The 164124-nt window shown below is 33.8% G+C and carries 156 protein-coding genes, 3 pseudogenes, 1 riboswitch and 2 other annotated features; of the genes and pseudogenes, 126 read left to right on the top strand and 33 right to left on the bottom strand.

Annotated features, from left to right (window positions below; translation table 11 throughout):
• Window positions 1-365 precede the first annotated feature (365 nt).
• The 4 genes from ACLBXA_RS24900 to ACLBXA_RS24885 all read left to right on the top strand — a co-directional run bounded on the left by ACLBXA_RS24900 (window position 366) and on the right by ACLBXA_RS24885 (window position 3027).
• Complete coding sequence (locus ACLBXA_RS24900; protein ID WP_001134421.1) at window positions 366-953, top strand: YpjP family protein; 588 nt, start codon at window positions 366-368, stop codon at window positions 951-953.
• Between the two features lie 106 nt (window positions 954-1059).
• Window positions 1060-1695, top strand: coding sequence for an HAD family hydrolase (locus tag ACLBXA_RS24895; RefSeq protein WP_001174980.1), 636 nt, complete (start codon window positions 1060-1062; stop codon window positions 1693-1695).
• A 1-nt stretch (window position 1696) separates the two neighbouring features.
• On the top strand, window positions 1697-2083 hold the full coding sequence (locus ACLBXA_RS24890; protein WP_001094667.1) for a VOC family protein: 387 nt from the start codon (window positions 1697-1699) through the stop codon (window positions 2081-2083).
• Between the two features lie 11 nt (window positions 2084-2094).
• Complete coding sequence (locus ACLBXA_RS24885; RefSeq protein ID WP_000692069.1) at window positions 2095-3027, top strand: aminoglycoside phosphotransferase family protein; 933 nt, start codon at window positions 2095-2097, stop codon at window positions 3025-3027.
• A 50-nt stretch (window positions 3028-3077) separates the two neighbouring features.
• Here ACLBXA_RS24885 and ACLBXA_RS24880 read toward each other — a convergent pair whose 3' ends face one another.
• Window positions 3078-4535 carry a serine hydrolase gene (locus tag ACLBXA_RS24880; protein WP_000032719.1) on the bottom strand — a complete coding sequence of 486 codons (1458 nt, stop codon included), beginning with the start codon at window positions 4533-4535 and terminating at the stop codon, window positions 3078-3080.
• A 198-nt stretch (window positions 4536-4733) separates the two neighbouring features.
• Here ACLBXA_RS24880 and ACLBXA_RS24875 point away from each other — a divergent pair, with 198 nt between their 5' ends.
• The 5 genes from ACLBXA_RS24875 to ACLBXA_RS24855 all read left to right on the top strand — a co-directional run bounded on the left by ACLBXA_RS24875 (window position 4734) and on the right by ACLBXA_RS24855 (window position 10046).
• Window positions 4734-5690 (top strand): thymidylate synthase, encoded by a 957-nt coding sequence (locus ACLBXA_RS24875; protein ID WP_000679602.1) that lies wholly within the window; start codon window positions 4734-4736, stop codon window positions 5688-5690.
• A gap of 19 nt (window positions 5691-5709) precedes the next feature.
• A complete protein-coding gene (locus ACLBXA_RS24870) occupies window positions 5710-6198 on the top strand; it encodes a dihydrofolate reductase (RefSeq protein ID WP_000637208.1) in 489 nt (162 codons plus the stop codon).
• A gap of 156 nt (window positions 6199-6354) precedes the next feature.
• Window positions 6355-8340: a penicillin-binding protein 3 gene (gene pbpC, locus ACLBXA_RS24865; protein WP_001227237.1), complete on the top strand. Its 1986-nt coding sequence runs from the start codon at window positions 6355-6357 to the stop codon at window positions 8338-8340.
• Window positions 8341-8579: 239 nt separating this feature from the next.
• Complete coding sequence (locus ACLBXA_RS24860) at window positions 8580-9215, top strand: FMN-dependent NADH-azoreductase (protein ID WP_000170033.1); 636 nt, start codon at window positions 8580-8582, stop codon at window positions 9213-9215.
• Window positions 9216-9326: 111 nt separating this feature from the next.
• Window positions 9327-10046: a lysophospholipid acyltransferase family protein gene (locus ACLBXA_RS24855; RefSeq protein WP_000616579.1), complete on the top strand. Its 720-nt coding sequence runs from the start codon at window positions 9327-9329 to the stop codon at window positions 10044-10046.
• 41 nt (window positions 10047-10087) lie between these two features.
• Here the strand turns inward: ACLBXA_RS24855 and trhA are convergent, their stop codons facing one another.
• Window positions 10088-10744: a PAQR family membrane homeostasis protein TrhA gene (gene trhA, locus ACLBXA_RS24850; protein WP_000136889.1), complete on the bottom strand. Its 657-nt coding sequence runs from the start codon at window positions 10742-10744 to the stop codon at window positions 10088-10090.
• Window positions 10745-10957: 213 nt separating this feature from the next.
• Here trhA and ACLBXA_RS24845 point away from each other — a divergent pair, with 213 nt between their 5' ends.
• The 4 genes from ACLBXA_RS24845 (at window position 10958) to ACLBXA_RS24830 (ending at window position 13502) form a co-directional block, all read left to right on the top strand.
• A complete protein-coding gene (locus ACLBXA_RS24845; protein WP_000492443.1) occupies window positions 10958-11143 on the top strand; it encodes a twin-arginine translocase TatA/TatE family subunit in 186 nt (61 codons plus the stop codon).
• A gap of 57 nt (window positions 11144-11200) precedes the next feature.
• On the top strand, window positions 11201-11926 hold the full coding sequence (gene tatC, locus ACLBXA_RS24840) for a twin-arginine translocase subunit TatC (protein WP_000117643.1): 726 nt from the start codon (window positions 11201-11203) through the stop codon (window positions 11924-11926).
• Between the two features lie 329 nt (window positions 11927-12255).
• Window positions 12256-12507, top strand: coding sequence for a DUF2535 family protein (locus tag ACLBXA_RS24835; protein ID WP_150157998.1), 252 nt, complete (start codon window positions 12256-12258; stop codon window positions 12505-12507).
• 152 nt (window positions 12508-12659) lie between these two features.
• Window positions 12660-13502, top strand: a complete 843-nt coding sequence (locus ACLBXA_RS24830; RefSeq protein ID WP_014894780.1) for a DegV family protein — start codon at window positions 12660-12662, stop codon at window positions 13500-13502.
• Between the two features lie 275 nt (window positions 13503-13777).
• Here ACLBXA_RS24830 and ACLBXA_RS24825 read toward each other — a convergent pair whose 3' ends face one another.
• On the bottom strand, window positions 13778-14752 hold the full coding sequence (locus ACLBXA_RS24825; protein ID WP_001129637.1) for an MBL fold metallo-hydrolase: 975 nt from the start codon (window positions 14750-14752) through the stop codon (window positions 13778-13780).
• Between the two features lie 335 nt (window positions 14753-15087).
• Between ACLBXA_RS24825 and ACLBXA_RS24820 the strand changes: the two genes are divergently transcribed.
• Window positions 15088-15675 (top strand): SCO family protein, encoded by a 588-nt coding sequence (locus ACLBXA_RS24820; protein ID WP_000833341.1) that lies wholly within the window; start codon window positions 15088-15090, stop codon window positions 15673-15675.
• 35 nt (window positions 15676-15710) lie between these two features.
• Here the strand turns inward: ACLBXA_RS24820 and ACLBXA_RS24815 are convergent, their stop codons facing one another.
• A complete protein-coding gene (locus ACLBXA_RS24815) occupies window positions 15711-16172 on the bottom strand; it encodes an Hsp20/alpha crystallin family protein (protein ID WP_001288086.1) in 462 nt (153 codons plus the stop codon).
• Between the two features lie 217 nt (window positions 16173-16389).
• Between ACLBXA_RS24815 and asnB the strand changes: the two genes are divergently transcribed.
• The 9 genes from asnB to ACLBXA_RS24770 all read left to right on the top strand — a co-directional run bounded on the left by asnB (window position 16390) and on the right by ACLBXA_RS24770 (window position 24879).
• Window positions 16390-18291 (top strand): asparagine synthase (glutamine-hydrolyzing), encoded by a 1902-nt coding sequence (gene asnB, locus ACLBXA_RS24810; protein ID WP_000333819.1) that lies wholly within the window; start codon window positions 16390-16392, stop codon window positions 18289-18291.
• Window positions 18292-18384: 93 nt separating this feature from the next.
• The gene (locus ACLBXA_RS24805) at window positions 18385-18744 is read left to right on the top strand and encodes a GNAT family N-acetyltransferase (protein WP_000627501.1); all 360 of its coding nucleotides are present in this window, start codon (window positions 18385-18387) and stop codon (window positions 18742-18744) included.
• A gap of 51 nt (window positions 18745-18795) precedes the next feature.
• A complete protein-coding gene (locus tag ACLBXA_RS24800; RefSeq protein WP_000200457.1) occupies window positions 18796-19125 on the top strand; it encodes a hypothetical protein in 330 nt (109 codons plus the stop codon).
• A 102-nt stretch (window positions 19126-19227) separates the two neighbouring features.
• Complete coding sequence (locus ACLBXA_RS24795) at window positions 19228-20214, top strand: N-acetylmuramoyl-L-alanine amidase (protein WP_000779884.1); 987 nt, start codon at window positions 19228-19230, stop codon at window positions 20212-20214.
• A 239-nt stretch (window positions 20215-20453) separates the two neighbouring features.
• The gene (locus ACLBXA_RS24790; protein WP_000581983.1) at window positions 20454-21416 is read left to right on the top strand and encodes an ABC transporter substrate-binding protein; all 963 of its coding nucleotides are present in this window, start codon (window positions 20454-20456) and stop codon (window positions 21414-21416) included.
• A gap of 126 nt (window positions 21417-21542) precedes the next feature.
• On the top strand, window positions 21543-22418 hold the full coding sequence (dat, locus tag ACLBXA_RS24785) for a D-amino-acid transaminase (protein ID WP_000648395.1): 876 nt from the start codon (window positions 21543-21545) through the stop codon (window positions 22416-22418).
• A gap of 98 nt (window positions 22419-22516) precedes the next feature.
• Complete coding sequence (locus ACLBXA_RS24780) at window positions 22517-23164, top strand: nitroreductase family protein (RefSeq protein ID WP_001105348.1); 648 nt, start codon at window positions 22517-22519, stop codon at window positions 23162-23164.
• Window positions 23165-23406: 242 nt separating this feature from the next.
• Window positions 23407-23895, top strand: coding sequence for a hypothetical protein (locus ACLBXA_RS24775; RefSeq protein WP_000713494.1), 489 nt, complete (start codon window positions 23407-23409; stop codon window positions 23893-23895).
• A 435-nt stretch (window positions 23896-24330) separates the two neighbouring features.
• Window positions 24331-24879, top strand: a complete 549-nt coding sequence (locus tag ACLBXA_RS24770; RefSeq protein ID WP_000816791.1) for a cysteine hydrolase family protein — start codon at window positions 24331-24333, stop codon at window positions 24877-24879.
• A 34-nt stretch (window positions 24880-24913) separates the two neighbouring features.
• Here the strand turns inward: ACLBXA_RS24770 and ACLBXA_RS24765 are convergent, their stop codons facing one another.
• Window positions 24914-25363, bottom strand: coding sequence for an NUDIX hydrolase (locus ACLBXA_RS24765; protein ID WP_000540506.1), 450 nt, complete (start codon window positions 25361-25363; stop codon window positions 24914-24916).
• Between the two features lie 231 nt (window positions 25364-25594).
• On the opposite strand from ACLBXA_RS24765, the gene ACLBXA_RS24760 reads away from it, so the two are divergent.
• The 6 genes from ACLBXA_RS24760 to adhP all read left to right on the top strand — a co-directional run bounded on the left by ACLBXA_RS24760 (window position 25595) and on the right by adhP (window position 31848).
• Window positions 25595-26488 carry a mechanosensitive ion channel family protein gene (locus ACLBXA_RS24760; protein ID WP_000055429.1) on the top strand — a complete coding sequence of 298 codons (894 nt, stop codon included), beginning with the start codon at window positions 25595-25597 and terminating at the stop codon, window positions 26486-26488.
• Window positions 26489-26667: 179 nt separating this feature from the next.
• A complete protein-coding gene (gene casK / locus ACLBXA_RS24755; protein WP_170264794.1) occupies window positions 26668-27765 on the top strand; it encodes a two-component system sensor histidine kinase CasK in 1098 nt (365 codons plus the stop codon).
• 14 nt (window positions 27766-27779) lie between these two features.
• Complete coding sequence (casR, locus tag ACLBXA_RS24750; RefSeq protein WP_000694653.1) at window positions 27780-28421, top strand: two-component system response regulator CasR; 642 nt, start codon at window positions 27780-27782, stop codon at window positions 28419-28421.
• Window positions 28422-28624: 203 nt separating this feature from the next.
• The gene (locus ACLBXA_RS24745; protein WP_001119645.1) at window positions 28625-29479 is read left to right on the top strand and encodes a MurR/RpiR family transcriptional regulator; all 855 of its coding nucleotides are present in this window, start codon (window positions 28625-28627) and stop codon (window positions 29477-29479) included.
• A 162-nt stretch (window positions 29480-29641) separates the two neighbouring features.
• Window positions 29642-30505 carry a PhzF family phenazine biosynthesis protein gene (locus ACLBXA_RS24740; protein WP_098832553.1) on the top strand — a complete coding sequence of 288 codons (864 nt, stop codon included), beginning with the start codon at window positions 29642-29644 and terminating at the stop codon, window positions 30503-30505.
• Between the two features lie 305 nt (window positions 30506-30810).
• Complete coding sequence (adhP, locus tag ACLBXA_RS24735) at window positions 30811-31848, top strand: alcohol dehydrogenase AdhP (protein ID WP_000649140.1); 1038 nt, start codon at window positions 30811-30813, stop codon at window positions 31846-31848.
• Window positions 31849-31999: 151 nt separating this feature from the next.
• Here the strand turns inward: adhP and ACLBXA_RS24730 are convergent, their stop codons facing one another.
• Both ACLBXA_RS24730 and ACLBXA_RS24725 read right to left on the bottom strand, forming a co-directional pair.
• Window positions 32000-33019, bottom strand: a complete 1020-nt coding sequence (locus ACLBXA_RS24730; RefSeq protein ID WP_000836579.1) for an ABC transporter permease — start codon at window positions 33017-33019, stop codon at window positions 32000-32002.
• On the bottom strand, window positions 33016-33915 hold the full coding sequence (locus ACLBXA_RS24725) for an ABC transporter permease subunit (RefSeq protein WP_431172790.1): 900 nt from the start codon (window positions 33913-33915) through the stop codon (window positions 33016-33018). Before ACLBXA_RS24725 ends, ACLBXA_RS24730 begins: the two co-directional genes overlap by 4 nt.
• 560 nt (window positions 33916-34475) lie before the next feature.
• Here ACLBXA_RS24725 and gntK point away from each other — a divergent pair.
• From gntK to gnd, 3 genes are read left to right on the top strand one after another with little or no spacing between them, the layout of a single operon-like run.
• The gene (gene gntK / locus ACLBXA_RS24720) at window positions 34476-36011 is read left to right on the top strand and encodes a gluconokinase (protein ID WP_000449998.1); all 1536 of its coding nucleotides are present in this window, start codon (window positions 34476-34478) and stop codon (window positions 36009-36011) included.
• 17 nt (window positions 36012-36028) lie between these two features.
• Window positions 36029-37378: a GntP family permease gene (locus ACLBXA_RS24715; protein ID WP_000260204.1), complete on the top strand. Its 1350-nt coding sequence runs from the start codon at window positions 36029-36031 to the stop codon at window positions 37376-37378.
• A gap of 18 nt (window positions 37379-37396) precedes the next feature.
• Window positions 37397-38293, top strand: a complete 897-nt coding sequence (gnd, locus tag ACLBXA_RS24710; protein ID WP_000765981.1) for a phosphogluconate dehydrogenase (NAD(+)-dependent, decarboxylating) — start codon at window positions 37397-37399, stop codon at window positions 38291-38293.
• A 68-nt stretch (window positions 38294-38361) separates the two neighbouring features.
• Here the strand turns inward: gnd and ACLBXA_RS24705 are convergent, their stop codons facing one another.
• On the bottom strand, window positions 38362-39126 hold the full coding sequence (locus ACLBXA_RS24705) for a DUF2711 domain-containing protein (protein WP_025989024.1): 765 nt from the start codon (window positions 39124-39126) through the stop codon (window positions 38362-38364).
• A 139-nt stretch (window positions 39127-39265) separates the two neighbouring features.
• On the opposite strand from ACLBXA_RS24705, the gene ACLBXA_RS24700 reads away from it, so the two are divergent.
• The 12 genes from ACLBXA_RS24700 to ACLBXA_RS24645 all read left to right on the top strand — a co-directional run bounded on the left by ACLBXA_RS24700 (window position 39266) and on the right by ACLBXA_RS24645 (window position 53387).
• Window positions 39266-40486, top strand: coding sequence for a tetratricopeptide repeat-containing glycosyltransferase (locus ACLBXA_RS24700; protein WP_000526224.1), 1221 nt, complete (start codon window positions 39266-39268; stop codon window positions 40484-40486).
• 34 nt (window positions 40487-40520) lie between these two features.
• On the top strand, window positions 40521-41675 hold the full coding sequence (locus ACLBXA_RS24695) for a hypothetical protein (RefSeq protein WP_000422333.1): 1155 nt from the start codon (window positions 40521-40523) through the stop codon (window positions 41673-41675).
• Between the two features lie 144 nt (window positions 41676-41819).
• A complete protein-coding gene (locus ACLBXA_RS24690) occupies window positions 41820-42356 on the top strand; it encodes an NADPH-dependent FMN reductase (RefSeq protein WP_000780355.1) in 537 nt (178 codons plus the stop codon).
• A 1-nt stretch (window position 42357) separates the two neighbouring features.
• Window positions 42358-43587: an MFS transporter gene (locus tag ACLBXA_RS24685; RefSeq protein ID WP_000097155.1), complete on the top strand. Its 1230-nt coding sequence runs from the start codon at window positions 42358-42360 to the stop codon at window positions 43585-43587.
• Between the two features lie 64 nt (window positions 43588-43651).
• A complete protein-coding gene (locus ACLBXA_RS24680) occupies window positions 43652-44209 on the top strand; it encodes a YdcF family protein (RefSeq protein WP_001045718.1) in 558 nt (185 codons plus the stop codon).
• A 100-nt stretch (window positions 44210-44309) separates the two neighbouring features.
• Entirely contained in the window at window positions 44310-45257 is a 948-nt protein-coding gene (locus tag ACLBXA_RS24675) for an ABC transporter ATP-binding protein (RefSeq protein ID WP_000614075.1), read from the top strand.
• A gap of 3 nt (window positions 45258-45260) precedes the next feature.
• Window positions 45261-46772: an ABC transporter permease/substrate-binding protein gene (locus ACLBXA_RS24670; protein ID WP_000181021.1), complete on the top strand. Its 1512-nt coding sequence runs from the start codon at window positions 45261-45263 to the stop codon at window positions 46770-46772.
• Window positions 46773-46985: 213 nt separating this feature from the next.
• Window positions 46986-48413 carry a basic amino acid/polyamine antiporter gene (locus tag ACLBXA_RS24665; RefSeq protein WP_000129438.1) on the top strand — a complete coding sequence of 476 codons (1428 nt, stop codon included), beginning with the start codon at window positions 46986-46988 and terminating at the stop codon, window positions 48411-48413.
• Window positions 48414-48490: 77 nt separating this feature from the next.
• Window positions 48491-48751, top strand: a complete 261-nt coding sequence (locus tag ACLBXA_RS24660) for a hypothetical protein (protein WP_000391447.1) — start codon at window positions 48491-48493, stop codon at window positions 48749-48751.
• A gap of 105 nt (window positions 48752-48856) precedes the next feature.
• On the top strand, window positions 48857-50674 hold the full coding sequence (locus ACLBXA_RS24655; RefSeq protein ID WP_001236574.1) for an AAA family ATPase: 1818 nt from the start codon (window positions 48857-48859) through the stop codon (window positions 50672-50674).
• Window positions 50664-52514: a hypothetical protein gene (locus ACLBXA_RS24650; RefSeq protein ID WP_001178726.1), complete on the top strand. Its 1851-nt coding sequence runs from the start codon at window positions 50664-50666 to the stop codon at window positions 52512-52514. Before ACLBXA_RS24655 ends, ACLBXA_RS24650 begins: the two co-directional genes overlap by 11 nt.
• Before the next feature lie 276 nt (window positions 52515-52790).
• Complete coding sequence (locus ACLBXA_RS24645; protein WP_000487795.1) at window positions 52791-53387, top strand: hypothetical protein; 597 nt, start codon at window positions 52791-52793, stop codon at window positions 53385-53387.
• A gap of 96 nt (window positions 53388-53483) precedes the next feature.
• Here ACLBXA_RS24645 and racA read toward each other — a convergent pair whose 3' ends face one another.
• A complete protein-coding gene (racA, locus tag ACLBXA_RS24640; protein WP_000456012.1) occupies window positions 53484-54026 on the bottom strand; it encodes a chromosome-anchoring protein RacA in 543 nt (180 codons plus the stop codon).
• A gap of 354 nt (window positions 54027-54380) precedes the next feature.
• Here racA and ACLBXA_RS24635 point away from each other — a divergent pair, with 354 nt between their 5' ends.
• Both ACLBXA_RS24635 and ACLBXA_RS24630 read left to right on the top strand, forming a co-directional pair.
• Window positions 54381-55736 (top strand): hemolysin family protein, encoded by a 1356-nt coding sequence (locus tag ACLBXA_RS24635; protein WP_000356246.1) that lies wholly within the window; start codon window positions 54381-54383, stop codon window positions 55734-55736.
• 132 nt (window positions 55737-55868) lie between these two features.
• Window positions 55869-57293, top strand: coding sequence for an aldehyde dehydrogenase family protein (locus tag ACLBXA_RS24630; protein WP_000716436.1), 1425 nt, complete (start codon window positions 55869-55871; stop codon window positions 57291-57293).
• A 103-nt stretch (window positions 57294-57396) separates the two neighbouring features.
• On the opposite strand, the gene ACLBXA_RS24625 is transcribed toward ACLBXA_RS24630, so the two are convergent.
• Entirely contained in the window at window positions 57397-57789 is a 393-nt protein-coding gene (locus ACLBXA_RS24625; protein WP_000247560.1) for a YueI family protein, read from the bottom strand.
• Window positions 57790-58026: 237 nt separating this feature from the next.
• Between ACLBXA_RS24625 and ACLBXA_RS24620 the strand changes: the two genes are divergently transcribed.
• Window positions 58027-59160 (top strand): BA2291 family sporulation histidine kinase, encoded by a 1134-nt coding sequence (locus ACLBXA_RS24620; RefSeq protein WP_000425087.1) that lies wholly within the window; start codon window positions 58027-58029, stop codon window positions 59158-59160.
• Between the two features lie 33 nt (window positions 59161-59193).
• Here ACLBXA_RS24620 and ACLBXA_RS24615 read toward each other — a convergent pair whose 3' ends face one another.
• Window positions 59194-59943, bottom strand: coding sequence for a DUF4397 domain-containing protein (locus ACLBXA_RS24615; protein WP_000083279.1), 750 nt, complete (start codon window positions 59941-59943; stop codon window positions 59194-59196).
• A 951-nt stretch (window positions 59944-60894) separates the two neighbouring features.
• Here ACLBXA_RS24615 and ACLBXA_RS24610 point away from each other — a divergent pair.
• From ACLBXA_RS24610 to ACLBXA_RS24555, 12 genes are all read left to right on the top strand, one after another.
• Window positions 60895-62205 (top strand): aspartate aminotransferase family protein, encoded by a 1311-nt coding sequence (locus tag ACLBXA_RS24610; protein ID WP_001205879.1) that lies wholly within the window; start codon window positions 60895-60897, stop codon window positions 62203-62205.
• Entirely contained in the window at window positions 62202-62900 is a 699-nt protein-coding gene (gene atoD, locus ACLBXA_RS24605) for an acetate CoA-transferase subunit alpha (RefSeq protein WP_000208109.1), read from the top strand. Before ACLBXA_RS24610 ends, atoD begins: the two co-directional genes overlap by 4 nt.
• Window positions 62885-63547 (top strand): CoA transferase subunit B, encoded by a 663-nt coding sequence (locus ACLBXA_RS24600; RefSeq protein WP_000525278.1) that lies wholly within the window; start codon window positions 62885-62887, stop codon window positions 63545-63547. Before atoD ends, ACLBXA_RS24600 begins: the two co-directional genes overlap by 16 nt.
• A 15-nt stretch (window positions 63548-63562) precedes the next feature.
• Window positions 63563-64831, top strand: a complete 1269-nt coding sequence (locus ACLBXA_RS24595) for a peptidase (protein WP_000436696.1) — start codon at window positions 63563-63565, stop codon at window positions 64829-64831.
• Window positions 64828-65727 (top strand): putative beta-lysine N-acetyltransferase, encoded by a 900-nt coding sequence (gene ablB / locus ACLBXA_RS24590; RefSeq protein WP_081144007.1) that lies wholly within the window; start codon window positions 64828-64830, stop codon window positions 65725-65727. Before ACLBXA_RS24595 ends, ablB begins: the two co-directional genes overlap by 4 nt.
• A 143-nt stretch (window positions 65728-65870) precedes the next feature.
• Complete coding sequence (gene rocR, locus ACLBXA_RS24585; RefSeq protein WP_014895234.1) at window positions 65871-67256, top strand: arginine utilization transcriptional regulator RocR; 1386 nt, start codon at window positions 65871-65873, stop codon at window positions 67254-67256.
• 210 nt (window positions 67257-67466) lie between these two features.
• The gene (gene kamA / locus ACLBXA_RS24580) at window positions 67467-68888 is read left to right on the top strand and encodes a lysine 2,3-aminomutase (protein ID WP_000902145.1); all 1422 of its coding nucleotides are present in this window, start codon (window positions 67467-67469) and stop codon (window positions 68886-68888) included.
• Complete coding sequence (locus tag ACLBXA_RS24575) at window positions 68885-69157, top strand: YokU family protein (RefSeq protein ID WP_000995766.1); 273 nt, start codon at window positions 68885-68887, stop codon at window positions 69155-69157. Before kamA ends, ACLBXA_RS24575 begins: the two co-directional genes overlap by 4 nt.
• Before the next feature lie 72 nt (window positions 69158-69229).
• A complete protein-coding gene (locus tag ACLBXA_RS24570) occupies window positions 69230-69445 on the top strand; it encodes a YozE family protein (RefSeq protein ID WP_000750717.1) in 216 nt (71 codons plus the stop codon).
• Between the two features lie 405 nt (window positions 69446-69850).
• Window positions 69851-71350, top strand: a complete 1500-nt coding sequence (locus ACLBXA_RS24565) for a recombinase family protein (protein ID WP_447617573.1) — start codon at window positions 69851-69853, stop codon at window positions 71348-71350.
• Window positions 71351-71594: 244 nt separating this feature from the next.
• A complete protein-coding gene (locus tag ACLBXA_RS24560; protein WP_447617572.1) occupies window positions 71595-72446 on the top strand; it encodes a replication initiator protein A in 852 nt (283 codons plus the stop codon).
• Window positions 72447-72572: 126 nt separating this feature from the next.
• Window positions 72573-73013 (top strand): hypothetical protein, encoded by a 441-nt coding sequence (locus ACLBXA_RS24555; protein ID WP_447617571.1) that lies wholly within the window; start codon window positions 72573-72575, stop codon window positions 73011-73013.
• A 397-nt stretch (window positions 73014-73410) separates the two neighbouring features.
• On the opposite strand, the gene ACLBXA_RS24550 is transcribed toward ACLBXA_RS24555, so the two are convergent.
• Together ACLBXA_RS24550 and ACLBXA_RS24545 are read right to left on the bottom strand one after the other, a co-directional pair.
• Window positions 73411-73941, bottom strand: coding sequence for a hypothetical protein (locus ACLBXA_RS24550; protein ID WP_447617570.1), 531 nt, complete (start codon window positions 73939-73941; stop codon window positions 73411-73413).
• Between the two features lie 231 nt (window positions 73942-74172).
• On the bottom strand, window positions 74173-74817 hold the full coding sequence (locus ACLBXA_RS24545; protein ID WP_098831068.1) for a hypothetical protein: 645 nt from the start codon (window positions 74815-74817) through the stop codon (window positions 74173-74175).
• Between the two features lie 360 nt (window positions 74818-75177).
• On the opposite strand from ACLBXA_RS24545, the gene ACLBXA_RS24540 reads away from it, so the two are divergent.
• Both ACLBXA_RS24540 and ACLBXA_RS24535 read left to right on the top strand, forming a co-directional pair.
• Window positions 75178-76656 (top strand): DEAD/DEAH box helicase family protein, encoded by a 1479-nt coding sequence (locus tag ACLBXA_RS24540; protein WP_447617569.1) that lies wholly within the window; start codon window positions 75178-75180, stop codon window positions 76654-76656.
• Between the two features lie 502 nt (window positions 76657-77158).
• The gene (locus ACLBXA_RS24535; RefSeq protein ID WP_447617568.1) at window positions 77159-78703 is read left to right on the top strand and encodes a phage major capsid protein; all 1545 of its coding nucleotides are present in this window, start codon (window positions 77159-77161) and stop codon (window positions 78701-78703) included.
• A 464-nt stretch (window positions 78704-79167) separates the two neighbouring features.
• Here the strand turns inward: ACLBXA_RS24535 and ACLBXA_RS24530 are convergent, their stop codons facing one another.
• Window positions 79168-79377, bottom strand: a complete 210-nt coding sequence (locus tag ACLBXA_RS24530) for a hypothetical protein (protein ID WP_255289644.1) — start codon at window positions 79375-79377, stop codon at window positions 79168-79170.
• Between the two features lie 485 nt (window positions 79378-79862).
• On the opposite strand from ACLBXA_RS24530, the gene ACLBXA_RS24525 reads away from it, so the two are divergent.
• Both ACLBXA_RS24525 and ACLBXA_RS24520 read left to right on the top strand, forming a co-directional pair.
• Window positions 79863-81809: an ATP-dependent nuclease gene (locus ACLBXA_RS24525; RefSeq protein WP_447617567.1), complete on the top strand. Its 1947-nt coding sequence runs from the start codon at window positions 79863-79865 to the stop codon at window positions 81807-81809.
• A 2-nt stretch (window positions 81810-81811) separates the two neighbouring features.
• Window positions 81812-83563 (top strand): UvrD-helicase domain-containing protein, encoded by a 1752-nt coding sequence (locus ACLBXA_RS24520; RefSeq protein WP_447617566.1) that lies wholly within the window; start codon window positions 81812-81814, stop codon window positions 83561-83563.
• Window positions 83564-83873: 310 nt separating this feature from the next.
• Here the strand turns inward: ACLBXA_RS24520 and ACLBXA_RS24515 are convergent, their stop codons facing one another.
• Window positions 83874-84050 carry a hypothetical protein gene (locus tag ACLBXA_RS24515; protein WP_180235586.1) on the bottom strand — a complete coding sequence of 59 codons (177 nt, stop codon included), beginning with the start codon at window positions 84048-84050 and terminating at the stop codon, window positions 83874-83876.
• Window positions 84051-84488: 438 nt separating this feature from the next.
• Between ACLBXA_RS24515 and ACLBXA_RS24510 the strand changes: the two genes are divergently transcribed.
• The gene (locus ACLBXA_RS24510) at window positions 84489-85067 is read left to right on the top strand and encodes a hypothetical protein (protein WP_053564578.1); all 579 of its coding nucleotides are present in this window, start codon (window positions 84489-84491) and stop codon (window positions 85065-85067) included.
• 4 nt (window positions 85068-85071) lie between these two features.
• Here ACLBXA_RS24510 and ACLBXA_RS24505 read toward each other — a convergent pair whose 3' ends face one another.
• Window positions 85072-85227, bottom strand: a complete 156-nt coding sequence (locus ACLBXA_RS24505; protein WP_000431485.1) for a DUF3930 family protein — start codon at window positions 85225-85227, stop codon at window positions 85072-85074.
• 149 nt (window positions 85228-85376) lie between these two features.
• On the opposite strand from ACLBXA_RS24505, the gene ACLBXA_RS24500 reads away from it, so the two are divergent.
• The 5 genes from ACLBXA_RS24500 (at window position 85377) to ACLBXA_RS24480 (ending at window position 88121) form a co-directional block, all read left to right on the top strand.
• Window positions 85377-85556, top strand: a complete 180-nt coding sequence (locus tag ACLBXA_RS24500) for a YozD family protein (RefSeq protein WP_000658451.1) — start codon at window positions 85377-85379, stop codon at window positions 85554-85556.
• A gap of 111 nt (window positions 85557-85667) precedes the next feature.
• Complete coding sequence (locus tag ACLBXA_RS24495) at window positions 85668-85850, top strand: hypothetical protein (RefSeq protein ID WP_000473371.1); 183 nt, start codon at window positions 85668-85670, stop codon at window positions 85848-85850.
• Window positions 85850-86671 carry a serine/threonine protein kinase gene (locus ACLBXA_RS24490; protein WP_000872072.1) on the top strand — a complete coding sequence of 274 codons (822 nt, stop codon included), beginning with the start codon at window positions 85850-85852 and terminating at the stop codon, window positions 86669-86671. The genes ACLBXA_RS24495 and ACLBXA_RS24490 overlap by 1 nt, the downstream gene beginning before the upstream one ends.
• Window positions 86653-87408 (top strand): sporulation protein, encoded by a 756-nt coding sequence (locus ACLBXA_RS24485; RefSeq protein ID WP_097825948.1) that lies wholly within the window; start codon window positions 86653-86655, stop codon window positions 87406-87408. Before ACLBXA_RS24490 ends, ACLBXA_RS24485 begins: the two co-directional genes overlap by 19 nt.
• A gap of 77 nt (window positions 87409-87485) precedes the next feature.
• Complete coding sequence (locus ACLBXA_RS24480; protein WP_002082842.1) at window positions 87486-88121, top strand: phosphatase PAP2 family protein; 636 nt, start codon at window positions 87486-87488, stop codon at window positions 88119-88121.
• On the opposite strand, the gene ACLBXA_RS24475 is transcribed toward ACLBXA_RS24480, so the two are convergent.
• The gene (locus tag ACLBXA_RS24475; RefSeq protein ID WP_000380385.1) at window positions 88111-88992 is read right to left on the bottom strand and encodes a cation diffusion facilitator family transporter; all 882 of its coding nucleotides are present in this window, start codon (window positions 88990-88992) and stop codon (window positions 88111-88113) included. The genes ACLBXA_RS24480 and ACLBXA_RS24475 overlap by 11 nt on opposite strands.
• Window positions 88993-89345: 353 nt before the next feature.
• Window positions 89346-89660 (bottom strand): thioredoxin family protein, encoded by a 315-nt coding sequence (locus ACLBXA_RS24470; protein ID WP_000658787.1) that lies wholly within the window; start codon window positions 89658-89660, stop codon window positions 89346-89348.
• A 679-nt stretch (window positions 89661-90339) separates the two neighbouring features.
• Between ACLBXA_RS24470 and ACLBXA_RS24465 the strand changes: the two genes are divergently transcribed.
• The 4 genes from ACLBXA_RS24465 to ACLBXA_RS24450 all read left to right on the top strand — a co-directional run bounded on the left by ACLBXA_RS24465 (window position 90340) and on the right by ACLBXA_RS24450 (window position 92413).
• Window positions 90340-90615, top strand: coding sequence for a hypothetical protein (locus ACLBXA_RS24465; protein WP_000355694.1), 276 nt, complete (start codon window positions 90340-90342; stop codon window positions 90613-90615).
• A 143-nt stretch (window positions 90616-90758) separates the two neighbouring features.
• Window positions 90759-91010, top strand: a complete 252-nt coding sequence (locus ACLBXA_RS24460; RefSeq protein WP_000500101.1) for a DUF3947 family protein — start codon at window positions 90759-90761, stop codon at window positions 91008-91010.
• A gap of 137 nt (window positions 91011-91147) precedes the next feature.
• On the top strand, window positions 91148-91684 hold the full coding sequence (locus ACLBXA_RS24455) for a C1q-like domain-containing protein (protein ID WP_447617565.1): 537 nt from the start codon (window positions 91148-91150) through the stop codon (window positions 91682-91684).
• A gap of 153 nt (window positions 91685-91837) precedes the next feature.
• Window positions 91838-92413, top strand: a complete 576-nt coding sequence (locus ACLBXA_RS24450; RefSeq protein ID WP_086391020.1) for a hypothetical protein — start codon at window positions 91838-91840, stop codon at window positions 92411-92413.
• Between the two features lie 695 nt (window positions 92414-93108).
• Here ACLBXA_RS24450 and ACLBXA_RS24445 read toward each other — a convergent pair.
• Entirely contained in the window at window positions 93109-93303 is a 195-nt protein-coding gene (locus tag ACLBXA_RS24445; RefSeq protein ID WP_000412557.1) for a hypothetical protein, read from the bottom strand.
• 265 nt (window positions 93304-93568) lie between these two features.
• Here ACLBXA_RS24445 and ACLBXA_RS24440 point away from each other — a divergent pair, with 265 nt between their 5' ends.
• The 6 genes and pseudogenes from ACLBXA_RS24440 to ACLBXA_RS24415 all read left to right on the top strand — a co-directional run bounded on the left by ACLBXA_RS24440 (window position 93569) and on the right by ACLBXA_RS24415 (window position 98647).
• Window positions 93569-94159, top strand: coding sequence for a hypothetical protein (locus ACLBXA_RS24440; RefSeq protein ID WP_000392278.1), 591 nt, complete (start codon window positions 93569-93571; stop codon window positions 94157-94159).
• A 495-nt stretch (window positions 94160-94654) separates the two neighbouring features.
• On the top strand, window positions 94655-95653 hold the full coding sequence (locus ACLBXA_RS24435; RefSeq protein ID WP_086391019.1) for a glycoside hydrolase family 25 protein: 999 nt from the start codon (window positions 94655-94657) through the stop codon (window positions 95651-95653).
• A 196-nt stretch (window positions 95654-95849) separates the two neighbouring features.
• A complete protein-coding gene (locus ACLBXA_RS24430; RefSeq protein WP_136804036.1) occupies window positions 95850-96701 on the top strand; it encodes a peptidylprolyl isomerase PrsA in 852 nt (283 codons plus the stop codon).
• Between the two features lie 417 nt (window positions 96702-97118).
• Entirely contained in the window at window positions 97119-97331 is a 213-nt protein-coding gene (locus ACLBXA_RS24425; RefSeq protein WP_000864274.1) for a hypothetical protein, read from the top strand.
• 244 nt (window positions 97332-97575) lie between these two features.
• Window positions 97576-97981: pseudogene (locus tag ACLBXA_RS24420) on the top strand (hypothetical protein).
• Window positions 97982-98311: 330 nt separating this feature from the next.
• Window positions 98312-98647, top strand: coding sequence for a YolD-like family protein (locus tag ACLBXA_RS24415; RefSeq protein WP_081143251.1), 336 nt, complete (start codon window positions 98312-98314; stop codon window positions 98645-98647).
• Between the two features lie 208 nt (window positions 98648-98855).
• On the opposite strand, the gene gerPF is transcribed toward ACLBXA_RS24415, so the two are convergent.
• On the bottom strand, window positions 98856-99071 hold the full coding sequence (gerPF, locus tag ACLBXA_RS24410) for a spore germination protein GerPF (RefSeq protein WP_001141569.1): 216 nt from the start codon (window positions 99069-99071) through the stop codon (window positions 98856-98858).
• A 207-nt stretch (window positions 99072-99278) separates the two neighbouring features.
• Here gerPF and ACLBXA_RS24405 point away from each other — a divergent pair, with 207 nt between their 5' ends.
• The 5 genes and pseudogenes from ACLBXA_RS24405 to ACLBXA_RS24385 all read left to right on the top strand — a co-directional run bounded on the left by ACLBXA_RS24405 (window position 99279) and on the right by ACLBXA_RS24385 (window position 101853).
• The gene (locus ACLBXA_RS24405; RefSeq protein ID WP_000651908.1) at window positions 99279-99617 is read left to right on the top strand and encodes a hypothetical protein; all 339 of its coding nucleotides are present in this window, start codon (window positions 99279-99281) and stop codon (window positions 99615-99617) included.
• 41 nt (window positions 99618-99658) lie between these two features.
• Window positions 99659-99860 (top strand): annotated as a pseudogene (locus ACLBXA_RS24400) (hypothetical protein).
• A 142-nt stretch (window positions 99861-100002) separates the two neighbouring features.
• Entirely contained in the window at window positions 100003-100710 is a 708-nt protein-coding gene (locus ACLBXA_RS24395) for an SDR family oxidoreductase (protein WP_447617564.1), read from the top strand.
• A 141-nt stretch (window positions 100711-100851) separates the two neighbouring features.
• Window positions 100852-101526 (top strand): DUF6944 family repetitive protein, encoded by a 675-nt coding sequence (locus tag ACLBXA_RS24390; RefSeq protein ID WP_001069566.1) that lies wholly within the window; start codon window positions 100852-100854, stop codon window positions 101524-101526.
• 114 nt (window positions 101527-101640) lie between these two features.
• Entirely contained in the window at window positions 101641-101853 is a 213-nt protein-coding gene (locus ACLBXA_RS24385) for a YqaE/Pmp3 family membrane protein (protein WP_000990219.1), read from the top strand.
• A 64-nt stretch (window positions 101854-101917) separates the two neighbouring features.
• On the opposite strand, the gene ACLBXA_RS24380 is transcribed toward ACLBXA_RS24385, so the two are convergent.
• Window positions 101918-102127, bottom strand: a complete 210-nt coding sequence (locus ACLBXA_RS24380) for a KTSC domain-containing protein (protein WP_000977080.1) — start codon at window positions 102125-102127, stop codon at window positions 101918-101920.
• A gap of 466 nt (window positions 102128-102593) precedes the next feature.
• On the opposite strand from ACLBXA_RS24380, the gene ACLBXA_RS24375 reads away from it, so the two are divergent.
• Window positions 102594-105092, top strand: a complete 2499-nt coding sequence (locus tag ACLBXA_RS24375; protein ID WP_001293953.1) for a transglycosylase domain-containing protein — start codon at window positions 102594-102596, stop codon at window positions 105090-105092.
• 393 nt (window positions 105093-105485) lie between these two features.
• On the opposite strand, the gene ACLBXA_RS24370 is transcribed toward ACLBXA_RS24375, so the two are convergent.
• Complete coding sequence (locus ACLBXA_RS24370; RefSeq protein WP_000270162.1) at window positions 105486-105767, bottom strand: hypothetical protein; 282 nt, start codon at window positions 105765-105767, stop codon at window positions 105486-105488.
• Between the two features lie 235 nt (window positions 105768-106002).
• On the opposite strand from ACLBXA_RS24370, the gene ACLBXA_RS24365 reads away from it, so the two are divergent.
• From ACLBXA_RS24365 to ACLBXA_RS24325, 9 genes are all read left to right on the top strand, one after another.
• Window positions 106003-107148 carry an MFS transporter gene (locus ACLBXA_RS24365; protein ID WP_447617563.1) on the top strand — a complete coding sequence of 382 codons (1146 nt, stop codon included), beginning with the start codon at window positions 106003-106005 and terminating at the stop codon, window positions 107146-107148.
• Between the two features lie 15 nt (window positions 107149-107163).
• On the top strand, window positions 107164-107454 hold the full coding sequence (locus tag ACLBXA_RS24360; RefSeq protein ID WP_025989028.1) for a HesB/YadR/YfhF family protein: 291 nt from the start codon (window positions 107164-107166) through the stop codon (window positions 107452-107454).
• A gap of 395 nt (window positions 107455-107849) precedes the next feature.
• On the top strand, window positions 107850-108971 hold the full coding sequence (gene mmgD / locus ACLBXA_RS24355; RefSeq protein ID WP_001987369.1) for a citrate synthase: 1122 nt from the start codon (window positions 107850-107852) through the stop codon (window positions 108969-108971).
• Window positions 108972-109069: 98 nt separating this feature from the next.
• Window positions 109070-110506 carry a 2-methylcitrate dehydratase gene (gene prpD / locus ACLBXA_RS24350; protein ID WP_000598123.1) on the top strand — a complete coding sequence of 479 codons (1437 nt, stop codon included), beginning with the start codon at window positions 109070-109072 and terminating at the stop codon, window positions 110504-110506.
• Between the two features lie 18 nt (window positions 110507-110524).
• Window positions 110525-111433: a methylisocitrate lyase gene (gene prpB, locus ACLBXA_RS24345; RefSeq protein ID WP_000312638.1), complete on the top strand. Its 909-nt coding sequence runs from the start codon at window positions 110525-110527 to the stop codon at window positions 111431-111433.
• Between the two features lie 17 nt (window positions 111434-111450).
• The gene (locus ACLBXA_RS24340; protein ID WP_000690878.1) at window positions 111451-111573 is read left to right on the top strand and encodes a hypothetical protein; all 123 of its coding nucleotides are present in this window, start codon (window positions 111451-111453) and stop codon (window positions 111571-111573) included.
• 13 nt (window positions 111574-111586) lie between these two features.
• Entirely contained in the window at window positions 111587-113296 is a 1710-nt protein-coding gene (locus ACLBXA_RS24335; RefSeq protein WP_447617562.1) for an acyl-CoA dehydrogenase family protein, read from the top strand.
• Between the two features lie 16 nt (window positions 113297-113312).
• On the top strand, window positions 113313-114203 hold the full coding sequence (locus ACLBXA_RS24330; protein ID WP_000719404.1) for an NAD(P)-dependent oxidoreductase: 891 nt from the start codon (window positions 113313-113315) through the stop codon (window positions 114201-114203).
• Window positions 114204-114225: 22 nt separating this feature from the next.
• A complete protein-coding gene (locus ACLBXA_RS24325) occupies window positions 114226-115686 on the top strand; it encodes a CoA-acylating methylmalonate-semialdehyde dehydrogenase (RefSeq protein ID WP_000633339.1) in 1461 nt (486 codons plus the stop codon).
• Between the two features lie 71 nt (window positions 115687-115757).
• On the opposite strand, the gene ACLBXA_RS24320 is transcribed toward ACLBXA_RS24325, so the two are convergent.
• Together ACLBXA_RS24320 and ACLBXA_RS24315 are read right to left on the bottom strand one after the other, a co-directional pair.
• The gene (locus tag ACLBXA_RS24320; RefSeq protein WP_000572346.1) at window positions 115758-116390 is read right to left on the bottom strand and encodes a LysE family translocator; all 633 of its coding nucleotides are present in this window, start codon (window positions 116388-116390) and stop codon (window positions 115758-115760) included.
• A gap of 251 nt (window positions 116391-116641) precedes the next feature.
• On the bottom strand, window positions 116642-117697 hold the full coding sequence (locus tag ACLBXA_RS24315) for an enoyl-CoA hydratase/isomerase family protein (protein ID WP_000134894.1): 1056 nt from the start codon (window positions 117695-117697) through the stop codon (window positions 116642-116644).
• 330 nt (window positions 117698-118027) lie between these two features.
• Between ACLBXA_RS24315 and ACLBXA_RS24310 the strand changes: the two genes are divergently transcribed.
• The 4 genes from ACLBXA_RS24310 (at window position 118028) to ACLBXA_RS24295 (ending at window position 122968) form a co-directional block, all read left to right on the top strand.
• Complete coding sequence (locus ACLBXA_RS24310; protein ID WP_001119404.1) at window positions 118028-118285, top strand: hypothetical protein; 258 nt, start codon at window positions 118028-118030, stop codon at window positions 118283-118285.
• A gap of 184 nt (window positions 118286-118469) precedes the next feature.
• Window positions 118470-118709 (top strand): DUF2584 family protein, encoded by a 240-nt coding sequence (locus ACLBXA_RS24305; protein WP_000667344.1) that lies wholly within the window; start codon window positions 118470-118472, stop codon window positions 118707-118709.
• Between the two features lie 15 nt (window positions 118710-118724).
• Window positions 118725-119882 (top strand): exonuclease SbcCD subunit D, encoded by a 1158-nt coding sequence (locus tag ACLBXA_RS24300; RefSeq protein WP_017763122.1) that lies wholly within the window; start codon window positions 118725-118727, stop codon window positions 119880-119882.
• A complete protein-coding gene (locus ACLBXA_RS24295; RefSeq protein ID WP_017763123.1) occupies window positions 119879-122968 on the top strand; it encodes an AAA family ATPase in 3090 nt (1029 codons plus the stop codon). Before ACLBXA_RS24300 ends, ACLBXA_RS24295 begins: the two co-directional genes overlap by 4 nt.
• 105 nt (window positions 122969-123073) lie before the next feature.
• Here the strand turns inward: ACLBXA_RS24295 and ACLBXA_RS24290 are convergent, their stop codons facing one another.
• On the bottom strand, window positions 123074-123247 hold the full coding sequence (locus tag ACLBXA_RS24290; protein WP_001141667.1) for a hypothetical protein: 174 nt from the start codon (window positions 123245-123247) through the stop codon (window positions 123074-123076).
• Window positions 123248-123582: 335 nt separating this feature from the next.
• Between ACLBXA_RS24290 and ACLBXA_RS24285 the strand changes: the two genes are divergently transcribed.
• On the top strand, window positions 123583-123882 hold the full coding sequence (locus tag ACLBXA_RS24285) for an ArsR/SmtB family transcription factor (RefSeq protein ID WP_000214801.1): 300 nt from the start codon (window positions 123583-123585) through the stop codon (window positions 123880-123882).
• Between the two features lie 58 nt (window positions 123883-123940).
• Here ACLBXA_RS24285 and ACLBXA_RS24280 read toward each other — a convergent pair whose 3' ends face one another.
• Entirely contained in the window at window positions 123941-124126 is a 186-nt protein-coding gene (locus ACLBXA_RS24280; protein ID WP_000646793.1) for a YkvS family protein, read from the bottom strand.
• Between the two features lie 466 nt (window positions 124127-124592).
• Here ACLBXA_RS24280 and ACLBXA_RS24275 point away from each other — a divergent pair, with 466 nt between their 5' ends.
• The 10 genes from ACLBXA_RS24275 to ACLBXA_RS24230 all read left to right on the top strand — a co-directional run bounded on the left by ACLBXA_RS24275 (window position 124593) and on the right by ACLBXA_RS24230 (window position 141213).
• The gene (locus ACLBXA_RS24275) at window positions 124593-125795 is read left to right on the top strand and encodes an L-lactate MFS transporter (protein ID WP_000750108.1); all 1203 of its coding nucleotides are present in this window, start codon (window positions 124593-124595) and stop codon (window positions 125793-125795) included.
• A 644-nt stretch (window positions 125796-126439) separates the two neighbouring features.
• On the top strand, window positions 126440-127225 hold the full coding sequence (gene dhbA, locus ACLBXA_RS24270) for a 2,3-dihydro-2,3-dihydroxybenzoate dehydrogenase (protein ID WP_001048427.1): 786 nt from the start codon (window positions 126440-126442) through the stop codon (window positions 127223-127225).
• 25 nt (window positions 127226-127250) lie between these two features.
• A complete protein-coding gene (dhbC, locus tag ACLBXA_RS24265; protein WP_001289295.1) occupies window positions 127251-128450 on the top strand; it encodes an isochorismate synthase DhbC in 1200 nt (399 codons plus the stop codon).
• A gap of 12 nt (window positions 128451-128462) precedes the next feature.
• The gene (locus tag ACLBXA_RS24260; protein WP_000960110.1) at window positions 128463-130079 is read left to right on the top strand and encodes a (2,3-dihydroxybenzoyl)adenylate synthase; all 1617 of its coding nucleotides are present in this window, start codon (window positions 128463-128465) and stop codon (window positions 130077-130079) included.
• A 24-nt stretch (window positions 130080-130103) separates the two neighbouring features.
• On the top strand, window positions 130104-130997 hold the full coding sequence (locus ACLBXA_RS24255; protein WP_001007264.1) for an isochorismatase family protein: 894 nt from the start codon (window positions 130104-130106) through the stop codon (window positions 130995-130997).
• A gap of 33 nt (window positions 130998-131030) precedes the next feature.
• Window positions 131031-138188, top strand: a complete 7158-nt coding sequence (locus ACLBXA_RS24250; protein ID WP_001133919.1) for an amino acid adenylation domain-containing protein — start codon at window positions 131031-131033, stop codon at window positions 138186-138188.
• Complete coding sequence (locus tag ACLBXA_RS24245) at window positions 138185-138409, top strand: MbtH family protein (RefSeq protein WP_000184057.1); 225 nt, start codon at window positions 138185-138187, stop codon at window positions 138407-138409. The genes ACLBXA_RS24250 and ACLBXA_RS24245 overlap by 4 nt, the downstream gene beginning before the upstream one ends.
• Window positions 138409-139839: an MDR family MFS transporter gene (locus ACLBXA_RS24240; RefSeq protein WP_000644938.1), complete on the top strand. Its 1431-nt coding sequence runs from the start codon at window positions 138409-138411 to the stop codon at window positions 139837-139839. The genes ACLBXA_RS24245 and ACLBXA_RS24240 overlap by 1 nt, the downstream gene beginning before the upstream one ends.
• A 57-nt stretch (window positions 139840-139896) precedes the next feature.
• Window positions 139897-140646 carry a 4'-phosphopantetheinyl transferase Sfp gene (sfp, locus tag ACLBXA_RS24235; RefSeq protein WP_000573014.1) on the top strand — a complete coding sequence of 250 codons (750 nt, stop codon included), beginning with the start codon at window positions 139897-139899 and terminating at the stop codon, window positions 140644-140646.
• Between the two features lie 24 nt (window positions 140647-140670).
• Window positions 140671-141213, top strand: coding sequence for a hypothetical protein (locus ACLBXA_RS24230; RefSeq protein WP_000959120.1), 543 nt, complete (start codon window positions 140671-140673; stop codon window positions 141211-141213).
• 38 nt (window positions 141214-141251) lie between these two features.
• On the opposite strand, the gene ACLBXA_RS24225 is transcribed toward ACLBXA_RS24230, so the two are convergent.
• Entirely contained in the window at window positions 141252-141524 is a 273-nt protein-coding gene (locus ACLBXA_RS24225; RefSeq protein WP_001043905.1) for an HU family DNA-binding protein, read from the bottom strand.
• Window positions 141525-141728: 204 nt separating this feature from the next.
• Between ACLBXA_RS24225 and ACLBXA_RS24220 the strand changes: the two genes are divergently transcribed.
• Entirely contained in the window at window positions 141729-142496 is a 768-nt protein-coding gene (locus ACLBXA_RS24220; RefSeq protein WP_000577287.1) for a DUF3891 family protein, read from the top strand.
• A gap of 14 nt (window positions 142497-142510) precedes the next feature.
• Window positions 142511-143035, top strand: coding sequence for a DinB family protein (locus ACLBXA_RS24215; RefSeq protein ID WP_000656265.1), 525 nt, complete (start codon window positions 142511-142513; stop codon window positions 143033-143035).
• A 91-nt stretch (window positions 143036-143126) separates the two neighbouring features.
• On the opposite strand, the gene ACLBXA_RS24210 is transcribed toward ACLBXA_RS24215, so the two are convergent.
• From ACLBXA_RS24210 to ACLBXA_RS24200, 3 genes are all read right to left on the bottom strand, one after another.
• The gene (locus tag ACLBXA_RS24210) at window positions 143127-144320 is read right to left on the bottom strand and encodes a S8 family peptidase (protein ID WP_086391109.1); all 1194 of its coding nucleotides are present in this window, start codon (window positions 144318-144320) and stop codon (window positions 143127-143129) included.
• 226 nt (window positions 144321-144546) lie between these two features.
• A complete protein-coding gene (locus tag ACLBXA_RS24205) occupies window positions 144547-145914 on the bottom strand; it encodes an alanine/glycine:cation symporter family protein (RefSeq protein ID WP_000451017.1) in 1368 nt (455 codons plus the stop codon).
• 108 nt (window positions 145915-146022) lie between these two features.
• A riboswitch (glycine riboswitch) is annotated at window positions 146023-146142 on the bottom strand.
• 219 nt (window positions 146143-146361) lie between these two features.
• Window positions 146362-146937 (bottom strand): hypothetical protein, encoded by a 576-nt coding sequence (locus ACLBXA_RS24200; protein WP_001243468.1) that lies wholly within the window; start codon window positions 146935-146937, stop codon window positions 146362-146364.
• Window positions 146938-147070: 133 nt separating this feature from the next.
• Between ACLBXA_RS24200 and ACLBXA_RS24195 the strand changes: the two genes are divergently transcribed.
• The 7 genes and pseudogenes from ACLBXA_RS24195 to ACLBXA_RS24165 form a co-directional block, all read left to right on the top strand.
• Complete coding sequence (locus tag ACLBXA_RS24195; RefSeq protein WP_044783011.1) at window positions 147071-147415, top strand: hypothetical protein; 345 nt, start codon at window positions 147071-147073, stop codon at window positions 147413-147415.
• Window positions 147416-147856: 441 nt separating this feature from the next.
• Window positions 147857-148477, top strand: coding sequence for a YdbC family protein (locus ACLBXA_RS24190; RefSeq protein WP_000925175.1), 621 nt, complete (start codon window positions 147857-147859; stop codon window positions 148475-148477).
• 185 nt (window positions 148478-148662) lie between these two features.
• Window positions 148663-149370, top strand: a complete 708-nt coding sequence (gene rluF / locus ACLBXA_RS24185) for a 23S rRNA pseudouridine(2604) synthase RluF (RefSeq protein ID WP_001222160.1) — start codon at window positions 148663-148665, stop codon at window positions 149368-149370.
• A gap of 121 nt (window positions 149371-149491) precedes the next feature.
• Window positions 149492-149715, top strand: a binding site (T-box leader).
• Between the two features lie 36 nt (window positions 149716-149751).
• Window positions 149752-149974 (top strand) — a binding site (T-box leader).
• A 44-nt stretch (window positions 149975-150018) separates the two neighbouring features.
• Complete coding sequence (thrS, locus tag ACLBXA_RS24180; protein WP_000663089.1) at window positions 150019-151941, top strand: threonine--tRNA ligase; 1923 nt, start codon at window positions 150019-150021, stop codon at window positions 151939-151941.
• A 249-nt stretch (window positions 151942-152190) separates the two neighbouring features.
• Window positions 152191-152958, top strand: coding sequence for an ABC transporter ATP-binding protein (locus ACLBXA_RS24175; protein WP_000106426.1), 768 nt, complete (start codon window positions 152191-152193; stop codon window positions 152956-152958).
• A gap of 11 nt (window positions 152959-152969) precedes the next feature.
• Window positions 152970-154850: an FtsX-like permease family protein gene (locus tag ACLBXA_RS24170; protein WP_079245500.1), complete on the top strand. Its 1881-nt coding sequence runs from the start codon at window positions 152970-152972 to the stop codon at window positions 154848-154850.
• 148 nt (window positions 154851-154998) lie between these two features.
• A pseudogene (locus ACLBXA_RS24165) lies at window positions 154999-155099 on the top strand (MFS transporter); the annotation flags it as partial.
• Window positions 155100-155171: 72 nt separating this feature from the next.
• Here the strand turns inward: ACLBXA_RS24165 and ACLBXA_RS24160 are convergent.
• A complete protein-coding gene (locus ACLBXA_RS24160; protein ID WP_000440613.1) occupies window positions 155172-155909 on the bottom strand; it encodes a ZIP family metal transporter in 738 nt (245 codons plus the stop codon).
• Window positions 155910-156064: 155 nt separating this feature from the next.
• Here ACLBXA_RS24160 and ACLBXA_RS24155 point away from each other — a divergent pair, with 155 nt between their 5' ends.
• Complete coding sequence (locus ACLBXA_RS24155; protein ID WP_001184095.1) at window positions 156065-156931, top strand: MBL fold metallo-hydrolase; 867 nt, start codon at window positions 156065-156067, stop codon at window positions 156929-156931.
• A gap of 164 nt (window positions 156932-157095) precedes the next feature.
• Here ACLBXA_RS24155 and ACLBXA_RS24150 read toward each other — a convergent pair whose 3' ends face one another.
• Complete coding sequence (locus tag ACLBXA_RS24150) at window positions 157096-158049, bottom strand: nucleoside hydrolase (protein ID WP_003261685.1); 954 nt, start codon at window positions 158047-158049, stop codon at window positions 157096-157098.
• A gap of 21 nt (window positions 158050-158070) precedes the next feature.
• Window positions 158071-158673 carry a DUF2441 domain-containing protein gene (locus tag ACLBXA_RS24145; protein WP_001005235.1) on the bottom strand — a complete coding sequence of 201 codons (603 nt, stop codon included), beginning with the start codon at window positions 158671-158673 and terminating at the stop codon, window positions 158071-158073.
• Window positions 158674-158885: 212 nt separating this feature from the next.
• On the opposite strand from ACLBXA_RS24145, the gene ACLBXA_RS24140 reads away from it, so the two are divergent.
• The 7 genes from ACLBXA_RS24140 to ACLBXA_RS24110 all read left to right on the top strand — a co-directional run bounded on the left by ACLBXA_RS24140 (window position 158886) and on the right by ACLBXA_RS24110 (window position 163938).
• Entirely contained in the window at window positions 158886-159371 is a 486-nt protein-coding gene (locus ACLBXA_RS24140) for a hypothetical protein (RefSeq protein ID WP_001143403.1), read from the top strand.
• Between the two features lie 175 nt (window positions 159372-159546).
• Window positions 159547-159972, top strand: a complete 426-nt coding sequence (locus ACLBXA_RS24135; RefSeq protein WP_000676020.1) for a DMT family transporter — start codon at window positions 159547-159549, stop codon at window positions 159970-159972.
• Between the two features lie 18 nt (window positions 159973-159990).
• Entirely contained in the window at window positions 159991-160686 is a 696-nt protein-coding gene (locus ACLBXA_RS24130; RefSeq protein ID WP_000389682.1) for a Crp/Fnr family transcriptional regulator, read from the top strand.
• Window positions 160687-160702: 16 nt separating this feature from the next.
• A complete protein-coding gene (locus ACLBXA_RS24125) occupies window positions 160703-161173 on the top strand; it encodes a DMT family transporter (RefSeq protein WP_000579007.1) in 471 nt (156 codons plus the stop codon).
• Window positions 161174-161254: 81 nt separating this feature from the next.
• Window positions 161255-162145, top strand: coding sequence for an alpha/beta fold hydrolase (locus ACLBXA_RS24120; RefSeq protein WP_001072686.1), 891 nt, complete (start codon window positions 161255-161257; stop codon window positions 162143-162145).
• A gap of 614 nt (window positions 162146-162759) precedes the next feature.
• A complete protein-coding gene (locus ACLBXA_RS24115) occupies window positions 162760-163167 on the top strand; it encodes a GNAT family N-acetyltransferase (protein WP_000431724.1) in 408 nt (135 codons plus the stop codon).
• A gap of 117 nt (window positions 163168-163284) precedes the next feature.
• Window positions 163285-163938 (top strand): MBL fold metallo-hydrolase, encoded by a 654-nt coding sequence (locus ACLBXA_RS24110; RefSeq protein ID WP_000401471.1) that lies wholly within the window; start codon window positions 163285-163287, stop codon window positions 163936-163938.
• Window positions 163939-164124 lie beyond the last annotated feature (186 nt).

Here is a 164124-nt window from a genome sequence, read left to right as displayed (position 1 = left end):
AACGATTTGTATTTTTTCATCAGCTGTAAATTTAGCCATAGAAAAACTGCACCTCCAATTGTTAGACTGTGTCTAACAATTGGGGTGCAGTTCATTGACGGCTCTTTTTCTAGTCTGTAACACATTGATAAATAAAATATACTAAAACGAGTATGCTTGCGGCGGAATACATGACATCTAAAGTCATTCAAGTGCCTCCTCAATATTGTGGTATTAATATTGTATGAAATCTTACAATTTCATATTCAAGTGAAAAATATGTGAACGTTAACAAAATTGTAAAGTGCAAAAATTATAATCATTTTGTATAATAGAAGAAACCACCGTTATATAAAAAATAATGAGTGAAAGGGGAGGGAACATAAATGCCAAATTGGTTTAGAAAAACCTTAGTCGCATTAATTACCGTATTTACATTTGGTTTAGTGACGCCTCCTTCCATATTGCTTGATAATGCCAAAGCTGCGGACAAGCCTACGAGCACAGCTGGGCAACAAAGTTTGGAGAGCACGTCCTATACATATGAAGAAACGAATGACAGGTTAACCACCGATACTTTTATTACTTATGCAATGCAAGAAGCAGAGAAGCAGTCGATGCAAAAGTTTGGTACTAAAATTGGTCCAGTAATTGAAGATGAATTTAAAGATGTAATATTACCGAAAATTGAAGAGGCAATTGCTGAGCTTGCTAGTGATGTACCAGAAGACTCACTACAATCATTAGCGATTTCTCAAAAACCAGCTGGTGGAAATAATGAAAAGATTTTTCACGTCTACGATACGAAATCAGGAAATGATTTATTGCGTTTCCATGTAAGAAGAGATCATCCGCCGCAAGATGGTTATTATTTTAATTTCCATTATCACCGTTTTGATGATGGATACTCTGGACATCATGAGTTAGGAAATATTTATTGGAATACAAATGTACCGCCGAAATGGTTGTCTTAAAAAGAACAAGAGAAAATCTTGTTCTTTTTTATGTTTATAGAAGGGACAGACAACTATGTTGTTGAATAACATAGGTTTAGAAAAAAGAAGTAAAAGGAGTATGGAGATGCAAAAATACATTGTTTTTGACTTTGATGGCACATTAGTAGATTCGCAAAATATATTTGTACCAATTTATAATCAAATTGCTGAAAAGCACGGATATAAAACGGTAAAGGAAGAAGAAATTGAACATTTACGTAAATTAACGATGCCAGAGAGATGTAAACAACTCGATGTACCACTGTATAAATTACCGATATTAGCGTTGGAGTTTTATAAATTATATCAGCCTGCTATAAAAGATCTTGTTTTATTTCATGGGATGAAGGATGTATTAGATGAACTATATAAAAAAGGATACGGTATTGCGGTTATATCATCTAACTCAGAAGAGCATATTCGGGCATTTTTACACAAGAATGATATAGAAAATATACAAGAAGTGTATTGTTCTAAAAATCTGTTTGGTAAAGATAAAATGATAAAAAGATTTTTAAAATCGAAAAAGATAACAGAGCAGGATATGTTATACGTTGGTGATGAACAGCGAGATGTAGCAGCGTGTAAAAAGGCTGGAGTGAACGTGATTTGGGTATCTTGGGGATATGATGTCATTGAAACAGTGAAAAAAGATGCACCAGATTATATGGTTCATAAGCCGATGGAAATTGTGGAAGTAGTACAAGGAGCGTATTCTTAATATGAATACACTTCGAGCAGGCATTCATCATATTGAATTTTGGGTAGCGAATTTGGAGGAGTCCATTTCTTTTTATAATAAGTTGTTTTCCATAATTGGATGGAGAAAGTTAAATGAAGTAGCATATAGCACAGGAGAAAGTGAAATATATTTTAAAGAAGTAGATGAGGAAATCGTAAGGACGTTAGGGCCTAGACATATTTGTTATCAAGCTATTCATAGAGAAGTAGTTGATGAAGTAGCAGATTTTCTTTCTAGTACGAAAGTGAAGGTAATACGTGGTCCAATTGAAATGAATCATTATTCGGAAGGTTACTATACGATTGATTTTTACGATCCGAATGGATTTATTGTAGAAGTTGCTTATACACCAAAGGCAGAAATGTAAGGGGAATAGATATGAAGATAATTACAGCGCAGCAAAACAATATACAAATTGTAAAAGATGCAGTGGATATTAAAGAAATTTCTAAAGGTTTTTCGCCTGACAAGAAATATATAATTATGAGTGCGAATAATGAAAAATATTTATTTCGGACAGGCGATATAAAAGAGTATGAAAGAAAGAAAATAGAGTTTCAAATTTTAAATGAAATGGTAAAATGTAACGTACAGGCACAAAGGCCAATTGAAATAGGTATATTGGAAGAAGAAGGTGTATGCTATAGTATTTTTTCATATTTAGAAGGGGAAGATGCGAAGAGACTATTGTCTACGTATTCACCAAAAGAACAATATGATATTGGCATAGAGGCAGGAAAAGATTTAGCGAAAATGCATACACTTGAAGCTCCTAAGAATATACTTCCGTGGTATGAAAGAGCAATGAAAAAACATAGGAAATATTTAGAGGCGTATAAAACATGCGGAATTAAAATTGAAAATGATGATAAAATTATTAAGTTTATAGATGAAAATGAAATGTATGTAAAGGATCGCCCAAATCGATTTCAACACGATGATTTTCATTTAGAAAATATAATTGTACGGGATGGGAGATATGTAGGTGTAGTTGATTTTAATGGTTATGACTGGGGCGACCCACTGCATGATTTCGTAAAAATTGCACTATTTGCAAGAGACATTAGTATTCCATATTCAATCGGACAAATAGAAGGATACTTTAATGAGAGAATACCAGAGGAGTTCTGGAAATTATATGCGGTGTACGTTGGCATGACAGTTTTCTCATCAGTTGTCTGGACATTACGAGCAGCACCGCATATGTTGGAGGATACGTTAGAGCGTCTTCATATTGTATTAGAAGATCATAAAAACTTTGAACTATTGAAGCCGATTTGGTTTCAACCAGATAAGATGGATATGAAATAGAAAAGGTAGGTGTGATTCGCACCTACCTTTATTTTTTACCATCAAAATAATTATTTGATTTTCTTAAATGTCAGCGGCTGAGTACTTAACATAGCTGGCACATGTAACTGAAGAGATGGGAATTCACCACTCACATTCATTTCATAAGCGAATAATAAACTCATTTTCATTTGGAATAAGTCAATTTTTGCAGAGAAGATGTCGTAGTGATGATGGTGCAATTGAACCTTCATCTCCATAAATTGTACAAATAACGAATCATCTTGTTTGTATACTTGTAATGTTCCGTATGCAGGATGTTCAAAAGTACCAGTATAATCCTCTAACTTGTGAGAAGGTGTAGTCCCTTTAATTTGTTCAGGAAGCGATTCAGTTGCTTCTTTCATCATTTCCTTCATTTTCTCAGTATCTTCTACAGCACGTTTATGCCAATCAATGGATTCTAATTCAAGTAGTTCGTCATAAATTTGATTAGCGAGATAAGTAGGAAGTAATGTTCCTCCAGCATTCGTTAAAATGACAAGGCCTATGTTTTCTGTTGGTATGAATGAAACAAGTGCTGAAAACCCATCAATATTACCGCCATGATGAATTACCTTATTACCACGGTAAGCGCTAATAAACCAACCAAGACCGTAACTATTTAATGGAGATTCAGGAAGTGATAAAACTGGTTGATCTGGAATGGAATTATGTGGTGTATACATTTGTTGTAATAATTCAGAGGAGATTAATTCATGATTTCCAAATTTACCTTTGTTTAAGTGAAGAAGGACCCAATTTGCCATATCTTCAATTGTAGAATTAATACACCCAGCAGCTCCAACTGTATCGATGTTATGGAATGGAACTTCTTTTATTTTACCTTCATTTTCAACGTAAGGTAAAGCATAATCATCTGTAGTTTGTGAATCTGTAACAGAGAAGTTTGTTTGATTCATATTTAAAGGCTCTAAAATATGTTCTGTAACGTATTGTTCCCACGTTTGATTTGTAATATTTTCCACAATGTAGCTGATTGTTGTATACATTAAGTTGTTATATAGAAACGCTGTTCGGAACGGCGCATCAAGTGGTAAATGTTTTATTTTTTCAACGAGATTTTTTCGAGATAAGGAAGAGCTATACCAAAGAGCCTCATGACGGCTTACACCGGTTCGATGAGAAGCTAAATCTCGTCCGGTAACTTGTGAGCTAGCAAGTACTTCAGATAAAGAGAAGTTAGGTATAAAAGACTGGACAGGACTATCCCAATTAAATTTTTGTTGTTGTGTTAACAAACTTAATGAAAGTGTGCCAAAAGCTTTCGTTGAGGAACCGATTGCGAATCGAGTATGCGGTGTAACAGCCTCTTTTGTTTCTATATTACGATAGCCGAAACCTTCTGAAATAATAACTTCACCGTCTTTTATTACAGCGACAGCAGCACCAGGAACATTTAAATCCTTCATCATTTTTTCAACCGTTGTTTGTAAAGAAGTCATAACAGGCGTTCCAAATTTAGACATACTTCTAACCTCCAAATATAAATTTTGTTCTACCGCACTATACTTTCGGTAATAGAAAATGAAAACCTTTTTAAATTTGGAAAGTTAATAATTTTGTAAGAATTAGTGGGAGAAATTTTATTAATTAGGATTATTAACTTTACCATTTTTCATGTTATGATAAATTGCATATACGATTGAAAGAAGGTTTTCCTACATATGAAACATGCTGAAAATGAATACTTAAATTTATGCCGCCATGTAATGGAACATGGTACGAAGAAAGAAGATCGTACAGGGACAGGAACTGTATCTGTATTTGGATATCAAATGCGTTTTGATTTGAGTAAAGGATTTCCTTTATTAACGACAAAAAGAGTACCATTTCGCCTTGTAGCAAGTGAACTACTTTGGTTTATGAAAGGTGATACAAATATTCGCTATTTATTGCAGCATAATAATAATATTTGGAATGAATGGGCATTTAAGAGCTGGGTGGAAAGTGACGAGTATACTGGTCCTGACATGACTGATTTTGGTCTTCGCTCACAACAAGATGAAGAATTTAAAGTACAGTACGATGAGCAAATGGAATTGTTTAAAAAGAACGTTTTAGAAGATGATGATTTCTCAAATAAATATGGTTATTTAGGAGACGTATACGGTAAACAGTGGCGTGCTTGGAAAACGACAGCCGGTGAGACACTTGATCAATTAAAAGATGTAATTGAAATGATTAAAAAAACACCAGACTCACGTCGTTTAATCGTTTCTGCTTGGAATCCTGAAGACGTACCGAGTATGGCATTACCGCCTTGTCATACATTATTCCAGTTTTATGTAGCGGACGGAAAACTTTCTTGTCAGTTATATCAAAGAAGTGGTGACATATTCCTTGGAATTCCATTTAACATCGCAAGTTATTCACTACTAACACATTTAATTGCACATGAATGTGGTCTTGAAGTAGGAGAATTTGTTCATACAATTGGAGATGCACACATTTATACAAATCATTTTGAACAAGTAGAAAAGCAATTGGCACGTGAACCACGTCCGTTCCCGAAACTTACATTAAATTCAGATGTGAAATCTGTTTTCGATTTTGAAATGGAAGATTTAACGATTGAAGGATACGATCCGCATCCAGCAATTAAAGCACCGGTTGCAGTATAATTGTAGAGGAGATGAAAAAATGATTGTTTCATTTATGGTCGCAATGGACGAAAATAGAGTAATTGGTAAAGATAATAATTTACCTTGGCGTTTACCGAGTGAATTACAATACGTGAAGAAAACAACGATGGGTCACCCGCTTATTATGGGAAGAAAGAACTATGAAGCGATTGGTAGACCGCTGCCTGGAAGACGTAATATTATTGTAACTCGTAATGAAGGATATCACGTTGAAGGATGTGAAGTTGTTCATTCTGTAGAAGAAGTATTTGAACTATGTAAAAATGAAGAAGAGATTTTTATTTTTGGCGGGGCGCAAATTTATGATCTCTTTTTACCTTATGTAGACAAATTGTATATAACAAAAATCCATTATGCATTTGAAGGAGATACATTCTTCCCAGAAATGGATATGACAAATTGGAAAGAGATTTTTGTGGAAAAAGGTTTAACGGATGAACAAAACCCGTATACGTATTATTACCATGTATATGAGAAACAACAATAATAAAAAAGGTTGATGTGAGAATTCGCATCAATCTTTTTATTTATATTCACCAATATAAGTTTATAGATGAGATTCGATAGTGCTATAATGATAGGTAGCATGTAAAAAATGCTAAAATTTTCAAAATTACTAATATAGAAAGAGGAGGAGAATGGATTGAGAAAGATATGGGGGATTCTTTTTCTTTGCTTAACATTCATGTTAGTTGGATGCGGTAAAGAAGAAAAACCACAAGAAGCGTTTGATACATATGTAAAAGCATGGAATAAACAAAAATTTGCAGATATGTATGATCAACTATCAAAAAATGCAAAAAAAGATATTTCAAAGAAAGAGTTTACTGAGAAATATGAAAAAATTTATTCTGGTATCGAAGTAAAAGACTTAAAGGTAGAAACAGGGGAAGTAAAAGAAGATAAAAAAGATGAAGGCCCTGTTCCTTTTAAAGTAAGCATGGATACAGTTGGTGGTAAAATTACTTTTGGCCATGAAGCAAAAATGGTGAAAGAAAAAGATGGAGATAAAGAATCTTGGAAAATAGATTGGACTCCTGATTTTATTTTCCCTGGTATGACGAAAGATAGTAAAGTGCGTATGCAGACAACACAGCCAAAACGTGGTGAAATATACGATCGTAATGGAAAAGGTCTTGCAACGAATGGGAAAGCTTCTGAAATTGGAATAGTTCCAGAAAAATTAGACGATACTGCTCCGCAAACGAAAGAGACAGTAGCGAAGTTGTTAAATATGACTGTAGAAGAAATTGATCAAAAATTAGCTGCTAAATGGGTAAAACCAGGGTATCTCGTACCAATTGGAATTTTGCCTGAAGGGGCAACGCAAAATACGTACATTGATTTAGCAGGTGTTTCAACAAAACCTGTAAATGTTCGTACATATCCATTAGGGGAAGCGGCAGCTCATCTAACTGGTTATATCGGAAAGGTAAATGCTGAAGATTTAAAAACGCTTCAAAAGAAAGGCTATCAAGCTGATGATCCAGTTGGTAAAGCTGGTTTAGAGCAAGTATTAGAGGAAAAGCTACGCGGTAAAAAAGGTGGCCGTGTCTTTGTAGAAGATGCACAAGGAAAAGAAATTAAAAACTTGGCAAAAACAGATGCTGTTGATGGAGAAAACGTAACTTTAACTATTGATAGTGCTGTTCAAGAAAAAACGTACAATGAAATGAAGGGCGAAGCTGGTTCAAGTGCAGCAATTAATCCGAAAAGTGGAGAAACAATTGCACTAGTAAGTAGTCCAGCATATGATCCGAATTTAATTGCACGAGGAACATCGAAAGCACAACGCGAAGCTTGGAATAATGATCCGAAAAAACCGATGACGAATCGCTTTACACAATTATCGGTACCAGGTTCTGTATTTAAACCAATTACAGCTGCAATTGGTCTTGAAACGAAAACGATTGATCCAAAAGAAGAGTTAAAAATTGAAGGATTAAAATGGACAAAAGATTCTTCTTGGGGTAATTATTATGTAACGCGTGTGAAAGATGCAAATCCGATTGATTTTGATAAGGCGATGAAATACTCGGATAATATTTACTTCGCACAAGAAGCATTGAAAATCGGAAAAGACAAGTTTATGAGTGAAGCGAAAAAATTCGGATTCGATGAAAAATTACCAATTGAATATGGATTCCCTGCTTCTAAAATTGCAAATGACGGTATTAAAAATGATATTCAAATGGCAGATACAGGATATGGACAAGGGCAAGTATTAATGACTCCTCTTCATTTAGCTTTAACGTATGCGCCAATTGTAAATGATGGAACGATTCCATCACCGTATATTATTAAAACAGATAAACAACCAAAAGCTTGGAAAGAAAATGTAATTTCTAAAGGAAATCAGGATATATTAAAAACTGCTATGACGAAAGTAATTAATGATCCGGATGGTACAGGGAAAATTGCTAAAATTGATGGAATGACTCTTGCTGGAAAAACAGGTACAGCGGAATTAAAAGTATCCAAAGAGGCCGAAGGAAAAGAACTAGGCTGGTTCGCTGCATTTGATTTGAATTCACCAGATATGGTCATTACAATGATGATTGAAGATGTAAAAGGTAGAGGTGGAAGTAACATTCCAGCTGAAAAAGTGAAACATGTTTTTCAAAAATAATATGTAATAAAAGGCTATCTCTATAAATTATAGAGATAGCCTTTTTGTATGAGGAGTCTTAATATCTGTATACTAAATTTTAAAGAAACAAAATAAATCATTAACTTACGAAAAAAAAGCAGCTATTTTTTATTGACATTAATTAAAACTTTTTGTATTATACTTACATAAGGTAAGTTATTAACTTTCGAAAAATAAATCTTGAATTAAAGATAAAGAGAAAAAAGGGAGAGAATACAATGACAAAAGTACTATTTATCACAGCAAATCCAAATTCAGCAGAAGGTTCTTTCGGAATGGCAGTAGGGGAAGCTTTCATCGAGGCTTATAAAAACGAGCATCCACAAGACGAAGTTGTAACAATTGATCTATTCAATACTACTGTACCAGCAATCGATGCAGATGTATTTGGTGCTTGGGGTAAATTTGCAGCAGGTGAAGGCTTTGAAACTTTAACGGAAGTTCAACAACAAAAAGTAGCAGCAATGAACACAAACTTAGAAACATTTATGCATGCAGATCGTTATGTATTCGTAACTCCAATGTGGAACTTTAGCTATCCACCAGTAGTAAAAGCATACTTAGATAACGTAGCAATCGCAGGTAAAACATTCAAATATACTGAAAATGGTCCAGTTGGCTTATTAGAAGGTAAAAAAGCACTTCACATTCAAGCAACAGGTGGCGTATATTCTGAAGGAGCATACGCAGCTGTAGACTTCGGTCGTAATCACTTAAAAACTGTATTAGGATTTGTCGGAGTAAATGAAACTGAATATATTGCAGTTGAAGGTATGAATGCAAACCCTGAAAAAGCACAAGAAATTAAAGAAGCAGCAATTGCTAATGCTCGTGAATTAGCAAAACGTTTCTAATATAGAATGCCTTAAAAAGTCCAAACACTTGATGTTTGGACTTTTTTTCTTCTTTTTCCTTCGTTTGTCTAGTATAATGAAGGTCGGAATGATAATAGGTGGGGGTTCTGTATGATTCAAACGTTTTTTAAAATCTTTTATTTAATTTTAATCGTAATTGCGATTACACCGAGAATGTGGCGTCTTAAAAGACAAGTAAATACGATGGCGCCAAAAGAAAAAGATAATGCTGTGTACAAAACGACAAATTGGTTTGGTAAGAAAATGGTACGTGTAGCTGGAGGGACAGTAGAAGTGAAAGGGCTTGAAAATGTTCCGAAAGACAAGCCGGTACTAGTTGTAAGTAATCACCAAAGTAATATGGATATCCCTGTTTTACTAGGTTACTTAAATAAACCAATTGGATTCGTGTCAAAAGCAGAAATTAAAAAGTTCCCAGTTGTGCCAACTTGGATGGAACTTATGAATTGTGTATTTATGGATCGTAGCGATCGTCGTCAATCTCTTAAAGCAATTAAAGATGGAATCGAGCTATTAAAGAATGGACATTCTATCGTAATTTTCCCAGAAGGGACAAGAAGTAAGGGTGGCGAAGTTGGAGAGTTTAAGGCTGGTAGTTTTCATCTTGCAGTAAAGTCAGGTGTAGCAATTTTACCTGTAACGTTAGATGGTACATATAAGATGTTTGAAGCGAATGGAAATCGTATGAAGCCAGCTCATGCAACAGTAACAATTTCTAAGCCGATTACACCTGAAGATTATGCGAATATGGATATTAAAGAATTAACGAAGCATACACAGGAAGTTATCGCATCACAATTACATAAGTAGTAAAAAAGGTTTCAGCTTATAGTAAGCTGAAACCTTTTTTATTATGCTGTAGGTAAGACATAAAAGAGTACACAAAAGAACATCATCGCACTACCACCTAAAACGAACAGGTGCCATATGGCATGGTTGAAAGGTAGCTTTTCCCAAAGGAAGAATATAGCTCCGACAGAATATAAAATTCCACCTGCTAAAAGTAGTGAAAAACCATGTCCAGTTAGATTTTCATAAAGTGGTTTAATGGCAACGATTATGAGCCAGCCCATAATGATGTAACATAAAGTTGATGCCTTTATAAAGCGACGTACAAAGAAAATTTTGAAGACGATACCTCCGATTGCAAGTGTCCATATAATAGCAAGTAACGTCCATCCTAATGGGCCACGAAGTGTAATAAGTAGAAAAGGAGTATACGTGCCAGCAATCAATAAGTAAATGGCTGAATGATCTAAAATAGTAAATATTTTTTCAACTTTAGGATGATGGATGCTGTGTAGCAATGTTGAAAACAAGTACAGTAAGAACATGCTTACACCATAAACAGTAAATGCAACTACAGCTGATGCGGTACCGTGCTTAGAAGCATGAATAATCAATATGATTAAGGCAGGGATGCTTAAAATGGCACCGATACCATGTGTAATTGCATTTGCAATTTCTTCTTTTACAAATTGGGTCATTCGTGTCATTTTTTCAGTCATAATGCAAATCCTTTCTACTATCATGAAATAATATGTCATTTCCCTTACCATATCATACACAGGGGCAATAGAAAATGAAATTTGTATAATTGATTATATTTTTGAATTTTTTTGACAAAAGGCAATGGATTTGTTGACGTTTTCAAACTTTTTTGACAAAATAAAATTATGTAATAGTAGGACAAGGAAACTACTAATAAAGGGGATGGGGAAATGTTTTCAAATATTGGCTTTCCAGGGTTAATTTTAATTTTAGTAGCAGTACTCATTTTATTTGGGCCTAAAAAATTGCCGGAAATCGGGAAGGCTTTAGGGGAAACGTTAAAAGAGTTTAAAAAATCAACGAAAGAATTGACAGATGACGCATTTCAAGAAAAGGAAAAGAAAGAAAAAATGTAATGTATTTTCCTTGTAATGGATAAATAAAGTGTGGTGAACGAGTTGGAAGATCGGGAAATGAGCGTAGTAGAACATATTGTTGAGCTTCGAAAAAGAGTAATATATACGGTGTTATCCTTTGTACTATTTTTAATTATCGGATTTACTTTTACAAAGGATATTTATTTTTGGCTTGTAAAAGATTTACCAATGAAATTAACTGTTCTCGGTCCAAGTGATGTATTGTGGATTTTTTTCTCGATTGCTACAGTATTTGCTATCGTTTGTACAATTCCTTTTGCTGCTATACAAATTTGGTTATTTGTAAAACCGGGTTTACATCCAAATGAACAAAAGATGACAATAATGTATATACCGGTATTGTCTATATTATTTATTGCAGGTTTATGTTTTGGATACTTTATTGTAATGCCATTTCTATTTCACTTTTTAACTACGATAGGTAATGAAATGTTTAATACGATGTTTACGACAGAAAAGTATTTTCATTTTGTACTTAATTTAACAGTCCCATTTGCTGTGATTTTTGAATTACCAGTCGTTGTAATGTTTTTAACTAGTATTGGAATACTTACGGCGGAATTTTTAATAAAAATAAGAAGATATGCTTACGTAGCACTGATTATCATTGCATCTTGTATATCACCGCCTGACTTTTTATCTCATAGTTTAGTTGCGGTGCCGCTTATTTGTATTTATGAAGTAAGTATTGCTTTATCAAAGGTTGTTAGTAAGAGGAAAAAGAAAAGAGAAGAAATGCAGTCGAAAAGTGCCTCGTTATAAAGGCACTTTTTTATTTATTGGTTATACTATAGCTATAAACGTATACAATATATAGAAGAAAAAAATTATAGAATCTCCAAAATTTAGACAAACTTTGCGCTTTTATAAGCTTATACTAAATGTATTAAACAATTGATGGATAATGAGATTCCCGTCTCGGAGATATTTAGGATGGGAAGATGGATTAGGTGGAGATGAATAGAGTATAAATCTTCTAGCCATAAGGACTACAGAAATCATATAAGTCTGATTTTACTCCACTTTAAACAACGTGTTACAACGCAAAGTAGAGGAAGTTCAAAAATCCAATGAAAAAGAGGATTGATATTGTGATTACGAAAAGTTTTTATTTCACTCATTCAACAGGGGATTGTATTAAAATATTCGAAATCCCTGTCCTACAGGCGCAGCATCCATTATCGTTTCTAATTCAGTCTCGTCTTCAATTATTTATTGCAAAAATTCAAAAACAAAAACATCCAAGATTTGCATATTCTTTCCGTGAATATTTACAAAAATGTTTGAAGTGGAATGATTATTTAAATGTATATAAAACAAATACTCTTGAAAAAAATGCATGATATAGAGTAGAGACAGGGTTAGGAGCTCTGTCTTTTTCATTTTAGATATAAAAATATAATTAATTTGATGAAATTTCGTTCCAAATTGTTGAAAGCAATGGGAATACTAGTATAATAACAAGGAGAGCGTATTGGAAAGGGAAGAATATAATATGCAAAAAATTAAAATTGTAACAGATTCAACGGCAGATTTATCACAAGAAGTAATCGAGAAGTATGACATTCATGTTCTACCATTATCAATCTCTGTAAATGGACAAACATATTTAGATCGTGTTGATCTACAACCAGATGAATTTATTGAAGAAATGCTTAAATCAGAGGAATTACCAAAAACATCGCAACCAGCAATGGGTACATTTGTAGAAATGTATAACAAGTTAGGTGAAGATGGAAGTGAAGTACTTTCCATTCATATGACAAGTGGAATGAGTGGTACTGTAGCAACTGCAAATAGTGCTGCATCAATGACCGATACAAAAGTAACAGTTGTTGATTCTCAATTTATTACACATGCTTTAGCATATCAAGTAATTGAAGCTGCAAAAATGGCAAATGAAGGGCGCTCACTAGAAGAAATTTTAAAACGTGTAGATGAAGTAAGAAAGAATACTCGTTTATATGTAGTAGTAGATACATTAGAAAACTTAGTGAAGGGTGGACGTATCGGTAAAGGAAAAGCGTTTATCGGTTCGCTGCTTAATATAAAGCCAATTGCTAGTCTTGAAGACGGTGTTTATAATCCTGTAACGAAAGTTCGTAGCCAAGGCCAAATTGTAAAAACATTAGCTAAGTTATTTGAGCAAGATACAGCTGGAAAAGTTGTAAAGGCTGTTGCAATTCCACATGCGAAAGCAATTCCTTTAGCTGAAAGTATGAAAGCGGCGGTTGAAAAAGTGAGTGGGTTTGCTCAATCAGAAATTTTCTATACAACGCCTATAATTAGTACTCATACAGGTCCGGGTGCAATCGGATTTATGTATTTAGCAGAGTAATAAAAAAGCTACTTGAAAATATATTTCAAGTAGCTTTTTTATGTAAATAGAAAGTAAGAAATAAGAAGAGCTATACAGGCACTACCGCTAATGATATAGCGAGTCTGTAAATATCTATTCATAGAAAACACCCTTTATCCCGCAATTTGCGGACAGTAAAACTCCCACCTCAAAATTTAGCTGGAGCAAAGAGGTTAGGTAACGGGCTGTCCGTAAAAGCCTTCACTATAGGATTTTCTATATTATATGTTAGATGTAGAAAATCAGTCGCTACGTTACACATGTAAAGTTTCAATTTTTTCATTTATTTGCTTATCATTTGTTGCGTTACTATAAATAAAAGTTTGGCCTAAAAAGAGTACATGCAGTTGTTCCCATGGTAACATGCGCAAATTCCAATTATTTCGAAGTCTAGTTATTGCTTCACGAGGTGTTTCATCGGCGAGTGCAAATGCTCCGTAATGCATCGGTATAAAATGAGTAGCGTTTAAATCTAAATAAGCTTGCACAGCCTCTTCAGGTGAAACATGAGATACTTTCATAAACCATTCTGGTTCATAAGCGCCAATGGGCATAAGAGCAATATCAATTAAAAAGCGTTCACCAATTTCTTTGAAACCTTGGAAATAGCCACTGTCGCCACAAAAATATATGGTTTCCATAGTCGTTTCATTATCAATAATCCATCCCCCCCAGTGAGACGTATTCATATCAAATAAGAATCTTCTCGTCCAGTGCTGAGCAGGTACGAAGTGAAAAGAAACTTCGTTAATTATCGTACTTTCCCACCATTTATACTCTTCTACATGTTTAAATTTCTTACGAGTAAATAATTTTTTTAATCCGATAGGTACAAGGTATAGAACATCATCATTCAACTGACGAAGAGTTGAAAAATCTAAATGATCATAATGACCATGTGAAATAAGGACAATATCAATTTTAGGTAGTGCTTCTATAGAGAGTCCAGGTTCTGTAAGTCTTGGAACTAGCTTTAATTTATTGGCCCATACTGGATCTGTTAATATATTAAGTCCATTCGTTTGGATAAGAAAAGTAGAATGCCCAATCCATGTGACAGTCGTTTTTTTTACATTACTTTGCAAAAATGCACTTTGTTTAACGGGTGATTGTTCTACTAAGAAAGAAAAATCTTTTTTGTTTTGCTTTCGTTCTTTACGCCAGCGTAAAAAAGAGCGAATTGATTTTTTTGTACTAACATTATCCATATTTTCATAGCGCTTTGCCATGAACATCACCTCATTTAAAATCGTTGTATTTGTATTGTACCGAAATGTTGTTAAGGAATACAGTGTAAAACATGGATTAATGTTTAAGGAATTGTTAAAAAATAGGGAAAGGTATTTACAAAAGTAACAATAAAAATAGTTTTATCACTTCTATTTATATAAATAATAGTAAAAAAATATATTTTGTCTAGTAATTCGCTTGAAATAAAGAAGTAACATACGTAAATTCGTACGATTTCGTGAACAAATGTAGTAAACAATTTTCTCGTAGTGTTAACTTTTGTTATTATAAACATAACCTATTTAAATTTAGGATAGAGAAAAGAGGTTTATAAATGAAGCGTTATCAAAAAATAATTGGTCTTATGGTTGTATTTTGTCTCTTTGTACTTGCTGGATGTAGTGGATCAGGTTCAAAGCTTCGTAAACCATTGAATTGGGATTTAGAAACTTTCCAATTTACAAATCAAGATGGAAAGCAATTTGGTACAAAAGATTTAAAAGGGAAAGTTTGGGTTGCAGATTTTATGTTCACAAATTGTCAAACAGTTTGTCCACCAATGACTGCAAATATGGCCAAGCTGCAAAAGATGGCAAAAGAAGAGAAGATAGACGTTCAGTTTGTTTCATTTAGTGTAGATCCAGACCTTGATAAACCAGAAAATCTGAAAGCATTTATTCAAAAGTTTACAGAGGATACTAGTAACTGGAATTTATTAACGGGATATTCGTTAGAAGATATTACAAAGTTTTCAAAAGATAATTTCCAATCACTTGTAGATAAGCCGGAGAACGGTCAGGTCATGCATGGTACATCATTTTATTTAATTGATCAAAACGGAAAAGTAATGAAAAAGTATAGTGGCATTAGTAATACGCCATACGAAGACATTATACGTGATATGAAGCGATTAGTGGATTAAAAATAAGGGTGCATAGCACCCTTATTTTTTTTGCATTAGTCTATGGATAAAATGTCATGTTGTTGGGGAAGTTTCGGCGCCCGAATTTCTAATACGCCGTTTTGATAAGAAGCTTTTGCTGCTTTTTTATTAATTGAATACGGCAACTTAATCAATCTTGATGCTTCTGAAATGGAACGTTCTCGGCGATAATAGTTATGGGATGTTTCTTCTTCCTCTTCGAGTATCTCTTCTTTTACAGAGACTTTTAAGTATTCACTTTGTATTTCAATTTGGATTTGCTCTTTTTGTATACCTGGTAGTTCAGCTGTAACAACGAGTTCTTCACCAACTTCATATAAATCTACAGGGAATGTTAATAAACGGTTTCCTTTTTGGAAAAAATGATTTAAATCAGCGATTACATTGCGAAGAGGTGTTTGCTCGAAGAAATCATCAATTTGCTTTAAGTAATTACGAACCGGTGGGCGAGAAGAATCTTTTTTTTCTTCACTCATGGTATTCCCTCCTAGAAATCAATTTGCAATATCATATGACAAAAGCGGAGAAAGGTGAGTGCCTAGTTTTCATGTTTTCATAAAAAATTGTTAAAAATGTGAAATGGAGTGATTTTTTTATAGTTTTTGGTCGCCATATTCAGTTGATTATGCTAGTATAAATAGGGTTGATATAGTAGTATAGAAACAGAATGAAAACCGAAAGAGGGTAAGAAGTATGTGTGGTTTTGTAGGATGTTTATGTGAAAACCCTAGAGAGTTTTCAGAAACAGAAAAACATCAATTTGAAAATATGAACACGATGATTTTCCACCGTGGTCCAGATGACGAAGGATATTTTCGTGATGAACATGTACAATTTGGCTTCCGCCGTTTAAGTATCATTGACTTAGAGGCAGGACATCAGCCGCTAACTTATGAAAATGATCGATATGTAATTATTTTTAATGGTGAAATTTACAACTATGTAGAATTACGTGAAATGTTACTTGAAAAAGGTGCAACGTTTGCAACGCAATCTGATACAGAAGTTATTATTGCATTGTATGCACATATGAAAGAAAAATGTGTAGACTACCTTCGTGGTATGTTTGCATTTATGATTTGGGATCGTGAAGAGAAGAAACTTTTCGGTGCACGTGACCACTTCGGTATTAAACCTCTATACATCGCACAGCAAGGTGATACTACATTCTTCGCATCTGAGAAGAAAAGTATTATGCATGTGATGGAAGATAAAGGCGTTAATCCAACGTCACTACAACATTATTTTACGTATCAATATGGCCCAGAGCCAGAAACATTAACAATTGATGTTAATAAAATCGAGCCTGGTCATTATTTCGTAAAAGAAATCGGTAAAGAGATGGAAATCCATCGCTACTGGAAACCTTATTTTAATGCTTCAAGTGCAACGAAAGAGGAGCATATCCAAGCAATTCGTGATGTACTATATGATTCAGTAAAAGTGCATATGCGTAGTGATGTACCAGTAGGTTCATTCTTATCTGGTGGTATCGATTCATCTATCATCGCTTCTATTGCAAGAGAAATGAATCCAAATCTTTTAACATTCTCTGTTGGTTTTGAGCAACGTGGTTTCAGTGAAGTTGATGTTGCAAAAGAAACTGCTGAGAAATTAGGCGTTAAAAACCATAACGTATTCATTTCAGCGAAAGAATTTATGGATGAGTTCCCAAAAATCATTTGGCATATGGATGATCCTTTAGCTGATCCAGCAGCTGTACCATTGTACTTCGTTGCTAAAGAAGCACGTAAACATGTAACAGTTGTTCTTTCAGGTGAAGGCGCAGACGAGCTATTTGGTGGTTATAACATTTACCGTGAGCCAAACTCACTAAAAATGTTCTCTTACATTCCTAGCCCAGGTAAGAGTGTTCTAAAAGCATTGAGTGGTGCTCTTAAAGAAGGATTTAAAGGTAAGAGCTTCCTAGAGCGTGGATGTACACCAATTGAAGAGCGTTACTATGGAAATGCGAAAATCTTCCGTGAAGAAGAAAAAGCTGAATTAATGAAGTATTACAATGAAAGTGTTAACTATATGGATATCACGAAACCATTGTATAACGAGATTAAAGATTATGATGATGTAAGTAAAATGCAGTACATTGACATGTTCACATGGTTACGCGGTGACATTTTATTAAAAGCTGATAAAATGACAATGGCAAACTCATTAGAACTTCGTGTACCGTTCTTAGATAAAGAAGTATTCGATGTTGCATCTAAAATTCCAACTGAACTTAAGATTGCTAACGGAACTACGAAAGCTATTTTACGTGAAGCAGCACGCGGAATCGTTCCAGATCACGTATTAGATCGTAAAAAACTTGGATTCCCAGTACCAATTCGTCACTGGTTAAAAGACGAAATGCATGATTGGGCTATAAATATTATAAACGAAAGTAAGACAGAGCATTTAATCGACAAACAGTATGTATTAAACTTACTGGAAGCACATTGTGCAGATAAAGGCGATTATAGCCGTAAAATTTGGACTGTACTTGCGTTTATGGTATGGCACCAAATTTATGTTGAGCATAAATACGATACGAACAAGTTCCATGAAGAAACAAAACGTGCGTATAGCTTAGTGTAATTAGAAAAACCTTAAGATCGCATACGGTCTTAAGGTTTTTTTCATAAATAGGAAGTATTATTGATACAATAATAGTAAAAGGATGGACAACATATGATTACGTTTGAGAAAGTTACTATAGAAAATGAAAGCGTTGTTAAAGAAATGTTTAAATCGCATAGTTTAGGTGAGAAAAAGGTACAGTATTGTGTGAAAGTTGATGATACATATATTGGTGTAATAGATTATAGTGTTCAAGAGGAACGAGCTGTTTTATCACAGCTAATTATTCATTTTGATTACCAAGGTTATGGTTATGGTACAAATACGTATTTTACATTTGAAGAAATGATGAAACAAAGAAATGTGAAAGAAATAAAAGTGCTACAAGAGGAATTAACAGAAAAAGCGCATTCTTTCATAGAGAGTTTTGGCTTTACTTCAGAAGATGGAGCGTATGTGAAGAAAATATAACGATGATTATTTATGCGATACAATAAATATAAGGCAGGTGGATGTATGACAATGACTTCTGGTCTTGTATTAATTGGAGGGTGCTTTATAGTAGCAGAACTATGTCATATAATCATTCGGAAAAGAATGATTAAGAAAAGAAAGCCGTATGAATTACAATACGTCCCTGTCTTTTTCATTATATTTTGTATGCTTAGTACATTACAAAATATAATGAACTTTCCACCACTTGTGAATGTTTTTTTAAAGTTCGGTTTACTTTATAGTGGTGTTGGAATAGTACTTTTATTTATTTTATTTTGCATACGTTATATTCACTATCAATCGTATATATTTATTTTAAATTGGTTAAAACAAGATGATAGAAACCGCCTTACATAAGGCGGTTTTTTTATTTGTGATTGTAACAGAACTTGTACATTTCACATAAAATAGGACGAGTAGCAATGCTAACATATTACAAGAAAGGGGCGGGGTAGTAAAATGAAACTTGTTATAGACGCAGGGCACGGTGGATATGATTCTGGTGCTGTTGGTAATGGCTTAGTAGAAAAAAACTTAACGCTTCAAATTGCTAGACGCGTTCGAGATATTTTAACGGTAAATTACCCAATTACAATTAAAATGACACGTGATAGTGACGTGTTTATTTCCTTATCGGAACGTGCTAATATTGCTAATGCTTTTGGTGCGGATTATTTTATTTCATTTCATATTAATAGCGGCGGGGGTACAGGTTTTGAAAGCTATATTTATAATGCGTTATCCAACAGCAGCACTGCATATGCAAAGCAACAAAAGATGCATACAGCAGTAAATCCTGTATTAACAAAATACGGTCTTCGTGATCGAGGAGCAAAAAAAGAAAATTATGCGGTATTAAGAGAAACCGCAATGGATGCAATTTTAACTGAGACTGCCTTTATTGATACAACGTTTGATGCAAATTTATTAAAAAATCCACAATTTATTGAAGATCTAAGTCAAGCGTATGCAAATGGAATAGCGGCTATTTTTGGAGTAGCTCCAAATCCACAACCTCCAAACCCACAACCGACACCTCAAACGAAGGGAATCGCTTATATCCTTGGGAAAAATGTAAATTTAAGAAATGGTCCATCAACTTCTTCCTCAGTTATTCGTCAATTAAATTCTCCAGAATCTTACGTTGTATATCAGGAAAGTAACGGATGGTTAGATTTGGGGAATGGACAATGGGTGTATAATGATCCTTCTTACATTAATTTTGTAAAGACAAGCAATAGTGATGGAAGTCCGATTGGGGTTGCATATATACAAGGGATGAATGTAAATTTAAGAAGTGGTCCATCAACTACATCTGCAGTTATCCGTCAATTAAATCCTCCAGAATCTTATTTAGTATATATAAATGAAAATGGATGGTTAAACCTTGGTGGAAATCAGTGGGTATATAATGATCCATCGTATATTAAGTATACTCAATATTAGGAATTAAAATGATAATGCAATATGGATGCGTATCTTTGTTATGTATAACTCAGATACGCATTGTAATAACAACATAAATTTTCATACTTATACACTATATGTTAAAAAGAAACATTAGAAAAGCCAATAGAATCGAAATGGTATATATTAAAAAAGTTTTCTGATATACATTGACAATGTATGTAGTATACATTAATCTTTAATTGTTAATGATAATCGATTTCATCTAGGGAGGACATATGATACATACTAAAAAACTAATTATGTTCTGCATTATGATACTCATGGTTGTAATTGCAGGATGTAGTAAAGAAGAGAAAAAAGAAAATGATATATCAGCTAAAGCAAAAGATTCATATACGGTCAAGCATGCAATGGGCGAAACGACAGTAAATGGTACACCTAAAAAAGTTGTTGTTTTAACAAATGAAGGTGCAGAGGCTCTCCTAGCTGTGGGCGTAACGCCAGTGGGGACTACGAAACCACGTGCTGGTGATGAATGGTACCCTCATGTAGCGAAAGAATTAAAAAATACGGAAGTTGTAGGAACTGAACGTGATATTAATTTAGAAGCAGTAATGAAGCTTAAGCCAGATTTAATTATCGGAAATAAAATGCGTCACGAAAAAATATATGATCAGCTAAAAGAAATCGCACCAACTGTTTATGCAGAAACATTACGCGGTGATTGGAAAGAAAACTTTACGCTTTATACAAAAGCTGTAAATAAAGAAAAAGAAGGGCAAAAAGCTCTTGATGATTATAAAAAACGTATTGAAGGAATGAAAGAGAAGTTAGGCGATAAATTGAATTCTAAAGTTTCTATTATTCGTTTCGTGCCAGGTGATGTTCGTATTTATCAAAAAAACTCATTCTCGGGAGTTGTTTTAAATGATATTGGATTTAAACGACCACCATTACAAGATAAAGATGATTTTGCGATAAAAGGAATTACAAAAGAGCAAATTCCAAATATGGACGGGGACTACTTATTTTATTTCACGTCTGATAAAGATGCAGATAAGAATAATGAAGGAAATTCGTTAGCAAAGGAATGGACAGAAGATCCACTCTTTAAGCAACTACAGGCTTCTAAAAATAATAAAGTATTCCAAGTGGATGAAGTAATCTGGAATACAGCAGGCGGTATTAAAGCTGCGAATCTTATGTTAGATGATATTGAAAAATATTTCCTTAAATAAATGATAAAATACATCACTTTTACGAAGTGATGTATTTTTTGTTCGTGAAAATACAGAAAATTCCTTCTTTAAGGGTGACATAAGTTGTACAATAAAATCAATCATGTGATAAAGGAGTGGGGAAGAATGAAAGCTACTCATAAAGAGTGGATCTTGTTTAATGGGAGAATGATTAATACGAAGGAAGAACAGCCGATGGTCGCATTAGAAGAGCGCGGCTTCCAATTTGGTGATGGTATTTATGAAGTATTTAGACTATACGATGGCAAGCCTCATTTATTAGATTTACATTTGGAACGATTCTTTAACTCTATGGCAGAAATAAAACTAATTCCACCATTTACGAAGGAAGAATTAGTGGAAGAGTTACATCAAATGATTGAAAAAAATCAATTTCAAGAAGATGGGAATGTATATTTACAAATATCAAGAGGTGCACAACCACGCAATCATGTATATGAATCAGATTTACAACCGACATATTTTGCAAATCTTGTTTCGTTCCCAAGACCAGTTGCTTCAATGAAGGCAGGGATTAAGGTAACGGTAGAAGAGGACATCAGGTGGAAGTTTTGCCATATAAAATCATTAAATCTTTTACCAAATATCATGATTAAAAATAAAATAAATGAACAAGGGTATCAAGAAGCAATATTAGTACGAGATGGCATTGTGACTGAAGGGTGTCATTCGAATTTCTTTATGGTGAAAAATAATAAATTGATTACACATCCGGCTGACAATTTCATTCTACAGGGCATTACGCGGCACTATGTTATTACATTAGCGAAAGAGTTACATATCGAAGTAGAGGAACGAGAGTTTTCATTACAAGAAGTATATGAGGCTGATGAGTGCTTCTTTACAGCGACGCCGCTTGAAATATTCCCAGTCGTTCAAATTGGTGATGAACAGTTTGGAAACGGCGAAAGAGGACCAATTACAAAGAAACTCCAAGTGGCATATGAAGAAAGTATTAGATTGTTTAAAGTTATGAACTAATATTGAAGAAAAAAGCTGATATTCCTTCAGCTTTTTTTCATGATATAATTCAAGCGTAGGACAAGATTTGAAAACGCTGTAAAAAGGGGATTTAATGTATGAATTATGAAGGTTTTAAAGAAGTAATTCACGGAAGACGAAGTGTTAGAAAGTTCACAGAACAAGAAGTATCTACTAATGATATAAAAGAAATAATTGATTGTGCTCGTTATGCACCGAGCGATACGAACTCACAAACGTGGGAATTCTTGGTCATTATGAACCGAGAGAAGATTAAAGAAATTGAACAAATGACATGGGATGCTTTACATAAACTTGCGGCAAAAGCAACAGATAATGGAGAAGAGAAAGCAGGGAAATTACTTACGCGTTCTTTCGGACCATATGCGACAGCTTTCTCTGAGGCACCAGTATTAATCGTATGCTTGGCAACACCATATGAATCAAAGTTTCGTGAAAAGATATTTGATCCCATTGCTTTTGTTCCAGATTCAGTTTGGGAAGAAGAAGGGATTAAGAGTAGCTGTTTAGCGGCACAAAACTTAATGTTAGCTGCACATGCAAAGGGACTTGGTACTTGTCCAATGACAGGGCCAGTATTGCTAGCTCAAGATGAACTGCGCCAATATTTACAAATTGAGCCTGAAAAACAAATAAATATGGTTATTTCACTCGGATTTCCGAAAGATAAGCCAAAAAAACTTCCAAGAAAAGAAGTAGAAGAAATCACAACATTTGTTTTTTAAAGTGCAAAATAAAAAGACATTGGACATATCAATGTCTTTTTATTTTGGAGCGGGTATTATATCGATTTGTTGGGCTAAAATGATAAATAAGAAGGAATTACTATTTATTTCATAAAAAAAATTAATGTTCTATTAAGGAAAGTATGATACATTAATCGTGAGCAAGCTTCTATATGTTCATAAAAGTTTTAAAAGTTATTTTTGTATAATAAATTATAATCAAATGACAGGGGGGATGAATTTTGAAAAAATTCATAATCACTGGATTGTCTGTATTGTTATTAGTAGGTTGCGGTGCTCCACAGGAAAAAGAGGACGCGCAATCAAAACAGGAAGAACAAGTTGTAAACGCAAGTGATGAGAATATGGTTGTATTTCCTGAAGGCGCAATGTCAATTGGAGAAGGGAAAGTAAAAGTTATTACTCCAGATGGTACTTCTGAAAATGGAAATATACCGACTGTATTCATCAAAAAGGATACTTTAATTCAGCAAGTTGAATTAGAACTTTCTAATTTTCAAAGTGATAAAGAAACATTCATATTTGTAGATCAAATGTATACAGATAAACATCAAGTAACTAGTACAACACAGACAACAGTACAATTAAAAGAAAAGACGCTGGAAACAGGTAGTCATACAATTACTGCAGTTCAGTATGAAAACAATGACCCGAAAGGAAAGGTTATTAGTTTTAATCAAGCAACATTTGAGACAAAGCCTGCGTCTTAATCAGAATAAAAAGTACATTACTCAAAAAAGTAGTGTGCTTTTTTGTTTGGATGGAATGGTGTAATAGGGAATAATTTATTTCGTTTTCTAGTACGATTAAGCAGTAAGGAATCACTTGTTACTACTATGATGGAGAAAAAGGTTGAAGGTATGAATCGATATGTTCGTATCTTCTTGATTAGTATAATCATGTCAGTAATTTGGTTTACTATACAAGACGTTAATCAACTTACGTTTAATTATCAAACTTATGACTTGTTAATGGGAAGTATATGTTTTGTCATTGTGTGCCTGTTTTATGATAAACTTTGATTAAGATAAGTTTTACAAGAAAAATGTAGGTATTTCATTTGAAATGTCGAATAGTACATACGATGTCGTAATAACAAATTTTCTATTGTTTACTGTGAAACAGGAGAAGGGGAGATAGTAGTTATGAAACGAGCTCTTATTAATATTGATTATACATATGATTTTGTAGCGGAAAAAGGCGCTTTAACTTGCGGAAAACCAGGTCAAGAAATCGAACAGGAAATTGTACATATAACGAAGCAATATATTGAAAATGGAGATTACGTAGTGTTTGCAATTGATAAACATGAAGAAAATGATGAATATCATCCCGAAGCGAAATTATTCCCTCCTCATAATATAGCAGGTACAAATGGTAGAGACTTATTCGGTGAGTTGCAAGAAGTATACGAAACATATAAAAATGCTGAGAATGTATATTATATGGATAAAACGCGATACAGTGCGTTTGCTGGAACAGATTTAGAGATGAAGTTAAGAGAAAGAGGAATAGAAGAAGTTCATCTTGTAGGTGTTTGTACTGATATTTGCGTTCTTCATACAGCAGTAGATGCGTATAATAAAGGATTTAAAATTGTTGTTTATGAAAAGGCAGTTGCATCTTTTAATGCGCAAGGGCATGAATTTGCACTTGGACATTTTAAATCTTGTTTACATGCAGAAGTGAAATGAAAAAGAGGCCTTTAAAAAGGTCTCTTTTTTGCGTTTAAACCGAGACGACATTTTGCTCAATTAATTTTTTTATGAATGGACTAATATTTTGTGGTAGCTCATTTAAATTAAAAAACTGTACATGTAATGATTCGACTCGATCAGCTTGTAGCGAGCCACCTGTAATATCTTTGCAAAGGTAAGCGATTGTCATAGGGTAAAATTCATCTCCGTTCGGTAATTTCACAAAAAATTCTTTACCTGAAAATACACTTACTAGCTGAAGTGTACCAATTTCAATTCCTGTTTCTTCAAGTACTTCTCGTCTTCCAGCTTCTTCTGTAGATTCACCAAGTTCCACAAAACCTCCTGGGACACCCCACATGCCATTTCGCCTTTGTTGTAGTAATATTTGTCCTTGTTCATTGAAAACAGCTACCGCAACGCCTGCTAAATTGAGTGGCCTTGATCCAACAACTTCTCTTAGTTCTTCAATATATCCCATTGGTTGTAACCTCCGTGAGTAATAATATTTTCAAATGAACTATTCGATATAATGTAAATGTTTTCCTTTTGTTGAGATGAGTAGTGTAGTTTTAAAGTAAAGTCATAAAAAATTTCAATTGCCAGCTCCCTTTAGGTTATGAAAAAGGGTATATTTATAGAAGAATGTCTAATGAATTTAAAAAATATAGCGGCTTTGTATAGAATTTTTATTAGTTAAGGAAGTGGATGGATGAGTTTATTAACGTATACTGAAGAATTTTTTAATTATGTAAGGGAGTTTTTACTTTTAAGATTTTTGCTATTTGCTTTAGTTTTAATCATTATTTCGTTTGTAATAAACCGTATTATTGATTGGTTTTTTAGGAAATCAAGCTTTTTTGATGAAGAGGTAGAGCAGACGATTCAAAGTGTAATTCGATCTATTTTTAGATATATCATTATCATCAGTCTTATCATATATTTAATTAGCCAATTTGTAGATATAAAAAGTATTATTGCAGGTGCAGGGATAGCTGGAGTTGTCATCGGTTTTGCTGCACAACAGATGCTAAAAGATGTTATATTAGGCTTTGCAAGATTAGCGGACAAAGAGTTTCGAGTTGGTGATTTTGTAACTTTTAACGGAACAAATTCAGGAACTATTGAAGAGATTAGTATTCGTTTTATGCAAATACGTGAATGGTCAGGAAAATTACTTACCATCCCACACGGAGAGATTAGAACGATACAAAATTTTAATAAAGGATGGATGCGTGTAATTGAACGCATCACGGTAAGTTATCAGGAAGATCCAACAAGAGTGAAGGAATTGTTAGAAGAAGTATGTGTTATATGCAATGAAAAATTGGATCAAACTCTTTATAGAGTAGAGGATGAGGCTGTTGAACCATTTAAATACGTCGGTGTTACAGACTTAAATCCTAACCTGAAATATGTTGGCTATGAATTTTGTATTACAGGTTTAATAAAGCCAGAAGATTATTTTGAAACTTCTAGACAAGTAAGATTTGAATTAATGTCTATATTCCATAAGAATCAAGTGCAAATGCCGGCAGCGAATATGGTTGTTACTACTGAAAGTTTACAGCATATTCATGGTGGACAATCTTTATCGGACAGCTAAAGTAGAATCGCTTGTTAACAAAAATTCTGATTCCAACATTGGATAGAATAACAATAATAAAATGATTGATATAAAGAAAGGGCTGAAGGAATTCGGTTCTTTTTTTATTTATAGAATTTAGAAATTTCTTAATGTTATAATTGTAGTTGGTGATGAGAATGAACTTTGAAGAAAAAGAGATGCATCGTTTAGAAGCATTAAAAGAAATTGCTGAATTATTAAATGAAGCAACAAACTTACAGGATATGTTAGAAAAAGTGTTGCATACATTGTTACAAGTAATGAATTTACAAACAGGGTGGATATTCTTTATTGATGAAAGTGGAAAGCATAGCATGCTTGTAGACGAAAATTTACCAGAGGCTCTTACGTGGCAAGAGAAGAAGCCGATGTGTGAAGGAAACTGTTGGTGTGTAGAACGTTTTGTGAATGGGAGATTAGAAAAAGCGACTAATATTATTGAATGTAAGCGAATAGAAGATGCAATTGAATGTAATTGGGGAGAGACAGAAGATGTTACACATCATGCGACAATTCCGCTTAGGTCTGGATCAGAGAAATTTGGCCTATTAAATGTAGCCGCGCCTCATAAGACACATTTTTCTGAGGAAGAGTTAGCGTTATTAGAATCAATTGCATTTCAAATTGGAACGACAATACAACGTATTCAATTAGTTGAGAAAGAACGTAAATATGTAGTGGTAGCGGAAAGAAATCGACTTGCACGTGATTTACATGATTCAGTAAAACAATTGTTATTTTCTATTATGCTAACAGCAAAAGGTACTTTGAATATGACGCAAGATAGAGAATTGCAAGAGATGTTAAGTTATATTGGAGAATTATCACAAGAAGCATTACAAGAGATGACGTTATTAATTTGGCAATTAAGACCTGAAGGATTAGAGAAAGGATTAGCAGAAGCAATTCAAAATTACGGGAAGTTGTTAGGAGTTCAAGTGGAAGTTCGAATTGATGGGATGGTTTCAATTGGGGATGAAATAGAAGAAGTTTTATGGCGTATTAGCCAAGAGGCGCTACATAATTGTAAAAAGCATGCTTCGTGTGAAAAGGTACATGTTCTTTTAAAAATAGAAAATAACCAGTTATTTTTTTACATAGAAGATAATGGAATAGGATTTATACAAGATCAAGTAAGGGAGTCAGCACTTGGCCTGAAAAGTATGAAGGAACGTATTCAATTAATGAAGGGATCGTTTCAAATTATAACAGAGCTGAGAAAGGGTACAAAAATAGAAATTCAATTGCCGATTTGAAGGGGAGAATAAGATTGAAGATTAAATTGCTATTAGTTGAGGATCATCATATCGTTCGAAGAGGACTTGTATTCTTTTTGAAAACGAGAGGAGAATTTGAAATTATTGGGGAAGCGGAAAATGGCGAAGAGGCATTACATTTCGTGCAAAAAGAAAAACCAGATGTCGTACTAATGGATGTATCAATGCCGAAAATGGATGGAATTGAGGCGACAAAACGTCTAAAGCAATACGATGAGACGATAAAGGTACTTATATTAAGTAGTTTTTCAGAGCAAGATTATGTTATACCAGCACTTGAAGCTGGAGCAGATGGTTATCAATTAAAAGAAGTACAACCTGAGCAACTTGTCGCTTCTATTATTGCAGTACATCAAGGAAATGCGAATTTTCACCCGAAAGTAACACCTGCATTAATGGGGCGTTCCGCAGTAAAGAAGGAAATAGAAAATCCTTTTTCAATGTTAACGAAAAGAGAGCAAGAGGTACTTCGTGAAATTGCGAAAGGAAGAAGCAACAAGGAGATTGCAGCAGAACTTCATATTACAGAACAAACTGTGAAAACACACGTTTCAAACGTTTTAGCTAAATTGGAAGTGGATGATCGTACGCAAGCCGCATTATACGCAGTGAAACATGGGGAGAATTATTCATAAGTATGAATAATTCTGTTATATCGTATGACAGAATACATAGGAGCAATTAAAATTTATAGTAATCCCTAATATAGGTTTTTCTTCTTTTAATAATTAGGTACAATAAAGTGAAACTCTAATCAGGGGGGACCATCCTCACTGATGATTAGTTAAACTAATCGATTTTTACAGGATAAAGCTACGATGGAAGGGGAAGATATGCTATGCCTGGTACAAGAAGTGGGATTGGAAAGATTCAGGCTTCGTTAAATGGTTTATCACCGAAATTGCGAAGTATTGCCGAACATATTTTGAAACATCCACAAGATGTTGTACATAAATCTATTACAGAATTAGCTGAAGTTACGAATAGTTCCGAAGCTACGATATTCCGCTTATGTAAACACCTTGGTTTGCAAGGTTTTCAAGATTTAAAGATTACATTAGCCCGTGAAATTGTACATACACCAATGCAAAATATTCATGAAGAGGTATCAGCAGAAGATAGTATGGTAACTGTTGCTAAAAAAGTTTTTCATTCGCATATTACAGGACTGCAAGATACTTTACATTTGCTAAATGAAACAGCACTTGAGCAGGCTGTACGAGCCTTGCAAGAAGCAAGTCGAATTGAGTTTTATGGAAATGGTGGCTCTGGTATTATTGCGATGGATGCGTATCATAAGTTTATGAGAACGGGTATTTCTTGTATCGCTCATACTGATTCGCATTTTCAAATTATGGGAGCAGGTTTACTCTCGAAAAATTCAGTTGTTATTGGCATTTCTCACTCTGGTAGCAATAAAGGATTACTTGAAGCATTAGAAGTAGCGAAAGCAAGAGGGGCCAAAATTATTGCGATTACGAGCTATAAGAAATCAGCATTAAGTCAACTTGCTGATATAACGTTATATACATCAACACGTGAGACTGAGTTCCGCACAGAAGCAAGTTCATCACGATTAGCACAGTTAAGCTTATTAGATACTTTGTATGTAGGGTTGTCGTTGCAGCGACAAGAGGAAACGCTTAAAAATTTACAAAGTATACGTGAAACGATTTCGATGAAGCGAATATAAAAAAGCTCTTCAAATGAAGAGCTTTCAGACTGTGGACAAACTATTTTTGGAGAGTTCAAATGCTAAAAATAGTTTGTCTCGTATTTTATGGATAATTTATCCAATTGCATTTATATGTAGTGCTTTCTATATATAATTTACTATAAGTGAGGAAGGTGTCTTATGAAAATATTCGTTTATGTTGCAAGTGCATTTAGCAAGGATCATAAAGGCGGAAATAAAGCAGGAGTGGTATTTATTGAGAATACAAATACATTGACCACTACTCAAAAAATGACAATAGCGAAACAACTGGGTTATGCGGAAACCGCATTTATATCAGAATCTGAAATTGCTGATTATAAATTTGAGTATTTTACTCCAAAAGAAGAAGTTGATTTATGTGGTCATGCCACAATTGGCTCTTTCGCGATACTGATGCATTTAAATAAAATTTTCAAGAATCGCTATACGATTGAAACGAACAGCGGTGTTCTTACTATTACCATAACAGATGACATCATATTCATGGAACAAAATAAACCGATATTCTATGATGTTGTATCTCCAAATGAGTTCACCGACTGTTTTGACATTAAAGATATAGACAATAAATACCCAATCCAAATTGTCTCCACGGGCTTAAAAGATATTTTAATTCCTATAAAAAGCGAAACACAATTACATGCACTGCAACCTAATTTTGAAAAAATTAAAGAAATCAGCAAGTATTATAATGTTGTTGGGATGCATCTATATACTTTTAATGACAATCGAATTATATGCAGAAATTTTGCTCCACTATACGACATTAATGAAGAAGCAGCGACTGGAACTTCAAACGGTGCATTAGCTTGCTACCTTTATGAACAGCACTATTTGCAAAAAGAAGTCTATGTATTTGAACAAGGTTATTCTTTACACTCGCCTTCCGAAATATTAGTTAAATTAGCAACCAATAGCAAAAATAAAATAGAAAAAGTTTATGTTGGCGGTAAAGGCTATTACTGTGAAACTAAGTGTTTAAATGTAGAAAATATTGAGTAAAGAGCTTTTTTTTATCGTTGAGAAGTTTGTTAATTTATTTTCTTTTCTTTTCTTTTAGAAATGTATGACTTACATATAGTCAGTGATAAACTCTCATTTTTAAAAATTAAAAATAAAGACCGATTTGTGTAATGATTCAAATATTGTTCATAATTTCACAATTTGTTTATGAAGTGTCATGTTATGATGAACATGTAATGATGATTGAATACTTAAATTTGGTACGGTAACTAGCCAAAGTAGTGAGGAAAGTAGTTGTGAGATAAACTCATTAAAACGCTAGAACACTAAAGGGGAGATCACATATGAAAGCAGTAGTGGTTAATAAAAACAGCAAAGCAAACATCGAAGTGGTTGAAAAAGAATTACGTCCGTTACGCTCAGGTGAAGCGTTAGTAGATGTAGAGTATTGTGGAGTTTGCCACACTGATTTACACGTTGCGAATCATGATTTTGGTAACACTGATGGCCGTATTCTTGGTCATGAGGGTGTAGGTATTGTTACGAAAATAGCTGATGATGTTAATTCGCTAAAGATAGGTGACCGTGTAAGTATTGCATGGATGTTCCAATCTTGTGGACGTTGTGAATATTGCGTAACTGGTAGAGAAACATTTTGCCGTGAAGTTAAAAACGCAGGTTATTCAGTAGATGGTGGTATGGCTGAACAATGTATCGTTACAGCTGATTATGCGGTAAAAGTACCAGAAGGATTAGATCCTGCTCAAGCATCATCAATTACATGTGCTGGTGTAACTACATATAAAGCTATTAAAGTATCAGATATTAAACCTGGTCAACCTATTGTAATCTATGGCTGCGGTGGATTAGGTAACTTAGCTATCCAATATGCTAAAAATGTATTTGGTGCAAAGGTAATCGCAGTAGACATTAATGACGACAAATTAGCCTTAGCGAAAGAAGTTGGTGCTGATATGACTATCAATCCAATTTCTCAAGGTCCTGCTGATAAAATTGTTCAAGAGGAGCTTGGTGGCGCTTATGCTGCGGTAGTAACAGCAGTCTCTAAAGTAGCCTTTAACTCAGCAGTTGATGCAGTACGTGCTTGCGGTAAAGTAGTTGCAGTAGGGCTACCAGTAGAAACAATGGACTTAAACATCCCGCGACTTGTACTGGATGGAATTGAAGTAGTTGGTTCTCTAGTTGGTACTCGTAAAGATTTGGAAGAGGCGTTTATGTTTGGGGCAGAAGGAAAAGTAGTGCCGGTTGTTCAAACTTGTTCGCTAGATAAAGTACAAAATGTATTCGAAGAAATGGAACAAGGTAGAATTCAAGGGCGTATGGTAATTGATTTTAAAAAACATAATTGTGATTGCAAATAATTCACTTTAAATATAAAAATTGTGAGTCTAGCAAAGGACATGTAAAAAAAGTTAGACGGCATAAAAAGATGATCCCTGTATTTAATAGGGATCATCTTCTTTATTTTCTACTAATATCGATGCCAATTAATACTTGATTAATGAGAAACGATTAAAGGTTTACTTTATTTGCAAACGAAAAAGAATCTTTATGTTTAACAAATTTTTTATGATCTGGAACGTTTTGAATTGCTACAATTTGCGAATCTCTTGCTTTCAGTGCATCTTGAATCCCGATGGTCATAAGCTTAATAAATAGAATCGTAATAAAGAATGAAGCGAGAGTATAAAAAATAATCCACCATGAAAGATTCATTTCATTACGATTTAATCCAATAAGGCCTGCCCAATCATTAGATAGAGAAACAGGTTTGAGCACTCCGTCATAGAGTTCACGCATTTGTATGCCGCCAATTACAATGTTAAGCAACGCTAAATGGATAACGAGTATGAGTGTTTGGACGATATGTTCCATAAATAATACAAATAAGCGGTCAAGTAATAAGACTCGTAAGTGTTTTTTAATAATATGAAAACGACTAGCCCCCAGTAATTGTGAACTTAAGATGTAATCTTGTTTCATAAATTCATCAACCTCTGAGGATATGTATAAAGAAAGTGTAGGCAGAGCGACGAAAATAAGTACGAGTACTTGATAAAACGTAAATGAAATATTTGGATCTACCCCATCAGCATTTGACGTGATTACAATATTAACGGGCGTGATAAGTATGAATGCGATAAATAGAGTTGGAATATAATAAAAAACTTCTGAGCATGACTGGAAAAATCTCTTGAGTTTTGGAGCAAATAAACTTAAGAGGATTCCTATACATGTTCCGCATAAAATTCGAAAGAAGCTAATTGCCACGGCTAATAAAATAGTAAATTTTGCTCCTTCTACAATTTGTAAGAAAACAGACTCTCCAAAACGATCAGATCCAAAAGGTGGAATTAACGATGGTGGAAAGGGAGCCTTTCCAAGTAATTCGTTATTTTCATTGTAAAGTAACTGAGGAGGTTTTGGGATGTTATCTTTAAAGAACCAACTATAAATAAAACTAGCTGAAATAAGTATGAATAAATAAGTAAAGCCGATTAAAAAGCGTTTTGATTTCCAAATAGATTTCATAATGATACTCCTTTCAATTGCTTTTTCCATCTATTCATCATGAATGAGATTATTTGGAAAATGGCGTAAAACGGTAAAATAATCATAACAAGTATAATAAATGTAGCTGGAGGTGAAACAAACGCCTTATTAAATAAAAATTGAAAAATGCCTTCCATATTAAAAACAAATTCTAAAATGAATAAATTAGAAAGTAAGAAAACAAAAATCGTTTTTAAATGGTGGAAGAAGTGGATAGATATATTTTTGAATAAATGAATGCATAATATATAACTTGATGAAAGGCCTTTTCCATATGCAACCTCTACGTAATGTTTTCCTTGTTCTTCTTTTATGTATAACACCATCATCCGAAACATTTGTAATGTAGGTAAGACAGCTAATGATAAAATAGGGAGTAAATAAGCTCGATTTTCATTAAAAGAAATAATAGTGACAGGAGATTCCCCAAATTTCTGAAGTACCCATATGAAAAATATTTGCAAACAAATCATCATCATATCAGGGACAGCTTCTAATATGAACACAATTCGGTTTATCCATTTTTTTATATAATCTTTTGCTAAAAAATAAAAAAATGCCATGCTAGATGATAAAAAGAGAGCAAGAAAAAAGGCTGAAAATAATATAGTAAATGAATATAGGTAAGGTTCTAAAACAGTTGGAAATAATGGTGTTTTTTTGAAATGGCCAAACTTCGGGTCTGATCCTATAATCACTAATGATTCAAGGGAGAAGACCTGTTTTAACATGGTAACGATCTGATTAAAAAAATAAATTGGTTGAAAGGTAAATCCTTGTTGAGTGATAAATAAATAAGGTAAATTTAATAATAGTAAGAGTGATAAAAGAATTGATGAAAGCTTAATTGTGAATTGAGATATTGTATTTAACATTAAATCCCTCCGACATCTTTTTACAACATTATACAATAAATTCTATATTATTGTTTTATTTTTCTGAAAAATAAAAATACTGTTGAATTTTATAGTATGCAAGATATATTTACAAGATAAAAAAGTAATAGTAGGGGCCGCGCTCTATTTTTATCAAGACAAAAGGACTAGTGAACTTAAAACAATAAACAAGAGCAAAATGCACAGAATTTTCATTCTGCGGGTAGTTACTTTTCTTGGCTTGATAGCGATATTACGTGACCGCTAAAAATGAATATTGCTTTTCAACTCTTTCTTCATGCAAATGAGTAGAACGTATGGAGGACTATGTATGTGTTGTTAATGAGAGGAAAGAGTGTATTGCGTAACGAATATAACGTAATTTTACCGCAAGGAGTAGCTAAATTTAGTGTATAAGTGAAATGGAATGAGTAGATTTATTTTTTTATATGAAAAAAATTTTCTTTTTATAACTTGATAAATGAAAAAATATTTTATATACTAATTCATGTAAACGGTTTACTAAATCGTATTTTGCTAGAAATGAAGGGAAGATTCGCATGGAAACAAGGGGGAGAGTAATCGGGATTGATATCGGTACCACAAGTACGAAAACGGTTGTGTTCACAGAAAAAGGAAAAGTCATTGCATCACATGCAATCGATTACCCAATTATTCAACCGAACGTCGGATGGGCTGAGCAAGATCCTGATGTAATATGTGCCGCTGTATACAAAAGTGTAAGCGTTGCCATCGAAAAGGGTAATGTATTACCAGAAGATATTTCTTCAATCGGTATTAGTACAGCTATGCACGCATTAATTGCAGTAGATGAAAATGGTGCGCCATTAACGCGTTCTATCATTTGGGCAGATAATCGAAGTACGAAGCAATCAGAAAAATTATTACAACAAATGAATGGGCATGAAATTTATAGACGTACAGGTACACCAATTCATCCGATGTCACCACTTTCTAAATTGTTATGGATGAAAGAAGAGGAACCAGAGTTATATACAAGTGCTTATAAATTCATTTCCATTAAAGAGTATGTGATTTACCAATTATTTTCACGCTACGTAGTTGATTATTCGATTGCTTCTGCTACGGGGTTATTTAATTTAGAAACATTAAACTGGGATGAAGATGTTTTAACTATGTTACATATGTCACCAGAACAATTATCAACCCCTGTACCAACTACATATATTTTATCAGGTATGAAGCCAGAATTAGCACAGAAGATGGGGATAAGTGCAGAGACACCAATTGTCATAGGAGCAAGTGATGGGGTTCTTGCAAATGTAGGAGTTGGGGCGATATCACCGGGTGCGGCTGCAATTACCATTGGAACGAGTGGTGCGGTTCGAACAATCTCATCAAATATAAATACAGATGAGAAAGGGAGAACGTTTTGTTACGCATTAACAGATGAGCACTGGGTAATCGGTGGTCCAACGAATAACGGCGGAATATTACTGAGATGGTTACGTGATGAATTTGGTAGTCCAGAGCAAGAAGTAGCAAGAAAGCTCGGAATTGATCCTTATGATTTATTAATTAAATATGCAGAAAGCGTACCAGCTGGAGCGGATGGGCTATTGTTCTTACCTTTCTTATCTGGAGAACGCGCACCTTACTGGAATGCAAATGCTCGTGGTACATTCTTTGGAATCAATCTTCAACATAAGCGAGAACATTTTATACGTGCAGTGATGGAAGGTGTTTGTATGAGTGTATATTCAGTAGCACTCGCAATTAGAGATTGTACAGGGCCACTTACTGAAATACGAGTTTCAGGAGGGTTTGCGAAATCTGCATTTTGGAGACAAATGTTGTCCGATATGATGGGGAAAGAATTGCTTGTACCTGAAAGTCATGAAGCATCTGCGCTTGGGGCAGCGGCAGTTGCTTTATATGCTGTAGGAAAAATTGATTCTCTTGAAGAGGTAAAGGATTGGATTGATATTGTTCATCACCATGTACCGAATAAAGAAAATACGGCTATATATTTAGAAATGTTTTATATGTATGAACGACTTTACAATCGCTTGAAAGAAGAATTTGATTGTATAGCTGCTTTCCAACGTAAATAATAGGGGGATTGGGAGAAATGGTAGTTGGGATCGTACTAGCGGCAGTTGTCATACTACTTTTACTTATTACGGTAGTAAAATGGCATCCATTTGTCGCATTAATTTTAACAGCAATTGGTGTAGGATTAGCAATGGGAATGCCTTTAATTGGAACTTCACCAAAAGATCCAGGAATTATTGATTCTATTAAACTAGGGCTTGGTAATACGTTAGGATTTTTAGCAATAGTTTTAGCACTAGGAACGATGCTTGGAAAAATGATGGCCGAATCTGGTGGTGCTGAACGTATCGCTAACACATTAATTAATCGTTTTGGGAAGAAACGAGTTCACTGGGCGATGATGTTCGTTGCATTTTTAGTAGGGATTCCGGTATTTTTCCAAGTTGGATTTGTCCTATTAATTCCGTTAGTATTTACAATTGCGTTAGAAACTGGGGTATCACTTATTACAATCGGTATTCCGCTAGTAGCAGGACTGTCAGTCGTACACGGACTTGTTCCACCGCATCCAGCGGCAATGGCGGCAGTTGGTATTTTTAAAGCAGATGTAGGGAAGACAATTTTATATGCGTTAATTGTCGGACTTCCAACTGCAATTATTTCAGGTCCACTTTACGGGAAATGGATTGGTGCTCGTATCCATAAGGAAGTACCATTAGATATAGCGGAGCAATTTATTGAAAGAGATAAGAAGAAAGAACTTCCTAGCTTCGGAAATACATTGTTTACTATTTTACTTCCAGTATTTCTTATGCTTGGTGCATCCATTGCTGAAGTAGCGTTACATAAAACGAGTCAACTTGCACAAGTGTTACACTTTATTGGAGATCCAATAGTCGCTTTATTAATTGCAACGATTTATTCTTTCTTTAGCCTTGGTTATGCAAAAGGATTTTCTAAAGATAAAGTATTACAATTTACAAATGATTGCCTTGGGCCAATTGCAAACATATTGTTAGTGATTGGTGCAGGCGGCGCATTTAATAAAGTACTATTAGATTCTGGAATTGGAACGACAATTGCAGATATGGCGAAAGAATCGCATATTTCACCGATATTATTAGGGTGGGGAATTGCGGCACTAATCCGAATCGCAACTGGATCGGCAACTGTTTCTATGATGACAGCAGCTGGAATTGTAGCACCGATTGCAGCAAGTACACCTGGTGTAAATGTTGAACTACTAGCACTTGCAACAGGCGCAGGGTCATTAATTTTATCACACGTGAATGATTCGGGATTTTGGATGATTAAAGAATATTTCGGAATGACTGTGAAAGAAACATTATTAACATGGACCGCAATGGAGACTATACTATCAGTTGTAGCACTTGGATTAATTTCGATATTAAATATATTTGTATAGAATGGGAGATTGATTAATATGAAACTAGGTTTAATTGGATTAGGAAAAATGGGATTCCCATTAGCTGAACACTTACATGAAGACAAGCATGAAGTAGTTGTATACGATGTAAATAAAGAGCTTGTAGAAAAGGCAGGAAAACTAGGAATTACTGCACGTCATACATTAAAAGAAATGATCGCTGAATTAGAAGCTCCTCGTACGATCTGGGTAATGGTGCCTGCAGGAGAAGTTGTAGAGTCAGTATTAAAAGATGTGTATCCGTTATTAGATGAAGGTGATATCGTTATTGAAGGCGGAAATTCATTCTATAAAGATACGTTACGCCGTGCTGAAGAAGCGAAAAGCTTTGGGTTACATTATGTAGATATCGGTACATCTGGCGGTGTAGAAGGAGCTAGATACGGTGCTTGTTTAATGGTTGGTGGAGAAAAAGAAATTTATGACCAATTAGAACCTTTATTTAAAGATTTAGCAGTAGAAAATGGCTATTCTTATGCTGGCCGCGTTGGTAGTGGTCATTTTTTGAAAATGGTTCATAACGGTATTGAGTACGGCATGATGCAAGCAATCGCTGAAGGATTTGAAGTACTAGATAAGAGTGACTTTGATTTCAATTATGAAGATGTTGCAAAAGTATGGGCGAACGGATCAGTAATCCGCGGTTGGTTAATGGACTTAACTGAAAAAGCATTTGCAGATGATCCTAAACTTGATGGCATTAAAGGTGTAATGAACTCTTCAGGAGAAGGGAAATGGACTGTTGAAACTGCGCTTGAGTTACAAGCAGCGGCACCAGTAATCGCGATGTCATTATTTATGCGCTATCGTTCTCAGGAAGATGATACATTCCATGGAAAAGTAGTTTCAGCACTACGTAATCAGTTCGGTGGACATGAAGTTGTAAAAAAATAAGGATGTTTTTGAAAAGAAACTTGTGCATAAGCGCAAGTTTCTTTTTTATAGTTTAAGAAATTACTAATTTACAAATACCAATCAATCATCGTTTTTTTGTCACAAATGACAGCTTCAACATTCATTGATTGAACAATATATTCTATATTTTCTTCTTTAGCTAATAATAAGGTTGTAAAGGAATCGTATATACTCATAAACGCATACTCATTGTCTTCGCCAGTAATAATTAACTCATTATTGCTAATGTCCCAAATATCTAATGGAGTAGTATTATTTACCTGTAATAATCCGTTTGTATCAAGAATTGGTTCAGAGAAATATAGATTTCTTGCACCTTTAGAACCGAGGAGTTTAAGTAATTTGTGTAATAAAAATATAGACGTATAATCTTCTGTTGGATAATAAAGATCTTTTTTTAAGTTTGAATGTAGCTTTTCAGCTAAATCCTCTCTTTTATATTCTTCTGAAAGGGCACTAATGGAAGTCAACATGGCCATTGCTAATTCTGCGTATGAATGTAATCCACTACAAGACATCATTTCCTTCCAAGAAACGGATTTCCCATTATGAATGATTTCTTCAGTGCTAGGATAGATGTGCTCATATGGTCTTTTTCTCACAGACTTTTCCCATCCTAAAGGCATTTGGATAAAAGGATGTAGCAATATAGCTGCAGATTTAAAGTTTCTTGGTAGTTGTTCTAAAATTGGTGATTTGTCATCTAGCCAAATGTAATCCAACAAAATATAACCTCCCCTTAGACTTTGAAATGTACGGATTCCCATATTATATTTTTTGGCATTGATTGTATCAAATATAAAGCGAAGTATGAAATATGTCCCAACATAAAAGTAAGAATAAATAAAATGAAGTTTTCATAAATAGTAAAAGGGTGCTTATGTCATCAGTATAGCTAAAAAATGTTGTTACATATGAGAAGAGCGTGCTAATAAAATATGAGGTGGTTAAATGGGAAATGAGCAAGTGAAGTCTGTAAAGGAAGAAAAAAAGTTATGTCTTTGTATGATCGTCAAAAATGAGTCTAGAATTATGGAAAGATGTTTAAATGCAACAAAATCAATTGTAGATTTTGTTTCTATTTGTGATACTGGATCGACGGATAATACGCCTGAAATTATTGAAAATTGGTGTAAGGAAAATGAGATACCTGGAACGGTTCATCATGAGCCGTTTAAAAACTTTGGTTATAACAGAAGCCTAGCTGTTTCATTAGCGCAAAAAACATATCCAGAAGCGGATTATTTATTAATATTAGATGCAGATATGATTTTAGAGGTTGATCCGAATTTCGATAAAACGAGCTTAACGGAAGATCATTATCTTACATTGCAATATGATGTTCATATTAAATATTGGCTTACACGTCTTTTGAAAGCTTCTTTACCATGGAAATCTGTCGGTGTTACTCATGAGTATTGGGATATAGATCGCTCAAAAGTTGGAGCGAATTACAATACGAGGGTAGATCGGTTAGAGACTCTTGTCGTGAATGATCCCGGAGATGGCGGGAGTAAAGCTGATAAATTTGAAAGAGATGAGAGGTTGTTGTTACAAGGAATAAACGACCCAGAAACAACGCCAGATTTGCATATAAGATATTTATTTTATTTAGCCCAAACTTATTTTCATTTAAGTCAATTTGAAGATTCGATTAAATGGTATAAAAAACGAGTGGAAGCAGGGGGTTGGGTTGAAGAGGTATTCTATTCGTTATTGCGAATAGGGTTTTGTTATGAGCAGTTAGCAAATCGTTCAGCAAATAAACAAAATGAAGTGACAGATGCTGATGAAAAAGAAACTGTTAAAGGGCAAGAAGAGAAATATTTAGCATTAGCTGTTTTTTATTTTCAAAAAGCGTGGGAATATAGACCAACTCGGGCTGAACCATTATACCAACTTGCAAGGTTGTATCGATTACGATCTCAAAACAATATTGCTTTGATGTATGCTCTGCAAGGAAAGGAAATTCCTTTTCCAAAGGATGATCTTTTATTTGTAGATTATCATGTGTATGATTACTTATTTGACTATGAAATTTCTATTAGTGCTTTCTATATACCTCATAAAAAACATTTAGGGGCCGTGTCGCAAAAGTATTTGGAATCGATTAAAGAAGAGATTCCATTTCATATAGCAAATGTAGTAGAGAATAATGCGAAATTTTATTAAATACATTTTCGGTTAAAGGAGTAGTGGAGTAATCATGGAATTAATGCGATGGGCGATTGAACTAGGAGAATCGGTGCATGGAAATACGTATGAAGAATTGATGCCACTACTAGACTATTATTATGATCGTGATCATTTAAAAGCGTATTGTATCGCAAATCTTCTTTTAAACATGGATGTATTAGATGAACATCGTGAAAGAATCGAATTAAGAAGATGCATCGCTGCTTATTATGCTGGATTATATAAAGTAGCAAGAAAACATGCAAATGAGTTAGTACTTAAACATCCGGATGTAGATTTATATAAAAATAATTTAAAATTAATGGAAGCTTATTTGAATAAAGAATATGATTATTGTCTTTTTATATGCCCAAAGACATACGGTAGTTTCATAGATGTTGCGCGAGCTTTAAAGTGGCGGTTGGAGCAGGAGGGAAATACAGTAATTATATCAGAAACAATACTGGAAAATGTAAAGAATACAGTTGTTTTTGGAGCACATACATACGCATATAACCCGAATCTTCTTCCGAAAGATGCAATTATTTATAATTTAGAACAGCTATACGAAGGAAGTCCATATGCGCACCCCCTTTATTTAATATTATTAAAAGATAGAGTGATTTGGGATTATAGTAAACAAAATATAGAATGGCTAAAACAAAAAGGGGTAGGAAAAGAAATAAAACATGTAAAAATGAACTATGCTCCAACTTTGGAAATAAAAAAAGATGCATTTGAAGATGACATTACTGAAGATATTGATATTCTGTTTATAGGTGCTCTTAATCCGAGGCGACAAGCTATTTTTGATCATCTAAAAGCGATTGCCCCAAATTTAAATATAGTTTTTAAAAATAATGCGTGGGGAATTGTTAGAAATGAATTGATTGCTAGAGCTAAAATTATATTAAATATTCATTTTTACTTATCAGGAATTCTTGAAACACCTCGCGTGTCTTATGCAGTCGCAAATAAAAAATTTATTATTTCCGAAAATAGTAATCCAGAAGATGAGGTAGAGTGGCCGGGAATTGTATTTACTCCGTACGAAAAAATAATTGAAAACGTAATGAAATATATAGAATTACCAGAAGAACGGAAAAAATTAGCGGAAAAAGCATATAATCATTTTGAAGCAAATGAAAGTTTAGGTACATTGAGTCTGAGAGATGAAACGAAGTAATTGTACGAAACTCATACGAAAGTATGAGTTCTTTTTTGTTTATCATACTATTTTATGAAACAAGTTAACTCTTTATATTGTATTTTGTATAGAAATTTCTGATAATATATAAGTAGAACTTAAAAACAAAGGGGAGAAATAATCATGAAACTAGTCGTTATTAACGGTACACCAAGAAAATTTGGCAGAACTCGCGTGGTGGCAAAATATATTGCGGATCAATTTGAAGGGGAATTATATGATTTAGCAATCGAGGAGTTACCTTTATACAATGGAGAAGAGTCACAACGTGATTTAGAGGCAGTAAAAAAATTGAAAACGTTAGTGAAAGCTGCGGATGGGGTTGTATTATGTACACCAGAATATCATAATGCGATGAGCGGTGCGCTGAAAAACTCTTTAGATTACTTAAGTAGTAGTGAATTTATTCATAAACCAGTTGCGTTGTTAGCGGTTGCTGGTGGCGGTAAAGGTGGAATAAATGCATTAAACAGCATGCGAACGGTCGCTAGAGGTGTTTATGCAAATGCAATTCCAAAACAAGTTGTGCTTGATGGATTACATGTGCAAGATGGGGAACTTGGGGAAGATGCGAAACCATTAATTCATGATGTAGTTAAAGAGTTAAAAGCATATATGAGCGTATATAAAGAGGTGAAAAAGCAACTAGGAGTGGAGTGATATGTCCTCCCTTTATCATGATTCTCGCTTGTATTACATTCTAGGGGCCAATAGTCTATCTGCTATTGGTTCCGGAATTGTTATGATAACGATTCCGTGGCTGTTAATTAAAGAGAGTGGAGGAGAGACAACATTTGGTTATGTTTCTATCATTGCAACCCTCATTATGTTTTTATTAACACCATTCATTGGGCAAAGTATTGATCGTTTTTCAAGAAAATCTTTATTGCTATGTAACGAAGGAATCGGAATAGCTGTAATTGGAATAATGTTTATATGGGGATTTGCTGGGCAACCTTATCATTCTATTCACTATATTCTTATTTATATAGCCGGATCATTCTACTATTTATTATTTTATCCTACAATATTTGCGTTCAACCAAGAGATATTTCAAGCGGAACATTATAAAAGTTTAAGTGGAACGATGGAAATACAAGGACAGTTAACACAAGTTATTTCTGGAGCGGCCGCGAGCTTCTTAATTGAAATTGTATCTTTGAAGTGGATTTTGTTAGTAGACATGTTAACTTTTGCTGGAGCATTTTTTCTTTTCTTATGTATACCGTACGTAAAGAAAAAAGAAGTGAAAAGAAAAATAACATTTAAGAAGCAATTATTTGAAGGAATTCACTTTATGAAAAAACGTCCTAAGCTCTTTTGGTTCTTACTGGCCACTTATATGCCGTTTATAGGTGTTATGATGGCAAATTATTTAATACCAGTTTATATTTCGGATATACTTAAAGCCAATGCCTCTGTATACGCAATAGAGGGGATGATGTACGGTGTTGGAGCGGTTGTTGCAGGAATCTGTATTCCACTCATAATGAAATATGTAAAAACAGAAGTTTCAATCGTTATGACGATGTTCATTTATGTAATTTCAATTACCGCAATGAGTATTGAACCTTCCGTAATTTTCTTATATGGACTTGCAATTTTTCATGCAGTTGGAAATGCGGGTACAAGAGTGGCGAGAAATGTATTGATGATGGAGGAAATTCCAAATGAAGTAATGGGACGTGTAGACAGCTTATTTCGCCTAATTGGTACTGGAATACGAATTTTATTATTAATGTTGTTTACAGCGGGTGTATCTAAAGTTGGAGTCATGCTGCCGTTTTACGTATTAAGCTGCATATTGATCTTCTCATTAGGAATCGCTATTTATTATGTACTATCACAACGTAAAGTAGCGGCGCATGTTTCTAATAAATCAATCGTTTGAAAAAACACTTCTGCCTCCCTTTCTTTTTCTATATAATAACAAGAAAGGGAGTGAATACTTATTTATGAACAAATGGATCTTTCTTATGATTTTATTATTACCGCCACTATACATCATTTATATGACGTTTCGAATGAACAAAGTTGCTCGTGAAAAGTTGAGCTATCACTCTCCGTACGTTCTTATACTGGGTGCAAAGTTATTTGGAGATAGACCGTCTTTATCTCTTCAAAATCGTTTGGATGTAGCGTTGGAGTATTTATTTTCCCATCCTGAAGCGAAAGTAATTGTTTCAGGTGGCCAAGGAGAAGATGAAGATATACCGGAAGCTCATAGCATGAGAAACTATTTAATGGTACATGGTATAGATGAGAGTCGTATTTTAATAGAAGATCAATCTACAAATACGTATGAAAACTTAAAGTTTAGTATGGATTTATATAATGTGAAACATGCGGTAGTTGTAAGTAATACGTATCATTTATATCGAACGAAAATAATTGCAAAGCGTTTAGGCATGAAGATGGAGGCACTAGCTGCTGAAACACCAATTCGTTCTAAGAGAAAAATGTATGTTCGCGAATATGCTGCTATTATGAAAACAATATTGTTCGATCGTTAGAGCTCAAATGCGAGCTCTTTTTTAATTTAAAAGCGTATCATTTGAAATGAATGCCATATTCCATCAAAATAAAGGAAACAACAGTAAAGGAGTTGTATTTGTGATTCAATTTAATCATGTGTCAAAATCGTATGAAGATGGCACGAAAGCAGTGGATTCATTGCATTTAGAAATTAAAAAGGGAGAATTTTTTGTTCTCATCGGTCCGAGTGGTTGCGGGAAAACAACGACAATGAAGATGATTAATCGTTTAATCGAAACGACTGAAGGGTCGATTTTAATCGATGGAAAAGATATTCAACAATATAATATAAACGAATTACGTTGGGATATAGGATACGTGTTGCAACAGATTGCTTTGTTTCCTCATATGACAATCGCTGAAAATATTGCAGTTGTTCCTGAAATGAGGCAATGGAGCAAAAAGGAAATAAAAGCACGCGTCGATGACTTGTTACATATGGTTGGATTAGATCCGGATATATATCGAGATCGTATGCCTGATGAATTGTCAGGAGGACAAAAACAACGTGTCGGTGTCGTGCGAGCATTAGCCGCAAACCCGAAAATCGTTCTTATGGATGAACCATTTAGTGCGTTAGATCCATTAAGTAGGGAACAGCTTCAGAAGGATATTGTACAGTTGCAAAAAAAGATTCAAAAAACAATCGTGTTCGTAACACATGATATGCAAGAAGCATTATCACTTGGAGATCGCATTTGTATTATGAAAGAAGGAAAAGTTGTTCAACTAGATACACCAGAAGGAATTATACATAATCCGAAAAATGAATTTGTAGAGGAGTTCATTGGAAATCGTGGACGAACTTGGTATGAGGAGAAAAGTGTAGCAGATGTATTGCCGCTTGATCAAAGTGTGCAATTAGAAGGGCAGGCACTATCATTACATTCTTCTTTAGAAGAAGCGCTAGTTCGTGTGCGTGACGAGGAGGTCGTTCCAGTTGAAGAAAACGGTCAATATATTGGAGCGTTAACAAGTCGTCATATTGTCAATTACATTGTTGAACAAATGAAGGAAAGAGGTTAAACAGTGACTAATTTTATACAAACGTTCCAAGAACGAAAAATAGAATTACTAACTGCATTAAGTGAGCATTTACAAATATCGCTTATTTCATTATTTTTTGCAGTAATTATAGCGGTGCCACTTGGCATTTTATTAACAAGAAAAGAACGAATGGCTGAATTTATAATAGGAACTTCTGCGGTAATGCAGACAGTGCCATCACTTGCATTACTCGGACTATTAATTCCGTTAGTAGGAATCGGAAAACTTCCAGCGATTATCGCATTAGTTGTGTATGCACTATTACCTATTTTACGAAATACATATACAGGAATAAGGGAATTAGATGAATCACTAATAGAAGCCGCGAGAGCTATGGGGATGAATAGTTGGAGAAGGTTGTGGAAGGTAGAACTTCCTCTTGCATTGCCTATCATTATGGCCGGTATTCGTACAGCGATGGTATTAATTGTTGGAACGGCTACATTAGCAGCTCTCATTGGTGCTGGTGGGCTAGGTAAGCTTATATTATTAGGTATAGATCGAAATGATCATGCACTTATCATTTTAGGGGCCGTACCAGCCGCGTTACTCGCTTTATTCTTTGATATAGTACTTCGCATACTTGAACGACCGAAACGCTCTTCTAAGCGTGTTATATTAACGATATGTATAGTTGTAGTAATGATTGCTTCTCCATTTCTTTGGAGTACAGAAAAGAAAGATATTGTTATTGCGGGCAAACTTGGATCAGAACCTGAAATTTTAATTCAAATGTATAAGCAGCTTATTGAACAAGATACCGATTTACACGTACAATTAAAACCAGGTCTTGGGAAAACAGCATTTGTATTTGAAGCGTTGAAATCAGGTGAAGTAGATGTGTACCCAGAATTTTCAGGAACAGCGCTATCTACTTTCGTGAAAGAAGAACCAAAGAGTACAAATCGTGATGAAGTATATGAGCAGGCTCGCGTTGGACTGGAAAAGAAATATAATATGATTATGTTGATGCCAATGGAGTATAACAATACATATGCACTAGCCATGCCGAAAAAAATAGCAGATCAAAAGAATATAAATACTATTTCTGATTTAGGGAATGTTGCGCAGGAAGCCAAAGTAGGATTTACATTGGAATTTGCTGATCGTGAAGATGGTTATAAAGGAATGCAAAAATTATATAACTATAAGTTCTCGAATGTTAAAACGATGGAGCCGAAGCTGCGTTATAGCGCAATTCAATCTGGAGATGTTAACGTAATTGATGCATATTCAACAGATAGTGAATTGGAGCAATACGGACTAAAAGTGCTAAAAGATGATAAAGGGTTATTCCCACCTTATCAAGGAGCACCATTATTAAGAAAAGAAACGTTACAGAAATATCCTGAACTTGAAAAGGTATTAAATAAATTATCTGGAAAGATTACAGATGAAGAAATGCGAAAAATGAATTATGAAGTTAATGTGAATGGTAAAAGTAGTGAAGAAGTCGCAAAACAATTTTTACAAAAAGAGAATTTACTTCGTTAAATTTACAAGAAATATACAAATTTATATGTTTGAAATGACCGTTCATTACAAAATGAGCGGTTTTTTTGTGCATACTTATACATTTTTTCAAAAAAGTATTCCATTTTTGTTCATTTTCTTTTAGAATAAGTAATGTTTTCCTGAAAAAATATAAGAGAAACGTCTATTAGAGAAAAAGGTGACTTTAATAGTTGAACGAACATAACACCTAGAATGACAGATGGGGTGGTACAAATAGAAAAGAAATTAGGATTCTTTCCATTAATCGCATTAGTAGTTGGAACGATGGTTGGTGGCGGTGTTTTTAGTTTACCGCATGATTTAGCAGTAGGAGCAAACAGTGGCGCAATAATAATTGGCTGGTGTATTACAGCGATGGGAATGATTCCACTTGCGCTCGTATATCAAACGTTAGCAAGACAAAAACCGGAACTTGAAGGTGGAATTTATAGTTATGCACGTGCTGGTTTCGGTGAATATATTGGGTTTAATAGTGCTTGGGGATATTGGCTAGCAGGAATCTTAGGTAATGTCGCAACAATTATGTTACTGTTTAGTACATTAGGTTATTTCTTCCCAATTTTTAAAGGAGGAAATAATGTTGCGTCAATCGTTGGGGCATCACTTTTATTATGGACACTTCACTTTCTAATTTTATTTGGAATTCGTGAAGCTTCTATTATGAATGTTATCGCAACAATAGGAAAGTTAGTTCCAATCGTACTATTTATCGCTGTAATGGTAACAGCATTTCGCTGGGACACATTTACACATGATTTTTGGGGAGAAGGAACCTTCTCACTTTCTGCTATACTTGGTCAAGTGAAAAATACAATGCTTGTAACACTTTGGGTTTTCATTGGAGTTGAAGGAGCGGTTGTATTATCCGGAAGAGCGAAAAATAGCCGAGACGTTGGTAAGGCAACAGTAATGGGGCTTATTTTAGTAATGTCCATTTATATTTTAATTTCTGTCTTATCAATGGGAGCTATGACAAGAGGCGAACTTTCTGTGTTAGAAACTCCGTCAATGGGACATGTATTAGAGCATGTTGTTGGTCCATGGGGGGCAGGTGCGATTAATATCGGGTTAGTTGCTTCACTTGTCGGTACATTAATTGGCTGGTTTTTACTTGTTTCTGAAATTTCTCATGTAGCAGGAAAAGATGGCGTATTTCCAAAAGTCTTTACGAAAACAAATAAAAAGCAAACACCGCACATGGCATTATGGATTTCAAATGGTGTTGCTCAAATTATATTTATCATCGTTCTGTTTTCAGAATCAACATATCAAATTATGTATTTCATTGCATCAACATCAATTTTATTACCATATTTATTATCAGCGTTATTCCAATTAAAATTAGTCATTACAAACGAGCTAAAAGACGCTAAATTAAAAAATGGAGCGTTAGCTTTAATTGCTTCGATTTACTCTGTATGGCTTCTTTATGCAGCTGGTTTAAAGAATTTACTACTCGTTTCAATTGTGTATGGAATTGGAATTATTGTTTACACGTTTGCAAGAAAAGAACAAGGGAACCGTTGTTTTGCAGGTGCAGAGAGATATGTGATGTGGGCAATTATTGTTGCGGCTATCACATCCCTGTATATGTTATTAACTGGAAATATAAAAATGTAAAAAGTCCTTTTTATTTAAAGGGCTTTTTTCTTTGTTTAGAGAATATTTACTACATAAGATATTCAGGAGGGATGAGAATGGAAGAAAAAGAACAGTTGTCTAGAATAATTGATTTAGCTAGTGAGTTAAGGAAAGTATTAGTGCAAGAATCTTTTTTTAATCATCATCCTGAATTGAGAGGAGTCATTGAAAATTTAGCAAGTTCTGTTGAAAATTTGGCGGAATTACAAAAAAGTAAAGATGAAAATGCTGAAGATCGATTACGTTACGTACTTGCTAAAATGAAAATTGCTCATAATGCAATTTTACAAGAGAAAAAAGCATTTCCTTCTCATTAATATACGTTTTAATTTTGAACCTGGCGGATAACGTCAGGTTTTTTATTTCTAGTTTTTCGTTTCTTTCATACACTAAGAATAGTATGAAAAAAGAAGGTGACTAAGGTGAGATTACATAAAGCTCTTCAGCCAAGTTTTATAAAACGAATGTACTATATGAGATTTTTAGGGAAATTTACAAAAGCTGAGAAAGAGAAGAGTGGAGAGAATTTCTTTGTACAATGCTTATCGCCAATACCATTCACTTTACAGGAACAATTTGCAAATGAACCATATGTATTTGAAGGGGTATGTAGTAATAAAAAGAATGAAAAAATCTTTTCGGAATTAAAGAAGAGGAAATTAGAAAAGCAATTAGTGATGTTTCGTCTTTATTATGAAAGAGGAAATGTATACGTGGAGTTAATATGTACAGAAGAACCGAAAGAAATAGCAAGCAGCTATAAAATGATTCCTGCACCTAAAGTTACAAATAATAAAAAAAGAGAGTCTTTAGAACGAAAACTTAGCAACGGTTATTTATCATTTCTTATGCCAAAATTTCCGAAAGACTTTGAGCCTCCCGAATTATTGTGGCATGATGGAAGACTGTATGGAAACATATCCTTAAAGTCATCAATTAGCTCAATCGCATATTTTGAACAGAAACGGGAATGTAAATATATAAACTGCAGTGACTGGACGAAGTATGTAGAAATAGCGGTAGAAGATCAATTATATTTTGTAAGTGATCATGTGTATGAGCAATTAAAAAAACGAATGCATGAAGAAGGTAAGATAGTTGAAGTAGAGGATATAAAAGTGCAAAAAGAGGAATGGGAATGGGATGAGCGTGAATCGTCCTTTTTACAGTATGTACAAAGTATGGTGCATAATAAAGGGCTATATTTGGATGAAACGGATATTTATAATTTCCATATAAGTGTAAAAACAAATATGTTAACGATTCTTGGTGGTATACCGGGCGTTGGGAAATCACGTTTTGTGCAAACTTATGCAGAAGCATTAGGGTTACAGTATGGGGAGGAATTGGTTTGGATTCCAATTTCGCCATCGTATCAAGAACCACATGATTTACTTGGTTACCTTCATCCGAATGGTACTTTTATTGAAAGTGAAACGAAGTTAGTTAGGACGTTAATGAAGGCGAAAGAAAATCAAAATCAACTGTATATAATCGTTTTTGATGAAATGAACATGTCTCATATTGAGCATTGGTTTACTCCATTTCTCTCTGTTCTTCAACTTGAAACAAAAAATCGTATTTTAAACTTGTATGAGGGTGTTCAGGACATTGAGAATTCAATTCCATCAACAATTGAAATTGGAGAAAATATTATATTTGTAGGTACTGTGAATTTTGATGAAACAACGAAAGAGCTCTCCGATCGATTATTAGACCGAACGAACCTAATAACGTTACAGAAAATTCCGTTTTGTGAGATGGGCATGGAACAGGGGAAAGTCGTATTACACCCACCTTTGAAAGTAACAGCGGGAGAATTTCGGATAAATTGGATGAGAAATAAAGCGATGATTGAAGTGTTTTCTGAAGAAGAATTAGAGCTATTAGATAAGTTGCATGTCGTATTGTCATCACATGATGCGTCTAAGGGAATTTCTTTCCGATGTGCAAATGCAATTGCGACTTATTTGCAAAACATACCGTTCCAAAATAACCATACCTATATGATCAGTAGAGAAGAGGGGTTTGATTTACAAATAAAGCAGCGTGTATTAACGAAAATCAGAGGGACCGAAATGATGGTTGGGTCTTTACTTTCTGAAGAAGCAAAAAGGGGAGCGACCTTAGTACCTCTTTTGCAATCTGCACTTGCAAACAGAGTATCTACATTTGAACATTCTTTAGCATATATACGAGAAAAACGTAGGGAACTGGAGCTGTATGGATATGCAAAATGAAGGGCGTTACGAAACAAAAATCGTTGATACGAATGAAACGCTCCCTTTTGTATTAAAGTTAATCATTGGAAATGAGGGGAAAGGAGATTATATTTTATTAAATCGTCTTTGTACATCTACTACAGCATTGGTTCAATGTATTTATAAAGTACAAGAATTAAAACCAATTAGATTGCAGTATAATTATGAAATCCCAATGAATATTACTTTTATATGGAATAAAGTATATGAGGGACAGAAAAATATAAAAGAGGCTCAATATGAAATAAATGAAAAAAAACAAAGAGTATTAATATATGAACATGGGAAAACAGAATTCTTTTATCCATGGCGCTGCGGTTTATACCATTTTGAAGTGCGCATAGAAGATACAACGTATTATGGCGCTTTTCAAATCGTACCGAAAAACTTTTTTGATGATCAATTTGAAATGATTCAAGACTATGTGAAGTCAATTTTAAATGAGTTGATTTTGGATAGAGGTTATTATAAAAAGACTTTCTCTGCACTTAGCGATATTGAGGATTCTTCTTATTTAGTGTTGCTTAGAAAGTTACCCCAAAAAATGAAAATGATAAAGCAAATCTTTAAGAAAATAGAATCAAGTTCAAAATTTATAAATGCATATAAATGGGAAGGAAAAGAGCGAAAGCCAACAAGAAGAGGAACTATAGTGGCAGAAAGAAAACCTTATGCCAAAAATTATAATCGTAAGTTTATGGAACAAAAAAATAGTAAGGAAAATGCATTTCTTAAATATAAAGCGATGCAATTTTATCATTATTTAATTGAAGCTAAAAGTTTTTTACGTCAAACAATTGAAATCTTAGAAAGAGAAAAAAAGAAAAAATCAGAAGAGTTTCAAGCCGTAAAAACGATTATACAAACAATTGAGCGAAATGGATCGGTAACCGATAGAGAGAAGCAAAAATATAAAAATATACATTTACTAAAAGAAGCCGATTTACGAAAGAGCTCAATGAAAATACAAGAATATAAAATATTGGCGCATATCGTGCATGAAAATGTACAATACTTTCAAATGTTAATGCACTCTTCGTTTTGGATGGAAGTTACTGAAACAAGTAACATGAACTTACATGATTTACCGATACCACATCAACAATTACTACATCATTTAGAAGTACTCCCGCAATATACGGATCAATCTCCATCGTTATTATTTGTTTATAAGCCAACGTTTTTAGTGTATGAATATTACGCTTTTTTTATCGTTATTTCAATTTTAGAGCAAATTGGTTTTGAGGCTAGAAACTCAATTCGTGAACAAATACAAGAACATTTTTATGTAGATGGATTACAAGATGGAACGACAGTAGTTTTAGAACGAGATGATATAAAGGTGCATGTCGCATTTAATGATTTAATTGAAACACATCCTCTTATTGCATTAAGTAAAGGTAGTAATTTTTACAATGGTGAGGATACGAAGAAGCCAGATATTCGCTTAGACTGTTATGTAAAAGAAGATGGGAACTACGTATATAAATCTTCTATTATTATTGAAGTGAAATACAGTCCAATGTACAATATTTTTCAGCATGTCGGAAATACAAAAGCAACTGAGCAAATGTATAAGTACTGGTCTATAAAGTATGTAGAAGAACAGGATGGAAAGCGAGTCTATTATCGAAGGTCAATTTATGAAGTCATTTGTGTATATCCAGGAAGCCATATGCATAGTAAAAAAATTGAGTCTGGATGCGGTGTTTTCTTGCAGTTATATCCATATAAGACGAAACAAGGGGAAGAGAAATTAGCTGGAAAACATGGGATGGTACAAATTTTTGAAAAATGGTTAAAAAGCATTCAGAAGTAAAAGAAATCCTTTTTCATAAAGGATTTTTTTAGATTAAGAAGAATTATATGCTGTATGGAAAGAAACATAATGTAATTTAGGTTTGAAAAGTGATACGAATGTGTTATTAAAAGGAATGTGAGCGCGGGATAAAAGTCGATTAAATTGGAATCTAATTCACTTTGCAGAATATAATAAGTCATAAATATTTTTAGTTGCATACGAAGATTTGTTCTTATATGATAGATAGTGAAAGCGTTATCAAAAACAGAGCGGCGATGGGAAAGGCGGTTAAATATGTTCCAGCGTGTTCAAACAAAGGAAGAACATTTTGGGTTCGAGCAACTATGGGGAGATTTTTGTGAAGAAAGAAACTTAATGTTTGTAGAACGTAATTTAAATCCATCACGATTTTTATTAATAGAAGATGAACATCCTATTGGTACAGTAGAATGTATTAAGTATACGGTACCTGAACAATCAAATTCTGAGTTTTTCTATCCGTTTTCTAAAAATGATTTAGTAAAAGATTTGAAGAATGTGTATGAAATAGGCAAGTTAAGTATTTCGAAAACATCTCGTGGGAGAGGACATTTCAAAAGGTTAACAGCTATTTTATTTATACATGCGTTAGAAACAAAAGCTGAATGGTACATTGCAGCAGTGACAAAAAGAATGTATATGTATTTACTTACACTCGGTTTTCCAATTGAACCGATAGATAATCCATTTCAGTTTCATGATACTTTACAAGGTGTACCAGTAAGAATTCATGCTCGAAAAGGGGTTACGCATTTGTATTCTTTAAAAGAATTTCGTGATGTGATTCAAGGGAATGCTCATGCACAGGCATTAATTGCAGAATACAGTAAAAATATTATGTTAACGAAATAAAACGAAGTGAATATGTATAATAAAGAGAATAATATTTTTATAAGATATAACTCTTCATTAAAAAAGACCCTTATTATTTTAATAAGGGTCTAAAAATTATAATCCAAATATACTAAAAATCATTTTGCGGCGCTTCGGTTTCTTTTCTCGTTCGTATGTTGGTTTTGAATCAGGAGTAATATAAATGGGTTCTTCTTTCGTTAGCGCAGCTTCTAACTTTTGAATTCGCTCTAACATTTCCTCCATTTCACGACGGTGTTGTAAAAGTTGGTACGTGACGACATCATTTGCCTTATCTTGCATTTGTTCTTCCATTCGATCGAGCCTTCTTGTAATAGTGTTTAATTGATTAGCTAATTGCTCAAAATCATTCGATGATATGTTTTGAACAATTGTATTGACTTGAGTTTTTAATTCTTCAACCTCATTTGAGGAAGCCTTTTGAGTAGGTTGAGGATTTTGAGACTGCTCTATTTGAAATAGATGGTGTTCTAACATTTGATCGACATCATCTTGTGTGAAAATAAAGTGGCCATATTTGTTTTTTTCTATCGTAAGATTTAATTGTTGCGCGATCCGGACAACAGCCTTTGGGCTAACACCTAATTTTTTTGCGATAAAGGGTGTTTTATATTCCAAAATAATCCCTCCTATATATATCCTGTTGAATGATTTCGAGCTATGAAGTAAGTTCCCTTCTAGTGCGACAAAAGAAGTGTGGAATCGGCAAAGAAAGTGTTTTTTCACGAAATTGAGTTGAGAAGAATAGTTCGTTTAAATAAAAATGTTTTATCGTAACATTTAGAATAATTTGACTAGTGTAAATGAATTAGATTATCATAATGATAAATATCTTTTTTATGTATGCATATAATATATAAAAAGGTGGTTGCTAATGTAGAATTTTGTTAGAGTATTAGAATGCTTACTTCACTTGAATATAATTAAGTAGGAGGTGGCTTCCTTGCTTACAATGTAAGTAAGGAAAAGTATTTGGACATATATAGTATAAGTATAGTGATTGTTTTAATTGCCTTAACGGCATTTTTCGTTGCAGCAGAATTTGCAATTGTTAAAGTGAGAAGTTCACGAATTGACTATTTAATTGCAGAAGGAAATAATCGTGCAACATCGGTCAAAACAGTCATTACAAACTTAGACGAATATTTATCTGCTTGTCAGCTAGGAATTACTGTTACAGCTTTAGGAATTGGGTGGTTTGGTAAACCTGCGTTAAAGCAAATGTTTGATACGCTTTTTGCAAATTGGAATATCTCTACTCAACTAGCAGACATTTTTGCTGTAATTTTAGTATTTTTTTTAATTACTTTTTTACATGTTGTAATAGGGGAATTGGCCCCAAAAACATTTGCAATTCAAAAATCTGAACAAGTAAGTTTGCTTGTTTCTAAGCCGTTAATTTTCTTTTATCGTATTGCATTCCCATTTATTTGGATATTAAATGGTTCAGCTCGAATCATTACGAAGCTGCTAGGGTTGAAACCGCCGAAGGGGCATGATGAGGTTCATTCAGAAGAAGAATTACGGTTGTTAGTTTCAGAGAGTTATAAAAATGGTGAAATTAATCAATCTGAATATAAATATGTAAATAAAATTTTTGAATTTGATGATCGGATTGCAAAAGAAATAATGGTACCTCGAACCGAAATGAATATTATAAGTAAAGAAATGCCTGCTGAAGAAGCTTTGCAAAAAATGTCTCGTGAAAAATATACAAGGTATCCAGTTGTTGATGGCGATAAAGACCACGTAATAGGTTTTGTGAATTTTAAAGATATTTTTACTGAGTTTGTACAACATAAAGTTGTTAATAAAAAGACAGTAGAGCAATATATGAGACCAATTATTTTAGTTATCGATTCTATCCCAATTCATGATTTGTTTTTAAAAATGCAAAAAGAAAGAACACATATTGCTATATTGATAGATGAATATGGTGGGACATCTGGACTTGTTACTGTTGAAGATATTCTGGAAGAAATTGTTGGAGATATTCAGGATGAGTTTGATACGGATGAGCAGCCAGAAATTCAACAAGTTAGTGAAACGAAGACGATACTAGAGGGAAAAGTACTTGTTAGTGAAGTGAATACGTTATTTGGTTTAGGGATTGATGATGATGGTGTTGATACAATTGGTGGTTGGATTTTAACGAAGAATATAGAGATTGCTGAAGAGGATTCCATTGAAATTGAAAATTATAAGTTTTGTGTGAAAGAATTAGATGGACACTATATAAAAAGATTGGAAGTTACAAAGATAGTAGAATCGATTGTTATTTTAGAAGATGAAAAACAAATTTCATTACAAGAGCAAATTAGCTCGTAAACTCTGCTAAATAGCAGAGTTTTTTTGAGCATAATGTTTTTTGAGGGATAGGGGCTATGATACAATGACATAAGCCAGACCTTTCACTAGGTGAATTATTGTTGTATACATATATTTGGAAGGAGAAGAAGTATGAAAAAGCATTTATATATAAATGGAGATTGGAAATCTGTAAACACGTATAAACCATTATACGCACCATATTCTGAAGAAATATTAGCAGAAATTGCACAAGGAACGGAAGAAGATGTAAAAGAGGCTGTTATTGCTGCAAAAAATGCAATGACAAAAATGAATAAATTATCCGCATATGATCGTGCGATTATTTTAGAGAAGGTTGCACAAAAAATGGATGAAAGAAGAGAAGAATTTGCAGAGATTATTGCAAAAGAAGCTGCAAAACCAATACGTGCTGCTAGGGGAGAAGTGGATCGTACTGTTCAAACATACAAATTTGCAGCTGAAGAAGCGAAGCGTATATATGGTGAGACATTGCCATTAGACGCCGCACCTGGTGCGGATGGGCGTATTGCATATACAATCCGAAAGCCGATTGGTGTAATAGGGGCTATTACACCATTTAATTTCCCATTAAATTTAGTTGCGCATAAAGTTGGACCTGCAATTGCTGCCGGAAATACAGTTGTGTTAAAGCCAGCTGATCAAACGCCATTATCATCTTATGCATTAGTTGAGTTATTTGAAGAGGCAGGATTGCCAAATGGAGCTTTAAATATCATTTCTGGTCCTGGCTCCACGGTGGGTGAGGCAATCGTTAAAAATGATTATGTTGCTTCTATTACTTTTACCGGAAGTCCAAAAGTTGGAATCGGAATAAAACAAAAGGCTGGGTTAAAACGAGTTACGTTAGAACTAGGATCAAATGCTGCTGTTATAATTGATGAAGATGTAGAGTTAACAGATGAAATCATTGAACGTGTAAAATGGGGAGCATTTGTTAATAATGGGCAAGTTTGTATTTCCGTACAACGTGTTTTTGTACATGAAACGAAAATGCATGAATTTCTTTCGAAGCTAAAGAAAGCGATGGAATCAGTAGTTGTTGGTGATCCACTGCTTGAAGAAACGGATGTATCAGCTTTAATTTCAAAAAAAGATGTAGAGCGAATTGATATGTGGGTTCAAGAAGCAATCGAGGAAGGAGCAACTATTTTACACGGTGGTAAGAAGCGGGATGCAAGAATTTTTGAACCGACTGTATTAACAAATGTTCCAAATCATGTATCTGTGCAGTGCCAAGAAGTATTCGGTCCACTCATGACAGTAAATACATTTAAAGAATTTGATGAAGCGATTGAGCAAGTAAATAATTCGCGTTACGGCTTACAGGCAGGAGTATTTACAAATAATTTATTTAAAGCAATGCGTGCAATCGATGAGTTAGAGGTTGGTGGTGTCATGATTAATGATATTCCAACGTTCAGAGTAGATCATATGCCTTATGGTGGTGTGAAAGAAAGTGGCACGGGGCGCGAAGGAATTAAATATGCAATAGAAGAAATGACAGAAATGAAATTAGTATGTATTAAAAAATAAATTAGAAAAACTTAAACTTTGCGCTAAAAAAACGAGTAGGAAATGTTTACGATTCCATACTCGTTTTTTACGCTTCTAGTAACTATTTAATTAAGTGTAACTTTTACTTCATTTCTTGTTTGAAAATAGTATCTTCTACATAAATTTGTTCTTTATCTACAGCAGTAGCATGAGTTAATACTAAACCGATTGGTGTTTTTGTATCTTTATTTTGAACAATTGTAAAAGGAACATTTTTTTCGTTTGCTAATTTAATGTATTTTGATAAATGTGGGTAAGCAATGCCACCATTTAGGAGGAGTTGTAATGATTGAGAAGAGCGCATGCTACCCGCCACTTCAGAGTATACATTACTTTGCATTACTTGACCGATCGTTAAAGCGATTTCTACACGCTCACGTAATGTAGTTAAATACATATTACGTTCTTCTGGTTTGTTTTGCTTTTGGCCGTAAATGCCTTCTTGGAGATAATCTTCCACATTTTTATTTACCATATTTTTCACACCTTTCATTTTCTATTGTACGCAAGAATTAAAAATGATGCAAAAAAAAGTCGTGTTGACTACGGAAATAATGAAAATGTGTGAAGGAAAAAGGGTATTTGCATACAATTAGTTAAATAAGAAAGAAAAAAATAATTTTATCAACAGAAATTAACAAAATGTGACAAAAATCTATTAACGAATCATCTTTTTTGTGTTAATATTCAAAATATAAAGGGTATTCGTCGTATGGAAATGGAGGGAATGGAGGTTTTTCCAATCGATAAGGATATTAAAGAAATATTTTGTTCACACTTGAAAAACAATAGGCACCAATTCGTAGAGAACTGGAAAAACAAAATGATAATTTCCGAAAAAGATCCATTTAAACTAGAAGTAGTTCAAAATGGAGAGGATTTACTAGAGTTGATTATCGAACTTACTATGGAAGATAAAGATATAAATTATCTTCAACCGTTATGCGAGAAAATTGCTATTGAACGTGCTGGAGCAGATGCGAATATTGGAGATTTTGTTTATAACGCAAACGTGGGAAGAAATGAACTTTTCGAAGCGATGTGTGAATTAGATGTTAGCGCTCGTGAATTGAAACCAATTATGGCAAAAATACATACTTGTTTTGACAAATTAATTTATTATACCGTTTTAAAATACTCGGAAATTATATCGAAGAATTTAGAGGAAAAACAGCAATATATTAATGAAACACATAAAGAAAGGCTGACGATTTTAGGGCAAATGTCAGCTAGTTTTGTACATGAATTTCGTAATCCGCTTACTTCCATTATGGGATTTGTCAAACTATTAAAGGCAGATCATCCGAGTTTATCGTATTTAGATATTATTTCGCATGAATTAGATCAATTAAATTTTCGTATTTCGCAATTTTTACTCGTATCGAAAAAAGAAATGTGGAATGAATCGGAACGGTTTTGGCTTAATGACTTGTTTCAAGACATTATACAATTCTTATATCCGAGTTTGGTCAATGCGAATGTTTCAATTGAAAAGAATTTACCGTATCCAATTCCGCTTGTTGGTTATCGAAGTGAAGTGAGACAAGTATTTTTAAACATATTAATGAATTCAATTGATGCTCTTGAATCAATGAAAGAAGAACGAAAAATTATCATTGATGTATTTGAAGAAGATCAAGCTATTCGAATTGTGATAAAAAATAATGGACCAATGATTCCAGCTGAAAATGTAGAAACGATTTTTGAACCGTTTGTAACTACTAAAAAGTTAGGAACTGGTATTGGCTTATTTGTATGTAAACAAATTGTGGAAAAACATAATGGGTCCATTATGTGTCGATCAGATAACGATTGGACAGAATTTCAAATTGCATTTCAAAAATAAACAGTCTACACCAAATGAATGGTGTAGGCTGTTTTAATTTGTGAGTATAACGGCTTCTAATTTAGGATCTTTAGTTGAATAACCTACTATTGAAATTGTATAAATAACATTTGGTTCAACATTGAATTTCGGTATAGTCAATAAAACGTTTTTATTATTTGCGAGTGAAATTTCAATATCCGCTGTACCGGGGCTAACTTGCAAAAAATCTGTTATCTGTTTAAAGAGTACATTTTCAAATAAATGATCTCCATCTTTTAAATCGACATTTACAACAGGGGTATCTGGAGAGAAATGTGCAAAGCGTATTTTGGCTTGACCAGCTGGTAAATGTGTATTATCAAGTATAGGTTGTAATTGTAGGTGATTATCACTATTTATTGCAGCAAGAGTATAAGTATGATTTCCCATTATTGGTACCAATGCTGAAAAGATTGGAGTTTCATTTCCGACAGGGACAATATCTATACGGTATTTACCTTGTACTAATGATAAATAAGGGCTGAATTGCTTAAATGAAATATTTTTAATAACTTTTTGTCCGTTTACTAAAATGTCAACCGCCGGTATATTTGGATCGGCATGAAAAATTCTTATATGTGACGGTAAAGTAGCTTCTTGTGAATCCCTTGTTTCATGCGCCTGTACAAGTTTTGAAAGTGCATCGCAATATTTCATATATAATTCTATATATTTTTTAGGATTACGAAACTGATAGTAACGTGCGAGCTGTTCGTATTGCGTAACTTCTTGTCCATATTTTTCAATTTCAGATTGAGACATGAACATTCCTCCTTTGTCATCATTAAAATTATATGCGAAGCAAGAAAGCGGTTATGCGAAAAAATGATTTTATAAAGGGGAAAATTAAAAATTTACAACAAATATGTTGTCATAAAGAGGTGCTTGTGCTTACGAGTATTTTGCAGAGTAAAGCAGTACATATGATTGCACGAAAGTAAAATAAATGCCAAATTGAAAGTGCATTTCAATAACATATTGAATACATGTCCAGCAATCGCTAGAAAACTAGGGTTTTTTTTAATTATAGGCAAATACACATACAAAGTGATAATTGTCCTACATAAATTATAAAGGAAAGGTAGTTTGAATCTGAGGAAAGGGGTGCCACTTCGGGATAGGGATATCCTGATAGTAATTGTGAATGAAGTTATGAAAAGGTTTTGTGTTATAGGCTGTAGGATGAATTTGTAAACTTGATTTTTCTATTTATTTTAGCAATTGACAGTATTAACCCATAAGAGAGCGTCATGACGAACTGATTAATGTGGTTAATCGGTTCTTTTTTTATAGTTTAAAAATGAAAAATTTACATATTAAATATGAATCTGAACTGATTAGAAAGGTGTAGCGTTGTCGAAATTTGTTTTAAAATATGCAATTTAAAGTAGGATAATAGGAAGGAGTTTAACGGGAGTTCCGTCGAAGTGTACAGAATGTCGGCATTTGAGGGCAGCTGGCATTATGCTATAAAAACATTTGGTGATGTAGTCATTTCATATAAAAGGGAGGGTTACTTGGGCGTATAGAAAAGGGTTGGTCTTCATTTTTAAGTTCTGAATTTTCTGTTTTATAGGTATTTTTAAGCACTCATTTGTATATTTTATAATAGTTTTTTGATAAATTCACTGCTTTTGCAGAGGATTCTTTTTTATGAAAGAAACGTCAATTTTCTTCATATATATATACAAATTGGAGAAATGGGGGAGCGCTATGCGCGATTACTTAATTAAACCACTTGTTGGTCAGCCGTATCCAATGATTTCACATGGAAAAGGTGTTTATTTGTATGATCAAAATGGTAATAAATATTTTGATGGTTCGTCAGGAGCAATTACGGCAGGTATTGGGCATGGCGTAAAGGAGATTGCAGACGTTATTAAAAAGCAAGCTGAGGAGATTGCTTTTGTTTATAGATCACAGTTTACGAGTGAACCAGCTGAAAAATTAGCGAAGAAGTTAAGTGATTTAAGTGTAGGAGATTTGAACTGGAGTTTCTTTGTAAATAGTGGTACGGAAGCAAATGAAACAGCTATGAAAATTGCAATTCAGCATTTTCAAGAGCGAGGTATTCAAGGTAAGCATAAAATTTTATCGAGATGGATGAGTTATCACGGTATTACGATGGGTGCGTTATCGATGTCTGGTCACCCACTACGTAGACAACGTTTCGTATCTATTTTGGAAGATTATCCGACTATACCAGCTCCATATTGTTTCAGGTGTCCTGTTCAAAAGGTATATCCAACTTGTCAGCTGGCATGTGCGACTGAATTAGAAAGATCAATTGAAAGAATTGGTGCAGAGCATATTGCTGCTTTTATTGCTGAGCCGATTATCGGAGCAGCTGGAGGCGCGGTTGTTCCGCCAAAAGACTATTATAAAGTCATTAAAGATATTTGCAACCATTACGATATTTTATTTATTGCGGATGAAGTAATGACTGGGCTTGGTCGTACGGGAGCATGGTTTGCGATGGAGCATTGGGGTGTAGAACCTGATATTATGACACTTGGTAAAGGGCTAGGAGCGGGATATACACCGATGGCAGCGACAGTTGTAAGTGATCGTGTTATGGAACCAATATTACGTGGATCACGTTCAGTAATGAGCGGTCATACGTTAAGTGCAAATCCATTGTCTGCAGCAACGGCTTTAGCTGTTATTGAATATATGGAGAAACATAATCTCCCTGAAAAAACAGCAGAAAAGGGAGAATATTTAATAAAAGGCTTACAGAAAGTTCAACAACAATCGACAATCATTGCTGATGTGCGCGGAAAAGGGTTGCTAATTGGAGTAGAATTGCAACCGTTTACAAAAGCGTCGGAGCTTATTTCGGTTGCAGCTAAAAATGGCCTGCTTTTATACCAAGCAGTTTCAGGGCAAGCAGGAAAAGAAGATAGTGCACTGCTAGTAGCACCGCCAATGACAACTACATATTCCGAGTTAGATGAATTACTTTCAATTTTCTCTAAAAGTGTGGAAGAGATGATGCAAAAAGGAGGGCATAGTATCGCATGACAACTATTACAAATACATTCGGTAAATTAAAAGAAATTGAGGAAGTAATTTCTTTGTTCCATGATGATATGACATTAATGTTTGGGGGATTTGGAGGGATTGGATCCCCTCCATCTTTAATACAGGCAATTTTAGAAAAAGGCGTTACAAATTTAAATTTGGTTGGAAATGACACTGGATTTCCTGATGTAGGTATCGGTCGTCTTGTTACAAATGAAAGAGTTAAATCACTAATTACTTCTCACATTGGCTCCAACCCAAATGCAGGAAGGCAACTAAACGAGGGAAGATTACAAATTGAGTTTTCTCCGCAGGGAACATTAGCAGAGCGCATTCGTGCTGGTGGTGTTGGTCTTGGTGGTATTTTAGTTGATGTAGGTGTTGATACGATTGTGGAAGAGGGAAAACGAACGGTTGAAATGAATGGTAAGACATATTTAGTTGAAACAGCATTAACTGCTGAAGTTTCAATTGTATATGCGAAAAAGTCAGATCCGTTTGGTAACCTTGTTTTTGACAAAAGTGCACGAAATATGAATCCTCACGTAGCAATGGCTGGGGATATAACAATTGTAGAAGCAGAAGAAATAGTCCCGCTAGGAAGTTTAGATCCAGAGGAAATCGTCGTTCCAGGTGTTTTCGTAAATTATATTGTACCGTCGGAAGGAGTGAACTGGAAATGGGTATGGGCGTAGAAGTGAGAGATAAGATTGCTAGGCGAGCGGCGAAAGAAATACAAAATGGCATGATTGTAAATTTAGGTATTGGCATACCATCGCTTGTACCAAATCATTTGCCTGACGATATAAATGTTATGTTTCATGCGGAAAATGGAATCGTCGGAATGGGACCAACACCAAGTAAAGGGAATGAAGATGAAAATTTGTGTAACGCAGCAGGTTTACCAACTTCTCTTATAACAGGAGCGAGTTATTTCGATAGCTGTACAGCGTTTGGTATGATTCGAAAAGGTTTGCTAGATATAACGATTCTTGGTTCATTACAGGTAAGTGAAAATGGTGATTTAGCAAACTGGATTGTACCTGGAAAACGTGTTCCAGGCATTGGTGGAGCAATGGATTTAGCACAAAAAGCGAAGCGGGTCGTTGTTGTGATGAATCATGTTGATAAGTATGGAAATGCAAAAATTGTTTCAGAGTGTACATTGCCATTAACTTCAAAGAAATGTGTAGATTTAATTATTACTGATATGGCGGTCATGGAGGTAACTCCGAGTGGACTTATATTACAAGAATTAATGAGTCCATACACAGTAGAAGATGTAAAACGACATACAGAAGCTGATTTTCAAATTAGTTCTAACTTACTAGTAATTGAATGAAGGGAGATGTAATATGTGGAGCAATTAAAAAAGCAAGTTTGTGATTATATTGAGAGTCATGAAGAAGAAAGTGTAAAATTTTTAAAGCGATTAATTCAAGAAAAGAGCGTATCTGGTGATGAAAGCGGTGCGCAGGCGATTGTGATTGAAAAATTACGTGAATTAGGTTTAGACCTCGATATTTGGGAGCCTTCTTTTTCTAAAATGAAAGGTCATCCTTATTTTGTATCACCCCGTACAAGTTTTTCAGATAGCCCAAATATTGTAGCAACTTTAAAAGGAAGTGGCGACGGGAAATCTATGATATTAAATGGGCATATTGATGTAGTTCCGGAAGGGGATGTGAATCAGTGGGAACATCATCCTTATAGTGGTGAGAGAATAGGAAATCGTATATATGGCCGTGGAACGACGGATATGAAAGGCGGAAATGTCGCACTCATGCTTGCGATGGAAGCGATTATTGAATCTAGCATTGAATTAAAAGGAGACATCTATTTTCAAAGTGTAATAGAAGAGGAAAGTGGCGGAGCAGGGACATTAGCAACTATATTACGAGGATATAAGGCAGATGGTGTCATTATTCCAGAACCTACTAATATGAAGTTTTTCCCGAAACAACAAGGTTCCATGTGGTTTCGTCTACGTGTAAAAGGGAAAGCAGCACACGGTGGAACGCGTTATGAAGGGGTTAGTGCAATTGAAAAAAGTATGTTTGTTATAGAACATGTAAGAAAGCTAGAGGAGAAAAGAAATAGTCGAATCACAGATCCGTTATTTAAAGGAATTCCGATTCCAATTCCAATTAACATTGGGAAAATTGAAGGAGGGAGTTGGCCAAGTTCTGTTCCCGATGAATTAATTTTAGAAGGAAGATGCGGTGTTGCGCCGAATGAGACTATAGAGGCGGCAAAAGAAGAATTTGAGAATTGGATTGCTGAATTAAATGATGTGGACAATTGGTTTGTTGAAAATCCAGTAGAAGTAGAATGGTTTGGAGCGAGATGGGTTCCTGGTGAATTAGAAGAAAATCATGAACTTATTACCGCACTTCATCATAACTTTGTTGAAATCGAAGGGAACGAACCAATTATTGAAGCATCTCCTTGGGGGACTGATGGAGGTTTATTTACACAAATCTCAGGTGTACCAACTATAGTATTTGGTCCAGGAGAGACAAAAGTAGCACACTATCCAAACGAGTATATAGAAGTTGATAAAATGATAGCTGCCGCAAAAATTATTGCATGTACATTACTAGATTGGTGTGAGGTGAAAAAATGAAATACTATGAATCTTTTAGAGAACAGACGAATTGTTATACAGTAGAAGGCGTTTTAGATTATTTTAATAAACGTATCCGAGTAGACCACTATACAGGAAATGTTGAAAGTATTATACAGACAATTGACGAACTAGCAGAGAAACATTCTTTCACTAAATGTATTATTAAAGGAAAGGGAGAGCATGTTTCAACATGGCTCTCTTTCGGTTTTTTGTTGGAAGCAACGATACCTCATTATTTTCAAGGACACGATGCATACTTTTTTGTGAAATATAATAATGATGAAAGACGAAATAGTATGCATTGGACTGAGGAAGATACTATATTAAGCGGTGTAAAAGGAAAAGAAATAAAAGAAAAAGTAGTTCCAGGGAAATTTCTGCTGAGAAAAGCGACTGAAGAAGATGCAGAAGAATTAGCAACTGTATTCGGAAAAGTATTTGAAGTGTATCCGACACCTTTAAATGAAGCGAGTTATGTATTACAGACGATGAAAGAAGACGATACAATTTACTACGTGTATGAATTTGAGGGGGAAATTATTAGTACAGCATCTGCAGAAATGAATATAAAAGAAGGGAATGCAGAATTAACAAATTGTGCTACTTTACCTGAATATCGTAAACATGGATTTATGAAAAGTTTACTAATTAAATTAGAGGAAGAGCTCCGAGAAAAATCTATTTTCTGTTCCTATACAATTGCTCGATCGCTTTCTTTCGGAATGAATGCTGCATTTCATCAATTAGGCTATACGTATACAGGAAGACTGGCGAATAATTGCTACATTTTCGATAAGTTGGAAGATATGAATATATGGGTGAAAGATTTATCTAGCTATTCGAAAGCAGTAAAAATTCCGCCTCAAAATTCGGCTGTAAAGCAAAATAGTTAGGTGGAGCTGGGTGTTCGAAAAAGCCGTACTAATTAAAATATAAAATTGATCAAAATTATAGAACGGAATCGTCATGCTTACAATCGCACATAGGTATGCCGAAAATTCGGCATGTAATTGCTGGATTTTCGGCAAAAGGGGGGATGACATTGCTAGCAGTTTCGACACAAGAAGTCATTGAAGCGATTTTGGGCAGCATTGATGAGGCTATACACGCTGTAGATGAAAATGGAATTACAATATTTTATAACTCTGTAGCTGCAAAACACGATGGATCCAAGATTGAAAAAGTGTTAGGGAAGCATTTGTTAGAAGTGTTCCCGTCTTTATCAAGGGAAACGAGTACATTGATGAAAGTATTAGATACAAAAAAACCTATCGTACATCAAGTACAGCATTATCAAAATTTAAATGGTGAAGATGTTTGTACAGTAAATACGACGTTACCTATTTTTATAGATGGGAATATTGCCGGGGCTGTTGAAATTGCAAAGGATTACTCTACAATTCAAAAACTTACTGACACAATTGTTGATTTACAGTCGAAAATAAAACGGTCATCTAGAAAAAAATTGATTAAAAAGCATGCTGCATTTGAGACGATAGTGACAAATGATACGCGGTTTAAACAGACGAAAGAGCTAGCACAAAAAGTAGCACCAACAGACGCAAATGTTTTAATATATGGTGAAACAGGAACAGGAAAAGAACTGTTCGTACAAGCAATTCATGAAGCTTCTAAAAGAAAAAACAAGCCATTTATTGCACAAAACTGTGCAGCTTTACCAGAGTCGTTATTAGAAAGTTTATTGTTTGGAACGACAAAAGGAAGCTATACAGGAGCGATTGAAAGAGCTGGGCTATTTGAACTTGTTGATGGTGGTACATTATTTTTAGATGAACTGAATTCAATGCCTCTTGATTTGCAGGCAAAAATGTTACGAGTGTTAGAAGATGGAGTCATTAGAAGAATTGGTGATAATAAGACGAGAAAAGTAGATGTTCGCGTTATTACCGCAATGAACCAGCCTCCAGAAATATGTTTACGAGAGAATAAAATTCGCACTGATTTATATTATCGCTTAAATGTATTTTCATTATATATCCCACCGCTTCGTGAAAGAACTGAGGATGTACTATTATTAGCATCTTATTTTTTGAAAGAATATAATAAAAGTTATAAAAAAGGTGTACTTCAAATTGATGAGGAAGCGAAAGATAGACTGCAAGCTTATCAGTGGCCTGGAAATGTCCGGGAGTTAAAACATACGATTGAACATGCTGTCATAATTGCAGAAGGTAATACATTAACAGCTAATTGTTTACCGCGTACATTTCGGAAAGAGAATCTTCCGAAGAAGAAGAGCATATTGCCACTTAGAGAAGCACTTCATCAAACAGAAAAAGAATTAATAGATCAAGCGTTGATTGAAACGGAAGGGAATATATTACAAGCCGCAAAAATGTTAGGTATCCCTCGTCAAACGCTTCAATATAAACTGAGCAAGTACGACAAAACCGCCGAATAATCGGCGGTTTTTGTGTGTTTGCACGAATAAAAGAGCGTTTACATATATAAAAAGTAATGAATATAATGTTAAGTATTGATTTCATACAACGCTTAAAAATATTTTTTCGCTTATGTAATAGGGTTCTCCGCACATTTACTTATCAACAATGTAAAGTTGGCATAACTATTGCTTATATAAAGGATGAGCGTATAAAAAGGGGGAATAGCAATGTTACATGATGTATACAAACCAAATCGTCACTGGAAGGATATCGAATTATGGAAAGATGTTACTGAAGAGCAATGGAATGATTGGGTTTGGCAATTAACGAATACGATCAAAACGTTAGATGACTTAAGAAAAGTAATTAACTTAACACCTGAAGAAGAAGAGGGCGTTAAAATTTCAACGAAAACGATCCCGTTAAACATTACACCGTACTATGCTTGGCTAATGAATCCTGATGATCCACGCTGTCCGATTCGGATGCAATCAGTACCGATTTCGGAAGAGTTATATAAAACAAAATATGATTTAGAAGATCCGCTTCACGAAGATGAAGATTCACCAGTTCCAGGGCTAACACATCGTTATCCGGACCGTGTACTATTCTTAGTAACAAATCAATGTTCTATGTATTGTCGTTACTGTACACGCCGTCGTTTTAGTGGACAAATTGGAATGGGTGTACCGAAGAAACAATTAGATGATGCGATTGCTTATATTAGTGAAACACCACAAGTACGAGATGTATTAATCTCCGGTGGTGATGGACTTCTAATTAACGATAAAATTTTAGAATATGTATTAAAAAATTTACGAGAGATTCCGCATGTTGAGATTATTCGTATCGGAACGAGAGCACCAGTAGTATTCCCACAACGTATTACAGAAAATTTATGTAACATTATTAAAAAATACCATCCAGTATGGTTAAATACACATTTCAATACATCTATTGAAATTACTGAAGAATCGAAAAAGGCATGTGAAATGTTAGCGAATGCTGGTGTTCCAGTCGGAAACCAAGCAGTAATTTTAGCTGGTATTAACGACAGCGTTCCAATTATGAAAAAACTTATGCATGACTTAGTAAAAATCCGTGTACGTCCATATTACATTTATCAATGTGATTTATCTGAAGGTATCGGTCACTTCCGTGCACCAGTATCTAAAGGTCTTGAAATTATTGAAGGTTTACGTGGACACACATCTGGTTATGCTGTTCCGACATTCGTTGTTGATGCGCCAGGTGGAGGCGGTAAAATTGCACTTCAACCAAACTATTTAATCTCACAAAGTGCAGATAAAGTTGTACTTCGTAACTTTGAAGGTGTTATTACGACGTATCCAGAGCCAGAGAGCTATATTCCAGGAAGAGCGGAAGGATACTTTAAAGAGATTTATCCGAACTACGAAGAAAAACGTTCAGATGTTGGTATCGCAGGTCTTATGAGCGATAAGAAATTTAACCTCGTTCCAGACGACTTACAGCGTATGAACCGTCGTAAAGACTACGAAGATAATGATACTCATGCATCTTTAAAAGATAAACGTGATAAGCGTGATCAATTAAAAGATAAAAAATATCAAGCACAAATGGCTAAATTAGAAGAAAACGACAAAAAAACTGAGGGTGATGCAGTATGAATTGTATGTGGTGTGACAGTACAGAAGCGAAAGAAAGCTTGAATACTGTATATTGGGAATTACCAGATGGTACGAAAGCCATTGAAATCCAAAAGACACCATGTATTTCTTGTTCCTCGTGCGGGATGGACTATCAATCAGACCATACAGTAAAAGAAATTGAAGATCAGTTATTTTTAATTTATACGAAAGATTTACCAAAACAACTAACATATGAAGAATTAATGGGAAGACCACGTCTATTAAAAAGAAATTACTTCGACTTTTAACCAGCTTTTATGCTGGTTTTTTTCTTTTTTGCCTTGTATAATGTACCCAAGTTAGAAAGGTAGGGAATATTTTTGAAAAAGACATTTTACCATTATATGATGAAGCATCGTGCAGCTTTATTTAGAAATGAAATTTCAGATTTAGCAGAGGCGATGTATGATGATTTAAGTTTTCCGAAGCAATCTGAAGACTATGATGAAATTAGTTCATACTTAGAGTTGAGCGGAATGCTAGAAAGTATGTCTATATTTGATGAAGCCTGGGATTTATACATACAAGATAGATAAAAACTATTTGAAAACATACAGAATACATTACTTTATTTAAAGTGAAGTATTCTGTATGTTTTTTTATTGATTTGAAGCTAGTCTAGTTACTAGCTTTTCTTTTGAGTGTAACGTAAATTTTATAAGATTATAATTTTTATTGAAAAAATTTATGAATATAAGCTTCTGTGATAAGCGTTTTTATGTAGGTTGCATATACTGTTATCAAAATCACGACGTCAAAAAAAGGAGAGATAGAGATGGCAAGAAAAAAACAACCTAAATATAACGTAGGGGACATAGTCGTGATTACGCTATATGGAACCGTTGGGAAAATCACAAAAGTGAAGTTTTATTTTTACTACATTATTTTTCTATGCTATACTTTACTTTCCTCACTTATGATATATTAGGAGGCTGAAGGTAATGGAGTTTGTAGCAATCTATATGAGGTTGTCACGCGATTCTACGCAAAATGGAATAGAAGAATCCTTAGAAAATCATCGTTTAGCTTTAACAAGGATTTGTAAAACAAATGGATGGAAATATGACATATATGAAGAAATAGCTTCAGGGGTATCGCCAGAGCGTGAACAGTTAAACTTACTTTTGAGCAGACTTAATGATTATACAGCAATTTTAACTATGGACGTTGACAGAATTGGTCGTGATCCTGAGCATAATGAGAAAGTCTTGAAAATGCTTATACTTAACGGAATAAAAATTATAACACCTAGTGGCGAGTACGATTTTGCAAATGAAAATTCACAGATGTTATATAGAATGCAGTCTATGTTAAGTTCGTTTGAATATTCTGCTATACGTAAAAGACTTGGTCGTGGGAAGTTTTTAGAAGCAAGTAAAGGCCATTGGGTGATGAATAATATCCCATTGGGTTATTTGAAAAATCCTGAGACCAAACGTTTAGAGATAGATGAAAATGAAGCGGAAATTGTTCGTTATATTTTTGAAAAAACAATTGAAGGTTACTCAGTTAATAAAATATCTCAAGACCTTGATGCTTTTGGTTGGCGTTCAAAAAAAGGAAAAGTCTTGTCAACAGCTCATATCAGTCAGATGAGACGTAATCCATTATACTATGGAATTGTCAGATATGAGAGGAAGAACGAGTTAGGAAGAGTTCTTGAAAACTGCTGGGTCGAGGGTGCTCATCCTGGCATAGTCACAAAAGAAGAATTCCTAAGATGTCAAGAACTTATTAAAAATAATAACAACAAGAAATTTAAGACTCATGGAAAAGTTAAGCATATTCTACAAGGGTTAATTTACTGTGCCAAATGTGGACGGAAGCGTTATATTTGTGTTGATCGAAATGGCACTCCTTACATAAAAGCCGATGGAGCGAAAATAGAGAATGTAAGATGTTTAGATGCAGGAATAGCTTTGAAGCCAGTTACAGATGCAGTTATTGAAGATTTAAAAAAACTAAAACCTAAAATGGAAAAAGAAATAATAAATTTCAAAAAGAGAGACACAATAAAGTTAGAGAAAGAGATTAGTAATAAATTAACAGAAACAGAAGCTAATAAAGATAAGTTGAATAAAAAGAAAAAGAACTTGGTTGAAATGCGTATGAATGGAGAAATTACTAAAGACGAATTTTTACAGTTCAAAGATGGTTTGGAAGAACAAATTCGTCATACAGATGATATGATTCAACTACTTCAAATGAGACTAAATAACCTAAGTAACACTGAAGATGAAGTGAAAAAATTGGAGAAGGTTATATGGACTATAGATAACCTTGATAATTTATCTGTAGAAAAAATTAATTCATTCTTGCGGAGCATCATTAAAAAAGTACTGTTTTCTCGTAATATAGAGAGTAATCCTAATACTACCAAAAGAGATAATGTGGAGCCAACAGTCGATATTGAATGGATTGAAGGCATATCGATACTTTAGCTTAGATTGTCTCAGATTTGTTTATATTGAACATAGATTAAAAGATAATAGTCTTCTATTATCTTTTTTTATTTCGCTATATAGCGCCTTATGTTTACGAACGTTAGTTCGCATAATATAATAAATAAAAGAGATGGTGAGCGACCAACTCATGTACCATCTCTTAATACAACGCACAGAAGATAGACCTCTGTAATTAAATATTAGCATGTCTTCTTTTGTTGTGTCAAAAGGAGCGAGTGAAATGCCGATTAAGTATTATACAGAACAACAAATCGATAATTTAATTTATGTTCAAACACCGAAAGTACTTCTATATGGATCTGAGTACAAAGACATGATGCCTCAAGCGAAGTTATTATACATTGCTTTGTTGGATAAGTTAAAAATGAGCATGATGAAGGGCTGGCATGACTCAGAAGGGAAGTATTATGTCATTATGTCGATTGAATATGGAGCTGAGATGCTTGGTTTTTCTCATTCGACACTTAGAAGGTGTAAAACAGAGTTAAAGAAACATAATTTAATAGAAGAAAAACGAGTAGGACTTAATCAGCCTAATAGAATTTATGTTGGACGTCTTTTGTTTACAGAGGATGATTTGTATGAAATGGATGATTCTCGGAATGTTCAATATGAACACTCTGAAGTGTCCAAGGTGAGCACTCATGAATGTCAACTACGAGCAACATATAATAATAAGAGTAATAATAACAAGATAAATAATAATGAGAATATAAATATTGTTAACAATAACACTGATAATCAAGTTAACAATTCGACTTTGAATATGAATAGAGTGTCTCTTTTTAAACAAAAGACTTTAGAAGCGGTACATAAATATCAATCAGAGTTCATTACTGGAAGATGGGATAAGAAAACATATTTGGATATTGTAAATAAGTTTATGTATGAAGCAATTGAGCGAGGGGCTCATTTAGAAGTTAAATGCGTTGATTCGTATGTTTATGGATTTTTAAAGAAAACGGCTCATCATCATGACATGAAGTATGGTAAAAAGGGTTTTGAAGGTAAGAGTGATACAGTGCTCATGTATAACTGGCTTGAAGAGAATACAGGTGATTTACCTTATTAATATTGATTAGAATAATTCCCAGAAGCTCCAGATTGTCTTGTGTTGAATAAGAACATGATAGATAATAATTTTATATTATCTGTCATGTTTTTCCTTACAATGAAAATCTGAGTGGAGGGAATTGGAATGTCTTTATATGCTGTATGTCTTGTTGAAAGTGTTGAGGACAGTGAATTAATTAGCGTAGTAAAAGCGAATTCGGGTGAGGAAGCTCTGGAGCATCATTTTAGAAAGTTTGTATGTATGAGTGAAATTATGAAGTTATTTATTACTGACTTATCAAGCGAAGGATTCTTCCATAAGTATTTTAGTGATTTAGAATGGGACGGATTTAAAGAAGAGTTTGTAAATACTCCTAGCTTCATTGATTTAATGGAGAGGACTCATAAAGTTTGGGAGCAAGCTAGTGAAGAGCATGGATATGTTCCTTCTTGTATTGTCGAACAAACAGCTTCATTGCTGTCTGATGAAATGTGTCTTTCGGTAGCGGACTTTCTAATAAAAACAGATTTGGAGACATGGGTAGGAGATGCAATTGTGACGGAAGTAGAAATTGAAGTTGTTTAATTGTTAAAAGAGATATAAGTTAGTGGGAAGTTCATAGAAGGAAAGAGGCACTTATTGATGAGTTACCATATTTAAGATGGTATAGGATAGCCCTTAGAAACTCTAAATTAGATTGTATTGTACAGAATTTGTAATTCATTATAAGATTAAACGGCTATACAGGGAGATTTAAGAAGAGATAGTACAGGCTATCTCTTCTATCTCTATATAATTATTCTATCTGTCTTTTGGAAAACGTAAATCGAGTTTAGAAAAATTTTTTTAATCGAATTAATTTTAATAAATAATTTCTCAATAAGGTTATCTTAGGATAGTTCTCAGAAGCTCTAGAATTAATTCTAAGACATATGTAATTCATTATAAGATTAAGTAGTTATATGAGAAGGTTTAGGAAAACTTAGGTTAGGTCTTCTAAACGAGCGAATCGATATAAGTGACGATTCAAGTATTTACGGGGTCTTTGCTTATTAGAGACATAATCATTATGTTTAATTGTCCATTCTAATGCTCGATGTCCCATGATATTGTTTTCTAACGACCAAGCGCAAGCTTCTGAAATACCCTTAAACTTGGCAACCACTATTTCTGAACCGTCTTCTAACTTTTTATAACAAACAAATGGCGCCGTTATATTATCAAGTTCATTTGTTTGGTTATCTTTTTTTATTTCGGGGTTCTGATTCAGTTCTGGACAAATCTCAACTCTAGCAAATCGATAAAGGTGAGTATTTAGATATTTTGTCCATTTCCCTTTTGGAAGGTACGTATTTCTGGCAGCAGTTGCCTCAACAGCACCGCCATTCATAATTTTATTTTTTGTTGACCATCGTATAGCTTCATGAATACTCCTAAATACAGCAATAGCTTCTTCAGAGCCATCTTCTAGCTTCTTATAGCATACTACAGAGATTGGGAGAGATTTTGACATTCATATTTCCTCCTTTTGACTGTACTATTTTACCACAAGTCAGACGAGGTGGAATCGGTTTGTTTAATAATAAAATCTTTATTTTATTATTAAAAATAAAAAGGACCTAAGTGGTCCTTTTGTGGCTTCTTGAACTAAGGCAGCCATTTGTTTAAGTACAATATTTTACAATCTTACTTTGAACAAGAATAGGGCTGGTTATACAGCCTTATTTTAAGCTATCTATTTTGTTCATTGTAATAACCTTGCTAGATTTTTTGAGATTGTAGGTTTACTAGCTGATTCTCTAAACATAAGTAAGATTTCATTTTTACATGTAGTTTGTTCTTTTAAGCACTTTAATAGGTGAGTATTTGTTAAAAGCTGGTTGAGTCTATCTTCGCTAATATTTATTGCTAAGAAGATTCCTTTTTTATATTGATATTTGTTTATGAACTGATCGATTTTTAATATATCCTTTTTCATATCTGCAACAGTAAGCCCAGGGTTAGCTTTAACTTCTATAATTAAGTCTTGATTATCGAATGTTTGGGGTTCATGTATTAAGAAGTCAGGATAATATACGCCATCAGTGCTTTGCATTCCATATAATTGTTCGATTTCACTGCCTACTTGAGATTTGCGGAGTTCAGCTTGCAAAATCACCTTTTCATTCAGCTTATTTTGTTCCATGATTTTGCGGAGTTGATGATAAAGTTCATAGCAGAAGACTCGCTCGTGATGCATACTCAAATACGGTATTAACTCTTCTCGATTCTGAGATTCAACATTATGAACATTTAGCATAGAATCGATCCAATTCTGATTTCCAAAATAAACTTCCTCAACATTATTGAGTGCTTTTCGAAGGAAATCTATATATGTACGAATATCCATGTGTCATTTCTCCCGTGTTAAATTTTGTAAAGTTTATTTCCAAATTCATTGGTCATAAATTAAGTATGGTGCATATTCCCTATTTATTCAATCTATTTTCCTGGGATATTAATATTCTAGGGTAGATGGGTTTAATCCTTCTTAAAGTAAACTGCCTATTAATTTAAGACTACTAACTTCATAAACTTTTGCTTCTAATGTTCCAAATTTGTTATGTTTCTTATTTAAAATAGAAAGATAACAAATTTGGAACACCTTTAAGAAAAATAAATTTTAAAAATTGCTTCGTTCGATTTACGTTTTTCATTTTACATATATAAACATAAAGTGAGAGAAATAAATCAATCGGAGGAATTAGATATGGAAAATAAAATATACGTAAGTGACATAATTACTACAGATGTAGTTGAAGAATTAGAGCGAGGTAAAAATTATCTTATCGGTTCTGAAATGAATAGTGGTAAGAATTATTGGATGAGACGTGTTCTGCTTCCACATGCTCTAGAAAGTAATAAAAAGACATTATTTTTATCACATAGAAGAAATACATTAAATCAGCAAGCAGATTATCTTGAAGAATATAAACAAGAATGTATTCGAAAATTCAAAGGCGGAATGTTTGAACTAAAATCTTATCAAGCTTTTCAAAAGATGCTTCAACGTAATGATCTAATGATTAATCAATACGACTATATAGTTTGTGATGAAGCTCATTACTTCGTGAGTGATAGTTCTTTCAATACGAGAACCGAATTAGCTTTTAATTTTTTAAATCAAAATGACAAAGCTGTAAAAATCTTTATGACAGCAACATCAGAGGGACTGTATTATTTACCTTGGAATAATGAATTAGAAGTTCTGAAAGAAGCTAATTTTTACAATAATCAAGTGAAAGATTTATATCGTTATGAACAAAATGAAACTGTTTCATCAGTGGTTCATAGTGAGATTAAAGAAGGAAAGAAAGTTCTTGTATATCATAATTCAATTGATACAACTTCAGATTTCAATATTGGTAACAGCAAAGTTTTACATTCTGGCAATCGTGAAAATTCATTAGAATTCAAACAAATTGTTGAGAATCGCCAGTTTGAATGTGATGTTCTAAATACAACAAAACTTATGACTGAGGCGACAGAAATTAAAGATGATTCAGTCGAAACTGTTGTTATTCATGGAATTAGTGATATTGATACTTTTGTTCAAGCTACTGGACGAGTTAGAAATCATAAAGTAAACGTCTATTATAAACGTATTTCGAAAAAGTCCATTTTGGCTAAGTTGCGCTATCTTGAAAAGCAATTATTCTATTATGATGAATTCATTAGGCTTGGGGAAATTGATTTTATTGAAGAATATGGAATTGATGTGATTAGTAAGTCTATGAAAGCATTTTATTTAGATACAATAATGGATCCGCTCAGCAATCAAAAATATACGCGTCTTAGAGTTCATACGACAGGTTTAGCATATTTAGAGTATCAAGCAGAGATGTATTCGTTTATGAATGTTTATGGATTTGAGGCGTTTTTTGATAAGTATTTTCCTAATATTTATTATGTGGATTTAGAGCAGCTTAAGAAAGAAAATTACATTCAACTGGATATAATCGATAACTACATTAACAAGAAAATTTTCAAACAGCAACAGCAAGAATTAATTGATGTAATTTGTAATAAGTATGGGTTACGAGCGAAGAATGGCTCGAGAAAAGTTGGGATAAAAACTATCAATTCGTTTTTTGAAGAAAATAATATTCCTTTTATTATCGAAAGTAAAAAAGAAAGTAAAGGCGAGCACAGAAATAAAATGTATTGGCTACTAAACATGTTAAACTAATGTTCCAAAAAAGTTACTCTTCTATTTTAAAATAAGACAATAACATATTTGGAACAAGGCGGACACAGGTAATGTGTAGAGGTTTTTTGTGAAATCCCTTTCCAATATTACGTACAGAATTGGGTCACAACGTATATATATTATAGAGAGGTCTTAATAAATTAAGTCTCTCTTATTTCTCATCTTTTAGTGTTTTCCATATTTGGTGCCTTTTGTGCAAATGAATCCTCCAAGTTATGTAGTTAAGTAAAACATGATTCTGTTAGAGATCTAAAGAGTTCTTATAGTTTCTTAATTCAAATTATAAAAGCTTTTTGGATCTCACCTCCTAAAAATTAAATATAAGATTATTAGATAAAGTATTTGAAAAATCTTTTTTGAATATTTTATTTAGTAATTTTGGTTATTAAACATAGGCGATACTTCGGTATCGTCTTTTTATTTTTTTGCATTTCACTGCTTTTAAAAGCAGTTTTAATAACTTGAAGGGAAGTAACAAACAATGAAAATGGAACTTCGTATTGCAGTTTCAGATTTACATACAAATACAGATGGAACAATGACCGTTTCCGGTTATGTTAATAAAACAGGTCAACTGAGTAATGTATTAGGAGTTACAAAGCGATTTGTTGAAAAGATTGCTAAAGGTGCTTTCTCACGCGCTATTCAATCAGGAAAAAAAGACATTGAATTCCTTGCTGAACACAAGGGCGACTTAATTTTGGCGTCTACTCGCAACGGTTCTTTACGATTAACAGAAGATAATCAAGGGCTTTATATGGAAGCGACAATTGCTTCTACATCATGGGGAAAAGATTATTACGAATTAATTAACTCTGGCATACTCAGAAACATGTCATTTGGTTTCCGTACTATTAAAGATAGTTGGAGATTACTTGAATCAAATCTTTATGAACGAACGATTGAAGAGCTTGAATTATTTGAGGTATCAGTTGTAAAAAATCCTGCTTATTCTCAATCAACAATTGCAGCTCGCGGTATTCATCTTGTTAAAGATATAGAAGTCCCAAAAGAAGTCAAAGCATACAATCAGCTAAAGGAGAAGAGAGAAATGGAAAAGACGGTAATTAGATATGGTATTGAAGAAAGAACAAGCGAACAATTAGAAGTAGAACGATTTGAGTCTTTTGTTATGGGAAAACAAAATGGACAAGAAAGAGACATGAACGAAAATCGAAATAGCGAGGTAAGATTTAATACAACGGGAACAGCTGGTGGAGCAGTAATTCCTGAATCAGTTCACAATCAAGTAATTAAGAAAGTGGAAGAGTATTCTCCTATTTTTGAAATGGCTCGTAAGTTTCCATCAGTTGCAGGTACGTTAACGATTGCAAGGGAAGATAGTCTAGATGATGCTGGTTTCGTTGGCGAAGGAATTAATTTAAAACAATTAGCTATGGATTTTGAAACTGTTAAATTGGAACAAAAGAGAGCTGGGGCATATATTCGGGCTTCTAATCAGTTATTAAATGATACTGCAATCTCAACATCAGATTATATTGCAGACTTATTATCACGTAAATTAATAAAAGCGATTGAAAAATCAATTTTAGTTGGTTCTGGTGGAAATGAATTCAATGGTATAATAAACGATACATTCGTTCCAACAGTGAAGGTGCAGAAAGTTGAAATTGATGAATTAATGGATTTACATAATAGCCTTCCTTACGATTATGCAAATGGAAATGCCGCATTTATTATGGCACGTAAAACATATAATCAAATTGCTAAATTAAAAGATGCATTAGGTCACTCTTATGTACAAAATGGAGTAGTAAATGGAAGACCTACAAGAACGTTATTTGGTAAAGCAATTTATATTACTGATGTATTACCTGAATCAACACCAGTAATTTTCGCAAACTTTTATCATGCTTATGCAATAATGATTAAACAGGCTGCGAGATTACAGCGAACAGTTGATACTGAAAACGCTCTAGCAGGAACAACTACTTTCGTATTGGATAGTTATATAGATGGAGCAGTTTATAATCCACAAGCTATTGCTAAATTGGTTATTGCTTAATCTATTTAGAATGTTAAAGTAGAGTGTTTAAAGGATCAGCATTTGCTGGTCCTTCTTTTTTATTTTTTATAAAACATTATTGGATGAAAGGTGGAAGCATATTTAATGAAAGAAATAGAATCAGTTGAATGCTGTAGAAGTATACTCCGTGAAGAGGAGTATAGAATTTTAATTGTACGTATAGCAGTTCATTATTTAAAAGATAAAGTTAGAAGTAAAACAGAATTATATGGGGAAGTAAACAGGGTACTAATAGCACGACAGCTGGAACCATTTTCGTTTGGGTTCATTCGTAATAATGTATAGCAATAAAATGAAATTAATACCCGCCTATCCCTTTTGAAAAAAACGTTAAAATACATATAATAAACGAGGAGAGTCCACTCACACCCAAGGTACCAATTGGCCCAAACTCCGTTGAAATAAAAAAGATTATTCTGTACGAATAACCCTTCGAATTATTTTTATTCTTTATCCTTCTTTTCGTCTTCTCCCAAAGATTGAGTGTCACGCCATTCAAGTGTAACTTTATCTCCGACAGCCATGCCTGGATAAGGTCTTATGTGAACTGTAACACCTTCGCCAAATTCCTCTCGATTGCTTGGCTCATCTAGACTTGGGGTTTCTGGAAGGGCTAATCCTTCTTTTGAAGCATTTTGCTTTTTATCAGACATATTCATTTTCTCCCTCTTAGTTCAATTTTAATAGCCTCACCGATATTATTTCTTTTTTATGAAAGCTTATACCTTCTTTATTATCTAGTAGACGTTAGGCCTCCGACATTTAAGAGAACTCTAAAACTCCGCTGAAATAAAATAGAGCTCTATCGAATATCGATAGAACCAGTTAGTTGACGTTTATTTATCTCTCTCTCTCTATTATTAATTATAGGGATTTATTCCATTTCATAAACGGATTTGATTGGGAATTTTTAAAAACAACTTTGTATTTATTGAAGTGTAAGTACATAGGAATAGAATCCTTGGATATAAAATTTGCAAAAATGTAAAAAAAGTTAAGTCTATGAATGTTGGTTTCTGTCTACGTACCTGTATCTATTAACTTAAAAAATATTAGAAGAATAATAACATTTTTGTAAAACTAATTTATATAGTAAAATATGGTTATAGAGGATGCGATCATATAGAGGAGGAGTAACGTGTACTTACATAGTTTAAAGTTGTGGAATTGGCGAAAGTTTGGAGAAAAGGAAAATAATCAACCCGGGCTTGAGGTAGAGTTTAACAAAGGATTAAATGTTTTGGTTGGAGAAAACGATTCAGGGAAAACAGCTATAATTGATGCTATAAAAACTATACTGGGGACTAATAGTAATGACACTAATTGGATAACTGAAGAAGATTTTTATAGTGGTTCTAATAACTTGAAAATAGAGTGTAATTTTAAGGGGTTATCAAAAAAGGAAGAAGCTTATTTTTTTGATTGGCTTTCCTTTGTTAATGGTGAAACAGAACTAAGAATAGTGATGGAAATAGAGTATTATACAGATTTAAATGGGCATAAAAAAATAAAAAAGAGCACTAAAGCGGGTGATGTAAATTTAGAAAACGTCATGGACGATGAGGTAAAACAATTGCTTGCAGTAACATATTTAAAGCCTTTACGTGATGCTGATGTAGAGTTGAATTCAGGCAAAAAATCAAGAATAGCTCAAATTATAAAAAGTCTAAAAGAGTTTTCGTCAAGTGAAGAAGTAGAACATAAAAAAATAATAGATGAGTTTCAAAATGCTTTTGATAATCTTAAAACAGTTTTGGAAGAACCGGTGTTAAAGAAAGTTAAAAGTACGGTAGATGAATTTTTTAATGAGAGAAACAAGCGGACCCCAGAAATCAGAAGTAATAATATGACATTTGTTGAAATTTTAAGGAAGCTAGAATTAAGTATAGGTGAAGTGGGGACAGGTTTAGGAAGCTCAAATTTATTATTTATTGCTGCAGAATTACTGTTATTAAGCGAAGGAGAAATAGGCCCTAAACTTGCCTTAATTGAAGAGGTAGAAGCTCATATCCATCCACAGGCTCAGTTAAGATTAATAAAATACTTTGAGAAAAAAAGTAATGAAAATGAAATGCAATATATATTCTCTTCTCATAGTACGACGTTAGCTTCATCGATTCCATTAGAAAATTTAATATTTATTTATAATTCAAATGCGTATCCAATGAGAAAAGGAGCAACGTTATTAGAAGATGATGATTATAGTTTTTTAGAAAGGTTCCTGGATGCAACTAAAGCTAACATGTTTTTTGCTCAAGGTGTGATTTTTGTAGAAGGTGATGCAGAAAATTTACTAATACCTACCATAGCAGAATTAATAGGAAGGCCATTGCATAAACATGGGGTTTCTATTGTTAATGTTGGGGCATTGGCATTTAAGAGATATTCATCTATATTTCTTAGAAAAGAAGAACAAAAACCTTTGAATTTTCCCGTATCAATAATTACAGATTTAGACTTAAAACCCATAAAATACTATGATTCACCAAGCTATTTTCTAATAAATTCTACTCAGAATAAGGAAATAATTGAACTTTATGATTTAAAAGATGTTAATGATGATTTAAATGGAAGTTATGTAGATATAAGTAGTTTTAAAGAGAAATTAAAAAAGGTTTACGAAATTACACAGCTTAAGGAAGAGGTTTTAGAGATACTTCAACCTTTATCTGAATTAGAATTTGAGTCACATCAGGCTAATCGTTTAACTAAATTAGAAGAAAATTTCTTTCATGGCGTAGAGGAGACTCGGATTTTTGTATCTGCCCCTTGGACGTTGGAATATGCGATAGCTAAGAGTAGCTTCAGTAAAGACTTTCAAAGGATTGTAGTTGAATCAAAATATGCGGATGAAGGATATAAATCAAGACAATTAGAGAGTTGGAGAAAGATTACTGATGACGAAGAGCTAGCGGTAGATGTATATAAATTTATCCTTAAAAAGCAGGTATCTAAATCGATTATGGCCCAAAACTTTGCCGAGTATTTATTGCAAAATAAGAAAGAAGCGATAGATAAAATTAGTCAGGATAACGAATTGGATTATTTGGTTAAAGCAATACTTCATGTAACTGGTGGTGAGTGAGGATGGAATTTAAAGATTTAGATTATAAAAGGGTTGAAGCGGTACTCTTAAATGATGTCCAGTTAAATCATCTCCAAAGAACATTTATAGAGTTATTTGAAACTAAAACAATAATAGCTGGACCAGGAACTGGAAAAACAACTTCGTTAGCGGCTAAGATTACTCTTATGTTATTAGCTTTGAAAAGAGAAAATACAAATGAAGGCATTTGTATTATAACGCATACTAATGTTGCTGTTAATGAAATAAATAATGCTTTACAGAAAGCTGGAGTCGGAAAAATAAAGCATCCGCATTTTATAGGAACAATACACGAATTTTTCAATAAGTTTTGTTTGTTTCCATTTTTTAGAATGAATTTTAAACATACTGCAATAAATTTTTTAAATGGACACAACGATATAGAATATTATGTTTCAATGCTTTCAAAAAAATATTCTTGGATGAGTTCTGGTGTCAAAACAGCTATTGCTAGAAGAATTGAAAAAAGTCATTTAATTATAGATTATGATCAAAAAATAGTAGATATAGAGAATAGCACTGATTGGGATAAATTTGATAAATATAAGCTAGACATGTTAGGGATAAAGATGAAAAGAAAATCATTAGGATTTTTAACGTATGATGACACATTTTTCTTTTCGGATATATTTTTGTTTAATGATAAAATAGTTGAAATTCTTAGAAATAGATTTAAGTATATTTTTATAGATGAATTTCAGGACACTAACAAAGATGGTGAAAGGTTATTGGATCAACTATTTAATACAGACAATAATATAATTCAAAAGATTGGAGACCCTTATCAAACAATAACATATGGTGAAACAATGCCTGTTGTCAAAGAGGAAGATACTTTTAAGCTTAATGTTTCTAACCGATTTGGAGAAGAACTGGCAAAGCATCTAAATATCATCATTCCTGAAGCTTGTATAGAAACGCATGAAGAGAATACATCTTTTAAGCCAATCTTATTAGCATATAATAACCCAAAAAGCGTTGGAGATGCATATAAAAATATAATAAAAGAACTATCAAAACAATCGGATGTATTCAAAGAGTGTGGAAAAAAAGATAGTATACTTGTTTTAAGAAAGGACTCCACTAACGAGTTCTTTAATACGCAATATAAAGAAGATAAAAAGAAAAAAAGAGACTCTGTTGTAAGGGAATTGAAAAATGTAATTGTTAATTTTATACACAATAAGATAACAGAACTTGAATCAGGAAATTCTGGAGAAATAAAAAGATGGATTTTGAAACATGAAAAAATATCTAAGATAAATGAGATATTATCGGATATGATAAAAATAGGAGTTAATGAAACGCTAGTTGTAAATCTAAAGCAGAAAATTAACTCTATTTTAATAGATAAAGAGATAAATGGAATAAGGGTAGATAATAAACTTTTTGACGAAGTTTCGGCGATAATTATTAAAAATCTTGAAGTTGATGACCAAAGAAGTTATGAGAATCAAATTGCCACCATTCACTCTGTTAAAGGAGAAACTCATAGGTCAGTGCTGCTGTTAGATTTTGAGGAGCGACAGCTTACTAAAATCTTGATGCATCGATACTTATCTTCAGAACCCGATGTAATGGATTTTATAAATAGAAATTTATTATATGTTGCTATGAGTAGGGCGAGCCACCTTTTCGTTTTTGCTATAAAAGAAGAGGAATTAACAGATGACGTTAAACAAAAATTTGGAAGCGCTGATTGGGACATTAGGTATGTTCAAGAGTTCGTTTAAATGGGTATTTAATAAAGCATAAAGAGCTGCTTTAATGAATATAACAATAATCTAATGAGTATATTGGTCTCTACTCGATAGAATTAATAAAAATAAAATAAAGGGAAATTGTATCTGCGTACTTTTACAGATACGATTTCCCTTTATTATTTAGAATATCAAAAAAATGAGTTATCAAATTGTCTTATAAATCAATCTGATAGGTGATTTAATATGATAATATTTAAAGGTTGTAAAATTCAACAGAAGTCATTCTGAAGCTTTTTATGGATTATGGTGCATTTTAGGGTTATGAAAGTTACTTTTTACCTTAATAATCTACAGGAGTCCCTTTTTTATCTGTTGGATTGTAGTATTTATCATATAAAATGTCCAACAACTTCCATCTTTCTTCATTACTTAAATCTTGGATAGCTTCTACTACATCTTCCGCAGTAAGTTCAATTTCATCAAAAGTCCTTCTTCTTTTAATTATTCCATCTCCCATATTAATCGCTCCTTAATTTGATTGATAAGAATTTATTTTCTTAATTATACTAACAATTTCGTGGGTAATAAATTATTTATTTCAGTTTTTGATTTACATTTTTCATTCTCCCGATAGAAAGACGATAGGGACAAAGAACACAGACAAAGAGCCCTGCATATTATATCGTCGAGGTGAGAGGCCACATGAAAATTAATGTCAGACATATTAATAAGCCGAATTTAAAACTTATTGCAGAGAATTTAATTAAATTGTCTGAAGAGATTGATATAGAATCCTTGAAAAAATCAAATAATAATTGTACAAATAAAACATCTTCAAAATAACTCATACATATTCCATTGTATGGGTTATTTTTTTTACTTGAATTTATAAATTGAGCAAAAACGCACTTAAATAGGTGTTTTGTGAATGTAGTGAAAATAAAATTTCACAAATATGAAGGTTTTAGATGGAGTTTATGTATACGAAGTCAATAATCACGATGGATTTTACGTAGAGCAAACGCTGCAGCACGTTACAGAGCAAGATATGAAGAAGGGCGATACGGAGTGGATTGAATTAAATTATAATTTCACGTTTGGTGATCTTGTGCAAGTAACTGGATATGATAAAGATGTTTTCCGTATTGTTGGTTTTCGTACAGAAGTATGGAGATATAAGAATGACGCATGGGAAGATACAATTTATGAATTGTCACGGATTACGGATGGTGAATGGTTAGAAGCGGATGAGTCAGATTTAACGTTACTTGCCAATGCTCAAACGGCAAATGCAATTTTGAAGAAACTGAAACAAGATAAAGCAGGTATGAATAAATTAGATTTAGGTAAGTTAAAGTCAATTAACAACTCGAAAAAAGTGAGTGTTAAGACGAATCGTCAAGAAATCATTGATGGATTACTTGATATTTATAACGATTATCAATTATTGTTCGATACATTTAAAGATGAAGAATATAAAATTGTAATGGATGTTGTTCATAATTATTTAGTTAAATTGACAGAGAAAAAATAGTTAACTAGAAAGAGAGAATAAATTGAACAACAACATATGCAGTATAAGGTATGCCTACAATTATTAAAAAAATAAAAAGCCACTTTATAAGAGAGTCTGCCCATTGATCTTCATGCATGAACTCTTCTTTTGTTTGTCCTACTTCATATTGATTTTCCATTATTATTTCCCCCTTTGAATAGCTTGTACTACAATCGTATGCATCTCGTCCAAAGCTTATGACCTATAAAAAAATAAAATCTATTTTTCTAATCTCATATACATAATTTTGAGATTTTTTCATAAAACAGAAATAAAGGGGTGATGCTCATGAAGGAAATTGAAGTCGTGATTGATACGGAAGAGATTGCGGAGTTTTTTTATGAGCAACTAATTGAAAGAGGGTACGTCCCGAAACGAGAAGAAATTGAAGATCTCGCAGATATTACATTTGAGTATTTATTAGAGAAATGCATGATTGATGAAGTTTTTGATGAAGAGGATGAATGAAAGTAACGACGGGCATAACTCGTCGTTTTTTTACTCTTTACAAACCTGTCACAAATATAGTCAATAATTATTGGTATAATTAAAATGAAATTTTACTCAAGAGGTGAAGGGATGTTCAAAAAAATTATTGATTCTTTATTAGGAAAGAAAAAATATCGTTCGTATTCAAGTAGTGATTACCGTCGTAGAGGGCGCTCGTATTCAAGTAGCGATTATAAACGACGTTCATCTGGTTATGGACATCAACATTATAAAAGAAAACGTAAAAGCCGTAGCTTCTTTTCAAGTAGCTGATGAAATGGCGTCGTGTACTAGCATTATTTGATAGACCACTGCGGAAAAATACAATTGTTGCAGAACGTTATAAAATTGAATCAGTAATTGGAATGGGCAGTTATGGGGTCACATATGTCGTTAATGATTTACAAGTAAATAGATATAAAGTCTTAAAACAATTAAGACAAAGTAAACAAAGATATGAGTCTGGTAGAAAATCATTTGAACAAGAGAAAATGATTTTACAAACATTAAATCATCATGCAATTCCTAGTCTGTATGATCATTTCATATGGGAGAAAAAGAGCTTCTTTGTGATGGAGTACATGCCTGGTAAAAATTTTGAAGATTATATTTTCATAGATGGGTATGTATATACAGAACGTGAGGTTTTTGAGATTTTATATGAAATATTAGAAATTGTATCGGTGTTTCATAGTGAAGGCATTATTCACCGAGATTTACGCATTCCAAACATATTAATGAAAGAAAATCAAATTAGTATTATTGATTTTGGATTGGCTAAATGGAAAGGTGAGGGTGATGAGAGAGCTACAACTTACGAAGGTGAACAAGCTTTGATGCGAGAAGTCCACTTTCGTAGCGACTTTTATGCACTCGGTCATTTCTCGTTATTTTTATTATATGCAGGATATGAATCTAATGAAAAACAGGAAAAACCATGGTACGAAGAATTAACTTTGGAAAATTATAATCGCGAAATGCTTATGCGAATGTTACAAATAAAAACGCCGTACTATGAGAATGTACAAGATTTAAAACAAGATGTAGCTTCTGCTTTAGAAAGGATGGAGACTCCATGTTTCAAAAGTTTTTAGCAAGCGTTGGTATTGGGAGTGCAAAGGTAGATACTGTTCTTGAAAAAGATGAGTATATTGTTGGGGAAAAAATAGTTGGAAATGTTCATATAACTGGAGGTTCAGTTAGCCAGCAAATTGAAAGCATTTACTTAACATTATCGACGTCGTATGTACGAGAAGTGGATGATAAAAAAGTAACAGCAACGTATGATTTAGAGCGAGTACGCTTAACAGAACCATTTTCTATAGAACCGAATGAAAAAGTTGAAATTCCATTTTCTTTTCCAATGCCAATTGAAGCACCACTTACACTTGATATGAAAACGGTTTGGATTCATACAGGTCTTGATATTAAACATAGTATAGACCCAAGTGACCGCGACTACGTTCAAGTGTTACCCAATGCATTATTAAGTAGTGTTTTAGATAGTGTAAATGAATTAGGGTTTAAAGCACGTCATATAGAATGTGAAGAATTACCGCATCGATTACGTAAGCAAGTTCCATTCGCACAAGAATTTGAGTTTATTCCAGTTTCTGGAGAGTATTATGGGAAATTAGATGAATTAGAATTATTAATCTTGCCACGTGCATACGATCGACTAGAAATTATTATGGAAGTAGATAGAAAATCTCGTGGTTTAGCTGGATTATTCGCTGAGGCGCTTGATCTTGATGAGAAGGTGATTCGTTTTACCGTAACAAGAGAAGATATCCCTGAGATGAAGCAAAAAATTAATAATTATATTTTTTAATAAACTATGCATAAAAAAGGAATGGAGAGGAAAACTAAAACAACCGCTCCATTTTTTTGCATAGTGAGGTTATGTATGTGAAACGATATCGACATTTATACTTGCTAAGTTTTACGTTACTCATTTGTTTTGTCGTATTATCACTTTCGTATCATACCGCTTGTATTGAGAATTTTGACAATATAGTCGCACATTTTATTCAAAGCTTTCGAAACGATTATTTGACGACCTATTTTACTTGGGTGTCTTTTATCGGTTCCAAAAGGATATTTTTCCCATTACTCATTATTCTTGTAATGTATTTTCTCGTTAGAAAAAAGTTGCTTAGTGCATTGCTTCTAACAATTAATTACTACGGATCTCGTTATTTAAACAGTCTGCTTAAACTATGGTACGAACGAGCAAGACCTGATGTTACGCAGCTTGTTACTGCAACTGGATATAGTTTTCCGAGCGGTCATACGATGAATGCTACGGCTTTTTTAGGATTTATTGCATACGTCACAATTACTGAAGATCGTATTTCGTTGCATAAAAAATTGCTAATTATTCTTATAGCAAGCTTTGTTGTATTATCTATTTCAGTTAGCCGAATATATCTTGGCGTGCACTATCCATCTGACATATTAGCAGGATGGGCAGCTGGCGGTAGCTGGCTCGTTTTATGTGTTATATTCCATAAAACGTTCATAAAAAAAGAACCTATGTCATAATAGGTTCTTTTTTCATTGGCTCAACATGAATGTGTGCATGGTAAATTCCAAACTTTTTGCGAAGCATAGCTTCGATGTTGTCGGTAATACAGTGACTTTCTCCAACATCCATACGAGCATCTACTTCAATTGTAATATCAACGTACGTTTGATTCCCGTACATACGTGCTCGAATATCTACAATGTTTTCCACACCGCCAATATGCTCAATAGCATCAGCGTATTCCTCCATTTTATCAGGATCAATTCCATCTGTTAGCATATGAGAAGATTCTACGAAAATCTCCCATGCAGTTTTACAAATAATAAGACCAACAATTAAAGCGGCAATAGGGTCTAAAATAGGCATTTGGAACTGAGAACCGACAATACCTACTACAGTACCGATACTTACGAGTGCATCTGATAAATTATCTTTTGCAGCAGCTTCTAGTGATTTACTTTTTGTTCGTGCTGCAATTTTTTTCGTATACAAATACACGCAGTACATAACGACAGCAGAAAATAAAGCAACCCATGCAGCGAGTACATTAGGTGCTGCTTGTTTCGGATTTAAGAAAGATTGAATGGCACTAATAACAACTTCTAATCCGACTGTTGCCATAATGAAGGACGCAACAAGTGATGCGATTTGTTCGGCCCGTGAATGCCCATACGGATGATCTGGGTCACGAGGTTTACGAGATATTTTTAGACCAATTAATATCGCTAAAGAAGCACCGATATCCGTTAAGTTATTTAAACCGTCAGCACGTAATGCGCTAGAGAGGGTAATATAACTGATGATGATTTTCATAGAGGATAAAAATATGTAGGCCATAATGCTGACAATAGCACCTTTATCAGCTTCTTTATGAGAAAGAGTATCCATTTTAATCACTCACCTTTCTTTAAAGGAATTTCTTTCTATAAATAGAGTATCAAACGAAAGTCGTGTGGGTCTATACAAACATTGTTGACGTTTTATAGCTTTTTAAGAAGGGGATAACAAAGTTTCGTGAAGGAAAAATATGTTGAAAAGTACAAAGTCAGGGTGTGAACCTAATTAGAGTTTATTTACTAAAGAGATAGGAGGGTAGATGGATGAAGAAGCGAATACTTTTCTTACTATGTACTATTCTTATAATGACAGGGTGTAATTCATTAAACGATGAAAAACATCAAAAGATAATTGTGAAAACAGATGAAAGCCCTCTGAAAAATATTTTCCAGAGGGCTTTTATTTTAGTATGCTTCTAAAAACTCAGTAACTTGCTCTTCAGTTTTTGCATTAGCACTATGTAAGTGGCCTAGCTTCTCACCATTTTGGTATACAAGTAAACTTGGAATACCCATTACTTGATACTCTTCAGCGATACTTGGAAACTCATCTTTATTAATAGAATACCATTCAAATTTATTGAACTCTTCCATTACATCTCCGATAAAGTTGTCCATACGTACGCAATCTGGGCACCATGTAGTAAAGAACTTAACAACTACTGGCTCCTCGCTTGCGATGATGTCTTTGAATTCTTGTTCTGTTTTAATTTCTTTCATAAGTAAAACTCCTTTCAATATTACACGAATTTATATGCAAAATTCGTATTTGCAAACATGTTGCAAACTTATTATTTGTTTTTTAGTTTTGTAGTTCGTTCACACTTATAAAACTGTATTTTAACTTGTATATAACATGACTGCACTTCTAAGTGTGAAAATAACGGAACCTCACTTTTCTTTATAAGCTTTTTCCAGGATTGTGTCAAACTTCTGAATTGCAGGGTTACCATTTACATTAAATCATCTGTTTTTATTATTAGAAAGTTTCGCCTATTTAAAAAGAAAACAAGAAAGAAAAAACAAATAATTGAATTCTAGATTATTTACTGCAATAAATAACCTAAGCTTGAATAATTCTCTATCATGGGAAGATAAAGATGTTTCTTGTATGTTTCATAAACTTAAGGATTCTATCGCTTGTATCAGATGCGGCATCGCTATTTTAACAGTAGAATTGTATTAAAAGATAAGTAAAAGGCATCTAATTAAGATGCCTTTTTATTTTAATTACAAAAATTGAATAAGGTTAGAAATTATATGATTGTAATGGGAATTAAGGGATATTAATAAAAAAATTTTATTAGGGATTTGCCTTAAACATTTATTGCAGTTAAGAATATTTATAATAATATGAACTAAAAAAGGTCCGATTTTTGTAATGTTGGAGGGGATTATTGTGGACATAACTCAAAGCGTATCAAGAATAGTGGTTAATGGAAAAGATCTTTCTTTCACTTCAGTTCAAACCTCTGCATGGAATCATGGACCTGTAAATGATTTAATTGTTACGACGAATCAGAGAGTGAATGAGCTTTATCAATTCATGTGGTCACAAGTACCGGTTACGATTTCGGTATATTTTCTTCAAGGGGCGGATTTACTGAGGTTCGTTAGGGTTGCGGGAATTGATGAGCGTGTAACAGGAGAATATGTATATCATTTCATTTGGTGATAAGAAGAATTCGAGGTAGTCTAGCAGCTACTTTTTTATTTTGTCATTTGAATATAAGCGAGCGGACTAGCTTTATAGTACCCACTGAAATAAAGAATCATAATATAATTTGTAACAAATTATATGGAAGTGAGTTGAAAATCATGTTTTATTCATATTTTAATTCTCAAGCTGGCATGCGACCAGCGTACGGTACGTCTATAACGTATAGTGGAGCACAAAGTACAGTCCAAGCTATTCAACAAGCATTACAAATGCAACAACAAATGCAAATGCAGCAGCAAGGAGTACAACCATATTACTCATCCGTAGAGTATTTTTACCCAGTACATCATGTTACACCGTATGGAAGTTCTTTTCTTACTATTCCATATGGAACTGTATACAACTTATAACTAGTAAGGAATGAAGTGGTGTATATAAATAAGGGTGCAGGTTAATAGCGCCCTTATGAACAATAAAAATAGCTAGTCCAAACCTTATAAATCAATCTTACATAATATGTAGTAATAAGTTTGAAAGGGGAATTAGTATGTCTTGTTATTACTACTGTAAGTATTGTAAGGAGTATAAAAAGAAGCACCATGATTGTTGTAAGAACACTAGTAAGTGCCATGATAACAAGGACAATCTTGTTAGAGCATCGGCATTTAGAGCTAGAAATACTGTGAATCAAAATGTTCCTGCTAATACTTTTGTGAAAGTGTTATTTCAAAATGAACAATTTGATTTAGCGAATGAGTATAATCCAGCAACATCTATTTTTATGCCGAAGACTAAAGGAGTATATTCTATTATTGGAACGATTGGTTTCTTTCCAAACGATCCAATTTTAAATTATAGAGCGCGTGTAGAAATTCGTGTGAATGGAAACGCAGCGATAGCTATAGATAATGACTTTTTTGGTCAAATAAGTTTTGGAAATGTAGTAAGTGTTTCGACGATTGTTCAATTGAATGCAGGGGATGAAGTTGAGGTTTATGCACAAAGTAGTATAGATGGAGTTTTAAGTCCTTTAGAAGATGGTGCACATTTTGAAGTAGCAAGATTTCCTTCTCCGATTAAATAAAGTCATTAAACATTGAGTTTACAGAAGCTTAAAGGTAAATCCTCACCGAAATGGTGAGGGTTTTTTACTCTATTAAAAATAGTAACAGGTCGTCCAAGCTATTCTAATCTATATAGCATACTATATAAAAATAAGTGTAAAGGGGGACTAACTATGTCTTATTATTACTGTAAGTATTGTAAAGATTACAAAAAGGAAAGTCATGATTGTTATAGAAAAAGTAGTAAATGTGATAGGAAGTATGTAAAGGTGAAGTGTTGTGATGATAAGAAAGAGGAGTTTGTAAGGGCATCGGCATTTAGAGCTGTGAATACAGTTAATCAACCTGTTCTAGCAAATACTCCTGTTAAAGTATTATTTCAAAATGAACAATTTGATCTAGCGAATGAATATAATCCAGTAACATCCATTTTCACTCCGAAAACTAGAGGGGTATATAGTGTATTAGGAAATATAACATTTTCTCCAAATGATTTTAATGTGAATTACAGAGCTAGAGTAGAAATTCGTGTAAATGGAAATCTAGCAATAGCGATAGATAATGATTTCTTTGGAACAGGAGTATTTTTTAATAATGATGTTTCAGTAACTACTATTCTTCAATTAGAAGCAGGAGATTCAGTTGAAGTTTTTGCAGAAAGTAGTATTGCGGGCGTAATTGTACAAAATGTTAATGGTTTAAATACGGTTCACTTTGAAGCGGCAAGATTTCCTTCTCCAATTAAATAAAACAGATCATTAAATGTTTTTTAGTAGGTTTAGTTAATCCCCTTACCAAATGGTGGGGGATTATTATTGTTTTTCTAAAATATATAAGTAAACAGGTAAAAGTGTAGTTTAATTTGTAGAGGCTTTAACCTTATTCAGATAATGAAAAAAATAATATGTAAATAAGTAACATGCTTGTGAAAACTCAGTGTTAGTAAGTTTACTAGTTTTTTTATAGAACAAGAAAGACGAAATACATAAAAGATCGCATCATTACGTTTTTTCTTTACTATATAGAAATTACATATTGAACATAAATTTGTGTAGGGAATGCTAGTACACTGAAAAGAATAACATAAAGGCGATTACACTATATAAAAACAAAATCAATCCTAAGATGAGTAGTATTGGATGCAGCTTGAACATATTTGACCTCCTTGAGTACATAAAGAATTTTAATATATTGTTGGTCAATTTAGAAGGGGACGGTTACATAAAAAAAGAGCATACATAATAAGTACGCTCCAAAGAAAGATAGGTTTTATGAGTGGATAATCTCCATGCGATAATATATGTCCTTTTAATAAAAACGTGTAAAAAATCAATGAATTATCAATGGAATATCATAAAATGAGTAATTTTAGTCTAGGAATGCAGTCATTTTCTTTCTCAGTTATTTTAGGTAACAAAGTTGTGAAAATCGTGCATTATGCGGACTAACAACGGGATAACGATCGTACTTCAGTTACATATTTCTTAAAGTCTGGATATTGCGTGATAGTTTGACATTTTGGGGTGCATAGTTGATTAATAATAGACACATTTGTAATTACTTCGTTACAAGGACCGAAAAATGTAACTTTTAGCTTTGAATTTGGTGGGATTTTGAACACGATAGGCTTTTTTTCCATGAAATCAGCTCCTAATATTGAGTATTATAATTTAATGGATATAGAGTCGTATTAGTATAATATGAAATTTCAGTGGATTTGCTTATAATAAAGAATTTCATAGTAGTAAAAGTGCTTAAAGATGTAAAAGGGAAATTGAGAATGCGAAATAAAATGTTTAATTAATATAATCAATAAATACGAAAATAGTTAATATAACTAATACATTTTTTAATTTGTTACATATCATGTTAGTAAGAATTGTATAAGGAGGTAGTATAAAATAGTGGAAGAAAATGTACAAGCTCAGCTTTCGCCACCGTGGATCACATATTTTAATGAATTAAAAAATTCAATAGGTGCTGATCCAACTGTTACAGTTGGGCCACTTATTCCTGTTGGTGGTAATTATATTATTTTAGTGCATGCGTTAAGTAATGAAAAAGCGAGAGCGTTAGCAACGTTTTTAAAATCTTTTGTACAATTTGGGAATGTAAGTGTGACAGTTATTGTAACGAATAATGAGAATGAAATTGTAAATCCATTTCCTTGTCCACTAGATGCATTTGAAATAGCTCATTTATTTCAAGTAGCACTAGAAAACAATCCTTATTTTGAACAAGTTGTGGTACAGCCTCAGTTCCCTGGCGGACCGAATGTTGTCTTTCCGGTGTTCACTGCGGAAGTCATTCAGTTTTTCAATGACGATATTTCTAACTTATGTCAAACGTTTACAGGTGTTGCTGCCAATGTATTTCGTGATGTAATGAATGATGAGGTTTGTGATAGCCCAATATTATTTTCTACAAGTTGTGTTATGAACAGTGAAAATACACAATTACAAAATAAAGATTTAACACCAAAATTGTTTTATTAGACTATAAAAAGACATTTTCAGTAATAGAAAATGTCTTTTTTATGCACCAATAGTGTTCAGGTTGGACAATTGTAGGTTAACAGGAATAATTTTCAATTAATTAAAATTTTTCTAAATCTCATATTTCATGGAAAGATAGTAATTTTGATTTAAGAATATATAGAAAATGAGGAATGATTTTTATTAACTGAAAGGGAATTGATACTGGAAGTTTTAAGTTAATATTATAGGAGGATTTTTTCTAATATCCGTAAAAATGATCAATACCTAAATTGATAGGATGAGACTACATAACAAATAGTAAGGTATATTTCGAATATGATAATATTTTTTGTGACATACATGTTAAAGCTAATAGAAATATTTCTGAAAGAGAATATATTTTGAAAAACAGTAACGATTCTTTTTATTTATATTATAGATAGCTAGTTTTAGAGAGATAAGGCTTACAATAAAACAAGCTATGAATAAGACATTAAAAAGGAGCTGGAATGTATGGGTTATATTGTAGATATTTCAAAATGGAATGGAACTATCAATTGGGATATTGCAGCATCTCAGCTAGATTTAGTGATAGTTAGAGTTCAAGATGGCTCTAATACGGTGGATTTTATGTATCAAAATTATGTTAGTGAAATGAAAAAGTATAGTATCCCATTCGGTAATTATGCTTTTTGCCGTTTTATATCTATTGCTGATGCAAAGAAAGAGGCACAAGATTTTTGGAATCGTGGTGATCAATCAGCTAAGTTTTGGGTGGCGGACGTAGAAGTTCAAACGATGGCAGATATGCAAGGCGGGACACAGGCATTTATTGATGAATTACGCCGTTTAGGTGCGGAAAAAGTAGGATTATATGTAGGGCATCACATGTATTTATCATTTGGAGCACGTAATATTGAAGCTGATTTCGTATGGATCCCTCGTTATGGAGGGAATAAGCCAGCATATCCATGTGATATTTGGCAATATACGGATTCAGGGAATGTTCCTGGGGTTGGGAAATGTGATCTGAATCGATTAGTAGGAAATAAGTCACTTTCTTGGTTTATAGATTCGAACAAAGCAAATCAACCTAACATAGTGTATACACAGCAACCGAATGGCATTGGTATTGCAGTTTCGAAATATCCTGATGGATACGGAATAAATTTATATGAGAACCCTATGAATCCTCAATTTACAGGTGCACTCACTCAGAAAATTCCATATTTAATCTTAACAGGTTATTGGGGAGGCGGTGAGCAAGATATGATTTGTTTAGGGAACGATAAGCAGTGGGCATATTTAAAACATTTTAAGGTGAAATGGTTTTATGCAACTTCGAAATATCCTGTCGGCTACAGAGTAAATTATTATGAAGAGCCTGAATGTATGAATTATAAAGGAAATATAGATGGATCGACATCTTTTCGAGTGTGGGATAGAGTGGGAAATGCGGTAGATATCGGGCAGAATAGTTGGATACCTGAAGAACATGTAATTATTAAGTAACTATAGAAGTTATATTTTTTTGGAGCATATAAAGAGTTTTCTTACTATACATAGTAAGAAAACTCTTTATATTTAAAAATGAAAATACATGATGCATAGTCTACTCATATGAAATGAATTACATGTAGAAAACACACTGTTTTCACAATGACTGTGTATAGTTAATTTGCATAATGATAAAAGTGAGGTATTTGAATTGAAAAAGAAAAAGATATTTATTGGAACGATTATTTCATGCTTGATGCTAGCATTATCTGCATGTGGTTCCTCAGACAACGTAGTAACATCAAAAGTAGGAAATGTTACAGAGAAAGAATTAAGTAAAGAATTACGACAACAATATGGAGAAAGTACTTTATATCAAATGATGTTAAGTAAGGCATTGCTAGATAAATATAAAGTTTCAGATGAGGAAGCAAAAAAGAAAGTAGAAGAAGCAAAAGATAAAATGGGTGAGAACTTTAAATCGACTTTAGAACAACTTGGATTGAAAAATGAAGATGAATTAAAAGAAAAAATGAAGCCAGAAATTGCATTTGAGAAAGCAATCAAAGCAACAGTTACAGAAAAAGATGTGAAAGATAACTATAAACAAGAAATGAAAGTAAGTCACATTTTAGTGAAAGATGAAAAAACGGCTAAAGAAATAAAGGAGAAAGTAAATAATGGTGAAGATTTTGCTGCCTTAGCAAAACAGTATTCAGAAGATACTGGTTCAAAGGAACAGGGCGGGGAAATATCTGGTTTTGCTCCTGGGCAAACAGTGAAAGAATTTGAGGAAGCTGCGTATAAATTAGATGCAGGCCAAGTAAGTGATCCAGTTAAAACAACTTACGGTTACCATATTATTAAAGTGACGGATAAAAAAGAATTGAAGCCATTTGATGAAGTAAAAGATAAAATTCGTAAAGATTTAGAACAACAAAGACTAGAAGATACGACAGGTAAATGGAAACAACAAGTAGTCAATGATTTATTGAAAGATGCTAATATTAAAGTGAATAATAAAGAATTTAAAGATACATTTAAATTTCTAGAAAAGAAATAATGACTGTAATCATAACTAGAAAAGGGAACTCATATAGAGTTCCCTTTTCTAATTAGTGTGTGAGTTATAAATAGATAGTAAGACAATACAATATTACATTTAAATATTAAGAATTACAATGGGAAATTATGGGTTTAAATTAAAGGAATTATAATTATTTCAATGGAAGTAGATATGATACGGTTTTCATTATGCAAGTTTGTTACATATATTTACTCTTTAATAATGGGTATCGAACATAATTTACAAAATAATACATATAATGTTTTTGAATAAATATTTAACGTGGATAATTAGTAAAAAGCTGAGCATTCGATTGGAAAGGATGTTCTTTTTAGTATGAAAATTTTAGGATAAAGAATGAATCGCTTTAAACGCGTCATTTACCATATCAATAAATTAAGGTGGAGAGAATATATGAAAGTAATCTTTCAGGGAGAGGGCGGCGCGAAAATTTTTGAGTCATATGATGAAAATATAAGTGATTTATTAGCAATATTAAAAGAAACGAAAGGGATTAAAATAGGGATGGTTAAGTATAAAGTGTTAAAGTACGAACTTAATTATTTTCGTCATCCGAAAAAATCGGATACAGAGAGAGAGTTACATATAATAGTACAACCTATGTAATAAAATATAATAATAAAAATCACTGATTCAGTTTTGCAAAGTTTCATAGAGTATGTAAGAAAAGAGAGTGTTGTAAATGTTCTCTTTTCTTATGCTTTGTGAGTTCGTTCATCATAGTATATGTTTTCAGTTATAGATGGTTAATAAACGAAAAAATTTAAAACTTTTTTGTTTGGGTAGGGATTTTATATATGAATAAATATACTATGAAGTATTTTTTATACGAATATTGGAGGAGTATAAAATGAGTTTAGCTAGTTACATAGGCTGTAATGTAGAAATTCAGTTAACGGTTCCAGATTCTAATGATGTAATTGTTTTTGGACCGTGTTTTTCAGATGAAAGTATGCTTGAAATTGTACAAGAGTATCAATTCCAAACAAATTTCACATATGAGGTTTCAACTAGTTGGGGAATTGAATTTGTCGAGTGGCAAAACGTAAAGGAAAAAAGAAGCGAAAGAAAAACTTTTAACTTTATGCAAGATTATGGAAGGCTATTTGGAAGATGGAGACTATTTCGAATTATTTAGTTGTTGGGTTGGTGATGAAGGTAAGGAATGAGTAGGGGAATTGAAATTAAAAATAAATCATTTTAATATAGATGAATTATGTATTCCAGAAAGAACATTAGTTAGGATAGAAAAATAAAATTTGAAATATTTTTTAGAAAAAGGCGATTTCACTTTGTGTGAAGTCGCTTTTTAGTTGTTATATGTATTTCATTTTACATAAGAAATGAGAAGTTTATTTGATAAAGGAAAAAGAAAGTATAGAGGTAAATAAAATTGTGTTTTTTGTTAAAAAATAATAAGTATGGCTCTTCTCAAAAGAACGTAAGTTCGTGTATAATAAGAACTAATGTTCCTTAGAGGGATAACCTAATTATAATTTAGAAGTAAATCCGAGTTTAGTGAGTATTAAAAATAACTAAGGGATAGTATGACTAAATAAATGTATAAATGATCAAGGAGATAAAAAATGAACGATGTAAAGATACAAAAAGAAGAAAGAGAGTGGGTTCCGTTTACAGTAATATCCGAACAACTTTTAAATATGAGAAAGATTATTGGAGAGAAATTAAAAGTACAAAAACCGCTTTTAACAAATGAAGCAAAAGAGAGAATTTCTGATAAATTATTAAATTCATTACTGTCTGAGAAAGAAATATTGGTAACATATTTTGAAGATGGCTACATATTAACAAGCTACATGACAGTTGTACATATTAATCCGGTAAAACAATTTGTAATTTGTACAGACGCCTTTTATAAAACTTACGTATTTAACGCTATGGATATTATTGAAATAACGTAAAAGAAGCTGAATATTAAATGGCAGCTTCTTTTATTTCTGATTTATGAAATAAATAATACAAGAAAAAGCAGCTAGCTTCGCGCTAGCTGCTGAGCCCCAGGGAAAGGGAGAAAAAGATAGGGTACTCCAAAATCAACAAGAGCTGTCAAACAGCCTGATTATAGTATAGACAAATTAAAATTTTCTATACAGAAAGTTAAACATAAGATTAGGCTGTACCCACTTGGTTTTGATCTGCAAGGTCAGAATCAAATGTATTGGTCGCGCTAACACCGCTAAAAGTATTAACAACAAAACCAACGTTTGATGCGCCGGAGCCATTATAAGCTTTCGTATTTTCTTTCGGAGAAACGTTGTAGAAATCACCTAAGTTAAATGAACCATTACTATTTTGTACAACTAAATTTCCTACAACTGATGGCATAATTTTCACCTGCTTTATAATAAGTTGTTAACATTACTATATGGAGTTATAGTCCAGATGGTTCATACAATAAAAATTGTGGGATAGTAAAACGTTTGGAGCATGGATTTCAATAAAAGTGTGTTAAAATTAATATAATAAAGTTGAGTATTTTTTTTGAAAAATTTGTATAATTAATATATATGAAAATAAAGGAGGCAAAATGTAATGAAAGATATTATGAAAAAAGTTGATTTAACAGATGCCAAATCAAGTAATCTTGTTGCACTAATTTATAGTAATGAAGTTATATTAGTTGAAGACGCATTTTGTCCAAATGAAATAAAATTAAAGTTTAATGAAATTGCAATTTTATCTGCAATTAAAACAGCTCATATTGCGAAAGTTTCTATTAGGAAAGAACTTGAAGCGCTTTTTCATGATACGGGTGTTATATTAGTGAAACAAAATGTTGATTATGGTAGTAGTCAATCTATTACCATGCATTTTGAGCAATTTAAAAAATTGCAATATGAGATTGAACATTTAAATAAAAGTATGTCATAAGGCAGCTAAATAAAGGTTCTATCATAAAGGTGGAATGTGTTGTGTTGAAAAAGTGGTTTAAAAATTATTTGGGTGAATCGCATTGTAAACATAAATATATTTTTATTAAGATGCAGGATAATGAGGATTTTAAAAAAAGGTACATTAGGTGTAGTTTATATTTACTAGTGTGAGAAATGTGGAAAAGAGAAGTTGAAATGTAAAAACAATAATGAAATAAACAATGAATTTTTAGATAGGTAGCAAAAAGTAACCATGATGGTTACTTTTTTTGTTTATGTATGCAATATCAAAACTATTACTAAAGTATGAGTTGAGTTGATACTATAGTAAATGGCTGAATAAAAATGAAGAGAGTAATATATAGGGAAGGAGGATGAGCGAAATGAAGAGAAAAGAAATTGGTAAGTCTGTAATTATTACAGGTGTGACACAAGGGTTAGGACGTGCGATGGTTGATCGATTTCATGAATTAGGGTGGAACATATATGGTTGTGGACGCTCAAAAGATAAAATTGAAGAACTAAAAAAACAGTACAGTAAAATACATGATTTCCAAGTAATTGATATTTCAGATTCTCAGCAAGTTAACAATTGGGCAAATTATATACTTAATAGACATAAGGCTCCCAATCTGATAATAAATAATGCATCGATTGTAAATCAAAATGCACAACTTTGGAAAATTACGGCTCAAGAATTTGAAAATGTAATGAATGTAAACGTGAATGGTGTAGTAAATGTAATAAGAGCGTTTGTTCCAGCAATGGTAGTTAGGAAAGAAGGGAATATCATTAATATGAGTTCTAGTTGGGGAAGAGAAGGTGAGGCTGAGCTTGCGCCATATTGTGCCTCGAAATTTGCTATTGAAGGTATCACTAAATCTATGGCCCTGGAATTACCCTATGGCATGGCTGTAGTTGCTTTAGATCCTGGAGGGAGTATTAGTACTCCAATGCTGAAGTCATGTGCTCCACAATATATAAATGAATCACCTACACCTGAAACTTGGTCACATAAAGCAATTCAATATATATTGAATATAACAATAGATAAAAATGGAGATTCGTTGACATGTCCAGCATGCATATAAAAAAGCACCTTTAAGGTGCTTTTTTATATTGGTAGTACATTATATCATTCACAAAATCACATATGAAAAATAAAATAAACGATTAAGGGTGAGATTTGTTTGTTTTGAAAGCTTTAGAAAATATTTAAATAGGTGATAAAAATGAATCCACGCGGTTTAAAAGTGACAGGGGCATGGTTTCAAGTGGGAGGGAACCTTACAGCTGCTATTGGGACGACAAGAGGATTTATTGGAGAAGAGAAAGTTGAATCGGACCTTGTTATTGTAGGGAGCTCATTACAAGCCCTCGGGTATATATTACAAATCATTGCGAGCAAGTATGATGACGGGGAAGAAAAAAGAGAAAATCAAAATATAGGCTTAGAGAATCAAAGTAAATTACTTGATAAAATAGGAATTGAGTTATTAGCATTAGGGAATATATCAAATGTAATAGGAACATATTTTAATATAAATGAACAATTGAAAGAAAATGATTTTCTTATTATTATAGGGAACAGTTTACAATCAATCGGTGCTTTTTTAGGAGTAGAAGCAGCTTTGATGGATATAAATGTACTACAGAAAATTATTATATTAGGTAACTCCATGCAAAGTTTAGGAGCTGGATTACAAGCGTATCAAGGCGTTTCAAATTTATTGAAAGATGAGAGAGAAAATGAAGATAGTATTTTTGATAAGAAGGATGAGAGAATAATTGCACTCATTGGTATTTGGATACAAGCGCTTGGAACGTTAATTTCTGCAATTGGAGTAACTGCAATAGAGGAAGAAAATAGGCTAGCAAACAATGAAAAGTCTGAAATACTTATATAAGTAGAAGGAGAGACATTGATTTTAGAGGCAAGTTAAGATTAAAATAGTAGTAGGTTTCTTTGCGTATATTTTGAAAAGTGATATATAAAATACAAAATAAGGAGTTTTCAAGGGATGATGTATTTATTAGCAATTTTTCTTCCGCCTGTTGCTGTATTATTTTGTGGAAAACCAATTCAGGCAATAATAAATTTCATATTAACACTAATATTTTGGGTTCCAGGAGTTATACATGCAATTCTTGTAGTGCATGATAAAAAAGCTGATCGGCGTTTGAAAAAACAAATTCAAGCATATGATGAAATTAATAAGAGGAATCGAAGGTAATTTATCTGTAAAATATTTTTTAAAAAAAGGAGGATTAACCTCCTTTTTTTAGTGGGTGTTAAGTTTAAATTTTTGTGTGGCGGAAAGAATTTTTAATGTAAGTTTTATGATAATAACTTTTAGATTGTGCATGTAATAGGCCAGTATAGATACTTTCTGGTACATTAAAGAAATCGTACATACCATTCTTTAATTGGATTCGCAAAATCATAGAAAAAGGATTGTAGCCAACAGCAACTATATTTTTTGAAATCACGGGAGATAGCTTCATCATTACGCAACTCCTCACTTTTCATTTTTAATAATTTCTTGTAGATGTTGAGGTTATGAAGTTGAAATCCTTATAATTTAAGAGGTATTATACTTATATGCAATATATTAAATGTTTGTTATACGTAATTATAAGGAAGTTCACACGAAGTACATATCGTTGTGCTATTTTTATTTCACCTTTGATTTATAAATAAGAAAATATTGACCATTTGAAAAAAAGGTATATTATTTATACGAGGTATTAAAAATTCACTTTTTACATTCTATGCTTAAAGGGGCAGCGTTATTAGGAAAAATAGAAGTGAAAATAGTTTGTATAAGAAGTATTCTAAAAATTATAATCTGTGAATTGGGAAAATATTGAATGCTCCAGGTCAATATACTTTCTTAATCAAATTCATTTTAGAAAGTGACCTCAATATTTTTAAGTAAATCAACGGGAGAATTGAAAGGCAGGAGAAAGTAACATGTCAGAAAATTATCGTTCTCGAGAGGAACGACGACAAGTTAAAAAGAAAAAACAGCCAGCGTCTAAAACACAAAAACCAAAAGGTAAAACATCATTCTTTCGCAAGTTTTTAATTACTTGTTTATTACTTGGTATTGTTGGTTTAGTGGCGGGGGTTGCTACCTTTTTTGTAATGATTAAGGATGCACCAAAACTTGAGAAAGCAAAACTTGTTAATCCGTTATCCTCAAAAATTTATGATAAAAACGGGGATTTGGTATATGAATATGGAAAAGAAAAAAGGACGAATGTTACGTATGAGCAAATACCTAAATTAGTAGAAAATGCATTTTTAGCGACAGAAGATTCACGTTTTTATGAGCATAGCGGAGTAGATTTTAAAGGTACTGCCCGTGCTGTTCTAGTAAGTCTTAAAGGAGATTATGGTTCTCAAGGTGGAAGTACGATAACACAGCAAGTTATTAAAAACTACTTCTTATCAATGGACAAAACACCAAAGCGTAAGGCACAAGAAATATATTTAGCTTATAAGCTAGAACAACAGTATTCAAAACATGAGATATTAGAGATGTACTTAAATAAAATTAACTTAGGAAACCGTTCATATGGGATCGCAACAGCAGCACAAAACTACTATGGTAAAGAATTGAAGGACTTAACATTACCAGAAGTTGCGATGCTTGCAGGTTTACCGAAAGCACCGAATAACTATGATCCAACGAAAAAAGAAAATGTTCAAAAAGCAACAGAAAGAAGAAATGTTGTTCTAAACTTAATGAATCGACATGGATATATAACAAAACAGGAAATGGAAGAAGCATCAAAAGTTGACGTAGAAAAGGGACTCAAGCCTGCAACTCAACTACAAACAATGCCATATCCTGCATTTATGGATGCAGTTGTGAAAGAAGTAGAAAAAGAATTGCCAGATGCTAATATAGGTTCTGACGGTTTAGAAATTTATACAACGTTAGATCCGAAAGCACAGAAACTTGCTGATAATATTTTAAATAATAATATCATTGATTATCCGAACGATAAATTCCAAGGTGCATTTACATTTATGGATACGAAAACAGGAGAAGTTCGTGCTATAGGTAGTGGCCGTGGAGAAAATAAAGCTGTATTTAAAGGACACAATATGGCAATTGAATTAGATCGTGCAGCTGGTTCAACGATGAAGCCGATTTTCGACTACGCTCCTGCAATTGAATATTTAAAATGGGCTACGTACCATCAAATTGATGACTCTCCATTTAAGTATTCAACGGGACAAGAAGTACGAAATTCAGATAGAAGTCACATGGGTCCAATTACAATGCGTGTAGCATTAGAAAAGTCACGAAATATCCCAGCAATTAAGACTGCGAAAGAAGTCGGAATTAATAAATCAAAAGACTTCTCTGAGAAATTAGGCATTACATTTAATGCAGCACCGACTGAATCAACAGCGATTGGTACAAATGAAGTATCACCAACTGAAATAGCGGGCGCTTATGCGGCATTTGGTAATGATGGTAAATATACGAAACCGCATTTTGTTAAGAAAGTCGTTTATCCAGATGGTAAGTCACAAAGTTTTGGACAAAAACCAAAACAAGTTATGACAGATTCTACAGCATATATGATTACAGATATGCTTCGTTCTGTAGTTAGATCAGGTACTGGTACATCTGCAAATGTAGCATCTTTAGATGTAGCTGGAAAAACGGGTACGACAAACTACTCATCAAAACAATTAGCTCAATATAAAATTCCAGAAAGTGCAACTCGTGATAGTTGGTTTGCTGGATATACACCGCAATATACGATGGCAGTATGGACTGGGTATATGAAAGATGGCAAAGACGAGTATATTAGTAGTAAAAATACGAAAATTGCACAGTTGATCTTTAAAGAAATGATGAGCGAAATGGCTACAGATAAATCACGCTTTAAAATGCCAAGTAGCGTCATTCAAGAAGGTAGTGAGCTACGTATAAAAGGTGAAAAACGTGATTCATCGCCAAATACTAGCGTACCGGATACAACGGAGCAACCAAAACAAGATCAACAGCAAAAAACTGAAGAAGAGAAAAAGCAAGAAGAATTAAAGAAACAAGAAGAACTGAAAAAACAAGAAGAACAAAAGAAACAAGAGGAACTTAAGAAGCAAGAAGAACAAAAGAAACTAGAAGAGCAAAAGAAACAAGAAGAAGAAAAGAAACAAAATGAACAAAATAACGGAGGAGGCCAAGGAACGACACCTCCAGCGAATAACGGAGGAGGCCAAGGAACGACACCTCCAGCGAATAACGGAGGAGGTCAAGGAACGACACCTCCAGCGAATAACGGAGGAAACCAAGGAACGACACCTCCAGCAAATAGCGGAGGAGGTCAAGGAACGACACCTCCAGCGAATAATGATGGAGGTCAAGGAACTCCAACCCCACCTGCAACAGTACAACCAAATAATGGTGGAAATGCAGGAGAGGTTCCTGCCAATAATGGACAATAAGAAAAATTTATAGAAAAGTTTTCAAAAAAGCACTTAAGATTTGTGGGAATTTACAATCTTAAGTGCTTTTTTCATTTTGCTATAGAAAATTTTATGTTAAGGGCCGGATAGAAGAAAAAGAGTGAATGTAGTTTATGTGAAATGTAACGTAAAGAGAGAAATGATTGTATGTATGGGTTATTCCGGAAAGGGACTAACTGTAATGGATTACATAAAGCATTAAATAAGTGGGAATTATATTCAAGTCTTTAATAAATGTCTTTCTTTAACGGTTACTTTCGTTTGGAAAACAATAAAAAAGTCGAATTTCTTATTTAAGAAATTCGACTTTTTATGTTGAAACTGGATTAAAGGTTCGCTTTATTAAGATGTAGGGTAATACAGTGATAGCTATTAAATGTTAAACGTACCATAAAAATTTTGGAAATAAATTGAAGGGAAATGATAAAAGACTTGAGTCGGAGGTAGTGGAGGATAACTATGGCTATAAATGGTAGTACTACTTGGGTGTGCACCATGATGCCAAAATGAGGGGGTAACTTGACCGGGAATTTGATATTGTTGCCAAGTTGCGGGAAGTTCAATTCCTACATCGGAGCTAGCTGTATGAACTGCAGGAACATGTATCCCAGGAGTCGAAGGAACTACGGCAGTTACTCTTAATGATACCCACATAAAATATTCACTCCTAAGTTGTGTTAATAAATTAGTATATTCTTTTCACACGTATAAAGGTACATATATAGGACTTTCGTTTAAAACATGCGTACAAAGTCTTAAGACTAATGTAAGCTGATGGTGGACTATTTAATATGAAAAGATACGTCTATTTGCGGAGGGAAAAGAGATCAATAAAATGTACAATGAGGTTGTTAATCGTAATATTTTACGAGTGTATGGAGGTATTTTTATGGAACGATTATGGACGAAATCATTTATTAAAATGACTTTCGCAATGTTATTTTTATTTACAGGATTTTATTTACTTGTTCCAACGCTACCGCTCTTTATTAAAGAGATAGGTGGCAATGAATCGCAAGTTGGACTCATGATGGGGATGTTTACGATAGCTGCTGTAGTAATACGACCGATTATTGGAGGAATGCTAGATCAATATGGTAGAAGATCCTTTATTATTTTCGGACTTATCTTTTTTGGATTAACGATGTATTCCTATAATATAGCATCGACTATTGTCCTTTTAGCTGTTTTACGTGTTATTCACGGAGTAACATGGGCTGTTTCTACAACAGCTGTTGGAACAGCAATAACTGATATTATTCCAGATTCACGCCGTGGAGAAGGAATGGGCTGGTACGGGATGGCGATGACAATTGCAATGGCCATCGGACCTATGATTGGATTATGGGTTGTGCAAAATTATTCATTTAATGGTCTATTTTTATTAGCGACGTTGTTATCTTTTATGGCAGTCGTATTATCACTAATAACGAAGATGCCATTTACGCTACAAAAAGAAAAAGGAAAAATTCAGCTATTTGAGAAATCCGTATTAACAATCACGATTGTAGTATTCTTTTTATCGTTTGCATATGGAGGAATAACAACCTTTTTACCGTTATTTGCATCATCAATTCATGTAAATCCGGGAACTTTCTTTCTTGTATATGCAATTGCATTAACAATTGTAAGACCAATTTCAGGGAAACTATTAGATAAGTGTGGAGAAGTATTCATCATACTCCCAGCATTATGTATTCCTATTTTAGCTATAGTTGTTTTAACTATTTCAAATGGTTTGATAGGTGTAATTATCGCAGCAACATTATACGGTATTGGATTTGGTTCAGCGCAGCCAGCTTTGCAAGCGGCAATGCTTACAATTGTCGATCCGAGTAAAAGAGGAGTTGCAAATGCTTCATTTTTTACAGCGTTTGATTTAGGAATCGGGTTAGGTGCTATTGTACTTGGAGTTGTTTCACAAATGTTTGGTTATCGTATTTTATTTTCAGGGAGTGCAATTTCAGCATTGATAGCCTTAATTATTTTCGTCTTCTTTGTAAAACAACGATTAGGAAAAAAAGAGTTTGTGTAAACTGGAGGAATAAAGCTGGAAATTTCAATTGATCGTAAAGCTCTGCAATGGTTCCAGGAAGAATTACGTATAAAGCACGGTGAATCTGTACGTGTTACTGTAAGGTACGGAGGGGATAGTTCAATTCAGCCCGGATATTCTTTAGGGGTTGTTGCTGAGAAACCAGATGGAGAAATAGTGTCAGTTGAGAAGGAAGGTATTATATTTTTTGTAGATTGTGATGATCTTTGGTATTTTCAAAACTATGATTTATTTGTAAGTTATCATGAGGAAATGGAAGAAATTCAATTTAATTATGTAAAATAATAACTTTATTAAAAATGAATAAGTTTTATATAAAAATTATATTTAAGAGATAGTGAAATAAATATCATATAGTAACGAGCTGTATTTATGTATAGCTCGTTTTTTTTATTTCTCAAATAAAATTAGAATAATTGTATATTTGGCGGTGTTATATGAAAAATCTTTATATCTTGTTTTTTAAAATACGCAAAGAAGTCTATTCTTTCTTTATAAAACATAAGAATTATTTTCAAAAAATTGTATTGTTACAGTAAGAAAAGTGTAGGAAACTTATCATTATAAAATAAATTGAAATCTTCTAAAAACTCTGATACATTGAAGTAGAAATGTAGTTTCACAATATTGTAAAGGCTTACAGTTATGTGCACGAAGATCTATTAGGATTGGAGGAAATAATGATGAAAGCTGAAGAAAAATTTTCCCCGGGATTAGATGGTATAGTGGCAGCGGAGACGAAAATTTCGTTTCTTGACACAGTAAAAGGTGAAATTGTAATTCAAGGGTATGACTTAATCGAACTCTCAAAAACAAAAGAGTATTTAGACATTGTGCACCTTTTATTGGAGGAACACCTACCGAATGAAGATGAAAAAGCAACACTTGAAAAGAAACTAAAAGAAGAATATGCAGTACCAGAAGGTGTATTCAACGTACTAAAGGCATTGCCTAAAGAGACGCATCCCATGGATGGATTACGTACAGGTGTGTCAGCGTTAGCTGGTTACGATAATGATATCGAAAACCGCTCGTTAGAAGTGAATAAAAGCCGAGGGTACAAGCTGTTAAGTAAAGTGCCAAACATTGTAGCGAATAGCTATCATATTTTAAATAATGAGGAGCCAATTGAACCTCTTAAAGAATTATCTTATAGTGCGAATTTCTTCTATATGTTAACTGGTAAAAAACCAACTGAACTTGAGGAAAAGATCTTTGATCGTTCCCTTGTTTTATATAGTGAGCATGAAATGCCAAACTCTACATTTACAGCTCGCGTTATTGCATCAACACAATCAGATTTATACGGTGCTTTAACAGGTGCAGTTGCATCTTTAAAAGGAAGTTTACATGGCGGTGCAAATGAAGCGGTTATGTACATGCTTTTAGAAGCTGGTAATGTTGAGAAATTTGAAGAGTTATTACAGAAGAAACTATATAACAAAGAAAAAATTATGGGCTTTGGACACCGTGTTTATATGAAGAAGATGGATCCAAGAGCACTTATGATGAAGGAAGCTTTAAAACAGTTATGTGATGTAAAAGGTGATTATACACTATATGAAATGTGTGAAGCTGGAGAAAAGATTATGGAAAAAGAAAAAGGAATTTATCCAAATCTTGATTATTATGCAGCTCCAGTATATTGGATGCTAGGTATTCCAATTCAACTTTATACACCAATCTTCTTTAGCTCTAGAACAGTGGGGTTATGTGCGCACGTTATTGAGCAACATGCAAATAATCGTTTGTTCCGTCCACGTGTAAATTATATTGGCGAGCGACATGTACTTAGTAAATAAGAACAACTGGGGAGTTGTTAGCGCCGCCCGCCAGATGGGTGTTTGACCGACACCCATCATTAATAATAACGAATTTTCGACAGAAAGGGAAGGATAGCATGATTAAAACAAATGAAATTAAGCAAAAAGATGCATTATTAGAAGAGATTACCGATTATGTATTAAATAAAGAGGTTACTAGTGCAGAAGCATTCAGTACAGCTCGTTACGTATTACTTGATACACTTGGATGTGGAATTTTAGCACTGCAATATCCAGAATGTACGAAATTACTAGGACCAGTTGTGCCAGGAACAATCGTGCCAAATGGTACACGTGTACCAGGTACGTCTTATGTACTAGATCCAGTAAAAGGTGCATTTAATATCGGATGTATGATCCGTTGGTTAGACTATAACGATACTTGGCTTGCAGCAGAGTGGGGACATCCATCTGATAACCTAGGCGGAATTTTAGCGGTTGCAGATTATATTAGCCGTGTTCGTATTTCAGAAGGAAAAGAAGCTTTAAAAGTACGTGAAGTATTAGAAATGATGATTAAAGCACATGAGATTCAAGGCGTGCTCGCTTTAGAAAACAGCTTAAACAGAGTTGGTCTTGACCATGTATTATATGTAAAAGTAGCAACAACTGCAGTAGTTGCGAAAATGCTTGGCGGAACACGTGAAGAAATCTTTAATGCATTATCACATGCGTGGATTGATAATTCTAGTCTTCGTACATATCGTCATGCTCCAAATACGGGCTCACGTAAATCATGGGCTGCAGGTGACGCAACGAGCCGCGGTGTTCATCTTGCAATGACTGCTCTAAAAGGTGAAATGGGTTATCCAACGGCCCTATCTGCACCAGGATGGGGATTCCAAGATGTATTATTCAATAAACAGGAATTAAAATTAGCAAGACCACTAGAGTCATATGTAATGGAAAATGTATTATTTAAAGTGTCATATCCAGCAGAATTCCATGCACAAACGGCTGCAGAATGTGCAGTGAAGTTGCATCCGGAAATTAAAGAGAGATTAGATGAAATTGACCGTATTACAATTACAACTCATGAATCAGCAATTCGTATTATTGATAAAGAAGGTCCATTAAATAACCCAGCTGATCGTGATCATTGCTTACAATACATTACGGCAATTGGTTTATTAAAAGGAGATATCGTTGCAGACGATTATGAAGATGCAGTAGCAAACGATCCACGTGTAGATGAATTACGTAATAAGATGGTTGTTGTTGAAAACAAACAGTACAGTTTAGATTACCTTGACCCGAACAAGCGCTCAATCGCCAACGCTGTTCAAGTTCACTTTAAAGATGGCACAGTAACAGAAAATGTGGAATGTGAATATCCACTTGGTCACCGTTTCCGTAGAGACGAAGCAATCCCAAAAGTTGTTCAAAAGTTCACTGCAAATATGGCAGGTCATTATTCTAGTAAGCAACAAGAACAAATTCATGAAGTTTGTTTAAATGAAGAAAAACTAGAAAATATGAATGTAAACGAATTTGTAGATCTATTCTTAATTTAATAATAGGGGGAATTTAGAATGGCTTGGGTTGTGAAAAAGCAGTCAACACAAGAGGAGCTTGCGAATCGATTCCGAGCTTTAGTAGAAGCAAATGAAATTTTGCAAATTCCAGGTGCTCATGATGCAATGGCGGCTTTAGTTGCAAAAAATACAGGTTTTTCAGCTCTTTATTTATCCGGAGCTGCTTATACTGCAAGTAAAGGGTTACCAGATTTAGGTATCGTGACGTCTACTGAAGTGGCTGAGAGAGCAAGAGATTTAGTAAGAGCTACAGACTTACCTGTTCTTGTTGACATTGATACAGGATTTGGTGGTGTACTAAATGTAGCGAGAACAGCTGTAGAAATGATGGAAGCGAAAGTAGCAGCTGTCCAAATTGAAGATCAGCAATTACCAAAAAAATGTGGACATTTAAATGGTAAGAAACTTGTTACTACAGAAGAATTGGTTCAAAAAATTAAAGCAATTAAAGAAGTTGCACCGAGCTTATACATTGTAGCACGTACTGATGCTCGCGGCGTTGAAGGATTAGATGAAGCAATTGAAAGAGCAAATGCATATGTAAAAGCCGGTGCAGATGCAATTTTCCCTGAAGCGCTTCAATCAGAGGAAGAATTCCGTCTATTTAATAGTAAGGTAAATGCACCTTTACTTGCGAATATGACTGAATTCGGAAAAACTCCATATTATAGTGCAGAGGAATTTGCGAATATGGGCTTTCAAATGGTTATTTATCCTGTAACTTCACTTCGCGTTGCAGCGAAAGCGTATGAAAATGTGTTTACTTTGATTAAAGAAACAGGTTCTCAAAAAGATGCACTTTCTAATATGCAAACGAGAAGTGAATTATACGAAACAATTTCATATCATGACTTTGAAGAGTTAGATACTGGTATTGCAAAAACAGTATTATCAGAAGATCAATAGATAAAGCAGTGAAGGCGATGAAAATACATCTTTGGCAAAATAAAATGCTTGATGTGAAAAATCATCGCCTTCTATTTTCAAAAAAAGATATTCCACTCATCGTAGACGAGCATAAGCAAAAAGCTATGAAAGCCGAATGATAGGGGGATACATATGGAGAAAACGAAGTTACCATGGGATGAATTTTTTTCACTCAATAAAGATATAAATCATACTTACTTTACACCAGAAGATTTTTCAGGTGATGAAGATTTAATCGCAAAAACGACAGAACAATTCGTTAAACAAGAAATTGTTCCACAAATGGAGAATATTGAACAACATAACTATAAAGTTTCTCGTCAATTATTTGAGAAAGCTGGGGAACTTGGATTATTAGGCATTGAGGTACCAGAAGATTATGGCGGGTTCGAGTTAGGAAAGGCTGTCTCAGGTCTTGTAGCAGAGAAAATGGGTTACGCTGGTGCATTTAGCGTTTCATTTAATATACACGCTGGTGTCGGTACATTGCCTTACATATATTACGGAACGAAAGAACAGAAAGAAAAATATTTACCAAAAATCGCATCGGGAGAATGGATTGGGGCTTATGCTTTAACTGAGCCAAATGCTGGTTCGGATGCATTAAGTGCAAAAACGAGCGCAGTATTGAATGAAGAGGGAACAGCTTGGAAGTTAAATGGTGAGAAGCAATGGATTACAAATGCTCATATGGCAGATGTATACGTTGTTTTTGCGAAGACAAATAAAGGAATGACAGCATTTATTGTCGAAAGAACATGTGAAGGTGTATCCATTGGGTTAGAAGAAAAGAAAATGGGTATTAAAGGTTCTTCAACGGCGACTCTTATTTTAGAAGATGTTGTCATCCCTGTTGAAAATGTTTTAGGGGAAGTTGGGAAAGGGCATCACGTAGCTCTTAATATTCTTAACTTTGCTAGACTTAAACTTGCTTTTGGAAATATTGGAACAGCAAAACAAGCAATTGGTTTGTCGGTTCAATATGGAAAAGAGCGAAAACAGTTCCAAACGGAATTAGTAGACTTTACGATGATTCAAGAGAAAATTGCAAATATGATCATTGCTACATATGGAGCCGAAAGTGCAGCTTACCGTACAGCAGGTGTAATTGATGAAGCAATTCATGAGAGCGATGAAGATCTTATGAAAAAAATGTCTCAATTTGCAATTGAATGTGCACTAAATAAAGTAAATGCTTCTGAAACACTTGCTTATATTGTAGATGAAGCTGTACAAATTCATGGTGGTTACGGTTATATGCAAGAGTACGAGGTAGAACGATTGTATCGTGATGCTAGAATTAGTCGTATTTTTGAAGGAACGAACGAAATTAATAGATTAACAGTTGCCAAAATGTTAATGAAGCAAATCGAACAATTAGAAGATACTGAAGTAGAAAGTGATGTAGCAAATGTCGAAAGAAACCATCGTTACATTTTATTAGCGAAAAAATTGTTGAAACAATCTTTGAAAACGCTCTTTAAAACTCCAAGTCTAAAAATCGACCAAGAACAAGAATATTCACGTGTAATATCAAATATGTTGACGGACGTGTACGTCATGGAATCAGCGTTTTTACGTACGAGAAAAGCAGTAAGTAAAAATGGTGAGGAAAAAGAACGTACGAAGCAACAAATAACGGATGTTATTTGTGAAGAAGGATATCGTAAAGTAGAAGAAGCGGCGATTTCTGTACTTTCAGCGGCTGTCACAGAAGAAAAAGATAGACATGTGATTTTAGCTGAAATCCGTCAATTATTAGTACCTTTATACACGAACGTATTTATGAAGAAGAGAGAAATTGCGAAAGCTATTATAAATCGTGGGAAATATATTGTGTAAATAGGAGGAAAGCGATATGAAAAAGATTGGTTTTATCGGTTTAGGTAACATGGGTCTTCCGATGTCAAAAAATCTAGTTAAATCAGGTTACACGGTATATGGCGTGGACTTAAATAAAGAGGCAGAAGCGTCCTTTGAAAAAGAAGGCGGAATTATCGGTCTATCAATCTTAAAACTAGCAGAAACATGTGATGTAGTTTTTACAAGTTTACCTTCACCTCGTGCTGTTGAAGCGGTATATTTTGGAGCAGAAGGATTATTTGAAAATGGTCACTCGAATGTAGTTTTCATTGATACAAGTACGGTATCGCCGCAGTTAAACAAACAATTAGAGGAAGTTGCAAAGGAAAAGAAAGTAGACTTTTTAGCAGCACCTGTGAGTGGTGGAGTAATCGGAGCCGAAAACCGTACATTAACGTTTATGGTTGGTGGATCAAAAGAGGTATATGAGAAAACGGAATCTATCATGGGCGTACTAGGCGCGAACATTTTCCACGTTAGTGAGCAGATTGATAGTGGTACAACTGTTAAGTTAATTAATAACTTATTAATTGGTTTTTATACAGCTGGAGTGAGTGAAGCTTTAACATTAGCGAAAAAGAACAATATGGATTTAGATAAAATGTTTGATATTTTAAATGTAAGTTACGGTCAAAGTAGAATTTATGAACGTAATTTTAAAAGTTTTATAGCACCTGAAAACTACGAGCCAGGATTTACTGTGAACTTATTGAAGAAAGATTTAGGATTTGCAGTTGACTTAGCTAAGGAAAGCGAACTCCATTTACCGGTAAGCGAAATGTTATTAAACGTATATGACGAAGCTAGTCAAGCTGGATATGGTGAAAACGATATGGCTGCTTTATATAAGAAAGTTAGCGAGCAATTAATTTCTAATCAAAAATAAATTATACAAAGGAGAGAATACAATGATTACAACTGAAATTAAACGAGTAAAAAATCACATTAACGGTGAGTGGGTTGAATCGACAGGTACGGAAGTAGAAGCAGTTCCAAATCCAGCGACTGGAAAAATTATCGCTTACGTTCCACTATCTCCAAAAGAAGATGTTGAAAAAGCTGTTGAAGCGGCAAAAGCAGCATTTGAAACGTGGTCTAAAGTACCAGTTCCGAATCGTTCAAGAAATTTATATAAATATTTACAGCTATTACAAGAAAACAAAGATGAGCTTGCGAAAATCATTACGCTAGAGAATGGTAAGACGCTAACGGATGCAACAGGTGAAGTACAGCGTGGTATTGAAGCAGTGGAACTTGCAACATCGGCACCTAATTTAATGATGGGTCAAGCGCTGCCGAATATTGCTAGTGGAATTGATGGATCAATTTGGCGCTACCCAATCGGAGTTGTTGCTGGTATTACGCCGTTTAACTTCCCAATGATGATTCCGTTATGGATGTTCCCACTTGCAATTGCTTGCGGTAATACATTCGTATTAAAAACATCGGAAAGAACGCCACTTTTAGCGGAGCGACTTGTAGAATTATTCTATGAAGCAGGTTTCCCAAAAGGCGTATTAAATTTAGTACAAGGCGGAAAAGATGTTGTAAATAGCATTTTAGAAAATAAAGATATTCAAGCTGTTTCGTTCGTCGGTTCTGAGCCAGTAGCTCGTTACGTATATGAAACAGGTACGAAACACGGAAAACGTGTACAAGCGTTAGCGGGTGCAAAAAACCATGCGATTGTAATGCCAGATTGCAATCTTGAGAAAACAGTACAAGGTGTAATTGGATCTGCATTTGCAAGTAGTGGAGAGCGCTGCATGGCATGCTCAGTAGTAGCAGTAGTGGATGAAATTGCTGATGAATTCATTGATGTATTAGTAGCAGAAACGAAAAAATTAAAAGTAGGCGATGGCTTTAACGAAGATAACTATGTTGGACCATTAATTCGTGAATCTCATAAAGAGCGTGTTTTAGGCTATATTAATAGTGGTGTAGCAGATGGGGCAACTTTATTAGTAGATGGCCGTAAAATTAATGAAGAAGTTGGAGAAGGTTATTTTGTAGGTGCGACAATCTTTGATGGCGTGAATCAAGAAATGAAAATTTGGCAAGATGAAATTTTTGCTCCAGTATTAAGCATTGTACGTGTTAAAGATTTAGAAGAAGGTATTAAACTAACAAATCAATCTAAATTTGCAAATGGTGCGGTTATTTATACGTCAAATGGTAAACATGCACAAACATTCCGTGATAACATCGATGCTGGTATGATTGGTGTAAATGTAAATGTTCCAGCACCAATGGCATTCTTCGCATTTGCAGGAAATAAAGCTTCATTCTTTGGTGATTTAGGTACAAATGGTACAGATGGCGTTCAATTCTATACACGTAAAAAAGTTGTAACTGAGCGCTGGTTTTAATAAAGAGTAGACTGTCAAATTAGTTGTGAAATGAAAAACACCACTATTAATAGTGGTGTTTTTCGTTTTTATCAATTACTTTTTTCAAAAGCTAGTTTAACACCAAATCCAATTAGGACGATTCCTGTTAGCCCTTGAATATAACGTTGCGTTTTCGGTTTTTTCATAAAAGCACTAATTTTATCAATTAAAAATATATAAAACGCAAACCAAAAGGCGGTTAAAACGAGGTAAGTAAGGCCCATTACAAGAAGTTGAATAAATGTATTATGATTTGGATTTAAAAATTGCGGTAAAAAAGTTAAAAAGAAGACTGCTATCTTAGGATTTAATAAATTCGTTAGAAATCCTTGGCGAAAGCAAGAAGTATGTTTGTTTTCATTATTTAAAGATATATCATTTGTATCTACGCCTTCTTTATTTCTTACTGCTAAAAGGGCTTTAATACCGATATATATTAAATAGAGAGCCCCAACGTACTTGAAAATAGAAAATAAAAGAGCTGACTTTACAATAAGTGCAGAAAGACCAATTACAGCAGCTAAAGTATGAATTAATAGCGCGATACATGTACCGAACACTGTTTTTACTCCACCGACTTTACCGGCAATCAATGTATTTTTCGTAGCCATTGCTGTATCTGGACCAGGTAAAATGATAAGACAAATAGACATAATGATGAAAAGAAGATAATTTTCTATCATAGCCGTCCCTCCTTTTTATTTTTAGAATATTTGATTAAAATTAGTGTAGCACAAAAGTGGATTTAATAAAATTAAATCTTATTAAAAATCATTAAATAAAAAGGCTATATAGTAGCTGTAATTACACTACTATATAGCCTCGATTTTATCCCGCTATTTGCGGGTAGTAAGATTTCCACCGCACAAGATTTAGCTGAAGCAAAGAAGTTAGGTGGGGGATGAACAAAACACCCACGCATTACAGTTTCATTTTATGCATTAAGTAAGTTAAAGAAACGATTCACATCTTCTTCTGAAACGTCACTTAACTGTTTATATTTATAGTTCGGATTTTGATCTTTATCAACGACAACGGAGCGTACTCCTTCGAAGAAATCTTCATGTCTCATGAAATTTTTAGCAAGTATAAGGTCCGTAGCGAAGCATTCTTCAACGGATTTATCTTGTCCATCAATAAACTGTTTTAAGGTTACTTTTAGTGAAATAGGGGATTTTGATAACAGTGTTTCTTTTGTTTTTAGAGCAAAGGAACTTTCATCTTTCTCCAATGAATGGATGATTTCTTCAATTGTATCGAAAGCAAAATGTGAATTGATTGCTTCTAATGAAGGAGTCAGCTCGCTTTCTAAGTTTGGAGCAGTTGCAAATGTACGAATAACTTCTTTTAAATTAGTATGTACATCATCTTCTTTATGCCAATTTACACTTTCAAGTTCAGTAAGAAACTCTGGTAATGAATCAGATGTCATAAAGTAATCAGCAGCATTAATAAATAATACGTCAGAAGCTTTTAAAATAGATGCTGTTAAAGCAACGAAGCGTCCTGTATATCCAGGTGCTTTATTTAAGAAATATGCAGCTCCGACGTCTGGGAAGAAGCCGATATTCATCTCTGGCATTGCCCATTTCGTACGCTCAGTTACAATGCGATACTTCGCACCATTTGTAAGACCGACACCACCGCCCATTACAATTCCATCTAAACAAGCAATAATCGGTTTTGTATATTGATAAATATATGTATCAATTTCATACTCTTCTTCAAAAAAACGTTCTGCATGTTGCAATGCCACTTCATTGGAACGCGCTTCATAAAGAGTTTTAATGTCGCCGCCTGCACAAAAACCTTTTGTGCCAGCACCTTTTAACACGATAAGTGCAATACGCTCATCGTGTTCCCACTCTTTAAGTTTTTGTCCGATAGGTTGTAACATGTCATAAGATAAAGAATTAAGTGCTTTTGGACGGTTTAAAGTAATTGTTGCAACGCCGTTTTCACTAATAGAAAATAAAACGTGTTCAGTCATAATGCATCCTCCCTTACATATCTTCTTATTCTTAATTCTTGATATGTACTGAAATGTCCTTTATAAATTTTGTCAAAAGTTGACGGTAAATATTAATTTGGTCACCGCATATTTTGACGAGTTATCTTTGCAGGATTTCAGAGACTAAGGGGGAATATTACAACATTACTGTAAGTGTAATTATTTGAAGTTATAATAATAAAAGCGCTATTATATAGGTGTGAATTGTTCATTATCAATTCTAAAAAGAGTGTTTGAAGAAAAAATGAATCGTACAATTGTAATAAAAAACTTTACACTGAATTAGAAATAGAGAAAGGAGAAATCGGAATGCCAGGACCTTTACTATTGTCGGTTATTATTTTGTCTTTTTTAATGATAGGAATAACGCAGTATTTTCATCATACAGATACGACAGAAGAAGTGAAGGATAAAGTACGTCTCGTATTTCCGATTTTTATAATATCTATTTCATTCTGTATTTTATTAAATAAAGATGGGTACATTGTCGCAGTGTTCTCATTTTTCGTCGCAATCGTTTTAATTACCGTTCTATATTATGTAATGAAAGACTTTATACAAAAATAAAGATGTCACAATAGACATTTTTATTTTGGGGAAAATATAAAATTTCACATACCGTATTTTATATAAAATACATAAAACATATAACAATAGAAAAGTGTGTACTTTGCTGTGTATGTACTTGTCAATCTTGCATAGCCACTATACTATTAAAATGTAGAGATTATAAAAAGGGGTTGTATCTATCATGAAATTTGAGATGCACACAAAAATTATTTCAAATGAAAAAGAAGTAAGATTACATATTGAAGAAAATATATTTCAATTAATATTGGATGGTTATCACTTATTTACAATTCAAGAAATATTGCCTTTATATAAATCAAATGAAGAAAGAATTGGAAGTGCAACGATATTGAAGCTAGAGTGGGAGAACGGAAAAACTACAATAAACTATCAACTCGTTTCACTAAAATCAGTAAATTAAAAGGAGTAGAAAAATATGAAGTTATTTCATACAGCGGATTGGCATTTAGGTAAGCTTGTTCATGGCGTGTATATGACTGAAGACCAAAAGATTGTATTAGATCAGTTTGTACAGGCGGTTGAAGAAGAAAAACCAGATGCCGTAATTATTGCAGGGGATTTATATGACCGAGCAATTCCACCTACAGAAGCAGTAGACTTATTAAATGATGTGCTGCAAAAAATAGTTATTGAATTACAAACACCAGTTATTGCAGTAGCTGGTAATCATGATAGTCCGGATCGTATCCATTTTGGAAGTGGTTTAATGAAAAAACAGGGATTACATATTGTAGGTCAATTTCAATTCCCGTATGAACCTGTCGTACTAAATGATGAATATGGAGAGGTTCACTTCCATCTAATACCGTATGCAGACCCAAGCATAGTTAGACACGTGTTGAAAAATGAAGACGTACGTTCTCATGATGATGCGATGCGCATTTTTATGAATGAGCTCTCTGAAACGATGGATAAAGAAGCTAGACATGTATTTGTTGGACATGCATTTATAACTTCTTCAGGAGAAGCGGAGGAGAATACAAGTGATGCAGAACGACCACTTTCAATTGGTGGTGCTGAATATGTAAATAGTCATTATTTTGATAAGTTTCATTACACAGCGCTTGGACATTTACATCAAGCGCATTTTGTACGTAATGAGACGATTCGATATTCTGGTTCACCACTTGCCTATTCTATTTCTGAAGAGAAACATAAAAAAGGTTATTACATTGTAGAAATGAATGAAACCGGTGAAGTAGCAATTGAAAAAAGGTTACTTTTACCACGTCGTAAAATGCGAACAGTAGAAGCGAAAATAGATGAATTATTACAGCACCCAGTAAGTGAAGATTACGTATTTGTAAAATTATTAGACGAAAATCCTGTCTTACAGCCAATGGAGAAAATACGATCTGTATATCCAAATGCAATGCACGTTGAAAGAGCGATGCAACGGCGAGAACTCACAGATACAAATGAAGTAACTGTTTCAAGACATAAAACGGATGATTTATCTCTTTTAAAGGCTTTCTATAAAGAAATGAAAGGGTTAGATTTATCAGAAGAGAAAGAACGCCTATTTATAGATGTATTACAAACAGTGCAAGAACGGGAAGGTGAACGAGGATGAGACCGATTCAGCTTATTATGACAGCATTCGGGCCATATAAACAGAAAGAAGTAATCGATTTTGAAGATCTTGGAGAACATCGTATTTTCGCTATTTCTGGGAATACGGGAGCTGGAAAAACAACGATTTTTGATGCGATTTGTTATGTATTATATGGTGAGGCTAGCGGAGAAGAACGTAGTGATACGAGCATGCTTCGAAGTCAATTTGCTGATGATAATGTTTATACAAGTGTTGAACTAACCTTTCAGTTAAAAGGGAAACGCTATGAAATAAAACGACAACTTGGACATAAAAAACAAGGGAATAAGACTATTACAGGACATGCAGTAGAATTATATGAAGTTATTGATGGAGAAAACGTTCCAGCCGTCGATCGTTTTCATGTAACAGACGTAAACAAAAAAATGGAAGATTTAATTGGGTTAAGTAAACATCAATTTAGCCAAATTGTTATGTTACCCCAAGGGGAATTCCGAAAACTATTAACATCTGAGACGGAAAACAAAGAAGAGATTTTACGTCGTATTTTTAAAACGGATCGTTATAAATTAATGCGTGAGTTACTTGATCAAAAGAGAAAACAATGGAAAGACGTCTTGCAAGAAAAACAAAAAGAGAGAGAGCTCTATTTCCGTAATGTTTTTAAATTACCAATCCGTGATGGAGCATTATTAGAGACATTAGTGGCACAAGAACATGTAAATACGCATCAAGTAGTAGAAGCGTTAGAACAAGAAACAACCGTGTATAAGGCAGAGGTTGAGCAATTACAAGTAGAACAAGATGTTCAAACGAAGCAATTAAAGGATGCAGAAACACGTTTTCATGCAGCAAAATCTGTAAATGAGAAATTTATAGATTTACAACAAAAGAATGAGAAATATAACACTTTACAAGAGAACCGTGCAGCAATTGAAGGGAAAGAAAAATCCTTTAAACGTGCGGAACAAGCAAAACGCTTATTACCATTTGAACAATGGTATGAAGAAGCGATGCAAAATGAGCAGAAAGCTGAAAGTTTGTTAAAACAGATAATCGTCAAACAAGAACAGATAATGAATAGTTTTGAGCTTGCTCAGGAGAAGTATGAAGTAGTAAAGAATAAAGAACTTGAACGAGAAGAGGCTAAAAAACTTGTTCAAAGATTAGAAGAGTTACAAGCGATCATTGAATCATTAGCTGAGAGAAAGCTGAATTTACAAAATGCCGAAATTCAAATAGGGAAATTAAAAGAAAGTATGCAAAAGTTGGATCAACAACTAGAAGAGCATACAAGTCAAAAACAGGGAATGTCTGATGAATTGCAGCAATTAGAACAAGCACTTGAGCAATATGTAGCTAAAGTAGAAGAACTAACCAATATGCGAGAAGATGCAAAAGTTTTAAAGCAAGCATATGATGTTTGGCAAGAAAAACAAAAATTTGAGCAAGAAAAAGAAGCGGCAAATAATAAAATGCAAGTGGCAGTTCGTGCGTATGAAAACATGGAGCGCCGCTGGTTAAGTGAACAAGCTGGTATACTAGCTCTTCATTTACATGATGGTGAATCTTGTCCGGTATGTGGTAGTACGAATCACCCACAAAAAGCTACAGAGCAAAGTAATGCGATCGATGAAAAAGAGTTAAACGATTTAAGAGATAAGAAGAACATTGCTGAAAAATTAAATGTGCAAGTAGAGGAGAAATGGAATTTTTATCGACTACAATATGAACAAGTGATAGAAGAAGTTGTGAAGCGCGGCTACAACTCGGAAAAATTAGCTGAAACATATAGTGCACTTGTTCAAAAAGGAAAACAATTAGCAGCAAACGTGAATACGTTAAAAGCAAGTGAAGAAACACGTAAGCAGATTGCTGTGAACATGAAAAGCGTAGAAGAAAAAATAGAAGAACTTCAGAAACAAAAACGGGAAGTAGAAACAATGCAGCACCGTACAGAAATGGAGTGCATGCAACTTCGTACGTCATATGAACATGATAAACGAAATATTCCAGAAAACTTACAAACAGTACAAGCTTGGAAAGCACAGTTGGACCAAGCTATGCAGGAACTTAGGTTAATGGAGGACGAATGGAAGAAAGTGCAGGAAGCGTATCAGCATTGGCAAAATGAAAATATACGTATTCAAGCTGAACAGAAAGGTGCTTCTAATCAATTTGAAAGTGCAAAATTGAAGAAAGAAGAAACTTTCGCACGCTTTATGAAAGAGCTAGAACAAAGCGGGTTTACAGATCAATTCACGTATAAAGAAGCCAAATTAAGCGATGCCCAGATGGAGATGTTACAAAAAGAAATTCAAGGTTATTATTCATCTCTCGAAGTGCTTGCAAAACAAATTGAAGAGTTAAAATCAGAATTAAAATATAAAGAGTATATGGATATTACATCTTTAGGTGAACACATAAAAGAACTAGAAATTAATCTCGATATAATTAAAGAAAAACGTCAACGTGCGCAAAATGCGGTAACATATATTTCTGATTTACATGAAAACATTAGACGTATTGACGAACAAATTCACGATGAAGAGAAAGCTTTCCAAGAACTTGTTGATCTATATGAAGTAATGAAAGGTGATAACGAAAGTCGTATATCATTTGAACGTTACATCCTAATTGAGTATTTAGAACAAATTGTTCAAATCGCAAACGAACGACTACGTAAATTATCAAATGGACAATTTTATTTAAAACGAAGTGAGCGAGTTGAAAAGAGAAACCGTCAAAGTGGATTAGGATTAGATGTGTACGATGCATACACTGGTCAAACACGTGATGTAAAAACATTATCTGGCGGAGAGAAATTTAACGCATCACTTTGCTTAGCGCTAGGAATGGCAGATGTAATTCAAGCATATGAAGGTGGTATTTCCATCGAAACGATGTTCATCGATGAAGGGTTCGGTTCATTAGATGAAGAATCATTAACGAAAGCAGTAGATGCCTTAATTGACTTACAAAAATCAGGCCGATTTATCGGTGTCATTTCACACGTACAAGAGCTGAAAAACGCAATGCCGGCTGTATTAGAAGTAACGAAGCAGAAGGATGGGTGTAGTCAGACTAGGTTTGTGGTGAAGTAAGCCTAGAAAATGGAGTAGGGAACCTACCGATACTTTTAGTGTCATATGTATGAATAATAAAACGTCGTCTCTTCATTGGAGACGACGTTTTATTTTATAAAATATCTATGAATTATCTGTAGAAGGCGGCGTATTCTCTAAACGATTATAAGTTTTAAAGGCTGAAATTGCCGAGATAACTCCGCCTACTAAAAATAAAGCGGATCCTCCAACTAAGATGATACGACTGACATATGTTTCCCGTGCTTCTTCGACTTCTTCTTGTAACGCTGTAGGCATATGAATTCCCCTTTATAAAAGTTGTTTTATAAATAGTATATACAAACGCCTAAAATGTGTTAAAATAACTGATGATTTTATGCAGTGGGTAATTAGATGAGTAGGATGCGAGTGGCTAAATAAATCTTCATCACAAATTTATGCGAACTTCACATAGAGCACATATTAACATTGTATTATGTATATGTACCAAATAAATAAATAAAGTGAATGTAAGTTCTGTTTTCAAAAATTTAAAATCCTTTTATTTCTATATGAAAGTTTTAATCAAGGGTTTTAAAAAATTTGGAAATAGATCTTATGAATATGGAATTCATATAAAAGGGGAATGTCTTATGACAACATATACGAGTGAAATGAGAAAAACTTTAGTTTCAGAAGAAGATGTAGATATTTTAAAAATTATGGCGCATCCAATCCGCCTGCAAATTGTAAATGAATTAAGTACGAGAAAAACTTGTAATGTAACACAATTAACAGAGTTACTGAATATTCCGCAATCTACTGTTTCACAACATTTATCAAAAATGAAGGGTAAAGTGTTACGAGCAGAGAGAAGAGGTTTAGAAATTTATTATCATATTAACAATTTAAAAGCGAGTAAGATTGTTAATGTTTTAGGGTATATAAACTAGTGAAATATTTTTATATAAAATGGCCCCTGCTGTTGAGCAGGGGCTATTTTGTGTTGTTTTATGTATTTGTATTTAAAACTTTATAGTTTTTATGATTTACAATTGTTCGATCAAATTCAAAAGTACCACCGCTTACATTTGTAATTTCAACTAAGACCGATTCAGTATAAAGTTTTAGTACAGATCCTGTAATCTTTAAATTGTTTCGTTGAAAAAGTATAGTATCCCCTACGTTTGCTTTCATAGTACCTCCTTAAAGACAGAAATATTTTTTATTATATATATTAAACCACGGATAGATATATTAGTGAATATTTAGTTTTATTTATTGGAAAAAAATTTGTGATTTTATAAAAAATAAGGTACATCGAAGTATAAAAATTTTTTCTACTTGTAAAGGGAAATTTTAATTTAGCAATTGTATAACATGAGACATAATTTTTATAAAAGAAGATGATAAAACAGTTGTAAGTTGTATTGAAGCTAAACATTATAAAAGCTACTTATGTATTTAATCAGTAGTTTTTTGTATTTCGTCCTTCGTTTTCTGTAACTGATTCCATGTTTTTGACGCTCTATCTTGTAAGTGCTTACATAGGCGGAAACATCTTATACAATGAAGGTGTTAAATCAAAAGAGGTGACCAAAATGAACATAAAAAAAGTAAATTTAGCGAATAGCATTGAAATAGAAAGAGGAGGCGGAAAGGTATGAAAAAATCAACTGTTAATCCATGGTTTGTTGTTCTTGGCACAGTTATAGTACAGATGGGGCTTGGAACGATATATACATGGAGTTTATTCAATCAGCCTTTAGTTAGTAAATATGGTTGGAGTCTTAACGCTGTTGCGATAACTTTCTCAATTACTAGTCTTTCTTTAGCATTTTCAACTTTATTTGCGAGTAAATTGCAAGAAAAATGGGGACTTCGTAAACTTATTATGATAGCTGGATTAGCATTAGGACTAGGATTAATACTTAGTTCACAAGCGTCCTCATTAATATTGCTTTATGTACTAGCAGGAGTTGTTGTAGGTTATGCAGATGGTACAGCATATATCACTTCACTATCAAATTTAATAAAGTGGTTTCCGGAGCGTAAAGGTTTAATTGCTGGTATTTCTGTCTCTGCATATGGTTCAGGTAGCTTAATTTTTAAATATGTTAATGCACAGTTGATTGAATCAGTTGGTGTATCGCAAGCATTTATATACTGGGGTTTAATTGTTACAGCTATGATTGTAATTGGTGCTTGTTTAATCCATCAAGCCGCAGATCAAGGAGCAGTTCATGAAACAAAAACTAAGGAATACACAACGAAAGAAATGTTAGGCACAAAACAAGTATACTTATTATTTATAATGTTATTTACATCATGTATGAGTGGCTTATACTTAATTGGTATGGTAAAAGACATTGGTGTTCAACTTGTGGGACTTAGCGCAGCAACAGCAGCTAATGCGGTGGCTATGGTTGCAATCTTTAATACATTAGGTCGTATTATTTTAGGACCGTTATCGGATAAAATTGGTCGTTTAAAAATCGTTACTGGTACTTTTGTTGTTATGGCGAGTTCAGTTTTAGTTCTAAGTTTTGTAGATTTAAATTATGGTATTTACTTCGTATGTGTAGCAAGTGTAGCGTTTTGCTTTGGTGGAAATATCACTATTTTCCCAGCTATTGTTGGTGATTTCTTCGGTATGAAAAACCATAGTAAGAACTATGGAATTGTGTATCAAGGATTTGGATTTGGGGCGCTTGCAGGTTCCTTTATCGGTGCACTTCTGGGTGGATTCAAACCAACATTCATGGTGATTGGTGTATTATGTGTCGTGTCATTCATTATCGCAATTTTAATTCAAGCACCTAAACATAAAAAAGAACAAGAAGAAGAGTATCGCAGCGTAGCATAAGTATATAAATCTTCTATAACACTATGATTACGAAAAAGCATCCTATTCTATTAATTAGGATGCTTTTTTTATGAGTTATTTTAACAAGGTTAAATTACTTTTTGGATTTTTATAGATGTAAAAGTGAGTGAAGTACTTATTTGGATTATATTGGAATATAATAAATTAATACATCGCATTCGAAATATATATCAAATCTTAAATAACAAAGAAGACATTCATTAGTATTTGCAAGATTTGTTTTCAGAAAAATATTGAGAAAATATATACTTGAGTTTTTCATAAAGCGTTGTTAATGAACGTAGCTCTAGTTTATCTTCTTCAATTTTAAAAAGAGGAGTTTGAATTTTATTTATAATATAAGTACTTTTAATGCGTTTACATATGATTTTATTAAGAAACATTAAAATACTTTATCTGAAAAATAAAAAAAGATTGACAAGTTTATTGAGAAACATTATCATTTCGGTGTAAGATAGTAAATGAAAAACATTATCAATAAAATAGATTTTAAAGTAATGCGCACTTGACCAATTAGTTTAGTAAGTGTATTATTTTTTACAACGCTGATGATAATGAAAATCAATATCATTATTATTAGTGTTACTTAATGAAATTAATGTTTATGTGAAAGGATAGAGAAAATGAACTTAGGGGAATTTGATGGGAAAACAGTTTTAGTAACAGGTGCAGCACAAGGCATAGGCAGTGTCGTTGCCAAAATGTTTTTAGAAAGAGGAGCCACAGTTATTGCGGTTGATCAAAATGAAGAGGGGTTAAATGTACTCTTAAATCAAAATGAATTAAATAAAACACGTATGAAAACGTTTCGTTTAGATGTGAGTGATAGCACTGCTGTTGAAGACATTGTAAATCATATTGCAAATGAAATAGCGCCAATAGATATTTTAGTAAACGTTGCAGGGGTTTTACGTATGGGAGCAATTCATTCGTTAAGTGATGAAGATTGGAATAAAACATTCTCTGTAAATACTACAGGGGTTTTCAATATGTCCCGAGCGGTAAGTAAAAATATGATGTTAAGAAAATCAGGGGCAATTGTTACAGTCGGTTCAAATGCGGCAAATACGCCGAGAATGGAGATGGCTGCGTATGCTGCGTCAAAGGCTGCAACAACGATGTTTATGAAGTGTTTAGGATTAGAGCTTGCAGCATACAATATACGCTGCAACTTAGTTTCTCCAGGTTCTACTGAAACTGAGATGCAAAGATTACTATGGGCTGATGAGAATGGAGCTAAAAATATAATTGCTGGTTCTCAAAATACATATAGACTCGGAATTCCATTACAAAAAATTGCACAACCTTCAGAAGTTGCTGAAGCAGTGTTATTTTTAGCTTCAGATAGAGCAAGTCATATTACAATGCACAATTTATGTGTCGATGGCGGTGCTACGTTAGGAGTTTAATAAAAAATCAGGAGGTTATTATATTATGAGTGAACATACAGCTGTAAAGGAATTGTCAGAAAAACTTTTAGAAGATTATAAGACTGAATCTTCGTTCTTTTTTGCTTCACCAACTCGAACGATATTAGCAGAAGGAGAGTTTACTACAGTAAAGCATCGTGAAATTGAAAGTTTCCCAGAGCTTGTGCAAGCGACATTAAGTAATGCGAAACAAGCTGGAAATCCAAATCCTATTGTTATGGGTGCTTTGCCATTTGATCGTAGAAAAGAAGTCCAACTTATCGTACCAGAATATAGTAGAATTTCTGAGCGTTTACAATTGGATACAACCAATCAGCTTGAAACAAATGAGAACGTAACATTTGAAATGACGCCAGTACCAGAACCTGAAGTTTATATGAATGGTGTGAAGCAAGGAATTAAAAAAATACAGGACGGTGATTTGAAGAAAATCGTTCTATCTAGATCGTTAGATGTTAAATCTTCCGAAAAGATTGATAAGCAAAAACTTCTGCGAGAATTAGCAGAGCATAATAAGCATGGTTATACATTTGCTGTGAATTTACCGAAAGGTGAAAAAGAGAACAGTAAGACGCTAATTGGAGCAAGCCCTGAATTACTTGTTTCACGTAATGGTATGCAAGTTATTTCTAACCCGTTAGCTGGTTCGAGGCCACGTAGTGAGGACCCAGTAGAAGATGAAAGAAGAGCAGAGGAATTACTTTCTTCTCCAAAAGATTTACATGAACATGCGGTAGTAGTTGAAGCGGTTGCCGCTGCACTTCGTCCGTATTGTCATACATTACATGTTCCAGAAAAGCCATCAGTTATTCATAGTGAAGCGATGTGGCATTTGTCTACAGAAGTGAAAGGTGAACTTAAGGATCCAAATACTTCTTCTTTACAATTAGCAATTGCCCTTCATCCTACGCCAGCAGTTTGCGGAACTCCGATGGAAAAGGCAAGAGAGGCTATACAGTATATTGAGCCATTTGACCGCGAGTTCTTTACAGGAATGCTAGGATGGAGCGATTTAAATGGAGATGGAGAATGGATTGTTACAATTCGTTGTGCTGAAGTACAAGAAAATACACTTCGTTTATATGCAGGAGCTGGAGTTGTTGCTGAGTCAAAACCAGAAGATGAGTTAGCAGAAACATCAGCTAAGTTCCAAACAATGTTAAAAGCTTTAGGATTAAGAGATAGTTCACTTAATGAAAAATAGGGGGAAGAAAGAATGCTAGTAGGTTATAGGGAATGGCCAAAAGAATTTGCCGATCGTTATCGAGAAGAAGGGTGTTGGCTTGGTGAAACATTTGGAGGAGTGTTAAGAGAGCGAGCTGAGAAATATGGAGATCAAATCGCGGTTGTAAGCGGTAAGACGCATGTAACGTACAGTGAACTTGATAAAAAGGTAGATCGTTTAGCAGCAGGTTTACTGAATTTAGGAATAAAGAAAGAGGACAGAGTTGTAATCCAGTTACCTAACATTATCGAGTTTTTCGAAATATGTTTTGCACTATTTCGAATTGGAGCGCTTCCTGTCTTTGCACTGCCTTCACATCGAAGTAGTGAAATTAGTTATTTTTGTGAGTTTGGTGAGGCGAGCGCTTACGTTATTTCAGATAAGGCCCTCGGTTTTGATTATCGAAAACTAGCAAGAGAAGTGAAAGAGAAAGTGCCAACTTTACAACATGTAATTGTAGTGGGAGAAGAGGAAGAGTTTGTGAACATAAATGATCTGTATATGGATCCTATCTCATTGCCAGAAGTTCAGCCGAGTGATGTTGCATTTCTCCAATTATCAGGAGGGACAACAGGTCTTTCTAAATTAATTCCTAGAACACATGATGACTATATTTATAGTTTACGTGTTAGCGCTGAAATTTGTAATTTGAATGCAGAAAGCGTCTATATGACAGTTCTTCCAGTAGCACACAATTATCCAATGAGTTCTCCAGGAACATTTGGAACTTTCTATGCGGGTGGAAAAGTGGTATTGGCAACTGGTGGTAGCCCAGATGAGGCATTTGCTCTTATCGAAGAAGAAAAAGTTACAATTACAGCGCTCGTTCCGCCATTAGCAATGATTTGGCTTGATGCTGCATCTTCTCGTAATGCCGATTTATCGAGCCTAGAGGTTATTCAAGTAGGTGGTGCTAAGTTTAGTGCTGAGGTTGCAAAACGTATACGCCCTACATTTGGATGTACGTTACAGCAAGTATTCGGTATGGCGGAAGGATTAGTGAACTATACAAGATTAGACGATCCGGAAGAAATTATTATTCATACACAAGGTAGACCAATGTCTGCACACGATGAAGTACGAGTTGTTGATGAAAATGACAACGATGTAAAACCTGGCGAAGTAGGTAGTTTATTAACACGAGGTCCATATACAATTCGTGGTTACTATAAAGCCGAAGAGCATAATGCACGATCATTTACAAAGGATGGATTTTATCGCACAGGAGATCTTGTAAAAGTAAATGAACAAGGATACATCATTGTAGAAGGAAGAGATAAAGATCAAATTAACCGTGGTGGTGAGAAAGTTGCTGCGGAAGAAGTTGAAAATCATCTATTAGCACACGATGCGGTTCATGACGTAGCAATTGTATCTATGCCTGACGATTATTTAGGTGAACGCACCTGTGCTTTTGTTATAGCTCGCGGACAAGTTCCAACTGTAAGTGAATTAAAAATGTTTTTAAGAGAACGTGGTATAGCGGCTTATAAAATTCCAGATCGAATTGAATTTATTGAATCATTCCCGCAAACAGGAGTCGGAAAAGTCAGCAAAAAAGAACTACGTAAAGTCATTGCTGAAAAACTTATTACAGTAAAACAATAATAAAAACCGGAAGGAAGTGATTAGATGGCTATCCCATCTATTTCAGTATATAAAATGCCAATTGAATCAGAACTACCAAAAAATAAAGTGAATTGGACACCAGATCCGAAACGTGCAGTACTTTTAATTCATGACATGCAAGAATATTTTCTTGATGCATATAGCGATAAAGAATCACCAAAAGTAGAACTTATTTCAAATATTAAAATGATAAGAGAAAAATGTAAGGAACTTGGTATACCAGTTGTTTATACAGCACAACCTGGTGGGCAAACGTTAGAACAACGAGGTTTATTACAAGACTTTTGGGGTGACGGTATTCCTGCTGGACCGGATAAAAAGAAAATTGTTGATGAACTTACTCCTGATGAAGATGATATATTCCTAACAAAATGGAGATATAGTGCATTTAAAAAGACAAATCTATTAGAAATTTTAAATGAACGAGGAAGAGATCAACTTATTATTTGCGGTATTTATGCGCATATTGGCTGTCTTTTAACAGCTTGTGAAGCATTTATGGATGGTATAGAGCCCTTCTTTGTAGCAGATGCAGTTGCTGATTTTTCACTAGAGCATCATAAACAAGCATTGGAGTATGCATCTAATAGATGTGCAGTAACGACATCAACAAACCTACTGTTAAACGATTTGCAAAGTGTAAAAGGTGATGAGAGTGAAGGAATCACTATACAGGAAGTGCATGAACTAGTTGCACAACTACTTCGTGAGCCAATAGAAAGTATTGATTTTGATGAGGACTTATTAAATAGAGGACTTGATTCGGTCAGAATTATGAGTTTAGTAGAGAAGTGGCGTCGTGAAGGGAAAGAAATCACTTTTGCAGATTTAGCAGAACATCCAACTGTTGCAGGTTGGTACAGTTTACTATCTTCACAAACAGCACAGGTGCTGTAACAAATAGACTACATAATAAAGGGGTAGTAAAGAATGCCTAACAGTCAAAAGATTCGTCATTCGTTATCATCTGCGCAGTCTGGTATGTGGTTTGCGCAACAATTAGATCCGCTTAACCCAATTTATAATACTGGGGAATATGTAGAAATAAACGGAAATATTCATCAAGAAATTTTCGAATTAGCTGTACGTAAAGTTGTAATAGAAGCAGAAGCACTTCATGTTCGCTTCGAAGAGGATGAAATTGGCCCATGGCAAGTTATTGAAGAATCACAGTTTTATATGCATTTTATTGACGTTCGTAAAGAAGAAAACCCTGAAGAAGCTGCTAAAGTATGGATGAAAAATGATTTATCTATGCCCGTCGATTTGAAAAAAGATATTTTATTTACGGAAGCACTTATTCAAGTTGAAAATAATCGTTTCTTTTGGTATCAGCGCATCCATCACATTGTGATGGATGGCTATGGATTTTCACTTCTTAGCCAAAAGGTAGCGAATGAGTATACATCACTTATAGAAGAAACAAACAAGAATGAAAAGCCATTTGGTTCTCTTACAAAAGTTGTACAAGAAGATATTGAGTATCGTGAGTCTAAACAATTTCAGGAAGATCGTACTTTTTGGTTAGAAAAGTTTGCTGATGAACCAGAAGTTGTAAGCTTGGCAGAACGAGCACCGAGAACATCAAATGGATTTTCACGAGAAACAGCTTATTTATCTAGTTCTAGCACGAAAACTTTACTAGAAGATATCAATATTTCGTTAACAAGTTGGCCGGAATTCATTGTCGCTGTAACAAGTATTTATATGCATAAATTAACAGGTGAGAATGATATTGTTTTAGGTTTACCGATGATGGGGCGTCTAGGTTCTGTATCTATTCATACACCAAGTATGGTAATGAATTTAGTACCACTGCGTCTCACTGTAACTCCAAATATAACTCTTGCGGAATTATTGCAGCAAGTTTCTAAAGAAATCCGAGATGTACGTCGTCATCATAAATACCGTCACGAGGAATTAAGAAGAGACTTAAAGTTACTAGGTGAAAATCAAAGGTTGTTTGGACCGTTAGTGAATGTTATGCCTTTTGATTACGGGCTTAATTTTGCTGGAAATCGTGGTATTACGCATAACTTATCAGCAGGACCTGTAGATGATTTATCGATAAATGTATATAAACGTTTTGATCAAAATGAGCTAATGATTCATTTTGATGCGAATCCCGAAGTATATAATGGCGCGGAGCTAGCATTGCATAAAGAAAGATTTATGAATCTATTTGAATTAGTAATAAAGAATTATGAGAAAAACGAGTCGATTGGAAAAATAAATATTACTCTGCCTGAAGAAAATCATAAGGTTTTATTGGAATGGAATGAAACGAAGGAAGATGATGAGTTAATCAGTCTACCTATATCATTTGAAAAACAAGTGCAAAAAAATCCAAATAAACTAGCGATTACTTGTGACGGTATAAACCTTACGTATAAAGAGCTAAATGAACGAGCGAATGAACTAGCACATTATTTAGTAGAAGAAGGAATACGACCAAATCAGTTTGTAGCTTTAGTATTCCCTAGATCAATAGAAATGGTAGTTAGTATGCTAGCAGTCTTAAAGGCTGGTGCAGCATATTTACCAATAGATCCAGAATACCCAGCAGAAAGAGTTAATTATATAGTAGATGATGCAAAACCAGTTTGTATCATAACACATTCATCTGTTTCATCTAAGTTAGTTATAGAAAATGGTATGAAAAAAATTGTATTAGATGGCGAAGAAACGAAACTAGCGTTACATACATATTCTCGTATGAATATAGCATGTAAGAATGATGTATTACTTTTAAACCCAGCCTATACAATATATACTTCAGGCTCAACAGGAAACCCAAAAGGTGTAATTGTTCCTATGAGAGGTTTAAGTAACTTTTTAATGGCTATGCAACAAAAGTTTTCGTTAAATGAAAATGATCATTTATTAGCAGTTACAACTTTTGCGTTTGATATTTCTGCTCTAGAAATTTATTTACCTCTTATTAGTGGTGCAAGTTTAACAATTGCGCAAAAAGAAGACATACAAGAGCCTTCTGCATTAACGACACTTTTACAAGAAGAAAGAGTGACCGTTATGCAGGCTACACCGACGCTTTGGCAGGCGTTAGTAACTGATTATCCAGAGAAGCTACAAGGGCTAAACATACTTGTTGGTGGTGAAGCTCTTCCAGCGCATTTAGCAAATAAATTAAAAGAATTAGGTTGCTCAATAACTAATTTATATGGACCAACTGAAACGACGATTTGGTCTACTTTCATGAACATTGATGAAAGTGAAAAGGGTATACCTCCTATTGGAAAGCCAATTTCCAATACAGAAGTGTATGTATTGGATGCAGGGTTACAACCAGTTCCACCTGGAGTTATTGGTGAATTATATATTGCAGGGGAAGGACTTGCAAGCGGATATTTAGGAAAACCTGAGTTAACAGCTGAACGGTTTGTTGCAAATCCTTATGGAGAATCAGGGAAGCGCATGTACCGTACAGGAGATCTTGTGAAATGGCGTAGTGATGGTGCGTTAGAGTACATTAGTCGCGCAGATCATCAAATTAAAATTCGTGGATTCCGAATTGAATTAGCTGAAATTGAAACGGTATTACAACGACATGAAAATATTCAACAAGCGGTAGTAATGGTACGAGAAGATCGTCCAAATGATAAACGCATCATTGCATATATCATTGCAGAAGAAAAGGAACCGATTAATCTTTCAGAAATTCGTTCTTATGTTTCAGAAAGTTTAGCGAATTATATGATACCATCGGCATTTGTTGTGCTAGAAGAATTACCATTAACGCCAAATGGTAAGGTTGACAGAAAGAAATTACCTGCGCCTAATTTTAATGGAATGAACAATGAGAGGGTTGCTAGAAATCCGAAAGAAGAAATATTATGTGATTTATTTGCAGAAGTACTTGGTGTTTCTCGAATTAGTATTGATGATAATTTCTTTGAAATGGGTGGACATTCCCTTCTTGCATCTCGTTTAATGGCAAGAATTCGTGAAACGTTAAGTGTGGAATTAGGTATCGGGAAACTATTTGAATCACCAACTGTTGCCGAACTGGCGAAACAATTAAACCATGCAAAAAGTGCAAGACCAGCTATTCAGAAAGCAAGTAGGCCAAATGAAGTTCCACTTTCATTTGCACAGCGCAGGTTATGGTTCTTAAATTGTTTAGAAGGTCCAAGTCCTACTTATAATATTCCGCTAGTCATTCGTATGAATGGAATATTGAATGAGGAAGCATTACAAGGTGCTTTTTATGATGTAGTTGAGAAACATGAAACACTTAGAACAATTTTCCCTAACGTATTAGGTAGTTCCTATCAGAAAATTTTAGATATGGAAAACTTAAATCTAGAAATGATTATAACAAAAACATGTAAAGATGAATTAGAAAGTGTACTTTCAGAGGCGGTAAGATATAGTTTTAACCTCGATATTGAGCCGGCAGTTCGTTTGCAACTTTTTACAGTGAGTGAAAACGAACATGTATTATTAATTTTATTACATCATATTGTAGGTGATGGCTGGTCATTACAGCCGTTAACGAGAGATTTTACAGCGGCGTATAAAGCACGATGTCAAGGTGACAGAGTTCAGCTGGAGACACTTCCAGTTCAATACGCAGATTATGCACTTTGGCAACAACAATTGCTAGGTGATGAAACGACACCAGAGAGTCTTATTTCAACACAATTAGATTTTTGGAAAGAAGAACTTAAAGGTTTACCAGATCAAATGGAGTTACCTACAGATTTCCAGCGTCCAATTGAGACGAGTTACCGCGGGGAAACAATTCATTTTCATATAGATGAAGGTATGCATAGTAGGTTAGTAGAGCTTGCACGTAAAAATGGAGTTAGTTTGTTTATGGTGTTACAAGCAGGGCTTAGTGCACTATTTACAAGATTAGGTGCAGGCACTGATATACCAATTGGAAGTCCCATTGCTGGAAGAAATGATGATGTACTTTCAGATATTGTTGGTTTATTTGTAAATACATTAGTGTTACGTACAAATACTTCAGGAGATCCAAGTTTTAAAGAATTATTAAATAGAGTGAAGCAGGTAAATCTTGCAGCTTATGAAAATCAAGATGTTCCATTTGAAAGGCTTGTTGAAGTGTTAAATCCAGTACGTACTCGAAACAGCCACCCGTTGTTTCAGGTTATGTTAGCTTTTCAAAATACACCAGAAGCAACGTTTCATGTACCAGGTTTAGAAGCGAGCCTTGAAATTCAAAGCGTCGGTTCTGCAAAATTTGATTTAACATTTGAAATTAGTGAGAGTAACGGGGATGATGGTACTCCGAACGGTTTACATGGATTACTAGAGTTTAGTACCGATTTATATAAACGTGAAACGGTTCAAAAACTAATAGAACGATTCATTTTGTTATTAGATGATGCGGCGACAAATCCGGATCAATCCATTGGCAGATTAGAAATATTAACTTTAGCAGAGAAAAATACAGTATTAGAAAAGTGGAATGGTGGTTTTCAAATTGCACCAGAAATGACATTGCCACAATTATTTGAAAAACAGTCTCATATAAATCCAAATTCTATTGCTGTTGTCTTTGAAGATAAGAAATTAACTTATGAAGAGTTAAATAGAAAAGCAAATAAAATAGCTCGATTCCTAATAGCAAAAGGGATTGGTCCTGATCAACTCGTTGCTTTAGCGATGCCAAGATCATTAAACATGGTGGTAAGCTTATTAGCTGTTCTTAAAGCGGGTGCTGGATACCTTCCGTTAGATCCAGATTACCCAGCAGATCGTATTTCATTTATGCTACACGATGCGAAACCATCATGTGTTTTAACGAATTCAGAAGTGGAAATTGAATGTGACGAGGCACTAAAAGTTTTAGTTGATGATGTGAAAGTAATAGCAGAAGTTGAGAAATATAGTGAAGACAATATTGATGAAGTGGAACGAATTAAGCCATTATCTCCATCACATATTGCTTACGTTATTTATACATCAGGCTCAACGGGTAGACCGAAAGGCGTTATGATACCTCATCAAAATGTAGTAAGACTTTTAGGGGCAACTGATCATTGGTTCCAGTTTGACGGAAACGATGTTTGGACGATGTTCCATTCATACGCTTTTGATTTCTCGGTTTGGGAAATTTGGGGACCTTTATTATACGGAGGGCGTTTAGTTGTAGTGCCACATACTGTAAGTCGCTCGCCGAAAGAATTTTTACAGCTTCTTGTTAAAGAAAAGGTTACGGTTTTAAATCAAACTCCATCAGCGTTCTATCAATTGATGCAAGCAGATCGTGAAAATGAAGAGATTGGCCAAAAATTATCTTTACGATATGTTGTTTTTGGAGGAGAAGCACTTGAGCTAAGTCGCTTAGAAGATTGGTATAGTCGACATCCTCATAATGCACCAAAGCTTATTAATATGTACGGTATTACGGAGACGACAGTGCATGTTAGTTATATTGAATTAGATGAAACTATCGTCTCTTTACGAGCAAATAGTTTAATTGGGTGCAGTATACCTGACCTTAAAGTGTATGTGTTAGACAACTATTTACAACCAGTGCCACCTGGAGTAGTTGGAGAAATGTATGTTGCAGGTGCAGGGCTTGCGCGTGGATATTTAGGAAGAGCAGGATTAACGGCTGAACGCTTTATCGCAGATCCATTTGGCAAGCCAGGTACAAGAATGTATCGTACAGGAGACTTAGCTCGCTGGCGTAAAGATGGGACGCTAGATTATATAGGACGTGCAGATCATCAAATAAAAATTCGTGGATTCCGAATTGAATTAGGAGAAATAGAAGCAGTCATAATGAAGCACCCTAAAGTTGAGCAAGTAGCCGTTATTGTACGGGAAGATCAACCAGGGGATAAACGGTTAGTTTCTTATATCGTCGCATCAAATGATGAAGAGATTGATACGAATGAAATGCGTCAGTTTGCTAGTGGTAGTTTACCAGATTATATGGTTCCATACGCTTTTGTAGTAGTAAATGAGTTACCTTTAACTCCAAACGGTAAATTAGATAGAAAGGCATTGCCAGCTCCAGAATTTATCGCATCATCTTCTAGTCGTGGTCCAAGAACACCGCAAGAAGAAATGTTATGTGACTTGTTTACAGAAGTGCTAAGTGTACCTCAAATTGGAATTGATGACGGATTTTTTGATCTTGGTGGGCATTCACTCCTTGCAGTACAGCTTATGAGCCGCATTAAAGAGGCGCTTGGAGTGGAACTAAACATTGGTACTTTATTTGCAGCACCGACTGTTGCAGGGTTAGCTGAAAGACTTGAGATGGGGAATGGTCAAAGTGCACTTGATGTGTTGCTTCCATTACGAGCAAGCGGGGATCAATTACCACTATTTTGTGTACATCCAGCAGGTGGATTAAGTTGGTGCTATGCAGGACTTATGAAATCTTTAGGAACAGATTATCCAATCTATGGTGTACAAGCACGTGGTATTGCTAAAAATGAAGAACTTCCAAAAACTTTAGAGGAGATGGCGGCGGATTACTTGAAACACGTTCGTGAAGTACAGCCTCATGGACCATATCGTTTACTAGGCTGGTCGCTTGGAGGAAATGTTGTGCATGCAATGGCGGCGCAACTACAAAATGGAGGGGAAGAAGTAGAATTACTCGTTATGCTTGATTCTTATCCTGGACACTTCTTACCGAATACGGAAGCGCCTACTGAAGAGGAAGCGTTAATAGCATTACTTGCTTTAGGCGGATATGACCCAGATAACATGGATGGTAAACCACTTACAATGGAAAGTGCAGTTGAAATCCTTCGTAAAGATGGAAGTGCATTAGCAAGTCTTGAAGAAGAGACTATATTGAATTTGAAAGAAACATATGTAAATTCAGTAGGGTTGTTAGGGAAGTATGTACCGAAAGTTTATAACGGAGATATCTTATTCTTTAGATCTACTGTTATACCAGATTGGTTTGATCCTATTTCTCCAAATACGTGGCTAAATTATTTAGACGGGCAAATTGTGCAGCACGATATTGATTGTAGACATAAAGATCTATGTCAGCCAGGTCCACTCACGGAAATTGGACAAGTATTAGCGAAATATTTGCAGAATAAGAAAGGGGTAAGTAGAGTATGACGAATCCATTTGAAAATGATAATTACACATATAAAGTATTAATAAATGAGGAGGGCCAGTATTCTCTCTGGCCTGCTTTTCTCGATGTACCTATTGGCTGGAATGTCGTATATGAAGAAGCTAGTAGGCAGAGCTGCTTGGAATATGTTGAATATAACTGGAAAGATTTGAATCCGAAAAGTAATCAAGTTCGCGAAAAAACATTAGCAGGAAAACGATAATGAAAGCAAAACTAAATCCAAAAGTAGTTGTAAGTATCGTGTATATAACTGCGATGTTTATGGCTGCGATGGACGCAACGATTGTAAATGTAGCACTGCAAACGATAAGTAGAGAACTACAAGTACCTGCATCTGCAATGGGGACGGTTAATGTTGGGTATTTAGTTAGTTTAGCTGTTTTCCTTCCGATTTCTGGTTGGTTAGGAGATCGTTTTGGGACGAAAAGAGTATTTTTAATTGCTCTTTTCGTATTTACAATCGCTTCTGCTTTATGCGGAATGGCTAACGATATTACTTCATTGAATATTTTTCGTATCATTCAAGGTGCTGGTGGAGGGCTTTTAACACCGGTCGGAATGGCGATGTTATTTCGAACATTTTCACCAAAGGAAAGACCGAAGATTTCCCGGTTCATTGTACTTCCAATTGCTGTAGCGCCAGCAGTTGGGCCTATCATCGGTGGTTTCTTTGTAGATCAAATGTCTTGGCGTTGGGCATTTTATATTAATGTACCGTTTGGAATCGTTGCATTGCTATTTGGACTTCTATTTTTAGCAGAGCATGTTGAAAAATCAGCTGGTCGCTTTGATTCTCTTGGCTTTATTTTATCAGCACCAGGATTTGCGATGCTCATATATGCACTCAGCCAGGGACCATCAAAAGGGTGGATTTCTCCAGAAATTATGAGTACCGGGGTAGCTGGGCTTGTATTCATTGCGTTGTTTATAATCGTAGAACTGAAAGTAAAGCAACCGATGTTAGATTTACGCTTATTAAAAGAACCAGTATTTAGAAAGATGAGCATTATATCATTATTTTCATCAGCTGGTTTATTAGGAATGTTATTTGTTTTTCCACTTATGTATCAAAATGTGATAGGAGTTTCCGCGCTAGAATCAGGACTTACGACATTTCCAGAGGCGATTGGATTAATGATTTCTTCACAAATTGTGCCATGGTCATATAAGAAATTAGGAGCTCGAAAGGTAATTTCTATTGGATTAATATGTACGGCGGTTATATTTGTTTTATTGAGTTTTGTAAATCACGATACGAATCCGTGGCAAATCCGGGCATTATTGTTTGGCATTGGTATTTTCTTAGGTCAATCTGTCGGTGCGGTTCAATTTTCTGCCTTTAACAATATCACGCCGCCTTCTATGGGGAGAGCGACTACTATATTCAATGTGCAAAATCGATTAGGTTCAGCAATAGGAGTAGCTGTTTTAGCTAGTATACTAGCTGGTTTTGGAAGTAATAACGTTCAATCCGATTTTTTACCATATCAAGCAGCATTAATTGGATCAGCAATATTTTTGCTTATAGCACTACTATTTTCTTTACGTATTTCCGATAAAGAGGTAATGTCAAAGAAGAAAGAAAAAACATTATCAGTATCAGAAAAAGAGAAAGTACTTGTCAATGAGTAACAATATACGTATGCTTTTTTATGAAAATTGATATTCGTTGAATAAAGGAGAGTTTACATGATAGAAAGTAAAGTTGTAGATTCTATTCCAACTTTGAATGAGAATGATTGTCAAATATGGTGGGCAAGAATTTCAGATTTACAATCATGGCATTACAATTTACTAAATAATATAGAGCGAGAGAAAGCAAATTCGTATCATCATTCGGCAGATCGAGCTCGTTTTATAATAGGTTGCGTAATTAGTAGATTAGTTCTCGGCAAGATACTTTCTATGTCACCAGTCCAAGTACCAATTGATCGAATGTGTTCCGTATGTAAATTGCAGCATGGAAGACCACAATTACCAGAAGGTATGCCGCAATTATCTGTTTCGCATTCAGGTGAGTGGGTTGTCGTTGCATTTACAAAATCTGCACCTGTTGGCATAGATGTAGAACAAATGAATCCAAATGTAGATGTTATGAAAATGGCAGAAGGTGTATTAACAGACATTGAAATAGCACAAGTTATGAAACTGCCAAATGAACAGAAAATAGAAGGTTTTTTAACATATTGGACTCGAAAAGAAGCGGTGTTGAAAGCGACAGGTGAAGGACTAATGATTCCACCAGTACATATTACAGTATCAGCTCCAAATAATCCTCCAAGATTGTTAGTTTTTAAGGATAAGCAAGAGTTGGCAAATAATACAATGATGGAAGATGTAAGGCCTAGTTTAGATTATATGGCTTCTGTTGCAATATTCAGTAAGGAAGTGACTGAAATTACGCAATTAGACGCGGTAGCACTTTTAAATCTTAAATAAAAAATTATAGAAGAGGTGTTCCTCATGTTAGTGGCGGAAAATAGAAAGAATGAATTCACTTATAATATACAAGCAATTAAAAATATTTTATTTTCTGGAGATACATCATCCATTCACGCTTTAGAAAAGCTTTTAAATGATACAGTTCAGTTTGATGTTCTTGAACAAGAGGCACTTGGTAGACAGTACATTCCGAAAGAAGCAAAGAATTTCTTTGATAAAGATGGAACATTTCTTTACCGTGTATCTAATGTTAGTTATAAAGGTAAGGTTTTATCTGAAAATCTAATTTTTGCAGACACTTCGTTTTTACCGGACGCAATAAAGAGTGAATTAGAGAGTGGAAATATTCCTGTTGAAAAGCTTATAGAAAAGATGGAAGTAAGAAGAAACGTATTATATGAAGGATATCAGCCATCTGGAAATATTATCGAATTGTTTGATGGATGTTCTGTTACAGCGAATGTGTATCCAACTAGAAAGTATCAAATTGTAAGTAACTGCAAATGTGTATTTTATATTTGTGAAGTGTACCATGCAGAGAATATAAAGCAATTGCTTAAATAAAAACAAGAAACCAGCCTATAAAATGGCTGGTTTCTTGTTTATTTAACAGCTTCTTTTAATTCTTTACCTGCTTTAAATGCAGGAACTTTACCAGCTGCGATTTGAATTTCTTCGCCAGTTTGCGGATTACGTCCTGTACGAGCAGATCTTTCGCGCACTTCAAAAGTTCCAAATCCGATTAATTGAACTTTATCGCCAGATTGTAATGCATTAGCAATTGTGTCAAATACGGATTGTACAGCTGCAGAAGCGTCCTTTTGAGAAATATCAGCTGATTGTGCTACGTTTTTAATTAATTCTGTTTTGTTCATGTTTTCACCTCATAAAAAAATTTTTGGAATGAATGTTTTAGTATAATAGATAGTAAAGATAAAGCTATCACTATGATTAGAAAGAATACTATATAATTATGTTAATTTCGTTGCAAGAGACTGAATCCCTTCTATTATTTAGGGATTAATTAAGAATCGATGCATATAAAAAGCTTAAGTATGAGGATGAGGGGGAGTATAGGAATGATTTTTCGTGAAAAAAATGAGAAGGAAAGTATATTAATTCGTCAACATGATCATGGTTTTTTAGCTGGAGAGATTGCAAAGCATATAAAAGAGGACTTTTTTGAAGGTAAAACATATTTAAAAGAAACAGTTGATGCAATATATGAGCATGACAGAGGATGGATAGAGCTTGATAAAGTACCAATTTTGAATGATGCTAAAAATATTCCATATACATTTATGGATTGTCCAAGCCCATTACGTTTTGTTTTTTATACGATTGGTTTGAATGAAATTGAAAATTCTAATCCATACGGGGCATTGCTTTGCAGTAAACATTTTTTATCATTTCCACTAAACGAGGAAGATGAAGAGATGATGTCATTTTATAAACATGAATTAGAACGACAAAAAAGAATTTTGAAAACGTTAACAAAGGAACAGTTTGCGATGTTTGATAAATATTATAGATTATTAAAGTTTTGTGATGAACTTTCTTTATACGTATGTATGAATAAACCTGGTGTAAAAAAGAAAGATGAAATTGATTTATTTAAAGATGGTTTTGAAGGAACAGAAATGTTTAATAGTAAGGAGGAGAAACTTATTCAAGCTGAATGGGTGGACGAGGAAACAATTCGGATTACACCATTTCCATTTCAAACGGAATTTCATACGTATGTAAAATATAAAACGATAAATAAACATGAAATGAAAGGAAAAGGGATTGCAAAGGCTGATAGAGAATCGGAAATGAAGAAACAAACCATTCGTTTCATACAATAAGGAGGTAATATAAATTGAAAGATTATATATTAAAACAGTGTGATTACCATGCTTGGGCTAATACTAGATTATTCAATCGATTAAAAGAGTTACCAAACTATGAGACAATTTTTAATGAGCAGATACAGAGTGTATTCCCATCCATTAAGGATACTTTTGTGCATATTTATATTACAGATCAAGTGTGGTTACACATATTGCATGGTAAAAGTATGAATGAAGCAATACAAGACCGAGAAGATTTACGAAAACAAATTGAAACTAAATCGTTACATGAATTAGAAAAAATGTTTGAAAACATGGCAAATCAATATAAAGACTTTTTAATTACAATACAAGACGTGAATGCTGTATTTGTTATTGAGAACCCATATGCAGGGGCATTAGAAACTTCAATTTTAGAGTTAGTACAACATGTCGTAAATCATGGTACATATCATAGAGGAAATATAACAGCGATGATTCGTCAACTTGGTCATTCGTCGACAATGATGGATTTTGTACTGTATTTACATATGGTTAAAAAGCAGGGAGAGTAATATAGTTTGTAAGAAGGAGAGGCTTTAATTATAGAAGTCTCTCCTTCTATTTTATTCCGCATTCATGGTAGATCGACTGATTAAAGTTTTCTTAAGAAGCTTTATTTTCTTGTAATTGCTTAGCGTATTGTACAGCCTTAAATGCATTGACTCTACCATTTTTCCAGTACGTACCTGTACCACTAATTTTATCAGAAGTTGACTCAATAATTTGGCGAATTTGTGTATTGCTATATCCTTGATTTGCTAAAAGAGCAGCGACTCCTGCAACATGAGGTGTTGCCATAGAAGTACCACTTAATGATTGATACGAGCTTCCTTTATAAGTGGAGTATATATTTGAACCTGGTGCTGCAACATCTACCCAGCTACCATAAGTAGAAAATGAAGATTTCTTATCTGCTTGATCTGTAGAAGCAACTGCAATTACTTCGCTGTAATAAGCAGGGTAATTAGCTTTTGTATTTCCAGCATTTCCAGCAGCTGCAACTATAACAGAGCCTTTATTCCATGCATATTGAACGGCTTGTTGTAATGCAGTACCACCATTTGGAGCTCCTAAACTTAAACTAATTACTTTTGCCCCCGAATCAGCAGCTTCTCGAATACCTTGCGCTACAGCATCAAGTGTACCACTTCCTTGATTATCTAATACGCGGACAGCATAAATTGAAGTTTGTGGGGCAACACCAGCAATTCCGACACTGTTATTCGTAAGGGCTCCAGTAATTCCAGCGCAATGTGTACCATGACCATTACCATCATCAGATGTATTGTCGTTATCAACATAATCATGCCCGTAAATTACTTTCGAAGCCAAATCAGGGTGTGAGCCTTGAACTCCTGTATCAATAATAGCTACTTTTACACCAGGATCACTTCGTTGGCTATCCCAAGCTTGTGGAGCTTGAATCTTTTGCAATCCATATTGATTTTTAAAATATGGGTCGTTCGGAGTCCAAAAGGCGTGAACGTAATAATTCGGTTCTGCATATTCTACATCTGGATTATTTTTATAACTCTTTATTTTTTCTTTTACAGTACCTTTCGAAAATTGAACGACTTCAAAACCTAACTTATCATCTTTAGATAAGACATTAGCTCCGACAGATTTATGAAAAGATTGCACGTTACTTAAAGATGCATTTTGCTTGAACTTAACGATTAATTGGTTAGGAACGTAATCAGTAGATGATGTTTCAGCGCTTGAAGTATTCGTGTTAATGAAGAAACCACCAATAATAAATGATAAAACAGATAGGAAAACAATGATTTTGTTTTTCAAAAGATTTTTCCTCCCTTTTCTTGGATAAGTTTTTCAGCGACGCTTTAATGTCGCATTCCTTTTCAACTATATAGTTAGACCATACGATTTATGTCATTTATGTGAAAAACTTTTAGTGGAATAAAAAAGGGAAAGATTGATATAAATATATTTTTAATGATATTTACTGAGTAAGAAAACAAAAAAAGGAATGCTCATTATGTATGAGTCATTCCTTTATTATTGATTAACTTGCCTGTTTTTTATGACTTTCTTTTAATTTCTCTGCTTGTAAAAAGCGATTCGTTTCAGCGACAACAATACTACTTAATCCAATTAGACCAATTAAGTTTGGAATTGCCATAAGTCCATTTGCAATATCCGCAAATGTCCATACGATGCCTAATTTTAAATTCGCACCAATAGCAATCATGATGATAAAGATTGCTTTATAATATTTAACAGCACTTTCTCCGAATAAATAAGCTACACATTTTTCTCCATAATACGACCAGCCTAAAATAGTAGAGTAGGCAAATAAAATAATTGCGATACCGAGAATCATACTACCAGCAGTACCGAATACAGATTGGAATGCAAGTGTTGTAGCTTCAACGCCAGTTTTACCTGATTTCCATGCACCTGTTGTAATTAATACAAGTCCTGTAATTGTACATACAATAAACGTATCTAGAAAAGTACCGGTCATAGAAACTAATGCTTGCTTTGCAGGTGAATCTGTTTTTGCAGCCGCCGCGGCAATAGGGGCACTCCCTAAACCAGCCTCGTTCGCAAATACACCGCGCGCCATTCCGATTTGAATAGCTGATGCAACTGTTGCTCCGATAAAACCACCAGCAGCTGCAGTACCAGTAAATGCACCAGAAAAAATAAGTGAAAATGCTTCTGGAATTTGATCGTAGTGATAGAAAATAATAATAAGGCCAGCAATGATATAAAAGAAAGCTTTAATAGGAACGATATATCCTGTCACTTTCCCGATTTTTTTAACTCCGCCTAAAATAACAATAGCGATTAAAAACGACATCAATATACCAGTTAGAGCAGGGGGGAAAGAGAAATTAATTCGCATTGCCTCTGCAACTGAGTTAGATTGCACCATATTACCGATACCGAAAGAAGCAGTTGTACCGAATATGGCGAATAAAACAGCAAGCCATTTCTTTCCTAAACCACGTTCTAAATAGTACATTGGTCCACCCGAATATTCGCCATTTTCATTACTAACACGGTATTTCACCGCAAGAATTGCTTCGGCATACTTTGTTGCCATCCCGAACAAAGCAGTAATCCACATCCAAAAGATTGCACCGGGACCACCGATTGTCACAGCTGTTGCAACACCAGCGATATTTCCCATACCAATCGTTGCCGCCATAGCTGTCATAAGCGCTTGGAAGTGGCTAATATCTCCAGAAGAAGATGTATCTTCTGATTTTTTAAAAGCTAGTTTGTGAGCGTATAATAGTTTACTAAACTGTAAACCTTTTAAACGCACTGTGAGAATGATACCAGTACCAACGAGTAACAACAACGTTGGTAGTCCCCACACATAGTGATTGATTTGTTCTAACACTTTACTTACTGTCTCCATCTGTATTCTCCTTTTTTAGAAAAAAATAAAAACCACTTCAAGTAAATGAAATGGTCTCTGGAGAAACAAGGGATAGAAAAATAAACCGATACAAATCGGCATTTTCTTTCGCTTGTCTCTGTCCTTTTACCTGAGAGATTATCCGCTATAGTAGCGGATTTGCTCCTTCGGTGCTCGTTTTCCTCTGCGCTATATAAAGCGAAAGGGAGTCTCTCCAGAGATTCGTCCCCATGCAGTTCTACTTGTAACCAAGACCTGAGAGTTTCAAAGTTGGTTTTACAACTTTTTGCCCCGTCGGTAGATCAATAGACCTTCTCCTGAATGGTTCATCCGAATTATAAAATTAATAACTTATACGCATTGAATGTGTATAGAATCAATAAAAACATTATAGTTATACAATTAATGAAATGCAATCATTTTTTTATTTTAAAATAGTAAAGAATGCTATTTTTTCAAAAGTCCTAATTTATCCTCAACTTCAGCTAAGGTGGATAAAGCGATGACAATAAGTTGATCGGCAAGTTCTAAAGAGTGTTTAGCATTTTCAATTATTTCATTAGCTGGAGTAGAGCTATTGGCTCCAGTTATAATCAAATCTGCTGCATTTTTCATGAAGTTAGATGCGGTTTTAAATTCAGTTGTGAAATAGGTTAGTTGCTTTTGTATATGTACTTCTACTATGTTTTCTTCAATTTGTAGGGTGTCAATTTCTTTTATGATTGTTTCATATTGCTTTGAAACAGAAATCATTGTACTTAATAGTTTAGTCCTGTCAACCGAATCTTCGTTTATATTAATATCCTCCCAAGCAGGCAACCAATCTTTCTCGATGATGTCATTATAATTTGTAGTTAACTCATCTATTTTAGGTTGCAGGTTAGTTTTGAATGTTTTTGTATCAATTGTTTCTACCGTGGCTTTTTTGTTATGATTTTTATCTATCATTGTGTAGAAAATCGTACTGGCAATAATAAAAATAGAAATTACAACTGACCATTTTTTTGAAAAAAAATTCCTCAATGAGTAACGCCTCCAAAATTTTAAAATCTATTAATTATAATATATAACAATAACAGTATTAATGATAGAGAATATAGTCTAGAATTAATTTTAATTATATTTTTTATATACATAAATAACTAAGATTAGTAAAATGATGAAAGTAATATGTGAGAAAAGAGGGTTTTCAGTGAAAATGAATAGAAAAAAACTAGTTTCAAATATTTCAATGGCTATGATATTAGTTGGCTTATTTGCACTCATATATCTGGACAAAGAATCTAAAATTGAAGATTTTCCAGTACCAATGTCAGCAATCCATATTAACGATGAAAAGGAAGAGGATTATAAATATATAAGTGTAATGCCAATTACAAAGGCGAGTGGCTGGGAGAACTTAGGGGAAAACGGTCATACTGTTAGTTTTAAAAAAGAAAAACGGAAGGTAACGGTAGTACATTATCCAGGAGAAATTACGTATTCTATATTTGAAAAATAATTGATGATAAAAGAGATAGGGAGTAGATGATAATGTAGGATTGTTTACTTCCTATCTTTTTTGGATTTTAATTCTGAATTGTTGGAATTAAAATTATTATGCGTATAGAATAAAATAGTATTTCTTATGAAAATGAGTGGATAGTTTACCAAGTATAAAAAATAGGATGTTTTATTGAATGATATAGATAATCAGTAATATATAATTATGTTATGTAAACTATAAGCGGGATAAGAAAGCAAAGCAAGAGATTTTAATTTTTATATTTTAGATGTATTTTTACCCGGTAAGTATTCCGGTAATCAACTTACAACATTTACGGAGGGCATCAAATTTCTAGTAAGTAATGGAGTTGATAACAAAAAATTAACGTTTGTGTATATGGAAAAATAGAAAGTATGGCGAGTGGGAAATGGATCGGATCATAGGGGGGAATTAAAAATGTTACTAAAAACAATCTACTGTAAAGTGGAAGAAGAGAAAAAAGAATTATTTTCAAGTGCGCAAGAAAAATGGCGTGATATACAGCACCTAGATGGTTTTCATGGACAATTTGGTGGATGGAATGAAGATGAGGCATGTGTATTTACTTTATGGGAAGATAGAAGTGTATATCAATCATTTATGAATGCTTCTCACGATACAATTTATTTAAATAGTAATCAAGAGGATACGTTTCTTTCATGTGAAATTGAATTATTTCAAACGTTGTATGATATAACCGATATGCATTTGGAAGATATTGTAATAGAGGGAGCATTCGTAAGAGTTGCTATATGTGATGTAAAGTTGGAAAAGGAAAAGCATTTTTTACATAAGCAAGAAACAATTTGGAATAAAGGAATGGAAAAAGCAAAAGGAATGCTAGGTGGAGTAGTTGGGAAGTCTTTAAAAAATGAAAATCGTTACATAGTGTTAACGTATTGGAAAGATGAAATAGCGCACCAACATTATGTGGAAGAGATTTTCCCAGATTTATATAAATTAGCTAATATTCATGAAGATATAGAAGAGATAAAAGGAAAACAAGCTGTATGTAAGGAAGAATGGCTTGTATATTAAACGCTGAAAAAGTGCATAAATGATTGTATAATAACGATATTTTCTTATAAACAAGTAATTAATAGAAGACGTTATATACCCTTTCATGTTAATATATTTAAGTTATAATAGGAGGCTTACCCTTTTGTATTGTACGGTAGAAGCAGTGTGAGCTTGAAATTTTTTTAGAAAAGGATGTGCCTAATTTGCGTATCAATAAATTTATTAGTGAAGCTGGAAAAGCGTCTCGACGTGGAGCGGATAAACTAATTAATGAGAGAAGAGTAATTATTAACGGTAAGGTTGCAAAAATTGGTGACCAAGTAAATCCAGGTGATGATGTACGAGTAAATGGAGAGCAGCTTCGAATTGCTCGAGATCACGTATATATCGCTTTAAATAAACCAGTAGGTATTACATGTACGAGTGAAAAAGCTGTAAAAGGTAACATTATCGATTTAGTGAACCATCCTTTACGAATTAGTCACATTGGACGTCTTGATAAAGACTCAGACGGTTTAATTTTGTTAACGAATGATGGTGATATCGTTAATGAAATTTTACGTGCTGAAAACAAACATGAGAAAGAATATATCGTTTCAGTAGATAAGCCAATTACTCCTGATTTCTTAGAGAAAATGGCAGCGGGTGTTAAAATTTTAGGAACAAAAACGCTTCCTTGTGAGATTACACAGCTATCAAAATATGAGTTCCAAATTATTTTAACCCAAGGGCTAAATCGCCAAATTCGCCGTATGTGTGAAGCTTTAGGTTATCAAGTATACACGTTAAAACGTACGAGAATTATGAATATCGAATTGAATAATTTACCAGTTGGACAGTGGAGAGATTTAACGAAGAAAGAGAAAAGACGTCTATTTGCAGACTTAAATTACGAACCACAAGATTGGTAAAATTGTGAAGTGAAACCAAAAAAATTTGGTTTCACTTTTTAAATTAAATAAATAATTTTTTTAAACACTTGCAAAAATAAAATGAATAAGATATATTAAATAACAATAAATGGATGTTTTACAAAAAGCAAAGAAAAGGACACGAGTTATTTTACCCGGTTATACAGAGAAGGAAGGAAAGCTGAGAACTTCCTAACGCAGAAAAATAACTTACCACCTTAGAGCTGCACTAGGGAAATTAAGTATCTAGTGCCGTGTATGCGACGTTATCGCAAAAGAAGCCATTATGTTTTTTGTGATGGGAATCTGGGTGGAACCACGGATATAAGCATATTCGTCCCTATATTTAGGGATGAATATGCTTTTTTGCATTCAATTTCATAATAAGCGAAGAAAAGGACACGAGTTATTTTACCCGGTTATACAGAGAAGGAAGGAAAGCTGAGAACTTCCTAACGCAGAAAAATAACTTACCACCTTAGAGCTGCACTGGGGAAATTAAGTATCTAGTGCCGTATAAACGACGTTACCGTAAAAGAAGCCATTGTATGTTTACAATGGGAATCTGGGTGGAACCACGGGTATAAGCACGCTCGTCCCTATTTTAGGGATGAGTGTGCTTTTTATTATGAAATGGAGAGATGAAAAATGAAAGAACAAATGATTGAAATTAAATTTCCAGATGGTAGCGTGAAAGAATTTGTAAATGGAGTTACTTTAGAAGAAATTGCTGGATCCATTAGCAGTAGTTTGAAAAAGAAAGCAGTCGCGGGGAAAGTAAATGATGGATTATATGATTTACGCCGAAATATTGAAGAAAATGCGGAAGTGGAAATCATTACTATAGATTCAAATGAAGGTGTAGAAATTGCAAGACACTCTGCGGCACATATTTTAGCGCAAGCTGTAAAAAGATTGTATGGTGATATAAATCTTGGAGTAGGGCCTGTTATTGAAAATGGATTTTATTATGATATGGATCTTCCAAGTAGTGTAAACATAGAAGATTTACGAAAAATCGAAAAAGAAATGAAAAAGATTATAAATGAAAATATAAAGATAGAACGAGTTGAGGTTTCTCGAGAAGAAGCAGCTAAGCTGTTTCAAGAAATAGATGATAGTTTGAAATTAGAAATTTTAGAAGCAATTCCTAGTGGAGAAAGTGTAACACTATATAAACAAGGTGAATTTGTAGATTTATGTAGAGGACCACATTTACCATCTACAGGTTATTTGAAAGCATTTCAATTAACTCACGTTTCCGGTGCATATTGGCGAGGTGATAGTAATAACCAAGTGCTTCAGCGTATATATGGTGTTGCATTCTCTTCTCAAAAAGAATTAGAAGAGTATTTACATTTCGTTGAAGAAGCAGCAAAAAGAAATCATCGTAAGTTGGGAAGTGAGCTTGAGTTATTTATGTTTTCTGAAGAGGCTCCGGGAATGCCGTTTTATTTACCGAAAGGACAAATTATTCGAAACGAATTGGAAGCATTTTTAAGAGAAATTCAAAAAGAGTACAATTATCAAGAAGTACGCACTCCGTTCATGATGAACCAAGAAGTATGGGAGAGATCAGGGCACTGGGGACATTATAAAGATAATATGTATTTCTCTGAAGTAGATAATAAAAGTTTTGCATTAAAACCGATGAACTGCCCAGGGCACATGCTTATGTTTAAAAATAAATTGCATTCTTATCGTGAATTACCGATTCGTATGTGTGAATTTGGTCAAGTACATCGTCATGAATTTAGTGGTGCGTTAAACGGATTATTAAGAGTACGTACTTTCTGCCAAGATGATGCACATTTATTTGTAACTCCAAAACAAATTGAAGATGAAATTAAATCCGTAATGGCGCAAATTGATTACGTATATAAAACTTTTGGATTCGAATATGAAGTAGAGCTTTCTACTCGTCCAGAAGATTCAATGGGTGATGATAAATTATGGGAGCAAGCAGAAGCAGCATTAGAAAATGTATTACAATCGCTAAATTATAAATATAGACTAAATGAAGGTGACGGTGCATTTTACGGGCCGAAAATTGATTTTCATATTAAAGATGCTTTAAATAGAAGTCACCAGTGCGGAACAATCCAGCTTGATTTCCAAATGCCAGAGAAATTTGATTTAAATTATATAGATGAAAATAATGATAAGAAAAGACCAGTTGTTATTCACAGGGCAGTTTTAGGGTCATTAGATCGCTTCTTAGCAATATTAATTGAGCACTTTGGAGGTGCGTTCCCGGCATGGGTGGCACCAGTTCAAGTGAAAGTAGTTCCGGTTTCAAATGCAGTACATGAACAATATTGCAGTGAGGTTGCACATAAATTAGCAAAAGCTGGAGTTCGTGTTGAACAGGATGCACGAGATGAAAAATTAGGATATAAAATAAGAGAAGCACAAATGCAAAAAGTACCGTATTTTCTTGTTATTGGGGATAAGGAAATGGAAAGCGGAGCTGTAAATGTACGTAAATATGGGGAAGAGAAGTCAGAAGTTGTTGCGCTAGATGTATTTGTGGCAAGGATTGAAGAGGAAATAAAGAATAGAGAATATTGATTGTAAAGAAAACACACTAATAAAAATTAGTGTGTTTTCTTTTTTATCTTACAAAAATGTAAGGTAAATGTAAGCGAAATCGAGGGAACGAGTTGTAGAAAAATGAGAATATGAAGTAGGAAATAGGTTCATGTTACGGATGTAACTCTTATTGAATGCATAATTAAAAAATTCTTAAGAATTCACATGACAAAATAATAAGAAATATGTGAGAAATTGATTTTATACAAAAGGGATGGAGTGAAAGAGATGTCAACAAATGTAGTTACTGTAGAAAGTGTAGAAAAAACGTATGGGAAAAGAAATGAGAATCAGTCAAAAGCATTAAGGGGCGTATCGTTAAGTATTAAAGAAGGAGAATTTGTCGGGATTATGGGGCCTTCTGGATCTGGAAAAACGACTTTACTTAATGTGATAAGTACACTTGACCAGGCGACAGGTGGTAGTGTGACGATAGCTGGAACAAATATTACTTCTATGAAAGGTAATGCATTATCAGATTTTCGATCTCAAAAATTAGGTTTTATCTTTCAAGATTTTAACTTACTAGAAAATTTATCAATTTATGAAAATATCGCTTTACCACTTTCTTTGCAAGGCGTACCGTCCAGTGAGATTACTGGAAAGGTAAATGACGTTGCAAAAAAATTAGGCATCACTGAAATTTTAACAAAATATCCGACTGCTGTTTCTGGAGGACAAAAACAAAGAACAGCGGCGGCAAGAGCTTTAGTACATAATCCGGCAATTGTATTAGCAGATGAACCGACAGGAGCGCTTGATAGTAAAAACGCAAAAAGTTTATTAGAAGCGATGCAAGATTTACATGAAAATCACAATGTAAGTATTTTAATGGTTACACACGATGCATTTAGTGCAAGTTATTGTGAGCGTATTTTATTTATTCAAGATGGTCTTCTTTATAAAGAATTAAATCGTCAAGGCACTCGAGAGAATTTCTATCAAGACATTTTAGGTGTGCTCGCTCATATGGGCTCAGCTGCTGAGTCTAAGTAGGGGGCGAAACTATGTTATTTAAATTATCACGTCATAGTATGAAAAAGATGTTAAAAGATTATATGGTTTTACTTATTGGTCTCGTTATTAGTATTAGTATTTTCTACATGTTCCAAACGATGGCGATGAATAGTGAATTTACGAAAGATAATAGCCTAATTAGTAGTATTAGACTCGTCTTTTGGGTAGGTGCAATACTATTATCTTTCATTACTGTATTTTATATTATATATGCCAACTCTTTCTTGCTCACGTTAAGAAGAAAAGAACTCGGTATGTACATGATGCTTGGTGCGAAAAAGAAAAAAGTAGCACAGTTATTATTTATTGAAACATTCGGTATGGGGATTGTAAGTATTATTATCGGTATTGTAGTAGGGATGTTACTTGCAAGTGTAGCAGGAAACTTTTTAATGAATGGAATGGAAATTTCAGCAAAAGGTAGTTACGCATCTGTATACACACCAGCAATTTTAGTTACAGCTATTTTCTTCTTAATACTATTTTTCATTACTGGCTTAATGAACAGCGTCCGATTGTTACGTAAAACTGAACTAGAGTTAATTCGTGAAGATGAAACACTAGATGAAGTGAAGAAAAGTAAAACTCGCATTATTATAATGACAGTACTTGGTGTATTACTGGTAAGTACAGGGTACTATTTTATGATCAATGTAAAAATATATGCTGAATTAGGTTTTATTATAGCAACCATCGTTACAACACTTGGCACATATTTTATCTTTAGTTCATTACTCCCATTTTTTGTGATGAAAATTAAAGGGAATAAAAAACGAAATGAAATTGGTCTAAATAGTTTTACATATGCACAGCTACGCTTTCGAGTAAATAGTTTATCGAGAGTATTAGGTACTGTAGCGATGTTAATTGCATTAGGAGCAGGTGCGATGACTGCAGGTATGGCGTTCCAAAAAAATGTAGGTATTATGACAGACTTTTCTCGTGTATATGATGTTGTAATTCATGATCCGAATGATCAAGACAAAGCGGCCTTGAAAGAAATGGAAATTGTTGAAGAGAGCAATTACAAATATAAAGTAGATGGAGAAGCGGTTTATTATTTACGTAACGACTTAACTGCGAAACCACCACTTGTTTCAGACCATTTTGATACAAAAACTTTAAAAGAGCCTGTTCGTAAACGTGTGACTAAACCTTTAACTGAACCTGTATATTCAGCTTTAGAGGCTCCTGAATTAGCAAAATTCCCTCAAATGCCAAAGGATTGGGAAGACGCAGTTGTAAGAGAGATACAAATTACGCATAATCAATTTAGCGGAAAACCAGTAAGAATTGCAGACGAAGAGCATTATAAAGGGATTCAAGGAACAGAACACACTGTAACATTAGCAAAAGTAGATGATATGAAAAAATATAAACCGTTATTGATCGAAATAGACAAGAGACAAAAAGAACAAATTGAAAAAGCAACAGGTGCAAAGGTAGACTTATTTACGAAAATGACAATTTATCAGTTTATGAACAGCTTCATGAGCGGAACAATGTTTATGGGATTTTTCCTCGGAATTGCCTTTTTAGCAATGATGGCGAGTTCCCTTATGTTCAAAATATTAACAGGTGCTTCTCGTGATGTACGCCGTTATGAAATGTTACGAAAAATCGGCGTAAGACGTAGTATGTTAACGAAAAGTATATATAAAGAAATTTCATATTTATTTATCTTCCCAGCAATCATTGGCATCTCTCACGTTTTAGTGGGGCTTAACTTATTCAGCTTTATATTAGTTGATCCGTTTGTAAAAGTGTGGGTGCCAATAGGAATCTTCTTAGTCATTTATTTCATCTATTACTGGATAACTGTTCAACTTTATAAAGGGATGGTAATGCCGAAAGAAGAGGTAGCTAAATAGTTTATGAAAAGAGTCCTTGTTTTGAAAATAGGGCTCTTTTTATGTTTTTTATAAAGAAGGAAAAGATTGATAATGGTCGAAAAACATAATGTTATTTCCAATAAATTACTAAAATGATAATGTTTTATTAAGAGAAACGACCCGAAGTATGAAAGAAATGCTACAGTTATTTCGAAACAAAGTGTATACACGTTTTTTCTAGGGAATATTTTAGAGCGACTTAGTTCTATGATTGCTGGAATTATTCTTTCTATAGAGAGATAGAAAGAATAAAAAAGATAGCTGAAGACAAATTGTTTTCAGCTATCTTTTTTGTTTAATTTAGTGATGTCCAGCTAGTAGAGTAAACGCTATTATTAGGAGAAAACCACTAGTTGCCCACATTAGAAATGTAAGGAAAGAGAGCTGTTTCTTAGCTTTCCAAAGCATTTCATGAATTGTGACATATCCAAGTGAACCAATAGCACTTCCCATAATGAGGCCTTGCAGGTGACGAGCTTTTCCTTCCATCAAAATTCCAAAAACCGTACCAGTACCGAGAATAAGAGAAAGTAATAAAGTCGTTAATAAAAAGGAAATATATTTATGCTTTGTAAAAAGAAATGGAATAATTAAAGCTAATCCTTCTGGAATATGGTGCACGACGATTGCTATTAAAAAGGGAATGGCAGAGTCATTATGATTTATAAAAGCTGTACCTAACGCAAATCCACTAGGTATATTATGAATAAATATAGCGAAAGAGAGAAAAAGGAAGGTTTGCCATGCTTGTTGATCTTTTTTATGTATCATTGGATGATGACAATAGTTATCTAATAAGCTCATAACTAAAATACCGATGGCTATACCAAGTATAGGCCCAATTATTTCATAGCTTGAAAATGTTTCAGGGATAATTTCAAGTGATAATAACCCGAATAAAATACCACCACATAATGCGTATAAACGATGCATCTTTTCTTCAATGAGTTGGCGTGTTGCTACTCCAACAGCACCACCTAACAGTAATCCACCGAACGAAAAAAATGTTACAATCATTGGGATCCATAAACGTTCCATAGTATCACACTCCGATTCTATTCCCTTATTTTTAGCTTACGAAAAATTAAGTTGGATTAGTCCAAGTAATTGTGTTTGAGTATAGAGAAAAAAGTAGTGATTCGTTATAATTTATATATTAAATTTAAGTGAGAAAATGAAAAGGGGAATTGGTTATGCAACAAATTAAAAAAATAGGAAACTCATTTTGGTATATGACACCAGTTTCTGAAACGGATAGACCTATATTAGGAATGGTTGTTGGAAAAGAAAAAACTTTAATGATTGATGCAGGGAATTCAGAAGAACATGCACAATTATTTTTAGAAATGTTAAAAGAACAAAATGTATCGAATCCTGATTTTGTAGCACTAACGCATTGGCATTGGGATCATATTTTTGGATTATCTGTATTACGGAATGCATTAACTATTTCGCACGCTGAAACGAAAAAAGAAATGCAGGCAATAGTATCTTATGAATGGACAGATGAAGCGTTGGACGCACGCGTAAAAGAGGGTACTGAAATTGAATTTTGTGCGGATTGCATCAAGAAAGAGTTTGAAGAAAAAGCGAGAAATATTAACATTATTCCTCCAACCTTAACGTTCCAGGATCAAATGGAATTAGACCTTGGTGAAGTGACCTGCGTGTTAAAACATGTGGGCGGAGATCATGCACATGATTCTGTTGTTATGTACATAAAAGAAGAAAAGATATTGTTTTTAGGAGACTGTATATATGCAGATATTTTTTCTTCGAAGTGGAACTATACGACGAAAAGAACGTTTAAATTGATAGATGAATTAGAGAAATTTGATGCTGAGACATATATTCTTTCTCATGGGGAAGCGATAAATCGAGAGGAGTTTTTACAAGAGATTCGTATGTTAAAAACAGTAGGAACTTATACAGAAATTCATAAAGGCGATGAAGAGAAGATAAAGGCAGTGTATAAACAAGAACTAGATAGAGAATTAAATGAAGATGAGTTAGAAACAATAACGTATTTTGTCAATGGTTATGAAATGAATAATCAATAAGACACTACATTAATCCAATATAATTAAATTGCACAAAAAGAGTATTGAAATTTAATTCAATACTCTTTTCAATAGTTAAATATGTAGTTTCAACTAAATTCTAAATATAGGGGTTCATCGTCTGAAGTGATTTTATTCTATTTATTTTTCGTATAGATAGTGGTTCAAGTAGAAGCTTTCTTTGCTAATTCAGTAATATATTCAAAGAATACATCACGTTTTACATCATAAACGACATTTACAGGTCGTCCATCAGCAGTTTCCTCTGTACGCCCCTGACTTGGTCCATATGTATGAACGATACTATTAATCGTTTCAGTTTTTGCAAGGCTAGTGTTTCCGACAAGCGCGGTAGTTAGTACATCCCATAAATAATAAGTAGAGTTCGTTGAGAAGTGAACGAGAGGGGGGACCATTGCATAACATTGACCAAGGAAATCAACACCAATATACTTTCTCTCTTTTGCCCACTGTTCACGTATGTTTATAGTTAACGGAACTTGGTTTGTACTTTCTAGTGTCACTAAGTCGATTTTAATTTTTGCATCCCATACACGAGCCACTGCTTCAGGGTCCCAAAACGAATTCCACTCAGCTGTTCCATCATGCTCTGGTTCATGTACATTGCCTGCTGTAAGAAATGTACCACCCATCCAAACGAGACGTTCAATTTTATCTTCGATTATGGGAGCTTCATATAATGCACGAGCAAGGTCAGTTAGGGGCCCAGTAAATAATAAAGTTGTTTTTCCTTCCGTTTGTAGAAGCGTTTCTATTAAATGATGATGCGCGGGTTTTGCCACCACGGGTGTTACAACTTTTCCAGACTCATTTAAAATTGGTAGAGCATCTACATAAAATGCATGCATCCGCCAGTCTTTTGGAAACGGGTTTTGCCCGCGAGAGTTTGAAGCGGCTACTGCAATATTACCTTTGCCGAAGCGATCGATAATTTTACGACTGGCAGACATTGCGGGTTCTAAATAGCAGTCTGCTGGGATAACAGATACACCGGTAAGCTCAACGTTTTCCATTTGAAGTAATAAAAATAATGAAATTAAATCATCTACGCCGCCATCATGATTGAAGTACACTTTTTTCTTCATTGTAATCTCCATCCTATATGATTTAGTTAGAAATTAAATATGAATTGAGGAGAAGTCATCAATAATTTCCACCACTTCAATTTCTCCATTAATCAGTAGCTCAGGAAGTTCATTTCTAATATTTCCTTTCCAATACTCTCTAGCTTGTTCGATTTTTTGAGAAAAAGGAATACCATCTTCTTTTGGTAAAAGATTCCCGTCACCTTCAAAAGAACTTCCGATTACTTGTAGTTTAACAATCTGTAAAACTTCTCGATTGTAAGAATCAAATAATGCTTTCCATTTTAAAGCATCTTCATAGCTTTTTGCAGCGTATAAACAAGATAATCTGGAAGGATATTCAGGGAATTCTTGTAGTCTAACCATTTCTACAATTGTTTCTCTAGCTGCTCTAATTGTTTGATCCATATAACTCATGACTACTTTAGCATTTTCATTATTTATATGTAATTCGTTATTTTTATAGTGTTTATTTAAAATTTGTATGCCATCTTCACCATTAGCATTTAATTGTTCTCTTTCAAAAAAGAAGTGATATAGAGTATTGTGTTGATTTTTGTTAAAAGGAATGATTTGTCCGATATGCATTTTTTTCTTTGTTACGATATGATATACGAAAAATCCTTGTTCATTCATGGTTATCCTCCTAGTAATAATGTAATGCAATGTTAAATTTAGTAATTCAACATTGAAATATATAAAACCTTTATAAGTAAAAGTGAGAATTTGAGTTGAAAGTAAAGAAAATACATGAAAACGTTTTAAATTTGTTCACAAAATGTTCACTTACGAAGGGGGTTTCAATATCGATATAATGACAAAGACTCAAAGAGAAAGGATGATGAATTTTGCCAACAACAAGAAAAGAAAACCTCCAATTTGGTATGATGATGTGCCTTGGGATGGTTATCGTAATGACGTTTTACAATTTACTAATGAATGAAACAGGAGGACCAATTTATATTAAAGAGATTGCATTAGAACTATTAATTGGCTTTATTATTGCGCTATTAATTGAAATATGTATCGTTGGACCTTGTGCGAAAAAAATTGTATTCATGTTGCCATTTGATAAATCTAAGAAAATAAATATTATCGTTGCGATGGCGACAACTATGGTAATCGGAATGGTGTTCTTTATGTCATTTTTCGGTATGGCTATGATGCATTTACATGGTGGACTACAAGGAGCTTCATTTGTTTCAATTTATTTTTCGATTTTTATTAAAAATTTCATAATGGCATATCCATTACAATTAATTATTATGGGACCGCTTGTACGTTTCTTATTTGCAAAGTTTGTTATGAAAAAGAAATCTTTTAATGTAGCGTAATTCAAATTTATAAAATTTTATATATAAATAATAAAGATAAACACATCTCGCATTTTTGAGGTGTGTTTTTTGTTCATTCCAAGTTATTTTCATAGTGATGTGACATTTGTCCTTTTGCCATTATAGGATTATAGCTTTTAATTAAGTCAGAAATAAAAGATGAGGAGATGATTTTTTGAAAGGTATTATATTTGCTGTTTTTGCGGGGATATTTATAACACTTCAAGGAACCTTTAATGCGAAACTTAGTTCACATATCGGTATATGGTCGACGAGTATTATAACCCATTTAATTGGATTCCTTATTGCAACAACTGTATTTTTGTTAAAGAAAGAAGAGAAAGTAACAGATTTAAAGAGTGTGAAAAAAGTATATTTAGCAGCGGGTGCATTTGGTGGATTCATTATTTGTGCAGAAACGATGGCGATATATTCACTAGGAGTTACATTGACAGCTGGCACACTAATGGTTGCTCAATTGTTAACGGCAACAGTTATTGAAATGAAAGGACTGTTTCATATAAAAAAGATACAGATGGAGAGATATCATATTGTGGGAACAATAGTAATGATTATAGGTATTGTTGTATTTAATATGTAAATGAAAGGAGAAATGAATATGGAGGATAAATCAGGTTTAATTACGCATTATTTGAGAACCAATAAAACGCTCGAGATTTTTTTAGAAATAGATACAGTTTATTTTCAATTAAATTACTTTGAAAAAGGCGAGCTTATTTGCAATATAGATGACGAAATGGATCGTTTATATTTTGTTGTTAAAGGTAAAGTAAAAGTTTACACGATTACATCAGAAGGAAAGAAACTAATCCTTCGCTTTATCAATCCATTGGCCATTGTTGGTGATATTGAATTAATTCAAAATAGCAAAGCACATAATGTCGTTGAAGCTTGTTCAGATGTTATAGCTATCTCCATTTCTAATACGGTTATTAGAAACAAGTTATTACATGATCCTATATTTATGAAGTTCTTACTTGAAAACATTGCGAACACGTTAAAAATATCGACTCGTTTTACTGCTCTTAATTTACTTTATCCTGTAGAAGTACGTGTAGCTAGTTATTTACTTTCAATTTCAACAGATAGTAACGGGAATATGTACAAAGGGGATTTGGATACGACTTCGGTAACAAGTATTGCAGACTTTATAGGGGTAAGTTATAGGCACGTAATTCGGGTATTACAAAGATTTTATAATGATAAATTAATTGAAAAGAGTAATGGAGTTATTGTCATTAAAGATTTTTCTAGAATGAAGGAAGTCGCTAAAGATAATATATATGAGCAATGAAAGGGAGAGGAAGATTTTGATTGGATTTAGTTTAGCTATATTAGCAGGAATATTAATTAGCTTACAATCTGTTTTTAATGCAAAAGTAAATGAAAATGTAGGACAGTGGTTAACGACTACATGTGTCCTTGGAATAGGTCTCATTAGTTCTATTCTATTTTATATCATTACAGAAAACAGTATTAACATTAAAGTGTATACTACAAATTATTTGTTTTATGTAAGTGGACTGTTTGGCATCGGGTTAATTATTTGTATAATGGGTGCAATAAAGAGCTTAGGTCCAGCATATACGGTGCTAATTAGTCTTATTACTCAATTGGTGGTTGCGTTATGCATTGATACATTCGGATTATTTGGAATGGAGAGCATTCCATTACAAATAAATAAATTAGTTGGTATAGGTTTATTAATTGTGGGGGTAGGAATTTTTAAAAATCTATTTTTGAATAAGAAAGCTATTCATATAAGAAAGGGTAGGGTCTAAAGAATATAAAGGGAAAAAGTGTGAATGGTCAGAACTTATACATCTAGATAGTAATAAGTGAGCTATAGGGAGATAGGATAAATGAATCAGTTAATGTTGCAAGATGGTGTACACTATTTGAAAATCAATGGGATTATGCATTGGTGTAAAGTTGCAGGGACAGCTCATAATACAGTCCCTCTTATTATAGTACATGGTGGTCCAGGTGGTAATCATTATGTATTCGAAAGAACGCTTGGTTTGAAGTTAGAAGGAAATATGACTGTAGTTTATTACGAACAAAGAGGTTGCGGACGAAGTGAGGCACCAGAAGATGACGGTGAGTACTCAATCAATACTCTAGTCGAAGATTTAGAGGAATTAAGAAAGCAATTACATGTAGAGAAGATAAATTTGTTAGGATATTCTTTTGGTGGACAACTTTGTTTAGAGTATGCTTTGAAATATCCAAAAAATGTTGAACAAATGGTATTACAAGCACCATCGTTAGATGATTTTAATGATATGTATACTGTGCAGATAGAAGGTTTTCTACAAGTAACGAAAGGGGAAATGAAAGAACAAATATTGATAATAAGTAAGTCAGAAATTCCTTTAAAAGAAAGGTATAATCAAGTTTGGAGTATAGTTGATACAGAAAATTTAGATCGACTATTGTTTAAAAATGAAGAATTTGCAAAGCTAAATAGAAGGTTTTGGGAGGAAAGTAAGTTAAGTAATACAGGGAAGATGAGTAAAGTTATTTTTGGAACAAAATCATCTTTACCGCTTATTGAGCGTATTAAAGGTTTAGAAATTGATACGTGTGTCATAGTTGGAGCGCATGACTATAACACGGGTGTAGGAATGAGTTATAGAATAACGAGACAATTGAAAAATGGTAAACTTGTTATATTTGAAAATAGTGGACATTTCCCAGATATCGAGGAGACGGATAAAGTATGTGAAACGATTATTGAGTTTTTGGAATAAAAGGGGGATATTAAGGTCGAACCGAATTAATAGAGTTGAATTGGTTATTGGGATATTAAATCATGTAATATGCTAATTGTTTACTTGTAATTGAGGAAGAATCAATTAGTGTATTTGGAAAATAAGTAAAAAAGACCTCGTAAGGTGGAGGTCTTCTTGATTTATTATTTAATATTTTGAACTTATATGAACGGAAGTAGAAGAGTATGATAAGCACTTTCAGGGAACGAGAATATAACCGAAAATAAAATATTACTTAACATATATAACTAATGAATGCAATGTCTTTTTCAGTTATTAAGTTGTAAATCATTTTATGATAAAATCTTTTACATAATTTAATAAAGGGGTAGTATTCAATGGGTTATTTCTCAAATGGTTTATTAGTTTTGTTTGTGCTAATCGTATGCAGTTGTATATTTTTTGGTTGATAATATAATGAGAGTCTTATATAAAAGAAGTTATCTTAAGTGAGATAACTTCTTTTTATTTTATATTGAGAAGGAATTCTATCTTTCTTATTGAAGTTTGTTCTAGTTATTTTTACATCAATCAGATTTGTGTAAAGGGAATTTTATGAAATATAAACAAGTCAGAGAATAGGGAGTATTTACATGGAAAATAGTATACGCCACACAAGTGAACATCCTACAGATTTTAATGGATTATTATCCTTATACGAATCTTTAGGATGGAATTCTCTTAAATTAACGGTTAACGAGTTAGAACAAATGTGTAAGCAAAGTTGGTATGCAATTTATGTTTTTGATGATAAGAGGTTAGTAGGGATGGGGCGTGTCATATCAGATGGAGTCATAACAGGCATTATTTGTGGAGTTGGTGTATTGCCAAAATATCAGTCTAGTGGCATCGGAAAAGAAATAGTGAAACGATTAATCCAGCACTGTGAACAAAACAAGGTTATTCCACAACTTATGTGTGTAGAAAAATTGCAATCTTACTATGAATCTATAGGGTTTGAAGCATTCTCTATTGGGATGACAAAACATATTATAAGATAAAGGTGCTTTATCCCGCTATTTGCCGGGCAGTAAAACCCCAACGGATTAAAGTTTCACTTTATATTTTCAGTTTACTCGTACATATTTTCAAACTTCAGTATAAAGGAGAATGGCTGTATGGAGATTGCTAAAGGGATAGAAATGTTACAACTTGAATTTCAAGAATTTGTTATTCATCCAATTCTTTTATGGGATGATGAAATGGCAGTATTAATAGATACGGGTTTCCCAGGACAAATTGAAGATATACAAGTAGAGATGGAAAAGGTTGGGGTATCATTTGATAAGTTAAAAGTCGTGATTTTGACGCATCAGGATATTGATCATATAGGTAGTCTTCCGGAGTTGTTGCAGCGCTGTGGAAATAATATTAAGGTTTATGCGCACGAATTAGATAAGCCATATATTGAGGGGGATTTGCCTTTATTGAAGGAAGGAAATGTAGAGAACCGACCAAAAGGAAAAGTGAGTGATACTGTGATTGACGGGCAAGAACTTCCGTATTGCGGTGGAATACTAATTCTTCATACTCCAGGGCATACTCCGGGTCATATTAGTTTATATTTGAAACGAAGTAAAATTCTTATTGCAGGAGACTCTATGTATAGTGTGAATGGGATGTTAGGAGGAATTCACGCCCCAACAACTATAAATATTAAGGAAGCAAAGCAGTCTTTGAAGAAGTATTTAAATTTACATATTGAATCTGTAGTTTGTTACCATGGGGGATTAAGTAAGGAGAATATAAATGTTCAACTTCAAAATTTGTAAAGTTAAAATGGAGTTTTTTGTTAAGTGACATTGAAGTATAATCTGATTATTAGTATATAAATAAATTATAAAAGAGCATGTTTGAAAAAATTAATGAACTGCACCCCAATTGTTAGACACAGTCTAACAATTGGAGGTGCAGTTTTTCTATGGCTAAATTTACAGCTGATGAAAAAATACAAATCG

This window comes from Bacillus sp. D48C (genome assembly GCF_053345735.1).
This window is presented reverse-complemented; position numbering and strand designations above follow the sequence as displayed.

What these genes read in the sequence shown, in the direction of transcription:
- ACLBXA_RS24900 (WP_001134421.1), top strand. Translation starts at nt 366, where the DNA reads ATGCCAAATTGGTTTAGAAAAACCTTAGTCGCATTAATTACCGTATTT.
- ACLBXA_RS24895 (WP_001174980.1), top strand. Translation starts at nt 1,060, where the DNA reads ATGCAAAAATACATTGTTTTTGACTTTGATGGCACATTAGTAGATTCG.
- ACLBXA_RS24890 (WP_001094667.1), top strand. Translation starts at nt 1,697, where the DNA reads ATGAATACACTTCGAGCAGGCATTCATCATATTGAATTTTGGGTAGCG.
- ACLBXA_RS24885 (WP_000692069.1), top strand. Translation starts at nt 2,095, where the DNA reads ATGAAGATAATTACAGCGCAGCAAAACAATATACAAATTGTAAAAGAT.
- ACLBXA_RS24880 (WP_000032719.1), bottom strand. Translation starts at nt 4,535, where the DNA reads ATGTCTAAATTTGGAACGCCTGTTATGACTTCTTTACAAACAACGGTT.
- ACLBXA_RS24875 (WP_000679602.1), top strand. Translation starts at nt 4,734, where the DNA reads ATGAAACATGCTGAAAATGAATACTTAAATTTATGCCGCCATGTAATG.
- ACLBXA_RS24870 (WP_000637208.1), top strand. Translation starts at nt 5,710, where the DNA reads ATGATTGTTTCATTTATGGTCGCAATGGACGAAAATAGAGTAATTGGT.
- ACLBXA_RS24860 (WP_000170033.1), top strand. Translation starts at nt 8,580, where the DNA reads ATGACAAAAGTACTATTTATCACAGCAAATCCAAATTCAGCAGAAGGT.
- ACLBXA_RS24855 (WP_000616579.1), top strand. Translation starts at nt 9,327, where the DNA reads ATGATTCAAACGTTTTTTAAAATCTTTTATTTAATTTTAATCGTAATT.
- trhA (WP_000136889.1), bottom strand. Translation starts at nt 10,744, where the DNA reads ATGACTGAAAAAATGACACGAATGACCCAATTTGTAAAAGAAGAAATT.
- ACLBXA_RS24845 (WP_000492443.1), top strand. Translation starts at nt 10,958, where the DNA reads ATGTTTTCAAATATTGGCTTTCCAGGGTTAATTTTAATTTTAGTAGCA.
- tatC (WP_000117643.1), top strand. Translation starts at nt 11,201, where the DNA reads ATGAGCGTAGTAGAACATATTGTTGAGCTTCGAAAAAGAGTAATATAT.
- ACLBXA_RS24830 (WP_014894780.1), top strand. Translation starts at nt 12,660, where the DNA reads ATGCAAAAAATTAAAATTGTAACAGATTCAACGGCAGATTTATCACAA.
- ACLBXA_RS24825 (WP_001129637.1), bottom strand. Translation starts at nt 14,752, where the DNA reads ATGGCAAAGCGCTATGAAAATATGGATAATGTTAGTACAAAAAAATCA.
- ACLBXA_RS24820 (WP_000833341.1), top strand. Translation starts at nt 15,088, where the DNA reads ATGAAGCGTTATCAAAAAATAATTGGTCTTATGGTTGTATTTTGTCTC.
- ACLBXA_RS24815 (WP_001288086.1), bottom strand. Translation starts at nt 16,172, where the DNA reads ATGAGTGAAGAAAAAAAAGATTCTTCTCGCCCACCGGTTCGTAATTAC.
- asnB (WP_000333819.1), top strand. Translation starts at nt 16,390, where the DNA reads ATGTGTGGTTTTGTAGGATGTTTATGTGAAAACCCTAGAGAGTTTTCA.
- ACLBXA_RS24805 (WP_000627501.1), top strand. Translation starts at nt 18,385, where the DNA reads ATGATTACGTTTGAGAAAGTTACTATAGAAAATGAAAGCGTTGTTAAA.
- ACLBXA_RS24800 (WP_000200457.1), top strand. Translation starts at nt 18,796, where the DNA reads ATGACTTCTGGTCTTGTATTAATTGGAGGGTGCTTTATAGTAGCAGAA.
- ACLBXA_RS24795 (WP_000779884.1), top strand. Translation starts at nt 19,228, where the DNA reads ATGAAACTTGTTATAGACGCAGGGCACGGTGGATATGATTCTGGTGCT.
- ACLBXA_RS24790 (WP_000581983.1), top strand. Translation starts at nt 20,454, where the DNA reads ATGATACATACTAAAAAACTAATTATGTTCTGCATTATGATACTCATG.
- dat (WP_000648395.1), top strand. Translation starts at nt 21,543, where the DNA reads ATGAAAGCTACTCATAAAGAGTGGATCTTGTTTAATGGGAGAATGATT.
- ACLBXA_RS24780 (WP_001105348.1), top strand. Translation starts at nt 22,517, where the DNA reads ATGAATTATGAAGGTTTTAAAGAAGTAATTCACGGAAGACGAAGTGTT.
- ACLBXA_RS24770 (WP_000816791.1), top strand. Translation starts at nt 24,331, where the DNA reads ATGAAACGAGCTCTTATTAATATTGATTATACATATGATTTTGTAGCG.
- ACLBXA_RS24765 (WP_000540506.1), bottom strand. Translation starts at nt 25,363, where the DNA reads ATGGGATATATTGAAGAACTAAGAGAAGTTGTTGGATCAAGGCCACTC.
- ACLBXA_RS24760 (WP_000055429.1), top strand. Translation starts at nt 25,595, where the DNA reads ATGAGTTTATTAACGTATACTGAAGAATTTTTTAATTATGTAAGGGAG.
- casK (WP_170264794.1), top strand. Translation starts at nt 26,668, where the DNA reads ATGCATCGTTTAGAAGCATTAAAAGAAATTGCTGAATTATTAAATGAA.
- ACLBXA_RS24745 (WP_001119645.1), top strand. Translation starts at nt 28,625, where the DNA reads ATGCCTGGTACAAGAAGTGGGATTGGAAAGATTCAGGCTTCGTTAAAT.
- ACLBXA_RS24740 (WP_098832553.1), top strand. Translation starts at nt 29,642, where the DNA reads ATGAAAATATTCGTTTATGTTGCAAGTGCATTTAGCAAGGATCATAAA.
- adhP (WP_000649140.1), top strand. Translation starts at nt 30,811, where the DNA reads ATGAAAGCAGTAGTGGTTAATAAAAACAGCAAAGCAAACATCGAAGTG.
- ACLBXA_RS24730 (WP_000836579.1), bottom strand. Translation starts at nt 33,019, where the DNA reads ATGAAATCTATTTGGAAATCAAAACGCTTTTTAATCGGCTTTACTTAT.
- ACLBXA_RS24725 (WP_431172790.1), bottom strand. Translation starts at nt 33,915, where the DNA reads ATGTTAAATACAATATCTCAATTCACAATTAAGCTTTCATCAATTCTT.
- gntK (WP_000449998.1), top strand. Translation starts at nt 34,476, where the DNA reads ATGGAAACAAGGGGGAGAGTAATCGGGATTGATATCGGTACCACAAGT.
- ACLBXA_RS24715 (WP_000260204.1), top strand. Translation starts at nt 36,029, where the DNA reads ATGGTAGTTGGGATCGTACTAGCGGCAGTTGTCATACTACTTTTACTT.
- gnd (WP_000765981.1), top strand. Translation starts at nt 37,397, where the DNA reads ATGAAACTAGGTTTAATTGGATTAGGAAAAATGGGATTCCCATTAGCT.
- ACLBXA_RS24700 (WP_000526224.1), top strand. Translation starts at nt 39,266, where the DNA reads ATGGGAAATGAGCAAGTGAAGTCTGTAAAGGAAGAAAAAAAGTTATGT.
- ACLBXA_RS24695 (WP_000422333.1), top strand. Translation starts at nt 40,521, where the DNA reads ATGGAATTAATGCGATGGGCGATTGAACTAGGAGAATCGGTGCATGGA.
- ACLBXA_RS24690 (WP_000780355.1), top strand. Translation starts at nt 41,820, where the DNA reads ATGAAACTAGTCGTTATTAACGGTACACCAAGAAAATTTGGCAGAACT.
- ACLBXA_RS24685 (WP_000097155.1), top strand. Translation starts at nt 42,358, where the DNA reads ATGTCCTCCCTTTATCATGATTCTCGCTTGTATTACATTCTAGGGGCC.
- ACLBXA_RS24680 (WP_001045718.1), top strand. Translation starts at nt 43,652, where the DNA reads ATGAACAAATGGATCTTTCTTATGATTTTATTATTACCGCCACTATAC.
- ACLBXA_RS24665 (WP_000129438.1), top strand. Translation starts at nt 46,986, where the DNA reads ATGACAGATGGGGTGGTACAAATAGAAAAGAAATTAGGATTCTTTCCA.
- ACLBXA_RS24660 (WP_000391447.1), top strand. Translation starts at nt 48,491, where the DNA reads ATGGAAGAAAAAGAACAGTTGTCTAGAATAATTGATTTAGCTAGTGAG.
- ACLBXA_RS24650 (WP_001178726.1), top strand. Translation starts at nt 50,664, where the DNA reads ATGCAAAATGAAGGGCGTTACGAAACAAAAATCGTTGATACGAATGAA.
- ACLBXA_RS24645 (WP_000487795.1), top strand. Translation starts at nt 52,791, where the DNA reads ATGTTCCAGCGTGTTCAAACAAAGGAAGAACATTTTGGGTTCGAGCAA.
- ACLBXA_RS24630 (WP_000716436.1), top strand. Translation starts at nt 55,869, where the DNA reads ATGAAAAAGCATTTATATATAAATGGAGATTGGAAATCTGTAAACACG.
- ACLBXA_RS24625 (WP_000247560.1), bottom strand. Translation starts at nt 57,789, where the DNA reads ATGGTAAATAAAAATGTGGAAGATTATCTCCAAGAAGGCATTTACGGC.
- ACLBXA_RS24620 (WP_000425087.1), top strand. Translation starts at nt 58,027, where the DNA reads ATGGAAATGGAGGGAATGGAGGTTTTTCCAATCGATAAGGATATTAAA.
- ACLBXA_RS24615 (WP_000083279.1), bottom strand. Translation starts at nt 59,943, where the DNA reads ATGTCTCAATCTGAAATTGAAAAATATGGACAAGAAGTTACGCAATAC.
- ACLBXA_RS24610 (WP_001205879.1), top strand. Translation starts at nt 60,895, where the DNA reads ATGCGCGATTACTTAATTAAACCACTTGTTGGTCAGCCGTATCCAATG.
- atoD (WP_000208109.1), top strand. Translation starts at nt 62,202, where the DNA reads ATGACAACTATTACAAATACATTCGGTAAATTAAAAGAAATTGAGGAA.
- ACLBXA_RS24600 (WP_000525278.1), top strand. Translation starts at nt 62,885, where the DNA reads ATGGGTATGGGCGTAGAAGTGAGAGATAAGATTGCTAGGCGAGCGGCG.
- ablB (WP_081144007.1), top strand. Translation starts at nt 64,828, where the DNA reads ATGAAATACTATGAATCTTTTAGAGAACAGACGAATTGTTATACAGTA.
- rocR (WP_014895234.1), top strand. Translation starts at nt 65,871, where the DNA reads ATGACATTGCTAGCAGTTTCGACACAAGAAGTCATTGAAGCGATTTTG.
- kamA (WP_000902145.1), top strand. Translation starts at nt 67,467, where the DNA reads ATGTTACATGATGTATACAAACCAAATCGTCACTGGAAGGATATCGAA.
- ACLBXA_RS24575 (WP_000995766.1), top strand. Translation starts at nt 68,885, where the DNA reads ATGAATTGTATGTGGTGTGACAGTACAGAAGCGAAAGAAAGCTTGAAT.
- ACLBXA_RS24565 (WP_447617573.1), top strand. Translation starts at nt 69,851, where the DNA reads ATGGAGTTTGTAGCAATCTATATGAGGTTGTCACGCGATTCTACGCAA.
- ACLBXA_RS24560 (WP_447617572.1), top strand. Translation starts at nt 71,595, where the DNA reads ATGCCGATTAAGTATTATACAGAACAACAAATCGATAATTTAATTTAT.
- ACLBXA_RS24555 (WP_447617571.1), top strand. Translation starts at nt 72,573, where the DNA reads ATGTCTTTATATGCTGTATGTCTTGTTGAAAGTGTTGAGGACAGTGAA.
- ACLBXA_RS24550 (WP_447617570.1), bottom strand. Translation starts at nt 73,941, where the DNA reads ATGTCAAAATCTCTCCCAATCTCTGTAGTATGCTATAAGAAGCTAGAA.
- ACLBXA_RS24545 (WP_098831068.1), bottom strand. Translation starts at nt 74,817, where the DNA reads ATGGATATTCGTACATATATAGATTTCCTTCGAAAAGCACTCAATAAT.
- ACLBXA_RS24540 (WP_447617569.1), top strand. Translation starts at nt 75,178, where the DNA reads ATGGAAAATAAAATATACGTAAGTGACATAATTACTACAGATGTAGTT.
- ACLBXA_RS24535 (WP_447617568.1), top strand. Translation starts at nt 77,159, where the DNA reads ATGAAAATGGAACTTCGTATTGCAGTTTCAGATTTACATACAAATACA.
- ACLBXA_RS24530 (WP_255289644.1), bottom strand. Translation starts at nt 79,377, where the DNA reads ATGTCTGATAAAAAGCAAAATGCTTCAAAAGAAGGATTAGCCCTTCCA.
- ACLBXA_RS24520 (WP_447617566.1), top strand. Translation starts at nt 81,812, where the DNA reads ATGGAATTTAAAGATTTAGATTATAAAAGGGTTGAAGCGGTACTCTTA.
- ACLBXA_RS24515 (WP_180235586.1), bottom strand. Translation starts at nt 84,050, where the DNA reads ATGGGAGATGGAATAATTAAAAGAAGAAGGACTTTTGATGAAATTGAA.
- ACLBXA_RS24510 (WP_053564578.1), top strand. Translation starts at nt 84,489, where the DNA reads ATGAAGGTTTTAGATGGAGTTTATGTATACGAAGTCAATAATCACGAT.
- ACLBXA_RS24505 (WP_000431485.1), bottom strand. Translation starts at nt 85,227, where the DNA reads ATGGAAAATCAATATGAAGTAGGACAAACAAAAGAAGAGTTCATGCAT.
- ACLBXA_RS24500 (WP_000658451.1), top strand. Translation starts at nt 85,377, where the DNA reads ATGAAGGAAATTGAAGTCGTGATTGATACGGAAGAGATTGCGGAGTTT.
- ACLBXA_RS24495 (WP_000473371.1), top strand. Translation starts at nt 85,668, where the DNA reads ATGTTCAAAAAAATTATTGATTCTTTATTAGGAAAGAAAAAATATCGT.
- ACLBXA_RS24490 (WP_000872072.1), top strand. Translation starts at nt 85,850, where the DNA reads ATGAAATGGCGTCGTGTACTAGCATTATTTGATAGACCACTGCGGAAA.
- ACLBXA_RS24485 (WP_097825948.1), top strand. Translation starts at nt 86,653, where the DNA reads ATGTTTCAAAAGTTTTTAGCAAGCGTTGGTATTGGGAGTGCAAAGGTA.
- ACLBXA_RS24475 (WP_000380385.1), bottom strand. Translation starts at nt 88,992, where the DNA reads ATGGATACTCTTTCTCATAAAGAAGCTGATAAAGGTGCTATTGTCAGC.
- ACLBXA_RS24470 (WP_000658787.1), bottom strand. Translation starts at nt 89,660, where the DNA reads ATGAAAGAAATTAAAACAGAACAAGAATTCAAAGACATCATCGCAAGC.
- ACLBXA_RS24460 (WP_000500101.1), top strand. Translation starts at nt 90,759, where the DNA reads ATGTTTTATTCATATTTTAATTCTCAAGCTGGCATGCGACCAGCGTAC.
- ACLBXA_RS24455 (WP_447617565.1), top strand. Translation starts at nt 91,148, where the DNA reads ATGTCTTGTTATTACTACTGTAAGTATTGTAAGGAGTATAAAAAGAAG.
- ACLBXA_RS24450 (WP_086391020.1), top strand. Translation starts at nt 91,838, where the DNA reads ATGTCTTATTATTACTGTAAGTATTGTAAAGATTACAAAAAGGAAAGT.
- ACLBXA_RS24445 (WP_000412557.1), bottom strand. Translation starts at nt 93,303, where the DNA reads ATGGAAAAAAAGCCTATCGTGTTCAAAATCCCACCAAATTCAAAGCTA.
- ACLBXA_RS24435 (WP_086391019.1), top strand. Translation starts at nt 94,655, where the DNA reads ATGGGTTATATTGTAGATATTTCAAAATGGAATGGAACTATCAATTGG.
- ACLBXA_RS24425 (WP_000864274.1), top strand. Translation starts at nt 97,119, where the DNA reads ATGAAAGTAATCTTTCAGGGAGAGGGCGGCGCGAAAATTTTTGAGTCA.
- ACLBXA_RS24415 (WP_081143251.1), top strand. Translation starts at nt 98,312, where the DNA reads ATGAACGATGTAAAGATACAAAAAGAAGAAAGAGAGTGGGTTCCGTTT.
- gerPF (WP_001141569.1), bottom strand. Translation starts at nt 99,071, where the DNA reads ATGCCATCAGTTGTAGGAAATTTAGTTGTACAAAATAGTAATGGTTCA.
- ACLBXA_RS24405 (WP_000651908.1), top strand. Translation starts at nt 99,279, where the DNA reads ATGAAAGATATTATGAAAAAAGTTGATTTAACAGATGCCAAATCAAGT.
- ACLBXA_RS24395 (WP_447617564.1), top strand. Translation starts at nt 100,003, where the DNA reads ATGAAGAGAAAAGAAATTGGTAAGTCTGTAATTATTACAGGTGTGACA.
- ACLBXA_RS24390 (WP_001069566.1), top strand. Translation starts at nt 100,852, where the DNA reads ATGAATCCACGCGGTTTAAAAGTGACAGGGGCATGGTTTCAAGTGGGA.
- ACLBXA_RS24385 (WP_000990219.1), top strand. Translation starts at nt 101,641, where the DNA reads ATGATGTATTTATTAGCAATTTTTCTTCCGCCTGTTGCTGTATTATTT.
- ACLBXA_RS24380 (WP_000977080.1), bottom strand. Translation starts at nt 102,127, where the DNA reads ATGATGAAGCTATCTCCCGTGATTTCAAAAAATATAGTTGCTGTTGGC.
- ACLBXA_RS24375 (WP_001293953.1), top strand. Translation starts at nt 102,594, where the DNA reads ATGTCAGAAAATTATCGTTCTCGAGAGGAACGACGACAAGTTAAAAAG.
- ACLBXA_RS24370 (WP_000270162.1), bottom strand. Translation starts at nt 105,767, where the DNA reads ATGTGGGTATCATTAAGAGTAACTGCCGTAGTTCCTTCGACTCCTGGG.
- ACLBXA_RS24365 (WP_447617563.1), top strand. Translation starts at nt 106,003, where the DNA reads ATGGAACGATTATGGACGAAATCATTTATTAAAATGACTTTCGCAATG.
- mmgD (WP_001987369.1), top strand. Translation starts at nt 107,850, where the DNA reads ATGATGAAAGCTGAAGAAAAATTTTCCCCGGGATTAGATGGTATAGTG.
- prpD (WP_000598123.1), top strand. Translation starts at nt 109,070, where the DNA reads ATGATTAAAACAAATGAAATTAAGCAAAAAGATGCATTATTAGAAGAG.
- prpB (WP_000312638.1), top strand. Translation starts at nt 110,525, where the DNA reads ATGGCTTGGGTTGTGAAAAAGCAGTCAACACAAGAGGAGCTTGCGAAT.
- ACLBXA_RS24340 (WP_000690878.1), top strand. Translation starts at nt 111,451, where the DNA reads ATGAAAATACATCTTTGGCAAAATAAAATGCTTGATGTGAAAAATCAT.
- ACLBXA_RS24335 (WP_447617562.1), top strand. Translation starts at nt 111,587, where the DNA reads ATGGAGAAAACGAAGTTACCATGGGATGAATTTTTTTCACTCAATAAA.
- ACLBXA_RS24330 (WP_000719404.1), top strand. Translation starts at nt 113,313, where the DNA reads ATGAAAAAGATTGGTTTTATCGGTTTAGGTAACATGGGTCTTCCGATG.
- ACLBXA_RS24325 (WP_000633339.1), top strand. Translation starts at nt 114,226, where the DNA reads ATGATTACAACTGAAATTAAACGAGTAAAAAATCACATTAACGGTGAG.
- ACLBXA_RS24320 (WP_000572346.1), bottom strand. Translation starts at nt 116,390, where the DNA reads ATGATAGAAAATTATCTTCTTTTCATCATTATGTCTATTTGTCTTATC.
- ACLBXA_RS24315 (WP_000134894.1), bottom strand. Translation starts at nt 117,697, where the DNA reads ATGACTGAACACGTTTTATTTTCTATTAGTGAAAACGGCGTTGCAACA.
- ACLBXA_RS24310 (WP_001119404.1), top strand. Translation starts at nt 118,028, where the DNA reads ATGCCAGGACCTTTACTATTGTCGGTTATTATTTTGTCTTTTTTAATG.
- ACLBXA_RS24305 (WP_000667344.1), top strand. Translation starts at nt 118,470, where the DNA reads ATGAAATTTGAGATGCACACAAAAATTATTTCAAATGAAAAAGAAGTA.
- ACLBXA_RS24300 (WP_017763122.1), top strand. Translation starts at nt 118,725, where the DNA reads ATGAAGTTATTTCATACAGCGGATTGGCATTTAGGTAAGCTTGTTCAT.
- ACLBXA_RS24295 (WP_017763123.1), top strand. Translation starts at nt 119,879, where the DNA reads ATGAGACCGATTCAGCTTATTATGACAGCATTCGGGCCATATAAACAG.
- ACLBXA_RS24290 (WP_001141667.1), bottom strand. Translation starts at nt 123,247, where the DNA reads ATGCCTACAGCGTTACAAGAAGAAGTCGAAGAAGCACGGGAAACATAT.
- ACLBXA_RS24285 (WP_000214801.1), top strand. Translation starts at nt 123,583, where the DNA reads ATGACAACATATACGAGTGAAATGAGAAAAACTTTAGTTTCAGAAGAA.
- ACLBXA_RS24280 (WP_000646793.1), bottom strand. Translation starts at nt 124,126, where the DNA reads ATGAAAGCAAACGTAGGGGATACTATACTTTTTCAACGAAACAATTTA.
- ACLBXA_RS24275 (WP_000750108.1), top strand. Translation starts at nt 124,593, where the DNA reads ATGAAAAAATCAACTGTTAATCCATGGTTTGTTGTTCTTGGCACAGTT.
- dhbA (WP_001048427.1), top strand. Translation starts at nt 126,440, where the DNA reads ATGAACTTAGGGGAATTTGATGGGAAAACAGTTTTAGTAACAGGTGCA.
- dhbC (WP_001289295.1), top strand. Translation starts at nt 127,251, where the DNA reads ATGAGTGAACATACAGCTGTAAAGGAATTGTCAGAAAAACTTTTAGAA.
- ACLBXA_RS24260 (WP_000960110.1), top strand. Translation starts at nt 128,463, where the DNA reads ATGCTAGTAGGTTATAGGGAATGGCCAAAAGAATTTGCCGATCGTTAT.
- ACLBXA_RS24255 (WP_001007264.1), top strand. Translation starts at nt 130,104, where the DNA reads ATGGCTATCCCATCTATTTCAGTATATAAAATGCCAATTGAATCAGAA.
- ACLBXA_RS24250 (WP_001133919.1), top strand. Translation starts at nt 131,031, where the DNA reads ATGCCTAACAGTCAAAAGATTCGTCATTCGTTATCATCTGCGCAGTCT.
- ACLBXA_RS24245 (WP_000184057.1), top strand. Translation starts at nt 138,185, where the DNA reads ATGACGAATCCATTTGAAAATGATAATTACACATATAAAGTATTAATA.
- ACLBXA_RS24240 (WP_000644938.1), top strand. Translation starts at nt 138,409, where the DNA reads ATGAAAGCAAAACTAAATCCAAAAGTAGTTGTAAGTATCGTGTATATA.
- sfp (WP_000573014.1), top strand. Translation starts at nt 139,897, where the DNA reads ATGATAGAAAGTAAAGTTGTAGATTCTATTCCAACTTTGAATGAGAAT.
- ACLBXA_RS24230 (WP_000959120.1), top strand. Translation starts at nt 140,671, where the DNA reads ATGTTAGTGGCGGAAAATAGAAAGAATGAATTCACTTATAATATACAA.
- ACLBXA_RS24225 (WP_001043905.1), bottom strand. Translation starts at nt 141,524, where the DNA reads ATGAACAAAACAGAATTAATTAAAAACGTAGCACAATCAGCTGATATT.
- ACLBXA_RS24220 (WP_000577287.1), top strand. Translation starts at nt 141,729, where the DNA reads ATGATTTTTCGTGAAAAAAATGAGAAGGAAAGTATATTAATTCGTCAA.
- ACLBXA_RS24205 (WP_000451017.1), bottom strand. Translation starts at nt 145,914, where the DNA reads ATGGAGACAGTAAGTAAAGTGTTAGAACAAATCAATCACTATGTGTGG.
- ACLBXA_RS24195 (WP_044783011.1), top strand. Translation starts at nt 147,071, where the DNA reads ATGATGAAAGTAATATGTGAGAAAAGAGGGTTTTCAGTGAAAATGAAT.
- ACLBXA_RS24190 (WP_000925175.1), top strand. Translation starts at nt 147,857, where the DNA reads ATGTTACTAAAAACAATCTACTGTAAAGTGGAAGAAGAGAAAAAAGAA.
- thrS (WP_000663089.1), top strand. Translation starts at nt 150,019, where the DNA reads ATGAAAGAACAAATGATTGAAATTAAATTTCCAGATGGTAGCGTGAAA.
- ACLBXA_RS24175 (WP_000106426.1), top strand. Translation starts at nt 152,191, where the DNA reads ATGTCAACAAATGTAGTTACTGTAGAAAGTGTAGAAAAAACGTATGGG.
- ACLBXA_RS24170 (WP_079245500.1), top strand. Translation starts at nt 152,970, where the DNA reads ATGTTATTTAAATTATCACGTCATAGTATGAAAAAGATGTTAAAAGAT.
- ACLBXA_RS24160 (WP_000440613.1), bottom strand. Translation starts at nt 155,909, where the DNA reads ATGGAACGTTTATGGATCCCAATGATTGTAACATTTTTTTCGTTCGGT.
- ACLBXA_RS24155 (WP_001184095.1), top strand. Translation starts at nt 156,065, where the DNA reads ATGCAACAAATTAAAAAAATAGGAAACTCATTTTGGTATATGACACCA.
- ACLBXA_RS24150 (WP_003261685.1), bottom strand. Translation starts at nt 158,049, where the DNA reads ATGGAGATTACAATGAAGAAAAAAGTGTACTTCAATCATGATGGCGGC.
- ACLBXA_RS24145 (WP_001005235.1), bottom strand. Translation starts at nt 158,673, where the DNA reads ATGAATGAACAAGGATTTTTCGTATATCATATCGTAACAAAGAAAAAA.
- ACLBXA_RS24130 (WP_000389682.1), top strand. Translation starts at nt 159,991, where the DNA reads ATGGAGGATAAATCAGGTTTAATTACGCATTATTTGAGAACCAATAAA.
- ACLBXA_RS24120 (WP_001072686.1), top strand. Translation starts at nt 161,255, where the DNA reads ATGAATCAGTTAATGTTGCAAGATGGTGTACACTATTTGAAAATCAAT.
- ACLBXA_RS24115 (WP_000431724.1), top strand. Translation starts at nt 162,760, where the DNA reads ATGGAAAATAGTATACGCCACACAAGTGAACATCCTACAGATTTTAAT.
- ACLBXA_RS24110 (WP_000401471.1), top strand. Translation starts at nt 163,285, where the DNA reads ATGGAGATTGCTAAAGGGATAGAAATGTTACAACTTGAATTTCAAGAA.